This is a genomic window from Agrobacterium sp. S7/73, from assembly GCF_019355535.1.
In the GTDB taxonomy this organism is placed as follows: Bacteria; Pseudomonadota; Alphaproteobacteria; order Rhizobiales; family Rhizobiaceae; genus Agrobacterium; species Agrobacterium tumefaciens.
The window spans coordinates 1221378-1448941 of record NZ_CP072136.1 but is presented as its reverse complement, the minus strand read 5'-3'; the positions used below and the strand labels follow the sequence as shown (position 1 = coordinate 1448941).

223 protein-coding genes, 6 tRNA genes and 1 riboswitch (2 of these 230 cut by a window edge) are annotated in these 227564 nt (G+C 58.4%); of the genes, 103 read left to right on the top strand and 126 right to left on the bottom strand.

Translation table 11 applies throughout. The features are described 5' to 3' along the window. From J5276_RS07160 to J5276_RS07150, 3 genes are all read left to right on the top strand, one after another. A protein-coding gene (locus J5276_RS07160) for a glycoside hydrolase family 2 protein (protein WP_112155113.1) crosses the window boundary here: on the top strand, positions 1–1985 show its 3' portion. The gene continues 481 nt to the left of window position 1, outside the view; the window shows 1985 of its 2466 coding nt (coding positions 482–2466); its start codon lies off the left edge, out of view; it ends in the stop codon at positions 1983–1985. 123 nt (positions 1986–2108) lie between these two features. After that, positions 2109–3140: an L-glyceraldehyde 3-phosphate reductase gene (gene mgrA / locus J5276_RS07155; RefSeq protein WP_013636166.1), complete on the top strand. Its 1032-nt coding sequence runs from the start codon at positions 2109–2111 to the stop codon at positions 3138–3140. Positions 3141–3332: 192 nt separating this feature from the next. Next, positions 3333–3659, top strand: coding sequence for an RcnB family protein (locus J5276_RS07150; RefSeq protein WP_003515287.1), 327 nt, complete (start codon positions 3333–3335; stop codon positions 3657–3659). 68 nt (positions 3660–3727) lie between these two features. Here J5276_RS07150 and gndA read toward each other — a convergent pair whose 3' ends face one another. From gndA to ccoG, 5 genes are all read right to left on the bottom strand, one after another. Next, positions 3728–5158 carry an NADP-dependent phosphogluconate dehydrogenase gene (gene gndA / locus J5276_RS07145; RefSeq protein WP_003515289.1) on the bottom strand — a complete coding sequence of 477 codons (1431 nt, stop codon included), beginning with the start codon at positions 5156–5158 and terminating at the stop codon, positions 3728–3730. Positions 5159–5316: 158 nt separating this feature from the next. Beyond that, positions 5317–5475, bottom strand: coding sequence for a cbb3-type cytochrome oxidase assembly protein CcoS (ccoS, locus tag J5276_RS07140; RefSeq protein ID WP_003515291.1), 159 nt, complete (start codon positions 5473–5475; stop codon positions 5317–5319). After that, positions 5472–7763, bottom strand: coding sequence for a cation-translocating P-type ATPase (locus J5276_RS07135; RefSeq protein WP_112155029.1), 2292 nt, complete (start codon positions 7761–7763; stop codon positions 5472–5474). The genes ccoS and J5276_RS07135 overlap by 4 nt, the downstream gene beginning before the upstream one ends. Further along, positions 7760–8260, bottom strand: coding sequence for a FixH family protein (locus J5276_RS07130; protein ID WP_111790243.1), 501 nt, complete (start codon positions 8258–8260; stop codon positions 7760–7762). The genes J5276_RS07135 and J5276_RS07130 overlap by 4 nt, the downstream gene beginning before the upstream one ends. Next, positions 8257–9840, bottom strand: coding sequence for a cytochrome c oxidase accessory protein CcoG (gene ccoG / locus J5276_RS07125; RefSeq protein ID WP_174011373.1), 1584 nt, complete (start codon positions 9838–9840; stop codon positions 8257–8259). Before ccoG ends, J5276_RS07130 begins: the two co-directional genes overlap by 4 nt. A gap of 120 nt (positions 9841–9960) precedes the next feature. On the opposite strand from ccoG, the gene J5276_RS07120 reads away from it, so the two are divergent. Together J5276_RS07120 and J5276_RS07115 are read left to right on the top strand one after the other, a co-directional pair. Continuing rightward, on the top strand, positions 9961–10365 hold the full coding sequence (locus J5276_RS07120) for a polyketide cyclase (protein WP_080798497.1): 405 nt from the start codon (positions 9961–9963) through the stop codon (positions 10363–10365). A gap of 11 nt (positions 10366–10376) precedes the next feature. Beyond that, positions 10377–10733, top strand: coding sequence for a VOC family protein (locus J5276_RS07115; protein ID WP_003515303.1), 357 nt, complete (start codon positions 10377–10379; stop codon positions 10731–10733). A 48-nt stretch (positions 10734–10781) separates the two neighbouring features. Here J5276_RS07115 and ccoP read toward each other — a convergent pair whose 3' ends face one another. From ccoP to cobU, 5 genes are all read right to left on the bottom strand, one after another. Beyond that, positions 10782–11645: a cytochrome-c oxidase, cbb3-type subunit III gene (gene ccoP / locus J5276_RS07110; protein ID WP_065687353.1), complete on the bottom strand. Its 864-nt coding sequence runs from the start codon at positions 11643–11645 to the stop codon at positions 10782–10784. Between the two features lie 3 nt (positions 11646–11648). Next, a complete protein-coding gene (locus tag J5276_RS07105; protein ID WP_003502810.1) occupies positions 11649–11801 on the bottom strand; it encodes a CcoQ/FixQ family Cbb3-type cytochrome c oxidase assembly chaperone in 153 nt (50 codons plus the stop codon). A 12-nt stretch (positions 11802–11813) separates the two neighbouring features. Next, positions 11814–12545 carry a cytochrome-c oxidase, cbb3-type subunit II gene (gene ccoO / locus J5276_RS07100; protein ID WP_003515307.1) on the bottom strand — a complete coding sequence of 244 codons (732 nt, stop codon included), beginning with the start codon at positions 12543–12545 and terminating at the stop codon, positions 11814–11816. Between the two features lie 10 nt (positions 12546–12555). Continuing rightward, complete coding sequence (gene ccoN, locus J5276_RS07095) at positions 12556–14178, bottom strand: cytochrome-c oxidase, cbb3-type subunit I (RefSeq protein WP_065687351.1); 1623 nt, start codon at positions 14176–14178, stop codon at positions 12556–12558. A 243-nt stretch (positions 14179–14421) separates the two neighbouring features. Beyond that, complete coding sequence (gene cobU / locus J5276_RS07090; protein WP_111783047.1) at positions 14422–14943, bottom strand: bifunctional adenosylcobinamide kinase/adenosylcobinamide-phosphate guanylyltransferase; 522 nt, start codon at positions 14941–14943, stop codon at positions 14422–14424. Between the two features lie 505 nt (positions 14944–15448). On the opposite strand from cobU, the gene J5276_RS07085 reads away from it, so the two are divergent. Together J5276_RS07085 and J5276_RS07080 are read left to right on the top strand one after the other, a co-directional pair. Further along, entirely contained in the window at positions 15449–16141 is a 693-nt protein-coding gene (locus J5276_RS07085; protein WP_013636176.1) for a DUF599 domain-containing protein, read from the top strand. Positions 16142–16210: 69 nt separating this feature from the next. Further along, on the top strand, positions 16211–17176 hold the full coding sequence (locus J5276_RS07080) for a heparan-alpha-glucosaminide N-acetyltransferase (RefSeq protein WP_112155027.1): 966 nt from the start codon (positions 16211–16213) through the stop codon (positions 17174–17176). Between the two features lie 158 nt (positions 17177–17334). Here J5276_RS07080 and J5276_RS07075 read toward each other — a convergent pair whose 3' ends face one another. Together J5276_RS07075 and mgtE are read right to left on the bottom strand one after the other, a co-directional pair. Then, positions 17335–17721, bottom strand: coding sequence for a MerR family DNA-binding transcriptional regulator (locus J5276_RS07075; protein WP_003515319.1), 387 nt, complete (start codon positions 17719–17721; stop codon positions 17335–17337). A gap of 84 nt (positions 17722–17805) precedes the next feature. Next, a complete protein-coding gene (gene mgtE, locus J5276_RS07070) occupies positions 17806–19233 on the bottom strand; it encodes a magnesium transporter (RefSeq protein ID WP_013636179.1) in 1428 nt (475 codons plus the stop codon). A gap of 369 nt (positions 19234–19602) precedes the next feature. Between mgtE and J5276_RS07065 the strand changes: the two genes are divergently transcribed. Genes J5276_RS07065 through J5276_RS07055 form a run of 3 tightly spaced genes read left to right on the top strand, consistent with a single transcriptional unit; the run spans position 19603 to position 22734 of the window. Beyond that, complete coding sequence (locus tag J5276_RS07065) at positions 19603–21906, top strand: FdhF/YdeP family oxidoreductase (RefSeq protein ID WP_112155026.1); 2304 nt, start codon at positions 19603–19605, stop codon at positions 21904–21906. A 13-nt stretch (positions 21907–21919) separates the two neighbouring features. Further along, complete coding sequence (locus J5276_RS07060; RefSeq protein WP_112155025.1) at positions 21920–22222, top strand: hypothetical protein; 303 nt, start codon at positions 21920–21922, stop codon at positions 22220–22222. A gap of 17 nt (positions 22223–22239) precedes the next feature. Further along, positions 22240–22734: a peptide deformylase gene (locus J5276_RS07055; protein ID WP_112155024.1), complete on the top strand. Its 495-nt coding sequence runs from the start codon at positions 22240–22242 to the stop codon at positions 22732–22734. A gap of 3 nt (positions 22735–22737) precedes the next feature. On the opposite strand, the gene J5276_RS07050 is transcribed toward J5276_RS07055, so the two are convergent. Beyond that, positions 22738–23166, bottom strand: coding sequence for an OsmC family protein (locus J5276_RS07050; RefSeq protein WP_112155023.1), 429 nt, complete (start codon positions 23164–23166; stop codon positions 22738–22740). 121 nt (positions 23167–23287) lie between these two features. On the opposite strand from J5276_RS07050, the gene J5276_RS07045 reads away from it, so the two are divergent. Then, entirely contained in the window at positions 23288–23455 is a 168-nt protein-coding gene (locus J5276_RS07045) for a Thivi_2564 family membrane protein (protein ID WP_003502827.1), read from the top strand. 77 nt (positions 23456–23532) lie between these two features. On the opposite strand, the gene J5276_RS07040 is transcribed toward J5276_RS07045, so the two are convergent. After that, entirely contained in the window at positions 23533–23958 is a 426-nt protein-coding gene (locus tag J5276_RS07040; RefSeq protein ID WP_003515332.1) for a PAS domain-containing protein, read from the bottom strand. A 559-nt stretch (positions 23959–24517) separates the two neighbouring features. Continuing rightward, positions 24518–24602: transfer RNA gene (locus J5276_RS07035), tRNA-Leu, on the bottom strand. 189 nt (positions 24603–24791) lie between these two features. On the opposite strand from J5276_RS07035, the gene lipB reads away from it, so the two are divergent. The 3 genes from lipB (at position 24792) to J5276_RS07020 (ending at position 27671) form a co-directional block, all read left to right on the top strand. Next, positions 24792–25523: a lipoyl(octanoyl) transferase LipB gene (gene lipB, locus J5276_RS07030; RefSeq protein WP_003515336.1), complete on the top strand. Its 732-nt coding sequence runs from the start codon at positions 24792–24794 to the stop codon at positions 25521–25523. Positions 25524–25592: 69 nt separating this feature from the next. Continuing rightward, positions 25593–26660, top strand: a complete 1068-nt coding sequence (locus J5276_RS07025; protein ID WP_003515339.1) for an NAD(P)-dependent alcohol dehydrogenase — start codon at positions 25593–25595, stop codon at positions 26658–26660. A gap of 75 nt (positions 26661–26735) precedes the next feature. After that, complete coding sequence (locus J5276_RS07020; RefSeq protein ID WP_013636186.1) at positions 26736–27671, top strand: DMT family transporter; 936 nt, start codon at positions 26736–26738, stop codon at positions 27669–27671. A gap of 14 nt (positions 27672–27685) precedes the next feature. Here J5276_RS07020 and J5276_RS07015 read toward each other — a convergent pair whose 3' ends face one another. The 5 genes from J5276_RS07015 to yajC form a co-directional block, all read right to left on the bottom strand. Further along, positions 27686–28144 (bottom strand): hypothetical protein, encoded by a 459-nt coding sequence (locus tag J5276_RS07015; protein WP_003515343.1) that lies wholly within the window; start codon positions 28142–28144, stop codon positions 27686–27688. A 160-nt stretch (positions 28145–28304) separates the two neighbouring features. Then, positions 28305–29150 carry a phytoene/squalene synthase family protein gene (locus tag J5276_RS07010; RefSeq protein WP_025593499.1) on the bottom strand — a complete coding sequence of 282 codons (846 nt, stop codon included), beginning with the start codon at positions 29148–29150 and terminating at the stop codon, positions 28305–28307. 23 nt (positions 29151–29173) lie between these two features. After that, positions 29174–29566, bottom strand: coding sequence for an Mth938-like domain-containing protein (locus J5276_RS07005; RefSeq protein WP_025593500.1), 393 nt, complete (start codon positions 29564–29566; stop codon positions 29174–29176). Continuing rightward, positions 29566–32130: a protein translocase subunit SecDF gene (gene secDF / locus J5276_RS07000; protein WP_003515348.1), complete on the bottom strand. Its 2565-nt coding sequence runs from the start codon at positions 32128–32130 to the stop codon at positions 29566–29568. Before secDF ends, J5276_RS07005 begins: the two co-directional genes overlap by 1 nt. A 79-nt stretch (positions 32131–32209) precedes the next feature. After that, positions 32210–32557, bottom strand: coding sequence for a preprotein translocase subunit YajC (gene yajC, locus J5276_RS06995; protein WP_003515350.1), 348 nt, complete (start codon positions 32555–32557; stop codon positions 32210–32212). Between the two features lie 207 nt (positions 32558–32764). Between yajC and J5276_RS06990 the strand changes: the two genes are divergently transcribed. Together J5276_RS06990 and fdhA are read left to right on the top strand one after the other, a co-directional pair. After that, positions 32765–33637 (top strand): ATP-binding protein, encoded by an 873-nt coding sequence (locus tag J5276_RS06990; RefSeq protein WP_013636188.1) that lies wholly within the window; start codon positions 32765–32767, stop codon positions 33635–33637. 304 nt (positions 33638–33941) lie between these two features. Beyond that, positions 33942–35132: a formaldehyde dehydrogenase, glutathione-independent gene (gene fdhA, locus J5276_RS06985; protein WP_025593503.1), complete on the top strand. Its 1191-nt coding sequence runs from the start codon at positions 33942–33944 to the stop codon at positions 35130–35132. 97 nt (positions 35133–35229) lie between these two features. On the opposite strand, the gene J5276_RS06980 is transcribed toward fdhA, so the two are convergent. Continuing rightward, on the bottom strand, positions 35230–35895 hold the full coding sequence (locus J5276_RS06980) for a TetR/AcrR family transcriptional regulator (protein WP_112155022.1): 666 nt from the start codon (positions 35893–35895) through the stop codon (positions 35230–35232). Positions 35896–36006: 111 nt separating this feature from the next. On the opposite strand from J5276_RS06980, the gene J5276_RS06975 reads away from it, so the two are divergent. Continuing rightward, positions 36007–37401 (top strand): cytochrome P450, encoded by a 1395-nt coding sequence (locus J5276_RS06975; RefSeq protein ID WP_209159387.1) that lies wholly within the window; start codon positions 36007–36009, stop codon positions 37399–37401. Between the two features lie 54 nt (positions 37402–37455). Here the strand turns inward: J5276_RS06975 and J5276_RS06970 are convergent, their stop codons facing one another. The 3 genes from J5276_RS06970 to J5276_RS06960 all read right to left on the bottom strand — a co-directional run bounded on the left by J5276_RS06970 (position 37456) and on the right by J5276_RS06960 (position 39555). Further along, positions 37456–37659, bottom strand: coding sequence for a DUF3126 family protein (locus J5276_RS06970; protein ID WP_003515356.1), 204 nt, complete (start codon positions 37657–37659; stop codon positions 37456–37458). 151 nt (positions 37660–37810) lie between these two features. Then, positions 37811–38635: a serine O-acetyltransferase gene (cysE, locus tag J5276_RS06965; protein ID WP_003515358.1), complete on the bottom strand. Its 825-nt coding sequence runs from the start codon at positions 38633–38635 to the stop codon at positions 37811–37813. Positions 38636–38778: 143 nt separating this feature from the next. Further along, positions 38779–39555, bottom strand: coding sequence for an alpha/beta fold hydrolase (locus tag J5276_RS06960; protein ID WP_111783307.1), 777 nt, complete (start codon positions 39553–39555; stop codon positions 38779–38781). 170 nt (positions 39556–39725) lie between these two features. On the opposite strand from J5276_RS06960, the gene J5276_RS06955 reads away from it, so the two are divergent. Beyond that, the gene (locus J5276_RS06955) at positions 39726–39971 is read left to right on the top strand and encodes a zinc-finger domain-containing protein (protein WP_003495891.1); all 246 of its coding nucleotides are present in this window, start codon (positions 39726–39728) and stop codon (positions 39969–39971) included. A 29-nt stretch (positions 39972–40000) separates the two neighbouring features. After that, positions 40001–41170, top strand: a complete 1170-nt coding sequence (locus J5276_RS06950; RefSeq protein ID WP_065702489.1) for an FAD-dependent monooxygenase — start codon at positions 40001–40003, stop codon at positions 41168–41170. Between the two features lie 2 nt (positions 41171–41172). On the opposite strand, the gene J5276_RS06945 is transcribed toward J5276_RS06950, so the two are convergent. Further along, positions 41173–42360: a cystathionine beta-lyase gene (locus J5276_RS06945; protein WP_003515364.1), complete on the bottom strand. Its 1188-nt coding sequence runs from the start codon at positions 42358–42360 to the stop codon at positions 41173–41175. A gap of 376 nt (positions 42361–42736) precedes the next feature. Here J5276_RS06945 and J5276_RS06940 point away from each other — a divergent pair, with 376 nt between their 5' ends. The 6 genes from J5276_RS06940 to J5276_RS06915 all read left to right on the top strand — a co-directional run bounded on the left by J5276_RS06940 (position 42737) and on the right by J5276_RS06915 (position 48058). Next, positions 42737–43759: an amino acid ABC transporter substrate-binding protein gene (locus J5276_RS06940; protein WP_003515366.1), complete on the top strand. Its 1023-nt coding sequence runs from the start codon at positions 42737–42739 to the stop codon at positions 43757–43759. Positions 43760–43866: 107 nt separating this feature from the next. After that, complete coding sequence (locus J5276_RS06935; RefSeq protein WP_065702488.1) at positions 43867–45063, top strand: amino acid ABC transporter permease; 1197 nt, start codon at positions 43867–43869, stop codon at positions 45061–45063. A gap of 3 nt (positions 45064–45066) precedes the next feature. Next, positions 45067–46224: an amino acid ABC transporter permease gene (locus tag J5276_RS06930; protein ID WP_112155019.1), complete on the top strand. Its 1158-nt coding sequence runs from the start codon at positions 45067–45069 to the stop codon at positions 46222–46224. A 12-nt stretch (positions 46225–46236) separates the two neighbouring features. Further along, positions 46237–47010: an amino acid ABC transporter ATP-binding protein gene (locus J5276_RS06925; RefSeq protein ID WP_003515372.1), complete on the top strand. Its 774-nt coding sequence runs from the start codon at positions 46237–46239 to the stop codon at positions 47008–47010. 447 nt (positions 47011–47457) lie between these two features. Next, positions 47458–47532 (top strand) — tRNA-Glu (locus J5276_RS06920). Between the two features lie 451 nt (positions 47533–47983). Next, positions 47984–48058: transfer RNA gene (locus J5276_RS06915), tRNA-Glu, on the top strand. Positions 48059–48187: 129 nt separating this feature from the next. On the opposite strand, the gene recJ is transcribed toward J5276_RS06915, so the two are convergent. The 5 genes from recJ to J5276_RS06890 form a co-directional block, all read right to left on the bottom strand. Further along, positions 48188–49996 carry a single-stranded-DNA-specific exonuclease RecJ gene (recJ, locus tag J5276_RS06910; RefSeq protein ID WP_112155018.1) on the bottom strand — a complete coding sequence of 603 codons (1809 nt, stop codon included), beginning with the start codon at positions 49994–49996 and terminating at the stop codon, positions 48188–48190. Positions 49997–50105: 109 nt separating this feature from the next. Continuing rightward, positions 50106–50330, bottom strand: coding sequence for a hypothetical protein (locus J5276_RS06905; RefSeq protein WP_025593517.1), 225 nt, complete (start codon positions 50328–50330; stop codon positions 50106–50108). A gap of 187 nt (positions 50331–50517) precedes the next feature. Beyond that, positions 50518–51828 (bottom strand): homoserine dehydrogenase, encoded by a 1311-nt coding sequence (locus tag J5276_RS06900; RefSeq protein WP_003515377.1) that lies wholly within the window; start codon positions 51826–51828, stop codon positions 50518–50520. Positions 51829–51889: 61 nt separating this feature from the next. After that, complete coding sequence (locus tag J5276_RS06895) at positions 51890–53110, bottom strand: LL-diaminopimelate aminotransferase (protein ID WP_003515379.1); 1221 nt, start codon at positions 53108–53110, stop codon at positions 51890–51892. Between the two features lie 300 nt (positions 53111–53410). After that, positions 53411–54370, bottom strand: coding sequence for a nucleoside hydrolase (locus J5276_RS06890; RefSeq protein ID WP_019566228.1), 960 nt, complete (start codon positions 54368–54370; stop codon positions 53411–53413). Between the two features lie 179 nt (positions 54371–54549). Here J5276_RS06890 and J5276_RS06885 point away from each other — a divergent pair, with 179 nt between their 5' ends. After that, the gene (locus J5276_RS06885) at positions 54550–55353 is read left to right on the top strand and encodes a TSUP family transporter (RefSeq protein WP_026330928.1); all 804 of its coding nucleotides are present in this window, start codon (positions 54550–54552) and stop codon (positions 55351–55353) included. 43 nt (positions 55354–55396) lie between these two features. On the opposite strand, the gene J5276_RS06880 is transcribed toward J5276_RS06885, so the two are convergent. The 8 genes from J5276_RS06880 to hemN all read right to left on the bottom strand — a co-directional run bounded on the left by J5276_RS06880 (position 55397) and on the right by hemN (position 63509). Continuing rightward, a complete protein-coding gene (locus J5276_RS06880) occupies positions 55397–56095 on the bottom strand; it encodes a hypothetical protein (protein WP_013636202.1) in 699 nt (232 codons plus the stop codon). Between the two features lie 279 nt (positions 56096–56374). Beyond that, on the bottom strand, positions 56375–57304 hold the full coding sequence (locus J5276_RS06875; RefSeq protein WP_019566226.1) for a lipid A biosynthesis lauroyl acyltransferase: 930 nt from the start codon (positions 57302–57304) through the stop codon (positions 56375–56377). Between the two features lie 4 nt (positions 57305–57308). Further along, on the bottom strand, positions 57309–58337 hold the full coding sequence (locus J5276_RS06870; RefSeq protein WP_003515388.1) for a zinc-binding dehydrogenase: 1029 nt from the start codon (positions 58335–58337) through the stop codon (positions 57309–57311). Between the two features lie 152 nt (positions 58338–58489). Continuing rightward, complete coding sequence (locus tag J5276_RS06865; RefSeq protein ID WP_003515389.1) at positions 58490–59773, bottom strand: beta-ketoacyl-ACP synthase; 1284 nt, start codon at positions 59771–59773, stop codon at positions 58490–58492. Positions 59774–59785: 12 nt separating this feature from the next. Further along, positions 59786–60982: a beta-ketoacyl-ACP synthase gene (locus J5276_RS06860; RefSeq protein WP_003515391.1), complete on the bottom strand. Its 1197-nt coding sequence runs from the start codon at positions 60980–60982 to the stop codon at positions 59786–59788. Positions 60983–61191: 209 nt separating this feature from the next. After that, the gene (locus tag J5276_RS06855; protein ID WP_019566224.1) at positions 61192–61671 is read right to left on the bottom strand and encodes a 3-hydroxyacyl-ACP dehydratase FabZ family protein; all 480 of its coding nucleotides are present in this window, start codon (positions 61669–61671) and stop codon (positions 61192–61194) included. An 89-nt stretch (positions 61672–61760) separates the two neighbouring features. Beyond that, complete coding sequence (locus J5276_RS06850) at positions 61761–62045, bottom strand: acyl carrier protein (RefSeq protein WP_019566223.1); 285 nt, start codon at positions 62043–62045, stop codon at positions 61761–61763. A gap of 114 nt (positions 62046–62159) precedes the next feature. Continuing rightward, entirely contained in the window at positions 62160–63509 is a 1350-nt protein-coding gene (hemN, locus tag J5276_RS06845) for an oxygen-independent coproporphyrinogen III oxidase (RefSeq protein WP_111796387.1), read from the bottom strand. A 212-nt stretch (positions 63510–63721) separates the two neighbouring features. Between hemN and fnrN the strand changes: the two genes are divergently transcribed. Beyond that, a complete protein-coding gene (gene fnrN / locus J5276_RS06840) occupies positions 63722–64447 on the top strand; it encodes a transcriptional regulator FnrN (protein ID WP_112155017.1) in 726 nt (241 codons plus the stop codon). Between the two features lie 383 nt (positions 64448–64830). On the opposite strand, the gene J5276_RS06835 is transcribed toward fnrN, so the two are convergent. Beyond that, a complete protein-coding gene (locus J5276_RS06835; protein ID WP_112155016.1) occupies positions 64831–65253 on the bottom strand; it encodes a hypothetical protein in 423 nt (140 codons plus the stop codon). A 138-nt stretch (positions 65254–65391) separates the two neighbouring features. Here J5276_RS06835 and J5276_RS06830 point away from each other — a divergent pair, with 138 nt between their 5' ends. The 6 genes from J5276_RS06830 to J5276_RS06805 all read left to right on the top strand — a co-directional run bounded on the left by J5276_RS06830 (position 65392) and on the right by J5276_RS06805 (position 72035). Further along, positions 65392–67251, top strand: coding sequence for an alpha/beta hydrolase (locus J5276_RS06830; RefSeq protein WP_112155015.1), 1860 nt, complete (start codon positions 65392–65394; stop codon positions 67249–67251). Between the two features lie 31 nt (positions 67252–67282). Beyond that, positions 67283–68002: a DNA/RNA nuclease SfsA gene (sfsA, locus tag J5276_RS06825; protein WP_112155014.1), complete on the top strand. Its 720-nt coding sequence runs from the start codon at positions 67283–67285 to the stop codon at positions 68000–68002. A 31-nt stretch (positions 68003–68033) separates the two neighbouring features. After that, entirely contained in the window at positions 68034–68867 is an 834-nt protein-coding gene (map, locus tag J5276_RS06820; protein WP_026330927.1) for a type I methionyl aminopeptidase, read from the top strand. A gap of 12 nt (positions 68868–68879) precedes the next feature. Further along, the gene (radC, locus tag J5276_RS06815; protein ID WP_112155013.1) at positions 68880–69725 is read left to right on the top strand and encodes a DNA repair protein RadC; all 846 of its coding nucleotides are present in this window, start codon (positions 68880–68882) and stop codon (positions 69723–69725) included. A gap of 146 nt (positions 69726–69871) precedes the next feature. Continuing rightward, positions 69872–70294 carry a TadE/TadG family type IV pilus assembly protein gene (locus J5276_RS06810; RefSeq protein ID WP_003515401.1) on the top strand — a complete coding sequence of 141 codons (423 nt, stop codon included), beginning with the start codon at positions 69872–69874 and terminating at the stop codon, positions 70292–70294. A 1-nt stretch (position 70295) separates the two neighbouring features. Continuing rightward, the gene (locus J5276_RS06805) at positions 70296–72035 is read left to right on the top strand and encodes a TadG family pilus assembly protein (protein ID WP_003515402.1); all 1740 of its coding nucleotides are present in this window, start codon (positions 70296–70298) and stop codon (positions 72033–72035) included. A 67-nt stretch (positions 72036–72102) separates the two neighbouring features. Here the strand turns inward: J5276_RS06805 and J5276_RS06800 are convergent, their stop codons facing one another. The 4 genes from J5276_RS06800 to rpiA form a co-directional block, all read right to left on the bottom strand. Then, positions 72103–73479 carry a class II 3-deoxy-7-phosphoheptulonate synthase gene (locus J5276_RS06800; protein WP_003515403.1) on the bottom strand — a complete coding sequence of 459 codons (1377 nt, stop codon included), beginning with the start codon at positions 73477–73479 and terminating at the stop codon, positions 72103–72105. 250 nt (positions 73480–73729) lie between these two features. Further along, positions 73730–75118 carry a glutathione-disulfide reductase gene (gene gor, locus J5276_RS06795; RefSeq protein WP_112155012.1) on the bottom strand — a complete coding sequence of 463 codons (1389 nt, stop codon included), beginning with the start codon at positions 75116–75118 and terminating at the stop codon, positions 73730–73732. 168 nt (positions 75119–75286) lie between these two features. After that, complete coding sequence (locus J5276_RS06790) at positions 75287–75853, bottom strand: DUF2059 domain-containing protein (protein ID WP_013636215.1); 567 nt, start codon at positions 75851–75853, stop codon at positions 75287–75289. A 16-nt stretch (positions 75854–75869) separates the two neighbouring features. Beyond that, a complete protein-coding gene (gene rpiA, locus J5276_RS06785; RefSeq protein WP_003515412.1) occupies positions 75870–76565 on the bottom strand; it encodes a ribose-5-phosphate isomerase RpiA in 696 nt (231 codons plus the stop codon). A gap of 192 nt (positions 76566–76757) precedes the next feature. Between rpiA and J5276_RS06780 the strand changes: the two genes are divergently transcribed. Next, positions 76758–77459 carry an HAD family hydrolase gene (locus J5276_RS06780; RefSeq protein WP_112155011.1) on the top strand — a complete coding sequence of 234 codons (702 nt, stop codon included), beginning with the start codon at positions 76758–76760 and terminating at the stop codon, positions 77457–77459. A 235-nt stretch (positions 77460–77694) separates the two neighbouring features. On the opposite strand, the gene J5276_RS06775 is transcribed toward J5276_RS06780, so the two are convergent. Further along, positions 77695–79542: a murein L,D-transpeptidase gene (locus tag J5276_RS06775; protein ID WP_065658555.1), complete on the bottom strand. Its 1848-nt coding sequence runs from the start codon at positions 79540–79542 to the stop codon at positions 77695–77697. A 498-nt stretch (positions 79543–80040) separates the two neighbouring features. On the opposite strand from J5276_RS06775, the gene fumC reads away from it, so the two are divergent. Further along, positions 80041–81432 (top strand): class II fumarate hydratase, encoded by a 1392-nt coding sequence (gene fumC / locus J5276_RS06770; RefSeq protein WP_026330925.1) that lies wholly within the window; start codon positions 80041–80043, stop codon positions 81430–81432. A gap of 208 nt (positions 81433–81640) precedes the next feature. Then, on the top strand, positions 81641–82573 hold the full coding sequence (locus tag J5276_RS06765) for an alpha/beta hydrolase (RefSeq protein ID WP_112178749.1): 933 nt from the start codon (positions 81641–81643) through the stop codon (positions 82571–82573). A 66-nt stretch (positions 82574–82639) separates the two neighbouring features. On the opposite strand, the gene J5276_RS06760 is transcribed toward J5276_RS06765, so the two are convergent. The 4 genes from J5276_RS06760 to J5276_RS06745 form a co-directional block, all read right to left on the bottom strand. Continuing rightward, positions 82640–84277, bottom strand: a complete 1638-nt coding sequence (locus J5276_RS06760) for a CTP synthase (protein WP_035198927.1) — start codon at positions 84275–84277, stop codon at positions 82640–82642. 150 nt (positions 84278–84427) lie between these two features. After that, complete coding sequence (gene secG, locus J5276_RS06755; protein ID WP_065687408.1) at positions 84428–84886, bottom strand: preprotein translocase subunit SecG; 459 nt, start codon at positions 84884–84886, stop codon at positions 84428–84430. A gap of 115 nt (positions 84887–85001) precedes the next feature. Beyond that, a complete protein-coding gene (gene tpiA / locus J5276_RS06750) occupies positions 85002–85772 on the bottom strand; it encodes a triose-phosphate isomerase (protein ID WP_112155008.1) in 771 nt (256 codons plus the stop codon). Positions 85773–85986: 214 nt separating this feature from the next. Beyond that, positions 85987–86868, bottom strand: coding sequence for a dienelactone hydrolase family protein (locus tag J5276_RS06745; protein WP_111783020.1), 882 nt, complete (start codon positions 86866–86868; stop codon positions 85987–85989). A gap of 209 nt (positions 86869–87077) precedes the next feature. Here J5276_RS06745 and parE point away from each other — a divergent pair, with 209 nt between their 5' ends. Next, the gene (gene parE / locus J5276_RS06740) at positions 87078–89198 is read left to right on the top strand and encodes a DNA topoisomerase IV subunit B (RefSeq protein ID WP_013636223.1); all 2121 of its coding nucleotides are present in this window, start codon (positions 87078–87080) and stop codon (positions 89196–89198) included. Positions 89199–89241: 43 nt separating this feature from the next. Here parE and J5276_RS06735 read toward each other — a convergent pair whose 3' ends face one another. Genes J5276_RS06735 through J5276_RS06725 form a run of 3 tightly spaced genes read right to left on the bottom strand, consistent with a single transcriptional unit; the run spans position 89242 to position 90567 of the window. Beyond that, a complete protein-coding gene (locus J5276_RS06735) occupies positions 89242–89853 on the bottom strand; it encodes an ATP-dependent Clp protease proteolytic subunit (RefSeq protein ID WP_111783019.1) in 612 nt (203 codons plus the stop codon). 43 nt (positions 89854–89896) lie between these two features. After that, the gene (locus tag J5276_RS06730; RefSeq protein ID WP_111783018.1) at positions 89897–90256 is read right to left on the bottom strand and encodes an SRPBCC domain-containing protein; all 360 of its coding nucleotides are present in this window, start codon (positions 90254–90256) and stop codon (positions 89897–89899) included. Continuing rightward, the gene (locus J5276_RS06725; RefSeq protein WP_111783305.1) at positions 90253–90567 is read right to left on the bottom strand and encodes a helix-turn-helix transcriptional regulator; all 315 of its coding nucleotides are present in this window, start codon (positions 90565–90567) and stop codon (positions 90253–90255) included. Before J5276_RS06725 ends, J5276_RS06730 begins: the two co-directional genes overlap by 4 nt. 164 nt (positions 90568–90731) lie before the next feature. On the opposite strand from J5276_RS06725, the gene J5276_RS06720 reads away from it, so the two are divergent. Beyond that, complete coding sequence (locus J5276_RS06720; RefSeq protein WP_111783017.1) at positions 90732–92288, top strand: phospholipase D family protein; 1557 nt, start codon at positions 90732–90734, stop codon at positions 92286–92288. A 31-nt stretch (positions 92289–92319) separates the two neighbouring features. On the opposite strand, the gene J5276_RS06715 is transcribed toward J5276_RS06720, so the two are convergent. From J5276_RS06715 to J5276_RS06700, 4 genes are all read right to left on the bottom strand, one after another. Continuing rightward, positions 92320–93153, bottom strand: a complete 834-nt coding sequence (locus J5276_RS06715; protein ID WP_003515447.1) for a response regulator — start codon at positions 93151–93153, stop codon at positions 92320–92322. Positions 93154–93315: 162 nt separating this feature from the next. Further along, on the bottom strand, positions 93316–95829 hold the full coding sequence (locus J5276_RS06710) for an FAD-dependent oxidoreductase (protein WP_003515448.1): 2514 nt from the start codon (positions 95827–95829) through the stop codon (positions 93316–93318). 251 nt (positions 95830–96080) lie between these two features. Next, positions 96081–96404, bottom strand: a complete 324-nt coding sequence (locus tag J5276_RS06705; protein WP_236761845.1) for a hypothetical protein — start codon at positions 96402–96404, stop codon at positions 96081–96083. 90 nt (positions 96405–96494) lie between these two features. Then, a complete protein-coding gene (locus J5276_RS06700) occupies positions 96495–99164 on the bottom strand; it encodes a mechanosensitive ion channel family protein (RefSeq protein WP_112155007.1) in 2670 nt (889 codons plus the stop codon). 123 nt (positions 99165–99287) lie between these two features. On the opposite strand from J5276_RS06700, the gene J5276_RS06695 reads away from it, so the two are divergent. Together J5276_RS06695 and J5276_RS06690 are read left to right on the top strand one after the other, a co-directional pair. After that, on the top strand, positions 99288–99542 hold the full coding sequence (locus J5276_RS06695; protein ID WP_003515453.1) for a GlsB/YeaQ/YmgE family stress response membrane protein: 255 nt from the start codon (positions 99288–99290) through the stop codon (positions 99540–99542). A gap of 155 nt (positions 99543–99697) precedes the next feature. Then, positions 99698–99773, top strand: a tRNA-Lys gene (locus tag J5276_RS06690). A 134-nt stretch (positions 99774–99907) separates the two neighbouring features. Here the strand turns inward: J5276_RS06690 and J5276_RS06685 are convergent. Further along, complete coding sequence (locus tag J5276_RS06685) at positions 99908–100354, bottom strand: hypothetical protein (RefSeq protein WP_112155006.1); 447 nt, start codon at positions 100352–100354, stop codon at positions 99908–99910. 441 nt (positions 100355–100795) lie between these two features. On the opposite strand from J5276_RS06685, the gene J5276_RS06680 reads away from it, so the two are divergent. The 4 genes from J5276_RS06680 to J5276_RS06665 all read left to right on the top strand — a co-directional run bounded on the left by J5276_RS06680 (position 100796) and on the right by J5276_RS06665 (position 102454). After that, positions 100796–101128: a hypothetical protein gene (locus J5276_RS06680; protein WP_003515455.1), complete on the top strand. Its 333-nt coding sequence runs from the start codon at positions 100796–100798 to the stop codon at positions 101126–101128. A gap of 169 nt (positions 101129–101297) precedes the next feature. Further along, positions 101298–101549, top strand: coding sequence for a hypothetical protein (locus J5276_RS06675; RefSeq protein ID WP_003515464.1), 252 nt, complete (start codon positions 101298–101300; stop codon positions 101547–101549). Positions 101550–101744: 195 nt separating this feature from the next. Beyond that, complete coding sequence (locus J5276_RS06670; RefSeq protein WP_003515467.1) at positions 101745–101969, top strand: hypothetical protein; 225 nt, start codon at positions 101745–101747, stop codon at positions 101967–101969. 296 nt (positions 101970–102265) lie between these two features. After that, positions 102266–102454, top strand: coding sequence for a hypothetical protein (locus J5276_RS06665; RefSeq protein WP_003515469.1), 189 nt, complete (start codon positions 102266–102268; stop codon positions 102452–102454). Between the two features lie 73 nt (positions 102455–102527). On the opposite strand, the gene J5276_RS06660 is transcribed toward J5276_RS06665, so the two are convergent. Then, entirely contained in the window at positions 102528–102779 is a 252-nt protein-coding gene (locus J5276_RS06660; RefSeq protein ID WP_003515471.1) for a hypothetical protein, read from the bottom strand. Positions 102780–103420: 641 nt separating this feature from the next. Here J5276_RS06660 and J5276_RS06655 point away from each other — a divergent pair. After that, positions 103421–103855, top strand: a complete 435-nt coding sequence (locus tag J5276_RS06655; protein WP_003515473.1) for a PACE efflux transporter — start codon at positions 103421–103423, stop codon at positions 103853–103855. 24 nt (positions 103856–103879) lie between these two features. Here the strand turns inward: J5276_RS06655 and J5276_RS06650 are convergent, their stop codons facing one another. The 5 genes from J5276_RS06650 to J5276_RS06630 form a co-directional block, all read right to left on the bottom strand. Then, positions 103880–104848 (bottom strand): prolyl oligopeptidase family serine peptidase, encoded by a 969-nt coding sequence (locus tag J5276_RS06650; protein ID WP_112154663.1) that lies wholly within the window; start codon positions 104846–104848, stop codon positions 103880–103882. Positions 104849–104950: 102 nt separating this feature from the next. Then, positions 104951–105556: an ABC-type transport auxiliary lipoprotein family protein gene (locus J5276_RS06645; RefSeq protein WP_019566194.1), complete on the bottom strand. Its 606-nt coding sequence runs from the start codon at positions 105554–105556 to the stop codon at positions 104951–104953. A gap of 15 nt (positions 105557–105571) precedes the next feature. Further along, positions 105572–106942: an MlaD family protein gene (locus J5276_RS06640; RefSeq protein WP_112154645.1), complete on the bottom strand. Its 1371-nt coding sequence runs from the start codon at positions 106940–106942 to the stop codon at positions 105572–105574. 8 nt (positions 106943–106950) lie between these two features. Next, positions 106951–107787, bottom strand: coding sequence for an ABC transporter ATP-binding protein (locus J5276_RS06635; protein ID WP_025593570.1), 837 nt, complete (start codon positions 107785–107787; stop codon positions 106951–106953). Between the two features lie 10 nt (positions 107788–107797). Then, positions 107798–108958: an ABC transporter permease gene (locus tag J5276_RS06630; protein WP_003515483.1), complete on the bottom strand. Its 1161-nt coding sequence runs from the start codon at positions 108956–108958 to the stop codon at positions 107798–107800. Positions 108959–109101: 143 nt separating this feature from the next. Between J5276_RS06630 and dgcA the strand changes: the two genes are divergently transcribed. Beyond that, the gene (gene dgcA / locus J5276_RS06625) at positions 109102–110085 is read left to right on the top strand and encodes an N-acetyl-D-Glu racemase DgcA (protein WP_013636238.1); all 984 of its coding nucleotides are present in this window, start codon (positions 109102–109104) and stop codon (positions 110083–110085) included. Between the two features lie 244 nt (positions 110086–110329). Here dgcA and J5276_RS06620 read toward each other — a convergent pair whose 3' ends face one another. Further along, the gene (locus J5276_RS06620) at positions 110330–111166 is read right to left on the bottom strand and encodes a UDP-2,3-diacylglucosamine diphosphatase (RefSeq protein ID WP_162632923.1); all 837 of its coding nucleotides are present in this window, start codon (positions 111164–111166) and stop codon (positions 110330–110332) included. A gap of 229 nt (positions 111167–111395) precedes the next feature. On the opposite strand from J5276_RS06620, the gene J5276_RS06615 reads away from it, so the two are divergent. Beyond that, positions 111396–113711 carry an NADP-dependent malic enzyme gene (locus J5276_RS06615; protein ID WP_003515491.1) on the top strand — a complete coding sequence of 772 codons (2316 nt, stop codon included), beginning with the start codon at positions 111396–111398 and terminating at the stop codon, positions 113709–113711. A gap of 135 nt (positions 113712–113846) precedes the next feature. Next, positions 113847–114947: a DUF2865 domain-containing protein gene (locus J5276_RS06610; protein WP_162632916.1), complete on the top strand. Its 1101-nt coding sequence runs from the start codon at positions 113847–113849 to the stop codon at positions 114945–114947. A gap of 69 nt (positions 114948–115016) precedes the next feature. Here J5276_RS06610 and bluB read toward each other — a convergent pair whose 3' ends face one another. Further along, positions 115017–115733: a 5,6-dimethylbenzimidazole synthase gene (bluB, locus tag J5276_RS06605; protein ID WP_111790270.1), complete on the bottom strand. Its 717-nt coding sequence runs from the start codon at positions 115731–115733 to the stop codon at positions 115017–115019. Positions 115734–115830: 97 nt separating this feature from the next. After that, positions 115831–116017: riboswitch (cobalamin riboswitch) on the bottom strand. Between the two features lie 127 nt (positions 116018–116144). Further along, positions 116145–116975: a TolB family protein gene (locus tag J5276_RS06600; RefSeq protein WP_111790271.1), complete on the bottom strand. Its 831-nt coding sequence runs from the start codon at positions 116973–116975 to the stop codon at positions 116145–116147. A gap of 192 nt (positions 116976–117167) precedes the next feature. On the opposite strand from J5276_RS06600, the gene J5276_RS06595 reads away from it, so the two are divergent. Next, positions 117168–117545, top strand: coding sequence for a VOC family protein (locus J5276_RS06595; RefSeq protein ID WP_111782479.1), 378 nt, complete (start codon positions 117168–117170; stop codon positions 117543–117545). A 148-nt stretch (positions 117546–117693) separates the two neighbouring features. Here J5276_RS06595 and J5276_RS06590 read toward each other — a convergent pair whose 3' ends face one another. Then, positions 117694–119373 (bottom strand): NAD+ synthase, encoded by a 1680-nt coding sequence (locus J5276_RS06590; RefSeq protein WP_013636243.1) that lies wholly within the window; start codon positions 119371–119373, stop codon positions 117694–117696. Between the two features lie 231 nt (positions 119374–119604). On the opposite strand from J5276_RS06590, the gene J5276_RS06585 reads away from it, so the two are divergent. The 3 genes from J5276_RS06585 (at position 119605) to sthA (ending at position 124135) form a co-directional block, all read left to right on the top strand. Next, a complete protein-coding gene (locus J5276_RS06585) occupies positions 119605–121545 on the top strand; it encodes an LTA synthase family protein (protein WP_162647853.1) in 1941 nt (646 codons plus the stop codon). Positions 121546–121654: 109 nt separating this feature from the next. Continuing rightward, the gene (locus J5276_RS06580) at positions 121655–122188 is read left to right on the top strand and encodes a DUF1003 domain-containing protein (protein WP_003515504.1); all 534 of its coding nucleotides are present in this window, start codon (positions 121655–121657) and stop codon (positions 122186–122188) included. Positions 122189–122731: 543 nt separating this feature from the next. Next, positions 122732–124135, top strand: coding sequence for a Si-specific NAD(P)(+) transhydrogenase (gene sthA / locus J5276_RS06575; protein WP_003515506.1), 1404 nt, complete (start codon positions 122732–122734; stop codon positions 124133–124135). A gap of 201 nt (positions 124136–124336) precedes the next feature. Here sthA and J5276_RS06570 read toward each other — a convergent pair whose 3' ends face one another. Further along, a complete protein-coding gene (locus J5276_RS06570; protein ID WP_112154643.1) occupies positions 124337–124987 on the bottom strand; it encodes a hypothetical protein in 651 nt (216 codons plus the stop codon). Positions 124988–125241: 254 nt separating this feature from the next. After that, the gene (locus tag J5276_RS06565; protein ID WP_112178752.1) at positions 125242–125781 is read right to left on the bottom strand and encodes an AAA family ATPase; all 540 of its coding nucleotides are present in this window, start codon (positions 125779–125781) and stop codon (positions 125242–125244) included. Positions 125782–126079: 298 nt separating this feature from the next. Between J5276_RS06565 and J5276_RS06560 the strand changes: the two genes are divergently transcribed. After that, a complete protein-coding gene (locus J5276_RS06560) occupies positions 126080–127069 on the top strand; it encodes a carbon-nitrogen hydrolase family protein (RefSeq protein WP_111799599.1) in 990 nt (329 codons plus the stop codon). A 139-nt stretch (positions 127070–127208) separates the two neighbouring features. Here J5276_RS06560 and tig read toward each other — a convergent pair whose 3' ends face one another. Continuing rightward, entirely contained in the window at positions 127209–128687 is a 1479-nt protein-coding gene (gene tig, locus J5276_RS06555; RefSeq protein WP_003515514.1) for a trigger factor, read from the bottom strand. A 240-nt stretch (positions 128688–128927) separates the two neighbouring features. After that, positions 128928–129010, bottom strand: a tRNA-Leu gene (locus J5276_RS06550). A gap of 660 nt (positions 129011–129670) precedes the next feature. Here J5276_RS06550 and J5276_RS06545 point away from each other — a divergent pair. The 3 genes from J5276_RS06545 (at position 129671) to trmFO (ending at position 132193) form a co-directional block, all read left to right on the top strand. After that, positions 129671–129817 carry a DUF1127 domain-containing protein gene (locus J5276_RS06545; protein WP_003502992.1) on the top strand — a complete coding sequence of 49 codons (147 nt, stop codon included), beginning with the start codon at positions 129671–129673 and terminating at the stop codon, positions 129815–129817. A gap of 478 nt (positions 129818–130295) precedes the next feature. Then, positions 130296–130439, top strand: a complete 144-nt coding sequence (locus tag J5276_RS06540) for a DUF1127 domain-containing protein (protein WP_003515516.1) — start codon at positions 130296–130298, stop codon at positions 130437–130439. Between the two features lie 296 nt (positions 130440–130735). Further along, positions 130736–132193 carry a methylenetetrahydrofolate--tRNA-(uracil(54)-C(5))-methyltransferase (FADH(2)-oxidizing) TrmFO gene (trmFO, locus tag J5276_RS06535; protein ID WP_162632914.1) on the top strand — a complete coding sequence of 486 codons (1458 nt, stop codon included), beginning with the start codon at positions 130736–130738 and terminating at the stop codon, positions 132191–132193. A 43-nt stretch (positions 132194–132236) separates the two neighbouring features. Here the strand turns inward: trmFO and J5276_RS06530 are convergent, their stop codons facing one another. From J5276_RS06530 to J5276_RS06520, 3 genes are read right to left on the bottom strand one after another with little or no spacing between them, the layout of a single operon-like run. Further along, positions 132237–132815, bottom strand: coding sequence for a TadE/TadG family type IV pilus assembly protein (locus tag J5276_RS06530; RefSeq protein WP_013636251.1), 579 nt, complete (start codon positions 132813–132815; stop codon positions 132237–132239). Next, a complete protein-coding gene (locus J5276_RS06525; protein WP_112154642.1) occupies positions 132812–133345 on the bottom strand; it encodes a TadE/TadG family type IV pilus assembly protein in 534 nt (177 codons plus the stop codon). Before J5276_RS06525 ends, J5276_RS06530 begins: the two co-directional genes overlap by 4 nt. Next, the gene (locus J5276_RS06520; RefSeq protein WP_236761503.1) at positions 133332–134609 is read right to left on the bottom strand and encodes a pilus assembly protein; all 1278 of its coding nucleotides are present in this window, start codon (positions 134607–134609) and stop codon (positions 133332–133334) included. The genes J5276_RS06525 and J5276_RS06520 overlap by 14 nt, the downstream gene beginning before the upstream one ends. 543 nt (positions 134610–135152) lie before the next feature. Between J5276_RS06520 and J5276_RS06515 the strand changes: the two genes are divergently transcribed. The 5 genes from J5276_RS06515 to J5276_RS06495 all read left to right on the top strand — a co-directional run bounded on the left by J5276_RS06515 (position 135153) and on the right by J5276_RS06495 (position 140458). Then, a complete protein-coding gene (locus J5276_RS06515) occupies positions 135153–136280 on the top strand; it encodes an S-(hydroxymethyl)glutathione dehydrogenase/class III alcohol dehydrogenase (protein ID WP_025593598.1) in 1128 nt (375 codons plus the stop codon). Between the two features lie 277 nt (positions 136281–136557). Then, positions 136558–137316: a hypothetical protein gene (locus J5276_RS06510; RefSeq protein ID WP_162632913.1), complete on the top strand. Its 759-nt coding sequence runs from the start codon at positions 136558–136560 to the stop codon at positions 137314–137316. An 88-nt stretch (positions 137317–137404) separates the two neighbouring features. Further along, positions 137405–137668, top strand: coding sequence for an acyl carrier protein (locus J5276_RS06505; RefSeq protein ID WP_003515534.1), 264 nt, complete (start codon positions 137405–137407; stop codon positions 137666–137668). Continuing rightward, complete coding sequence (locus J5276_RS06500; RefSeq protein WP_112154640.1) at positions 137665–139197, top strand: AMP-binding protein; 1533 nt, start codon at positions 137665–137667, stop codon at positions 139195–139197. Before J5276_RS06505 ends, J5276_RS06500 begins: the two co-directional genes overlap by 4 nt. Then, positions 139181–140458, top strand: coding sequence for a type III PLP-dependent enzyme (locus J5276_RS06495; RefSeq protein ID WP_162632912.1), 1278 nt, complete (start codon positions 139181–139183; stop codon positions 140456–140458). Before J5276_RS06500 ends, J5276_RS06495 begins: the two co-directional genes overlap by 17 nt. 113 nt (positions 140459–140571) lie before the next feature. Here the strand turns inward: J5276_RS06495 and J5276_RS06490 are convergent, their stop codons facing one another. From J5276_RS06490 to coaD, 6 genes are all read right to left on the bottom strand, one after another. Then, on the bottom strand, positions 140572–141729 hold the full coding sequence (locus tag J5276_RS06490) for an aminodeoxychorismate synthase component I (RefSeq protein WP_065659339.1): 1158 nt from the start codon (positions 141727–141729) through the stop codon (positions 140572–140574). A gap of 36 nt (positions 141730–141765) precedes the next feature. After that, entirely contained in the window at positions 141766–142896 is a 1131-nt protein-coding gene (gene tgt / locus J5276_RS06485) for a tRNA guanosine(34) transglycosylase Tgt (protein ID WP_003515541.1), read from the bottom strand. After that, positions 142896–143978 (bottom strand): tRNA preQ1(34) S-adenosylmethionine ribosyltransferase-isomerase QueA, encoded by a 1083-nt coding sequence (gene queA / locus J5276_RS06480; protein WP_112154639.1) that lies wholly within the window; start codon positions 143976–143978, stop codon positions 142896–142898. Before queA ends, tgt begins: the two co-directional genes overlap by 1 nt. A gap of 194 nt (positions 143979–144172) precedes the next feature. Then, entirely contained in the window at positions 144173–144682 is a 510-nt protein-coding gene (locus J5276_RS06475) for a peptidylprolyl isomerase (protein ID WP_003515547.1), read from the bottom strand. Between the two features lie 36 nt (positions 144683–144718). Then, the gene (locus J5276_RS06470) at positions 144719–145288 is read right to left on the bottom strand and encodes a peptidylprolyl isomerase (RefSeq protein ID WP_003515549.1); all 570 of its coding nucleotides are present in this window, start codon (positions 145286–145288) and stop codon (positions 144719–144721) included. Positions 145289–145317: 29 nt separating this feature from the next. Continuing rightward, the gene (gene coaD / locus J5276_RS06465) at positions 145318–145812 is read right to left on the bottom strand and encodes a pantetheine-phosphate adenylyltransferase (protein ID WP_003515552.1); all 495 of its coding nucleotides are present in this window, start codon (positions 145810–145812) and stop codon (positions 145318–145320) included. Positions 145813–146230: 418 nt separating this feature from the next. On the opposite strand from coaD, the gene J5276_RS06460 reads away from it, so the two are divergent. From J5276_RS06460 to J5276_RS06430, 8 genes are all read left to right on the top strand, one after another. Then, on the top strand, positions 146231–146410 hold the full coding sequence (locus tag J5276_RS06460) for a hypothetical protein (protein ID WP_003515553.1): 180 nt from the start codon (positions 146231–146233) through the stop codon (positions 146408–146410). 41 nt (positions 146411–146451) lie between these two features. After that, positions 146452–146586: a hypothetical protein gene (locus J5276_RS30330; RefSeq protein ID WP_003515556.1), complete on the top strand. Its 135-nt coding sequence runs from the start codon at positions 146452–146454 to the stop codon at positions 146584–146586. Between the two features lie 270 nt (positions 146587–146856). After that, positions 146857–148749: a peptidylprolyl isomerase gene (locus J5276_RS06455; RefSeq protein ID WP_112154638.1), complete on the top strand. Its 1893-nt coding sequence runs from the start codon at positions 146857–146859 to the stop codon at positions 148747–148749. A gap of 16 nt (positions 148750–148765) precedes the next feature. After that, positions 148766–149800 carry an anthranilate phosphoribosyltransferase gene (trpD, locus tag J5276_RS06450; RefSeq protein WP_013636264.1) on the top strand — a complete coding sequence of 345 codons (1035 nt, stop codon included), beginning with the start codon at positions 148766–148768 and terminating at the stop codon, positions 149798–149800. Between the two features lie 19 nt (positions 149801–149819). Further along, entirely contained in the window at positions 149820–150635 is an 816-nt protein-coding gene (gene trpC / locus J5276_RS06445; RefSeq protein ID WP_003515561.1) for an indole-3-glycerol phosphate synthase TrpC, read from the top strand. 7 nt (positions 150636–150642) lie between these two features. After that, the gene (gene moaC, locus J5276_RS06440) at positions 150643–151134 is read left to right on the top strand and encodes a cyclic pyranopterin monophosphate synthase MoaC (protein WP_112154637.1); all 492 of its coding nucleotides are present in this window, start codon (positions 150643–150645) and stop codon (positions 151132–151134) included. Continuing rightward, positions 151135–152352: a gephyrin-like molybdotransferase Glp gene (gene glp, locus J5276_RS06435; RefSeq protein ID WP_111804521.1), complete on the top strand. Its 1218-nt coding sequence runs from the start codon at positions 151135–151137 to the stop codon at positions 152350–152352. A 500-nt stretch (positions 152353–152852) separates the two neighbouring features. Continuing rightward, complete coding sequence (locus J5276_RS06430) at positions 152853–153923, top strand: GGDEF domain-containing protein (RefSeq protein ID WP_003515568.1); 1071 nt, start codon at positions 152853–152855, stop codon at positions 153921–153923. 96 nt (positions 153924–154019) lie between these two features. Here the strand turns inward: J5276_RS06430 and J5276_RS06425 are convergent, their stop codons facing one another. From J5276_RS06425 to J5276_RS06415, 3 genes are all read right to left on the bottom strand, one after another. Further along, positions 154020–154628: a pyridoxamine 5'-phosphate oxidase family protein gene (locus J5276_RS06425; RefSeq protein ID WP_003515570.1), complete on the bottom strand. Its 609-nt coding sequence runs from the start codon at positions 154626–154628 to the stop codon at positions 154020–154022. Between the two features lie 50 nt (positions 154629–154678). Beyond that, the gene (locus J5276_RS06420; RefSeq protein WP_019566167.1) at positions 154679–156490 is read right to left on the bottom strand and encodes a monovalent cation:proton antiporter-2 (CPA2) family protein; all 1812 of its coding nucleotides are present in this window, start codon (positions 156488–156490) and stop codon (positions 154679–154681) included. Between the two features lie 222 nt (positions 156491–156712). Continuing rightward, positions 156713–157081: a gamma-butyrobetaine hydroxylase-like domain-containing protein gene (locus tag J5276_RS06415; RefSeq protein WP_003515573.1), complete on the bottom strand. Its 369-nt coding sequence runs from the start codon at positions 157079–157081 to the stop codon at positions 156713–156715. An 85-nt stretch (positions 157082–157166) separates the two neighbouring features. Between J5276_RS06415 and moaA the strand changes: the two genes are divergently transcribed. From moaA to mobB, 5 genes are all read left to right on the top strand, one after another. Continuing rightward, entirely contained in the window at positions 157167–158264 is a 1098-nt protein-coding gene (gene moaA, locus J5276_RS06410; protein WP_162632911.1) for a GTP 3',8-cyclase MoaA, read from the top strand. 153 nt (positions 158265–158417) lie between these two features. Further along, complete coding sequence (locus J5276_RS06405) at positions 158418–159386, top strand: DMT family transporter (protein ID WP_174005706.1); 969 nt, start codon at positions 158418–158420, stop codon at positions 159384–159386. Between the two features lies 1 nt (position 159387). Further along, a complete protein-coding gene (locus tag J5276_RS06400) occupies positions 159388–160587 on the top strand; it encodes a multidrug effflux MFS transporter (protein WP_112154635.1) in 1200 nt (399 codons plus the stop codon). Further along, positions 160584–161210: a molybdenum cofactor guanylyltransferase MobA gene (mobA, locus tag J5276_RS06395; RefSeq protein ID WP_112154634.1), complete on the top strand. Its 627-nt coding sequence runs from the start codon at positions 160584–160586 to the stop codon at positions 161208–161210. Before J5276_RS06400 ends, mobA begins: the two co-directional genes overlap by 4 nt. Then, complete coding sequence (mobB, locus tag J5276_RS06390) at positions 161207–161722, top strand: molybdopterin-guanine dinucleotide biosynthesis protein B (protein ID WP_111796358.1); 516 nt, start codon at positions 161207–161209, stop codon at positions 161720–161722. Before mobA ends, mobB begins: the two co-directional genes overlap by 4 nt. Before the next feature lie 190 nt (positions 161723–161912). On the opposite strand, the gene J5276_RS06385 is transcribed toward mobB, so the two are convergent. From J5276_RS06385 to J5276_RS06325, 13 genes are all read right to left on the bottom strand, one after another. Next, the gene (locus tag J5276_RS06385) at positions 161913–163478 is read right to left on the bottom strand and encodes a LysM peptidoglycan-binding domain-containing M23 family metallopeptidase (RefSeq protein ID WP_019566161.1); all 1566 of its coding nucleotides are present in this window, start codon (positions 163476–163478) and stop codon (positions 161913–161915) included. 345 nt (positions 163479–163823) lie between these two features. Next, positions 163824–164465, bottom strand: coding sequence for a protein-L-isoaspartate(D-aspartate) O-methyltransferase (locus J5276_RS06380; RefSeq protein WP_029658770.1), 642 nt, complete (start codon positions 164463–164465; stop codon positions 163824–163826). Positions 164466–164473: 8 nt separating this feature from the next. Continuing rightward, positions 164474–165244, bottom strand: coding sequence for a 5'/3'-nucleotidase SurE (gene surE / locus J5276_RS06375; protein ID WP_003515592.1), 771 nt, complete (start codon positions 165242–165244; stop codon positions 164474–164476). Positions 165245–165455: 211 nt separating this feature from the next. After that, positions 165456–166739: a serine--tRNA ligase gene (gene serS / locus J5276_RS06370; RefSeq protein ID WP_025593635.1), complete on the bottom strand. Its 1284-nt coding sequence runs from the start codon at positions 166737–166739 to the stop codon at positions 165456–165458. A gap of 104 nt (positions 166740–166843) precedes the next feature. Next, the gene (gene tatC, locus J5276_RS06365; protein WP_003515595.1) at positions 166844–167647 is read right to left on the bottom strand and encodes a twin-arginine translocase subunit TatC; all 804 of its coding nucleotides are present in this window, start codon (positions 167645–167647) and stop codon (positions 166844–166846) included. Beyond that, a complete protein-coding gene (gene tatB / locus J5276_RS06360; protein ID WP_065687301.1) occupies positions 167644–168372 on the bottom strand; it encodes a Sec-independent protein translocase protein TatB in 729 nt (242 codons plus the stop codon). The genes tatC and tatB overlap by 4 nt, the downstream gene beginning before the upstream one ends. Positions 168373–168426: 54 nt before the next feature. Then, on the bottom strand, positions 168427–168633 hold the full coding sequence (locus J5276_RS06355; protein ID WP_003515599.1) for a twin-arginine translocase TatA/TatE family subunit: 207 nt from the start codon (positions 168631–168633) through the stop codon (positions 168427–168429). 130 nt (positions 168634–168763) lie between these two features. After that, on the bottom strand, positions 168764–169510 hold the full coding sequence (gene scpB / locus J5276_RS06350; protein WP_019566157.1) for an SMC-Scp complex subunit ScpB: 747 nt from the start codon (positions 169508–169510) through the stop codon (positions 168764–168766). After that, on the bottom strand, positions 169500–170348 hold the full coding sequence (locus tag J5276_RS06345; RefSeq protein WP_112154633.1) for a ScpA family protein: 849 nt from the start codon (positions 170346–170348) through the stop codon (positions 169500–169502). Before J5276_RS06345 ends, scpB begins: the two co-directional genes overlap by 11 nt. Positions 170349–170406: 58 nt before the next feature. After that, complete coding sequence (gene nagZ / locus J5276_RS06340; RefSeq protein WP_026330914.1) at positions 170407–171423, bottom strand: beta-N-acetylhexosaminidase; 1017 nt, start codon at positions 171421–171423, stop codon at positions 170407–170409. Between the two features lie 242 nt (positions 171424–171665). Beyond that, on the bottom strand, positions 171666–174671 hold the full coding sequence (locus J5276_RS06335) for an SPOR domain-containing protein (RefSeq protein WP_112154632.1): 3006 nt from the start codon (positions 174669–174671) through the stop codon (positions 171666–171668). A gap of 66 nt (positions 174672–174737) precedes the next feature. After that, a complete protein-coding gene (gene argS / locus J5276_RS06330; RefSeq protein ID WP_003515610.1) occupies positions 174738–176495 on the bottom strand; it encodes an arginine--tRNA ligase in 1758 nt (585 codons plus the stop codon). A gap of 76 nt (positions 176496–176571) precedes the next feature. Beyond that, positions 176572–177789, bottom strand: coding sequence for a deoxyguanosinetriphosphate triphosphohydrolase (locus J5276_RS06325; protein ID WP_003515612.1), 1218 nt, complete (start codon positions 177787–177789; stop codon positions 176572–176574). A 229-nt stretch (positions 177790–178018) separates the two neighbouring features. On the opposite strand from J5276_RS06325, the gene erpA reads away from it, so the two are divergent. Together erpA and xth are read left to right on the top strand one after the other, a co-directional pair. After that, positions 178019–178351 (top strand): iron-sulfur cluster insertion protein ErpA, encoded by a 333-nt coding sequence (gene erpA, locus J5276_RS06320; RefSeq protein ID WP_003515615.1) that lies wholly within the window; start codon positions 178019–178021, stop codon positions 178349–178351. A gap of 277 nt (positions 178352–178628) precedes the next feature. After that, positions 178629–179426: an exodeoxyribonuclease III gene (gene xth / locus J5276_RS06315; protein ID WP_003515617.1), complete on the top strand. Its 798-nt coding sequence runs from the start codon at positions 178629–178631 to the stop codon at positions 179424–179426. A gap of 120 nt (positions 179427–179546) precedes the next feature. Here the strand turns inward: xth and exoR are convergent, their stop codons facing one another. The 7 genes from exoR to J5276_RS06280 all read right to left on the bottom strand — a co-directional run bounded on the left by exoR (position 179547) and on the right by J5276_RS06280 (position 189191). After that, positions 179547–180341, bottom strand: coding sequence for an exopolysaccharide production regulator ExoR (gene exoR / locus J5276_RS06310; RefSeq protein WP_003515620.1), 795 nt, complete (start codon positions 180339–180341; stop codon positions 179547–179549). Continuing rightward, positions 180328–180636, bottom strand: coding sequence for a hypothetical protein (locus J5276_RS06305; RefSeq protein WP_233283652.1), 309 nt, complete (start codon positions 180634–180636; stop codon positions 180328–180330). Before J5276_RS06305 ends, exoR begins: the two co-directional genes overlap by 14 nt. A gap of 269 nt (positions 180637–180905) precedes the next feature. Then, on the bottom strand, positions 180906–182195 hold the full coding sequence (locus J5276_RS06300) for an outer membrane protein transport protein (RefSeq protein WP_112154631.1): 1290 nt from the start codon (positions 182193–182195) through the stop codon (positions 180906–180908). Between the two features lie 449 nt (positions 182196–182644). Further along, positions 182645–185488 carry a valine--tRNA ligase gene (locus J5276_RS06295; RefSeq protein WP_065687297.1) on the bottom strand — a complete coding sequence of 948 codons (2844 nt, stop codon included), beginning with the start codon at positions 185486–185488 and terminating at the stop codon, positions 182645–182647. A gap of 194 nt (positions 185489–185682) precedes the next feature. Beyond that, positions 185683–186642: a cell division protein PopZ gene (gene popZ, locus J5276_RS06290; protein WP_112154630.1), complete on the bottom strand. Its 960-nt coding sequence runs from the start codon at positions 186640–186642 to the stop codon at positions 185683–185685. Between the two features lie 355 nt (positions 186643–186997). After that, on the bottom strand, positions 186998–187669 hold the full coding sequence (locus J5276_RS06285; protein WP_003515626.1) for a protein-L-isoaspartate O-methyltransferase: 672 nt from the start codon (positions 187667–187669) through the stop codon (positions 186998–187000). A 349-nt stretch (positions 187670–188018) separates the two neighbouring features. Continuing rightward, a complete protein-coding gene (locus J5276_RS06280; protein ID WP_209159388.1) occupies positions 188019–189191 on the bottom strand; it encodes a site-specific integrase in 1173 nt (390 codons plus the stop codon). Positions 189192–189444: 253 nt separating this feature from the next. Between J5276_RS06280 and J5276_RS06275 the strand changes: the two genes are divergently transcribed. The 21 genes from J5276_RS06275 (at position 189445) to J5276_RS06175 (ending at position 204982) form a co-directional block, all read left to right on the top strand. Beyond that, complete coding sequence (locus J5276_RS06275) at positions 189445–189636, top strand: DNA-binding protein (RefSeq protein WP_209159389.1); 192 nt, start codon at positions 189445–189447, stop codon at positions 189634–189636. 565 nt (positions 189637–190201) lie between these two features. Beyond that, the gene (locus tag J5276_RS06270; protein WP_209159390.1) at positions 190202–190693 is read left to right on the top strand and encodes an HNH endonuclease signature motif containing protein; all 492 of its coding nucleotides are present in this window, start codon (positions 190202–190204) and stop codon (positions 190691–190693) included. A gap of 328 nt (positions 190694–191021) precedes the next feature. Then, on the top strand, positions 191022–192275 hold the full coding sequence (locus J5276_RS06265) for a phage portal protein (protein ID WP_247749957.1): 1254 nt from the start codon (positions 191022–191024) through the stop codon (positions 192273–192275). After that, a complete protein-coding gene (locus tag J5276_RS06260; RefSeq protein WP_209159391.1) occupies positions 192265–192654 on the top strand; it encodes a hypothetical protein in 390 nt (129 codons plus the stop codon). Before J5276_RS06265 ends, J5276_RS06260 begins: the two co-directional genes overlap by 11 nt. A gap of 76 nt (positions 192655–192730) precedes the next feature. Further along, complete coding sequence (locus J5276_RS06255) at positions 192731–193231, top strand: HK97 family phage prohead protease (RefSeq protein WP_209159392.1); 501 nt, start codon at positions 192731–192733, stop codon at positions 193229–193231. A gap of 3 nt (positions 193232–193234) precedes the next feature. Continuing rightward, the gene (locus J5276_RS06250) at positions 193235–194398 is read left to right on the top strand and encodes a phage major capsid protein (protein WP_209159393.1); all 1164 of its coding nucleotides are present in this window, start codon (positions 193235–193237) and stop codon (positions 194396–194398) included. 25 nt (positions 194399–194423) lie between these two features. Then, entirely contained in the window at positions 194424–194852 is a 429-nt protein-coding gene (locus tag J5276_RS06245) for a hypothetical protein (RefSeq protein WP_209159394.1), read from the top strand. A 120-nt stretch (positions 194853–194972) separates the two neighbouring features. Next, positions 194973–195353, top strand: a complete 381-nt coding sequence (locus J5276_RS06240) for a hypothetical protein (protein ID WP_209159395.1) — start codon at positions 194973–194975, stop codon at positions 195351–195353. 80 nt (positions 195354–195433) lie between these two features. Then, positions 195434–195715 (top strand): endonuclease, encoded by a 282-nt coding sequence (locus J5276_RS06235; protein WP_247749958.1) that lies wholly within the window; start codon positions 195434–195436, stop codon positions 195713–195715. After that, entirely contained in the window at positions 195712–196203 is a 492-nt protein-coding gene (locus J5276_RS06230) for a hypothetical protein (RefSeq protein WP_209159397.1), read from the top strand. The genes J5276_RS06235 and J5276_RS06230 overlap by 4 nt, the downstream gene beginning before the upstream one ends. A 119-nt stretch (positions 196204–196322) precedes the next feature. Then, positions 196323–196637: a head-tail connector protein gene (locus J5276_RS06225; protein ID WP_209159398.1), complete on the top strand. Its 315-nt coding sequence runs from the start codon at positions 196323–196325 to the stop codon at positions 196635–196637. Beyond that, positions 196637–197059 (top strand): HK97-gp10 family putative phage morphogenesis protein, encoded by a 423-nt coding sequence (locus J5276_RS06220; RefSeq protein WP_209159399.1) that lies wholly within the window; start codon positions 196637–196639, stop codon positions 197057–197059. The genes J5276_RS06225 and J5276_RS06220 overlap by 1 nt, the downstream gene beginning before the upstream one ends. Beyond that, positions 197059–197469 (top strand): DUF3168 domain-containing protein, encoded by a 411-nt coding sequence (locus J5276_RS06215; RefSeq protein ID WP_247749959.1) that lies wholly within the window; start codon positions 197059–197061, stop codon positions 197467–197469. The genes J5276_RS06220 and J5276_RS06215 overlap by 1 nt, the downstream gene beginning before the upstream one ends. Then, on the top strand, positions 197469–197789 hold the full coding sequence (locus J5276_RS06210) for a phage head closure protein (protein WP_209159401.1): 321 nt from the start codon (positions 197469–197471) through the stop codon (positions 197787–197789). The genes J5276_RS06215 and J5276_RS06210 overlap by 1 nt, the downstream gene beginning before the upstream one ends. Further along, a complete protein-coding gene (locus J5276_RS06205; protein WP_209159402.1) occupies positions 197786–198202 on the top strand; it encodes a P27 family phage terminase small subunit in 417 nt (138 codons plus the stop codon). Before J5276_RS06210 ends, J5276_RS06205 begins: the two co-directional genes overlap by 4 nt. Then, on the top strand, positions 198171–199781 hold the full coding sequence (locus J5276_RS06200; protein ID WP_255610030.1) for a terminase large subunit: 1611 nt from the start codon (positions 198171–198173) through the stop codon (positions 199779–199781). Before J5276_RS06205 ends, J5276_RS06200 begins: the two co-directional genes overlap by 32 nt. 11 nt (positions 199782–199792) lie before the next feature. Then, positions 199793–201820 (top strand): tail tape measure protein, encoded by a 2028-nt coding sequence (locus J5276_RS06195; RefSeq protein WP_209159404.1) that lies wholly within the window; start codon positions 199793–199795, stop codon positions 201818–201820. Next, positions 201817–202470, top strand: coding sequence for a hypothetical protein (locus tag J5276_RS06190; protein WP_209159405.1), 654 nt, complete (start codon positions 201817–201819; stop codon positions 202468–202470). Before J5276_RS06195 ends, J5276_RS06190 begins: the two co-directional genes overlap by 4 nt. Further along, a complete protein-coding gene (locus J5276_RS06185) occupies positions 202467–202841 on the top strand; it encodes a hypothetical protein (RefSeq protein ID WP_209159406.1) in 375 nt (124 codons plus the stop codon). The genes J5276_RS06190 and J5276_RS06185 overlap by 4 nt, the downstream gene beginning before the upstream one ends. A gap of 4 nt (positions 202842–202845) precedes the next feature. Beyond that, the gene (locus tag J5276_RS06180) at positions 202846–203799 is read left to right on the top strand and encodes a hypothetical protein (protein ID WP_209159407.1); all 954 of its coding nucleotides are present in this window, start codon (positions 202846–202848) and stop codon (positions 203797–203799) included. Between the two features lie 124 nt (positions 203800–203923). Further along, a complete protein-coding gene (locus J5276_RS06175) occupies positions 203924–204982 on the top strand; it encodes a ParA family protein (RefSeq protein ID WP_209159408.1) in 1059 nt (352 codons plus the stop codon). A 661-nt stretch (positions 204983–205643) separates the two neighbouring features. On the opposite strand, the gene J5276_RS06170 is transcribed toward J5276_RS06175, so the two are convergent. Continuing rightward, positions 205644–205717: transfer RNA gene (locus tag J5276_RS06170), tRNA-Cys, on the bottom strand. A gap of 231 nt (positions 205718–205948) precedes the next feature. Here J5276_RS06170 and J5276_RS06165 point away from each other — a divergent pair. Continuing rightward, on the top strand, positions 205949–206374 hold the full coding sequence (locus J5276_RS06165) for a hypothetical protein (RefSeq protein ID WP_209159409.1): 426 nt from the start codon (positions 205949–205951) through the stop codon (positions 206372–206374). Positions 206375–206543: 169 nt separating this feature from the next. Here the strand turns inward: J5276_RS06165 and J5276_RS06160 are convergent, their stop codons facing one another. The 18 genes from J5276_RS06160 to J5276_RS06075 form a co-directional block, all read right to left on the bottom strand. Beyond that, positions 206544–207158, bottom strand: coding sequence for a hypothetical protein (locus J5276_RS06160; protein WP_209159410.1), 615 nt, complete (start codon positions 207156–207158; stop codon positions 206544–206546). A gap of 75 nt (positions 207159–207233) precedes the next feature. Then, entirely contained in the window at positions 207234–208712 is a 1479-nt protein-coding gene (locus J5276_RS06155) for an SGNH/GDSL hydrolase family protein (protein WP_209159411.1), read from the bottom strand. Positions 208713–208721: 9 nt separating this feature from the next. Further along, complete coding sequence (locus tag J5276_RS06150; protein ID WP_219256702.1) at positions 208722–209192, bottom strand: hypothetical protein; 471 nt, start codon at positions 209190–209192, stop codon at positions 208722–208724. Further along, positions 209192–209614, bottom strand: coding sequence for a DUF5110 domain-containing protein (locus J5276_RS06145; RefSeq protein ID WP_209159413.1), 423 nt, complete (start codon positions 209612–209614; stop codon positions 209192–209194). The genes J5276_RS06150 and J5276_RS06145 overlap by 1 nt, the downstream gene beginning before the upstream one ends. A gap of 18 nt (positions 209615–209632) precedes the next feature. Further along, complete coding sequence (locus tag J5276_RS06140) at positions 209633–209836, bottom strand: hypothetical protein (RefSeq protein WP_209159414.1); 204 nt, start codon at positions 209834–209836, stop codon at positions 209633–209635. Positions 209837–210007: 171 nt separating this feature from the next. Next, complete coding sequence (locus tag J5276_RS06135; RefSeq protein ID WP_209159415.1) at positions 210008–210691, bottom strand: lysozyme; 684 nt, start codon at positions 210689–210691, stop codon at positions 210008–210010. Positions 210692–210773: 82 nt separating this feature from the next. Further along, complete coding sequence (locus J5276_RS06130; RefSeq protein ID WP_209159416.1) at positions 210774–212036, bottom strand: hypothetical protein; 1263 nt, start codon at positions 212034–212036, stop codon at positions 210774–210776. Further along, a complete protein-coding gene (locus tag J5276_RS06125) occupies positions 212033–212263 on the bottom strand; it encodes an acyl carrier protein (RefSeq protein WP_209159417.1) in 231 nt (76 codons plus the stop codon). The genes J5276_RS06130 and J5276_RS06125 overlap by 4 nt, the downstream gene beginning before the upstream one ends. Further along, complete coding sequence (locus J5276_RS06120) at positions 212253–213932, bottom strand: AMP-binding protein (RefSeq protein ID WP_209159418.1); 1680 nt, start codon at positions 213930–213932, stop codon at positions 212253–212255. The genes J5276_RS06125 and J5276_RS06120 overlap by 11 nt, the downstream gene beginning before the upstream one ends. A 296-nt stretch (positions 213933–214228) precedes the next feature. After that, positions 214229–215767, bottom strand: a complete 1539-nt coding sequence (locus J5276_RS06115) for a hypothetical protein (protein ID WP_209159419.1) — start codon at positions 215765–215767, stop codon at positions 214229–214231. After that, positions 215764–216108, bottom strand: coding sequence for a hypothetical protein (locus tag J5276_RS06110; RefSeq protein ID WP_209159420.1), 345 nt, complete (start codon positions 216106–216108; stop codon positions 215764–215766). Before J5276_RS06110 ends, J5276_RS06115 begins: the two co-directional genes overlap by 4 nt. A gap of 1 nt (position 216109) precedes the next feature. Next, on the bottom strand, positions 216110–217054 hold the full coding sequence (locus J5276_RS06105) for a hypothetical protein (RefSeq protein WP_209159421.1): 945 nt from the start codon (positions 217052–217054) through the stop codon (positions 216110–216112). A gap of 355 nt (positions 217055–217409) precedes the next feature. Beyond that, complete coding sequence (locus J5276_RS06100) at positions 217410–217928, bottom strand: hypothetical protein (RefSeq protein WP_209159422.1); 519 nt, start codon at positions 217926–217928, stop codon at positions 217410–217412. Continuing rightward, positions 217928–218593 (bottom strand): hypothetical protein, encoded by a 666-nt coding sequence (locus J5276_RS06095; protein WP_209159423.1) that lies wholly within the window; start codon positions 218591–218593, stop codon positions 217928–217930. The genes J5276_RS06100 and J5276_RS06095 overlap by 1 nt, the downstream gene beginning before the upstream one ends. A 127-nt stretch (positions 218594–218720) precedes the next feature. Continuing rightward, complete coding sequence (locus J5276_RS06090) at positions 218721–219155, bottom strand: hypothetical protein (protein ID WP_209159424.1); 435 nt, start codon at positions 219153–219155, stop codon at positions 218721–218723. Beyond that, positions 219155–219517, bottom strand: coding sequence for a S24 family peptidase (locus J5276_RS06085; protein WP_209159425.1), 363 nt, complete (start codon positions 219515–219517; stop codon positions 219155–219157). Before J5276_RS06085 ends, J5276_RS06090 begins: the two co-directional genes overlap by 1 nt. Further along, positions 219514–220266, bottom strand: coding sequence for a Rha family transcriptional regulator (locus J5276_RS06080; protein WP_209159426.1), 753 nt, complete (start codon positions 220264–220266; stop codon positions 219514–219516). Before J5276_RS06080 ends, J5276_RS06085 begins: the two co-directional genes overlap by 4 nt. A 52-nt stretch (positions 220267–220318) precedes the next feature. After that, positions 220319–220492 carry a hypothetical protein gene (locus J5276_RS06075; RefSeq protein ID WP_209159427.1) on the bottom strand — a complete coding sequence of 58 codons (174 nt, stop codon included), beginning with the start codon at positions 220490–220492 and terminating at the stop codon, positions 220319–220321. 124 nt (positions 220493–220616) lie between these two features. Here J5276_RS06075 and J5276_RS06070 point away from each other — a divergent pair, with 124 nt between their 5' ends. The 5 genes from J5276_RS06070 to J5276_RS06050 all read left to right on the top strand — a co-directional run bounded on the left by J5276_RS06070 (position 220617) and on the right by J5276_RS06050 (position 222082). Next, positions 220617–220991 carry an Arc family DNA-binding protein gene (locus J5276_RS06070; protein WP_209159428.1) on the top strand — a complete coding sequence of 125 codons (375 nt, stop codon included), beginning with the start codon at positions 220617–220619 and terminating at the stop codon, positions 220989–220991. Between the two features lie 3 nt (positions 220992–220994). Further along, positions 220995–221303, top strand: a complete 309-nt coding sequence (locus J5276_RS06065; protein ID WP_247749961.1) for a type II toxin-antitoxin system HicA family toxin — start codon at positions 220995–220997, stop codon at positions 221301–221303. Next, positions 221300–221521, top strand: a complete 222-nt coding sequence (locus J5276_RS06060; RefSeq protein WP_209159429.1) for a type II toxin-antitoxin system HicB family antitoxin — start codon at positions 221300–221302, stop codon at positions 221519–221521. The genes J5276_RS06065 and J5276_RS06060 overlap by 4 nt, the downstream gene beginning before the upstream one ends. Before the next feature lie 111 nt (positions 221522–221632). Further along, positions 221633–221866, top strand: a complete 234-nt coding sequence (locus tag J5276_RS06055; protein WP_209159430.1) for a hypothetical protein — start codon at positions 221633–221635, stop codon at positions 221864–221866. A 3-nt stretch (positions 221867–221869) separates the two neighbouring features. After that, entirely contained in the window at positions 221870–222082 is a 213-nt protein-coding gene (locus J5276_RS06050; RefSeq protein ID WP_209159431.1) for a hypothetical protein, read from the top strand. Here the strand turns inward: J5276_RS06050 and J5276_RS06045 are convergent. The 5 genes in view from J5276_RS06045 to J5276_RS06025 are tightly spaced (each overlapping or abutting the next) and all read right to left on the bottom strand, a layout consistent with a single transcriptional unit that may run on beyond the window. Then, the gene (locus tag J5276_RS06045; RefSeq protein ID WP_209159432.1) at positions 222042–224093 is read right to left on the bottom strand and encodes a hypothetical protein; all 2052 of its coding nucleotides are present in this window, start codon (positions 224091–224093) and stop codon (positions 222042–222044) included. The two genes, J5276_RS06050 and J5276_RS06045, sit on opposite strands and share 41 nt — an antisense overlap. Then, the gene (locus J5276_RS06040; protein ID WP_209159433.1) at positions 224094–226040 is read right to left on the bottom strand and encodes a hypothetical protein; all 1947 of its coding nucleotides are present in this window, start codon (positions 226038–226040) and stop codon (positions 224094–224096) included. It abuts the gene before it with no gap. Next, entirely contained in the window at positions 226040–226717 is a 678-nt protein-coding gene (locus J5276_RS06035) for a hypothetical protein (protein ID WP_209159434.1), read from the bottom strand. Before J5276_RS06035 ends, J5276_RS06040 begins: the two co-directional genes overlap by 1 nt. Then, complete coding sequence (locus tag J5276_RS06030) at positions 226717–226923, bottom strand: hypothetical protein (protein ID WP_209159435.1); 207 nt, start codon at positions 226921–226923, stop codon at positions 226717–226719. The genes J5276_RS06035 and J5276_RS06030 overlap by 1 nt, the downstream gene beginning before the upstream one ends. Further along, on the bottom strand, positions 226923–227564 hold the 3' portion of the coding sequence (locus tag J5276_RS06025; RefSeq protein WP_209159436.1) for a hypothetical protein. 783 nt of this gene lie beyond the right edge of the window; the window shows 642 of its 1425 coding nt (coding positions 784–1425); the start codon falls outside the window, past its right edge; the stop codon is at positions 226923–226925. The genes J5276_RS06030 and J5276_RS06025 overlap by 1 nt, the downstream gene beginning before the upstream one ends.

Here is a 227564-nt window from a genome sequence, read left to right as displayed (position 1 = left end):
CGATTGCCAACGGCAACATGTTGCGCAAGCCACAGTGCCATTTCGGCTGGGACTGGAATATCGCGATCGCTCCGCTCGGCCTTTATGGCAAAATCCTGCTGAAGCGCCTCGATACGGCACGGGTCGAACACGTCGTCACCTCACAACATCATGTCGAGGGCGGCGTCGAGCTGCATGTGGCAATCACGCTGTTTGCCGAAGGTCCGGCGAGCCTTCCGCTCTACCTTTCCCTCAACGATGAAAGGCTGCGGCTTGATTGCGGCGTGGGTGCGGGTGAGACGGTGGTGCGCCACGTTTTCTTCGTGGAAGACCCCGCGCTCTGGTGGCCGGCGGGCAGCGGCGAACAGACGCTCTACACGTTGGCGGTGGAGTTGCCGGATGAAACCGTCACCCGCAGCATCGGCTTCAGGACCATTGAACTTCTGACGGACAAGGATGAGGCAGGTAGCCGATTTGCCTTCCGCATCAACGGTCGGGAAATCTTCTGCCGTGGCGCGAACTGGATTCCATCCGATGCGCTTTATTCGCTGACCAGCCGCGAAAAAACCGAAGACCTTCTGTGTTCGGCCGTCGAGGCCAATATGAACATGATCCGCGTCTGGGGCGGCGGGTTTTACGAGGAAGACTGGTTCTACGATCTCTGTGACCGTCTCGGTCTCCTGGTCTGGCAGGATTTCATGTTCGCCTGCAATCTTTACCCCTGCAGCGAAGACTTTCTCGACAATGTCGAACACGAGGTCGACTATCAGGTAAAACGCCTTTCCTCCCATCCGTCCATCGCGCTCTGGTGCGGCGACAACGAATTGGTGGGTGCCCTCAACTGGTTCGAGGAGCCCCGCAACAACCGCGACCGTTATCTCGTGGCTTACGACCGCCTCAACCGCACCATCGAAAAGGCGCTGAAAAAAGCCGCCCCCGAAGCACTCTGGTGGCCCTCCAGCCCGGCTTCAGGCTACCTCGATTATGGTGATGCCTGGCATGCGGATGGTTCCGGCGACATGCATTACTGGTCCGTCTGGCACGAAAACAAATCGTTCGACAATTACCGCTCGGTCAAACCGCGCTTCTGCTCTGAATTCGGTTTTCAGTCCTACACCTCCATGCCTGTCATCCGCACCTATGCGGAAGAGAAAGACATGAACATCGCCTCCCCGGTGATCGAACTGCACCAGAAGAATGTCGGCGGCAATGAGCGCATCGCTGGCACCATGTTCCGCTATTTCCGCTTTCCAAAGGATTTCGAAAATTTCGTGTATCTGAGCCAAGTGCAGCAGGCGCTGGCCATCCGAACCGCGGTCGACTACTGGCGCTCGCTGAAACCCCATTGCATGGGAACGCTCTACTGGCAACTCAACGATACCTGGCCGGTTGCATCATGGTCGAGCCTGGATTACGGCGGCGGCTGGAAGGCGCTGCATTATGCTGCCCGCCGTTTCTTCCAACCGGTCTCGGTTTCCGCCATTCCCTCGGAAGACGGGCGCCGGTTAAGTTTCTCCATGGTCAACGACACGGCGGAAGATGTCGAGATCGACATGAATATTGTCGCCCTCACCATGGAGGGTAACCGCGTGCCGCTGAAATCTGCCAACGGCACGTGCGGTACGGACAAGGCGGCGACGCTGACCGAAATCGACATGGACAGCCTGCCTGATGGTTCCATTCTTGCCTGGAACTTCATAGCATCCAACGGCATGACAGGCGAAGGCCATCATGTGCGCGACACCTACAAGTCTCTGGAGCTCCAGCCCGCTGGACTGACGTTCTCCACCGGCACATTGAAAAACGGCCAGCTCGAAATCGACGTCACCGCAGCAGGTCTTGCCCTCTTCGTCATGCTGGAGGCCGATCAGCCCGGGCGTTATTCCGACAATCTGTTCGATCTCGCAGCGGGCGAAACACGCAGGATCATCTTCACCCCGAAGGCGGGCAGCGGGCAGCCGCAGTTCCGTATCTTCGATCTTTATACCTGCCAATCCTCGCATTGAAACCACGCGGCGAAAGGCTTAACCATCCTTAGCGGAACGGCAGGCAACGTTGCGCCTGCCCTCATCTTTCAAAGGTTTGCCGGCTTCTCCGGCAACCATTCATCAGCAAGTGGAGGAAGACCCATGGTTTGGCAACCGGCCGAAAACCGATATACATCCATGAAATACAATCATTGCGGAAAGACTGGCCTGAAGCTACCGGCGATCTCGCTCGGGCTGTGGCACAATTTCGGCAACGACACACCGCACCAGACCAAACAGGCCATTTGCCGCCGCGCCTTTGACCTTGGCATTACCCATTTCGATCTCGCCAATAATTACGGCCCACCACCCGGCAGCGCCGAAACTGCCTTCGGCGAAATCCTGAAGACGGATTTTAGAGGCTACCGCGATGAAATGATCATCTCGTCCAAGGCGGGCTACAACATGTGGCCCGGTCCCTACGGTGAATGGGGCAGCCGCAAATATCTGATATCGTCCTGCGACCAGAGCCTGAAGCGCATGGGGCTGGACTACGTTGATATCTTCTACTCCCACCGTTTCGATCCCAACACGCCGCTTGAGGAAACCTGCGGCGCGCTGGACCAGATCGTGCGCTCGGGCAAGGCGCTCTATGTCGGCATCTCGTCATACAACTCGAAACGCACCCGTGAGGCCGCCGCGATCCTGAAAGATCTCGGCACGCCCTGCATCATCCACCAGCCGAGCTACTCCATGATCAATCGCTGGATCGAGGAAGACGGTCTGGTCGATACGCTGGAAGATCTTGGCATTGGCTCCATCGTCTTTTCGCCGCTGGCGCAGGGCATGCTGACGACGAAATATCTGGGTGGCGTGCCTGATGGCAGCCGTGCATCGCAGAGCAAGTCACTCAACCCCGCCTTCCTCAACGAGCGCAATGTCGAAAACATCCGCGCGCTCAATCGCATTGCCGAGCGGCGTGGCCAAACGCTCGCGCAGATGGCTATCGCCTGGGTGCTGCGCGGTGGTCGCATCACGTCGGCGCTCATCGGTGCGAGCCGTGTCGAACAGGTCGAGGATTGCGTGAAGGCACTCGACAATGCCGATTTCTCCACAGAGGAGCTTGCGGAAATCGACGGTTACGCAAAGGACGCGGATATCAACCTCTGGGCAAAATCCGCTGAACGCGTTTAATACTTGAAACAGGCTGCCCGGTTTCCACCGGGCAGCCTGATCGACGCAAAAGCTGGACTGAAATCTCCAACAGAAAGATTAACGTCCCCGTCTAACCATTAACAACCATTACATAAATGTAATTTTAAATTCAGTTTCCGTTCATTCGTTTATTCGTAAGTTCTCCTTATCGAAACACGAGAGGAAACATTCATGAAAAAGTTCGTCACCATTCTTCTGGCTGCAACTGTTCTTGCGGCTCCAATGGCCCAGGCACAAAGCCGCCACGACGATCGTCATCGCGGTGTAACCGTCGAGCGTCACACGACCACCAAAAAGGTCATCGTCAAGAAGCACCGTTGGGATCGCGGTCAGCGCCTCTCGCCAGCAGAGCGTCGTCATTTCGTCGACCGCCGCGACTATCGCCGTTACCGCCTGGCAGAGCCGCGTCGCGACCAGCGCTGGGTACGCGTCGACAACCAGTTCCTGCTCATCAACGCCGTCACCGGCCTGATCGTTGGCCTTTCTGCGGCACGCTAAGTAAATCGACGGATGAAATGAAAAAGGCCCGCTTGCGCGGGCCTTTTGTTGTTTATCGTTATAGCCGATCAGAAAATGTCGGCGCCGCTGCCCCACGGGCCATGCGGCTTGTCGACACCGTCGGTGCGTTCGAAGCCATGCGCGCCGAAGAAGTCGCGCTGCGCCTGAATAAGGTTCGCGCTGCCGCGGGCGCGACGATAGGCGTCGAAGTAACCAAGCGCGGAAGCGAGCGCCGAAACCGGCAGACCGGAGAGAACCGCGTAGGAAACGACGCGGCGCAGGGCGGCGTCGGTGTCCTTGACGATGCCGGAGAAGGCAGGCGTCACGATGAGGTTGGCCACATGCGGATCCTTGGTGAAGGCCGAGGTGATCTCATCGAGGAATTCCGAGCGGATGATGCAGCCGGCGCGCCAGATGCGGGCGATCGTCGGCATCGGCAGGTTCCAGTTGAACTCCTTCGATGCGGCCGACATGACGGCAAAGCCCTGTGCGTAAGCACCGACCTTGGCGGCCAGAAGCGCGCTTTCCAGATCGGCGATAAAGGCCTTTTTGTCAGCCGGTGCAGCTGCAACGGTCGGCAGGCCGAAGATCTTCTCGGCAGCTTCGCGCTCGTCCTTCTGCGACGACAGGATACGGGCAGCCACGGCGGCCTCAATGGCAGTTGCGGCGACGCCCATGTTCTGCGCCTCGATAACCGACCACTTGCCTGTACCCTTCTGGCCGGCCTTGTCGAGGATCAGATCGACCATCGGCTTGCCGGTGATCGGATCGGCAGCGCGCAGAACCTTCTCGGTGATTTCGATCAGGTAGGAGTTGAGACGGCCCTTGTTCCATTCACCGAATACATCGGCGATTTCAGACGCACTCATCTTCAGGCCGTCACGCAGGATGCCGTAGATTTCGGCGATCATCTGCATGTCGGCATATTCGATGCCGTTATGGATCGTCTTGACGAAATGACCGGCACCGTCATTGCCGAGCCATGCCACGCACGGATCGTCATTATACTTGGCGGAAATGGAGGTCAGAACCTTCTCGACGCGCTTCCAGCTATCTTCGGTACCGCCGACCATGATCGACGGTCCGTGACGCGCACCTTCTTCACCGCCGGAAACGCCCATACCGATAAAGGTCAGACCGCTATCCTTCAGATTGTCGAAACGGCGAATCGTATCGCGGAAATTCGCATTGCCGGCGTCGATCATGATGTCGCCGTTCGAGAGATGCGGCTTCAGGATTTCCATCTGCTGGTCAACCGGATCGCCGGCCTTGATCATGATGATGATCGGGCGCGGAGGACGAATGGCGGCGACGAATTCCTCGATGGTTTCGCAAGGGATCAACTGCCCCTGCAAGTCCCCAGCCTCGGCGTAGAATTTTTTCGTCGCTTCAGGGGTTCGGTTGAATACGGCAATCTTGTTGCCCTTTTCCGCGATGTTCAACGCCAGGTTCGAGCCCATGACGCCGAGACCGATCAAACCGATTTCTGCCTGTTCCACGGATGTGCCTCCATCTTGCTTTTAGGTGGTCGTGTTGTGGCACTGTAATGAACAAACGGCAAGGCTAGGGGCGACTGAAACGATTAAATTTTGATGACGCAAATCAGCTTTGCATATTTGCGACAGGTCGGGGGAAGGTAATAACCAATGCGCCCCCACTAGGAAGGTCGTGGCCGATCGTCGCCATCGTCCAGCGCTCGCCAGGCAGCGCCGTCCATATCCTCGTATTGCCCTGATCGCACCGACCAGAGGAAGGCGAAAAGCCCGAGCGCTCCGAGAAACAGGGCGACGGGGATGAGATAGATCAACATGTTCATGCCGGTTGCGCCCCCTCGTCCGCAAATCCGGCCGGCACGCTCTGTTGCGCAGACACGGCTTCAGCCGTTCCGGCAAGACGCAGCGCATTTGCAACAACGATGAGCGACGATGTCGACATGGCGATGGCCGCGATCATCGGCGTCGCATAACCGGCAATCGCAATCGGCACGGCAATGACATTGTAGCCGATGGCAAGCGCGAAGTTCTGCCGGATAAGCCGTCCGGCCCGCCGCGATGTCTCAATGGCGACAGGAACGGCATCCAGATTCTCGTGCATGAACACGAAGTCGGCGGCCTGCCGGCCGATATCGGCAGCGGTTGCCGGTGCCATGGAAACATGTGCTGCAGCCAGCGCCGGCGCGTCGTTGATACCGTCGCCCACCATCAGAACCTTGCGTCCCTCGCCTGCCAGCGCCGCACAGCGCCCCGCCTTGTCTTTCGGCGACAGGTCCGCGTTCCATTTCGCAATGCCCAGACGCTGCGCCATGGCCTTCACGGCCGGGACCCGGTCACCGGACACGATTTCCAGCACCAGTCCTTGTACAGAAAGGCTGCGCAGTGCCTGTACGGCGCCAGGACGCGGATTGTCCTCGAAACCGAAACTCGCCAGATACCCGCCGTCAAGCGAAAGCACCACTTCCGATCGAGCGTCGCCGTTTTCCATTTGCGATTCATCCGGGCAGGCAAAACGGCGGTTGCCGAGCCGGTAGGTTCCCGCCGGCGTGAGAGCCTCAACACCGGACCCGGGAATTTCACGCACCGCTTCGTAGACCGGTAAAATTCCGCCATAGGCTGCATGCAGGGCTTTGGACAGCGGATGGCGTGAATGGGCGGCAAGGCCAGCCGCAATCGCCATCGTGGCGGGGTTCACATCGCCGGTTTCCACCAGTCGCGGCTTCCCGACCGTCAAGGTACCTGTCTTGTCGAACAGCACGGTGTCGATTTCGGCCAGTCGCTCCATCGCCGAGCCTTCCTTGACCATGATGCCATGACGAAAGAGCCGGCCTGCCGCCACAACTTGCACCACCGGAACAGCAAGGCCAAGCGCACAGGGGCAGGTGATGATGAGAACCGCAATCGCGATCAGCATCGCCTGCTTCCAGTCACCGCCCAAAACGCCCCAACCGAGAAAGGTCATGAGAGCAAGAAGATGTACGACGGGCGAATAATAGCTCGCGGCACGGTCGGCAATCCGCCGATAGCGCGCCCGCCCCCCTTCCGCCGCCTCCATCAGCCCGATCACTTCCGACAGAAACGAATCCTTTGCCGATGCGGTCACCCGCGCGGCGAGCGAACCGGTGAGATTGAGCGTGCCTGCCTGAAGCAGATCACCCGCCTCCACCCGACGCGGCGCGCTTTCGCCGTTGACAATGGACATGTCGAGATCGCTGCTTCCGCTGGTGACGATCGCATCCACCGCCACGCGGTCACCGGCAGCAATCGCAATCGTCATACCGGGTAGCACATCGCCAAGCGGGCGATATTCCCGCGTTCCGTCCTCACCGATAACGGTTGCGCCGCGTGGTGAAAGCCGGGCCAGGCCCGCAATGGCCGAGCGCGCCCTGTCACGCATGATATGGTCAAGCGTGCGGCCGATCAGCAGGAAGAACAGCAGCGACACGGTCGCGTCAAACCACGCGTGTTCGCCATGATGAATCGTCTCCCACAGCGAGATTGCGTAGGATAGCGTGATGGCGAGCGCGATCGGCACATCCATATTGGTGCGCCCGTGCTTCAGCGCATTCCAGGCCGACTGATAGAAGAACCGGCCGCCATAGATCAGCGCCGGCGCGGCAATCATCGCCGAAATCCAGTGGAACATGTCACGCGTCGCGGCATCGGCCCCGGACCAGACGGACACGGATAGAAGCATGATATTGGCGGAAGCAAAGCCGCAGAGCGCCACCGCCCTGATCAGTTGCGAGCGCAACACGTCCGAAGCATCCTGTCCGCTCGCGAAAAGATGCGTCCGGTATCCGGTTGCAAGGATTGCGCGGGCAAGTTCGGCGGGATCTGTCCTGATGCCATCGACATACTCTTTCCAGACAATCGCCACCCGTTTTGAGGACAGGTTCACGCGCGCCTGCTCCACCTGGCGGAGACGGCGCAGCGCCGTTTCGATGGTGGTGATGCAGGTGCCGCAATAAACGCCGGGCACGCTGAGATCTGTCTGGCGCAGCCCCTGCCCCAGATCGCGGCTTGCCAGCATCAGCTCCTCTGATGATGGTGGGTTGACCGGTTCTCCGAGTTGAAGCGACCCTTCCGTTCCCGGTGCACAGCAGCTCATTGACGCCCCCTGATCACCGCGATCCGCGTGCCTTCATGCACGATGATCCTGCCGTCTTTTACGGCAGTGACCTCGACGATCCATTGGCCGGGCAGCATGTCATGCGGGCCGGTGAAGACCCCGGTAGACACCGGGGTCAGCTCCATGTCGAAATTCTGGTGCTCGCCGACCGGCCGGCGAAAACGCGCCGTTACCGTATCCGTATCCACAGGGCCGGTATCTGGATGAAAAACTTCGTAGCGCACGGTCTTATCATCCACCACGAGCCTGCCCTTGATGCCGGTCGCGGCCCTTGCCTTGGCGGCCTCGGCCTTGGCGTTGAACTGCTGGCTGGCAACATAGGTATTGGGCACCACCAGCCCGCTCCAGCTGGTGACAGCGTTCCAGGCCATCACCATGTTGACTGTGATGACGATGCCGAAAAACATCACCATAACACCCAGCATATGCCAGCCGGTGAAAATGAAACCGGACGTCTGGCGATTGGTCGTTGTCATTTTTTCACTCCCGGAGCGTTGAAGACGGCGTCGTAACGGGCCGTCTCATGGCCGCCCGTATCGCTGACGATGAATTCGAAATTTTCAGCAGCCCGCGCGACGTGACTGCCCGGCAGGGTGACGAACACCTTCAGCGTTGTCGCCTCGTCAGGTTCCACCATCACCTCGAAGCTGCGAGAGGCTGCATCCGGCACGCCGTTTATCTTCATCACCGCACTTGGAATGCCCTCTATCGTCAGGCTCATTAGGCGCGGTTGCGGCACCATGTTGAGGATGCGAACGGTATAGCCGTTACGGATGGACCCGTTCGATTCGAGCACATATTGCGGATTGCGGTCGTGCAGCACATTCAGAGCCAGCCGCTCGCGCGTCACCAGAGCCAACAGCAAGCCGATGCCGACTGCACCCCATATTGCCGTGTAAAGAAGCGTGCGCGGGCGAAAGACGATGCGCCAGTCGAAATGGCGAATGCTGTTTTTGAACCCGCCGTCCTCGTTGCGCACATTCGCAGGCCGGATTGCGTGCTGGCCGTTGCCGGTCGCAAGCGCCATGTTGGACTGGTATTCGGACAGCGTCGCATAGGCGATCAGCCCGCGTGGCTTACCAATCTTGTCCATCACCCCATCGCAGGCATCGATACAGAGCGCGCAGGTGATACATTCCAGCTGCTGCCCGTCCCTGATGTCGATGCCCATGGGACAGACTGCGACACAAGCATTGCAATCGACGCAATCGCCGACGCTCTCCCCTGTGGCCGCAGCCTTTTTGGCGTGCCTCGTGCGAGGTTCACCGCGCCAGTCATTATAGGTCACGACCAGCGAGTTCTCATCCAGCATCGCCGCCTGAATGCGCGGCCAGGGACACATATAGGTACAGACCTGCTCCCGCATCAGCCCGCCGAAAACATAGGTTGTGGCGGTGAGTATCGCGACGGTCGTATAGGCGATCATCGGTGCCTGTCCCGTCATGAACTCCCTCGCCAGCGTCGGTGCATCGGCAAAATAGAAGATCCATGCCCCGCCGGTCAGAACGCCGATCACCAGCCAGATTGCATGTTTCATCACCCGCTTGCGCAGCTTGCCGAAAGTGAAAGGTGCTGCATCGAGCTTCATGCGGGCATTCCTGTCGCCCTCGATCGCCCGCTCGACGACCAGAAACAGGTCCACCCAGACGGTCTGCGGACAGGTATAACCACACCACGCGCGTCCCACGGCGGAGGTGATGAGAAACAACCCCAGACCCGCCATGACCAGCAATCCCGCGACGAAAAAGAACTCCTGCGGCCAGATTTCGATGAAGAAGAAATAAAAGCGCCGGTTGGCAATATCGATCAGCACCGCCTGGGCGGGCGCATAGGGACCGCGATCCCAGCGCAGAAACGGCGTCAGATAATAAATGCCGAGCGTAACCAGCATAACCAGCCACTTGAACCGCCGGAACCGGCCCTCCGCGCGCTTCGGGAAAATTTTCTTGCGCGCTTCATAGAGGGGTTTACGCGTTTTTGCGGAATTGACAGCTTCCGCCTCCAGCCTTTCGACGGGCTGTTGCGGGCGGTCCTGTCCGACGGGATAGATGTTCATGATTGCAGTCCGTTTTTATCTCCTTGCTTTCTCCCATCTCACCGGCGAAACATCCTTGACTTACATCAAGCGCGGACAAAGTGGCGCAGCCTGCGGCCTGCATTAAACAGGGAGGATGAGATGCCAGTCATGCAGTCAAAAATCATTCATCTGTCGGTGGAAAAACCATGGAGCCATGTCTTTGATTTCGCCTCCAACCCGCAAAACATGCCGCACTGGGCCGCCGGTCTAGCAGGCGGTCTTAAACCAGACGGCGAGGACTGGATCGCCGATGGCGGCCCGTTGGGTGAGGTCCGCGTCAATTTCGCGCCCTTAAACGAATTCGGCGTGATAGACCACGTCGTAACATTGCCGGATGGCATGAAGGTGTATAACGCGCTGCGGGTAACACCGAATGGCAGCGGTGCCGAAGTCAGCTTTACCCTGCTTCGCCTGCCGGACATGACGGACGAGGATTTCGAACGGGATGCGGAGATGGTCCGGGTCGATCTGGAAACACTGAAGTCGCTGCTCGAAACGGATTGAAGGATAAAACGATGACCACGAATACGAATGACCGGCGCATCGACTATGTCGAATTCAACGTCGCCGATATCGAGCGCAGCAAGGAATTTTACGGCGGCGCTTTCGGCTGGTCCTTTAAGGATTACGGCCCGCAATATTGCGAGTTTTCCGATGGCCGGCTGACCGGCGGTTTCACCACCACGGCACCTGTGTCAGCCAAGGGTGGACCGCTTGTCATTCTTTACGCCGCCGATATCGAGAATGCGCACCGGCGTGTCGAGGCAGCCGGTGGGCAGATCAGCGTCGCCATATTCGCCTTTCCCGGCGGACGCCGTTTTCATTTCACCGATCCGGACGGATACGAACTGGCCGTCTGGTCTGATCGATAAGAAAAAGGGCCGCATCGAGCGGCCCTTTCCATTTGTTGACTGTGACGTTCACTCGCCACCGCCCAGCGAGTGCACGAAGATCGCAAGCTGCTTGACCGTGGTATCACCAAGCCGTTCACCCCAGGCGGGCATGACCCCGTGTTTTGGCGACCGTATCTGCGCAACGATCCCCTGCTCCCCATTGGCCTTCAGCCAGATCGCGTCGGCCAGGTTGGGCGCTCCGAACTCGCGGTTGCCCTTGGCGTTCTCACCGTGGCACGAGGCGCAATTGTCGGCGAAAATCTGTTTACCGGGTTCTACGAGTGCCGGGTTGGAAGGCGTTCCTGTCAGGCTGACCACATAGGCGGCGACCTCGCGGATTTCCTCGGACTTGAGGATATCGCCGAAGGCCGGCATTTCCGACAGGCGCGTATCGGGATCGTCGGCAAAACGAATGCCGTGCTTTACAGTCGTATAGATATCCTCGACGCTGCCTCCCCACATCCAGTCATCGTCGTTGAGGTTGGGGTATCCCTGCCCGCCTTCCGCACCCGAACCGTGACACTGGATGCAATTGACCTTGAAGGCGGCGGCACCGCCGGAAAGGGCAAATTGCCTTAGCGTCGGATCGGCCTCAATCTCGGCGAGCGAGGAACTGGCGATTCTGTCGGAATAGACGCTCTGCGCCTGTTTGGCGTCCGCCATATCGGCAGCGATCTCGGAACGGCTGCTCCAGCCGAGCAACCCTTGCGTTGCGCCATTGATCAGCGGCCATGCCGGATAGGCGATGGTGTAGCCAATGGCCCAGAGGATCGTGAAGTAGAAGGTCCAGACCCACCAGCGCGGCATCGGATTGTTAAGCTCGCGAATACCGTCCCATTCATGGCCGGTGGTTTCGACGCCGCTGATGTCATCAATGTGTTTTTCGGACATATCCTAGTCCTCCTTAAGCGGAATGCTGGCGGCGTCGTCCGCAGCTTTTTTCGATCCGGGACGAAGGGTGAAAACGACGACGCCGGCGAAGAACAGGGTCATGGCAAGCAGGCCCCAGCTATCGGCGAAGTGGCGCATGGCCGTGTAGGTTTCCATCGTGTCGCCTCCTCACCGATATCCGGCGGCATCGTCATAGGTCGAGAAATCGACCAGCGTGCCGAGCATCTGCAGATAGGCAACCAGCGCATCCATTTCGGTAAGCTTGGCTGGATCGCCATCGAAATCGCCGACTTTCGCCTTCGGATAGCGCGCCAGAAGCTCGGTCGTATCGGCGTTCGGATCGGCCTGCGCGTGAAGATCAGCCGCTGATTTCTCGATCATCTCGTCGCTATAGGGCACGCCAACGGCGCGGTTAGCCTTCAGCTCCATCGAGATATCCGTAATCTTCAACGGCGTGGTTTTAAGGAACGCGTAGGACGGCATGATCGATTCCGGCACGACGGAGCGCGGATCGGCCAGATGCTGCACGTGCCATTCATTCGAATAGCGGTCGCCTACGCGTGCGAGGTCCGGCCCCGTGCGCTTGGAACCCCACTGGAACGGGTGGTCGTACATGGATTCCGCCGCCAGGCTGTAATGCCCGTAACGCTCCACCTCGTCGCGGAACGGCCGGATCATCTGGCTGTGGCAGACATAACATCCCTCGCGGATGTAGATGTTGCGCCCGGCCAGTTCCAGCGGCGAGTAGGGCCGCATGCCCTCCACCTTCTCGATAGTGTTTTCGAGATAGAAAAGCGGCGCGATTTCCACGATACCGCCGATTGAGACGACGAGCAGCGAGCCGACCAAAAGCAGAGTGGCGTTGCGTTCGATGACGCCGTGTTTGTCGAGTATGGACATCGGCCTCTCCTTATTCAGCGGGCTGCAGCGAAGGTGCGGCGTCATTGCGGACGCCCTCCTCGCGTTGATGACCGAGGATGGTCATCGTGACGTTGTAGGCCATGATCAGCGCGCCACTGAGGAACATCAGGCCACCCAGCGCACGCATCACGTAATAGGGGAACAGCGCTGCGACCGATTCCGCGAAGGAATAGACGAGGAAGCCCTGCGTATCGTATTCGCGCCACATCAAGGCTTGCTGGATGCCGGCCACCCACATCACGGCGGCGTAGATGACAATGCCGATCGTGGCGAGCCAGAAGTGCCAGTTGACCAGTTGCAGGCTGTAGAGACGATCCCTGCCCCACAGTTTCGGCGTCAGATAATAGATGGCACCGAAGGTGATCATGCCGTTCCAGCCGAGAGCGCCGGAATGCACGTGGCCGATGGTCCAGTCGGTATAGTGACTGAGCGAGTTGACGGCCTTGATCGACATCATCGGACCCTCGAAGGTCGCCATGCCGTAGAAGGCCACCGCCATTACCATCATACGCACGATGGGATCGGTGCGGATCTTGTCCCAGGCGCCCGAAAGCGTCATCAGGCCGTTGATCATGCCGCCCCACGAGGGCATCCACAGCATGATCGAGAACACCATACCGAGCGTCTGCGCCCAGTCCGGCAACGCCGTATAGTGCAGATGGTGCGGACCGGCCCAGATATACATGAAGATCAAAGCCCAGAAGTGGATGATCGACAGGCGGTAGGAATAGACCGGGCGGTTCACCTGCTTGGGAATGAAATAATACATCATGCCGAGGAAGCCGGCGGTAAGGAAAAAGCCGACGGCGTTATGGCCGTACCACCATTGCGTCAGCGCATCCTGCACGCCCGAGAAAGCGGAGTAGCTCTTGACGCCGAGGAACGACACCGGAATGGCGAGGTTGTTGACGATATGCAGCATGGCGATCGTCACGATGAAGCTCAGATAGAACCAGTTTGCCACATAGATATGCGGCTCCTTGCGCGTGAGGATCGTGCCGAGAAATGCAAGGAGATAGGCGACCCAGACGATCGTCAGCCAGATATCGACATACCATTCCGGCTCGGCATATTCGCGGCCCTGCGTGATACCAAGCAGATAGCCAGTGGCAGCCATGACGATGAAGAGGTTGTAGCCCCAAAATACGAACCAGCCCAGATTGCCGCCGAACAGGCGCGAGCGACAGGTTCTCTGCACCACGTAAAATGACGTGGCAATCAGCGCATTTCCCCCGAAAGCGAAGATCACCGCGGAGGTGTGCAGCGGCCGCATCCGGCCGAAATTGAAATAGGGCGCGATGTTGAGATCGGGAAAGGCAAGCTGAAGCGCCACCACGACCCCGACCAGAAACCCGACCACGCCCCAGAACACGGTAGCGACGACGCCGTATTTCACGACCTCATCGAAATATTCGGATTTCAGCCGGGCGCGCGCGGCCTGATCGACAGGCGCGAAAGAAACACGGCGCAGCAGAAGCACCGTGCTGACCAGAAGCGTAAAGAACAGCACCCACATATGGGCGGCGAAAAGACTGTCGTGAGCGAAAGCAGCCCCGAGCAGCGCGAGAAAAGCCCCAAGGGCCACGATCGCGGTTTCTAACGTGTAATTCATTGTTGGTTTCCCCCAACGTGCAAGCAGACCGACGAAAGGCTTGGCGCGCGCTTTACGAAGCGGAAACGGGCCTTTGCGTCGGTTGGAGCATTGCCACCGGCGTGGGGAAGCCACCTTGATCCAGATCAAGAAAGAGAAGCTGTCGCAGCACCGGCAAAACCGAGCCGGGATTTGGCGATAAGAAGTGCGTAGAAACTGAAAGAACGGACGCCGACGCGCGACACCGGCTTTATAGGGCTTGCGTCAGCCCTTCATTTTCAGCGGCAACCCGGCTGCGACGAAATAGACTTCATCGACGATGGCCGCGACGCGCTGGTGTAACCTTCCGGCGTGATCGCGGAATTCGCGCGCCATGCGGTTTTCCGGCACGATGCCAAGGCCGACCTCGTTAGAGACGAGAATCAGTTTCGCCTTGGTGGACGCGATTGCCGCTGCCAGCGTGGCGAACGCCGTCTCGATATCGGCGTTCTCCATCATCAGATTGGTGAGCCACAATGTCAGGCAGTCGATAAGGATAACATTGTCCGGCGCATCCAGCCGCGCGAGCACGGCAGCGATATCAACGGGCGCCTCGTGTGTCGTCCACTCCTCGCCGCGCCGGGCCTGATGATGGTCGATGCGATCGCGCATCTCGTCATCCCATGCCCGGCCGGTGGCCAGATAATGCAGGTGCCCGTCGGCTTTGCCCGCAAGGTCCTCGGCAAAACGGGACTTGCCGGAGCGCGCGCCGCCTAGAATGAAAACGGAGCGGTTTTTATCTGTCATGAAGAACCTGGAAGAAAAGAATAAGACGGACCGGCATCATTGCGGTGTCGCAAGCCAGAGACAGCCGTACATGAAGGGAACGATTCGTAGAAAAAGGCGTCCCCCGGTTACTCATGCCGGACTGCCGATGATACCGGGTCGGAGACGACAAAACCTGTCCGCACGATGCGGGACATTGACAGCCTTGGCAACTCCGGATGCCGGAAACACCGGTCCTGACAAAAAGCTAGGTGCGAACGGTCATTCTGTCAATCGGCGAGCGGTGTCGGCGATAAATCAAGCGGAACCGGTACGCAAAACCTTGACCCGGAACCGGCAGACCTTTCCGTCCGCGACGGGATTGATAAAGCCACTTGGTTACCGGAACGTTAGCAGAAAACGAAATGACGAAGCTGCAACGCGGCGGGAGAATGTTCGCCCATGGAGGCCGCTGCCATTGCCTTGCCATGGCCTTCAAATCAATATGGCCGCGAAGATTCGCAAACAGCAAGGTGACCTGCCCGTGATGACCGTCATGGACTATATCTCGATCGTCGTTTTTATCGTGTTATGGGCCACCTATACCCACCTCACGACGGGAACGACTCTGTTTTCGCGAACCAGCCTCAATCAGGCGATGGCGGAGCGCCGGCGCGACTGGATTTACAATTCTCTCAAACGCGACTTGAAGATGATCGACACGCAGATCATGGCGGGTTTGCAGAATGGTACCGCTTTTTTCGCGTCTACCTCGATCTTTGCCATCGGCGGCTGCTTTGCTCTTCTGGGGGCGACAGATCGGGTCGAAACCGTGTTTCGCGACCTGCCCTTCGTGCAGTATGCCGGGCGCACGGCCTTCGAACTGAAGGTCATGGGGCTAACCTGCCTTTTCGGCTACTCGTTTTTCAAGTTCGGCTGGTCCTACCGCCTGTTCAATTATTGCACGATCCTGTTCGGTGCCATACCAATGGTCCATGATGTCAACGCGGATCGCGACGCTGCCGAGCGTGCCGCTGAAAACGTCATAAAGATGAACATCATCGCTGCTAAGAACTTCAATGATGGGCTGCGGACGATCTTCCTGTCGATCGGTTATCTCGGCTGGTTCATCAGCCCCTATGTCTTCATCGCAAGCACGGTCATCATCATAGTGGCGCTGTTGCGCCGCCAGTTCTTCTCCGAGGCACGCCGCGCCATCATGGACAGGCCCGGGCCTTGAAATAGCCTTACTTCACGGGCCAAGCCCTTGAGTAGACAACGGCTTCAGACAGCTGAAACAGCGGGAATTATGGAAACAGAAACAGCTGCAATCGACACCCGCCGCAAAGGCCGCATGGGCGGTCTCGATACACTGCGCGGGCTGGCGCTCATCGCCATGGCGTCTTACCACTTCACATGGAATCTGGAGTATTTCGGCTATCTGGAGCCGGGTACGGCAACCACCGGCCTGTGGAAGCTTTATGCGCGCGCCATTGCCAGCTCGTTCCTGTTCCTCGCCGGTTTCAGCCTGTTTCTCGCCCATGGCAAAGCCATAAACTGGCCGTCCTTCGGCAAGCGTTTTGCAATGGTGGCGGGCTCGGCGCTGCTCATCACCATCGCTACCTATGTCGCCTTTCCGGATAGCTTCATCTTTTTCGGAATCCTGCACAACATAGCCGCTGCAAGCCTTGTCGGGCTGCTGTTCCTGCGGGCACCCCCGCTGGTGACGCTGCTTTTCGCGGCTCTTGCCTTTGCGCTGCCGCAATACGTCCAGTCGGATTTTTTCAACAGCAAATGGCTGGCATGGGTCGGTTTCTCCACCATGCCGCCGCGCTCGAACGATTATGTGCCGCTCCTGCCGTGGCTCGCGCCCTTTCTTGCCGGACTTGCGGTTTCGCAATTCGTCACACCGCGCAGCTGGCTGGACCGTTTTCGCAACCCAAGCTCCCCCCGCAATCTGATAGCAACAGCGGGCCGTCACAGCCTTGCCTTTTACCTCATTCATCAGCCGGCGCTGATTGGCCTCGTCTACGCGGTATCACTTGTGGCACCGCCTCCTCCTGGCGACCAGGTGGAGCTTTACAAATCGAGCTGTGAAAAAAGCTGCGTCCAGCAGGCTAACGGCCAGGAATTGTGCCAACGTTTCTGCGGCTGCACGCTTGAAAAGCTGCAGGCAGAAAGCCTGTTTGACATCATGATGGAAGGCAAGCTCAGCGCGGAGCAGCAGACGAAGGTCAGCGACGTGGCGCAACAGTGCACGGTTGAGGCGCAATAAAGGACGACACACGTCAATCCACGCTCTGCGTCATCCTCGGGCTTGACTCGAGGATCTATCCACGTCGCGTAAAATCAAAAGCATGACGAAGTGAGAGGTTTTCCTCTCCGCGGGAAATCCAGGGCCATCACGTCAAGCGCGACGGCGGGAAACCTGCATCAGGTCCCTACGCCGATTTCGGCAAGGCGCGTCAGGCAGGCCTCTTCGACATTGTCGAGCTCGGCCAGCGTCTCTTCGATGTCCTTGCGCTTTTGCCTGAGATCGGCGCGCTTCTCATCGACCTTCTTCATCAGAAGCACAAGCTGGCCTGATTCGCCCGGCGGCTCCTTGTAGACGTGAATGATCTCGCGAATTTCTGCGATCGTGAAACCGATACGGCGGCCGCGCAGGATTTCCTGAATAAGACGCCGATCCGCAGACCTGAAAAGCCTCGTACGCCCGCGTCGCTCAGGGTGAATGAGGCCCTCATCCTCGTAAAATCGCAAGGTGCGGGTGGAAACACCGAATTCGCGCGTCAGTTCGGTTATGCTATAATACTTGTCCAAGGGCCTATCCGATTCATAACCGGACAATTATTATTTGACCTTCACGTAAAAGTCAATTTTCCTGCCGCTTTCGCCTGTTTGGGCCTATCCCGAAATACCGTACCACCAGGTAGCGATGCCCAGAAACGAAAAAAAGCCGACAATGTCCGTTACAGCCGTCACGAAGACAGCAGAGGAAACGGCGGGGTCTGCCCCGAACCTGTCGAGAACCAGCGGAATGAGAATGCCTGCCAGCGCCGCCGCCAGCATGTTGAGACACATGGCGGCAGCAATGATGCCGCCGATATGGACATCCTGGAACCACACGCCTGCAACGATGCCGATGGCACAGCCGAACAACAACCCGTTCAGGATGCCAACGCCCGCTTCACGCCTGATAATGCGGGCAGCGTTGTGAATATCTAGGCTTTTGGTAGCCAGCGCCCGCACGGACACGGTCATGGTCTGCGATCCGGCATTGCCGCCCATGCCGGCAACCGTCGGCATCAAAATCGCCAGCGCAATGATCTGCTGGATCGTCGCATCGAAAAGGCTGATGACGGAGGCAGACAGAAAGGCGGTAAGGAGGTTGACCGCAAGCCACGGCACACGCGAGCGCGAGGTGCTGGTGATGCTGTCAGACAGTTCTTCGTCGCCCACACCGCCAAGGCGCAGCAAATCCTCTTCGGCTTCTTCCTGAATGACGTCGACCACGTCATCGATGGTGAGCACGCCAACCAGACGGCCGTTATTGTCCACCACGGCGGCGGATAGAAGGTCGTATTGTTCGAAAAGTTGCGCCGCTTCTTCCTGGTCCATTTCGGCCGGAATGGAGTGGTTGGTCTCGTGCATGATCGTTTCGATCTTCACCTGACGCTTGGCGCGCAGCACCTTGTCGAGATCGAGAGCGCCGACTAGCTTGAACGTGGGGTCGATGACGAAGATCTGCGTGAAGGAATCCGGTAACTCCTCCTCCTCACGCAAATAATCAATGGTCTGTCCCACGGTCCAGAACGGCGGCACGGCAACGAATTCCGTCTGCATGCGACGGCCGGCAGAGCTTTCCGGATAATCCAGCGCCCGCATCAGCCGCACCCGTTCGGTGAACGGGAGTTGCGAGAGGATGTCCTCGCGGTCCTCGTCGTCGAGATCCTCGAGAATGTAGACAGCGTCGTCCGAATCCAGTTCGCCGATACCGGCAGCGATCTGCTCATTCGACATCTGGTCGACGATATCGAGACGGATGCCTTCATCCACCTCGGTCAGCGCCGTCATGTCAAAATCGGAACCCAGCAACCGCACGAGCGCGTGGCGCTGCTCCGGCATGATCGACTCCAGCACGTCGCCGAGTTCAGACTCATGCAGTCGCGCCACATTCTTGCGCAGGAAAAGCAGATCGCGGTCGGCAATCGCTGCCCCCACCATCGCCAGAAAGTCGGAGCGGACAGAGCCGTCCTCGGCGTAGATATCGGAGGGTGCCTCTGTCGGTTTCAACTCTTCGGGCGCGAGAAGATCGTCGTCACGGTCTGTCATCTGGCGTCCCCTTCTTTAAATGCCGCAGTGCACGAATTTGCAGGCAGAATGGCGTTAAAAAGTATATTGTCAACAACCGGATAGGTGAAAAACAACGGGCTTCTGAACTGCGACGAAAATGGCATGGAGCGCCCTTTCGCAAGACCATGATCGAAGAGCGCAGCACTCCATGATGATGCAGCGACAGGCAGTGCACCTCAATCCGCACAACGTCCGGAAAGCCCTTGCCGTTCCGTCGGAACCGGTAAGATAGAGATTGACATATGTCGTCCATAGACGATTCTGAAAGAGCTTTTTTATATATGATCGGCCGTTGCCAAACGGTAAGTATCCCTGGGCGGCCAGGAAAATTTCAGGAAAATCACGACAATGAGCAAGACAGATTTCATCGGCAAGGCTTCCGCCGCCGCAGGTGGCTGGGGCGCGCTTAAAAGCGTTGGCAAACGGCTGATGGAATCCGGCGCGCCGATTTCCGGCGCACGCACGCTGCTGAAGGCAAACCAGCCGGATGGATTCGATTGCCCGGGCTGCGCATGGGGCGATCCGGAGCATGGCTCCTCCTTCGAATTCTGCGAAAACGGCGTCAAGGCGGTCGCATGGGAAGCAACGGAAGCCCGGGTGCCGCCGGATTTTTTCGCCACCCGTACCGTCTCCGAACTGCGCGGCTGGTCTGACTACGATCTGGAAAAGCAGGGCCGCCTCACCCACCCGATGCGTTACGACCGGGCGGGCGACAAATATCTGCCGGTCTCCTGGGACGACGCCTTTGCCGAAATCGGCGGCGTTCTCAACAGCCTCGACAGCCCGGATCGGGCGGAATTCTACACATCCGGCCGCGCCTCCAACGAGGCAGCCTTCATCTATCAATTGATGGTTCGGCTTTACGGCACGAACAATTTTCCCGACTGCTCCAACATGTGCCACGAGGCAAGCGGTGTCGGCCTGAAAGCCTCGATCGGCGTCGGCAAGGGCACAGTGCTCCTGGAAGACTTCGAGCAGGCAGATGCGATCTTCGTAATCGGCCAAAATCCCGGCACGAACCATCCGCGCATGCTGGGCGACCTGCGCCGGGCAGCGCTTCGCGGCGCGAAAATCGTCGTCCTCAATCCAATCAAGGAAAAGGGGCTGGAGCGCTTCGCCGATCCGCAGGACAAGATCGAGATGATCACCGGCGGCAACACCAAGATCGCCACCAATTATTACCAGCCCCGGCAAGGCGGCGACATGGCGGTGGTGCGCGGCATGAGCAAGGCGATCTTTGCAGCCGACGACGCCGCAAGGACTGCCGGAGAATCTGCCATCATCGATTACGACTTCATCGCCGAACATGCGGTCGAGTTCGAGGCTTATCGTGATGCCGTCGAGGCGACCAGCTGGGAAAGCATTCTCGACCAGTCCGGCCTCACCCGCGCAGAAATCGAAGAAGCCGCCCGCATCTACATGAATGCCGGCTCCGTCATCGCCACCTGGGCCATGGGCGTCACCCAGCATCGCCACTCCGTCATCATGGTTCGCGAAATCACCAACTTCATGTTGCTGCGCGGCAATATCGGCCGCCCCGGTGCCGGTCTTTGCCCGGTACGCGGCCATTCCAACGTTCAGGGTGACCGCACCGTCGGTATCGATGAAAAAGCGCCGCCGGCGCTGCTAGACGCACTGGAAAAAGAACTCGGCGTCGCCATGCCGCGCAAACCCGGCCACAACACCGTGGAGGCCGTAGCCGCCATGCTGGATGGCAAGGCGCAAACCTTCATCGCGCTCGGCGGCAACTTCATGCGGGCAACGCCCGACAGTCCGCTGATCGTCAAGGCTTTTGAAAATCAGAAACTGACGGTCAACATCGCCACCAAGCTCAACCATTCGCATCTGGTGCCGGGCGAAATCTCCTTCGTGCTGCCCTGCCTTGGCCGAACGGAAATCGACCGTAATTCTGCGGGCAAGCCGCAGATCGTCACGGTCGAGGATTCCATGAGCATGGTGCATGGTTCCGGCGGCATCAATCCGCCAGCCTCGGAAGAACTACGCTCCGAAGTCGCCATCGTTGCCGGCATTGCGCAAGCGACCCTTGGCAATGCGCAGGTCGACTGGAAAGCGCTTGCCGAGGATTACGATCTCATCCGAGACATGATCGAGCGGGTCATCCCGGGTTTCGACAATTTCAACGAACGCGTCCGCGTGCCGCGCGGTTTTCGCCTGCGCAACACGGCCTCCGAACGGGAATGGAACACGCCGACGAAAAAGGCCGTATTTTATAGCGGCCCGCTTCCCGAACAGACCGAGCATCAGCAGGCGCTCACGGGCGACAATCTTTTCGTGCTGCAGACATTCCGCAGCCACGACCAATACAACACCACGATTTACGGCATGGACGACCGTTATCGCGGTGTTTATGGCGAACGCCAGGTCATCTTCATGAATCCTGCGGATATGGAGGCGCTGGGCGCCCACTCCCGCCAGCGCGTCGATGTCATCGGCGAATATGGCGATGGCGTGGAGCGGATCGCTCAAAATTTCCGGTTGGTCCCCTACAATATTCCGCGCGGCAGTGTCGGCGGATATTATCCCGAACTGAACGTGCTGGTGCCGCTGTCAAGCTATGGCGAAGGCAGCTTTACGCCAACGTCGAAATCGGTACTCGTCTCCTTCCGCCTGCTTGCCGGTTCCGCCTCTTGAACGGGATGGCTTGATGGGTGAGGAACAATCTGCAGCGGCTTTCATGGCAGCGGTGGAGCAGATCGTGCAAGGATCGTCGCAGGCGCTTTCGGCCACGGGCGCGGCAATCCTTCTGGCCATCAATATGGATATCGCCACCGACAGCCGCAGCATCGCCAATCGGCTGGGACTTGCGCATGCCCTCGTCCTGCGCGAAATCTCCGTCCTGTCACCGCGCTTTGTGCGGGTGGCGAAACGCGACGCCCGCACTCAGCGCAGTTGGCTGGAGGTCACAGCGGAAGGACAGGCGCTCGCCGCGCTATCCTCTCAAACCTGAAACGAACGGAGCATTCCTTGGCAATCAGGCCGATCCTGCCCTACCCCCATGCCGGTCTTTCCGAGATTTGCGCGCCGGTCACTGTTTTTGACGACCACCTGCAAAATCTGGTCACGGACCTGATCGACACCATGCGCGCCGCCCCCGGCGTCGGCATCACCGCGGCTCACGTCGGTGTAAAACAGCGCGTCTTCGTGCTTGAGCTGACACCGGGAACCGTGTTGACATACATCAATCCCGAAATCGTCAGTCACTCCGCGCAGACCATGCGGCATGTGGAAGGCAGCGTCTCAATGCCGGGCTTCACCGAAGAGGTGGAACGTCCATCTGAGGTCGAGGTGAGGTTTCAGGACGCAGCGGGCGTGGAACATCGAGAAAGCGTTAAGGGATTTCACGCCATCTGCATCCAGCACGAGATCGACCAGCTGGATGGTGTGTTCTGGCTGAAGCGTCTGTCGAAGCTGAAACGCGACCGGCTTGTGAAGAAATGGGAAAAATCCCGAAAGCCGTGAGGATCAGCTAGCGATCGAAAGAGCAAAGTCCGCGTCGCCCTTCAAAGTGTTGCTGACGGTGCAGATATCTTCGGCCGCATGGGCAATTGCGGCGCGCGTCGCCTCATCGAAACTCCCGGCAATCTCCATCCTGATATCGAAACGAATGATGCGATAGGGCTCCTGCGCGGATTTCTCACCGGAAACGTCAACGAGCACGCTCTCGAAGCCGTCCAGCAACCCCATGCGGCTCGCCGCAATGCGGGCGCTAAGCGCCAGGCATGCCGCAAGCGATGAATAAAGGAGGTCGATCGGATTGAAGCCCGGTTCAGAGACACCCGTCACAATTTCCAGGGCGCCGCCGGTCACTGTCGAAATCAGTGGGCGACCAAGCCGCCCGACCTTGGCGTTGGCGCCAACCGGCCTCAACTTCACCTTTCCACCATCTATCATTCAAATATTCCTAATTTAATCGCGTGCAACCAATCGCATGGAACCAAAACCTGTCTGGCGCTTTTTACTCACACAACGGTGAACGACCGTTGAACCTTTATTATACAGGGAGCTGGGACCTATGGTTACATCTACGCTCGTCAGCATTCTGATCACCTTCCTGGTGATCGTGCTCGTCTTGTGGCTCATCGCACGACTGCCCGTCGGCGGCGGCGCGAAACAGATCGCGCAAGTCATCGTCATCATCATCGGCATTATTTCGCTGCTGAAATATCTCGCCGTCTTCTGATATCACGGTAGCGTGCGAACAGAAAAAGGCGGCGAATGCCGCCTCTTTTTTGCGCCATTTTTCATGACACTCGATAGCTATTGGCGCGGCTCGAACTGGTAGGTTTTTTTGAGAGTGATATCGCGAACGCTGCCGAGACCAAGAAACGGCGTATTTTCAGCATCGAAAATCGCCCTGCCCTTCGCCACGATCCAGCGGATAGAACCATCAGGCAGATGCACCTTGTAGCGCTGGTCGAAAAACACGCCGGTAGTGATGCTTTCGAAAATTGCCCGCGCCACCTGATCGCGCATTTCCACATCTATTCTTTCGAGAATATCCTCAATCGACACACCTCGCGATGCCACCGCTTCGGAAAAGCCATGACACTCCGCGGTGACGGTGTCCATGATCAACCTGTTGTCGGAAATGCTCCACATATAATAGCCGAGCGCATTGTCTGAATCCGCCTTGTCCCCCTGCACGAAAACCTCCAGACCTTTTTTTCTGACAAACGCTAACATCAGACCTCTAATATTCCACCCCTTGTTTTGAGGGGGTATTTAACCGGCTACTACAACGTGTATCGATATCCACCGAAATTTAATGGCGCCTGATCCGGATGCCGGTTTCGAAAGCACGATAATTTCCCAAAAAAGCGTCGCAAAGCCAACCGCTTGCACCTACATGACAGCATGATGAAATTGCGAAGGATGCTCATATGCTGCGAACCGCTCTTACTTTTGGGTTGCTGTCGGCAACTGTCTTTCTAGCTGGCTGCCAGACGTGGCAAAGCCCTTATCGCGGAAACGAATGGCGGATGGACCAGGTCATGGATGGCGACCCCTACCGGGTCGGTGACGGCAATCGCGCGGGGAGACGCTAAGCCGCAAACATCTCATCCGAATGGCGGCAAGATCGATAATCTGACGCCCTGAAATTTTACAGCCCGGGCTGCCGAGACGAAACAAGTCGAAGTCGCCCGAGGCGTATCTAATCGACGTAACTGCTTCTTCTTTTTTGGGGAGGAGCAAAGCCAAACAATTGGCAGAAAAAGAAAAAACCCGCCGAAGCGGGTTTCTTTGGTGCGGTCGAGAAGACTCGAACTTCCACGGGTTGCCCCACAGCGACCTCAACGCTGCGCGTCTACCAATTCCGCCACGACCGCATCGTGGTAGGCGTCGACTTGCGCCGACGGGGGTGCATGTAGCAAAAGGATTTTGGGTGCACAAGAGCGTCGTGACAGTTTTTTAAAATTAAAAATCGGCTTGGCCCACCCTATATGCAGGAAGCCCGGAAATGCTGGGGTTGCAGCCTTCTCATCATTTTGCGAGAAGGCTGTGGAAAGGACTTTTTCATGCTCACACGCACGGATATCGAGACAAATATGCTGCCCGTTCCCGGCTCGCCGCCTGTTCGCTGGCGAATCTCGGAAGGTCTCGTGCCTTACGAACTGGCTATAGAAGAGATGGAACGCGAAGTTGCCGCCATAGCCAATGGCGAGGCCGACGAACTTGTGTGGCTTCTGGAGCACCCACCACTCTACACGGCAGGCACCAGCGCCGATGTTGCCGACCTCATCGAGCCGGAGCGTTTTCCGGTCTTCGCCACCGGTCGCGGTGGCGAATATACCTATCACGGGCCGGGACAGCGCGTCGTTTACGTCATGCTCGACCTGAAACGCCGGCGCCAGGATGTCCGCGCCTATGTTGCCGCGCTGGAGAATGTCATCATCCGCACGCTCGACAAGATGAATGTCCGTGGCGAACGGCGCGAAGACCGGGTTGGTGTCTGGGTCAGGCGTCCGGAAAAACCCCTGCTTCCCGATGGTAGCATGGCCGAGGACAAGATCGCTGCGCTCGGCATCCGGTTGCGCAAATGGGTAAGCTTCCACGGACTGTCGATCAATGTCGATCCCGACCTCGCGCATTTTTCCGGCATCGTTCCCTGCGGCATCAGCGCCTATGGCGTCACCAGCCTTGTCGATCTTGGATTGCCGGTTATGATCGGCGATGTCGATGTTCTGCTGCGAGAAGCCTTTGAGGAGGTCTTTGGCCCGGCAGTGCCCGAAGCCGGCTCCGGCGGCTGAAACCCGCCGCAACTTTTTTGTCGCCTGCCAGTGCATGCAATATCGATCACCACAAGAGGAGGAACGACCATGTTCACAACGTCAGCCTATGCCTGCGATGACGGTTCTTCGCCGATGAAGCTCGCGACCATCAAGCGTCGCGATCCCGGCCCGCGCGATGTCGAAATCGAAATCGAGTTCTGTGGCGTCTGCCACTCCGATATCCATACGGCCCGCAGCGAATGGCCGGGTTCTCTCTACCCCTGCGTCCCCGGTCACGAAATCATCGGCCGCGTCGGTCGGGTGGGCGCGCAGGTCACGAAATTCAAGGCGGGTGACCGCGTCGGCGTCGGCTGTATCGTCGACAGCTGCCGTGAATGCGCAAGCTGCGCCGAAGGGCTGGAGCAATATTGCGAAAACGGCATGACCGGCACCTACAACTCGCCTGACAAGGCCATGGGCGGCGGCGCACATACGCTTGGTGGTTATTCCGCCCATGTGGTCGTCGATGATCGCTATGTGCTGCGGATCCCCGAAGGCCTCGATCCAGCAGCCGCAGCACCCCTGCTCTGCGCCGGCATAACCACCTATTCGCCGCTGCGGCATTGGAATGCAGGTCCCGGCAAGCGCATCGGCGTCGTCGGTCTCGGTGGCCTCGGCCATATGGCAGTCAAGATCGCCAATGCCATGGGCGCCACGGTCGTGATGATCACCACCTCCCCCGGCAAGGCAGAAGACGCGAAAAAGCTCGGTGCCCATGAGGTGATCGTTTCACGCGATGCCGACCAGATGAAGAAAGCGGCTTCCAGCCTCGATCTTATCATCGACGCGGTTGCCGCTGACCACGACATCAACGCCTATCTTGCGTTGCTGAAGCGGGATGGCGCACTGGTGCAGGTCGGAGCGCCTGAGAAGCCGCTATCCGTGCACGCATTCAGCCTCATCCCCGGCCGCAAGACCTTCGCCGGCTCGATGATTGGCGGCATTCCCGAAACCCAGGAAATGCTGGATTTCTGCGCCGAAAAAGGCATCGCCGCCGAAATCGAGATGATCAATATCGATCAGATCAATGAGGCTTATGAACGCATGATAAAAAGCGATGTGCGTTATCGCTTCGTCATTGATATGAAGAGCCTGCCACGCCAGAAGGCCGCCTGACCTCGTCGAGGGGGAGCGCCCTCTGACGCTCCCGTTTCCTCGTCAGACCTTTTGGTTGAAAGCGCAGCCCTACCCATGACCAGCCAGACCGGTTTGAACGATGTCGCCAAGGGCATGATGATCATGGCGGGCTGCATGTTCGTGCTGCCCGTCATGGATGCCATCGCCAAATACATGGCGGTGAGCGGCGGAATGTCACCGGCGCAGGTCACCTTCTACCGCTTCTTTTTCCAGCTTCTGTGCACCCTGCCCCTGCTGCTGCTGGTCTCACCCAAAGCGCTGTTCAGCGCCAGACGACCGTGGATGAACTGCCTGCGCGGCGTGCTGCATGCCAGTGCCAGCCTGATGTTCTTCGCCGCCGTCAAATACATGCCACTCGCCGATGTCTTTGCCATCTATTTCGTCGAGCCATTCATGCTGACGATGATGTCGGCCCTCTTCCTCGGCGACAGGGTCGGCTGGAAACGCTGGACAGCGATTGCGGTGGGTTTCGGCGGCGCTCTGATCGTCATTCAGCCGAGTTTTGAGATTTTCGGCTGGACATCGCTCCTGCCGGTCGCCTGCGCATTTCTCTACACGCTCTACCTGTTCCTTAACCGCGCTATCGGCGATGCCGACAGTCCGCTTGTCATGCAGACCATGTCCGGCATTGCCGGCACGGTGTTCATGGCGGCAGCCCTTCTGGTCGGCGACGCCTACGGTGACAAGGATTTCGCGATCTCGCTTCCGCAATCCGGCTTCACCCTCACCCTGCTCATCGTGTTAGGGTCGATATCCGGCTATATGCATCTCCTGATCGTCAGGGCCTTCAGGCTGGCGCCGCTGTCGCTTCTGGCACCATTCCAGTATTTCGAGATCATCTCGGCGACGGTTCTCGGTTATGCGCTGTTTTCGGATTTTCCGACGCCATCGAAATGGCTCGGCATCCTCATCATCGTCGCATCCGGCCTTTTCATCATCTGGCGCGAGCGTGTGCAGACGGAAGCGAACCCGCCGCTCGACGGACAATGACACCCAGAACGCTTTCAGGCGCCCGAGGGCTGCGGTCCTTCGTCGTGATGGTCCTGCGCCTCCACAAGGCTACCGAGCAGCCACAGCGAAACCTCGGCGGCCTCTCCGGCGGATTTGAAGCGGTATGAGCCGCTATATTTCGGCGTATCGAAAAACGTAACGACGAAACCGTCACCGCTTTCCAGACTTTCGACCCTTATCCGCTCGGGATCGATCATCAGGCACACATAATGGGATCCCATATTGCGCATGAAGCCGGCCTTGTTGTCGTGCAGCCGCACGAAGGCTGCGCCGCCATCCACCGTCATATGCAGGCTTCTGATCGCCTCGGTGGGAAACGCGCGGGCAAAATCCATGATCGCCTGCCCCACATCGTGGTTATTGTCCTCATCCGTTGCCCGTGTCATGCGCCAGGCATAAACAGCGAAGACCGCAAGCAGCACGAAAACGATTATCCAGACCGCCATATTCATGCGGGAAGGCTCCCTCAGCACCGAAACATCGCGATTCGCGAATCGAAACGATGCGAACCCGGCTCAAGCTCTTAAACACCGAGGCTTGCGTGAAGTGTGGCTCTTCGGCCTCGACGCGAAAATTGCTCCGATCTGTCTGCGCGATGTGCAGTTCGAGCGATCAGAAACGCTTGAGGAAAGACGCCTTTGCCAGCAGCCATTGCCGGCGAAGCTGCGACAGTTGCACTTCGCCTTCAAACACGCCCACTCCCGCCTTTCTGGCAGCAGCGATGACCGGGCCGGACAAGGCAACGGGAAGATAGGCCGCAAAGACATTCCGGGACATCTTGGCGCGTCTCGCCTTCTCGATGTGATCAAGCGCGTGCGTTGCAAAAATCTCGATGGCGATGCCGATGCGTTGTTTATCATCGCCTTCTAGAAACGTCTCGCGATCAAGCCCGGCAGCCGCGAGCATATCCGCGGGGATATAGACCTGCCCACGACGACGGTGCAGCGGCATCAGCATTAGAATGCCGGCCATGGCCTGCGCAACCCCCGCATGCCCCGCAGCTTCCGCACTTGCTGGAGTGTCTTCCGGCGAAAGCACAAGGCTCGCCAGCTGGATCAGTGCCGAGGCGGTCTCCCCCGCATAGCCTTCGAGCGCGTTACGATCCACGAACAGATCGTCATAAAGATCGAAGATGCGCGCCTCGATCATATTGGCAAGAACCGGTCGCGGCAGGCGATATTGCTCGATCGCCAACAAAAGAGCGGCAGCAACGGGGTGAGACTGGCTGTCCCCATGCGCATTGCCATCAAGGAGATCGCGCCACCATTGCATGCGAACTTCGCCAGGCAGCGCCTCGCGCACGGAATCGCGGATTCGGGCAATTTCGGCATTGAAAGCATAAAGCGCGGCAAGCGCTGCGCGCTTGTCGGCCGGAGACAGAAGGCACGCGAGATAGCGGTCGCGATCGGTGTCGCGCAGCGTCGCGAGGCAGACGTCTAGATTCTCTGTGGGTGCCATGTTTCCCCGCGCGAAACGTCCTGTTAGCCTTCGACGGCAATCAGCGCCGCAGCCACGGCGCGCGATTCCGAAAGCATGATATTATAGGTGCGCACGGCAGCACCCGTGCTCATCGGATCGACCGAAATGCCCGCTTGCTTGAAGGCTTCGCGCAATTCCTTCGGCAAGACCCGCATGCCATCACCCGTGCCGATCAAAAGCACTTCGATATCCTGCGCATCAGCCAGAACCTTGTCGAAATGCTCAAGCGTCAATTCTTTCACATCAACCGGGCTCCAGCCGTGAATGCCGGAAGGCAACAACAGGAGAGAGCCGCGGTGCGACATGTCTGCGAAACGGAAACCGCCATTGCCATAGGCATCGATGGGCGCCCGGCCGGGAAAATGGGCCGGGCGTATTTCAATCCCGCCGGCCATCAGACGGCAGGCTTGCCGCCGATGGCATTGCCGGACTTCTCATCCTTCTCGTCTTCCGCATCCTTGCTGTCGGGACGCAGCTTGAAGGCGATCAGCACCGGAGCCGCGATATAGACCGAGGAGAACACGCCGATACCGACGCCGAACAACATTGCGAAGGTGAAGGAACGAATGACCTCGCCACCGAACAGATACAGTGCCAGCAGTGCCAGAAGCACGGTCAGACCGGTAAGGATCGTGCGCGAAAGGGTCTGGTTCAGCGATACGTCGATGATCATCGAAAGTGGCATCTTCTTGTATCGCCGGAGGTTTTCACGGACACGGTCGTAGATGACCACCGTATCGTTCAGCGAATAACCGATGATCGTCAGGATCGCCGCGATACTGGTCAGGTTGAACTCTATACCCAGGAAGACGAACAGGCCGATGGTGAAGACCACGTCGTGCACCATCGAAATGACCGCACCCAGTGCAAATTGCCACTCGAAGCGAACCCAGATGTAGATCATGATCGCCGCCATGGCGAGCACAACGCCGATCGTGGAGGTCACGGTCAGGTCACCGGACACGGCCGGACCAACGACTTCCACGCGACGGAAATCATACTTGTCCTGCAACTCGCCGCGCACCAGGGTGATTGCCGACTGCTCGGCATTTTCGCCGCCGTCCTGCGCCTGAATGCGGATGAGAACGTCCTGCGGCGTGCCGAAATTCTGTGCCTGGATTTCACCGAGGTTCAGCTGGTTCAGACGCTCGCGAATATCTGCGAGATCGGCCTCACCCTGCTTGGCGCGCACTTCGATAACCGAGCCGCCCTGGAAATCGATGCCGAGGTTCAGGCCCTTGGCCACGAAGCCACCGACGCAGGCGAGCATGATCACACCGGTGATCATGAAAACTACACGGCGATAACGCATGAACGGAATGTCGCGACCGTCGAACATGGCGGTGCGTACACCCTTCGGCAGATGTTTCGGACGGCTGCGGCGAACCCAGTAGCCAAACATCCAGGCCGTCAGCGTATAGGCCGTGAAGACGGTGGTGATGATACCGACCGCAAGCGTGACGGCAAAGCCCTTGACCGGACCCGTGCCCATGTAGAACAGCACGCTTGCAACGATCAGCGTCGTCAGGTTGGCGTCGATAATGGTCGCAAAGGCGCGTGTGAAACCATTATCCAGTGACTGGATCAGCGGTTTTCCGCTCTTCACCTCTTCGCGTATTCGCTCGTAGATCAGAACGTTGGAGTCCACCGCCATACCGATCGTCAAGACTATACCCGCAATACCGGGCAAGGTGAGCGTAGATCCGATCACACTGAGGACGGCGATCAGCATGACCACGTTGACGATGAGGGCGATGTTCGCAAGCAGGCCGAAGAAGCCATAAAAGACGAACATGAAGATGAGGACGCCGACGGCGCCGATGGCGCTTGCCGTGAGGCCGGCGGTGATGGAGTCGTTACCAAGGCTCGGACCGACGGTGCGTTCCTCAACCACTGTCAGCGTGGCCGGAAGTGCGCCTGCACGCAACAGGACTGCAAGGTCATTGGCGCCCTGAACCGAGAAACTGCCGGAAATCTGTCCCGAACCGCCGATGATCGGCTCACGGATGACAGGTGCAGAAATGACCTGATTGTCGAGCACGATGGCGAAAGGCTTGCCGACATTCTGCTGCGTCGCCTGCGCAAAGCGCTGCGCACCGCGGCTGTCGAAACGGAAGGTGACGACGGGTTCGTTGGTCTGCTGGTTGAAGCTTGCCTGCGCATCGACGAGGTTGTCGCCGGAAACGAGCGCGCGGCGTTCCACCAGATAAGGAACCGGCGGATCGTCCTGCGAATAAAGAACCTCTGAGGTCGCAGGCGGACGGCCATTCATCGCTTCCTGCACCGGCATGGTGGTGTCGACCATGCGGAAGGACAGCTTTGCCGTCTGGTTGAGAAGCGATTTCAGGCGCTGCGGATCCTGGAGGCCCGGGACCTGTACGATGATGCGGTCGGAACCCTGACGCTGGATGAGAGGTTCGGTGGTGCCGACTTCGTCAACGCGGCGGCGCACGACTTCGATGGACTGCGATACGGCCGAGGACAGGCGATAATCCACGCCTTCATCGGTCAGGTTGAGCCGCAGCAGATTGTCGCCGCCGTCGTTCATCGTCACTTCTGTGATGGAACCGCCGACCAGCGTTCCGGCGGACACCGGCTGCGTTAGGTCGCGAAGCGCGGTTTTCGCCGCTTCATATTGAGCGGGATCGCTGATGCGAACCTGGATCTGCTGGCCGTTGCCGGTAAGCCCCGAATAGCGGATGTTGGCGTCGCGAAGCTGCGTGCGCACGTCACCCACGATCGTTTCAAGCCGTTCCTTGACGATGTCGGAACGCTCGATCTTGAGCATGATGTGCGAGCCGCCCTGAAGGTCGAGACCGAGCGTTACCTTGTTGTCCTTGTACCAGGCAGGCATGCCCTCCAGCTGCTTGTCCGAAAACAGGTTGGGAGATGCGATGAAGACGCTTGCCAGCACAAGCAACCAGATAAAGACTGTTTTCCAACGGGAAAAATGAAGCATTTCGATCTCGGTCAGGGTTGGGGTTGCGCGATGCGCAACCCGTCAAATTCGGAAGCGGACGTTCAATTATCCGGCAGGATCAGGAAGCGGCTTCCGTCTTGACCACTTCGCCCTTCACGCGCACTTCGGCAATGTAAGCACGAGCGGCACGGATTTTCACGCCTTCGGCGATTTCGACTTCGAGTTCATTGTCGTCGATGACCTTGGTCACCTTGCCAACGATGCCGCCACCAAGAACGACCTGATCGCCACGGCGAATATTGGTCAACGTTTCCTGACGCTTCTTCATCTGCGCGCGCTGCGGGCGAATGAGGAAAAAGTACCAGACCACCATAAGCGGTGCAAACAGGAAAAGCATCTCAAGGCCGGAACCGAATGCAGACGCGCCGCCCGCCGTGTCCTGGGCAAAAGCTTGACTAATGAACATATAAAACTCCTCAACGATTACAGCACGACCTCGTATGCCGCCCCAGCTTTCAAGCCGCCGGAATATAGTGGGGAACGCCGGGAATGCAACAGATGCAGAAGCCACGCCGTACCGATTCCGGACCTCTTAACCTTTATGGGCCTGAAACGCCATGCTAGGCCGGGTTGAAAACATCGTTATGAACATCGGATAAGCGGAAGAAACACCATGATTCGAGAAGAGACGGCCACCCTGCTTCTTGCCGAACTGCGCCGGCTTAACGTCGCCATGGAACGGCTGGCAGGCCCGGCACCTGCCGTGAACGACTGGAATGCGGCGGATTGCTTTGTCTGGACGCCGGTCAATTCCTTTCTGCAGCCGGTCTCGCGTCCGAACCGCATTGCGCTGAAACTCATTCGCGGCGTCGATCATGTGCGCGATATCCTGCACGAGAACACACTGCGTTTTGCCGATGGTTTTCCCGCCAACAACGTGCTGCTCTGGGGCGCACGCGGCATGGGCAAATCCTCGCTGGTCAAGGCCGTTCACGAAGATGTGCGCGCCGCAAGCGGCGTTCCCTTGAAGCTGGTCGAGGTGCATCGCGAAGATATCCACACCCTGCCCGCCTTGCTGGATATATTGAAAGCTTCCGGCGAACGCGTCATCGTCTTCTGCGACGACCTCTCTTTCGATCACGACGACACGGCCTACAAATCGCTGAAGGCGGCACTCGATGGCGGCATAGAGGGGCGTCCGGACAATGTGCTGTTCTATGCCACGTCCAACCGCCGTCATCTTCTGCCGCGCCACATGATGGAGAACGAGCAATCGACCGCCATCAACCCTTCGGAAGCTGTTGAGGAAAAGGTCTCGCTCTCGGACCGCTTCGGCCTGTGGCTCGGCTTCCACAAATGCGGCCAGGAAGACTATCTGACAATGATTGACAGCTATGCCGAACATTTCGATCTCGGCCTTGATCGCGAAACCCTGCATCACGAGGCGCTGGAATGGGCGACCACGCGCGGCGGCCGCTCCGGTCGCGTCGCCTGGCAATATATTCAGGATGCCGCCGGGCGCCTGAGAAAATCGATCGACAGATAACGCCACCGTGACATCTGGCGAGAGCCGGTGTCGTTGCGGCTATAGGCGTTGTCGTATTCCCGACCGCCACATCGCCCGCCAAATGGTTTGCTGCACATATTCGGCGTAATGCCGGGTATCTGCGGCGGGCGGTGATCAAGAGGCAGGCGACGTTTGTCCAGACGCGCCGATTGTTCTTCTTTCCATCCCTTCGCCGATTGAGATTCCACGCGAGCCGCGTACGGGTCCGCGCATGAGTTTTGACGATATCCTGTCCGCGGAGGAGCGGGCCGGTATTGGTGTTCAACCCAAGGAGGAGATGGATATGAGCAAAAACAGAGGCGTCGTCTATTTGCGCCCCGGCCAGGTCGAGGTCCGCGACATCGATGATCCGAAGCTGGAGGCGCCGGATGGCCGCCGTATCGAGCACGGTGTCATTCTCAAGGTTATTTCCACGAATATCTGCGGTTCGGACCAGCATATGGTGCGCGGCCGCACCTCGGCGATGCCCGGCCTCGTCCTTGGCCATGAGATCACCGGCGAAGTCATTGAAAAAGGCGTCGACGTCGAGATGCTTGATATCGGCGATATCGTCTCGGTGCCGTTCAACGTCGCCTGCGGTCGCTGCCGCTGCTGCAAGTCGCAGGATACCGGTGTGTGCCTGACGGTGAACCCCGCCCGTGCCGGTGGCGCCTACGGTTATGTTGATATGGGAGGCTGGATCGGCGGACAGGCCAGATACGTGACCATTCCCTATGCCGACTTCAACCTTCTGAAATTTCCCGACCGCGACAGGGCAATGTCCAAGATCCGCGACCTCACCATGCTCTCGGACATCCTGCCGACCGGCTTTCATGGCGCGGTCAAGGCCGGCGTCGGTGTCGGCTCCACGGTCTATGTCGCGGGCGCCGGTCCGGTCGGTCTGGCGGCTGCCGCATCTGCCCGTATTCTCGGTGCCGCCGTCGTCATGATCGGTGATTTCAACAAGGATCGCCTTGCGCACGCCGCAAAGGTCGGCTTCGAGCCCGTCGATCTTTCCAAGGGTGACCGGCTGGGCGACATGATTGCCGAGATCGTCGGCACCAACGAGGTCGACAGCGCCATCGATGCCGTCGGTTTCGAAGCGCGTGGCCATTCGGGCGGCGAACAGCCGGCCATCGTTCTCAACCAGATGATGGAAATCACCCGTGCCGCCGGCTCGATCGGCATTCCCGGCCTTTACGTCACCGAAGACCCAGGTGCGGTCGATGCCGCAGCAAAACAGGGTAGCCTGTCGCTTCGCTTCGGTCTCGGTTGGGCCAAGGCACAATCTTTCCATACCGGCCAGACGCCGGTGCTGAAATACAATCGCCAGCTCATGCAGTCGATCCTGCACGACCGCCTGCCCATTGCCGACATCGTCAACGCCAAGATCATCGCACTCGACGACGCCGTACAGGGATATGAAAGCTTCGACCAGGGTGCCGCAACCAAGTTCGTGCTCGATCCGCACGGCGATCTGCTGAAGTCAGCCTGATAACGGCGGCTTAAGACCCGCGAGATGGGAAACGCCCGCGATAGAATATTGTCGCGGGCGTTTTTGCCCGCATCCACATTGTCACCATCAGGTGAAATCATGGATCAACTTCAAGCATCGCCTCCAGCTCGGAGGTGGCCAATGGTGAGAGATAGGGTCGAAACAGGCTGGACACCTGCCGAAGTCCCCAGTCCAGTTGCTGCGGCCCGAATTCGGTGACCCCTTCCTGAAGGTTGAGATAAGCCGCCCAATAGGTCGAGACGATCCAGAGATTGGTAAGCAGGGCCCCCCGCTCAGTTTCTGGAATCTCTGCAAGCCCTGCCCTCTCCATCCGGCTGACGATATCATCAACGGCAAATCGCATTGCCGCGCTTATGCCGCGAACCGGCTCCACCAGCGCAGGCGCGGAGGAAAGAAGGCCGACAAAATCACGAAACAGGAAGCGGTAGTTCCACACCAGCGAAAACCAGAGCCGCAGAAAGCCAGCATATGTCGATGCGGCAACTTCGTCCTCTTCGTCGATCTTTGCGACGACCGCCAGCGCGTCGGTCTCGAACAGGGCAAACAGCGCCAGCACCAATGCCTCCTTGGTGCGGAAATGATAATAAAGATTACCCTCGTTGATATTCACTGCCCTTGCGATCTCGGCTGTGGTTACGTGATCAGGCCCCCTCTCGTTAAATAGTTGGAGTGCGGCAGCGATTATTCTCTGTCGTGTGGGGGAAGGACGCCCCGTCGATCGTTCGGCCTCGCTTTTCTTCATTGATATCGGACCCCGCTATTGAAACCTAAGGTGCACACCTTAAATGAATAAAATAAGGTACACACCTTAACAAATAAATTTGAGTGTTCAACGCGAATAAAGGACCTGTCCATGCCCGGAACCGACCTTCGCACCCCGCTCCCGGATACATCCGCTGCGGCACCCGTATCGAAATTCGCCACAGCACGTTTGGCCCTCTCACTCATCCGCAACCCGCTGAACGCATTGCCACCGGAGATTTTCAACGAACCGGCGGTGTTTATCCGTGTCGGCGGTACGATGCGCGTCCATCTTGCCGATCCTGTCCTTATTCATGAGGCCCTCGTCAAGAACGCCCATCTGCTCGGCAAGGGTGAGGACGTGCGCCGCGCGCTTGGCCCCGCTCTCGGACAGGGCCTTCTGACCGCCGATGGCGATCACTGGAAATGGCAACGGCAATCCGTTGCCGCCGCCTTCCGGCACGAAAAGCTGCTGGAACTGCTGCCCGTCATGATCGAGGCGGCGGAGCGAACCGGCAGGCGCTGGCGCGAATCTCCTTTCGGTGACATCGATATCGGCCATGAAATGATGCGGACCACCTTCGACATCATCGTTGAGACCATGATGTCCGGCGGCCACGGGATCGATATCGGGCGCGTGGAGCAAAGCATAACCGACTATCTGAAACCGACAGGCTGGACCTTCGCGCTCGCCATGCTGGGCGCACCGGAATGGCTCCCTCACCCCGGTCGGCGCAAGGCCCGGGCCGCTGTCGGTTATCTGCGCTCCAGCCTGTCGACGGTGATTGCGGACCGGCGGCAGAACCCTGTCGAGAGAAACGATCTGGTGTCCATGCTACTTCAGGCGAAGGACCCCGAGACGGGACGCATGATGAGCGACAAGGAAATCATCGACAATCTGCTCACCTTCATCACCGCCGGTCACGAAACGACCGCGCTCGGTCTGGCATGGACGTTCAATCTGCTGTCGCAACACAGCGACGTGGAGCGGAAAGTCGTCGAGGAAATCGCAGCCGCCACGGGTGGAAATCCCGTCGCCGCCGAGCACATCGCCCAACTGACCTATACCAGACAGGTATTTTCCGAGGCGATGCGGCTTTACCCACCTGCCCCGGTCGTTACCCGCACGGCGTTGCAGGATTTCAAGCTCGGCGACCATGATATTCCTGCCGGAACCGTTCTTTATGTGCCGATCTACGCTGTCCACCGGCACACGGCACTGTGGGACGAACCGGAACGTTTCGACCCTTCCCGCTTCGAGCCGGAAAAGACCAAGGCGCGCCACCGTTACGCCTATATGCCCTTCGGTGCAGGTCCGCGTGTCTGCATCGGCAATGCATTTGCGATGATGGAGGCCGTGTCGATCCTGGCGGTGCTGTTGCAGAACGTCCATCTCGAAAACAGATCGGCAAGTCCGGCAGAGCCACTGATGAGGGTGACGTTGCGGCCGCAAAGCCGCTTGATGATGCGTATCACCGACCGCAAAAACAAATCGCCCGCGGCGTGAACCACCGCGGGCGACCATTAATCCGGGAAAACACCCATCACCGGGCAGTGACGATCAAAGATCGACGTCGAGGATTGCCATGGAGAAGTTGTACGAGCGGTCGCCGTCCTCGTCATCGATGTAGACAACGCCAAGGAACTCTTCGCCAAGATACACTTCGGCGGAATCGTCCTTACGGGGACGCGCCTTCACAACCATCTTTTCATTGAAGGTGCGCTTGAAATAGGCGTCGAGTTTTTTGATTTCGTCGGCTTTCACCACTATTCTCCTGTGCGGTTCGGGTTGCGCCGCTTTTGGCATGGGACAAGGGCGAAAGTAAAGTGAAAGCGGCACATCGCCAATGTCTTTCACAGGCCATGTCTTTCACGCGGAGCCTTCCACACGGACAATTGAGAAAATATCGGACCCGTCAGATATCGGCTCCGATGACCTGATCCATCAGGCGCGAGGGTTCGGAACACCCTGCCTCTCCCACCACCCGCGCCGGCACACCGGCAACGGTGGTCTTCGGCGGGACCGGCTTCAGCACCACAGAACCGGCGGCGATGCGCGAGCAGCTGCCGATCTCGATATTACCGAGGATTTTCGCGCCCGCTCCGATCATCACGCCATTGGCGATCTTCGGATGACGGTCCGCCCCCTCCTTGCCGGTGCCGCCAAGCGTCACGCCATGCAGGATGGAAACGTTGTCGCCGATAACGGCCGTCTCGCCGACCACAAGCCCGGTGGCATGATCGAGGAAGATACCCTTGCCGATGCGTGCTGCCGGATTGATATCCGTCTGGAAAATGCTGGACGAGCGGCTTTGCAGATAAAGCGCCAGATCCCTGCGGCCCTTTTGCAGCAGCCAATGGGCAAGGCGATGCGTCTGGATGGCCTGAAACCCCTTGAAATAAAGGAGCGGCTCCATGAAGCGCGTGCAGGCCGGATCGCGATCGTAAACCGCCTGAATATCGACGCGCAGCACGCTGCCCCATTCGGGCCAGTCATCCAGCATGTCCTGAAAGGTCTGGCGCAGAAGAACGGCCTGCATATCGGGATGATCGAGGAGTTCACAGATGCGATAAATCACGCATTCTTCCAGAGACCGGTGATTGAGGATTGTCGAATAAAGGAAAGCCGAAAGCAGCGGGTCCTGCGCCACGGCGCTTCGCGCTTCATGCAGCAAGCTGCCCCAGATCGGATCGACGATCGCCAGCTGTTCCGGCTGACGGGCCTCGGTACGTGCGACCATGAATGGTCTCCTCGTTTGCAGTAGTCGTTCTTTATACAGAAAAAGACGTGCATAAGAAATGGGATTCGAATGACGACTTTAAAGGCGGCAAGGCTTCAGTTTTTCTTCATGCAGCATGAAAAACCGTTTCTTGCCGCCACCCATCAAAGGCTGCGGTAAAATTCCAGAACCGCCGCCTTGAACACCCGGTCGCCAACGGCCAGCATGTGGTCACGGCCGGGAATGTCGATAGCGCGCGCATGCGGCATGATCGCCGCAAGTTCGGCACCCGATCCGGCGATATCGTCGTTGGTTCCGACCGCGATCAGCGTCGGTGCATCGATCTTTGCGGCCTGTTCGCGGCTGACGAGGACACGCGACGTCTCGATACAGGCGGCGAGTGCCAGCCGGTCGCTTTTCGTCTGGTCGGCAAAGGCGCGGAACATGCGGCCGCGCTCATGCTTGACGACATCGAGCGAGGGGGCCAGCAGCGCTTCAGCGATCGGATCCCAGTCGCCCACACCTTCCACCATGCCGATGCCAAGTCCGCCGAAAACCAGTGAGCGGACACGCTCCGGATGTGCCATCGCCAGAAAGGCGGAAATGCGTGCGCCCATGGAATAGCCCATCACATGAGCCTCCGCGATGCCGAGATGATTAAGCAGCGCCACCGCATCGCCGGCCATGACGGGCGGATAATAGGCTTGCGGATCATGCGGCTTGTCGCTTGCGCCATGGCCGCGATTGTCGATAGCAATCACCCGGTAACCGGCGTCACCAAGCGTTTTCAGCCAGCCTGGATGCACCCAGTTGACGTTGGCGCTGGAGGCAAAGCCGTGAATCAACAAAACCGGATCGCCCGCCGGATCACCTTCATCGAAATAGGCAAGGCGAAGGCCATCATGGGAAAAATCGGAAAATTGCGGCATGTTGAGATTCATCAAGGACATCCTTTTTGCCGGACCATATGGCAGGAAATCGCAATTTTGAACATGTTTTCCTGACGATTTTTATGGAGATGCAATGCGTTTGAGGCTACATATCCGCAGCAATAAGCCCATGCTCGATGACGACCTGCGGCTTAACCACGATATTGCATTTGGAGACGAACATGGCCGGGCATTCCATTCCCCACTTCCAGAACGATGGCGGACACAGCGTGATCGAGATCGGCGTCAAGGAATTCATGTGCACCGGCGCTTCGGTGCCTTTCGATCATCCCCACATCTTCATCGACATGGGCGACGACAACGAGAAGGTCTGTTCCTATTGCTCCACCCTTTACCGCTACAATCCGTCGCTGAAGGCAGAGCAGACCAATCCTCCAGGCTGCGTCTTCCATGTGAAGGCCGCCTGACCTTCCACCTTTCCTGATCGGGGCGCGACATGCCCATCAAATCCGTAGCCATCGTCGGTGCCGGCATCGCCGGTCTCACCGCAGCGCTTTCTTTTGCCCGCCAGGGCATCAGCTCTGACATCGTTGAACAGGCCGGCGAACTGACGGAAGTCGGTGCGGGCCTGCAAGTATCGCCCAATGCCGCCCGCATCCTTGCCGCACTCGGCGTGATGGCTGAGATAGAGGCGCGTTGGACCGAGCCGGTCAGTGTCGATCTGGCCGATGGCAAATCGCTTGCCACGTTGCTGTCCTTGCCCGTGGATGCGACGGCCCGCACACGCTGGGGCGCACCTTACGGCGTGCTGCATCGCTCGACGTTGCAAAACGCGCTTCTCAATGCGGTAACGCGCAATCCGCTCTGCCGCCTGCATCTTGGCAAACGTATCGAAAACGCGACGACAGACGTCATCGCTGCAACCACGTTCCGCGATCACGACCTGATCGTCGGCGCAGACGGTGTCTGGTCCGCGGCCCGTTTCGCTGTCCCCTCCGCCCCCACTGCCACCTTCTCCGGCAATATTGCCTGGCGCTTCACGGTCGCGGCAAAAGATGTGCCGTCAGCCATCAACAAAAGCGCCGTCACCGCCTATCTCGGTTCGGGTGGCCATATCGTCGCCTACCCGCTGAAGGAAGTCGGCGGCTTCAACATCGTCGCCATCGCGCTCGGCGCCGATCCCGGCGCAACATGGCGGGCGGAATCGAGCGGCCAACAGAAAGCCATGCTGCTCGCGCAGTTTCGCGGCTGGAGCCCGGATATCGTTCGGCTGCTGGCATCGTCGGAAAATCCGACCTTCTGGCCACTTTATCAGGCCGGTCCCGGACGCTGGCACAATGGTCGCGATACGGTGCTGATCGGCGACGCTGCCCACGCGATGATGCCCTTTGCCGCACAGGGGGCGGCGATGGCCATCGAGGATGCATTTGAACTGGCGGGCACATTGACCGGAACATCCCTGCCCGTACCACAGGCCCTTGCCGCCTTCGAAGCCCTGCGTCTGCCGCGCATAGAAAAGGCCCGCAAGCGGGCCTCTCTCAATCGTTTCGCCTATCACGCCACAGGCCCGGTTCGGCTTGCCCGGGACTTCGTCTTCTCGACACGTCCGAGGGAAGCCTTCCTGAAGGACTTCGACTGGCTATACGGCTACCGCGCCAAAGGCTGAGGTTAGACTGCGGCTGCCGCAGCAAACCCGGCCTCGAGATCCTTCTTGAGGTCGGCGATATCTTCAAGCCCTATCTGCAGACGGATGACCGGACCTTCCGACGGGCCTTTGGCAATCGTCCTGTCGACAAGCGACACCGACACGGCAAGCGATTCGTATCCACCCCAGGAATAGCCGAGCCCGAAGAAGGTCAGCGCATTCAGGAATGCCGCCGCAGTCTGCTTGTATTTGCCCTCTTCGGCCTTCAGCACGAAGGAAAATACGCCGCTCGCGCCCTTGAAATCGCGCTTCCAGAGTTCATGCCCGGCAAAGCTCGGCAGCGCCGGATGCAGAACGCTCACGACGTCGTCGCGGCTTTCCAGCCAGGTGGCGATGTCGAGGGCGCTTTTCTGGTGGTGCGCAAGCCGAATGCCCATGGAGCGCATGCCGCGCAGGATCTGATAGGCGTCATCAGGCGTCACGCAGATGCCAAGATTGGTGTTCGCTTGATAAAGCGTCTTCCAGTGCTTTTCATTGGCGGAAACAAAGCCCATCAGGACATCGGAATGACCTGACGGATATTTGGTGGCGGCATGGATGGAAACATCGACACCGAAATCGAGCGGCTTGAAATAAAGCGGTGTCGCCCAGGTATTGTCCATCGTCACGACGCAATCGTGCCTGTGGGCGATCTCGGTGATCAGCCGAACGTCCTGAATCTCGAAGGTATTGGAACCCGGCGCTTCAAGATGCACCAGCTTGGTATTCGGGCGGATCAGCGCTTCGATACCCGTCCCGATGGCCGGGTCGTAATACTCCACCTCCACACCAAGCTTCTTCAGCATCGTGTTGCAGAAGCGGCGTGTGGGAAAATAAACCGAATCGACGATCAGCGCATGATCGCCGGCGCCAAGATAGGCTAGGAACGGCACGGTGATCGCTGCAAGGCCCGATGGCACGAGAATGGTTCCGAAAGAACCTTCCAGCTCGTTGACGAGATTGCATAGCGCATCGGTCGTCGGCGTGCCGTGGGTGCCATAGGTGTATTTCTGGTTTTCGGTCGAAAGCGTCTCGGCATCGGGGAAAAGCACGGTAGAACCGCGCACGATGGGCGGATTGACGAAACCGAAACAGTCGGCGGGATCGTTGCCGCCATGGGTCAGGCGCGTATTCATACCTGCGGTGGAAAGCAGGTCATTGGTCTTGGTCATTTCAGATCAGCTTTCGAAGGGATATTGACGCGAGCGACAATGCGGAGAGCCGGAGGCAAGGTCAAGTCCCGCAGAACATTCGTAGATGGGAGGATTGATCCACCCGGCAACAGCATACAAGAAGTATACAAAAATCGTGCAAGTGTATTTTTCCGCAAAAATATGCTTATATTTTCACCCTTTGCACACTTCCCGACCAAAATTTGGAAAATTCCGTTTTATAGGCACAATTATTGTCAGCATGTCTTGACCCCGCTGCCAATTACGATTGTGATAGAAAAAGCGGATCGAAAAGATCTGCTGAAGGGGGGAGCTGGGGCAAAAACAATATGCCGGTCCTCTTCCGATTGACGATAACAAACAAAGGTTGGGAAAAATGAAAAAGGCAATTCTGTCGGCCGTTATCGGCGCAGCAGTTTTGGGAGGAGCCTCGGTCGCTTCGGCTGCGACGCTTCAGGACGTGAAGTCGAAAGGTTTCGTCACCTGCGGCGTGAGCGCTGGCATTCCGGGATTTTCCAATCCCGATGACAAGGGCGAATGGTCCGGCATCGACGTGGACTATTGCCGCGGTATTGCCACTGCGGTTTTCGGCGATCCTACAAAGGCTAAATTTGTCGCTCTTTCGAGCAAGGACCGTTTTCCGGCTCTCCAGTCTGGCGAGGTCGACGTTCTGACCCGTAACACCACCTGGACGATCAGCCGCGACACATCGCTCGGCTTCAACTTCCGTACCGTCAACTATTATGACGGCCAGGGCTTCATCGCCAAGAAGGGCCTCAACGTGAAGTCCGCGCTTGAGCTTTCCGGCGCCGCCGTCTGCGTTCAGACCGGCACGACCACCGAGCTCAACCTTGCCGACTACTTCAAGACCAACAACCTGCAGTACAACCCGGTTGTTTTCGAAAAGGAATCCGATGCGACTTCGGCTTATGATTCCGGCCGTTGCGACGTTTACACCACCGACCAGTCCGGTCTGTACGCTATCCGTCTCAAGCTGAAGAACCCCGATGACAACATCGTTCTGCCTGAAGTCATCTCCAAGGAGCCGCTTGGACCGGCCGTTCGCCAGGGCGACGACCAGTGGTTCGACATCGTGACGTGGGTTCACTACGCGATGGTCAACGCCGAAGAGCTGGGCATCACGTCGAAAAACGTCGACGAGCAGAAGAACAGCGCCAACCCTGATATCAAGCGTCTGCTTGGCACTGAAGAAGGCACCAAGATCGGTACCGATCTCGGCGTGACGAACGACTGGGCCTACAACATCGTCAAGAAGGTCGGCAACTACGGCGAAGTCTTCGACCGTAACGTTGGCGCCGGCTCGCCGCTGAAGATCGAGCGTGGCCAGAACGCGCTTTGGACCAAGGGCGGCCTGCAATACGCACCGCCGGTTCGTTGATCGGCACTATCGTTGGCTAAGGACTGAAGGGAGGCTGGGCAATGCCCGGCCTCCACTTGAAATTATAGAATAAGCTCGCAAAGAGCATATAAAAGGGAAAGGTGCCTATGGCAGGCAACGCGGTCAGTTCGCAACGATCGCGCGCGCAAAGCGCGTCGTCACTCATTTACGATCCACGCATACGCGGAATTTTTTATCAGGTTCTGACAGTCGTCATCCTGACCGCCTTCGTCTGGATCATCGTGACGAATACGATCACAAATCTTCAACGGTCAAACATTTCGTCCGGCTTCGGCTTCCTTAATGGAAGAGCCGGCTTCGATATCGGCCAGTCGCTGATCGCTTACACCAGCGATGCGACCTATGGCCGGGCATTGCTCGTTGGTATTCTCAACACGATTCAGGTCGCATTTTTCGGCATCATCGCCGCGTCGATCATCGGTTTCATCGTCGGTATCGCCCGTCTGTCCAACAACTGGCTGATCTCGAAGCTGGCGCAGGCCTATGTGGAAATCTTCCGCAACATCCCGCCCCTGCTCGTCATCTTCTTCTGGTACAAGGGCGTCATCTCCGTTCTGCCTCAGGCCCGCGATTCGCTGCAGCTTCCGCTTGGAACCTACCTCAACAATCGTGGCTTCTTCTTTCCAAAGCCTCTCTGGGGCGAAGGGACGTGGCTGATACCGCTCGCTTTTGTGGTCGCCATCGTCCTCAGCGTCTTCATTTATCGCTGGGCGAAGGCCAGGCAGGAAAGAACCGGCGAGCAGTTCCGCACCGGCATCACCGCAACACTTCTCATCATCGGCCTTCCGGCTGCGACATTCCTCGCGCTCGGCTCACCCCTGACATTCGATTACCCGATTGCCGGGCGGTTCAACCTTGCGGGTGGTTCGGTCGTCGCACCTGAATTCATGTCGCTGTTTCTGGCGCTCTCCTTCTACACCGCTTCCTTTATCGCCGAGATCGTTCGCGGTGGCATCAAGGCCGTGGCAAAAGGGCAGACCGAGGCAGCGGAGGCATTGGGTCTTCGCGCCAGCACGACGACACGTCTGATCGTCGTTCCTCAGGCGATGCGCATCATCATCCCGCCGCTGACAAGCCAGTATCTCAACCTGACCAAGAACTCGTCGCTTGCGGTCGCGGTCGGTTTCGCCGACATCGTCTCCGTTGGCGGTACGATCCTGAACCAGACGGGACAGGCGGTCGAAGTTGTCGCTATCTGGCTCGTTCTTTATCTCTCGCTGTCCATTCTCACGGCCGTGGTCATGAACTGGTTGAACGCGAAAATGGCCCTGGTGGAGAGATAATAGATGACGATCAGCAATCACGCGTTCGTGCGCCACACCATTGAAGAAGCCAAACCCGCGCCTTCAAGCGCGGTTGGTATCAGCCATTGGCTGCGCACTAAACTTTTCGCCACGCCGAAGGACACCGTCCTTACGGTTCTTGCCATCGCGTTCCTCGCCTATCTTTTGCCACCAATAGTCAAGTGGCTGTTCGTAGACGCGGTATGGACCGGTACGGATCGCATCGCCTGCCTCACCGCCTCCCAGGGCGGTGCGCTGGCCGATGGCCAGTCCGGCGCATGCTGGGCCTTCGTTTCGGCGAAGTTCGGCCAGATCATGTTCGGCCGTTACCCGATCGATGAGCGCTGGCGTCCTATCCTTGTGATGGTCATGTTCACCATCCTCCTGGTGCCAATGCTCATTCCGAAAGCGCCATTCAAGCGGCTCAATGCGCTGGCGCTTTTCATCATCCTGCCAGTCATTGCGTTTTTCCTCCTCATCGGCGGCGTCTTCGGCCTGCCGGTGGTGGAAACGCAGCTCTGGGGCGGCCTGATGGTCACCCTGATCCTGTCTTTCTTCGGAATTGCAGTGTCCCTGCCCTTCGGCATTCTTCTGGCGCTTGGCCGCCGGTCAAACCTGCCGGTAATCAAAATGCTGTGCGTGCTTTTCATCGAAGTTATCAGAGGTATTCCTCTGATCACCGTCCTGTTCTTCGCCAGCATCATGCTGCCGCTGTTCCTTCCCGACGGCTGGACCTTCGACAAGTTCCTGCGCGCTCTGGTCGGCGTGTCGCTCTTCTCGTCCGCCTATATGGCGGAGGTGATCCGTGGCGGCTTGCAGGCCATCCCGAAGGGGCAATATGAAGGGGCAGACTCGCTCGGCCTGAACTATTGGCAGAAAACCCGGCTGATCGTGCTGCCGCAGGCGCTGAAGCTCGTCATTCCGGGCATCGTCAACACCTTCATCGGTCTTTTCAAGGACACGTCGCTGGTCTCGATCATCGGCATGTTCGACCTGCTTGGCATTGTCACACTCAACCAATCGGATGCGAACTGGGCGACACCTGTCACCGCAATGACGGGCTATATTTTCGCCGGGTTCATATTCTGGATATTCTGCTTCGGCATGTCGCGTTATTCGCTGTTCATGGAACGGCACCTCGACACCGGGCATAAACGATAAGGGACGCTCAAAATGGCAGAAACCCAAACAAAAAAACTGGCCGTTTCGACAACGGACGTGGCAATCGAACTCGTCGGCATGAACAAGTGGTATGGCGACTTCCACGTCCTGCGCGACATCAACCTGAAGGTGATGAAGGGCGAGCGTATCGTCATCGCCGGTCCTTCGGGATCGGGCAAATCGACCATGATCCGCTGCATCAACCGGCTGGAAGAACATCAGTCGGGCACGATCAACGTCGACGGTATCGAGCTCACCAACGATCTGAAGAAGATCGATGAGGTGCGTCGTGAAGTCGGTATGGTGTTCCAGCACTTCAACCTCTTCCCGCATTTGACGATTCTGGAAAACTGCACGCTGGCGCCGATCTGGGTTCGCAAGATGCCCAAAAAGGAAGCCGAAGAAGTGGCGATGCACTATCTGAAGCGCGTCAAGATCCCCGAACAGGCGCATAAATACCCTGGCCAGCTCTCCGGCGGTCAGCAGCAGCGCGTGGCAATCGCCCGCTCGCTGTGCATGAAGCCGAAGATCATGCTGTTCGACGAGCCGACCTCGGCGCTTGACCCGGAAATGGTCAAGGAAGTGCTTGATACCATGGTCAGCCTTGCCGAAGACGGCATGACGATGCTGTGCGTGACCCACGAAATGGGCTTTGCCCGCCAGGTCGCAAACCGCGTCATCTTCATGGACCAGGGCCAGATCGTCGAACAGAATTCGCCCGCCGAATTCTTCGACAATCCCCAGCACGAGCGCACAAGGCTGTTCCTCAGCCAGATTCTGCACTGAGACGCTGCAATCAGCTAACATCATGGAACGGGGCCATTTCGGCCCCGTTTTCATTTGACGACAGCCTCTCCACGCTCGACCTCATCCATGGGCTTGTCCTAAGGATCTAAGTCAACAAAATCGAGCGGTTGCAGATCTCGGGAAAACCCCAAGGGTGACGCCGGAATGTTTGGCAAGGTTCGCCATTCATTTTGATGGCTTCTTTCGCACCAGAAGCCCCGTTGAGTGAATCACCGGCCCCTGCAAATCGTCGTCTCACATCGTTCTTCATCCGCGAGAAGCACTGAAACTGCCAAGCCGACCTCGGTTTAACCATTTGTTACGAAACGGAAATCCTTGTTTTCCAAGGGTTCTGACAGCCAATGTCATTTTTTTGTCAAATCATGCATTTTTCCGCTTGCGGACCACGGGGAGCCTGACTATAAGGGCGCCACACCACAAGCGCACGCGCCCTTCGTCTATCGGTTAGGACGTCAGATTTTCATTCTGAAAAGAGGGGTTCGACTCCCCTAGGGCGTGCCACTTGCCTTCGTGTTTCCCCCTTCGAAAATATAAAGCAGCTTCGCAGACAGCGGATCCGTTACGCGTGATCGATGCGCCGGAACCGATTCCCGGGCGATACGTTAGAGTGCTGTCCCCCCGATGGAAGGCGAGCCGGATGAAGCGCCAGCAGGCAAATCGACCGGCTTGCCTTTCCCCTTCCAGCCAAATCACAGTGTCGGTTCTTTCTGGCGGGCAGCAGATGTCAGCTAAGGGTTGGAAAACCACGCCCCGAGGCCTTCCACGAGTCATGAAGGCATTGCCGGCGCGCCGTGATAGCGGCGAAATTTCAAGGCCTTGGCCAGTCCCGGCGCAGTTTTCCACAGCCGTTCCGGCCTCCATAAAAAAACTCGTCACGAAGCGAAAAAAATCAATTTTTCCGCTTGCGGAGCAAAGGGAGCCTGACTATAAGGGCGCCACACCACAAGCGCACGCGCCCTTCGTCTATCGGTTAGGACGTCAGATTTTCATTCTGAAAAGAGGGGTTCGACTCCCCTAGGGCGTGCCACTTGCTTCTCCTTGAAAATCAGTATTATGCGTTCAAGTCTTCACGTGATGTGTGAGATAGAGAATGCATGCCGTTTCCGGCCGTCCTTCAGCTTTTCCCGTAAAATCAAGTCTCGATCTGTGCCGACTGTCAGGGCGCGAAAGCCGCGTCCAGAACACGCAGCTGCACACGCCTCTGGCCCTGCCAGAGATCGGCACCCACGGTGCCTGCCACGTGGATGGACCTGCCACGCGCATTCAGCAGCATCTGCCCCAGAGGGGCCTCTGCGGCGCGGAATGCGATGCCGTCCAGCCGTGAGCCATCCATGGCCTCCAGCGTGATCTTGACGTGGGAGGTGCCGACCAGACGCACATCGCGCAGCCGGTGGGCAGGCACGGCAAAAATGGGCTGAGAATGGCCGGAGCCATAAGGACCAGCCTGTTCCAGCTGATCGACAAGCTGCAGGGTCGCGCCAGACGCGCCAATCGCACCGTCGATCTTCAGCACGCTGCTTTCCACCAGCTCGCTCACCGTCTTTGCGGCGGCTTCCTCGAAGAAGGTCCGGAGTTTGCCGAGATTGGCGCGTTCCACCGTCAGGCCCGCGGCCATGGCGTGACCGCCACCCTTGACCAACAGGCCGGCATCCACAGCGGCGCGGACCATTCTGCCCATATCAAAACCATTGATCGAGCGGCCGGAGCCTGTACCCTTGCCAGAGGGATCGAAAGCGATGGCAAAGGCCGGGCGGCGGAAACGATCCTTGAGGCGTGAGGCAAGCAGGCCAACGATGCCAGGATGCCAGTTTTCCCGTGCGGTAACGATGACGCCAGCGCCAGACCCGTCGCCATATTCATAAAGCGCTTCCGCTTCGGCTTCCGCCAGCATCACGGCTTCCATCGCCTGTCGCTCGCGGTTCAGCTCATCCAGCTTTTCGGCAATCACGTCCGCCTGTGACGAGTCGTCGAGTGTAAGCAGACGGCTACCCAGTGCGGCATCGCCAATACGGCCACCGGCATTTATTCGTGGCCCGATCAGGAAACCGAAATGATAAGGTGTCACCGGCCCGCCCAACCCCGCCTTTCTGAACAGCGCCGCCAGCCCGGCGTTGTTCATATGGCGCGCGGCAATCAACCCCTTTACCACATAGGCGCGGTTCAGCCCCTTCAAGGGCACCACGTCGCATACGGTTGCGAGTGCGACTATATCCAGCAGCGCCAGCAGATCGATCGTGAACGCCTGTCTGTTGCGCCTGTCCTTCAACAGCCTGAGGGTGGCGACCAGAACCAGAAACACCACGCCTGCGGCGCAGAGATGCCCCTGCCCCGAAAGATCGTCTTCGCGGTTGGGATTGACCAGAGCCACCGCCGGCGGCAGTTCCGAACCGACCTGGTGGTGATCGATCACCACCACATCTGTTCCGGCATCCTTTGCGGCATTCAGCGATTCATGGCTGGTGGAGCCGCAATCGACCGTCACGATCAGGGTCGCGCCATTGGCGGCAAGCTGCTGCATCGCCGCCGGATTCGGCCCATAACCCTCGAAAATACGATCTGGAATATAGATTTCCGGCGTCAGCCCGAAATGCGCGAGAAACCGATACATCAGCGCGGAAGACGCGGCGCCATCGACGTCATAATCGCCGAAGATCGCCACCTTCTCGCCGGTCTCGATGGCACGGACCAGCCTTTCGGCAGCCTTTTCGCAATCTGTCAGCATATGCGGGTCGGGCATCAAGGAGCGAATGGTCGGATCGAGGAAAGCGAGAGCCTCATCCACCCCCACCCCTCGCCCGGCCAGCACCCGGGCAATCAGTTCGGGAATGGCGTGGATCTGGGACATGGCCAGCGCACGGTTCTGTGCGGCCTGATCCAGCCGCGAAACCCAACGTTGCTCTGTCGCCGACCGCTCCACGCTTAGAAATGCGCGGACCACGGTATCGGCCGGCTCCATCATTGCCATCCTGTCCATCGTCCTGTCATGCGAATGCGAATGCGTATCCGCGCCTTGTCATGACAACGGGCTAAATGGCGATGGCGCCTTTTTCAAGCAAAAACGCCCGTATGAGGTTTCACACCGAGAAAATCGAGAAAAACGGGCTGACGATCGATACCGCGCCGACCAGCAGCAACAGGGAAAACACCGCAAGTGAACACCAGTTGCGCTCATATTCAGCAATATCGAATTCCATGCCTCGAATATTGTCGTTGGCATTGTGAGGCCGCGCCCGATGATGGGCGGCCAGAACGCTTTCGCGCTTACTGTCCTTGAAAAGGATAATCGATGTCACAGCCACGCCTCCCTCGCTTGGTAACATGATTAACCATAGAGCCGAATCGCGTTGTTTTCCAGCGGTTCTGAGGCGATCCCCTCAAATTTTATGGCGGCTTATCCGGTGGTCGCCAAAACGGGTTTCGGGAGAAAAAAGACCGCGCCTCCATGTGGTGGCGCGGCCCTCAAATTCAGAAAAATCGTAAAGCGTCTCAGGTCCGCTCGATGCGGATGACCTGCGGTTCGCTGACCAGATATTTCTCGTTCTTGATCGCCTTGACGGCCTTGCGGATCGCATCTTCCATCGTCGCGTGGGTCACGAGGATAATCGTCTGCGGCGCGCCTTCCACATGCACGCGCTGGCGCTGCACAATGGATTCCAGCGAGATGTTGTTATCCGCCATGCGGGTAGCGATGGAGGCGAAGACGCCCGCCTGGTCCTTCACCGTCAGCCGGATGAAATAGCCGCCTTCATGGCTCTTCATCTTGGCGCGACGATAATCGGTCAGCGACTTCGCCGGACGGCCGAGCACCGGAACCTGCTGGGCACCGGGACGGCTCTTGGCGATATCGGCGATGTCACCGAGCACGGCAGAGGCCGTGGCATTGCCGCCCGCCCCTGGGCCAACCATCAGAAGTTCGCCAAGAATATCGGACTCGATCGCCACCGCATTGGTAACGCCATCAACCTGCGCGATAACGGAATCGAGCGGCACCATGGTCGGATGCACCCGCTGCTCGATACCGGATTCGGTCACCTGCGCCACGCCGAGAAGCTTGATGCGATAACCGAGCTCGGCGGCCGCCTGAATGTCCTCGCTGGAGATGTTGGTGATGCCTTCGAGATAGATGTCGTCGGCCGAAATCTTGTTGCCGAAGGCAAGCGTCGTCAGAATGGCGAGCTTGTGGGCGGTGTCGTTACCCTCGATATCGAAGGCCGGATCGGCTTCGGCATAACCCAGCCGCTGCGCTTCTTTCAAACAGACCTCGAACGACAGCCCTTCCTTCTCCATCTTGGTCAGGATGTAGTTGCAGGTGCCGTTCATGATACCGTAGATGCGCGACACGTTGTTGCCGGTGAGAGATTCACGCAGCGCCTTGATGACGGGAATACCGCCGGCCACAGCCGCTTCGAAATTGAGAAGCGCACCCTTGTCTTCGGCAATCGTCGCCAGCTCGACGCCGTGCTTGGCAAGCAGCGCCTTGTTAGCTGTCACCACATGGAGACCGCGCGAAAGTGCTGCGCGCACAGCTTTTTCCGCCTGGCCGGAAGCACCGCCGACCAGTTCCACCAACACGTCGATATCGGCTTCGTTTGCAAGCTGCTCCGGCGTATCGAACCAGGTAATACCCTTGAGATCGATGCCGCGGTCACGCGAACGGTCGCGCGCGCTCACTGCAATAATCTCAATCGCGCGTCCGCAGGTAATCGCAAGTTCGTTGCTTCTCTGCTGGAGGATGCGCACGAGCGAAGCGCCGACAGTGCCGAGCCCCGCTATGCCGATTCTCAATGAATCTGCCATGGGTATGTTCCTGATTTGCTGGTGATGGTGACGGCCGGGGCCCGGCCGCCTTCGGTTGCCCTTATCTGTGGGCATTGAGCGAAACGACATTGTGCATCGTTTCGTCAGCACTCGACAGGAAACGCTTCAGATTGCGCGCTGCCTGACGAATTCGATGCTCGTTTTCAACGAGCGCGAGGCGGACGTAATCATCGCCCATTTCGCCGAAGCCGATGCCGGGAGCAACGGCAATGTCTGCCTTCTCAACCAGAAGCTTGGAAAACTCCAGGCTGCCGAGATGGCGGAACTTTTCCGGGATCTTCGCCCAGGCGAACATCGTTGCCGCCGGCGGTGGAACTTCGAAGCCCGCCTTGCCGAACGTATCGACCATGACGTCGCGACGGCGGCGATAAACGCTGCGTACTTCCGCGATGTCGGAGCCGTCGCCGTTCAGCGCGTGCGTCGCCGCAACCTGGATCGGCGTGAAGGCACCGTAGTCGAGATAGGACTTCACGCGGGTCAGCGCCGCGATCAGCCGCTCGTTGCCAACGGCAAAGCCCATGCGCCAGCCGGGCATGGAGAAGGTCTTCGACATGGAGGTGAATTCCACCGCAACGTCGATTGCACCGGGAACTTCGAGAACCGAAGGCGGCGGATTGTTGTCGTCGAAATAGATTTCCGAATAGGCAAGGTCGGAAAGCACGATGATTTCGTGCTTCTTCGCAAATGCGATCACGTCCTTGTAGAAATCGAGCGAGGCAACGTGCGCCGTCGGGTTCGACGGATAGTTGACGATCAGCGCCAGCGGCTTCGGAATGGAGTGGCGCACCGCCCGCTCCAGAGGCCCGAAGAAGCTCTCGTCCGGCTCCACATTCATGGAACGGATAACGCCGCCCGCCATCAGGAAGCCGAAAGCGTGGATCGGATAGGTGGGGTTCGGACACAGGATCACGTCACCAGGCGCGGTGATGGCCTGCGCCATATTGGCGAAACCTTCCTTGGAACCAAGGGTCGCGACGACCTGCGTATCGGGGTTCAGCTTCACGCCGAACCGGCGGGCATAATAACCAGCCTGCGCGCGGCGAAGGCCGGGAATGCCCTTGGACGAGGAATAGCGATGGGTGCGAGGGTCCTGAACGACTTCGCACAGCTTGTCGACGATCGCCTTGGGGGTCGGAAGGTCGGGATTGCCCATGCCGAGATCGATGATATCGGCCCCGGCCGCTCGCGCGCTCGCTTTCAAACGGTTGACCTGTTCGAAGACGTATTGCGGCAGACGCCGGACCTTATGAAACTCTTCCATCACTTTCCTCATGGAAATGGACCGGTTCTGCCGGCCCATAACGAAGTTCGTTCTTGTTGTTAAACGCCGCCGACACGAACCGATCCGGCGGGCGCTATTCATTGTACCGCAAAGCACAAGAAAACCTACAGCGGTTTTCTCGGTCCACGCGGCATCGCGATCATCCGCCTTGTGGCTCCGGCGCGGCCTTTTCAGACCACAGGCATGTCGAATTGCGCAATGTAATCAGGAAACCTGCATAACGCCAGATTCTTGGAAATTGCAAGGCAGACCATGGTCAAGAACGGCCATTCCGGCCGTTCAGTCACGCTCGCCCTTCACAATTGCCGCGCGGATGACGGAAAGCACCCGCTCCGGCTTGATATCGGTGCAGATGAGCTGGCTCGGATGCCCGTCCCAGTCGCCCGGCGGAAAGGCGCGGCCATCCGGCTTCTGAATGGTCTGGCCATCGGCAAGCCCGCCGCAGACGACGCGTATAGGGCCGCTGCGGGTCTCGAACAGTTCGGGCGCAACAAGGTAAACGCAGGCGCAGCTGTCATGCACCACCATGCCATCGCCGGTGCGGGTCTTGTAGAAATCGATGTAGAATTGCGACAGATCGGAAAGCAGCTGCACCGGCTTGCCGCCCGCCTCTGCCATCTCGGCCATGAAGGCGCTGGTCATCACCGTTTTCGTCGTCACGTCCAGGCCGACGACGACCACGCGCCAGGGCGCGGTGAAGACGAGATCGGCCGCTTCCGGATCACCGTGAATATTGGCCTCGGCCGCCGGCGACACATTGCCGTTGATATCGAAGGCGCCGCCCATGACGATCACCTGCTTCACCAACGCCGCAAAATCCGGCTCTTCGCGCAGCGCCAAGGCCAGATTGGTCATGCGACCAACAGCGATCAGCGTCACCTCGCCGGGATTGGCCTTGACCGTCTCGATAATAAAGCGATGCGCGGGACGCGGATCGAGCGGCAGATCGATGGTCTCTGGAATATCGATATCGCCGAGACCGTTTTCGCCATGGATGAAAGTCGGCCAGTGGCCTTCCTTGCGGGCCGGATCGAAGGTCACGCCCGCACCTTTCGCTACCGGCGCCGTCATCTGCCATTCCCGTTTCAGGAAGAGCGCATTGCGGGTGGTGATATCGATGGGCGCGTTGCCGAAGACGGTGGTGACGCCGATCAGATCGATATCGGGGTGACGGTGCAGGAAAAGAAGCGCCATGGCATCATCTACACCGGGGTCCGTATCGAATATCACTTTATGCATAATGCCCTCATCCTGATGTCTCGTCATCGCCGCGTCTGGCGGTGCGCCACGGAAACATAACCATAAGCGGCAACACCGCAATCCCCCTGCCCGTCTCGGATCGGAGAGAAAAATATTGCGTGGCGATCTTTTCGGTGAAAGAAGAGGCCCTCTCCCTTAAGCCCGCCTGGACATGCCAAGTGCAAGACATCGCCCTCAACGTTTTCCTCGTTCTTTTCTGCGTCGCCATCTTTGCCGGATTTATCGATTCCATCGCCGGCGGCGGCGGTCTCATCACTATCCCGGCCATGCTGATCATGGGAATTCCGCCGCTCGATACGCTCGGCACCAATAAGCTGCAATCGCAGTTCGGCTCGGCGTCGGCCACCATTGCCTATGCCCGCCGCGGCCATGTCAATCTGAGGGAACAATTGCCGATGGCGATCATGGCGATGATCGGCGGCGGGCTCGGTGCTTTCACCGCCGCCTTCGTGCCGTCAGACCTCCTGCGCACCATCATGCCCTTTCTGCTGATCGCGATTGCCCTGTATTTCGCCTTCAAGCCGCAGCTCAGCGATATCGACAGCCATCGCCGCATCACGCCTTTCGTGTTCGGCCTCACCGCCGCACCGCTCGTGGGTTTCTATGATGGCGTTTTCGGCCCCGGCGCGGGTTCCTTCTACATGCTTGCCTTCGTGGGGCTTGCCGGCTTCGGCATGCTGAAGGCAACCGCCCATACTAAGCTTCTGAACCTGGGTTCGAACTTCGGCGGCTTTGTTGTTTTTGCGGCTGGAGGCGCGGTTCTCTGGAAGCTTGGCATCGCCATGGGCATCGGCCAGTTCGTCGGCGCGCAGATCGGATCGCGTTTCGCGATGAAAAACGGCGCGAAGATCATCCGCCCGCTTTTGGTTCTTTCCTGTCTGGCAATGGCGACGAAGCTTCTTGCGGATGCTTCATCCGCATGGTCAATCGCCACGATCTGGGAAACCATCTTCCCGAAATGACAGGAAAAGGACACGGCTCGACGCTTGCGTCCGAACCGTGAATTTATGCCGTGGCGCGACGGCGCCTGCGATCGGCGATTTCGCGGATGACCACCATTGCGCCAACCAGCTTGTAGTTGGAGGAATAGCAGGGCGACATTTCCAGCGATTTTACGATCGTATGGCCGTCATGATCTTCGGCATAGGTGTATTTCGACGTACCGCCCTTGAAGCAATTGTCGAGCCTCTCCCGCAGATCGTTCTGAAAACGGTGCACTCCGACAAGCTCGGCGATATGACATCCCAAAGGCCCTTCCGGCGTATTGCGCGGAAACGCATCGATGCCATTGGAGAATGACACCCGATAACCGGGAGAAACGACGACCACCGGCTCGTCGAGGTCGTTCAGCATATCCTCATCGAGAATGAGATGGCGGTGGTGCCACTCCAGAATGTCCTCGTCCTCGTCGCCGATCACCTTTGCCTTGAGCGGCATGCCGACATAGCGATCAACCAGCGTTCTCAAAAGATCGGAGTTGCGCTGCACGCAGCCGAGATCTTCCGCCTCGTGATTAAGGAGGTCGATGGCGAAACGGAATTGCTCACGAATGTCCTCGGAACTGCCGGTCTTACGCCCGATGACCCGATCAAGCAGCAGCTCCAGTTCACGCTCCAGCACTGCGATCTTGTCGGCCTCGTTCTTACCAACCGCTGATTGCAGTTCCGTATAACGCAGCCAGAACAGCTCAATCAAATCTTTCAACCCAACTCTCCCTGAACGGGCAAACAGCCCGCTCCCAATCCGAATGGATAGACACTTATCCCCTCATTGTAGCGTCTGTGCAGTAAAAAATGACGTAACGACACGCAGGTCCGCCGCAGGGATTAATCTCTAAAATATCATAGCTACTGCTATTTTTTCAATTTCGATAATCCATGAACGAAAAATAAGGTTCCACTAATAAGTAAAAATACTTAAAAACGCAATTTTACGGCCGAATTCTGTAAAAAATCACTAGAAATTCGGCCGCGCTGCAAATAATCAGATCTGGTGTTTAACGTCCCAACGGTCGTGATACCACAGCCATTGTTCGGGATATTCGCGGACCCAGCTTTCCACCTTGTCATTCAAAAGCTGCGCCGTCGCCTGAATATCGACATTTCCTTTTTCATCGCGCGGAATTTCAACCCTCGGCTCTATTTCCAGCCGGTAGCGGTTATCAGGCAGACGCACGCAACGGGCGGGATAGACATCGCAATTGAACTGCCGCACCAGCTTGGCAAGAAGCGGGTTGGTGCGCACCTCATGGCCGAAGAACTTCGTCGTCAAGCCTTTGCCGAACTTCTGGTCGACGAGTACGCCGACACCGCCGCCCCTTTCCAGCTGCCGCGCAAGCGCGAAGGAAGAGCCGGCATGCGACGGCACGAGATTGCCCATGCGCTCCTTACGGAACTTGAACACCTTGTCGGCCACGAAAGGATTATTCGGCGGCCGGAACAGCACCGTCACATCCAGACCGAAGGCAGAACTGGCCACCGGCAACAATTCGAAATTGCCGCTATGGGCAGTAAAAACGATGAAGGGCCGCGGGTTGTCGCGAAGCTCGATAAAGGTCGAAATACCCTCGACCCGGATACGGCCCGGCTCGCTATTTTCCGGATCGAAATCGAACAGCCTGTCGAGAAAGACATATTCCGCCGCAAGCCGCCCCATGCTGCCCCAGCTGTCCATTGCGATGGTAAGCCGCTCCTCTTCGGATTTCTCCGGAAAGGCGCGCGCCAGATTGTAGAGCATCAGCTTGTGGCGGCCGGTTTTCGGCCCCACGAAGCGCGCCAGCCTGTCGGCAGCGCGAATCCCCGCGTCAGCTGGAAATATCTTCAGCAGATTGAGAAGGCCGAAGGCAAACGTCGCAATCAGCCATTGCCGGAAATGGTCCAGCTTCAGGACGATCCGCGTAATGAACAGTTTCAAGGCGTCAATCCATCCGCAGAACGATTTTGCCGAATACCTGGCGCGTTTCCATGCGCTCCAGCGCCCGGTCGATATCCTCGAAGGTGACTTCTGTGTCGATAACAGGATGAACGATGCCGCGCGCCATCTTCTGCATGGCGTTGGCCATGTTTTCCATGCGGCAACCGAAGGAGCCGAGCAGCTTCAGCTGCTGCTGGAACAGCATCATCAGGTTGATATCGGTCGATACGCCTGACGTGGAGCCGCAGGTGACGAGACGGCCGCCACGCTTCAGCGAAAACATCGATCCCGCCCAGGTGTCTTTGCCGACATGCTCGAACACCACGTCTACACCCTTCTTTTTCGTCAGCTTGCGCACGACGCCTTCGAAACGGTCGGTCCGGTAGTTGATGACGTGATCGGCACCCAGAGCCTTCGCCCGTTCGATCTTGTCGTCGGAGCCGACGGTGGTGATGACGGTGCAGCCCATCTTCTTGGCCAGCTGGATCGCCGCTGTGCCGATACCGGAACCGCCGGCATGCACGAGGATCGTCTCGCCCGATTCCAGCTTGGCATTGTCAAACAGCATGTGTTCGACCGTGCCGAAGGTCACAGGCGCCAGAGCCGCGCCGATGGCATCGACGCCATGCGGCGCCGGAACGAGCTGGCGGGCCGGAATATTGATCTTTTCCTGCGCAAAGCCGTCGAGATGGAAACCGTGCACGCCCTGAACATGTTCACAAAGATTGTCACGGCCTTCACGGCACGGCTTGCAGATCCCGCAGGTGCGCGCGCCGTAGATCGCGACGAGCTGGCCAGGCAGCACATTCGAAACGCCCGGGCCAATGGCCTCCACTACGCCCGAAGCCTCAGCACCGATCGTCAGCGGCATCTTGCGCTTGGCAAAAGCCATGCCGCGCCAGCCCCAGACGTCGATGTGGTTCAGCGCCACGGCCTTGACGCGCAGCGTCACCTCGCCCGGACCTGGTGCATCGGGTTCAGGCAGGTCCACTTTTTCGAGCTTCCGGTCGTCCACGAGTTGAAGAGCGCGCATGTTTTTAGTCCTTCGCCCGGAGGCGTCTATCTCAAGAGTAATTCCAGCAAAACTCTGTAACGGTTTTGCGGTCGGAATGTGTAGTCACACCAGCGAGAGCGTTCCCGGGCTTCGTTCAGGCCGGAAACGCCCCTGTCTTCTGGCGGAACCGGTTAAGCCGGTTCACGCGTCATGACAAGGCTGGCATTCTGCCCGCCGAACCCGAAGGAGTTGGAAAGCACGGCATTGACCGTCGCGTCCCGCTTCACATTCGGCACCACATCGAGCGAAATGGTCGGATCAGGGTTGTTGTAGTTGATCGTCGGCGGCAGGGTGCCGGTCAGCATGGTCTGTAACGAGAACACCGCCTCCACAGCACCGGCCGCCGTCAGCGTATGGCCGATCATCGACTTGTTGGATGACAGCGGAATGTCTTTCAGGCCTTCGCCGAAGACGGCAAGCATCGAGCCATATTCCATCTTGTCGTTTTCCGGCGTCGAGGTGCCGTGGGCGTTGATGTAGCCGATATCGCTTTCAGCAACACCCGCATCCGCAAGTGCGGCGCGGATCGTCGCGATCGCCGGGCCGCCATCTGGCGAGGAACGCGTGCGGTGGAAGCTGTCGGCCTTCTCGCCGGCGCCCTTGATGATGCCGAGAACCTTCGCGCCGCGCGCAATTGCCGATTCAAGCGATTCCAGCACCAGCGTTGCCGCACCTTCGGCGATCACGAAACCGTCGCGGTCCTTGCTGAACGGCTTGGATGCCTTTTCCGGCGGCTCATTCTGGGTCGACAGCGCCGAAAGAAGCGAAAAGCGGATCAGCGCTTCGGCGCTGACCGAACCGTCTGTCGCAACCGTCAGCGCGCGCTCGGTGCGGCCCTGGCGGATAGCCTCGACACCAAGCTGGATTGCGGTCGCGCCGGATGCACAGGCCGTCGAGAGCGTGACCGGCAGGCCCCGTGTACCAAAGCGGTCCGAAAGACGCTCCGAAATCGCACCGAATAGAGCCGCTTCCTGAAACGCCGGGTCCGGACGTTGACGGAAAGCCGTCAGGAACCGTTCATAGGCATCACCCGGCTGGGCGGCCGGCGGAGACCGGTCGGCAAGCTCGAAACGGGCGCTCCATTCCGGCTCGATCGGTGGTGCAGCCAGAAACAGCGGGCCATCGAAATCGCCCGAGATGCCGGCCTGCGCCAAAGCCTCAATGGTTGTCTCGCGTGCAAAGGCATAAGAGCGCTCGACGGAATTCGGAACCGGGATGTCGATGAAATCGACGGTGCCGCTAATCCTTGTGGAAAGCCCCTCCGTCGGGAAGCGGGTAATCTTGTGGATGCCCGACTTGCCCGCAGTCAGAGCCGCCCAGTTATCGGCAAGACCCTGCCCGAGCGATGTGATGATGCCCATACCGGTGACTGCAACGATCGGGCGACCGAGATGATCCTTGAAGTTGGAAGTCATGGTCTTTTCTCCTCACACGTCACGGGACAGAACGGCGACACCTTCGCCGCGAACATGGCCGACGGTGGTGACGACCGCTTCGCTGGCCGCCTCGCCCATGGGCTTTTCCGCGGCGCCATCGAAAGTAGGAACCTTAGCGCCGCTTTCAAGCGTCAGGGCAGCAAGCGCCAGCCCAAGCGGGAACTGTGCTTCAAGTCCATGGCCGGTGATACCGCCGAAACCGCGAATGACGGCCTGCGGCAAAGCTTTTTCGAGAATATTCTTTTCACGCTGCGTCACGGCGTCGTAACCACTCGCACCGGAAAACACGACGGTCGCAGCACTGTCCTTTGCAGGGGCAAGCAGCCGTTCCATGCGCTTTTCCATCTTGCCGTCATCACGGCTGCCACGATCGCCCTCGATGGCGTCGATGCGGGCATAGATGCGTGCGCCGCGTTCACTGGCGTGCTTGCGCGATTCCAGCACCAGGAAGGCTCCCAGCGAACCGGAAATCATGCCGCCGCCGTCCTGGCCGCCACGCGACCAAAGCGGCTGCCAATCGCCCTGCGCATGCGCGCCGATCGCTTCAAACAGCAGGATCATGTCCGGGCGCTCAGCCGAGAAGGCGCCGCCCACCAGGGCGTGGCTGGATTCGCCGGAACGGATACGGTGAAACGCCGTCTCGACGGCGGAAATGCCGGCTGCTTCCTCGCCCATGAAGGTGCGGGAGGACCCTGTGACCTTATGCACGATGGAGATGTTACCGGCCATCAGATTGGAAAGCTGGGCGAGAAACAGGGTCGGACGCAATTCCGTCGTCAGCTTCTCGTTGAGCAGCACTTCGCGGTCGTTGCGTTTCAGCGCCTCATCGACAATCAGCGTATCGACATTGATGTCACGCTCGCCACCGCCCGCAGCCACGATCATGTCCATGGTAGCGCAGGCCTCCGGGTTTTCCTTCAGCCCTGCATCATCAAGCGCGAGGCCGGCGGCAAAAACGCCGAGACGCTGCCAGTTTTCCATCTGGCGCTGGTCGCCGCGCTTGGCAATCTGCGTGGACCAGTCGATCTCCGGCATGGGATGAACCGGATAGGGTTTGAACTTTTCGGTCTCGATCACCGTTGCCGGCGCCGCAGTTCCCGAAAGAAGCGCAAGATGCGCCTGGCTGCCGACGCCGTGACAGGTCACGATGCCGACCCCGGTTATCACCACATCATTGTCAGATTTCATCGTCTGTCATCCTTTGCAGCCTGACCCATTGAAGCGGTCACGGCTATCCAACAGCGGTCGCAAACGACCACTCCATGCGTTGCGGAATAAAGCGCGCGATGCGGATTGGCAATGGTGAAGGCCCGATCCGCCAGCACAAGCCCACGATTTTCGTGAATCAAAACCGGGTCTAGGGGAAAAATGCCGTCTCCCGGCATCAGCGGAAGCGCTTATTTTTGCGCATCCGCGGCAATCGCCGCCATCAGGCCGACTTCCTCGGCCCGCTTCCTGACGATAGGCGCGAGCGGAATTTCGCTGAAAGGCATTGTCCTGAGCTTCAGCTGCGCATCGCAGACCTTCTTGCCTTCGCAAGTGATCTTCGCTTTGGTGACTGCAAAACCCGAACCGTCATGTTCCAGCACCGCCTCGATATCGAGAACCGCGCCCGGCTCCACGAAGGTGCGCATCTTGGCGCCGTCAACCGACATCAGGAAGGGCATGGCGGAAAAATCGCTGAACGCCAGAACCATCATGCCGGAAGCCTGCGCCATGGTCTCGATCAGAAGCACGCCCGGAACCAGCGGCATGCCTGGGAAATGTCCCTCGAAAACCGGGCTTTTGTCGGGAACGACAGACCGCGCCTTCAATGTGCGCGTCGCCATATCCACGGCTTCGACCTTGTCGATCATCTGAAAATATTCAAGCAGCATCCGTCCGGCCCGTTTCTGGTCGGTTACGACCCGTCCCTGAAGGTCAGGTCCAGAAAAAGAAATGCCCGCTCGAAGCGGGCATTATCGCCTCAGCCCTTGGCTGCGCGCAATTCGTCGATCTTGGCACAGAGGTTCTTCAGCACGAAATATTCTTCGGTGGTAACCTTGCCTTCGTTGACTTCCTGCGTCCACTGCTCGAGCGGAATCTTGATACCGAATTCCTTGTCGATGGCGAAAACGATATCCAGAAAGTCGAGGCTGTCGATGCCCAGATCGTCGATCGTGTGGCTTTCCGGCGTAATGGTTTCGCGGTCGATTTCGCTGGTTTCGGCGATAATGTCGGCAACCTTGTCGAATGTAGCTGTCACGCCCATAATCCTTATTGTCGTTCGTATTAAATATCCTGTCTGACGCACCACATAGGCAAGTCGCACAAAAAAGCCAATGGTTTCGTGACGTAACTTTGAAATTTGCCTTAAAACTGTTGCCTAAACAGCAACCGAATGACGGCCGCGTCCGCTTCCGAGATAGGCGTCGAAGGTTGCCGCAATATGACGGACAAAGGGTTTTCCCGCCTCCGTCACGGCAAAAACATCGCCATCCATCCGCACCACACCGTCCCTGTCGCCGCCAGCGAAAAGTTGCGCCTCCATGCTGACGGAATGGCTGGCCTTGCCGAAACGCCGCTTCAAATCGCCCAGATCGAGCGAAAAATCGCACATCAGCCGCTCGATGACATAGGAGCGCAGGTGATCGTCCTCGGACAATTCTATTCCCTTTAGTACCGCGAAACCACCCTCGCCCACCATCCGCTGATATTCCCCCGTCGCCACCATGTTCTGCACGTAGCCCTGGGGCATCCGGCCGATTGCGGATGCACCAAGCCCGATCAGGGCATCGGCCGTGTCAGTGGTGTAGCCCTGAAAATTCCGCCGCAGCTCCCCCGTCTCGACCGCCCGGCTCAGAGTGTCGGCGGGCTTGGCAAAATGATCGATCCCGACTGCCCGGTAACCCGCCTTGCCGAGCATCTCCGCCGCCATAGTCATCTGGCGGTAGCGCTCGGCAATATCTGGCAATGCCTGCTCAGGGATCAGCGACTGGTGTTTTTTCATCCACGGAACATGCGCATAACCGAACAGCGCGATCCGGTCGGGGTCGAGTGAGATGATCTGGTCAACCGTCTGTTGCAATGTCTCGCAGGTCTGGAACGGCAGGCCATAGAGAATGTCGCAATTGACCGAGTGAACGCCCCTTGCCCGCACGGCATCTACCACCGATTCCGTCTGCTCGAAGGTCTGAATCCGGTTGATGGTTTTTTGCACTTTGTCATCAAAGTCCTGCACACCGAGGCTCGCGCGCGTCATGCCAATGACGGCAAGCGCGTCATAGCGACTTTCGTCAAGATCGTTCGGGTCCATTTCCACGCTGATTTCGGGCGCCAGACCAAAGGTGAAATGGCGTCTTAGACAGTCCATCAGGCCCACCATGTCTTCAGGCCTCAGCATAGTGGGAGAACCGCCGCCAAAATGCACCGCGCTGACCACTGCATCGGGGGAAACAAGCGAGCCGACGGCTTCTATCTCCCGCTTAAGTGCCTCAAGATAAACCGCAATCGGCTCGTATTTCAGCGTGTGCTTGGTGTGGCAGGCACAGAACCAGCACAGCCGGTCGCAATAGGGAATATGCAGGTAAAGCGATATCCGGTTCCGGTGGCCAAGCTCGCCGAGCCAGCGGCGATAGGTGCCATTATCGATTCCCTCGTGAAAGTGCGGCGCGGTAGGATAGCTTGTGTAACGCGGCACGGCGCCCGAATATTTGCGAAGAAGTTCGGTATTCATCCCCGGATTTGCCTTTTATCAAGAAAATGTCGATTTCCTCCCCTTCAGTAACGGCTGCGACAGTTTGCAACTTTGACTTCAATCAAATTGCACCTTAAGTTCTTGCTAAAGTAGACGCGGGGGCGACGACTACGCGGCGCAAGCCTTCGAAAAGACCGGATTTTACACCTGCGGTCGCATTCGTCCCTTAAAGCCAGCATCGGAAAAGGCTGATGGACACGCTACAGAAGACCATCCATAATTCGGAATATCCCGTCGTATGCCGCTCCTGCGAGGCGCGTCACGGTGGTCTTTGCAGCACGTTGACGCCGCAGCAGCTCTGCGACCTCAACCGTCATTCCAGCCGTAAGAAGCTGGAAGCGGGCAACGAGCTGCTTGCCCAGGGGGAACTCGTCAGCTCCTACGGCAACATTCTCAACGGCGTGGTGAAGCTCTCGAAGATGATGTCGGATGGCCGCCAGCAGATCGTCGGCCTGCAATTTGCGCCGGATTTTCTCGGCCGCCCGTTCATGGCGGAAAGCAAGATGACGGCGGAAGCCGCAACCGATGTGGAAATCTGCCTGTTCCCGCGCCGCATCGTCGACCGCATGGTTTCCGAAGTGCCGGATATGGAACGTAAGCTTCACAGCCAGTCTCTGAAGGAACTGGATGAGGCGCGCGACTGGATGCTGACACTTGGCCGAAAATCGGCGCAGGAAAAGGTTGCCAGCTTCCTTTATATGATCGCCACGCATATCGATCCGGAAAAGGACGATAAATCAACGTTCGACCTGCCGCTATCGCGCGCGGATATAGCCGATTTCCTTGGTCTCACCATCGAAACAGTTAGCCGGCAAATGACTAAGCTGCGCAAGGAAGGCACGATCAGCATCGAGAACAACCGTCATATTACAGTGTCGGACCTCGATATGCTCAGCGAAGCCGCCGGAAACGACTGACCGGCGTTTTTCAACTTTCATCGTCCCTGAGGCGCTGACGTTCCGATGTTGATGTACGGCGCCCGCGCCTGCGCGGGTGCGAGCGCAAAACCGGCAAGAACCAGCAAAGCAGCGATGCATCTCATGATATTTCACCCTGTCTACCGCTTTTTCAGCGGCCTGTTTGTTATGACCGCATCATAAGCGGCAAAGCGCATCCATCCGCTTAACATCTTCAGTAAGCATATGGTTCAAAGGCAGGGTAAATAAGGGGTTATGAGAGCGGCTTGGTAATAGAATGAAGCACAAGGATTGCCGTTATCCTCGGCCTTGTGCCGAGCGAATCTCGAGATCCACAAGTTGTCGATTCTCGGTAAAGGCCCCAGAACGACGAACGGAAAACCTCACTGCGTGACAGGCGTCGCAACTGGCTTCTGGTTTTCGCCAAGCGCCCGTAATTCCGCGACTCGGCGCTTGTATTCAGCTTCCGAAATCTGGCCGTTGCGGCGTGCAGCACCGAGGCGCGACAGGTTCGATTCCATTTTGGACGCTTCATCATCCCCCATCTGGCTGCCGGCAGCGGTAATCGGCGCTGAAAAGCTTGGATAGGTGCCGGTATCGCGTCTCTGGCTCACCACATTGTCGCTGACGGGGCGCGGGCCAACGATTTGGGCTTGCGGGTGGGGCATATGGGCCGGTGCGACGATCGGTGCCGGGGTCTTGCAGGCGGCAAGTACTGTAACGAGCATGACGCCGGAAAGCGAAAGAAGGGCGATCCTTCCAGCGTTTTCCGCAAATCTTCCCCATGTACCCATGTGCTTGCCCATCGTCATGTTCCGCCTGTAAGGATATCGCCGATATCGAATTCGACTGCGGTTCGGCTCTTCGTGGCCTCCCCTTGCTGGTGGAACTTGTATTCGTTTTCATGCAGAATGTGCAAACACAAATTTGGTGGAGGACAGCGCATGGCAGGTGTTGACGGCGGGGCAGAGAAAAAGGGTGGCAAAACGCCCGGTTTCGACGCCACATCCGCCGAGGCTTACCTGATCCGCGACCCGGAAGCCTTTGCGGTCAACATCGCCCGCGCGCTGGAAAATCTCGGCAAAGCCGCGTCCGAATGGCTGGCGCCCCGCGAACGCGGTGAAATTCCGCAGACCAGCGCCGATCCGATGACCGACATCGTCAAGACGCTCTCCGACGTCGCCGAATACTGGATGGCAGAACCGAAGCGTTCACTCGAAGCGCAGACCCACCTGCTTTCCAGCTATTTCGATCTGTGGACAAAATCGGTGGCACAGTTTTCGGAAGATGCCGATTCCCGCTCGGAAAAGGCCGCAGAGAACGGCCCGGCAGAGCGAAAGAACAGGCGTTTTGCCGACGCGGACTGGCAGGCCAATCCGTTTTTCGATTTTCTCCTCAAAGCCTATCAGACTACCGTCGGTTTTGCCGACCGGATGGTTATGGAAGCCGAAGGGCTGGACGAGCACACCCGCACCAAGGCGTTGTTTTACATGCGCCAGGTGACGGAAGCCCTCTCGCCGGCCAACTTCGTCTTCACCAATCCGCAGGTCTTCCGCGAGACGGTCGCGTCCAGCGGGGCCAATCTCGTCAAGGGCATGGCACAGCTTGCCGAAGATGTCGCGGCCGGCCACGGCCATCTGAAACTGCGCCAGACCGATTACAGCAAATTCGTCATCGGCCAGAACATCGCCATCACATCAGGCAAGGTGGTTGCCAAAAGCCCGCTCTGCGAGATCATCCATTACGCGCCGACGACGAAAAAGGCCCTCAAACGGCCGCTGCTCATCGTGCCGCCATGGATCAACAAATTTTATATCCTCGATCTCAACCCACAGAAATCCTTCGTTAAATGGTGTCTCGATCAGGGTCACAGCGTGTTCATGGTCTCGTGGATCAACCCGGACGCCAGGCTGGCCGACAAGGGTTGGGAGGACTATATTCGCGAAGGTATCGATTTCGCCCTCGACACGATCGAGGAGCAAACCGACGAAAAAGAGATCAATGCCATCGGCTATTGCGTCGGCGGCACGCTTTTGTCTTCGGCCCTGGCATTGCATGCGCAGGAAGGCAATGAGCGCATTCGCAGCGCCACACTTCTCGCAGCCCAGACGGATTTCATCCATGCGGGCGACCTCAAGGTCTTCATCGATGAAGGCCAGCTCGCCGCGCTCGACAGGCACATGCAGGCCGTCGGTTATCTCGATGGCTCGATCATGGCCACAGTCTTCAACATGCTGCGCGCCTCCGATCTCATCTGGCCCTATATGGTCGATAATTATCTGCGCGGCACGGAACCCCTGCCCTTCGATCTCCTCTACTGGAATTCAGATTCGACCCGGGTGACCGCTGCCTGCCATTCCTTCTATCTGCGCAATTGTTATCTCGACAACAATCTCGCCCGCGGGCTGATGCGCGTGGCGGACAAGCGGATCAACCTCGGCGACATAAAAATCCCCGTCTATGATCTTGCCACCCGCGACGACCATATCGCGCCAGCGAAATCGGTCTTCACGGGGGCGGCACTGTTCGGCGGCCCCGTGGAATTCGTGCTCGGCGCTTCCGGCCACATAGCCGGTGTGGTCAATCCGCCGCAATCCGAAAAATACCAATATTGGACAGGCGCATCACCATCCGGAGACTTCGATGCCTGGCAGGCCGCAGCCACGGCCCACAAGGGATCATGGTGGGTGCACTGGCAAAACTGGATCGAAAGCCAGAATGGCGAGAAGGTAAAGGCAAGGGCCCCGGGAGACGGCAAGCGACCAGTGCTCGGCGATGCACCCGGAACCTACGTCCTGTCCTGACCCCGCCCCCACCTCTCACCTTTCAGGCCACATGCTCTTCACGCCCCCACTCGTACCCGCAACGCTGATCGCCCGCTACAAGCGTTTCCTCTTCGACGCTGTTCTGGAGGACGGCACGGCGATTACAGGCTCCTGCCCCAATACCGGCTCCATGCGCGGATTGACCACGCCCGGCTCGCGTATCTGGATGTCCGAGCATGACAGCCCAACCCGCAAGTACCGGCATATGCTGGAAATGGTCGAGGCCGATGGCACCGTGGTCGGCATCAATACCGGCATGCCGAACCGGCTGGCGGAAGAAGCGATTCTCAATGGCCGTATCCCGCAGCTTGCCGGCTATTCGACGATCCGGCGCGAGCAGAAATACGGCCGCAATTCCCGCATCGATTTCCTGCTTTCCGAAATTGGGCGGCCGGATGCCTATGTGGAAGTAAAGAACGTTCATTTCATGCGCGAAAAAGGTCTGGCCGAATTCCCTGATACCGCCACCAAACGCGGCGCCAAACATCTGGAGGAGCTGGGCGACGCAGCGGAGGCCGGTCACCGCGCGGTGATGCTCTATCTCATTCAGCGCAACGATTGCGACCGGATGCGCATCTGCGATGATCTGGATCCGGTCTATGCGCTGGCGTTTCAGCGGGCCATGTCGCGCGGCGTGGAGGCCTATGCGGTGAAATGCGACGTTTCCCCGGCACAAATTTCAGTCACGGGAACGGTTAAGATGGACGAATGGCGTCCGGCTGTTTTATGAACAGGGACGTAAAGAGACAGAAAGCACTATGATGGTCACCTATATCGACGCAGCCTCCGCCCCCCTCAAGAATACCGGCGTCATCCGCCTTTATACCCCTGAGGATTTCGACGGGATGCGCAAGGCGTGCCAGCTGACGGCGCGTTGCCTCGACGAACTGGCGGCAATCGTCAAGCCGGGTGTGACGACTGATGCCATCGACCGTTTCGTCTTCGAGTTCGGCGCCGACCATGGCGCTTTGCCGGCAACACTGAATTACCGCGGTTATACGAAATCCGTCTGCACCTCTATCAACCATGTGGTCTGCCACGGCATTCCGGACGCAAAGCCGCTGCGTGAAGGCGAAATCGTCAATATCGACGTGACCTATATTCTGGACGGCTGGCACGGCGATTCGAGCCGCATGTATCCGGTTGGCACGATCAAGCGCGCGGCTGAACGTCTGATGGAAGTGACCTATGAATGCCTGATGCTCGGCATCGCGGCAGTGAAACCGGGTGTGCGCACCGGCGCGATCGGCGCGGCTATTCAGGCTTATGCCGAGGCGGAACGCTGCTCGGTGGTGCGTGATTTCTGCGGCCACGGCGTTGGACGCCTGTTCCACGACACCCCCAATATCCTGCACTACGGCCGCCCGGACGAAGGCCCAGAGATTCGCGAGGGAATGATCTTTACCATCGAGCCGATGATCAACCTCGGCAAGCCGCATGTGAAGGTACTCTCCGATGGCTGGACGGCAGTAACGCGCGACCGCTCCCTTTCCGCGCAATACGAACATGCGGTCGGCGTAACCGCTACCGGTTGCGAAATCTTCACACTGTCGCCGGGCGGCTTTGACCGTCCGGGCCTGCCGCCACTCGCATAAGGCCAGACCGCCATGGTAAAACGCCCTGCCCCGCCTTCCGCCGATCTTCCATCGACCTCCGGCTTTCAGGCGGGAAACGGCGATCTGTTCGACGGAACGGATGAGCGCGGCTTCTTTGCCGAACCGCGAAGTGCGGTGAAGAAGGCCTCGGAACACCCCGCAGCCGTTGCGGAGCCGGAAGCGGAGATCGCACACTATCACGGCCATCGGGACAGGCTGCGGGCGCGTTATCGCGACGGCGGCGATACCGCCCTTGCCGATTACGAACTGCTGGAGCTTCTGCTTTTCCGGCTGATACCGAGGCGTGATACCAAACCCATCGCCAAGGCGTTGATCGCCCGCTTTGGTACCCTTGGCGGGGTGCTTGGCGCGCCGCTGCCGCTGTTGCAGGAGGTGAAGGGCGTGGGTGAGGCCGTGGCGCTCGATCTGAAGCTCGTCGCCTCCGTTTCCCAGCGCATGCTGAAGGGCGAAATCCGCAACAAGCAGATTCTCGGCTCCTGGTCTTCGGTCATAGACTATTGCCATGCCGCCATGGCCCATGAAACCCGTGAGCAATTCCGCATCCTGTTCCTCGACAAGCGCAACGTCCTGATCGCCGACGAGGTGCAGGGTCAGGGAACCGTGGACCACACGCCGGTTTACCCGCGCGAAGTGGTGCGCCGCGCCCTCGAACTTTCCTCTACGGCTTTGATTTTAATACATAATCATCCGAGTGGAGACCCTACCCCCTCGCGTGCCGATATCGAGATGACCAAAACCATCATCGATACGGCAAAGCCGCTGGGGATAGCGGTGCACGACCACATCATCATCGGCAAAGACGGCCACGCCAGCTTCAAAGGGCTTCGGCTGATCTGAAATCCATGGGTATCAACGCGAAGGCCTTTCCCGGCTTGCAACCCATAAGAGCGACATCAATACAAAATTAACACCTATAAATTAGCATTTCCGAAAATAAGAATAAAGGCATCTGACTTTGGTGCCTGAAGAAACGGGGGTGCTTTATGCGTAATGGAGTGCATTTCCTTCGTGATCGATCCGGCTCGTCCGCTGTCGAGTTCGCCATCGTCGCGCCGATTTTCTTTCTCGTCCTGCTGACAATGATTGCCTACGGTATCTACCTGATGGCCGCCTATTCTGTGCAGCAGATCGCCGCCGACGCGGCAAGGACGGCTGTTGCCGGACTGAATACGACCGAGCGCCAGCAGCTGGCCCGTGATTTCGTCACCAAAAGTGACCTCAGCTACGCCTTCATGGACAAGACGCGTTTCACGGTCAATGTCGCCACCGATCCCGCCAATGCCAACCAGTTCACGGTCAAGGTGGAATATGACGCCCGTGATCTGCCGATCTGGAGCCTCTACAGCTACACCCTGCCAGAGCCGGTCATCCGGCGTTTTTCCACAATCCGGATCGGAGGAGCATGACATGCAAAATATCTCTTCTTTGCTTCCCCGTTTCCTGAAGGATCGCACAGGCAACATCGCCATCTCGGCCGGGCTTACCGCACCGCTTTTCATCGGCATATTGGCGCTTGGCGTCGACTATGGCTATCTGACCCTGCAGAAGCGGCAATTGCAGCAGACCGCCGATCTTGCGGCCATATCAGCGGCGGCCAATGCCGCTGATCCCGAAAAGGCGGTCCAGCAATATTTCGCCCTCAACGGCATGAATCTCGGGGTCAAGACACCGAATGGCCTCTTGACCGTGGACGGTCTTCAACCTTTCGACCCCTTGAACGAATTTGCCAAGAGCAATGGTTATGCCGAAGTCGTCAAAGGTCACTATGAGCCGGACGCGACCCTGCCTGTCGGCCAGCGTTTCGTCGAAAATGCACTTCCAACCAATGCGATGAAAGTGAATATCGTCGAAAAGGGCCAGATATTCTTTGCCTCCGCCTTCACCACGCCGCCCAAGATTTCCGCGGCCGGAACGGCCTCATCCCAAAAGATCGCGGCATTTTCGGTGGGCTCGCGACTGGCGAGCCTCGATGAAGGCATTTTGAACAGCCTGCTCGGCGGCCTGCTCGGCACCACGGTCTCGCTCAAGGTTATGGATTACCAGGCGCTTGTGGCTGCTGATGTCAACGCGCTGCATGTCGTCGAAGCGCTGGCTGTCGATCTCAACCTGACAGCCGGCACCTACAAGGATGTCCTGAAGACGGAAATCACCTACGGCAAATTCCTGGACGCGCTGACGAAGACCACCGGCCTGCAGCCGGCTGTGGCCAACATTCTGAAGACGCTGGCAAAAACCGCCAACAAGAGCAACATCAAGCTCAAGCTTGAAGAAATCCTCAATCTCGGCCCGTTCTCGGACAAGCTGATCGGTAGCGGCGAAAACCTCAAGGTCACCGCAGGCGTCTTCGATCTCCTCAACGCCGCCGCCGTGGCAGGCAATGGCGGCAACCAGCTGGCGCTCAACCTCAACGCCAATCTTCTCGGTCTCGCCTCGGTCAAGACGACCCTCGCCATCGGTGAGCCACCCGTCGAAACGCCGTCGCTTGCCGTCGGCGGCCAGGGCACCGTGGTGCGCACCGCACAAACCCGGCTGGCGGTCAGTGTCGTCGTTGACGGGCTTCAGGCGATTGCCGGTCTGAAGGTCAATATTCCGCTCTATGTTGAAGTCGCCCATGCCGAAGCGCGGCTCGCCGACATTCGCTGCACGGGCGGCGGACAGGGTACGGTCGATGTCGAAGTCGTTCCCGGCGTCGCAGAAATCGCGCTTGGCAATGTCGATACCACGGCCTTTGCCAATTTCGGCAAGGATCCGCGCGTTACCAAGACGGCGATCGTGGATTCGGCCCTGCTCGCCATCAATGGCAGCGCCCTCATCAATGCCACGAACATGACGAAGACCAAGCTGACCTTTACCCAGTCGGATATCACCCAGGCCAAGATCAAGAGTGTTTCCACGAAGGATACCGTTACCACTCTTGTCAGTTCACTGCTGAAGAACCTCAATCTGGATATCAGGCTTCTCTTCCTTAATATCGATCTGGGAGGTCTGGCGGGCATCCAGTCAGCGCTTGCCAACACGCTCGCGGCAGTCACGGCGCCCGTGGATCAGCTGCTCTACAATGTCCTGCTGGTACTCGGCGTCAAGATCGGCGAAGCCGATGTGCGCGTCACCGACGTTCGTTGCCAGCAGCCGGCACTCGTCCAGTAATCAGGCCGACAACCATAAAAAAAGCCGCCGGCAGTATCCGGCGGCTTTTTTGTGTGATCTGCCTCTGTCAGGCAGTAGCAATTGCCAGACGCTTCTCGTCACGGCCGCTCTTCATGCGCTCGGACAGAAGGAAAGCCAGCTCCAGTGCCTGATCGGCGTTGAGACGCGGATCGCAATGGGTGTGGTAACGATCCGACAGCGAATCCGCCGTCACGGCGCGGGCGCCGCCGGTGCACTCGGTCACGTCCTTGCCGGTCATCTCGATGTGGATGCCGCCCGGATGTGTGCCTTCGGCGCGGTGGATCTGGAAGAAGCTTTCGACTTCCGACAGGATGCGCTCGAACGGACGCGTCTTGTAGTGGTTGAGCGTGATGGTGTTGCCATGCATCGGATCGCAGGACCAGACGACCTTGCGGCCCTCTTTCTCCACGGCACGGATGAGCTTCGGTAGGCTGTCGGCAACCTTGTCGTGGCCGAAACGGCAGATCAGCGTCAGACGACCTGCCTCGTTTGCAGGGTTCAGCGCGTCGATCAGCTCGATCAGATTATCAGGCGTCAGCGACGGTCCGCACTTCAGGCCGATCGGGTTCTTGATGCCGCGGAAATATTCCACATGCGCATGGTCGAGCTGACGCGTGCGGTCGCCGATCCAGATCATGTGGCCAGACGTGGCATACCAGTCACCGGAGGTCGAATCGACGCGGGTCAGCGCCTCTTCGTAACCGAGCAGCAGAGCCTCGTGGCTGGTGAAGAAATCGGTCTCGCGCAGGCTAGGATTGTTTTCTGCGCTGATGCCGATTGCCTGCATGAAGTTCATGGTCTCGGAAATCCGGTCAGCCAGCTTGCGGTAACGATCCGCCTGCGGGCTGTCCTTGATGAAGCCGAGCATCCACTGGTGAACGTTTTCAAGGTTGGCGTAGCCGCCCATTGCGAAAGCGCGCAGCAGGTTAAGCGTCGCCGCCGACTGGCGGTACGCGTCGAGCTGACGCTCGGGGTTCGGCACGCGCGAGGTCTCATTGAACTCGATGCCGTTGATGATGTCGCCGCGGTAGGACGGCAGCGTCACGCCATCGAGCACTTCCACGTTCGAAGAGCGGGGCTTGGCGAACTGACCGGCAATACGACCGACCTTTACCACCGGCAGCTGCGCACCATAGGTCAGGACGACAGCCATCTGCAGGAAAGCGCGGAAGAAGTCGCGGATATTATCCGCGCCATGCTCGAGGAAGCTTTCGGCGCAATCGCCACCCTGCAACAGAAAGGCGTTGCCGTCTGCCACATTGGCAAGCTGCTTTTTCAGGCGGCGGGCTTCACCGGCAAAAACGAGCGGCGGATAGGTCGCAAGCGTGGCTTCCGTCGCCGCAAGCGCTGCCGCGTCAGGATATTCGGGAACCTGCTGGATCGGTTTCTGCCGCCAACTGCCGGGTGTCCAATTCTGTGCCATGTCCTTACCCTTTTCTCGCCCGCGCATTTGTGCACGACCGCCTCGAAAAATTGAGCGGCTTATAGCTCCAAGCACAGGCTTTGCATAGCCGATGTCAGGGCCATCGGGCCCATTCCGCCCGTTTTGGGCGTTTAACGTGCATAAAAGTCAATTCAAACGATTTAATAAACCCGCCACCACCCGGAAAACAACGGTTTTCAAGTGGTGGCGAGCAAAGCGGAGACGTGATTACGTCGCACAAGCGACGGCGTTACACGCGCTCGCCGTTCACCACGCGGTAGCTTGGCGAATACATCGTCACCAGTTCCTCGGCCGCTGTCGGATGAACCGCCATGGTGCGATCGAAATCGTCCTTGGTGCATCCGGCCTTCAGCGTGATGCCGAGAAGCTGCGCCATTTCGCCCGCCTCGTGGCCGAGAATATGCGCGCCGACGACCTTGCGGTCGGCGGCATTGACGATCAGCTTCATGATCGTCTTTTCCTGACGCCCGGACAGCGTTGCCTTCATCGGACGGAACTGCGCGCGATAGACTTCCAGTTCCGGGTATTTCTTGCCCGCTTCCTCTTCAGAAAGTCCAACCGTGCCGATTTCCGGCTGCGAGAACACCGCAGTGGCAATAAGCTCGTGGTCCGGCTTGGTCGGGTTGTTCTTGTACTCGGTTTCGATGAAGCACATGGCCTCGTGGATCGCCACCGGCGTCAGCTGTACCCGATCGGTGACGTCGCCCAGTGCGAAGATACCAGGAACGTTCGTGCGCGAATACTCGTCGACGATGATCGCGCCGCGCGCATCCACCTTCACACCCGCATTTTCAAGGCCTAGACCATGCGTATTCGGATCGCGACCGAGCGCCAGCATCACCAGGCCGACATGCAGCGAGTTGCCCTGCTTCGTGCGTGCCACAAAGCCGCCCGCACCGTCCTTGCTCACTTCCTGAATGACGTCTTCAAGAATGATGCGAATGCCCTTGGCTTCCATCGCTTCATGAAGGCCCTTGCGCATATCGTGATCGAAGCGCGAAAGGATTTCCTTGCCGCGATAGATCAGCGTCGTTTCGACACCGAGTCCGTGGAAGATATTGGCGAATTCCACGGCGATGTAACCACCGCCAGCGATCAGGATCGATTTCGGCAGCTCTTCCAGGTCGAAAGCCTCGTTGGAGGAGATCGTCAGCTCGTGGCCGGGCAGCGCCTTGTGTTCGTTCGGCGTACCGCCAACGGCAATCACGATACGCTCGGCCGTGAAGGTCTCACCAGTCTTCGTCAGCTTCACGGTATGCGCATCGACAAGCTCTGCACGGCTGTCGAAAATATCGGCCTTGGCGTTATCCAGACCCTTGCGGTACAGCCCTTCGAGACGGGTGATTTCCCTGTCTTTCGCTTCGATCAGTTTTTTCCAGTCGAAACGACGCTCGCCAACGCTCCAGCCGAAACCTTCGGCATCCTCGAAATGCTCAGGAAATTGCGAGGCATAAACGAACAGCTTCTTCGGCACGCAACCACGGATGACGCAGGTTCCGCCGTAACGGTATTCCTCGGCAATTCCCACACGCTTGCCGAGTGAGGCGGCCACGCGAGCGCTGCGAACGCCGCCCGAGCCGCCACCGATAACGAAAAGATCGTAGTCATAAGCTGTCATAGTCAAAACCCCTGATCAAAACCACGTGCCATCGGCCTCAAGGCGGGCTGTGGCGTATTCATGGCACATATAGGTGCTGCGATGCACAAATGAAAAGCCCGACCTTGCGGCCGGGCTTTGAATATTTCTGAACGTGAGCTTTGGGACCCGACGCTCTATCTATTTCACTCAGGGCTTGTGAGCCGGAGCGCCACCGGTGTTGCCCTGATCGGCCGGAAGCGGCTTCAGATCAGCGCCGGCCACCTTCTGCAATTCGGTCATGCTGGAGGTGTTCAGATCGCGGTTGATGCCCGCGGCCCAGATGTCGGCAGCCTTCATCAGTTCGCGCGTGGCGATAGGGCCGTCCTTCAGAAGCTTCTTGCCGGCTTCGCTGCTGTAGAAGGTGGAGATGGCGTTCAGCTCTTCGACGGAGAAGGCGCGCGCGTAGGTGAGTGCTGCCTCGCGTTCCAGATCGGCGCGGCGCGGCGCAAGCTCAAGTGCCTTGGCGTCTACAGTCGCGGTAATCGCGTCCTGCACATTCGGCGATGCCTGAATGAGTTCGGCCTTCAGACGTTCCGCCAGACCCGGCAGGATATCATCGAAACGGTCAGTAACGCCAAGAGAGGCGATCGCCTGCCGTGCGGCGGCGATATGCGCTTCCGAAATTTCCTGAGCGCGTGCGGCAGTACCGAACACGATGCCGGAAATGAGGATCGAAGCAGCGGCAGCTTTGCCCAGTCCCGCTAGTTTGATCATGAAAATCTCGCTCCTGTTATACTGCCTGCATCACGCGGGCGCCTTCAGGACCCGCAATGATGGCAAGCGATGCCAAATTTATGAAAAGTCCGTGCTCGACAACACCGGGGATAGTGTTCAGCTCGCGTGCAAGCGCTTCTGCATCAGGAATACGGCCAAAAGATGCGTCGAGAATGAGGTGTCCACCATCCGTCATGAAGGCGCCGTCGCCCGACGAACGCATCGTCAGGTCGCCCGAGAGGCCGGACCGCGCCGCCAGTTTCTCGATGGCTATCTGTGTCGCCACCTGACCGAACGGATTGATTTCGATGGGAAGCGGAAAAGCGCCAAGCGTCTCCACAACCTTGCTCTGGTCGGCGATGACGATCATGCGGGCGGATGCCGCCGCCACGATCTTTTCGCGCAGAAGCGCACCGCCACCACCCTTGACGAGTCGCAGGCCGTGATCCACTTCGTCCGCGCCATCGATGGTAAGGTCCAGTTCCGGCAATTCATCGAGGGATTTCAGCGGCACGCCAAGCTCCACGCAAAGGCGCGCAGTACGCTCGGATGTCGGCACGCCTTCGACCTTCAGGCCTGCAGCAACCTTTTCCGCCAGAAGCCTGACGAATTCCTCAGCTGTAGAGCCCGTGCCGATACCAAGTCGCATCCCGTCTTGCACATGGGACAATGCGGCCTCGGCGGCCTTGATCTTCATCTGGCGGGCATCCATGTGCCTGAAACTCCGGTAGCTTTGTCGTCGCCGTGCTGTTTACACGGGTCGAAAGCCAAACGAAAGCATTTTTGCAGGCAACGAACAGAACGTTGTGGCGCGGTTGCAAAGACAAAGCCGTTTGCCTAGGCTTGGCCACAACGAACGCACCGATATCATCGCCAAAAGCATTCTCTCAAGAGGCCAGTTCCCGTGACATCCCGCCCGCTCTCCCCGCTCGCCATCTTCGACCTCGATGGTACGCTCGTCGACACCGCCGCCGATCTCGTTTCCAGCCTCAACCACACCATCGCCGCAGCCGGTCTTGCCCCTGTTACCTATGACGACCTGACGCATCTCGTCGGCCAAGGCGCGCGCGTGATGATCAAGCGGGCCTTCGCGCTGCGTCAGGTAGAATTGCCGGAAGCCGAACTGGAGCCGCTGTACGAGCGTTTCATTGACCATTATCGCGCGGAAATGCCCGGCGACAGCCGCCCCTACCCCGGCATCGTCAGCGTACTGGATGCGCTTTCGTCAGCTGGCATCACGCTCGCGGTCTGCACCAACAAGACCGAAATCCTCGCGCTCCCGCTGCTCGAAAAACTGGATCTCACCCGATATTTCGCCGCCATCACCTGTGGCGACACCTTCCCCTTCCGCAAGCCTGATGCGCGCCATATTCTCGGCACCATCGAAAAGGCTGGCGGCGACCCGCAGTGCTCGGTCATGGTGGGTGACAGCATCAACGACATTCTCGCCGCCAAAAATGCGGCCGTCCCCTCGATCGGCGTCACCTTCGGTTATTCGGATGTGCCGATGGCCGAACTCGAACCGGATGTCGTGATAGATGACTTCACTGCGTTGACGCCCGCGCTGTTCGAGCAGCTGGTCTCAAAGGGCGCCGCTGCGGCTTGAGACGGAGCTGTTCTCCACCGTCATGCCGGGCTTGATCCGGCATCGAGCCACGGCGCGTCTGCGCCGTGATACAACTCTTTCGCGATCAAAGACCTGATCGCACTGGACCCCTGACCAAGTCCGGGATGGCGGAGTGCGGATGCTGCCGTTTAACGCCACCATTCATGTGGCGACTTTGCCATCAAACAAAAAAAGCGCCGTTTCCGGCGCTTTCTTTTTCTCAATGTGATTTCTATCAAATCGACGCGGCCCGCGCCTTCGTCGTTACCGCAAACGCCTTCTGGACGTAGCTGTCACGGTCGTAGACGTCGTCGAAGAACTGCACCTTGCCGGCCTTGTCCGGCCAGGCGGTAAAATAGGCCACGTAGACCGGTATCTTCACCGGCACCTGCACGGCGCGGTTCTTGCCCGCTGCAATCTGCTCGTTGACCTTGTCGACGCTGGTGCCAAGAACAGCGGCCGCCATGCGGCGCGGGTCGACCAGACGGATACAGCCGTGGCTCAGCGCCCGCATATCGCGGTTGAAGAAGCTCTTGGCAGGCGTATCATGCATGTAAATGGCATGCGCATTCGGGAACAGGATTTTCAGGTCGCCCAGCGCATTGTCGCTGCTTGGCGGCTGACGCACCGAAATGGCGTTGGTGGAGCCGAACCAGTTGACGCTGGTGGAAGAAACCGCACGGCCACCCACCTGTACCTCATAACCCAGACGGTCGAGATAGGACGGATCGCGGCGCAGCTTCGGCAGCATCTCGTTGACGATGATCGACTGCGGAACGCCCCAATAGGGGTTGAATTCGACGGTCTGGATTTCGTCCTGGAAGAAGTAGGTCTGGTTGGCCTTGGAGCCGACCACCACCTTCATGCCGAACTGTTCCTGTCCGTCATTGTGGTAATAGGCCATGAAGGCGGGCTGGTTGATCAAGACGTAGCGCTGGCCGAGATCGGCAGGCAGCCAGCGGATCTGCTCCATCGCCACCTGCACCTTGGCAATCCGGGCGTCGTTGCTTTCGCCGACCATGGCACGCACGGTCGCGCGGCCGATGACGCCGTCGGCCTTCAGGCCGTTTTCGCTCTGGAATGCCTTCACCAGATCAACGAGATCAGGCGTATAATCCGGCGTCTGCTGGTAGCCGGAAATGATCGCCGCATGTTCCGCCTTGAAGGCAGGCGAAGCGCGATGTTCGATTGCCTTGACAACACTCGCCATGTCGCCGCTGCTGTTGCCGGGTTTCAGCACCAGATCGGCGGGAACCTTGACCGTGTTGGCCGCATCACCCTCGCTGCGCAACCGGGCCAGTTCGGCCTTCAGCGCCAGATATTCGGCGTTCGAAGGTTCACGGCTGCGCAGATAGGCTGCGATATCGGGGCTGAGGCCTGCAAGCTTCAGCACGGGCGCAAGGTTCACCGTCTTGCGCTTGAAATCGTGGTAACCGGACAGCCGGTTCGGATCGACACGGCCACGCGTCGTATCCTGCACATAGGCCAGAACCTTGGCGGAAAGCGCAAGCTCGAACTGCATCTGCGCGCGCTGATAGGCGTCGGAGGTCGATGCGGAAGCCACTTCCACCGGCGTGCCGGATGCGTTCGCGCCTGCGCTGATGCTGGCGGTTACGTCCTTTGCGGGTACTGAAATGCTGTAATCGGCCGGATCGAGGCCGCTTTCGCCAACAGTCTCCAAAAACGCCATGACGGCGTTCGCGCGGGCAGTCAGCTCGCCTTCCGAAACCCAGAGCGCCTTGCCGCCGGCACCGTAATAGGCTTCCAGAGCCTTGCCAATTTCGGGGGTGGCGCTGAACTTCACATTGGCAAGACCATCGCCGAAATTGGCGGTGTTCACAGCGCGTGCGGTATCGGCCTTGTAATCGTAATAACGTGGACCGGAAACACGCGGCAGAGGCTCGGGATCGGATGCATCGGCGCTCGGTCCGACCGTCGGCGGCGAGGTGACGATACCGGCTGGCGGCATTTCACCGCGATCGCGCGCAACCTTGCCAGGCCCGCCACGCAAAAGGTCCATCAGCGTTACCGCGCCGGCGCTGCCGGGAAGAGCGGTGGAAACGGAAAGACCGAGAGCCAGCACCAGCGCTGCCGATGTTTTTCCAGATGTGACTTGCAATTTGATCCTCGTAGCACCCAGCGCCGCCAACGAAGACGGAGCATCCAGTTTCATGCTTGTCTAGCCGATAGACGGCCCGTTGAAAAGAAAACGCCGAAGTCCAGAACGCACCCGAAATGAACCTCATATTACGGCCAAAACCGTAAAAACGTAATTTCCAGAATTGGCGAGAATGGTTAAATTTCTATTTATTTCATTCACTTTGCGGTGGTTGGCCAAGCCGTTCCAAGCCGATGAAACCCCGGTTTTCCGGGCTTTTATCGACGTAGTAAAAATGACACGCCAAGGTCTTTTTCTTAACCGGGCAGGATGAGCGCCAAAATCGCCCTGTCCCAAGGGAAATATCTGCCAGGCATGCCTCGCAACGCTTTCATTGCCAGCGCGATGATTCTATATATCGGCGCGCGCAAGGCGGGCGAAGTGCCGTTTTGGCGGAGGAAAACGAGTAAAAAGGCAAGATTGATGACAGCCACACGGACGGAAACCGATACATTTGGACCCATTGAAGTTCAGGCCGATCGCTATTGGGGCGCGCAGGCGCAGCGCTCGCTCGGCAACTTCAAGATCGGCTGGGAAAAGCAGCCCGCCTCTGTCGTTCGCGCGCTCGGCATCGTCAAGCAGGCCGCCGCCCGTGCGAACATGGCGCTTGCAGGCCTCGACCCCAAGGTAGGCGACGCAATCATCGCAGCTGCACAGGAAGTCATCGACGGCAAGCTGACCGAGCATTTCCCGCTGGTCGTCTGGCAGACCGGCTCCGGCACGCAATCCAACATGAATGCCAATGAGGTGATTTCCAACCGCGCAATCGAGATGCTCGGCGGCGAAATGGGCACCAAGAAGCCGGTTCACCCCAACGACCACGTCAATATGAGCCAGTCCTCGAACGACACCTATCCGACGGCGATGCACATCGCCTGCGTGGAAGAGATCGTTCACCATCTGCTGCCGGCCCTCAAGCACCTGCACACGGCGCTGGAAGCCAAGGTCAAGCAGTTCGAAAAGATCATCAAGATCGGCCGCACCCACACGCAGGATGCCACGCCGCTGACGCTCGGCCAGGAGTTTTCCGGTTATGCCGCGCAGGTCGCCTCGGCGATTGCCAATATCGAACTCACCCTGCCTGCACTTTCCAAGCTTGCCCAGGGCGGCACGGCGGTCGGCACGGGCCTGAACGCCCCCGTCGGTTTCGCTGAAAAGGTTGCCGAAGAGATTTCCAAGATCACCGGCCTGCCGTTCGTGACGGCGCCGAACAAGTTCGAAGCGCTTGCCTCGCACGATTCCATGGTGTTCTCGCATGGCGCGATCAATGCCGCAGCAGCAGCCCTGTTCAAGATCGCCAACGACATCCGCTTCCTCGGCTCCGGCCCGCGCGCCGGTCTTGGCGAATTGTCGCTGCCGGAAAACGAACCCGGCTCATCGATCATGCCGGGCAAGGTCAACCCGACGCAGTCGGAAGCGCTGACGCAGGTTTGCGCCCACATCTTCGGCAACAATGCAGCGCTCTCCTTCGCAGGCTCGCAGGGGCACTTCGAACTGAACGTCTATAATCCGATGATGGCCTACAACTTCCTGCAGTCGGTCCAGCTTCTGGGCGATGCCGCCGTCTCCTTCACCGACAACTGCGTCGTCGGCATCGAAGCCCGCGAAGACAACATCAGGAAGGGCGTCGAGAACTCGCTGATGCTCGTCACGGCTCTCAACAGCAAGCTCGGCTACGACATCTGCGCCAAGATCGCCAAGACCGCGCACAAGAACGGCACGACACTGCGCGACGAGGCCGTCGGCGGCGGATACCTCACGAACGAGGAATTCGACCAGTATGTGCGCCCGGAAAACATGATCGGCCCGAAGTAAGCCGGTCGGGATTATCGCTGACATAGAGAACGGGCCTTCGGGCCCGTTTTTTGTTTGTTCGATTGACGGATGAGCGATGAGACCGTGGTGTAGGGCCAAAGCATCGGGATGTCCCGGTACTGACCACTCTTGGTGTTTTTAAATCGCCCCCGTAAGCTGTTCTTCCGCAGAGAATGCCGAAACCAGATGCGCGATTGAGGATGACATCATGATCTGCCGCCGCAGCCTGCTTCTTGGTGGTGCCTTCCTCGCCACGGCCATGAAAGTCCCAAGTCTGTTTGCGCAAGGCAATAGGCAATCGATTTCACTTTGGCCCGGCCCGCCTCCGGGTGGCGGTGGTCCGAACGGCGTCCCGGATATAAGCAAAAAAGGCGCTGTCACCAACATTGCCGTACCGAGCCTGGAGGTGTTCGCTCCCGCAAAGCCAAATGGTTCCGCAATGATCATTGCAGGTGGCGGTGGATATAAACGCATCGAGGAAGGCAAGGAGTCCTATCCCGCTGCACGCTGGCTCGCGGACAGAGGCATTTATGCTTTTGTCCTCACCTACCGTCTGCCGATTGAAGGATGGGCTGCTGGACCGCTGGCACCGATTCAGGATGCGCAGCGCGCATTTCGTCTGGTGCGTGCACGCGCTTCGGACCGGCAGATCGATCCGCACAGGATCGGCGCACTTGGTTTTTCTGCGGGCGGGCACTTGATGGGGTTGGCCGCCGCCCGCTCGGCTTTTGCGTCTTACGAAGCAGTCGATGACATCGACAGGCAATCAGCCCGGCCGGATGTTGCGGCCCTGATCTATCCGGTCATCACGCTTGCAGCGCCCTATGACCATACATCGACCCGGAGGTCACTTATCGGCAGGCACCCGACAGACGAGGCAACACGAGAGTGGTCAGTGGAAAGCCATGTGAGCAAAGATTGCCCTCCGGTCTTCCTCACGCAGGCGGATGACGACCGGATTTCCAATCCCGCCAATAGCCGTATCATGCAGCAGGCGTGCGAGAAGGCGGATGTGGATGTCGAATTTCACCCAATCATTTCTGGCGGCCACGGCTTCGGCATGGGCAAGCCCGGAACCACCACGCAAGAATGGCCTGGATGGTATGAGGCATGGCTGAGGAAGCACAACCTTCTGGCCTGATGCATTCTGTGCGCAGCCCAATAAAAAAGGGCCGCAAAAGCGGCCCTCTCCGTATCATTCAAACCATCAAACCAGCCGGCTCTGCTCCACCGCCGCTTCAACGAAGCTGGCAAACAGCGGATGCGGGTCGAGCGGGCGGCTCTTGAGTTCCGGGTGGTATTGCACACCGATGAACCAGGGATGGTCAGGATATTCCACCGTTTCCGGCAGCACACCATCAGGAGACATGCCCGAGAAGACGAGGCCGCATTCTTCCAGCCGGTCCTTATAGTCCACATTCACCTCGTAACGGTGGCGGTGGCGCTCGGAAATATCCGTGGAACCGTAGATTTCGGCGATCTTGGTGTCTTTCTTCAGCGCTGCCTTGTAAGCGCCGAGACGCATGGTGCCGCCGAGATCGCCCTTGGTGGAGCGCTTCTCCAGCTCGTTGCCCTTTACCCACTCGGTCATCAGGCCAACGACGGGCTCAGCCGTCGGACCGAATTCGGTGGAGGAGGCATTCTCGATGCCGGCCAGATGACGCGCCGCTTCCACGACTGCCATCTGCATGCCAAAGCAGATCCCGAAATAGGGCACGTTGCGCTCACGGGCGAACTGCGCCGCCATGATCTTGCCTTCCGAACCGCGCTCGCCGAAACCGCCCGGCACCAGAATGCCGTTGACCTTTTCGAGATAGGGCGTCGGATCTTCCTTTTCGAAGACTTCCGACTCGATCCACTCCAGCTTGACCTTGACGCGGTTGGCAAAACCACCGTGATGCAGCGCCTCGATCAGCGACTTGTAGGCGTCCTTGAGGCCGGTATATTTGCCGACGATCGCAATCGTTACCTCGCCTTCCGGCGTGCGGATACGGTTGCAGACCTCTTCCCACTGTTCCAGACGCGGCTTCGGCGCCGGTTCGATACCGAAAGCGGCCAGCACTTCCGAATCGAGACCTTCATTGTGGTAGGCGATCGGAACGTCATAGATGTTGGCAACATCCAGCGCCTGAATGACGGCGGAAGGACGCACGTTGCAGAACAGCGAAAGCTTGCGGCGTTCCGCTTCCGGGATTTCCCGGTCGGCGCGCACCAGCAGAATGTCGGGATGAATGCCAAGCGCCTGCAGCTCCTTCACGGAATGCTGGGTCGGCTTGGTCTTCAATTCGCCGGCTGCCGGGATGTAAGGCATCAGCGTCAGGTGAACATAGATTGCGGTGCCGCGCGGCAGATCGTTGCCGAGCTGGCGGATCGCCTCCATGAACGGCATCGCCTCGATATCACCCACGGTGCCGCCGATTTCGCAGATGACGAAGTCGTACTCGTCATTACCTTCGGTCACGAAATCCTTGATCTCGTTGGTGACATGCGGAATGACCTGAACGGTCGCGCCGAGATAGTCGCCGCGGCGTTCCTTGTCGATGATGTTCTTGTAGATGCGGCCAGTGGTGATGTTGTCGGTCTTGGTCGCCGAACGCCCCGTAAAGCGTTCATAGTGGCCAAGGTCGAGGTCCGTCTCGGCACCGTCGTCCGTCACAAACACTTCGCCGTGCTGTGTCGGGCTCATCGTGCCGGGATCGACGTTCAAATAGGGGTCAAGTTTGCGAAGCCGCACCCGATAACCACGGGATTGCAGCAATGCTCCGAGTGCCGCAGCTGCGATGCCCTTACCGAGAGAGGAGACCACGCCGCCTGTGATGAATACATATCGCGCCATGGGATTCACCGGATACCTTTTTACCTCTGATTCCGCCAGCCCAAATTTCATGCTGTTGCAAATTCGCTGTTGACGAATTGGCAATGGGATGTGGCGAAATGCGAACAAAAGAAAACCGGCAGGCTTTTGGCCTGCCGGAGCGTTAAATCATAACCGGGCTTATTGACCGGTCGGAACTGCGTTCGGATCGGCGGGCTTGGCCGGCGCCGGAGCGGCTTCACCAGCAGTGGCCGGTGCAGGCGTGGTCTGCGCAGGTGCTGCAGCGCCGCTGTTGGTCGGAACGCCATTCTCAGCCGGAGCCGGCGTTGCCGGCGTCTGTGCCGGGCCGAGCGTGTCGAGAATACCGTTGCCCTGACCCTGCGTGGCCGGAATACGGTTCAGAATATCCGTCGGGCGCGATTCGTACCGGGTCAGAAGACCAAGTCCGAGCGACGTCACGAAGAACAGCGCGGCAAGGATGCCCGTCGTGCGGGTCAGCGCATTGGCCGTTCCGCGCGCGGACATGAAGCCCGAACCGCCGCCGATGCCGAGGCCGCCGCCTTCGGAACGCTGGATCAGAACCACGCCGACAAGCGCCAGCACGATCATGAGGTGAATAACAATCAAAACGGTCTGCATGACAATCCATTCCATGCCCCGCGCGGAGCACTACAAAGAAGGTTTCGCGGCTCTTTACATGAGGCGAAGGCTTATTCCAAGCCCCTTTCCCGCCACTGTGGCAGGAAAGCGTGTCTCAAGCCGTCAGTTGCTCGTATGCCGCATAGATGGAAAGGAAGTCGGAGGCTTTCAAGCTCGCGCCGCCGATCAGTGCGCCGTCGACATTCTCGACACCCATCAGTTCCAGCGCATTGGCAGGCTTCACCGAGCCGCCGTAGAGAATCCGCATGGTCTTGCCTTCATCACCAAAGCGCTTGACCAGCTCGTCGCGCATGAAGGCATGAGCCTCGCGCACATCCTTCGTGGTCGGCGTCAGACCCGTGCCGATCGCCCAGACCGGCTCATAAGCGATGACGGTGTTTTCGGCGGTTGCCTCGTCCGGAAGCGATCCGGCGAGCTGGCGCTTGAGGATATCGAGCGTCTGGCCCGCCTTGCGCTCATCCGCCGTCTCGCCAATGCAGACGATGGCGATAAGATCGGCCTGATGGGCGGCAACGGCCTTGGCACGGACCAGATGATCCGTCTCGGCATGGTCGGTGCGACGCTCGGAGTGGCCGACGATGACATGGGTGCCGAAGCAATCGGCAATCATCTCGGCGGAAATGTCACCCGTATGCGCGCCGGAAACATTCTGGTGGCAATCCTGTCCGCCAATCATCAGCGGGCTGTCGTCGCAAAGCGCGGTTGCCACATAAAGAAGCGTCGATGGCGGGCAGATCAGCGCATCCACCTTTTCGGAAAGCGCGCCCTTGACGCCCTCTGCCATGGCCTTGATCTGATCGAGCGACGAACGGGTGCCGTTCATCTTCCAGTTTCCGGCTACAAGCGGTCGAACATTCGGCGTCATGCGTATCCCATTCCCTTTGTCTCGGAGAGCCGCTTGCGCGAACACCCCTTACCTCAGCCGCCAGGCGGCCCCTAATCGCGACAGAAACCCTGCCGGAAATCCCGGAATATTTCCTTAAACGCAGCTGATGACAATTGGTACAAAAAAGCAGTCATAAGCATCAAAACGTCGGTCAATTTGCCGAAATTCGCGCCTGTCGAACCAAAACTGGACCTCATCGGCTCAAAATCCAGTTCAAAACCGCCCGCCAGTCGGTCATGCGCACCGGCGTTCCATGCGTGCCTGTCTCAAAAAGCGTGAAGCGCGCCGGCTCTCCCGCCTTCAGCAAGGTGCGGAAGATGGTCGCCTGGCTGTCGGCGGAATAGACCTTGTCGGCGCTGCCATGGGTGAACCACACCGGCTTTTTGGCTTTCGCAAAGGCGCTCTTCGGAAAATCGGGGTCGACCGCGCCGCCAAGGATCGCCATGCCCTTGAGATTGCCGACCGTCGCCTTGTCGCGGCTGATGCCGTAGCAGATGAAGCTGCCCATGGAGGCGCAGGCCAACACCACCGGCTTGCCGCCGGATTTGCTAGCAGCATAGGTGATCAGCGCGGAAACGTCGGCAACGCCATTGGCATCGAAGGATCGTACGCTCGGCACATAATAGGTGCCGCCATTGGCGACAGCCAGATTTTTCAGCCGGTTGAAATTGCCACCGAACGTATAGTCGTTCATGCCAAGCCGCCGGTCGCCGCCGCGCCCGTGAATGAAGATCACGGTGAAGGCCTGCCCGGATGATGGCCCGACGCGGCCCACCTCAAGCGCCCTGCCCTCAACCGCCACGGATTCCATCGCCTGCGCTGTCTTGGGCGCCATATCCACATATTGCCGCTTCACCCGGCGTTCCGGTACCTCGTCGCGGCCGTTGATATCGCGCATCTCCTGATAATCGATCACCTCAGATGCGCCGCCATCGGCCGTGGAAAGCACTGTCTGGCTGGAAAACAGCTCGTCCTTGAACGGCCGCAGCGGCCCGTCCGCCGCCCCGGCACCGCCCGGCATCGCCGCAACAGTCAGGCAGAAAAGAGTACAAAACGTGAAATGAGCTGTGGACATGACTTGGTTAACCGTTCATTCGTGGCTGCGAGACTTGCCATTGCCAGGGCGGCAGCGCAATCCTCCTGTTGCGAAACCCTGACATAGTCGTGGCATAGGGTGCGCCGCGTTAGGCCACACGCCCTGCACGTTTGGCGCTATACTTGCCCCTATTGGCATACTGATTCGCTTGGCGAAATTCTGACGACACGCTTTTTTGAACCTTGGACATGATGGACGATAGCAACGATCTCTTCTCCGGTCTTCCGGTGGCACCAAACAGCGAAACGGAAAAGAACGAGGACACGGCAAAACCCGTGAAGGCCCCGGTGTCCGCAGCCGCGAACGTGAACGTGCAGCCGAAACCAGCAGCCGTTGCGGCCGTCACGACGCCCCCGCCCCCAGCGCCCGTGTCTCCTTCCGGTGACGATTACGGTGCCTCGTCGATCCGCGTGCTCGAAGGGCTGGAACCGGTGCGCATGCGGCCCGGCATGTATATTGGCGGCACCGACGAGAAGGCGCTGCACCACCTCTTTGCCGAAGTCATCGACAACTCCATGGACGAGGCCGTCGCAGGCCACGCCAATTTCATCGAGGTCCATCTCGATACCGAGGGTTTCCTCACCGTCACCGATAACGGACGCGGCATTCCCGTGGAAAACCATCCGCAGGTTCCGGGCAAGTCGACGCTCGAAGTCATCATGACCAAGCTGCATGCCGGCGGCAAGTTCGATGGCAAGGCCTATGAGACCTCCGGCGGCCTGCATGGCGTCGGCGTTTCCGTGGTCAATGCGCTGTCCGATCTTCTGGAAGTGGAAGTCGCCCGTAACCGCAAGCTTTACCGCCAGCGCTTTTCGCGCGGCGCGCCGATTGGCGGTCTCGAAGAACTGGGTGACGTGCACAACCGACGCGGCACCCGCGTGCGTTTCCATCCGGACCCGCAGATCTTTGGCGATCACGCAAAATTCGAACCGGCCCGTATTTTCCGCATGGCCCGCTCCAAGGCCTATCTCTTCGGCGGCGTCGAAATCCGCTGGAGCTGCGATCCCGGCATGGTGCCCGCCGGTGGCGAAATCCCCGAAAAGGCCGTGTTCCATTTCCCCGGTGGTCTGAAGGACTATCTGGCCGCCACGCTCGGCAAGGAATTCACTGTCACCCGCGAGATTTTCTCCGGCCGCACCGAAAAGACCGGTGGCCACGGCGCGCTGGAATGGGCTGTGACCTGGTATGGCGGCGACACGCAGATCCATTCCTATTGCAACACCATCCCGACGCCTGAAGGCGGTACGCATGAGGCCGGTTTCCGCATCGCGCTCACCAAGGGCCTGAAGAACTATGCGGAGCTGACCCAGAACAAGCGCGCCAGGGAAATCACCACCGATGACGTGATGATCTCGGCAGCGGGCATGCTCTCCGTCTTCATCCGCGAGCCGGAATTCGTCGGCCAGACCAAGGACAAGCTCGCGACCGTCGAGGCCCAGCGCATCGTCGAAAACGCGCTGCGCGATCCCTTCGACCATTATCTCACCGGCAATCCGGGCGAAGCGGCGAAGCTGCTGGACTGGGTGATCGAGCGCGCCGAAGAACGCCTGCGCCGCCGCAAGGAAAAGGAAGTCAACCGCAAGACGGCGGTGCGCAAGCTGCGCCTGCCCGGTAAGCTGGCGGACTGCTCGCAGAACACGGCTGAGAATGCCGAGCTTTTCATCGTCGAGGGTGACTCGGCTGGCGGCTCGGCCAAGCAGGCGCGCAACCGCGCCAATCAGGCCATCCTGCCGCTGCGCGGCAAGATCCTCAACGTCGGCAGCGCCAGCCGTGAAAAACTCTCCGCCAACCAGCAGATCGCCGATCTCATCCAGGCGCTGGGCTGCGGCACGCGCACCAAGTACCGCGAAGAGGATCTGCGTTACGAACGCATCATCATCATGACGGATGCCGACGTCGATGGCGCCCATATCGCCTCGCTGCTCATCACCTTCTTCTATCAGGAAATGCCGGAACTCATTCGTGGCAACCACCTCTATCTCGCGGTGCCGCCGCTCTACGTCATCCGTCAGGGTGCCAAGAGCGCCTATGCCCGTGACGACGCCCACCGCGCCGAATTGATGGAAACCGTCTTCAAGGGCAAGAAGGTCGAAATCGGCCGCTTCAAAGGCCTTGGCGAAATGATGGCGGCACAGTTGAAGGAAACCACCATGGATCCCGAAAAGCGCACCCTGCTGCGCGTCGAGATCGACGATGTGGATTTCGAAGGTACCCGCGAGGCGGTCGACAATCTGATGGGCACCAAGGCGGATGCCCGCTTCCGCTTCATTCAGGAACGCGCTGCCTTCGCGGATAATCTGGATATCTGATCAACCGTCCCGGCCAGCCATGCGCCAACCGGGACGATTTGAGTCATGCCGCCGCCACATTTTCGCGAACGTCCAGAACGCGGTCGATCAAACCCCATTCCAGTGCCTCTTCGACCGTCATGAAACGGTCGCGATCCATTGCCGCTTCAAACTGGTCATAGCTGCGTTTGCAATGCTCGGCATAAAGCCGCGTCATTCGGTGCTTTGTCTGCCTGATTTCTTCAGCATGGATGAGCATATCCGACGCCTGCCCCTGAAACCCGCCGGACGGCTGGTGAATGAGGATGCTGGCGTTGGGCAATGCCGCCCGCGCGCCCGGTTCGCCCGCCATAAGCAGGAACGAGCCCATCGAACGGGCGGTCCCCATGCACAGAGTATGAACGGGCGCGCGGATGTAGCGCATGGTGTCATACATTGCGAGACCGCTGGTCACGACGCCGCCTGGAGAATTGATGTAGAGATGGATCGGCTTTTTCGGGTTTTCCGCCTCCAGAAACAGCAGTTGCGCGCAGACAAGCGCGGAAACAGCGTCGTTGACCTCACCGTTGAGAAAGATGATCCTTTCCCGCAACAGCCGGGAATAGATGTCGAAAGACCTTTCTCCCCTTGCGGATTGTTCAACTACCATAGGGACGAGTTGCATCGCTTCGCGCATCGGCGAACTCCTGTCGTTTGAAAATGTAAGGAAATGTGGTGGATCAGGCGGCGAGCTTGATGGGCGAACGGTTGTGGTTTGCGGCGGCCTTTGTCATCCGACCGGAACTGGTGATGGGCAACTCATGAATGACCCGCAGGCTGGTGCCGCCGCTCGCGTTGGGTGCAATCCTGAAGGTGACGGTGCTTTCCAGAAATGGCGGAACGTCATCCCGCATCCTGTAACAGACCTCCTTCCCCGGGGTGATCCTGATCGCCTCGGGTTCAGCCAAAGCCTCCTTCGGCAACCAGTGTTCACGGAAGGCCGGAATGCTGATCGCACGCCAGACTTTTTGCGGCGGCTCATCGAGATCATATTCCAGCTCGATAGCGGGTTTGGGTGCTGGGGGCAGTTCCCTGTTCATTGATCCATATCCTTCAGCAAGAGCTTCAGTGCTTCTACGCGCTGCGGCCAGTAGGCGCGGTATTTGCCAAGCCATGTCGCAATCCGTGTCAGCCCATCCGGATCGACCTCGTAATTGACGAAACGACCCTGCCGCCGTTCGACGACCAGCCCCGCCCCCCGCAGCACGGCAAGATGCTGCGACATGGCCGGCTGGCTGATACCGATACCCTCACGCAAGGCGGAAGCGTTCTGGGCACCATCCGCGAGCTTTTCGAAAATAGCGCGGCGTGTCGGATCGGCCAGCGCCCGGAAAATATCATTCTCTGTCATGACAACAGATAAGCATAGACTTATGTGATTCACAAGTCCCGCCTCCTGCATTCGCTTCGCAAGGCAGGCTTTTTCTCCCGCACCCTCTTCTGCCGTGAACGCTTTATGTGCTCGCGCGTTTTCACCCGGCCTGATAATCTTCAGGCCGGGAGTGATCAAAACAAGTGACTGCATTTACGGTCTTTATCGCCATGGTGCTGCTGGTCGTCGGACCAGCCCTGTTTGTTGTCATCAGCAAGCAGCGGGAAAAGGCCATTCCCAAACGCCCCTCAACTGCCCTGCCCGTTGCCGAGGATGCGACCGGGCTCGACCGCCACTGGCAGTCGATAAGGAACGGCTGGAACGAGAAAAACGCGCTCTGCCTGCTGCATTCCAATCTGGATGCCTTCGCAGTGCGTATGGCGGCCGCGCGGGCGGCTGGGCGCAGCCTTGATCTGATGTATTACATGTGGAACGCCGATCTGACCGGTCGGCTGATGATGCGCGAGGTCATTGCCGCGGCAGATCGCGGCGTGCGCGTGAGGCTGCTTCTGGACGATCTCGGCGTCTCGATGTCTGACCGCATCTTCCACGCCATCGACAGCCATCCCAATATCGAGCTGCGGCTGTTCAACCCAACCAGGGCGCGGGAAAACATCCTGTATCGAAGCCTGGAACTGGTCCTCCGATTTCGAAGCGTCAACCGGCGCATGCACAACAAGGCGTGGATTGCCGATGGACGCGCCGTGATCGTTGGCGGCCGTAATATTGGCGACGCCTATTTCGATGCCGCCGAACGGGCCAATTTCCACGATTTCGACATTCTTGGTTTCGGCAGGATAGTTGCGGATGCCACCGAAATCTTCGACGACTACTGGAACAGCGCCGTTTCCGTTCCCGTGCGCTCGCTTCTGGCGCGCAGGCCGAGCAAGCTTGCCAGGTTAAGGCGCGAGCTTGCTGCGCTGCCGAAAAGCGAGGCTGCCAAACCCTATCTCGAGCGCGTCGAAAACCAATATGGCAGCGGTCATTTCCTGATGTCGGACCGCCTGCACTGGGTCGATGAAGCCGACGTGCTTGCCGACCCGCCGGAAAAAGCAGCGGGAAAACGCCGCAACGGCCACAACTTCCTGATGGAGAGCCTGCTGCCGCTGATGCAGGAGGCAAATGACAGCCTGCACATCACCTCCCCTTATTTCATTCCCGGCAAACAGGGCTTGGACATTTTTGCAAACCTTGCCGAGCGCGGCGTCTCGGTTGCCATCCTCACCAACTCGCTGGCTGCAACAGATGTTGCCGCCGTTCACGCAGGTTACGCACGGTATCGAAAGCCGCTTCTGCTGGGCGGGGTGCGACTGCATGAACTGCGTGCACAGGCGGACCAGCCAAGCTTTACGCTTCGCGGTTCAGGACAGGCGAGCCTCCACACCAAGGCTTTCTCCCGCGACGGCAAGACCGGCTATATCGGCTCGCTCAATTTCGATCCGCGCTCTGCTTCTCTCAACACGGAAATGGGCGTCGTTTTCACCTCAGCCCCGCTGGTTGCGCGCATGGACGAGATATTCAGCGAAGAGATCCGCCGCTCGATGAGCTTCGAGCTGGATATAGACAACGGCAATCGCATCGTCTGGATGACCGAAGAACACGGCCAGCCGAGGACATACCGACGCGAACCGGACGCTGCCATCAGCCGCCGGATCGTCGCGGGCATCATGCGTTTCCTGCCGCTCGAGTCTCAGCTTTGACTTATCGCGGCTTTGATAACGAAAAGTCCGGTCAGGCCGCCGGTCTCACGCCAGCCTTGGCCAGCTGTATCTGCACCAGCGTGTCGAGGTTCTGGTTGACGCGGCAATAAAATTCCTCGTCGATGAAGGGCCGCAGCATGAAATCGTTGCCACCCGCCTTCAGGAACCGCGCCGACAAAAGCCGGTTGGTGGAAGAGGAAACGCCGATGATGCGCAACTCGTGCGAGCCGCGCACGGTGCGGATGCGCCGTGTCAGTTCGAAACCGTCAATATCGGGCATGTTGTAGTCTGTCACCACCAGCCCGATATCGGGATTGGCCTTCAGGATTTCGAGCGCCTTCGCACCGCTATCGGCAAGGCTGACGCGGAAATTATAACGCTTGAGGCGGCTGGAAAGCAGCGCCCGCGCCGTTGGGCTGTCGTCCACGATCAGCACATGGTGGCGGTGGTTGGTGAGGAACCGACAGATGGATTCCGTCAGCATGTCCACGGCAAAGATATTGTCTTTCAGAATGTAGTCGACCACATTCTTGGCGATCAGCGTTTCGCGGGTCGCCTCATGGAACGTGCTGGTGAAAACGATGGTCGGGATCGAAAGATCGATCAGATATTCCAGCGCCTCGCCGTTCTCCGCCCCCGGAAGATTGATGTTGGAAATCGCAAGCGTCACGGGTTCGGCCGAGTGTTCGTAGCACGCCTGCAACTCCTCGAAGTTGCGGCACACCTCCACGGAAACGCCCAGCAATTCCTTCAGGCGCATGCTCACCATCTGGGTGAACACATTGGTATCTTCCGCAAGCAAAATGCGGCAATTGGTAAATGGCACACCCGAATATTGCATGCCCGTAATGCCCAGAAAATTCATTTTGTCCCAGTCCCCCGTCGTCTTTCACGGGAAATTAGCAGGCGTATTTTTCAGAATGATTAATAACACTTTTGCCCGAAAACAGTCGGCATACATGCTTACCCAAAAGAAAACACGGCCCCCGAGGGAGGGCCGTGTTTCGAATGATTCCAGGAAAATCGCTCAGGCGCGCAGCAGCGCGTTTTCCGTATCGAAGGGGCTTTCTTCCACCACCTCGGCATCATAAAGCGTGCCAAGAATGCGGATTTTCAGCTTTGTGCCAATCGTGGCATATTCGGGTTTCAGCATGGCAAGGGCAATCGATTTGCCGATACGCCAGCCAAAGCCGCCGCTCGTCACACGGCCTGCAAGTGCGCCATCTGCATCGAAGATAGCTTCAGAACCACGGGCATCGACATCCGTATTGCCCGAAACGGTCAGCGTCGAGAATACCGATTTCAAGCCGGCTTCCTTGTATGCCACCAGCGCGTCGCGGCCGATGAAGTTTTTCTCCGGACGCAGGAAACGGTCGAGACCTGATTCATAGGCGTTATATTCGACCGAAAGCTCGCGGCCCATGTTGCGATACGACTTTTCAAGCGACATCGACACCATCGCACGAATACCGAATGGCTTGATGCCAAATTCGGCGCCTGCTTCCATCAGCCGGTCGAAGATGTAGTTCTGCATTTCGATAGGATGGTGCAATTCCCAGCCCAGTTCACCGACGAAGTTGACGCGCAGCGCATGCGCCGTCGCCACACCCACGGAGATCTGCTTCGCCGTCAGCCACGGGAAATCCTTGTTCTCGAGGCTGGTACGGGTCAGCTTCTTCAGGAGATCGCGCGACTTCGGACCGGCAAGCACCAGCACGCCGTATTTCTGGGTGATGGGCTGCAGCACGACGGAACCGTCGGTGGGCGCAAGGCGCTGGAGCACGTCATGATCGTGCGCTTCAAGACCACCGGCGGACACCAGATAGAACCGGCCCGGCGCCCATTCATAGACGGTGAACTCCACCTTCACGCCGCCATTTGGAGTCAGAAGATGCGTCAGCGCAATACGGCCGCGCTTCTTCGGCACGATATTGGCGAGAATGCTGTCCAGCCAGGCGCGCGCGCCTGGACCGGAAACTTCCATCTTGGCGAAGGCCGACATGTCAAGCACGCCGACATTCTGGGTGACGTTCTTCACCTCGTTGCCGACATGTTCGAAATAGTTCGAGCGGCGGAACGACCACTTCTCGACGATACGGCCATCATCCAGTGGCGGCGCATAGTTGTGGCTGGTGATGACATCCGCACCGACGCCGAGGTCCTCTTCGCGCAGCGCATAACCTTCCGGCGCATACCAGTTGGCACGCTCCCAGCCGTAAACGGAACCGAACACGCCGCCAAGCTTCTTCAGACGGTCGTAAACCGGCGTCGTCTTCAGCGGACGGGCAGCGGAACGTTCTTCATCAGGGTAATGCATGGTGAAGACGTTGGCATAGGCTTCCTCATTCTTGGCAATGAGGTAACCTTCCGTAGCGTGAGGGCCGAAACGGCGCGGATCGACACCCATCAGATCGAGTGTAGGTTCACCATCGACGATCCATTCGGCAAGCTGCCAGCCAGCACCACCGGCAGCGGTGATGCCGAACGAGTGGCCTTCATTCAGCCAGAAATTCTTCAGGCCTGGTGCCGGACCGACGATCGGGTTTCCATCAGGCGTATAGGCGATAGCGCCGTTATAGACCTTCTTGATACCGACTTCACCGAAAGCCGGAACGCGCACCATCGCCGTTTCGATATGCGGCATAAGGCGGTCGAGTTCCTCCTGGAACAGCTCATATTCGCTATCGTCAGAGGGACCGTCGACATAACAGACCGGAGCGCCGACTTCGTAAGGGCCGAGGATCAGACCGCCGGCCTCCTCGCGCATGTACCAGGCCGAATCCGATTCACGCAGAACGCCCATTTCCGGCAGACCCTGACGGCGGCGCTCCAGAATGGCCGGGTGCGGCTCGGTGACGATATATTGGTGCTCAACCGGGATGACCGGAATATTGATGCCGACCATCTCGCCGGTCTTGCGGGCAAAGGAGCCGGTGCAGGAGATGATATGTTCAGCGATGATCTCGCCCTTATCCGTCGTCACCTTCCAGTGACCGTCTTCCAGCTGCTCGATGGCGGTGACGGTGGTGTTGCGATAGATGGTGGCGCCACGGTCTCGCGCGCCCTTCGCCAGCGCCTGCGTCAGGTCGGCGGGCTGGATATAACCATCATCGGGGTGCTGGATGGCGCCCAGCAGGCCGTCCGTCTCGCAAAGCGGCCAGATTTCCTTAACCTGCTCCGGCGTCAGCATGTTGACCCGCACACCGATGGTCTCGGCAATGCCGGCATAATACATATATTCGTCCCAGCGATCCTTGGTGCGGGCGAGACGAATGTTCGAGACCTTGGAGAAACCGACATTCATGCCGGTCTCTTCCTGAAGCTCCTCGTAGAACTTCACCGAATACTTGTGGATCTGGCCGACCGAGTAGCTCATGTTGAACAGCGGCAAAAGACCGGCTGCGTGCCAGGTGGAACCGGAGGTCAGTTCCTTGCGCTCGATAAGGACGCTGTCGCTCCAGCCCTTCTTGGCAAGATGATAAAGCGTCGAAACGCCGACGACGCCGCCACCGATCACCACCGCCCGTGCATGTGTCTTCATTTACAGAACCCCTAAAAAGCGCCGGCATTGCCTGTCGTGCTGCCAAATCGATGGGATGGAATATGAAGCGCCCGGCGGCCGTTCAGCCGCCTGATTGCGACATGGCCATAGGGTGCTGCGACAGGGGAGAAAATGCCGTCGCTGGAGGCGGGTTTCAAACCACCGTCGCCTTTTGAAGACGACGGTGGCGCACATATCCTGCGCATTTGCCAGAAACGGAAAAAACATACAGAAGAGAAAAATAGCCAGTCTCATTTCGCAACCTCCTGCGAAGATGCACAAATCTTGGCGCGGTCTTTTACGTCCTTGCCAGCGGCAGCTTTTGCCGCGGCGTCCAGCCATGCGGGCGTGCTGTTGCGCATACCGATGGAAACGCTGTTGAAGCCTATGACGAGCGGCCTCGCAAACTGGCTATCGGAAAAGAGGCCGGAACTGTTCGTGCTGCGAATGGTGTTGTCATTGCCGGCCATGTTTTCGGCCGCCGGCTGCTGGCCCTGCGGGCCTGTGGTCGCGGCAACGTCCGCACCATCCACAGTCTTCTGGACGTCGCCTTTGTTTCCCCCCGGCCGTCTCATCCGCCACAATGCAGATCGGGCGCGAGGATAACTCCCCGCGCCCGTCAACGCCCGTATCGGCTGCGTCGCCGCAGCCGCGGTAGCCGCAGATTAACTGTCCTTGCCGGCCGCCTTCAACGTCGCCTTCGGCTCCACCACGGTTTTGTCACCCGCCTTGCCCGCATCCTTTTCCGGTGCAGTTGCCGCGGCAGGCGCCGCCGCGCCCGTATGCGCTGCCACCGCCTTGTCACCCTCTTCCGAAAGCAGCGCCGCCAGCATTTGTGGATTTGCATCGCCTTCCACGTGGATGTTGAGGTTACGCTGCGGGAACGGGATGGCGATCCCCTCTTCGCGGAAGCGTTTCAGGATTGCGATCCTCAGCGCGTTTTTCACGCCAAGCCCGTTCGAAAGATCTGCGAGGTGGAAACGCAATTCGAAATCCAGCGAGAAGTCGCCGAAACGGAGGAATTCCACATGCGGTTCGGGGTTGCGCAGTACGGGCGGCTGGGTGCGCACCAGTTCCAGCAGAATATCCATCACCTGCTGCGGATCGGATTCATAGGCAACGGAGACCGGAATTTCCGCACGCATGATGCGGTTGCGGTGTGTCCAGTTGCCGACCGAGGAATTGATGAATTCCGAGTTCGGTACGATGATCGACTGGCCGCGGAAGGTTTCAATCTCGGTCGCGCGCACCGAAAGCCGTTTGACGGTGCCTTCCGTCGTGCCTGTCACCACCCAGTCACCCACCTTGAAGGGACGCTCGACCAGCAGGATGAGGCCGGAGACGAAATTCGAGACGATGTTCTGGAGGCCGAAACCGATACCGACCGAAAGGGCAGACGCCACCAGCGCCAGGCTGGAGAGGTTAAGACCGGCGGAAGAGACGCCGAAAATGGCCGCAACCGCGATGCCGAGATAACCGATACCGGTCTTGACCGAGTTGCGCACGCCCGCATCCACCTGCCCGCGCGCCATGACGTTGTTGTCCAGCCACTTCTGGAACCAGCGTGTGATGATGTAGCCTATGGCAAAGACAAGGACGCCGCCGAACAGGCCGATCAGCGAGATGGAGGCATTGCCGACGGTGATGCCGGTCAGCAGACGATAGGCCCAGCTTTCGATATCGCCCGGCTGGAACCCCCAGGAAAACAGGATGAGCGGCACGCCGAAGGCGAGTGCGATGACATAGATGCCGAGCCCCGCCGCAAGACCGGCCTGATCCAGCGCAACCGGGCCGAGACCGTAGCGCCGCCCGAGATAACGACCGGCCAGGGATTCGGAAAAGGCGCCCTGTCGCGAAATCGCCTTGCCGGAAAGAATGCCGATATACATTGTTGCGAGCACCGCACCGGTGGCGACGATCTGCGTGGCAAGGAACCGCGCCAGTCCCACATAACCCGTCAGGCAGGCACCGATCAGAACAAGCCCGCCGACCCTGAGCAGAATGACCAGCCAGCGCGGCAGGCGCTGGTTGCCGGTCTCGTAGTCCTGCCCCTCACCGATCACCGGGCGCAGGAACGACACGGTGAGCAGGATGATGCCAATGATGATGGAGGCAATGAAGCTTTTGGCAACGGTGACGATCAGCGGCGAATAGAGCGTCTCGCTGATCGTGCCGAACAGATAATCGAGACCGTTGACGAGCGCCATCAAAAGCACGGCCGAGGACAGCGTGTGCGCTCCGCGATTGGAAACCTGCAACAGACGCCATTCCGGCTGCGTCGGCGCAAAGATAGCGTAGCTAAGCCGCGACACGAAATAGACAAAGCCCGTAACTGCCATGGCCCCGAACAGGATCGGCGCGATATCGGAACGAAGCACGTTGAAATTATCGAGGAAAAACGCCGAGGTCACCAGAAACAGGAAAAGCGACAGCGACTGCACCATGGTTGACCAGAAGGCCACCGAAAGCCGCCGCAGATAGGAAGGCTCGCCGGTAAAGGCCCGCCTTTCCATGCGGCTGCCGAAAAAGCGGTAACCGCCCACCAGAAACAACAGCGCCGCCATGATCGACAGCATCACCGCCCCGAACATCGGCAGGCGTTTGTAGTTCCAGACGAAACCCGCCCAGCTGCTGAAGGCGTTGTTGAGATTGGTCAGCTCGCTCACGAAGGCGGAAGAGGCGTCGCCCAGCGTCTGGGAAGAGACTTCGGTGCGCTTGAACAGGGTCGCGGCAAAAAGCGCTCGGCGAACTGCCGTTATGTTATTGGAAATCTGCGCGGCGTTGGTGGCAGTGCTCTCCACCTCGCCGGCAATGGCATTCACCTCGGCACGCTCCGCCGTCAGCCGGGAGCGCTCCTCCGTCACCATGCTCGCTTCGGGTGGCTGTCCTTCCGCCGGGGCAGCACCAAGCGCGTCGAGACGCGTCTTGATCTGGTCCAGACGGGTCCGCAGCTTGGTGTTGGCGGCGGCAGCATCGGCTGCAATGGTATCGGCGCGTCCCTTCAGGTCCACCAGCTGCACGTCATCGCTGCCGCCCGCCTCCACCTGTTTGGCGATTGCCGAAATATCGGCCTTCCATTTTTCCAGATCCGTGCGCGCCTGCTCGACGATGGAAGCCTGGATAGCGACTGGTGCGGCCGCTGGCGCATCCTGTGCCGACGCCAAGGTTGCGGACGACAGAAAGCTGCCAAGGAGGGTGAATACCGCGACCATTATCGCAGCCAGGGCGGCCTTTCGCCGCCGGTCGGATAAAGGCCCGCCGAACATCCGCCTACCGTCAATCATTCCGCCAAACATCAACCGCACATCCATGCCTTTCATATCTTCACCCAGCATCAGGCTATTTATCGCCTGCCGCGCGGAAAACCACCCGCAAAAAGCGAGGTTTTCGGGAGTTTACCTTGCTTTTCACCCGGAGAATCATCACCTTCAATAGTGCAGCAATCATGGGAGGAAATCATGGAATCTGCTGGTATTGGCTGGATCGCAGCTATCATCATCGGTGGTGTCGCCGGGTGGCTCGCCGAACAATTCATGAAAAGCAATATGGGTGTTTTCATGAACATCCTACTTGGAATCGTCGGCGCGATCGTCGCCAACGCCATTCTCTCGGTATTCGGAATCGTTTTGACCGGATGGATCGGTTATCTCATCGCCGGCTTCATCGGCGCCTGCATCCTCATCGTCATCGGCAGAGCCTTCCGGCGAGGATAGCAAAAGACAAAAATCCGTAAAATCCCGGATTTCCAGCCTTTTCCAGCGCGACTGAAATTTTTTCGTCACAAAAATCGAAGAAATTTCATTTCCGCGCTGGACAAGCCGAAACTTCCCCTTTATAGCCCCCCTCACACCGCCACACGGTGTCGGTCGGGTGATTAGCTCAGTTGGTAGAGCAGCTGACTCTTAATCAGCGGGTCGTAGGTTCGAGCCCTACATCACCCACCAAATTCTTCAAAAATGACAAGACGTTGCGGTGCTAAGTTAAAGCATCGCCTTCGGCGCCGGGCACTGAAAAAATAGTTCGCATTCGGCGCCCCTAAACATGCGGCCGCGACAGCGGCCCTACCTCCCAAGAAAACCTACAACTTCGTTTCGGGTATGATTTTTGTCCCGATAAAACGTGGTCCCAAGGGCCGCCCGGCAATACGGCTTGCGAATTCCTCGGTAAAAGGAACGGGCGTTGCCCGCTTCACCGCGTCGATGGCGGAATCGATAAAGGCTTGCCGTCTTGGACTGTCTTCCTGCGGGCGCGCGGCTGTGACGACCACCTTGCCCCTTATCTGCCCATCCTTATGCAGAATGAACTGAAGCGTCACGACAAGCCCCTCCGTGTCTTCCGGCGGCACCCAGCATGCGTAAATCGCATCGAACATTTCTTTGAGGTTGCTGACCGGAGCAGGATCGTTGCAGACCCGCGACTGGCCCAAAGCCTGCGTCAGAAAACCCGCGTACAGGGTGGCCAGTGCCACGATACCCGGCAGCTTGAGGCCGCAGAAGAATAAAAACGAACGCTTGATCAAATCCATTATCCTCTGTCGGAAAGCGATCAGCCTGGCCCATCCACCAATTAACGTCATTTTTTGAAAGAATATTTTTGTCAGTAAAAACTCTTCGCTGATTCAGCAATCGATATATACAAAATAATAAAGTCCACGATACACACAGAAAAATCATAAATACATCAAAATAAAAATCAAAATAAATGAAAAAAGAATTGAAAATAAAAAAATATTTTCGAAATAGAAGAATAATATATTTGTTTCATAGAAATAAAATTACAAATAAAGGCAAAAATTCGAAATATTTATTTATATGTATTTGTAATATTTTAAATAGACTGGATATCTCGAAAAGTTACCCATAACGAACCCTTCGCAATTTAACCAAAACCCGCAGTTTGCATTGCAAGCCACTGGTTTGGTTGTATGCATTGCCCAGCCAGAACGATGGCGCAAAAGGGGGATATCATGACATCAAAATGGGTAACGGCGGTATTTTTCGGGGCTACGTTGACGGTTGCGGGTGCAGCGCAGGCGGACGACCTCGTCTTTTCGCTGAAGAACGGAACGAACTCCGTTCTCAATGCCTTCTACACCTCGCCGGTCGGCGTCGATGACTGGGAAGACGACGTGTTCGGAAAGAAGGCGCTTGGTCCGGGCGAAACGATGGAGATCACCATCGCCGATGGCCGCCGCGTGTGCAAATACGACATGCGTTTCGAATTCCAGGGCGATGAGCTGGAAGACCTCGAGGATACGCAGAACCTGTGCGAACTCGGCGAATATACCATCACCGAGTAATAATCCGGCAATAACGGCCCTGCCCGATCATGGCGGGGCCTGCACCGACAAGCGGCCTTCAAAAAAATCAGCCGCTCCGGCAACGCCGGTTTTGCAACACATCTACTGAAACGACGAAATATCAGCGCGGCAGTGCCACCCGCTCCGCAAAGCGGTCTTAATCATGCCTATGATTGTCGTGATGAGATTGATCGTCAACATATTGCTTTTCGCCCTCGGCGCAGTCGGAAGCGGCGTATGTGCGTTTCTATTGTCGGGGACGCTTGCCGATTCCGGATTTCTCGGTTCCTGTTTCGAGGGAAGTTGTGCCTATGCGGCGCTTTTCATGGTGCTGCCCGTCACATGGTTCGTGCTTTTTGCGCTTTATGTCATGGCATTGCTGGTCTGGAGACGAAAACCTTTCCGGAACGGAAGGCTCTGAAATAGGTAAGACAGCGCCGTCGCTACCGGACGTTCGTTGACAGCCATCGAGACTTGCCGTTAACGTCCCGCCTGCTGGGGGATTCGCTGCCATTGATATACGGGCCTGCCCGATATCATAGGCCTCTGAATGTGCATGTTTCCGATTTGCGCGTCGCTTAACGACGTGCATGGCGGAAAACAGGGAGACCAAACGATGCGGGCCGCAATTAATTCTCCATCGCTTTCTATCGATACCATGGACTATCAGGCCGAGTGCCAGTTCGCGCTGGAGCCCTCCATTCAAGGGCTGATCGAAAAAGCGGAAGACGCTGGCTGGAACCGTCAGCAGGCCGCGCTTGCCATCGTCGCGCTCGCCAGTGAACATCTGAGTGACCTGCTTCCAGGCCTCACCGTACCCGATCAACGCCCCCTGTCCTGACAGCCTCCCGCCCGCCGGAGCTGATCAGCACCCGGCATGATTGCCAAAGCATCCCGAAAATTGATTGAGCAGGCCGGAGTATCCCCCGTCGCGCCCGCAAGGGCGTTCGATGCTCCGTCGCAAGCGCTTGGGGAGAAAACGCTCCACGCGAAGCCCTGCCCCCTCAACGCAGCCCGTAGTGTCCCCGTCACAGACCATCTCCAGGGCATTTCAGCTGCCCTTTAACTATCGCTGCCACAGTGTTGACATAAGCGACCGATAATGAGAACATAAAGTGAACATTATGGAGGTCAGCGATGAACGCAGCAGACGCAACCATAGAAAATGCCCTGTCCGTGGTCGCCCGCTCCCGCGATATGCGCGAGCGCGCGCTCGAGAGACGACGGGAATTGCAGCGGCGAACGGAAGTAATCATCGCCCGGCCGCTCTACGTGCTGAAAAAGAATGAAGGCCCGAAGCAATTGTCGCTAAAACTCGACAGCTAGATCGCAAAAAGCAAATCCCGTGCGGATTACCTCACACACGGGATTTTCAGAATGAAACGATCATTGTCTTGTCTTATTGCATGCGTTGCATTGCGGCTTCGGGTTCGCCAGTCGTCGCAACCGTTGCCGCCGGAAGGCGATCGGTCTTTTTCAGTATGACGATGGGCTTGTCCACCGGATCCGTCGGCGGAACGATGCTTGCAGTTTTGAATTCACGGTCGACAGCAGGAACGGAAGCGTTGATCTTTTCATGACCTGCGCACTCCGCCAACGCTGCACTGGCGGAAAAACCAAGTACAGCGGCGATAATGAGAACTGATTTCATGTCATTCTCCCTTCGCTTTCGTGGCGATCTCCCAATCTAAGGGGAGACGGTCCGGATTGAAAATCACACTTTAGAGACATCTAAAGCTCTCTGTCATTGCGGCAGTCGTCATCGGTCGGCCATGGGGCAATGGGTCAGGCGTGCCGCTTTATTTTTTCCGCAAATCCAGCGGATTTTGGCAAAGCGGCCTGCGGAATATCATCGCCACATAACTTCCCTTCAGGGAAATGAGGCTAGGCTTGTAAGTCGTGGCCTGTGCCGCGTTGGCGGCCTTTATCGTTCGTCCATCTGGAGAATTATGCTGCATGGCACGCCTCCTTCCATGAGCGATAACGAAAAAACACCGGTCTTGTTCCGCAGCGGCGAAACGGAGGACAATTGAAAAGATAAGGTGCCGCCGCGTGCTTCGTCTCCACGCCGGTGAAATGGTGACACGAATAGTCGGATGAGGGCAAAGTCTTGCCGCATAGCTCCGGCCTCGCCGCCTCATCCCGCTCCCGCTGAGAAGAGCGCTCCCAAACCCAACCATGACCCAAGGCTTGAAATTTTGCCCGAAACCGCTATATGGCTTTGCGAGAGGACGACCTCGGCCATTATGGCGACAGCATGCGGGACGGCCCGGTCACATACCGGAGAATAAATTGCGTTCCCTGCCCGATCGTATCCGCCACGCTCTCAGCTTCGAAATCATCGGCCTTCTGCTGGTCGTGCCGCTGGGTGCATTCGTATTTCACATGCCCATGGAAGATATCGGCATTGTCGGTCTGGTCAGCGCCACGCTCGCCACCGCCTGGAACTATCTTTACAATCTCGGCTTCGACCATGCCATGCAGCGCCTGAAAGGCACGACGCTGAAGACGCCTGCTATCCGCGTCGCCCATGCCCTGCTGTTCGAACTGGGTCTGCTGATCGTGCTGATGCCTTTCATCGCCTGGTATCTCAGCATCAGCCTTGCCCAGGCGCTGGTGATGGATATCTCGTTTGCGCTGTTCTACGTAGTCTATGCCTTCGTCTTCAACTGGGGCTACGACCGGCTTTTCCCGCTGCCGGAATGGCGGTCGCAGGACGCCGTCTGATCGACGGCGGCACCGGCGTGTGCGTCAGCGTAGCGAAGCCGTGAAAAAGCGGATGACTTCGCTGTTCAGTCGACGATGAAACTCCGCCCGGTCAAACCCCAGAATATCGCCGCATATCTGGGCCAGGGCTTTTTCCATCTCGGCGGGGCAAGGTGTTATGAACGAAAAATGCCCTGCCCCTTTCACCGTCTGATAGTCCGGTTTTGCCGGCAGGTCGTCGCGCAGCCCTAAAATATCCTCCGGCGCCACACCGTCGCCGCCGCGCTCTGAACTCCAGAGCTGAACGGGGATTTTGATATCTCGCAGATCGGCCCGCCCTGGAAAGGCGTTGAGGGGGTCTGCAATAACCACAGCCTTCACTCGCGCATCGTAGACCCGGTCCTCAGGCGAAGCAGACCTTTCCAGCATCTGAGCACACACCGCCGCCTGCCCATCAGGGCACGGCAATCCGGTATTTGGAAAATCCGGAACGCCGCCGGCAAGTACCAGCGCCGTATAACCGCCGCGCGAAAATCCGAACACCCCGATCCTTCCGGCATCGATAAAACGGGCATCGTTCCAGTTCGCCAGCATATGGTCGAGCAGGCGGACGATATCGGCCGGTCGTTCGGTCAGCGCGGAAAGATCGCCTGCCCGCTTCATGTCAATGGCATTATCGCCGGGATGATTTATCGCCGCGACGATGAAACCGGCATCCGCCAGCGCCGCCGCGGTATCCCGATGGCTGAAATACGTACCGCCGAAACCGTGGGAGATGATGACGAGCGGATATTGCCCATCGACAACTGGGCAATCACGCACCGCTTGCAGAGCGAAGGGGCCGATGCGGGTCTCCACCGGAGTCGCCGCGCAGGGCGACCACACCGCCGCCCTCATGGAAGGCTTTCCGCCTGCCGAGGGAATCTCGATCAACCGAAGACCGGCTGCCAGAACGGTGCCCGCTCCGCACATGGCGGAAACAAGGGAAAGGCAAAGCAACACCAGAAATCGCATGACGGACCCGCAGATCGGAAACATTAAATGCAAGGCCGTCACCAACAGGCTTCACCCGCAACATAGAGCAATCTTTTGTAGCGGAAATGACCGTTGTCAGACTTAGAGCGACTTCAGCGTCCACGCCACGATTTCGCGGGTGGCGGCGGCGAAAGCCTGGTCCAGCGCTTTGACGAAATTGGCATTTCCGGAACCGCTGACGCGTGCGCTGGCGCGGAATACTTCCTGCGCCTTTACCGTGCCGTTGCGATCGTTCAAGAGCTTCACCGAAATCTCGATATCGGCGGTGTTTTTTGCCGTATCGATTTCGAAGGTGCGAATATCGCTGACCACCTGGTAATCGATCGCCAGCCCCTGCCCCGGCCGGCCGACGCCACCGAGCTTGCCGGTATCCTCGAAGGCTTGCACCAGCTTGGATTGCACCATGCGCGGCAGGCGGTCGCTCCATTGCGAATTGCCGAGATATTGCACTTCCGAGCCGGAAAGGCGCACCACGATGTTTTCGCTATCAAGCGCTTTCAGCGCCGTCGGATCGGCGATCAGCAATTGCCGGCCTTTGAGCGACGGCCCCTGCGTCACAGTCGCCGAAGAGACGGAAAGGTCGAACGTATCGTTCGATGGGGTTCCCGCACAGCCCGCCATCGCAACCGCAAGCAGCGGAGCCAGAAGCAGGGCACGGCGCTTATGGCCGTTCATCAATCGTGTCATTGGCCCATACCCCTTTTAGCGCCTTGTTCTGCCGTCATATTGTTTCACGGTTTCGCCGCCGAAAATCAACCGCTGCGGATCGCGGTCGATATTGGTGATCGCATTGTTGAGATTGTCGACCGTCTGCCGCGTACTGCCGATAAGCGCCTGGAAATCCTTCAGGCCCGAACTGGAGAAGCGCGTGAGATTGTCGGCAATCGGCCCGATTCGGGCATTGAGATTGTCGGCCACGGCCTTGAACGAGGTCAAAGTCTCGCGCGCCTTTGCAAACAGCGAATTGGCATCGTCGGTTCCAAGCATGCCGTCCACCTTGGCAAGAATGCCATCGACACGGTTTGAGGCAAGGTTCAGCTTGCGGCCCATGTCGGTGAAATCGGAGACCGCCTGGTCGATATCGGCCCGGCGCGCGCCGACATCGTCGGCAATCCGCTTGAAGTTCGCCACGGCATCACGCGCATCGGCAGTCGCTGCGGAAACATCACCCACCACGGTGCTGACCTTTGCGGGATCGACCGACGCCAAAAGCTCATCCGCGCGCTTCACCACCGTCTGAACTTCCGTGCTCGCCGCCTCGAAGTTGCGCGCCGTGCTCTGCACCGTTTCCATGATACCCTGAATATCGCTCGAAGCGGAAGCGACGTCCTTCGTCACCTTGTCGACATTAGACAGGATGGAATCGATCTTGCCGGCATCCACCGCCTTCACCAGATCTTCGACAGCAGTCAGCGTGCCGTCCAGGCGTACCGAGACCGATTGAACGGTGGTGGAAAGCGAACTGAGGCTGGCGATGAAACTCTTGATACCATCGGAATTTGCGGCCAGCGCATCGGAGAATTTCTCGGCGTTACGCACCGTCTGCGTCAGCGGCCCACGGGCATCCTGCACGAAGCCCTGCAATTCGCCGATGGCGCCATCGGCGCGTTTCAGGATCTTGTCGGCGGTGGCAAGAAGGTTGGTGACGCTGGAAAGATCGGCCGTCAGCTCGGCGGGAACGCCGCTCTCCACCGATTTCTGCAGAATGCGCTCACCATCCTTGTTGCCGCCGGAAAGCTCGATATAGGCAGCGCCCGTCAGGCCCTGAATTTCAAGCACGGCGCGGGTGGAGGGGAAAACCGGCGCGTCCGCCTGCACTTCAGTAAAGGCGATGGAATAGGCCGGATCGTCACGGTCGATCGCAAGACCGCGCACCGTGCCGACAGGAATGCCGTTGAAGCGTACCGGAGAGCCGACGGAAAGGCCGTTTGCCGAGCCGGGAATACGCACCACGAGCTGCGCCGTCGGTCCACCCCGGCCGAATTCCGCCATCCAGTAAACGAAGCCGAATGCGGCGGCGATCACGATCAGCGTGAAAATTCCGACTATGGTGTAGTTCGCCTTGGTTTCCATGCTTCTTGTTACTCCACCGGATTTTCGTGTCTGTCGTCCGGAAGAACGACAGAGCGCGCCCGTTTGCCACGGAAATAGGACTGCACCCAGGGGTCTTCACAGGCAAACATGTCCTGCAAGGTCCCTTCCACCAGCACCTTCTTCTGCCCTAGCACCGCAATGCGGTCGCAGACGGAGAACAGGCTGTCGAGGTCGTGCGTCACCATATACACGGTCAAACCGAGCGAATCGCGCAAGCGCGCGATCAGCATATCAAATTCCGCCGCCCCGATGGGATCGAGGCCGGATGTCGGCTCATCGAGGAAGACAAGGTCGGGATCGAGCGACAGCGCGCGCGCAAGCGCCGCACGCTTGATCATGCCGCCGGAAAGCTCCGACGGGTATTTGTCACCCGCATCGGGCTTGAGGCCCACCATCTCGATCTTGAGATAGGCAAGCTCGTCCATCAGCTTTTTCGGCAGGTCCAGATATTCCCGCATCGGCAGCTGGATGTTTTCCTTCACCGTCAGGCCGGAAAACAGCGCCCCCTGCTGGAACAGCACGCCGAGCCGCTGGTCGAGCATCATGCGGTCGTCTTCGCTGGCCTTGTCGTAATCGGTGCCGAGAATGCGGATTGCACCCGCCTGGCGTGGCAGGAGCCTCAAGATCGCACGCATCAGGACGGATTTACCCGCGCCGGATGGGCCTATGAAGCCAAGGATTTCACCGCGATAGACATCCAGATCGAGATTCTCAAGCACGTTCCTGCCGTTGAAACCGACAGTCACGCCCTCGACGGAAAGAACCGTCTCACGGCCGTCCTTTGCAGTTTTTGTCTCTTGCGGCTTCTGGTCCAAAGTTTCCAACGCGCCCTCCTTAAAAATCGATGGCTGCGTAGAAGATGGCAAAAAGGCCATCCACCAGAATGACGACGAAGATCGATTTGACCACCGACGACGTGACGTGTTTGCCGAGCGATTCCGCCGAACCGCCGACCTTCATACCCTCAACCGCCGCGACGATGCCGATGATCAGCGCCATGAACGGCGCCTTGATCATGCCGGCGGCGATGGTCGATTCCTCGACCGCGCCATGCAGACGCGACAGAAACACTTCGAAGGTGATGCCGGAATAGAGAAGCGTGACGATGGCGGCGCCGAAAAGTGCGGCGAAATTGGCAAGGATGGTCAGAAGCGGCAGTGCGATTGTCAACGCCACGAGACGCGGAAACACCAGCACGCCGACAGGGTTGAGACCGATCACCTTCAGCGCGTCGATTTCCTCGCGCATCTTCATCGAGCCGATTTCCGCCGTGATCGCACTGCCGGAGCGACCGGCGATCATGATCGCGGTCAGAAGCACGCCGATTTCACGCAATTGCAGAATGCCGACGAGATCGACGACGAACACTTCCGCGCCGAAATAACGCAGCTGGAAAGCGCCCTGCTGGGCGATGATGGCGCCGATCAAAAACGACATCAGCATGATGATCGGCACGGCGCGCACGCCCATATGGTCGATCTGGTTGACGATGGCCGCCGGCGAGACGCCACGGCCGCGCCCGAGCTTCATCTGCGCGCCGCGCACGGCGGAACCGAGAATATACATGCCCGCGAGGAAATCCGCACCATTCTGGACGACAGCTTGGCCGATCGGCGAGAAGAAGCGTTCGGCAAGTCCCACCTTGGCGGCAGGCTCACCCTCCATCGCCGCTTTATCCGGCAATTGGCCGATCAGATCCTCGATTCGCTCGTTTCCGGTAAGCGTGACGGTAACGCCCTTCGCTTCCATATCTTCGCGCAATCGCCGGATGACCCAGGCGCCGGTCGTGTCGATTGCCTCCACCGAGGAAAGATCGATCTCCACCGGACCGGCAGGGCCGCTTTTCTCGATGTTTTCGAGGCGTGCAAAAATGCCTGAAAGATTGCTGTTGCGCCAGGAACCGCTCAAGGCATACCGCTGGCCGCCGCCGGAGACGGCGTCGTCTTCGGTGATTGCGGCCGGGTTCGCCTGTTGCCGTATATCCTGTTCTTGCATAATGCTCCGAGCGAGTGCAGCCGTCACGAGATTCTTAAAGGTTTCATAACGGTTTGGCCTTCGGCAAGCCACAGTGACAGCCGACAATTCGCGATAAATTTGGCGTCATGTGTCTTTTAACGCCTGTCAGGAAGTGAAAAAACATGCCCCGTTACCTTCAAGCCACAACAGAACGTTTCGCCGTTGCTGGCAGCTTCACTATTTCACGCGGCACTCGCACACATGCGGATGTCGTAACGTGCACCATCCGCGATGGTTCCTTTACCGGCAGAGGTGAATGTGTGCCCTACCCGCGTTATGGCGAAAGCATCGAAGGCGTTATCGCCGATATCGAAGCAATGGCTGAGCAGATTGCCGGCGGCCTGACACGGCATGAATTGCAGCAGGTGATGAAACCCGGCGCCGCCCGCAATGCAGTGGATTGCGCACTATGGGACCTCGAAGCCAAGATGAGTGGCAAAAGTGCTGCCGAACATAGTCTCGGACACGCGGCAAAACCGCTCGTTACCGCCTATACCATCTCGCTTGCCGATCCCGAGACCATGGCGGCTAAAACGGCGGAAAACGCTGGCCGCCCGCTGCTGAAGATCAAGACAGGAACGGCGGATGACGAGGCGCGCCTGCGGGCCGTGCGCACCGCAGCACCTGACGCGCGCATCATCATCGACGCCAATGAGGGCTGGAACGACGATAATATCGAATATTATCTGAAACTCGCAGCGGAACTGAACATCGCACTCATCGAACAGCCGCTTCCCGCCGGCAAGGACGCCATCCTGGCCCGCATCGACCACCCGGTCCCCATCTGCGCCGATGAAAGCGTGCATTCCACCAAGGACCTCGCAGACCTGCGCGACCGTTACGATGCGATCAACATCAAGCTGGACAAGACCGGCGGTCTCACGGAAGCACTTGTCATGAAGGCAGAGGCGGAGCGGCTAGGCTTCATCATCATGGTCGGCTGCATGCTCGGCACCTCGCTCGGCATGGCCCCCGCCGTTCTGGCCGCCCAGGGAGCCGCCTTCTCCGATCTCGACGGCCCGCTGATTCTCAGGCAGGACCGGCAGCCGGGCCTCGTTTACGAGGGGTCGCTGGTTTATCCGCCGCAGCCGGAGTTGTGGGGATAAGAGCCGTCGTTCGGGTTTCGTGTGAAAGCACTACGCCGAACATCGCAATAATCTTTGCAGTATCACGTAAACTGTATGACCAGCCTTGCCTCACACTCGGCGTCATCCTCGGGCTTGTCCCGAGGATCTATCCACGTCGCGCGAAATCAATCGGTTGCAAATCCTTGGGACAAGCCCAAGGATGACGACAGAGAGCTGAAACATCCCGCGCTTAGGGATCGCCCTGCATGTTGAACCAACCCAATCAGGCCGCGTGCTTGCCAATCAGACCTGGAATCTCTACCGGCTCCATCTCGTCCGATGTCTGCGAAGGGACATCGCTCGTCTGCATCCAGGTGATCAGCTCGAAAGTGCCATCTGCATTTTCGGCAATCGCCGTGCAGCTTTCCACCCAGTCGCCGGTGTTGATGTAGCGGATGCCGTCCATGTCTTCCATCACGGCGTGGTGGATATGGCCACAGATCACACCATCCACATTGTTGCGGCGCGCCTCGTCGGCCACTACGCGCTGGAACTCGCCGATGAAGTTAACGGCGTGTTTGACCTGCAATTTCGCCCAGGCCGAGAACGACCAGTAAGGCAGGCCGATGCGGCGGCGCACCGCAGCAAGGACGATGTTGATCGCAATCGCCGCGTCATAGGCCCAGTCACCGAGATAGGCGAGCAGGCGGGCATTGCGCACCACCACATCGAACTCGTCGCCATGGATGATGAGATATTTCTTGCCGTCTGCCGCCTCGTGGATCATGCGCTCGGCCACTTCGATACCGCCGAAATGCATGCCCGGAAACTCGCGCAGAAATTCATCGTGGTTGCCGGGAATATAAACGATACGCGTTCCCTTGCGGGCCTTGCGCAACAACTTCTGCACCACGTCGTTGCAGCCCTGCGGCCAGTACCAGCTGCGGCGCAGGCGCCAGCCGTCGATGATGTCACCGACCAGGATGATCGTATCGGCCTCGTGATGTTTCAGGAAGTCGAGCAAAAAATCCGTCTTGGCCGCCTTGGAACCGAGATGGACATCCGAGATGAAAAGCGTTCTGAACTGTCTGGTTTCAATTTGACCGGCCACGGATTTAATCCCCTTGTTCGGTTGCGTCCCTGCGGCTTTCTTCCCTCTCAGAACCAGACTCGTGTTGCAGCAACATGACAATGGCCGGTTTTTATATGGAATATGACTCATGGCATCACGAAAACGCGAATAAGCCATGCCCGCATTTGCATAAGGGGGCGGCAAATAACGGCTGTACCACGGGAAAGTTTGTTGTATTCAGAGGGCCGGAATTGAACCAGACATGACGGTGGAAGACATGACCTCTCACGATAAGAACAACACGCCCGCCAACACGGCAAAGGCCGACATCGAGGAACAGGCGCTCTTTTTCCACCGCTACCCGCGCCCCGGCAAGCTGGAAATCCAGGCCACCAAGCCCCTTGGCAACCAGCGCGATCTGGCGCTTGCCTACTCGCCGGGTGTCGCCGCCCCCTGCCTCGCCATCCATGAAAATCCGGAAATGGCGGCGGAATATACCGCCCGCGCCAATCTCGTTGCAGTGATTTCCAACGGTACGGCAGTGCTTGGCCTTGGCAATATCGGCCCGCTTGCGTCCAAGCCTGTTATGGAGGGCAAGGCCGTCCTCTTCAAGAAATTCGCCGGCATCGACGTTTTCGATATCGAGATCGATGCGCCCGGCATCAACGACATGGTCTCCACCATCGCAGCGCTGGAACCCACCTTCGGCGGCATCAACCTTGAAGACATCAAGGCGCCCGAATGTTTCGAGGTGGAGCGCCAGCTGCGCGAGAAGATGAACATCCCCGTCTTCCACGACGACCAGCACGGCACGGCGATCATCGTCGCCGCCGCCGTCACCAACGCGCTGGAACTGGCCGGAAAATCGCTTTCGAGCGTCAAGATTGTTGCCTCCGGCGCCGGTGCGGCGGCCCTCGCCTGCCTCAACCTGCTTGTCGCCATGGGCGCAAAGAAAGAAAACATCTGGGTCCACGATATCGAGGGCCTCGTTTATGACGGCCGCAACTCGCTGATGGACGAGTGGAAGGAAGTCTACGCGCAGAAGACCGACAAGCGGGTTCTGGCCGACTCGATCGACGGCGCGGATGTCTTCCTCGGTCTTTCGGCGGCAGGCGTGCTGAAGCCGGAACTTCTGGAGCGCATGGCGGAAAATCCGCTGATCCTGGCACTTGCCAACCCCAATCCGGAAATCATGCCGGAAGTGGCCCGTGCTGCCCGCCCGGATGCGATGATCTGCACCGGCCGTTCGGATTTCCCGAACCAGGTCAACAACGTGCTCTGCTTCCCCTATATCTTCCGCGGCGCGCTGGATTGCGGCGCAACCACGATCAACGAGGAAATGAAGATGGCCGCCGTGCAGGCCATCGCCGAGCTTGCCCGCGAGGAAGTCTCGGAAGTCGCCGCCAAGGCCTATAGCGGCGAAACGCCGATCTTCGGCCCGAACTACCTCATTCCCTCGCCTTTCGATCCGCGTCTCATCCTGCGCATCGCGCCGGCCGTTGCCCGTGCTGCCGCCGCAAGCGGCGTCGCCGCCCGGCCAATCAGCGATTTCGAAGCCTATCTCGACCAGCTCAACCGCTTCGTCTGGCGTTCCGGCTTCATCATGAAACCGGTCTTCAACGCCGCCAAGGTTGCCGAAAAGAAGCGCATCATCTTTGCTGAAGGCGAAGACGAGCGCGTGCTGCGCGCCGCACAGGTGCTTCTGGAAGAAGGGACCGGCATCCCGATCCTCATCGGCCGCCCGCAGATCATCGAAACGCGCCTGAAGCGCTTCGGCCTGCGCATCCGTCCGAATACCGATTTTGCGGTGGTCAATCCGGAAGACGATCCGCGTTACCGCGATTACGTCGATGATTATTTCGCCCTGGTCGGCCGCGCTGGCATCAACCCGGAGGCGGCCCGCACCATCGTGCGCACCAACTCCACGGTCATCGGCGCGCTGTCGGTGAAGCGTGGTGAGGCGGATGCGCTGATCTGCGGTCTGGAAGGCCGTTACGACCGGCACCTGCGCGACGTGAACCAGATCATCGGCAAGCAGGAAAGCGTTCGCTCTTTCGCAGGCCTCAGCCTGCTCATCACCCAGCAGGGCGCGCTGTTCCTCACCGACACCTTCGTCAACAACGATCCGACCTCCGAAGAAGTGGCTGAAATGGCCATTCTCGCGGCAAAGGAAATCCGCCGCTTCGGAATCACGCCGAAGATCGCGCTCGCCAGCCACTCCAATTTCGGGTCGCGCGATTCGGAAAGCGCCCGCAAGATGCGCCGCGCCCTGAAGATCGTGCAGGCAGCGGCACCCGAACTGGAAGTGGACGGCGAAATGCAGGGCGGCTCAGCACTTTCGGAAGCGCTGCGCAAGCGCGCCATGCCCAACAGCGTGCTGACCGGCGAAGCAAACCTGCTGGTCTTCCCGAACCTCGATGCCGCAAACATCACGCTCGGCGTCACCCGCACGCTGACGGAGGGCCTGCATGTCGGCCCCATCCTGCTTGGCACGGCTCTTCCCGCCCATATCCTGTCGCCCAGCGTCACCTCGCGCGGCGTTGTCAACATGGCGGCCTTTGCCGTCGTGCAGGCATCGCACCCTTCGGTGTGATGAAGGCGTATTAACGCAGTTTTGAACATGCTGTTGCCGCATTGCGGCAACAGCTTATGTTATCTTCCTGAAACACGGATTTCCCGAAGCATAACACCCTCGCCACCGGCCGGGGACATCGAACGGATCGCACCATTGACCCGGCGCCGCAGCATTATCGGCCTCCTGCTTCCCCTTGTTTTCATCGCCCCGGCCGCTGCTTTCGCGGATCAGGTCTGCGATACGCTTTATGCGCAGCTGCGCGAACCGCCGCGTGTCATCGGCAACACCGCCGAGGTACGGCGTTACGCCAATGCGCTCACCCGCCAGAACATCGAGATCCGCAGGATCAGGAACGATCTGCGCCGTTACGGCTGTTCATCCGCAAGCGTCACCGTTTATGGCAGCCCGAATGCCGAACTCTGCGCGGAGATCAGCGACGCGATGGCGGATGCGCAGAGCGAACGCGATGCCATCATCCGTGACCGCGACTATGCCATGGCGGCCCAGGGCAGCGATGATGGCGACATCAGACGCCAGCGCATTCTCGCCGCACTCGACGCCAATGGCTGCAGCGCCATTCCGGAAACGGAAGCGCGCCAGCCGACGGCACCCGATGTGACACGTTACCCCGACGCCTTCGGCGAACAGGGCAACCCGCCGGGACAGGCAGGGCTTTCGACCTACCCCAATGCCGCTGCGGAGGGCGGGCTCAGGACGCTGTGCGTGCGCACCTGCGACGGCTCGTTTTTCCCCATCGCTTCCAATGCCTCGCCGCTCGATTTCCGTGCGCAGGCCGAACAATGCCAGAAAATGTGTCCGGGTACGCAGACGGAGCTTTATTTCCACTCCATGACGGAGCAGGAAACGGCTGACATGGTCTCGGCTGAAACAGGAAAGCCCTATAAGGACCTGCCGACCGCCTTTGCTTATCGAAATGCCTCAACGAAAGCCCCAGGCTGCGCCTGCAACATGGCCGCCTATCACGAGGAGATGAAGCAGCAGGAGGCTGCGCGGCCGGAAGCTGAGAAACCCTATTCCAGCATCACGACCATTCCACCACCGCAAGGTGACACCCCCAAAAAACCCACCGAACTGCAGCAGGCCGCAAAGCCGCCGGAACAACCGGTTCCGGAACGCGACTATGACCCGAACAACAGCAGGGTCCGCGTCATCGGCCCTAAATTCCTGCCCGACCAGACAGGCCGGATCGACCTGAAGAACCCGGCGCTGAAGGGCATTCAGCCGCAGCAATAGCTCCCATCAAGCACGCGGTATGGAGTTGGCAACGCTCTATCTCACTCACAAGGCGGTCGCGTCTTTTCTTTACCGCCCGCCCCAGCGATTGCGAAACACCAGCTCCTCCAGCGGCACGCGCTGGCGCCAACCCTTCACCGCCAGTTCCGGCTCGGTATAAAGTGTATCGACGCGGCCGAGGCATAGCCAGGCGACGATCTCGATGTGGTCCGGGATTTCCAGAATGGTCCGAATGTCGCTATCGTGGAAAATGCTGACCCAGCCGACGCCGATGCCTTCGGCGCGCGCTGCAAGCCAGAGGTTCTGGATGGCGCAGACGGTGGAATAGACATCGGTGCGCGGATTGTGGGTACGGCCCAGCACCACCTTGCCGCCACGCGTCGGATCGCAGGTGACGCAGATGCTGAGCGGCGCCTTGCGGATGCCCTCAAGCTTGAGGCTGCGGTAAAGCGCCTGCTGCTCCCCCTCGAACATCGCCGTCGCCTCGCCATTGGCGCGGCTGAAGGCAACCCAGGCTGCCTGCCTGACCGCACCGTCAGTGACGAGCGTGAAATTCCACGGCTGCATGAAACCGACCGAGGGCGCGGAATGCGCCGCCTTCAGCAAGCGCTCGACCACATCTTCCGGCAATGGATCCGGAAGGAACTGGTCGCGCACATCACGGCGGGTTTCGATGGCACGGTAGATCGCCTCTCGCTCCCCCTCGGAAAACGGGTAGGCGGGCGAAAGCGCGTGATCGAATGCATCGGCGTCGAGCGAACTGGTCGCGAGTGGATCGGTCGGCATCGTCTATCCCCAACAATGCTGGCGCGCCGCCACGAAAACCGGCTCCGGTTTTCGCCTGCACGACGCGCTGCTGCAACAACCTGCCGCCGTCCACGCGGTCTGGTCTATCCTGTCAGGCCGGTCTTCTGACTCGGCTTCATCCGCCCACTTTCGCCTTCCCAAATGGATTCAGTGGCATCAAGAAAAAGGGCATCCGCCTCACAGCGCTGGGCACGTTCCGGTCTTGCACCGGATTCCCGATTCTCCCGCCCTAAAGGGCAGGCACCTGACGAAGAAGCTTATGAGCAACAAAGATTGCAAATACAAGTATCTTGCGCAGCGATGCGGCAATGTGACCGTGGCCACCTCACCGGCGTATTGCGGCCTTCAGCCGCCGCGCAGACGCGCGCCGGCTGAAGTACCCCTACCGCATCACCCAACGGGAAAATACCGCACATAAGCGAACTCATCCCCGTCCGGTGACCAGTTGGGCGAATTCATCGTTCCCTGCCCGCCGAAAAGGTCAAACAGCGTTTCGGCATTGCCGCCATCCATATCCATCAGCCGCACGCGCACGTTGAGGTCGCGCGGATGGTCGAAGACTTCGGCGTCGTAGGAGACGAAGACGACTTTGTCACCGCTGGGGGACGGATGCGGGAACCAGTCGCCATAGACGCTGTCGGTGATACGCTCGACGGCCGAGCCATCCACCCGCACGCGCCAGATCTGCATCTGGCCGGTGCGGCTGGAGTTGAAATAGATCCATTCTCCATCCGGCGAATAATCCGGCCCGTCATTGCGGCCCTCACCATGGGTAAGGCGTGTCTCAACGCCGCTGTCTATGTCCATGGAATAAATATCGAAAACCTGATCGCGAATGCCGCAATAGGCGAAACCTTTCCCGTCCGGCGACCAGCCGTGCCAGTAGGACGGAAGGTTCTTAGTCATCAGACGCGGCGTTCCGCCCGTCGAAGGCAGCAGATAGATGGCACTCTTGCCGAACTCCACCTTGTCGGAAATGGCATAAAGCGAACCGTCAGGCGAAATGCCGTGGTCATTGTTGCAGATTGTCGCAAAGCCGGTATCGACCTTTTCCGGCGAAGGGTCGCCGGCAAGTGACAGGCGATAAAGCAGACCGTCGCAGTTCAGAAGCAGGTATTTCCCGTCCGGCGACCAGTTCGGAGCCTCGAACAGCTCCGGCGTCTGCCAGACCACCCGCATCTGCCGAGTGCGGATGTTGAAGATTTCGATGGAACTGCGCATGCTGCCTCCCGGGCCTGTCGATCGTCTGGCGTTGAGCGTTGAATGGCACAAACATTCCGTTTGCATCCGCCACCGCCGTGATTATGATCCTATTGCCGCAGGCACCGCCCTGCAAATTCAAATAGGAAAAAACAGCAGCGTTCCGGCACCGCCCGCTCCCCTGCCCGTTTCTCCCAGATCCGAGGTTCCGCGATGAACACCATCGCCGTTCACGGCATCCGCTTCGGTCGGATCGCCGCAATGCTTCCTGTCAAGAATATCGAGAAGGCCCATGACTTTTATGTCCGTGTGCTGGGCTTCGAAAAGACCTTCGAAAACGGCAACCCTGTCGGTTTCATGATCCTGAAACAAGGTAATGCCGAGTTGCACCTGACATTGCAGTCGACGCACAAACCGGCCCCCTTCAATGTGGCGCATATGCTGGTCAGCGACGCCGGCGCGCTGCACGCGCTTTGCAAAAGCCACGGGCTTCGCATCATCAAAAGTCTGCAGGACAAGGATTATGGCCTGCGGGCCTTCGTTTTCGAAGACCCGGATGGTAACCGCATCGATGTGGGGCAGGTTATTTAACGAGATAGGGAGACGGCGCGGCGTGTCCGCGCCGTTGGAGGAAAAGGATGCTTCTTCGCCATCGATATATGGCGAAGCCGCCGCATCCGCACTCCGTCACCCCGAACTAGATTCGGGGTCCAGCAAGCTCCCCCATGCCCTCCTTCGACTACCTGTCCCTGAAACGGTTGGTAATCGGATAACGGCGATCGCGGCCGAAGTTCTTCTTGGTGATCTTCACCCCGGGCGCGGATTGGCGGCGTTTGTATTCGGCGAGATAGAGCAGATGCTCGATCCGGTGCACCGTCGCGATATCATGGCCACGCGCGAGGATTTCCTCGACCGACATTTCCTTTTCCACCAGGCACTCCAGAATATCGTCCAGCACCGGATAGGGCGGCAGCGAATCCTGGTCTGTCTGGTTGGGCCGCAATTCGGCGGATGGCGCCTTGGAGATGATATTGGCGGGGATCACTTCGCCGGACGGCCCGAGCGCGCCCGGCGGCACATGGGAATTGCGCCAGCTGGAGATGGCGTAGACCTGCATCTTGTAGAGGTCCTTGATGGGATTGAAACCGCCATTCATGTCGCCATAAAGCGTCGCATACCCCACCGACATTTCCGACTTGTTGCCTGTTGTCACCACCATCGAGCCGAACTTGTTGGAAACAGCCATGAGAATGGTGCCGCGTGTTCGGCTCTGCAGGTTTTCTTCGGTAATGCCTTCCTCCGTGCCTTCGAACATTTCCGAAAGCGCCGACAGGAACCCATCCACAGGTTCGGCAATGGGCACGATATCGTAACGGCAGCCGAGCGCTCTGGCGCAATCGGCTGCGTCCTTCAGCGAATCCTCGGAGGTGTAACGATAGGGCAGCATGATGCAGCGCACCCGCTCTTCGCCCAGCGCATCAACAGCAAGCGCAGCGCAGATCGCCGAATCGATACCGCCGGAAAGGCCGAGAACCACGCTCTTGAAGCCGTTCTTGTTGACGTAATCGCGAAAGCCCAGCATGCAGGCGCGGTAATCCGCCTCCTCGCCTTCAGGGATTTTCGAGAAAGGACCGCTCTCGCAGCGCCAGCCTTCTGCGGTGCGTTTCCAATCGGTGACGGCAAGGGTCGCCTCGAACTGGCTCATCTGGAAGGCAAGGGTCTTGTCGGCATTAAAACCGAAGCTCGCGCCGTCGAAAACCAGCTCGTCCTGCCCGCCAAGCTGATTGGCGAAGACCAGCGGCAAGCCGCTTTCGATTACCTGTTTCAGCGCCACCTGATGGCGCACATCCAGCTTGCCGCGATAATAGGGCGAACCATTCGGCACCAGCAGGATTTCCGCCCCGCTTTCGGCAAGCGTTTCGCACACACCCATATCGTTCCAGATTTCCTCGCAGATCGGAATGCCGATCCTGACACCGCGGAAATTATAGGGACCGGAGATCGAACCTTCGGCGAAAACGCGTTTTTCATCGAACTCGCCGTAATTCGGCAGGTCGATCTTGTCACGCAGCGCGATGATCTTGCCGCCATCCAGAAGCGCAACCGAATTGTGCCGGCCCGTTTCGCCCTGACGCGGAAAACCGATGACGACGCCCGGCCCGCCATCGGCGGTTTCCGCCGCCAGTTCTTCCACGGCCTTCAGGCACGCTTTCAGAAAAGCCGGCTTCAATACCAGGTCTTCCGGCGGATAGCCGGATATGAACAGCTCGGTCAGAAGCAGGAGATCGGCACCCTGCGTCGCCGCATCGGCCCGTGCTTCGCGCGCCCTGGCGAGATTGCCCGCCACGTCGCCAACAGTCGGATTGAACTGCCCGACGGCAATTCGAAGATGGTTTTTGATGTCGTGTCTGTCGCTCATGGCTTTTCAATACCGCGCCCGTGCCCGCTCCGCAACGCGGCAATTGCATGCCGCACCACCTTGATAGGATGAAGCCGCAACAGGCATTCACGCTAAGGTTATCACCGCACCGGCCACACTCCGCAAAGTTCATGTCGCGTTCATCGCGCTTATGTGACAGTTACATGACAGTTTTGCGACGCCCCGATTCACCTCCCCGAATTGCGCGGTGTTGCCTCGTAATACCGGAGTATGAGTTTGAGAAATTCGGCGCCAAAAACAACGGCTTCCGAAAAGGCTGATTTTGTCTTTTCTCCTGCAAGGACGCGGAGCCTTTCCAAGCTTTCGGGTAAGGCCTACACGCTTGCCAATCTGACATTTTCGTCGGTCGTGCTTGTCGTCGCGCTGGAATGGATCGCCCGCGGTTCGCTAGTTGATGTCGGCACCTTCCTCACCTCATCCGCCCGCCCCGGCATGACCACCATCGCCGCCGTGCTGCTGCTGCTCGTAGCGCTGGATTCCATCCTCGGCCGCCGTTACCTGTCGCTCATCGCCGTTGCGCCGCTTTGCGCGCTGACAGGGCTTATTTCCGCGCAGAAACAGACCTATCTCTCCGATCCGCTTTATCCCTCCGACCTGCTGTTCGGCCGGCAGATCCTCGAGCTTCTGCCCACCATGCTGAAAGCCCAGCCGCTGACGGCCGTGCTGGTCGGCCTTGGCCTTTGCGCCACGGTTGCGGCCCTTTCCACCCTGTGGCTGCTGGCGCGGCGTTATTCGCCGGGCTTGAGCTGGCGCGAACGCGCCGCAGGTCTTGTGCTGGCGCTGCCGCTTCTGGCCGGCCTCGCCTCGCTCATGGACTATTCGCATTATTCGTGGGTGCGCGATCGTCTCAACATCATCCCCATGATGTGGGATCAACAGGAGAATTACCGCCATAACGGTTTCCTGATGGCCTTTGCCTTCAATATTCCCATGGCCAACGTCTCGGCGCCGCAGGGTTACGGCGAAAACAGCATCGCAGACCTGACCTCGGAACCCGCCGCCTTTGCCGCCAACACGGGCGATTACCCTGATGTCATCATGTTGATGAGCGAATCGCTGTGGGATCCGACACGGCTTGAAAACGTGAAGCTCTCTGCCGATCCGATGCCCAACATCCGCGCCAAGCAATCCGGCAACGTGTTCTCGCCGGAATTCGGCGGCATGACGGCGAATGTGGAATTCGAGGCGCTGACCGGCTTTTCCAACGCCTTCCTGCCCTATGGCAGCATTCCCTACCAGCAATATATCCGCCGCCCGGTGCCCTCGCTTGCCAGCTTCTTCCGTGGCGAAGGGTATTCGGCCATCGCCATGCATCCGTTTCAGGAATGGTTCTGGAACCGCAAGGAAGTTTACAGGAATTTCGGCTTCGAGGAGTTCCGCTCGGAAGAGACATTGCCGCCCATGGAAAAGCGCGGCAACTTCGCCTCCGACGACGCGCTGATGGACCAGATCATGGTGGCCGCGGACGATGCGCGCAACCCGCTCTTCCTCTTCGCCGTCACCCTGCAGGGACACGGACCTTACGAGGCGGGCCGTTATGCCAGCGACACCATCGGCATAGAGGGCAATCTCTCCGCTTCCGCATCGCAGGCGCTTGGTACCTATGCGCAGGGCGTGGCGGAGGCCGACGACGCCTTTCTGAAGCTGATGCGCTGGGCAAAAAAGCGCGAGCGCGAAACCATCATCGTGCTCTTCGGCGATCACCTGCCGCCGCTTGGCCAGACATTCGTGGAAAGCGGCTACATGCCGGGCATGGTGGCCAGTCGCCGCGCGCCGCTGGAAATCATGAAAAAGGAACACGAGACGCCGCTTGTCGTCTGGTCCTCGAAGACGGGCGTGCGCAAGAATATCGGCACCATCAGCCCGGCGCTGTTGCCCTATCACGTATTGAAAACAGCCGGTTTCTCAGACCCCTTCTATACGGGGACTTTGGGTGAAGTGCAGGATGCGTTTTCCGTCGTCGACCGGCATATGCTGGTGGCAACGGATGGCAAGGCCCTGCCCGACTGGTCGATTTCACCCAATTCCATTCCGGACGTGGTGCGCAATTACCGCCTGCTGCAATTCGACATGATGTTCGGCGAGCAATATGGCCGAGAGCGCTTCTTCCCCGGCTTCAACTGGGTAAATGACGCTACACCCTCCGTCTGATGGGGCTGGATGTCTAAACGGCATGGCAGCGGAAATCATTTGAATTCCATTGCCATGCGGGTTTATCTCGACAGGGCCGTAACGAACCATCAGCACCACGAGAAGCACCGTGTCAGACATCTCCGACTATATCGTTTCGCACTTCAAGCGCTCCTCCCGGGAAATCGGCGAGGTGGAGCGTCGTATTCTGGAACTGTCGCACCAGAAAAAGCTGGTCTCGACCGACACCAATGCGGAATTTTCCGCCGGGGCAAACCTGGGCGACAGGCTGGCCGACAGCATTGCAAGGGTTGGCGGCTCCTGGGGATTTATCCTCAGCTTCTGCTTTTTCCTGGTGTTCTGGGCAATCATCAACACGATCGTGCTGACGACGCGGGCCTTCGACCCCTACCCCTTCATCTTCCTCAATCTTCTGCTCTCCATGCTCGCGGCCATTCAGGCGCCGATCATCATGATGTCGCAGAACCGGCAGGCCGCTCGTGACCGTTTCGAGGCCGCCAAGGATTATGAGGTGAACCTGAAAGCCGAGCTTGAGGTGCTGTCTCTGCACGAAAAGATCGACGTGAAGGTACTGGCCGAACTGGCAGCACTCAGGCAGGACCTCGCTGCCCTTCACCGCCATGTGACCCGGAAAGAAGACTGACGAAAAAGAACCGGCGCGCGAAAATCCATCCCCGCTTTTCCCCGCCCCGCCTTACCCTGTTATCTTGAATGCAGTCCTGCCAGGTAGACGCCAGACGTGGCGTAAACCGAAGGACGGTCCTGGTGGTGGGAACGGTGGCACGTTCATGGTGACAGGACCATTTCGCAAAAGGCCGTGCACTGCCTCTTGCGAAATACGGCTTTCTGGAAAGGCCCGGTCGCGCAAGCATCCGTCCACTCCAACCCCAATCAGCGCGTGACCGGGCACAACCCGTCTAAAACCACGAAAACCCGACGGCGAAGGCCGTGCCGGGCGCAAAGGCGCATCTTTGCGTCGCAAAACGACAAGCGGACAAAACGGTTACGAATCCGTCAGATTATTGCGCTACAGATTGACGCAGGCGTTTGTTGCATTGCACTCTTGTGTGCAAGGCTGACAAGGGAATCACTTCCCCTGGTCAAAATGGCATCACGACCATTTCGCGGCAGCGCCATCCCGGATGCGACATCCGGTCATTGCAATACATTCTGTTCCGGGGTTTTCATGTACCAGTTCGATCTGATTGTTATCGGCAGCGGTCCGGCGGGAAGACGCGCCGCCATCCAGGCCGCCAAGCTCGAAAAGAGGGTTCTGGTCATCGAGAAGGGCAGCCGCGTCGGCGGCGTTTCGGTGCACACAGGCACCATCCCTTCCAAGACATTGCGCGAAACCGCGCTCAATCTCACCGGCTGGCGCGAACGCGGTTTTTATGGCCGCTCCTACCGCGTCAAGCAGGAGATCGACGCGGACGATCTGCGCCGCCGCCTGCTGATCACGCTCGACCACGAGGTCGAGGTGCTGGAACACCAGTTCGCCCGCAACCGCGTGCAGCACATTCGCGGCACGGCAAGCTTCGTCGATGCCAACACGGTGAAGGTGGTGAAGAACGACGGTGAAGTCATGAACGTCACCGGCGCTTCCATTCTGCTCGCCATCGGCACGCGGCCCTACCGGCCACCGCATATTCCCTTCGACGGCGCGGCAGTGCTCGATTCGGACGAGATACTTGAGATCAAGGAACTGCCGCGCTCCATGGTCGTTGTCGGCGCGGGCGTCATCGGCATCGAATATGCCACGATCTTCAGTGCGCTCGACACGCAGGTAACGGTGGTTGAACCGCGCGAAACCATGCTGGAATTCATCGACAAGGAAATCGTCGAGGACTTCACCTATCAGTTGCGCGACCGTAACATGAAGCTGATCTTCGGCCAGAAAGCGGAAAAGGTGGAGCGCGACGACAGCGGCAAATGCCTCGTTTCGCTCAGCAACGGCCGCGTCCTTAAAGCCGAGACGGTGTTGTTCGCCGCCGGACGCGTCGGCGCAACCGATACGCTTAATCTTTCCGCCTGTGGGCTGGAAGCCGACAGCCGCGGCCGCCTGAAGGTCAATCCCGAGACCTTCCAGACAACAGTGCCGAACATTTACGCCGCCGGCGATATCATCGGTTTTCCGAGCCTCGCCTCCACCTCGATGGAACAGGGCCGTATCGCCGCCCGCCACGCGGTCGGTGCACCGGCCGGTGAACCGCCGCAGTTCTTCCCTTACGGCATCTATGCCGTTCCGGAAATCTCCACCTGCGGCCTGACGGAAGAAGAAGTCACTGAACGCCACATTCCCTATGAATGCGGCATCGCCCATTTCCGCGAAACCTCACGCGGCCATATCATGGGTCTCGACAGCGGGTTGCTGAAGATGATCTTCTCGCTGAAAACCCGCCGTCTGCTCGGCGTCCACATCGTCGGCGAAGGTGCCACCGAACTGGTGCATATCGGCCAGGCGGTGCTGAACCTGAAGGGTACGGTGGAATATTTTGTCGAGAACACCTTCAACTATCCCACGCTTGCCGAGGCCTACAAGATTGCCGGTCTCGACGCGTGGAACCGCATGGGTGAGCTGAAGAAGGATTGAGGTTGGCTGTTGCGGGTGGAGATCGTTTGCAATGTGCGCAAACCTCTCCTCCGTCATGGTCGGGCCTGTCCCGAGCCTCTGCAACGTCACGATTTTATGCGACGTGATTAGATCCATGGGACAAGCCTAAGGATGACGCCGAATGCGACGCAAGAACGTCGATCGCTTTCTGCTCATCCATACGATAACCGGTGACGCCCCTCACCACCGAATACTATACCGCGCACTCACACCCGGCCGAAAATGATCCGCATATCCCTGATCGAGCGTTCCGCGCACTGTCAGGTGATCGCCGATCTTCTGCTCCACGGCCACGCCGCTGCTGAACTCGTTGAAGCTGTTGCGGCTTGCCCCCGTCAGCACGAAGGCCGTGCCGGTTTCCGAGCGGGAAAGGCGCAGCGACTGCGATACGTCCAGCCCGTTCCATTGCTGCGCCGTGCCGTCATAACGCACCGTGAAATTGCGGTTGGCCTCGATATCCAGTTCCGGCGTAACGATGCGTTTCTGTCGCGACGTCATGGAAACGCTGCTCGACCCCGTCAACGCGTTGAAGAGGACACCGACATCACGGGCAAGCGACACGCCGGGCAACTGTTCCGCCAAAAGCGTGACATTGCCCCACAACCTTACTGGCGTATCCACCACCTGCCCCGTCCTGGAGGCATTCATGCCCATTTCCAGCCCCGCCCGGATCGGCGTCTCGACCGGCAGCTTCGCACCGATACGCGCCGTATAGGAACGATCGGAATTCTTGACCGGCTTCCAGATCAACTCCGGCTCATCGGCACGGGCGTCGGTGCCAATCGCGGCGAACAGAGAAAACAACAGGGCGAAGCCCGTTCGTGGCGACATATCTTGTCCCCTGGCAAATTAAGGGCGCACCGGGTGAACCCGGCAGGCACGGTAAAAGCTTAAGGCCAAAGGTTTTGGCAGCGATGACAGCCGCGCGTTGGCGGCCATGTTTCCTTGACGGCTGCACCGGCAGCCAAGGCAAATCATGCTGCGCAGGGTGCCAGATGAACCGGAGATGAACAAGAGCAGATGCAGCAAAAAATCATGCTGCACTGCATTGTGATCGAAACGAAGGTGACGGGAAGCGCAGCGTGTTAATTTCCTGCCTTCGGAACAACGCAACGAGCCAGAATATCACCCACTACCACTGCCAAAGACCTCGATGAATCAATGGCAGATGCACCGCCTGGAAGGTCTTCTTTCGTTGCGTGGAGTTGCAGGACAAATTGTCTTTCGGCCAGATTGCCACCGAACTCATCCTCGGGCCTGGCAGCCAGCCGTCTTTGTAAGGTCGCTTCATCGACATCCAGAACGCAGACATCATCGAACAGATCTATAAAGCGTCGAAAATTTCTCGATCCGCCACAGAAGAAGGTGACGGCGTGCTCTTGATCAGACACAAGCTGCCGAACTTTTTCGACATTCCAGATATGATGTCGGTGACGGAAGGCGATTTTTGTGTCGTCGCCCTGAAACAGCGCGACATCCATGGGTTCGCCCGTTTGGGGGTCGCCTTTGTAAGCCAGTTCACGGTCGCCGTGAATCACATGAAGGCCGCGTTGCTGAAGTTCCGTTGCAACCGAGGTTTTACCAGCCCCGGAGATACCCTCAATCAAATAATTTCTTCTGCCCATCGCCGCGACTGCCCAAAGCCCTGTCATGCCTTCTGAAGATAATAGTCGAGAAAGACGTGAAGATGTCGGAGTGTCGAATTCTCCGGTTCATGTAATGCGGAATTGCGGTAGCTTGACGACTCAACGTTTTCCCACTGATAGTGACAAAAGGCGAAGCCTGCGCCTAACCTCCCAGACCTTCTCCAGCATGGTCTTGAACGGAGGCAAAGGGACTGTCGTTGTCTCAGGCTACTGTCTTGGTCCGATCGTTTCGGGCGGGTTGCTGGGGAATCGCGTCCGGGACGTGAAAGGCCTGATCATGACGCAAAATAATAATTTCAAACGCCGTGTAAGAGCTCGTGCAGCGAAAACCGGCGAGTCCTATACGGCGGCGCTCAAGCATATCCGCCGAACTCCCGACATGCCAGTTAGCCCTTCTTTACGAATGGCTGTCGCGCAAACGTCGCTGGTCGACGACCCTCGTATGGTTTCGGCACTGAAAGCAGCCGGGCAAGAAATACGTCGCCTCATGTGCGATGCCCATAAGGCCGGCGCCCGTCTCATCCATTTCCCGGAAGGGGCAACGTGCTGGCCCAATAAACGCATCATGTCCGAAACTGGGCCGAGAGAAATCGGGCCTTCCGACTGGACGCGCTTTGAATGGGAAACTCTGCGCAGAGAACTGGAAGCGAGCAGAAAACTGGCGCGAAGGCTGAAGCTTTGGACGATTCTCGGTTCCGTCCATCAGCTTACTCCGCCACATCGACCGTATAACAGCCTGTACGTCATCTCCGATCGCGGGAAGCTTATCACTCGCTACGATGAGCGCCTGCTGTCGAACACCAAAATCTCGTTCATGTACTCGCCGGGAACTGTACCGGTGACGTTTGAAATCGATGGCTTCCGTTTTGGTTGCGCGCTCGGCATGGAGGCGCACTACCCAGAAATATTCATGGAATACGAGAAGCTGAACGTCGATTGCGTGCTGTTTTCCACCGCAGGTGATGGCCCGTCCAATGCCCCGGCATTTGCAGCCGAAATATTGGGGCATGCGGTGAGCAACACCTATTGGGCCAGCTATTCCACCTTGGCGGCTCAGAGTACAGCTGCTCCCTCGGGAATCGCCGCACCGGATGGCCGTTGGGTGGCGCAATGCCCGATGAACGGTTTACCGGCTATCGCAATAGCAGACATTGCTATCGATCGTGAAAATCCCGCACGACCATGGCGGCGAAAAGCCCGTAGCGATCTATATGCGCCTCATCAGGTGAATAATGATCCCAGAAGCGATAGCCGGGAGCAATTTTAACAGGCGAGATCGGTCAGCGGCGCGGTTTGGGCCCGCTGGCCACCGCGCAAGGCGGATGGACCGCATCGCCCAGACGAAACAAAAAAGGCCGCAGCTTTCGCCACGGCCCTTCCATTCATTCAGCTTTCGCCCGCCAAGATTATTCGGCGTCGGCCTCAGTGGCCTTCTTCTTGGCCGGAGCCTTCTTCTTCGGAGCGGCTTCTTCGCCTTCAGCGGCGTCGTCAGCCTTGGCAGCAGCCTTTTTCTTGGCAGGCGCCTTCTTCTTGGTTTCAGTTGCTTCTTCGCCGTCGTCAGCCAGAAGCTCTTCCTTGGAAACGGTCTTGTCCGTTACCGAGATTTCCGTGAGCAGCTTGTCTATGACCTTTTCTTCGAAGATCGGAGCGCGCAGCGAAGCGGAAGCGCCGGGGGTGTTGCGGAAGAAATCGAGGATTTCCTTCTGCTGGCCGGGGAACTGCTGCAGCTGCTGGAACAGCGCGCGCTGCATTTCTTCTTCGGTCACTTCGACGCCGGCCTTTTCGCCGATTTCGGAGAGAACGAGGCCGAGACGAACGCGGCGCTCAGCAAGCTTGCGATATTCTTCGCGGGCTTCTTCTTCCGTGGTGTCTTCGTCAGCGAAGGTCTTGCCGGACTGGGCAAGATCGGTGTTGATCTGGCGCCAGATGTTGTCGAATTCGGCATCGACGAGGCCAGCCGGCGTGTCGAACTTGTACATTTCGTCGAGCTGGTCGAGAATCTGACGCTTGACCTTCTGGCGGGTTACGTTGCCGTACTGGCTTTCGATCTGGCCGCGAACGATTTCCTTCAGCTTTTCAGCCGATTCGAGACCGAGCTTTTCCGCCAGTTCGTCGTTGATTTCAACAGCAGCGGCAGCAGCAACTTCCTTGACGGTGATGTCGAAGTTGGCTTCCTTGCCTGCGAGGTTCGCAGCCGGGTAGTCAGCCGGGAAAGTCACGGTGATGGTCTTTTCGTCGCCAGCCTTGACGCCAACGAGCTGGTCTTCGAAGCCGGGGATGAAGCGGCCAGAACCGAGAACCAGTTCAGCGTCTTCAGCAGCGCCGCCATCGAAGGCTTCGCCGTCAACCTTGCCGAGATAGTTCATGGTGACGCGGTCGCCTTCGGCGGCCTTGCCCTTCTTGGCTTCAAAGGTACGGGCGCTCTCAGCGATCTTGAGGATCTGCTCGTTGATTTCGTCTTCGGAGACTTCAACAACTTCGCGGGTAACCTTGATGCCGTCATTGGCCTTCAGTTCGATGGCCGGAATGATTTCGTAGGCAACGGTGAATTCGAAATCGGTTTCAGCCGAAAGGATCTTTTCGGCTTCCTGCTCGTCTTCGGTCATGGAGATGGCCGGCTGCGTTGCAGACTTCTCACCGCGGCTGGAAAGGATTTCGGAAGGCTTTTCACGAACCAGCTCGTTGACGAGGTCGGCCATGATGGACTTGCCATACATCTTCTTCAGATGGCCCATCGGCACCTTGCCGGGACGGAAACCGTTGATGCGAACCTTGTCCTTGGCGTCAACCAGGCGCTCGTCCAGACGGGCCTTCATGTCGGCAGCCGGGATAACGACCTTGAGTTCGCGCTTCAGGCCTTCAGCCAGCGTTTCGATAACCTGCATTTTCTCAAACCTTCACATCATGGCGGCGGTGCTCAGACAGCCGTTGGTTTACTTTCGAGCACTGCGCCGGAAACGTCGTTCCCCGGCCGTGGCTTCCATTATTTCTTCACACAAGCGCCTGCCGGACAAAATTGCGCTCGCGCCGGAGACAAGGGCGCGAAGGGGATGATGAACCCCAAAGCTCCCTGCATCACTAAGGATGCACTCTGGCACAAGCGTGGCACAGCCATGCTTTACTTGTGGTGCGGGTAGAGAGACTCGAACTCCCACGCCGAAGCGTTGGTACCTAAAACCAATGCGTCTACCAATTCCGCCATACCCGCACGTTGGGCGGCGGTATGTCACAATGTTCTGGAAGGGTCAAGCACACCTTATCGCCGCGTCCCGTTTCGCCCGGACTTTTCTTGGGTCCCCGCCCCCAGCCGCAAAAGCCGGCCGGTACGTTCTTGCCGTTTCGTGCCCGCAAGAAAGGGAACGACGCGCCCGCAGACGATGACACGAGGGGCCGCAAAACTGCGCACGCCGTCTCCCTCTTTCCCGTCCCGCTTCACATGTTCCGACAGGAAAAACGCGCAACATTTATGCGGCTACATGACATTATATATATGACGTGCCGCCCGTCATTTTACGAGAACGCGCGCCTCCAGCCGAAGCCCTTATACGAACGACCTTTGCATCCCCATCCTTGCCTCTGCGCTGCCCGACCCGTTGTATTCAGCCGGACCGCACGGCTTGGCAGCGACAGATGCCGCCAAGTTCACTAAAAGCACACAAATTGGTCACAAATTATGCAGTAACCACCGCAATTGGGGTCATTTACCGGCTTGCTTTGCGTTCCATGCATAGGTGGCATCTTGCTTTGTCTGTTTTTGTTTTTATTAAACCGATTATATTCATGGTCATACAGAGATCGAGTTCAGCCCCGAGCCTAATCCTCCCAAGACGGGCCGGAAATGCTGGACAGCACGAAGAGGAAGATGACAATGAACATTACACGCTCGCTCACCAACTGGCGCAAGTATCGTCAGACCGTAACCGAACTCGGCCGCATGACCGACCGCGAACTGAATGACCTCGGCATTGGCCGTCAGGACATCCGTCGCGTCGCACGCACCGCCGTCGGCATCTAATACGCTCCGCCGCTTGAAGCGGCGGATGCGAGACGACCTTCCCAAAAGGCCAGAGGCTCCCGCCTCCGGCCTTTTTTTTTCGTTCTGGCACCCTCTCGGAACCGAGCCGCGCCGCCCCACCGGCATGTGCGCGTGACAAACAGATGAAAAATGCATCGATTAGGCGGCTGCATCCGGCATGTCTGGAGAGCCCGAACGCCCTTCAAGCACCGCTGAGGGGAGCAAAAAGCCGGTCTAACACCGCCAATGGCCGCAAACCCCTTCAAAACCGCCCGAAAGACAGGCATTTCCGCTCATATTTTGCTCATGCGGTAGTCAAAGCCGCAAATTTAGCCGACATAGTGCACAAATGCATGGCAGTCGCCTAAATTCTGCACTGCACAACATGGCTCAATGTCTATATATAAAACCTCAACAGCCGAGAGCACAGAAACACTGAGCCGGCCGACGAAATCAAAGAAAGATTGAGGAAACGATCATGAACCCTATCCGCATCGCAAAGAACTGGATCTCCTACCGTCGCACGATCAACGAACTTGGCAGCCTGTCCAACCAGGCCCTGAGCGACATCGGCCTGACACGTTACGACATCCGTAACGTAGCTTCCCGTTCGTTCCGCTAAGGCGTAAAAGATCGTCCCGCTGCCCGACCTCCAGGGCGCGACGATTGAGCGACAGGTAAAAGAAAGCGGCGCCTCTGGCGCCGTTTTTGATTCTGGCGGTATTCGCCGGAGATTTTTGGCTTACAAGCATAGAGACCACATTCCCTCCGCCCCAATCGTGCCACCCGCAAAAACATTTGGCTGTCGCAGCCATGCATGGTAGTGCATCGCCCTGAAAAACGCGTCCTTCGGGACCCGCGCGGAACAATCACTCGAAAGACAGCCGCCGGAGGGGAGCTTTTGCCCCCACGCGGCCTATGGGCGCCAGCATGCAAGACAAGACCTATTCTCCCATTCACGTCGTGGGCGGCGGACTGGCCGGTTCGGAAGCCGCCTGGCAGATCGCTGAAAGCGGCGTTCCAGTCATCCTGCACGAAATGCGCGGCGTGCGCGGCACGGAAGCGCACAAGGGCGATACGCTGGCGGAACTGGTCTGTTCCAACTCCTTCCGCTCCGACGATGCGACCGCCAATGCAGTGGGCGTCATCCATGCGGAAATGCGGCTTGCCGGCTCGTTGATCATGGCCTGCGCCGACAGGCATCAGGTACCTGCCGGCGGCGCGCTTGCCGTCGATCGCGACGGATTTTCTCAGGCCGTCACGGACCGGCTCGAAAGTCACCCACTGGTGACGATCCTGCGCGAAGAGGTTTCCGGCCTGCCGCCGAAGGAATGGGGCAGCAGCATCATCGCCACCGGCCCGCTCACCTCGCCGGATCTGGCGGCGGCGGTTCAGGCCGAGACGGGTGAGGATGCCCTGGCATTCTTTGACGCCATTGCCCCCATTGTGCACCGCGACAGCATCAACATGGATATCTGCTGGTACCAGTCGCGTTACGACAAGGTTGGCCCCGGCGGCACGGGCAAGGATTACATCAACTGCCCGATGAACGAGGAGCAATACAACGCCTTCATCGACGCGCTGATCGCCGGCGACACGGTGGGTTTCAAGGAATGGGAAGGCACACCCTATTTCGACGGCTGCCTGCCAATCGAGATCATGGCTGAACGCGGCCGCCAGACGCTGCGCCACGGCCCTATGAAACCGATGGGCCTGACCAACGCCCACAACCCCACCGTCAAGGCCTATGCCGTGGTCCAGCTTCGCCAGGACAATGCGCTCGGCACGCTTTACAACATGGTGGGTTTCCAGACCAAACTGAAATACGGCGCGCAGGCGGATGTATTTCGCATGATCCCGGGTCTCGAAAATGCGGAATTCGCCCGTTTGGGCGGCCTGCACCGCAACACCTATATCGATTCCCCCATCCTGCTCGATCCATCGCTGAAGCTGAAATCCCGGCCTGACCTGCGTTTTGCAGGCCAGATCACCGGCTGCGAAGGGTATGTGGAAAGCGCCTCCGTCGGACTTCTGGCCGGCCGTTTCGCTGCCGCTGAACGGAAAGGTGAGACCCCGAGCCTGCCGCCCGCAACGACAGCCCTCGGCTCACTTCTCAACCACATCACCGGCGGGCATCTTTCCTCGAATGATGAGCCGGGCAAACGTTCCTTCCAGCCGATGAACATCAATTTCGGCCTCTTCCCAGAACTGGAGCCAGGCTCCATCGTCAAGCCGGAAGGCGTGAAACGTTTTCGCGGCAAGGACAAGACAATCATGAAACGCCAGCTCGTTGCAGCGCGGGCGTTGAGGGATTGCGCGACGTGGTTGAACGGGGGCGAGGTCACCCTAGAAACCGTCACCGATCATTATCGCTGAAACGCCACGGGATTGGCTAGGGTGAAGCCCCTGACCAATGCCGTCAGCGAACATTCCAGAAAAGCCAGTCCGACTTGCCCTTCTGATATTTGTAGTGTCGGGAGAAATACGGGTTTACCGCCGTCACGTATTCGAACTCGATATCCGTATTGCCCAGCAACGAAATGAGCGGGCGGTATTTGTAACGCCCCGAAATTACGATTACCGCTTCTTCGGTCTTGAAGTTTCCTTGCGTCAATATCTTGTCCCACTTCACGTTTTCGGCGTTGCCAAAAAAATTGTATGGGGCGAACTCGGTCACGGCGACCCCACCCACAAGCTTGGCGCTTCTGAGCGTCAGATCAAGCTTTTCAGATTCGAGCGGGCGCCCGGCAGCCATGACAAAGGATTTGACGCCCGTCCTAACGCGTTCCTCAAACTCCGGAAATCGGGCCGACCAACGGGCCGTATTGTCCACAACTGTTACGAAACGGTCATAGCTCATCCAGCCACGCCCGATTTCGATCACCATCGCCAGTACTAGAATGAGCAAAGGCATCAATAGCGCTAATTCCACCGCGGCAACGCCAGAGCGCGAACTTATCAGCGAGATGGATAGATATTTCAATCTCTTACCAATCATTCCGTCACCCGAACTGCGGTGATCGCCAGAGAGAGATTTTGCAATTGCGGCTTGCCCCCGGAACTGGGAACGAGCAGATGGGTGGTGGGAAGAATGAATTTCCAGTCATACCCCAGCGCCAGAAGATATTGCCCGGCGGCCTTGCTTGGCGCCTCGAATTTGTTCTCGACCGGAAATGTCACCGGTGTAGTAGCAAGGTTGGCATCAGCAATGGCAATGAGCGATATTTTCAGGTCATCTTCAGTTGTCGCGAGCAGGAAATTCGAGGCAATAACCTGCCTGAACTCCGCCGCGGTAACGGACGTTCGGCTAGCCGCCGCCTTGCGCAGATATTCAGTCCCGGCAGTGGCCGCCGTCGACATATTGAGGCTGAAGAAAAGCACGAGACTAACTTCGATGATACCGAAGATCAGCAGGAGATAGACCGGCAAAAGCAAACCGAACTCAACGGCGGTAGCCGCACGGATATCCGTGGCAAGCGACCGGATGAGACTGGGGAAGTCACGATGCGATATCTTAAAACGAGTCAAGATAAGTGACCTCGAATGCCGTTATGATGCCACCCAGACTGTCGCTCGTTCCAGCGGCGGCGATCGACAGCTTGTACAGCGAATAAGTATCGACAGTGACCTCGTAGCTTCGGCGCTCCCATCGAATTTCATTCGCCTTCTGGCTCATCTGGATAATTTTTTTCTCTACACCCATTTGGGGCCGCAACACCTGCAGCGAAATATCGATGTCGTTCGAGCCTTCGTAACTTTGGTTTCGCCCGTTGTACCAGACCGAGATTTCGTATTTGCCGGGATGCATTTCCACATATTTGAAGATCGAGCTGTTGGCGTCGCGTCTTTTTTGCCCTTCCCAGTGACTGTCAAGTTCGACAGCGTAGCGGGTTGGCGGTATTCGCTCATTTTGGCCGTTGCGCATCGAGGGCGTGTTGTTCTTCTCTTCTGTAGTACACTGCTGCTCCTGCTCGGAATTCAAGGCGTCCTTGCCATCCGTTTGCGCCTTGCTGCCGTTTTTCGAATCGTTGTTTTCTTTGGGAAGAGTAGCCTGTGACTTTGGGGTGCATGTCATCCCGGCGCTTGTCTCTTTCTCCTTTTCCTGATCCCCGTAGCCCTGCCAGCCATAGTTCTTCCGGCAATCCGCATTGCTCCAATCCTGAAGTTCGATGCCCGGCCCCGTACCGCCATCCCATCCCAGTTCGGCATAGGTATAAACACCCCAGCAACCGTTGGGTGTTTTGGCGGTTCTGCCGTTTTTCAGCATACGTTCCGTGCCGTTCAGCGTCTTTTCGAAGGTGTTGTTGACGACGACCTCACCGTCATGTGGATAAGGCGGTATACCGCCACAACGATACGACAGCTGATAGTCCAGTTTTTCCGCCCCGAACATGCCACTGAACACGGTTTTGTAGCTGAACTTTGCGTCTATATCCGTCGTCAGCCAGTCGATTTTAACATCGCGACTGACCACATTCTGTTTGGTGGAACGGATCAGTGCGTCGAACGTGTCGAGCACGTTTTTACGGCGCACCTCATCCAGGGGTACGTTCGTGCGCGTCGGTTTTGTCGAACGCTCACAGGCCTGTGCAACCACCCGCTTCGACTGGCTATAATAGGCCAACGCCCGGCCGCCTTCGAAAAGAAACCCGAAAAAAAGCAGGAAAACCGGCAACAGCAACGCCGTCATAATGGCGAAACTGGCCCTTCGGTCGTGCAAAAACGCCCCGAAAATCTCCGCCAGACCGTCCAGTTTTGTCTTAAAATTCAACATTTGAAAATGCCGCTTCATGAAATTGGCTATCACCCGCCTTAAAATAAATCGCCCAGTTTCCCTCCACGCATCCGGACAGACACAACGCCACAGCCGGAGGGAATATTGGGGCAGCAGCAAACAAACTCAGCAAAGGCTGATGTACCGCGATCATGGCGGCACGCGGCAAATGAGCCGAACCACTTGCAAGCAAGAGATGCAAAAACTAATAACAGCCGCCGAAATACAGCACCGACTGCGGGTTATGCTCCATTCGAAATTCTATAGTGTGGTATAAACACCAAATTTGTAAATTAATAGTCACCTTTATTCCGAAAAATATATGTAAAAACATACACTTAAATCACGTATTCATAATTTAGAATAGCTGAAGTAAACCATATAAAGACAACGCGAAACATTGCCCTGATGGCAGTTCCGCGACGATGCGAAAATTCCTCACAGGTGTGACGGGCATTGCCGTCTTTTGAATACGGCAAGACGGATTTGTACCTTGCCCCTGCCGCCAAGCTCGGGCAAAACAGCCCTATCCAATCACGAGACCATGCCAGGAGATAGAATATGGACGTTCGCGCCGCAGTTGCCATTCAGGCAGGAAAACCGCTTGAGGTCATGACCGTTCAACTCGAAGGTCCCCGCGCTGGCGAAGTGCTGGTCGAGGTCAAGGCGACAGGTATCTGCCACACCGATGATTTCACTCTCTCCGGTGCCGATCCCGAAGGTCTGTTTCCGGCCATCCTCGGCCATGAGGGTGCAGGCATCGTCGTTGATGTCGGTCCCGGTGTCACCTCGGTCAAGAAGGGCGATCATGTCATTCCGCTTTACACGCCGGAATGCCGCGAGTGCTATTCCTGCACATCGCGCAAGACCAATCTCTGCACCTCCATCCGCGCCACCCAGGGCCAGGGCGTGATGCCTGACGGCACCTCGCGCTTCTCGATCGGCAAGGACAAGATCCACCACTATATGGGCTGCTCGACTTTCTCGAACTTCACCGTCCTGCCCGAGATCGCCCTTGCCAAGATCAATCCCGATGCGCCCTTCGACAAGGTCTGTTACATCGGCTGTGGTGTGACGACCGGCATCGGCGCCGTTATCAACACCGCCAAGGTGGAGATCGGCTCGACGGCAATCGTCTTCGGTCTCGGCGGCATTGGTCTCAACGTTCTGCAAGGCCTGCGTCTTGCCGGCGCTGACATGATCATCGGTGTCGATATCAACAATGACCGCAAGGCCTGGGGCGAGAAGTTCGGCATGACCCACTTCGTCAACCCGAAGGAAGTGGGCGACGACATCGTGCCCTATCTCGTCAACATGACGAAGCGCAATGGCGACCTGATCGGCGGCGCGGATTATACGTTCGACTGCACGGGCAATACCAAGGTCATGCGCCAGGCGCTGGAAGCCTCGCATCGCGGCTGGGGCAAGTCTGTCATCATCGGCGTTGCGGGTGCGGGCCAGGAAATCTCCACGCGTCCATTCCAGCTGGTCACCGGCCGCAACTGGATGGGCACGGCCTTCGGCGGCGCGCGCGGCCGCACCGACGTGCCGAAGATTGTCGACTGGTACATGGAAGGCAAGATCCAGATCGATCCGATGATCACCCACACGATGCCGCTTGAAGACATCAACAAGGGCTTTGACCTGATGCACAAGGGCGAGAGCATCCGCGGCGTCGTTGTCTATTGATCGGCTGAAAAAAATGGCAGGCGCGCACCGCGCGTCTGCCATATGAATTGACCGACCTTTCCGCTTACAGCCGTGCCGATTAACGGGACGGTAAATCTATCGTCGTATGCCGATATTGCGCGGTGGAGTTGAAAAATCCCTCCCTGCCCGAAACGACGCCAGATAGCGGGAGCGACCTCTGAGAACCGTACCGATCGACAACGGAAACCGCGTCGCTGCCGTTGCACTTCTGGCGAAAGGTTTTCCGGAAAAGAGCGAGGCTTTCTGGGCGCTCGGCGTGTCCCTTATAAGCGACCATCATCAGCGGCAGGATCTCGGCCCCATCGGGCAATTGCTGATGAAGGGCGACGATGCCGTTGGCGTTCTTCTGACGATACGAAGCCGCCTGGCCGAGACCGGCAGGACAGTCGTCAACCTGTCCAGTTGGTATGTCGAACCTTCCAGCCGCTGGTTTGCACCGCGTATGCTGCAAATGGCGACATCCTCCGAAGAAGACATCTTCACCGATCTCACCCCGTCTCCAGAAGCCTGCAGGCTGAACGAGAGACTGGGGTTCACAACGATAACGAATTGCACGCTTTTTTATCCCCTGCCTTTAAAGGCATTCGGCCCGGCCAGGGTGCGGCTGCGCCCGCTTGCCGAAGTGCCCCAGGGCACGCTGTCTGCCGCCACGCGCGACATGCTGGAAGATCATGCGCGTTTCGGCTGCATCGTGGCGGTCATGGAGGCGGACGGAAGCCATTATCCGCTGGTGTTTTTAAAAACCATAACCAAAAGGCTGCCCTCCGCCCGCCTCATCTATTGCGAGGACAGGCAAGTCGCCCAGAGGCACATTTCGGCAATTGCCCGCCATCTTCTTGGCAAAGGCCGGCTTGCATTGACCATGGCGGCTTCCGATGAGAAGCGAGACGCCGGCGGATTTGCCATACTCAAATCCTCGCCAATACAAGTAAAGGGAGCATGGAACCCACGGTTTATTAACGAAACATATTCAGAATTGGTGTTATTGCCACCCTGGGTATTGGGACGCTCTTAAAAGACGCGCGCTTAAACCTTGCCTGAAAAGAAGAAAATGCGCTTCGGCCGAGACTAGTCCCGACTGCGCGAACGAGCGGAGAATAAGCATGCTTTCAGCGAAACCCAGGGAAGTCGATGTCTCCGAGACCATCTATTCCTACCTCTCGCAGCGTTTCCCGGCTCATGCCCCGTTTTCCGCAGATACGCAATTGCTCGAAGGCGGCGTGATCGATTCGCTCGGTTTTCTCGAACTGATGATCTTTCTCGGCGAAGGTTTCGGCATCGTTCTCAATGATGAACATTTCACCCCGGAAAATCTCAGCACGCCGGCCGATCTGATTGCCTTCGTCACGCAGGAACGGCGCAGATGACAACCCACATCCTGCTGCACCACCTGCTCACCGCGCGGGCGGAAAGCGGCGATGAGGCGCTTGTCTACAAAGAAAAATCACTGAGCTATCGCGAATTTTCCGAAGCGGCCGAACGTTGTGCGGCGGCATTGCAGGAGGCAGGAACGGAGCGCGGCGACCGTGTCGTCATCTTCCTGCCGCGCGGCATAGAGGAATGCTGGTCGATCTTCGGCGTGAGCATGGCTTCCTGCGTCTTCGTGCCGGTCAATGCGCTTTTGAAGGCGCAGCAAATCCGCCATATCGTCGCGGATTGCGGCGCAAAAATCGTCATCAGCAGTGCTAGGATGATGGATGAGCTGAACGCGGCTGTGGAAGACCTGCCCGAAGTCACTGTACTGCTGGCGGAACAAATCGACCGCCGCCCGCCCGTGCCTGCCAAAGTCTCCCCGTCAATTGGCGAGGACCTTGCAGCAATCCTCTACACATCCGGCTCCACCGGCTCGCCGAAGGGCGTGATGCTGTCGCACCGTAATCTTCTGGCCGGAGCGCGCATCGTGCGCACCTATCTGGAGATCACCGGAAAAGACCGCCTTCTCTCCATTTTGCCCTTCAGTTTCGATTACGGCCTGAACCAGTTGCTGACGGCGGTTGAACAGGGTGCGACCACTGTTATCTCCACCTTCAGGCTCGGCGACGACATTGTCAGGGACTTGCGCGACCATGCCATCACCGGGCTTGCCGGCGTACCAACTGTCTGGGCGATCCTGACGAGGGCCGCGCCGTTGCTGGCGAAAACGCCGCTGCCGCAGTTGCGATACATCACCAACTCCGGCGGACGCGTGCCGCAGGAAACCGTGAGGGCGTTGCGCGAAAAGCTGCCGGGAACGAAAATCTATCTGATGTATGGCCTGACCGAGGCCTTCCGCTCCACATTCCTGCCGCCTGATGAAATCGACCGCCGCCCGACTTCCATCGGCAAGGCTATCCCGGAATGTGAAATCTTCATCGTCACCGCCGAGGGACAGAGGGCAAAACCGGGTGAGCCCGGCATTCTCGTCCATCGCGGCCCGACCGTGTCGCTGGGTTACTGGAACCGGCCGGAAGATACCGCCAAGGTGCTGCGCCCTCACCCTTTCATTCCGGCTGCACGCGGCGGCGAGACCGTGTGTTATTCCGGCGATCTGGCGGTGGAAGACGAGGACGGCTTTTTCAGTTTCGTTGCCCGCAACGATGCGATGATCAAATCGTCAGGCTATCGCATCAGCCCGACCGAGGTGGAGGAAAGCCTGATGTCGACTGGCCTTTTCCAGCAGGTCGCCGTCATCGGCCTGCCGGACCCCTTTGCAGGCGAGAAGGTGCATGCCGTGGCAACCGCCGCCAACGAAAATATCGATGTTTCCGCAGCTCTCAAAAAAGCCGCCGAAATGCTTGCCCCCTTCATGATTCCGCGCGCCATCGAACTGGTCGACCGGCTTCCGGTCACGGCCAATGGCAAGGTGGATTACCGCGCGCTGGTGCGCGAACGGACGGATAATGGCGCCCACGGATAAACCCCAAAGCCACGGCCCTGCCCTTGCCGCCGCGCAATTCGCAGTCGACGAAAACGATCTTGTCATCGGCGGCCTTGCCGTGCGCGATATCGTCGCTGAGACCGGAACGCCGTGCTTCCTCTATGACGCCAGCGCCATGCGCCGCGCCTATCGCAATCTCGCAACCGCGCTCAGTGGTTTTGCCGATATCTACTATTCGGTGAAAGCCAATCCCCTGCCCGCCATCATCTCGCTTTTCCGTGAAGAAGGCGCTGGCGCGGAAATCGCCTCCGTCGGTGAATATCGCGCCGCCATCAAGGCGGGCATACCGCCGGAAAAGATCATCTTCGCCGGCCCCGGCAAGCGCCAGGCCGAATTGCTTGAGGTGATCGAGAGCGGCATCGGCGAAATCCATATCGAGAGCGCCGAGGAAATTGCCCGCATCGAGGCGATCGGCAGGCCGGTCAAGGCTTCGATCCGCATCAATCCGGTGCCGGATGCGCAGGCAGGCGCCATGCGCATGGGTGGCAAGGCCACCGCCTTCGGTTTCGACGAGGAAGAACTCGAAAACGTCCTGCCGCTGTTCAGGGACATCAGGCATATCAATCTCGTCGGTGTCCATATTTACGGTGGCACGCAGATCCTCGATGCCGACATGCTTGTCTCCCAATGGAGACACTCCATTTTGCTTGCAGCGCGCATGGCCGAAATGCTCGGCAGGCCACTTGAAACCATCGATCTCGGCGGCGGTCTCGGCATCCCCTATTTCGCCGGGGAGACGCCGCTCGATCTTGCAGCGGTCAGTGCCGCCATTCCCGATCTCAAGGCCTTGATGCATACGCATCCGCTGATTGCGAATGCTCATATCATTGTCGAACCCGGCCGCTTCCTCGCCGGTCCAGGCGGCATCTATGTGGCGGAAGTCAATTCGGTAAAGACCTCGCGCGGCACCACATTCGTGGTGACGGATGGTGGCATGCATCACCATCTGGCAGCCTCCGGCAATCTCGGCCAGATCGTCAAGCGCAACTACCCCATCGTCGCACCGGCCATGATGCAGGCAGACTATGAGGAAACGGCAACCATAGTCGGCCCGCTCTGCACACCGCTCGACACGCTGGCACGCAATGCGGCCCTGCCGAAGCTGAAGGCTGGTGATCTCCTGGCAATCCTGCAATCGGGCGCCTATGGCGCCACCGCCAGCCCTTCGGGTTTTCTCAGCCATCCGGCTGCGAAGGAAGTGCTGGTGGAGAATGGTGCGTTTGAGGTGATAGGGCGCTGAGGATGTGTGGTCGCGAAACCCGTACCCGGTTTTCCTAAGGGCACACTTTTGGCTGCTTACCTCGGAGCCTCCTCCAACCTCCCTCATTCCTGTGCTTGTCACAGGAAAGGAGATCACCCCCGTAACAGCCTGTCCCCAACCGCAAACTTGGATTTCAGCAGACACTCATCATATTCCGCCTCGGCATCCGAATCGAAAACGATGCCGCCGCCGACATTGAAGATCGCGCGGCCGCCATCGAACAGGGTCAGCGTGCGGATCGCCACCGAAAAACGCATTTCTCCATTCGGAGACATGAAACCGATAGCACCGCAATAGGCGTCGCGCGGCATCTGTTCCAGTTCGCGCAGGATCTTCATCGCCCACATTTTCGGCGCGCCGGTCACCGAACCGCAGGGAAAAAGCGCCGCGAAAATATCCTCCACCGTCACATCAGGCAAAAGCTTCGCGCGCACATGGCTGACCATCTGGTGCACGGTGGGATAGGTCTCGATATCGAACAGTCGCGGCACATGGAGGCTGCCGACCTCGGTGATGCGGGAAATATCGTTGCGCAGGAGATCGACGATCATGCGGTTTTCGGCAAGCGTCTTTTCATCCTCAAGCATCGCCGCGATGATCGCCCGGTCCTCTTGCGCATTCGCACCGCGCGGCGTCGTTCCCTTCATCGGATGGGTTTCGATGAAACCTTCCCCGTCAACTGAGAAAAACAGTTCCGGTGAGCGCGACAGGATCACCGGTCCACCGAGATCGACCAGCGCGCCATATTTAACCGGCTGGCGCTCAACCAATGACCAGAAAGCCGTGAGCGGATCGCCGCTCCAGCGAGCATGAACGGGCATCGTCAGATTACCCTGATAACAGTCGCCGCGACGCAGATGCCCGTGCAGCCGCTCGAAGCGCTGGCAATAGTCTTCAAGGCTCCATGCGGGCGCGGGATCGGCCAGGAACGCATCGGCATCCGGCAGACTTTCGGGCCGCGCAAATCGCCCCTCATCCGGTTGTGGGCCGGAAAAGACGCCGAAGCGAAGGAACGGCACGTTGCGAGGCTCGGCAGCAAAGTCCGCAAGTTTCGGCTCGAACAGGAAACCCGCCTCGTAGGACATATAGCCGGCAAGGTATTTCCCGGCGCGGCGCAGCTGCTCCATGCGTTTCAGCGCCGCGAAAAACGCCTCTGGCTCATCCGCGACGATGATCTCCTCCGGCTCGGTGAAGGCTGTCACCGTGCCGGTCGTGTCATCCCGGAAAAGAACGTAAGGCGCATGTGCCAAGGAAAGCGTCCGAACAGGAGAAAGGGTCGGGAAAAATCAGATCGGGTCTATGTCGCCCCGCGCCCACATCTCTATGGTTTCCGCATAAAAATCAGCGAAACGGCCTTCCTCGATCGACTTGCGGATACCCTGCATCAGCTCCTGATAATAGGCAAGATTGTGCCAGGAGAGCAGCATGCCGCCCAGCGCCTCGTTGGAGCGCGTGAGATGATGCAGATAGGCGCGGGAATAATCACGCGAGGCGGGGCAGTTTGACTGCTCATCGAGCGGCCGCATATCCTCCGCATGGCGGGCATTGCGGATATTGACCCTGCCGCGACGGGTGAAGGCAAGCCCGTGACGACCGGAACGGGTCGGCATCACGCAGTCGAACATGTCGATGCCGCGCGCCACCGATTTCAGAATATCGTCTGGCGTACCGACGCCCATCAGGTAACGCGGCTTTTCGGTGGGCAGCACCGGCAGCGTGATGTCGAGCATGCCCAGCATCACATCCTGCGGCTCACCGACGGCAAGGCCACCGACAGCGTAACCCTTGAGATCAAGCTGCTTCAGCCCTTCGGCGGAGCGAATGCGCAGGTCCGGCTGGTCGCCGCCCTGCACAATGCCGAACATGGCCTTGCCGGGCTGTTCACCGAAGGCGACGCGGCAACGCTCCGCCCAGCGCAGCGACATTTCCATGGCGCGCTCGATTTCCTTGCGCTCGGCCGGCAGCGCGATGCATTCATCGAGCTGCATCTGGATGTCCGAATCAAGCATGCCCTGAATTTCGATAGAGCGTTCCGGCGACATATGGTGCAGCGAACCGTCCACATGGCTCTTGAAGGTCACACCCTTCTCGTCCAGCTTGCGCAGGCCGGAAAGCGACATGACTTGAAAACCGCCGCTGTCGGTGAGGATCGGATGCGGCCAGCGGATAAGCTCATGCAACCCGCCAAGCCTTGCCACGCGCTCCGGGCCGGGCCGCAGCATCAGGTGATAGGTGTTGCCGAGAATGATATCGGCCCCGAGCTCGCGCACCTGGTCGAGATACATGGCCTTGACAGTACCGACAGTGCCAACAGGCATGAAGGCAGGTGTGCGGATGACGCCGCGCGGCATGGCGACTTCGCCAAGGCGGGCGCCGCCGCTCGTGGCTTTCAGGGTAAAGGTGAATTTGTCGTGCATCAGTTCTTCCGGAACAACAGGCTGGAATCGCCATAGGAATAAAAACGGTATCCGGTTTCGATGGCATGCGCATAAGCGGCACGCATCGTCTCGAGACCGCAAAAAGCCGAAACGAGCATGAACAGCGTCGATTTCGGCAGGTGGAAGTTGGTCATCAGAATATCGACCGCGCGGAAACGGTATCCGGGCGTGATGAAGATGCCCGTCGCGCCCGACCATGGCTGAATGACGCCATTCTCATCAGTGGCGCTTTCGATAAGCCGCAGCGAGGTGGTGCCGACAGAAACGATCCGCCCGCCGCGCGCCTTGACGGCATTGAGCTTTGCCGCAGTCTCTTGCGAAACATGGCCGATCTCGAAATGCATCTTGTGATCGTCGGTATCGTCGGCCTTAACTGGAAGGAAGGTGCCTGCCCCAACGTGAAGTGTCACGAAATGTCGCTCGATGCCGGCTTCGTCCAGCGCCGCAAACAGATCGGGCGTGAAATGCAGGCCGGCAGTTGGTGCGGCAACGGCGCCCTTCTCGCGGGCATAAATTGTCTGGTAATCGGTCTGGTCCTGCGCATCTTCCGGGCGCTTCGCGGCAATATAGGGCGGCAGTGGGATATGGCCGACGGAGGCGATCGCCTCGTCCAGAACAGGTCCGGAAACGTCGAACAGCAGCGTGATCTCGCCCTCCTCACCCTTTTCCTCGACGGTGGCCTCCAGATGGGCAAGGCCGCAGGCACTGTCGCGCTCGTAACCGAACCGGATGCGGTCACCCTGCTTGATGCGCTTGCCCGGCCGCGCGAAAGCCTTCCAGCGCGACTGGTCGGCGCGCATGTGCAGCGTGGCTGAAACTGCCGTTTCAGGCGCACCTTCGCGCAGCCGCACGCCTTCAAGCTGGGCTGGAATAACGCGGGTGTCGTTGAATACCAACGCGTCGCCGGGCTTCAGGAAGGAAGTCAGGTCGGATACGATGCGGTCTTCCATGTGGTTCGCATTCGGATCGACCACGAGAAGACGCGCACTATCGCGCGGGTTCGCCGGGCGAAGGGCGATATTGTCCTCGGGGAGATCGAAATCGAACAGGTCTACGCGCATTGCAATGGCTCTCGAAATATCAAAACCCGCCCTGCATGGCATGGGGCGGGTGGTGGGTGATGACAAGGCTTCCGACTACACTCGAAGTCATCCTCGGCTTGTCCCGAGGATGAGGTCTGAGAGGTTAACGCCATCATCAATGTGAAACGCCCCGCAGTTTCCTGCGGAGCGGGTAAACACTTTATACGCTATTATCAGGCCGCCGAAGCAAGCTTCATCGAAACGATCGAATCGGGGTCCTTCACAGGCTCGCCGCGCTTGACCTTGTCGATGGCTTCCATGCCTTCGATGACCTGGCCCCACACGGTGTACTGCTTGTTCAGCCAAGGCGAATCGGTGAAGCAGATGAAGAACTGCGAGTTGGCGGAGTTCGGGCTCTGCGAACGGGCCATCGAGCAGGTGCCCCGAACGTGCGAAATAGCCGAGAATTCAGCCTTGAGGTCAGGCTTCTCGGAGCCGCCCATGCCGGCGCGGGCCGGGTTGAAGCTTTCCGAACCCTTCTTGCCGAACTTCACATCGCCCGTCTGGGCCATGAAGTCTTCGATGACGCGGTGGAACACGACGCCGTCGTAAGCGCCTTCCGATACCAGTTCCTTGATACGGGCAACGTGGCCCGGAGCAACTTCCGGAAGCAGCTGGATCACGACCTTGCCGGTCGTCGTTTCCATGATGATGGTGTTTTCCGGATCCTTGATCTCGGCCATGATTATTCTCCTCTGTTCGGGCTCTATTGCCCTACCTTACTTCTTGCCGACGGTGACCTTGATCATCCGGTCGGGGTTGGAAACTTCGCCGTTGCCGCCGGCGCCACGCTTGATCTTGTCCACGGCTTCCATGCCGGACACGACCTTGCCGACCACGGTGTACTGGCCGTTCAGGAACGGACCGTCGGCAAACATGATGAAGAACTGCGAATTGGCGGAATTCGGATCGCTGGAACGGGCCATGCCGACAACGCCGCGCGTGAACGGTGTCTTGGAGAACTCAGCCGGAATGTCGGCCAGGTCAGAGCCGCCGGTGCCGGCACGCTGGGCGTTGAAGCCCTTCTCCATGTTGCCGTACTGCACGTCGCCGGTCTGCGCCATGAAACCGTCAATGACGCGGTGGAAGGCCACGTTGTCATAGGCGCCCTTTTTCGCCAGCGCTTCAATCTGCGCCACGTGCTTGGGCGCGACTTCCGGCATCAGTTCGATGACGACGGGGCCGTCCTTCAGCTGGACGGTCAGGAATTCGGCAGCCGAAGCGAAGGTGCTGGCGGCAAGCGCGCCCGCAAACAGGGCGCCGGCAAAGGCAAATCGAACGAGTTTCATTGGATTGGCTCCGGAATGTGAGGCTGAAGTCAGCGCTTCAGCTTGGCGTTGAGGGCTTCAAGCACGGCTTTGGGAACGAAGGCATCCACATTGCCGCCCATGGCGGCGATCTGCCGGACCAATGTGGCTGTAATGGGTCGCGACGACGTACCCGCCGGCAGGAACACGGTCTGTATATCAGGTGCCATCTGGCGGTTCATGCCGGCCATCTGCATTTCATAATCGAGATCGGTGCCGTCACGCAGGCCGCGCAGAAGAAGGCGCGCGCCATGTTGACGGGCTGCATCGACGACCAGATTGTCGAAGGAAACGACCTCAACGCGCGCCGCCTCACCGGGCAGGCTTTCAGAAAGCGCCCGGCTTATCAGCGTCGCCCGCTCCTCGAAGCTGAACAGCGGTGCTTTTCCGGGATGGATGCCGACGGCGACGATGACTTTGGACGCCACGTTCAGCGCCTGGATAAGCACATCCAGATGTCCGTTGGTCATCGGATCGAAGGATCCTGGATAAAAGGCAATCGTCATATCGCTCTCAAGTGGTGGGCGTTATGTGCCGCCTTTTGTCACGGAGATGGGCGCGGCGCAAGACTTTTACAACCCGGACGCCCTCCCGGTGCGGTCTGAACAACGGATGAATGCGCCGTTCAGTGCGGTTTCAGGGCTCATTTATATAAATACACGGCATCGGGAAACCGAAATGCCCCTCACCTCGTTAAGCCCCCGGAGAAATGAAAATGCTGGCCTTTATGATCGTCTTTTCGGTCATCGCATCATTCGCAGCCGAGTATCTTTTCCTCGAATGAGGCCAGTCGCCGGTTTCCTGAACGCCAGATGAACAAGCCATTCAAGGAAGTTTCACAGGCGCGATGCTAATCGATTTTTAAGGTTGACGCGGAACATGATTGGACGTGGCGCGTTAATATCAAACCAAAGGAACAGACAGATGTTTGTAAGAGAAAAACAGTCTACTTCGGCGAAAATCAGCGTCATCAGCACCGCCTGGACAGTACTGGTCATCGCAATGGTAGCAACAACGTTTAGCCTTTATGATCAGAAGCCTGCTGCCCAGGGACCGGACTATCCACAGATGACCGCCCGCTACCAGTCCATGACCTATTACTGATGAGGAACTAGGATTTCCTCGCCACCAACGGAGATGATATCATGTTCACATTCCTGACACTGCTTCTTGCCCTGATCAGCATTATGTTCGTGACGTCAATGATCTCCGCCGTCGCCGAGATGCGACGTGAAGACGAGGAATTCAAGGCCTCGGTAAGACGCAACCGCGCGTTCTGACCGCAACCATCAGACTTAGCCGTGTTTCAGAATATGATTCTCCGCAACCGCCTGGACGCTCCGGGCGGTTTTATTTTGCCGCCTTAAGGGCCAGTATGGCGAAGATGAAGGCGTAAAAACCTAGCCCCAATCACATAAGCGTTTTCAAAACCCCGTTTTTCCAAGCCAAATTCCCTTCAATTTCCCATTGGATTGATTTAAGGAACGCCGATACGTTGCGGGCCGGACGGCTGGCGACCGCAATGACGTTCCTGTGAGGTTTGCATAACGATGCTCGATTCCCTGAGAAATGCTTCTCGAACCATGGCAGCCAAGCTGCTGCTTCTCCTGCTTGTTGTTTCGTTTGGCGTCTGGGGCGTCTCCGCATCACTCGTCACCTCCAATTCGCATGCGGTCATGACCGTCGGCGACCAGACGGTCAGCCCGCAGGAATTCCGCCTCGCCTATCAGCGTCAGGTTTCCGATCTCAGCCGCCAGTTCGGCGCGAGACTGACGACCGAACAGGCCAAGGCCTTCGGCATCGACCGTCAGGTGTTCAGCCAGCTTGCGGCGGGTGCCTCGCTGGATGAACTGGCGTCGAAGATGAATCTCGGCCTTTCGGAAGACCGCCTCGCCAATCTCATCGCCGAAGACCCGGCATTCAAATCGGTTAATGGCCAGTTCGATCGCACCCTGTTCACCGAACGGCTGCGCAATTCCGGCCTGCGCGAAGACGACTATATCAAGGAACGCAGCAAGGTCGCGGTCAGAAGCCAGATCGTTGAAGCCGTTTCCGATGGTTTCAAGGCACCGCAGGTACTGGTGGACGCACTCAAGCAATACCGCAACGAACAGCGCTCGGTCGATTACGTCATCCTGTCCAACGCCGTCATTGCGCCGGTCAAGGCGCCGGGCGACGACATGCTTGCGCCCTGGTTTGAAACCAACAAGGCGAAATATCGCGCGCCCGAGTTCCGCAAGTTCACCTATGTGAAGCTGGAACCATCGGACATTGCCGATCAGGCTTCGGTGACGGATGCGCAGATCGCCGACTATTACAACAGCCACAAGGACAGCTTCCGCACCGCCGGTCGCCGCACCGTCGAGCAGCTGACCTTCCCGGAAAAGGAAATGGCAGAAGCCGCCGCGGAGCAGATCCGCCTCGGCAACACCACCTATGATCAGGTGGTTAAGGATCAGGGCAAGACCGCCTCCGACGTGACGCTTGGCGAATTCACCAAGGACACGATCCCCGACCAGTCGATTGCCGATGCTGCTTTCGCCGTCCAGAAGGATGGCGGCGTGTCTCCGGTCGTGGCAGGCTCCTTCGGCCCGGTCATCCTGCGCATCACCGGCATCAAGCCGGAAACCACCCGCACGCTGGAAGAGGCGAAAGAGGACATCCGCAAGGACCTCGCCACCGCTGCTGCAGCCGAAGAAGTCACCAATGTGCATGACCGTTACGAAGACCTGCGTGCCGGCGGCTCCTCGCTTGCAGATGCGGCAAAGCAGCTGAACCTCAAGCCCGTCACCATCGACGCCATCGATGCCGCCGGTCTTGATGAAAAGGGCGACGCCATTCAGGACCTGCCCTCGCCGCAGCTTGCCCAGGAAGTCTTCAAGACCGAACCCGGCACCGAAGCCCTGCCGATCAATCTTGGCCGCGAAGGCTACATCTGGTTCGACGTCGATCAGATCGTCCCCGCCCGCGACCGCACGCTTGCCGAAGTGCGCGACGATGTCGTGGCCGACTGGACGGCAGAGCAGCAGCGCACAGCGCTTGCTACCAAGGCCGACGAGCTGAAGGCACGCGTTGAAAAGGGCGAGACACTGGCAGCGGTGGCTGGCGAACTCGGCCTTGCCGTCGAGCAGAAATCCGGCCTGCGCCGCACCAGCGAGGACGCGATTTTCGGTCGCCAGACGATTACGGCGGTATTCTCCGGCGCTGAAGGCATGACAGGCACAGCGGCAGACGCCGATGGTTCCAGCCGCATCCTCTTCAAGGTCACGGCAGTCGACACCAACGCGCCTGCCGATGCGCTTGCCAATGACGATCAGCAGTTCACCGCCATCGCCCGCGCGGCCGGCGACGACATGCTCGACCAGATGGTCAACCGCCTGCAGAACGACTACGGTGTGACCATCAATCAGGCCCTCGCCGATCAGGCGATGGTCGGCTTCTAACCGGGGGGCGGAAACGATGGCCGAACTGAAACCGCTGATCGCAAAGGTCGCAAACGGGGAAAGCCTGAACCGTGAGGAATCGCGGGCCGCTTTCGACATTCTGATGTCGGGCGAAGCAACCCCGTCGCAGATCGGCGGTTTCCTCATGGCACTGCGCGTGCGCGGCGAGACGGTGGACGAGATTGTCGGCGCCGTCTCCTCGATGCGCGCACGCATGCTGCCGGTTTCGGCCCCCGAAAACGCGATCGACATCGTCGGAACCGGCGGTGACGGCATCGGCACCTACAATATCTCGACGCTCGCCTCGATCATCGTTGCCGGCACGGGCCTTCCCGTTGCCAAGCACGGTAACCGGGCGCTAAGCTCCAAATCCGGCACGGCAGATGCGCTGTCCGCACTCGGCGTGAAGCTGGATATCGGCCCTGACCTTATCGCCCGCTGCATCAGTGAGGCAGGACTCGGCTTCATGTTCGCGCAGCTGCACCATTCCGCAATGCGCCATGTCGGTCCAAGCCGCGTCGAACTTGGCACGCGCACCATCTTCAACCTGCTCGGCCCGCTTTCCAACCCGGCGGGCGCGAAGCGCCAATTGCTCGGCGTCTTTTCGCCGCGCTGGCTGGTGCCACTTGCCGAAGTGCTGCGCGATCTCGGCTCGGAGAGCATCTGGGTCGTACATGGCGACGGCATGGATGAAGTCACGACGACAGGCGTCACCCATGTGGCGGCGCTTGAAAACGGCAAGATCCGCACCTTCGACCTGACGCCGAAGGATTTCGGTGTTGAACCCGCTTCCATGGCAGACCTCAAGGGTGGCGACGGCATTGCCAATGCAGCGGCACTTCGCGAGGTTCTGTCCGGCAAGCGCAACGCCTATCGCGACGTATCGCTGTGCAACGCCGCGGCAGCCCTCGTCATTGCCGGCAAGGCCGAAACGCTTGGCGAGGCGATGACGACCGTGAGCCAAGCGCTCGATAGCGGCGCGGCGGCAGCAGCGCTCGACCGCCTGGTCGCCGTCTCCAATGAAACAGTCTCCGGGCAGGCCGACCACTAAAAGGAATGAGAGCGAAACCATGAGCGACATTCTGAAAAATATCGAGATCTACAAGCGCGAGGAAATTGCCGCCGCCAAGGCCAGGGTTTCACTTGCCGATCTCAAGGCGATGGCCGCAGGCCAGACTGCGCCGCGCGGTTTTTACAAAGCGCTGCGGACAAAGCAGGCTGAGGGCAAATTCGGTCTGATTGCCGAAATCAAGAAGGCCAGCCCCTCCAAGGGGCTGATCCGCCCGGATTTCGATCCGCCGGCACTGGCCGCCGCCTATGAGGCTGGTGGCGCCGCCTGTCTTTCCGTGCTGACGGACACGCCGAGCTTTCAGGGTGCGCCGGAATTTCTGACGGCTGCCCGCAATGCCTGCGCGCTGCCTGCGCTGCGCAAGGATTTTATGTTCGATACCTATCAGGTGCATGAGGCCCGCGCCTGGGGCGCGGACTGCATCCTGCTCATCATGGCGTCTCTTTCCGACGATGAGGCGAAACGCCTTGAAGACGAGGCTTTTTCACTCGGCATGGACGTACTGGTCGAGGTGCATGATGCGGAAGAAACCGAACGGGCGCTGAAGCTCGCCTCGCCGCTTCTCGGCATCAATAACCGCAATCTGCGCACTTTCGAGGTCAGCCTCGAAACCAGCGAGAAACTGGCTGGCCTCGTGCCCGCCGATAAGCTGCTGGTCGGCGAAAGCGGCATCTTCACCTATGAGGATTGCCAGCGCCTCGAAAAGAGCGGCATCAGCACCTTCCTCGTCGGCGAAAGCCTGATGCGCAAGGACGATGTGACAGCAGCTACCAAAACCCTGCTAACCGGCCAATCCGGCGTTCTGGCGGCGGAATGATGCGCCGATGAGCGAGGCGACAAAGCTCACCCATATCGATGCGAGCGGCGAGGCACATATGGTCGATGTCGGCGACAAAGCCGAGACCGTCCGTATCGCTGTTGCCGAAGGCTTTGTGAAGATGAAGCCGGAAACGCTGACGCTCATCCGCGATGGCAATGCCAAGAAGGGTGACGTCATCGGCACAGCCCGGCTCGCGGGCATCATGGCAGCCAAGCAGACGGCAAACCTCATTCCGCTCTGCCACCCGCTGATGCTGACCAAGGTTGCGGTGGACATTACCGAAGACGCTGCCCTGCCCGGCCTGCGGGTGGAGGCCATGGTGAAGCTCTCCGGCAAGACCGGCGTGGAGATGGAGGCGCTGACCGCCGTGTCCATCGCCTGCCTGACCATTTACGACATGGCCAAAGCCGCCGACAAGGCGATGGAGATCGTCAATATCCGCCTTCTCGAAAAGAGCGGCGGCAAGTCGGGCGATTTCCGGCGACAGGAGACCTGAATGAAGCCACTGCTGCCCGTGGATGAGGCCGTAACGCGTCTTCTGGATGCGGCGGTTCCTGTGGTTGACAGTGAAACCCTTCCGCTCGCCGAATGCGATGGCCGCGTCCTTGCGGCTGACCTTGCGGCGCGTCTGACCCAGCCGCCTTTCGATGCCTCGGCCATGGACGGCTATGCGCTGCGCAGTGCCGATGCGCCACAAATCGGGTCAGTCCTCACCGTCATAGGCCAGGCTGCCGCAGGCCACGCTTTCGCGGGCACGGTGGGTAAAGGCGAGGCCGTGCGTATCTTTACCGGCGCACCGGTGCCAGCGGGTGCGGATGCCATTCTCATTCAGGAAGATGCCGAGCTTCTCGGCGAGGGCAAAATCCGCACCGCTTTCGACATCACCGCCGGGAGACACATTCGCCCGCGCGGACAGGATTTTGCCGAGGGCGACACGGTTTTGAAGTCCGGGCGCGAACTCGGCTTCACCGATCTCACCGTTGCGGCGGCGATGAATCACGCAACGCTTGCCGTCTATCGCAAGCCACTGGTCGCCATCCTTGCCACCGGCGACGAATTGCTGCCGCCCGGAAGCACGCCCCTTCCCGCCCAGATCATCGCCTCGAACACCTTCGGTGTCGCCGCACTTGTGCGGGCAGCCGGTGCGGAGGTTCTCGATCTCGGCATTATACCCGACAACGACACGTTGATCCGCGCCGCCATCGGCAAGGCTGTCGTGGCAAAGGCCGATGTGCTCGTGACGCTCGGCGGCGCCTCTGTCGGCGACCATGATCTCGTTCAGGCGGCGCTTAAGGCCGAAGGCATGCAGCTCGATTTCTGGCGCATTGCCATGCGTCCTGGAAAACCGCTGATGGTGGGCGCCATCGATGCCATGCAGGTTCTGGGCCTGCCAGGAAATCCAGTCGCGAGCCTCGTCTGCGGCCTGCTGTTCCTCGAGCCACTGCTCCACAGAATCGCCCGCCGCATTCCGCCGCAACGCGTCACCACAGCCCGAACCGCCACACCGCTGAAGGCGAACGATCACCGGCAGGATTATCTTCGCTCCCGTTTCAGCGCCGATGACAACGGCGCTCTGGTGGCGCAAGCCTATGCCAAACAGGATTCATCCATGATGAACATACTGGCACATTCAGACGGCCTGATCGTGCGCCCGCCAAATGCGCCGGCAGTTGACGCAGGTGCGGAATGCTCGGTGATACGGCTTAGAGCCTGACGGGACATATTCCGGCGGCGCACAAAACAACGCATTGTTTCAAAATCTTGCGCAATTTCCACCGCAAGTAGTCACAGAAATGAGACGGGCTGCAGCCACTCCTGTTGAGACGACGTAATAAAAACTGTAACGTTGCTGTATCCGGACATGCGCGAAGAAGTTCGTTGCTTATAAGCGGCGTCTTGCCAGATGAAAAACTCCGTGCCTCAACCATCTCCCGATTATCACCCTGCGTTGTTGTGCCGAAATAAATCACCCTAAAATCACTATCGGGATTGACAGAATAAATACGAAGCTGGCACCAAGACGAGCAGTAGAAATCAAAAAATTCCGGAACTTCCTCGAAATGAGAATTACTTATAATTATCAGCTAAATAAGATAAAAATTGCCGAATATCAAATTTCAGGGAACAAAAATTAGTTTCCCATAAATTAAGCTTTTCAAAACGGCCTACATAATAATAATCATAGTCGATAAGCAGACTCACTGGAGTTTCTTGATGAACACGGCATCCACGCCCAAATCCACGGGGCCCGACATCGCCGGGCAGATTGCCTACGCCATGCGGAGCATGGGTGTGTCGCCGATCCCGCGCAACTATAGCCTTTTTTACGAAGCCTATATCGGCTCGAACCCGGCGCTGACGAGGGATCTGGCGGCACTGGGAAACCGGGTGACGCAGGAGGATCTGGACGAACTGTCCTCACGGTACGGGGAAGGCAATCCCACGGCCTCGATCGACGACGCGCATGAGAAGCTGCGGCGTGAACTGGAGGCACTTCTCGGAACGCTAAGGCGCGAACAGTCCTCCATCGAGAACTACAACAGAATTCTCGGCGAAACCCGCCAGCGCATTGACGACAAGACCGTATCGAGCACCAATATCCTGAAAAATGCGGTCTCGCTGCTGGCCGAGGCCACCGGCTCGAAAATCATCGATGGCGAAAAGGCGTTCAACGACGTCAACCGCCATGCCGAGGAAATGCAACAGGTGCGTCTGGAGCTGGATGAATACAAGCGCATCGCCAATACCGATTCGCTGACGCGCCTTTCCAACCGTCGCGCTTTCGATGACAGGCTGGCCTCCGTCTACAACAGCTCCATCGGCCTGCAATATACGACGCTCATCCTGCTCGACATCGACCATTTCAAGCGGATCAACGATACGTTCGGCCACCCGGTCGGCGACAAGATACTGGCCACCGTCGCCTCCGTCATCCGCGCCAATGTCCGCAAGGACGGCTTCGTCGCCAGAAGTGGCGGCGAGGAATTCGCCATCATTCTTGATGGCAACACGCCGGAAGAAGTCATGGTGATCTGTGAGCGCATCCGCCTGTCGCTGGAAAGCACGCCGTTCCGCAATTCAAGATCGGGCGCCGACTACGGTACGGTGACGATCTCGATCGGCTTCGCCTCCGCCTCTCAGGCAAACAATCCGGGCGAACTTTACGGACATGCCGATATGGCACTTTACCACGCCAAGGAAACCGGCAGGAACCGTTCCGTCATTTACGAGGACGGCATGCAGAAGAACTATATCGGCAAGAACTGGCTGATTTATCGGACGTGAGAAGGATGGCGCCGGTTAGGGAGCATAGTGAATGCAGTGCTCCCTCCGCCCTCACGCCCTGTTACGTGAGCACCTGTTGCTGCGGCAAAACACACGTCACCACATGGTCTTCGCCGCCCGAACCGCCCATTCGCGGTCATAAGTCTCCTGATCGAACTCCGCCTTGGCGGCTTTGAGCAGGCTGCCGGGTGTGGGCAGTGACGCGGGTTCCACGAAGTTGTCGGGGTTCCACAGTTCCGAGCGCATCAAGGCCCTAGCGCACTGGAAATAGACCTCGTCGATTTCGACCACAATGACGGTGCGCGGGTGTTTTCCGTCCATTTCGAAGCTCTGCAGCAGATCGGGTGCGACCGAAACGACAGCGCGGCCGTTGATGCGCATCGTTGTATTCGAGCCCGGGATCAGGAACATCAGCGCCACGCGTGGATCGCGGACGATGTTCAAAAGCGAATCGACGCGGTTGTTGCCGCGCCAGTCGGGCAAAAGCACCGTCCTGTCGTCGGCCACCCTTACCACACCGCCCTTGTCGCCGCGCGGCGAACAGTCCATGCCTTCCGGCCCGACAGTCGCCAGCGCCAGAAATGGCGAAGCCTCGATCATCTGCCGGTATTCGGCGGTCAGCGTGGCTGTCACCTTCGCGATAGATGCCTCGCTTGTGCCATCGTAAATGGCCTTCAATTCCTCAACCGTGCGAATGACCGTCATTGTCCGCTCCAACTCCTGCAATCAATCTGCCCCCCATAAATCAGGGCGCGTTATTCCTCTGCCGCTTCCGCTTTTTCCCGCTCCGCCCGTTCGCGCGCGGTGCGTGCAGCAACGAGGTCCGCCGGCTGGGAATTGCCGCGGATCAGCGACCGGCCCGCATAAATACCGCCGACGACTTCCATCGCGAAACGTTCCTCGTCGCGGTCGCGGAACTCCTCCACCAAGCGGGCAGCATCTTCCCGCTCCTCGCCCATGGCTCCAAGCACTTCCTCGCTGAAATTCATCGCCGATTCCAGCGTCTCGCGGATCTGGTAATCCACGCCGGCCTTCACAAGATCGATTGCGTGGCCACGGTCATAGGCACGGGCAAGAACGGGAACCAGCGGAAACTCATGCTTGACGATCTCCGCGATCCGCACAGCGGCTTCCTTGTCGTCGACGCAGATCAGCACGGCACGCGCGGTGCTTGCCCCGGCGGCATGCAGGATTTCCGCGCGTGAGCCGTCGCCATAATAGACCTTGAAACCGAATTCCGCAGCGTCGCGCACAAAGTCGGCATCCTTGTCGATCAGCGACAGCGTGTAGCCACGCGCGAGAAGCGGCTGGCTGACAATCTGGCCGAAACGCCCGAAACCGATCAGCAGAATGCTGCCCTCGACATTTTCCGGCACATCGAGATCATCGGTTTTGGGAACGGCCGCCGGCACCAGCCGGTCGTGCAGAATGACCATCAGCGGCGTCAGCACCATCGAGATGATGATGGTCGCCGTCAGGATGGCGTTGGCTTCGCGGTCGAGTATGCCGGCGCTGACAGCGGCGGAATAGAGCACGAAGGCGAATTCGCCACCCTGCGCCATCAACACAGCCCGCTCCAGGCTTTCGCGCCTGGTGGTGCCGAGCGCCCGCGCCACGCCGTAGATCAGGAATGCCTTGAGCAGCATGTAACCTGCGACGCTGACGACCACGAGCTGCCAGTTCGATGCAATGACGGCAAGATCGATCGCCATGCCGACGCCAAGAAAGAACAGGCCGAGCAGAATGCCGCGAAACGGCTCGATATCCGCTTCCAGCTGATGGCGGAACGACGATTCGGACAGGAGCACACCAGCAAGAAACGCGCCCATCGCCATGGAAAGACCGCTGACCTGCATCAACAGCGCCGAACCGAGCACCACCAGCAGGGCCGCGGCCGTCATTACCTCGCGCGCACCGGACGCCGCCAGCAGGCGGAAGAACGGGTTGAGAAGATAACGCCCGGCCAGAATGAGCGCGCCGACGGCGGCAAGCGCGATGCCGACGGAAATCCAGCGCTCCGACGGTGTGACGTGCTCGCCACCAGCACCGAGGAAGGCAACGAGCGCCAGAAGCGGCACGATGGCGAGATCCTCAAACAGCAGGATGGCGATGATGCGCTGGCCCTTGAGGCTGGACATGCTGTTGCGTTCCTGCAGCATCTGCATGACGATTGCCGTGGAAGTCAGCACGAAGCCGGTACCGGCGACGAAAGACATGATGAGCGGAAAGCCGAGACTGACGCCAACCATCGTCAGACCCGCCATACAGACCAGCACCTGCAGCGCGCCAAGCCCGAAAATATCCTGCCGCATGGACCACAGCCGCGACGGTTGCATTTCAAGGCCGATGATGAAAAGGAACATCACCACGCCGAGTTCGGCGATATGAAGGATCGCCTGCGAATCGGAGAAGAAACCGAAGCCATATGGCCCGATCACCAGGCCGGCGGCCAGATAACCCAGCACCGAACCGAGGCCTATGCGCTTGAAAATCGGCGCGGCCACCACGCCCGCCGCCAAAAGCACGACCACCTGGGCCAGATCATTCCCGTTCGCTTCGACCGCCACACATCACCCCGTTTAAATTGATAGAACGAGGGTGTTCCCTCCCTCACTTCCTAGCGCATCAGTATGAAAATCGAAAATGATTTTACAGATGGACGATGCGCAGATTCAACGGGTTATTTGTCCATAAGGCATGCGGGCTTCAGATGCCGCTGCCCTTCTCCCCTCATTCCCGTGCTCGTCACAGGAATGAGGGTGGGGAGTATTCGCAGGCCTTGCGCCCGCCTACCGCGACAGCGGTTCCCTGCTCAAGCCCTTCTCGGCGAGCTGTCGCTCATAATCGGCAAACGATGCGTCGCCGGTCTCTCCCAGTTCCTTCAGATATCTCCAGGTGAAGATGCCGCTGTCATGGCCGTCGTCGAAGACGATGCGCACGGCATAATTGCCCGTCGCCATCATGGAGCGGATCGTCACGTTGCGCTTGCCGGGAACAGTGACCTTCTGGCCTGGCCCGTGGCCCTGCACTTCCGCGGAGGGTGAAAGCACGCGCAGCATCTCGGCACCGAGCCGATAGACGCTTCCATCATCGAAGGAAACGGTCAGTTGCCGCCGGTCTTTCGACACAAGCAGTTCAGTCGGCCAGGCATCACTCATTTTTCACTTCCGCAAGCTCGTCTTATGCGTCAGAATTACGGACTTGCCTCGCGATAGGCAAGTCACTACATCACCTGTAAAGCACATGCCCGGCAATCTTGTGCCCGGCGCATCGCGCAGTGAGGACGGAGACGTGAACAGTTTCCCCGGATCGCTCGAAAGAGCGCAGTCCCTGACGGAAAACAAAGCACCGATGGTGGACCCTTTCGGCCGGTCCATAACCTATCTGCGCGTTTCCGTGACAGACCGCTGCGATTTCCGCTGTACCTACTGCATGTCCGAACACATGACCTTCCTGCCGAAGAAGGACCTTCTGACGCTGGAGGAACTCGACCGGCTCTGTTCCGTCTTCATTCAACGGGGCGTGCGCAAGCTGAGGCTGACAGGCGGCGAGCCGCTGGTGCGCAAGAACATCATGATGCTGGTGAGGAACCTCGGCCGCCATATAGGCACCGGCGCGCTGGATGAGCTGACGTTGACCACCAACGGTTCGCAGCTTGCGAAATTCGCCGCTGAACTCGCCGATTGCGGCGTGCGGCGCATCAACGTCTCGCTCGATACGCTGGACCCGCAGAAATTCCGCGAGATCACCCGCTGGGGCGATATCGACCGTGTGATGGAAGGGCTGGATGCCGCGCAGGCCGCCGGCATCAAGATCAAGCTCAATGCCGTCGCGCTGAAGGACTTCAACGAGACTGAAATTCCCGAGCTGATGCGTTTCGCCCATGGTCGCGGTATGGACCTGACTGTCATCGAGACCATGCCGATGGGCGAGATCGAGGAAGATCGTACCGATCGCTACCTGCCGCTTTCCAGGCTGCGCGCCGATCTGGAACAAAACTTCACGCTTGTTGACAACGACTACCAGACCGGCGGCCCTGCCCGCTACGTGACGGTGAAGGAAACCGGTGGCAGGCTCGGTTTCATCACACCCATGACCCATAATTTCTGCGAAAGCTGCAACCGCGTCCGCCTCACCTGCACCGGCACGCTCTATATGTGTCTCGGGCAGGACGATGCCGCCGACCTTCGCACGGCGCTGCGCGCTTCCGACAGCGACGCCTATCTCTCGGGCGCCATAGACGAGGCCATTCTGCGCAAGCCGAAAGGGCATGATTTCATCATTGACCGCACCCACAAGCGCCCCGCTGTCGCCCGCCATATGAGTGTGACCGGCGGCTGAACCTGTTTCTCGTCCACCCACCCATTTAAGCGGTTGAAATGCCGGCTTGGCCGTGTCAGGTCTCTTGGCATGGAGGAATGCGCGGTCCCGCCCGGCGGGCGACCCCTGAGAGGAATTTGGGGTTAGGCTGCGCATGGTCTGGGACAGTATGAAATGGCATTGACGGACAATACGCGCGGCGCCCTTCTGATGGCGCTCGCCATGGCAAGCTTTACGGCCAACGACGCCCTGACGAAATCCGTCACTCCCTACATCAATACCGGCCAGATCATGTTCGTGCGCGGCATCATGACGGTCGTGCTGATCTATATTGCCGCCCGGCACTTCGGCGCGCTCCGGCCGCTGAAAACCCTGATGCGCCCCATCATCATCCTGCGCTGTCTCTGCGAAGTGACAGCCGCCGTTCTCTATCTGACGGCGCTTGGACTCATAGAATTTTCCAACGCCGCGGCCATATTGCAGTCCCTGCCGCTGATCGTCACGCTGGGTGCCGCACTGTTCCTACGCGAGCCCGTCGGCTGGCGGCGCTGGGCGGCGATCATCGTCGGCTTCATTGGCGTGCTCGTCATCATCCGGCCCGGCCCGGAAGGCTTCACCTCAGGCGCGCTGTTGGTCGTCGCCTCGCTTGCGGTCACCGCTGCGCGTGATCTTCTGACCCGCAAGATGTATGCGGATGTCCCCTCGCTTGCCGTCACCTTCGTTACCGCATCCGTCAACATGGCGGTGGGTGGCCTGCTGATCCAGCCCTTCGGCGGCTGGCAGCCCATGAACTTCATGATCCTGTCGCATCTGGCCGGTTCTGCCGTTCTGGTGCTGGTCGGTTACCAGGCAATCATTCTGGCAATGCGAACCGGCGAAATCTCCTTCGTCGCGCCGTTCCGTTACACCAGCCTGCTCTGGGGTGTCATGATCGGCGTGTTCTTCTTCAACGAAAAGATCGACAGTTTCACGATCGTCGGCGCCGTGATCGTCATCGGCTCGGGCCTCTACACCTTCTACCGTGAAAGCCTGCGCAAGCGCTCGCAGATGGCCAAGCGCTCCGCCGCCACGCCCACTGCCGCGACCACCGTGCGACCAGCGTCCGTAACGAAAGCTGCCGTTACGGAAAAAGCGGGAGAATGACATGAAAAACGCCCGCTTTCTGGATCGCACCACCCCGCCCCACATCATCACGCTCGTCGTTATCGCCGGCGTCGCGGCGCTTTGCATGAACCTGTTCCTGCCCTCGCTTGCAGCGATGGCGCTCCATTTCGAGACCGATTACGCCGTGATGCAATTTGCCGTGTCCGGCTATCTTGCCGCCACCGCCTGCCTGCAACTCCTCATCGGCCCGCTATCCGATCTCTTCGGACGCCGACCCGTCATGCTTGCCAGCATCGCGATGATGATCGTCGCCACGCTCGTCTGCATGCTGGCGCCAGATATCACCGTCTTCATGTTCGGGCGTGTGGCGCAGGCGGCCGTCGTTTCCGGTTTCGTGCTGGCGCGCGCCATCGTGCGCGACATGGTCCCTATGGAACAGGCCGCTTCGATGATCGGCTATGTGACCATGGGCATGTCGGTGGTGCCGATGGTCGGCCCAACGGTCGGCGGTCTGCTCAACGATATCTCCGGCTGGCAATCCAGCTTTGCGCTTCTTGGCCTGCTCGGGGTCGGCATTCTGGTGCTCGCCTGGTTTGATCTCGGCGAAACCAATCACAACAGATCGGCAAGCTTCTCGCAGCAGTTCCACGCCTGGCCGGAACTTCTGCGCTCGCCGCTCTTCTGGGGATATGCGCTGACCTCGACCTTCTCGTCGGGCATGTTCTTTTCGTTTCTCGGCGGCGCCCCCTTCGTCGGCAGCGTGCTTTATGGCCTTGCCCCGGCCATGCTCGGCCTGCAATTCTTCTTCATGGCCAGCGGCTACATGCTCGGCAACTTCGTCTCCGGCCGTTATGCGAGCCAGATCGGCATCACCCGCATGATGCTGTCGGGCAATGTCGTCGCCATCGCCGGCATTGTCGCAGCCATAGCGCTGATCTCCACTGGGGCGGAAAGCCCCTATGCGTTTTTCGTGCCGCTTGCGCTCATTGGTGTCGGAAACGGTGTGACACTGCCAAGCGCCAATGCAGGCATGGTCAGCGTCCAGCCGCATCTGGCAGGCTCCGCCTCCGGTCTCGGCGGCGCCATGACCATCGGCGGCGGTGCGGCACTTTCCGTGCTTGCCTCCTCGGTTCTGTCCAAAGAGGACGGAACCTGGCCGCTTCTTCTCGTGATGCTGGCGACCGGCCTTGTCGCCCTCCTCACCACCTATATCGTAAGGCTGCAGGAAAAGCGGCAATGACGGCGCGATTTGAAATACCAGGTCTTGTGCTTGCCGGCGGCCTGTCGCGACGGATGGGCACCAACAAGGCGACCGTGATGCTGGGCGACGAACCGCTGCTTTCCCATGTCGTGCGCCGCATCGCCCCACAGGTGTCGGATGTCACCATCAATGCCGCGAATGGCTGGGCCGAAAGCTTTGGCCTGCCCTTGCTGCCTGACACCGTGAACGGCCATGCCGGGCCGCTAGCCGGAGTTCTCGCCGGCATGCGGCATTTCCAGAACCATCACGTCCGGAAAAGCCACTTCCTGACAGTGCCCGCCGACAGCCCGTTCTTTCCCGAAGATCTCGTCGACCGCCTCTGCGAACACATGGCCGAAGACGCAATCGTCATCGCCGCCTCCAGCGGCCAGTTGCACCCGGTTTTCGCGCTATGGCCCGTGGCGCTCGCGGACGATCTGGAGGAATGGCTGAAGAACGATGCAAACCGGCGCATCCGCGCCTATCTTGCACGACACGTCACGATCGGTATCGCCTTCCCGCCGCTGGAAACGGCCAAGGGCAGCCTCGATCCGTTCTTCAACATCAACACGCCGGATGAACTGGCGCTCGCTCGAAGCTATCTGGAGAGCATGGAACCATGATGAGCCAAAAGGTCTTCGGTATTGCCGGCTGGAAAAACTCGGGCAAGACCGGCCTTGCGGTCCGCATCGTCACCGAGCTGACGGCCCGCGGCTATCGGGTCTCGACCATCAAGCATGCCCATCATGATTTCGATATCGACAAGGTCGGCGCCGATAGCTGGCGTCACCGTCAGGCGGGCGCGCACGAGGTCACCATCGTCTCCGGCACCCGCTTTGCCATCATGCATGAATTGCGCGGCGAAGCCGAACCGTCCTTCGAGGAAATCCTCTCCCGCCTCGCCCCTTGCGATCTCGTACTGATCGAGGGTTACAAATACGAGCCGGTGCCGAAGATCGAGGCGCGACGGCTGGAAGCTGCCAAGACCGAACCGCTTGCCGGAGGCGATCCGCACATCATCGCAATTGCCGCCGATCACGCGGTGACCGACACCACTCTTCCCGTCTTCGACCTCGACGATACCGCCACGATTGCGGACTTCATCGAGAAGACGGTTGGGTTGGTGAGGGCGTAACTGCCGTTTCGGCAAACTCTTCTCCTCCGTCATCCTCGGGCTTGACCCGAGGGCCCGCAAACCGACCGCACCATGGATCCTCGGGTCAAGCCCGAGGATGACGTCGAATGTGTGAGGACGTTTGGCCTACCCCCAAAAATGAAAAAGCCGGGCGTTCGGCCCGGCTTCATCATTCCTTGAGACGCAATACCTATTCAAGGAAACCGGAGGGGTTCACCGGCGTCGCATCCTTGCGAACTTCGAAGTGAACCTGAGGACGTTTGGCGCTGCCAGTCATGCCTGACGTGGCGATGGTCTGTCCGCGCTGAACCTTCTGGCCGCGCTGCACGTCAAGATTGGCGGCGTTGCCGTAAACGGTGACCTTGCCGTCGTCATGGCGCACGAGAACCGTGTTACCAAGCTGCTTAAGGCCATTGCCCGCATAGATGACCACACCGTTTTCGGCGGCCTTGATCGGCGTGCCTTCCGGAACGGAGATGTTGATGCCATCGTTGCGGCTGCCTTCGACGTTGTCGCCGAAATTATTGATAACGGCGCCACGAACCGGCCAGCGATATTTGCCGATGCCTGTGGATTCCGGAGCGAGCGAGGCCATATCGGACTTCTTCTCGATATCGCCGACGCTTGCCGTTGCGGCAGGAGCGGACGGTACGGTCGCAGCTGCGGCAGGAGCCTTGTAGGGTTCCGGCTTGGCGGATGCGGTTTCCACTGCCTTGGCCGCTTCCTTTGCGGGTACGGAGGCTGTCTTAATGGCGTCGGTCGAAGCACCCGGCATGGCGAGTGTCTGGCCGACACGGATGCTTTCGGTGGAAATGCCGTTCGCGGCCTTGAGGGCTGCAACCGAAACGCCGTTTTCACGGGCGATCTTTGCCAGGCTGTCGCCCGGCTGAACCTTGTAACCACCGGCTGGCGGCATAGGCTTGCCACCGGGAGGTGTGAGCTTGCCGTTTTCAGCCGAAACCTTGTCGCGGGCAACACTCTGCGAGGGAAGCACGGCTACCTTCTGGTCTGGACCACGCAGCGGGTTCGGCTCGTCGCCGTTGCGGTTGAGCGCAATGTCACCAGCCGCAGCCTTGGCGGCATTGCGGACCTGACCGAATTTCGGAATAAGGATCGACTGGCCAGCCTGCGCGGACGCCGCGGTTTTCAGACCGTTGACCCGCAGCAGTTCCTTTTCGGGAACGCCGTAGCGGTTGGAGATAGTCGCGATGCTTTCACCCGGACGCAGCGTTACCGAAGAGGCGCCATCCGTATGCCAGCCGTTCTTGTCGGAACGGACGGTTGCGGTGGTGAGATTGTCGGCGACGGGAGCGGCAGCCTGCTGTGCAGGTGCTGCGAGAGACGGAGCGGCTGGTCGTTGTGCGGACGGGAAAGGCTGGGCCATGGCTTCGTTGCGGGTCGACGGGTCGCGGCTTGCTACCGCCGGCGGAGCCGACAGCTCGGAGCGCTGCACCGGAGAGGCCGAAGCCGAACGGGCCGTCGAAGGCTGAACGCCACCGCCGTAACCGCCGGAAGACGGATAGGAGTTGGCCGCCATGTTCTGATTGGCGTAGCCGCCCTGGGGTGCCGCAGAGGCATAACCACCGTTCATGTCGCCTTGCGGGACCGGGGCCTGCCCATAAGCACCGCCGCCCTGGCGGGCTGGAATTGACGCTGTCGTCATCCGATCCGGTCCACTGGAAAAGAGGCCGCTGAACCGCGTTGCATCCGAGCTACAGCCCGTTGCGACGCTTGCCAGCAATGCCGCTGCGAACATTTTTGCGACTGATTTTCCGATTTTAGACGAATGTCTCATACGCATAACTCGATCTACACTGACGCCAACCCGCCGCATCGAGGTCGATCCGGCACAAATTTCACTTCTTGCAAGGCCCATTTCCCGATCCCGGGAAAACCATGCGTCGATGTTTATGATTAAAGCGCGTTAGTGTTACCACGCCGTTAAAACGTTAAGCCGCTCGGCGCTTTTTTGACACTTCGATAACCATGAAGAAAACGGCATGTGTCATGTCTGAACAATATTATTATGGAAAATCAGTTGGTTGTGATGATTTAGAACATTCTAAGACGAAAATTAATCGCCTTCGATATTTTCATTTTGTCACAAATGCCGGGCAATATGGCTGCCAAGCGGCAGATAGGGCGTCTCGAACAGCTCTTCCTTCTCGAAGCGGCTGCCGGTCTTGGAGAAGCGCGTCATGACGCAGCGCCCGTCTTCCAGAATGATCGGCGCGATCATCATGCCGCCGGAGACGATCTGCTCGGCGAAAAAGCGGGGCATGGTGGTAAAGGCGGCGGTGGCGACGATTCGGTCGAAGGTGCCCTCGCCGACCAGACCGTTGCTGCCATCCGCCTGGCGGATGACGACATTGCGGATGGAAAGATCGTCCAGACAGTTCTGCGCCTGCTGCACCAGCGTCTTGTATCGCTCCAGCGAAAAGACCCGCTCCACCCGGCGCGCGATGATCGCCGTCATGAAACCGCTGCCGGTGCCGATTTCCAGCACGCGCTGGCCCGGCTTCAATTGCAGGCGGGCCAGGATTTTCACCGCCATGTCAGCGCCTTCCATGAAGGCGCCGCAGTCGATCGGGATTGTACGGCTGGAATAGGCATCAGCGGCGAATTGCGGCGGCACGAATCTGGAGCGCGGCGTCTGTTCGACCGCCGTCAAAAGGTCGAGGTCAGAAATCCCCTCGCCCCGCAAGCGGAGAACGAGAGCGGCAAAACCTTCCTTTTCAACCATTGCGGATTTCAATCGGCGACTCCGAATCCAAGTGCTTGCGCAACCCGATCCTTGACCGTGTAATCCGTAAGGTCAAGCTTTAGCGGCGTGACCGAAATCTTGCCGTGCTTCAAAGCGTGGATATCCGTGCCCTCGCGGAAAGTGCCGAGGCGTTCGCCAAAGCGCAGCCAGTAATAAGGAAGACCGCGGCCATCCTGGCGTTCTTCTACCGTCAGGCCGAAATCGAGCTTGCCCTGCCCGGTGACGGATACACCCTGCACATCATCAGGTGCGCAATTGGGGAAATTGAGATTGAGGAAGGTGCCATCAGGCAATTCCACATTCATCAGCTTGCGCAGCAGATCCGGCGCATGGGTCTCGGTCACCTCCCACGGCACGACGCGGCCTTCGGAATGGCTGAAAGCCTGACTGAGTGCGAAGGAGCGTACCCCTTGCAGCGTACCTTCAATGGCGCCGGCAATCGTGCCGGAATAGGTGACATCGTCAGCCATATTGGCACCGGCATTGACACCTGAGAGTACGAGATCGGGTTTTTCCGGCAGAACTTCACGGATGCCCATGATGACGCAATCGGTCGGCGTACCGCGCAGCGCGAAATGCTTGTCGGAAACCTTGCGCAGCCGCAGCGGCTCGGAGAGAGTAAGGGAGTGAGCAAGACCGCTCTGGTCGGTCTCGGGCGCCACGATCCAGACGTCATCGGACAGCGTGCGGGCGATACGTTCCAGCACCGCCAGCCCTTCGGCATGGATACCGTCGTCATTGGTCAGCAAAATCCGCATGTTTCTCTCTCCGCTTTTCATATCTTCCGGGACGGAGCATCCTCCCCACCGGCAGTGAGGTGTGCAGTTCTCTCAACGTCATCCTCGGGCCTGTCCCGAGGATCTAATCACGTCTAAATTAATCGACAGGTTGCAGATCCTCGGGACAGGCCCGAGGATGACGTCGGCGTATTGGAAGATTCTCCTTCCAATAGCACGACGCTGCGCTCCCTCAGGCCGCCTTCTCGATCCGTGTCAGACCGCCCATATAGGGCAGCAGCACGTCTGGAATTGTGACGGAACCGTCGTCGTTCAGGTAATTTTCGAGAACCGCGATGAGGCAGCGGCCGACGGCGGTGCCGGAGCCGTTCAGCGTGTGCACGAACTTCGTCGCCTTGTCGTCCTTGCCGCGATAACGCGCATTCATGCGCCGCGCCTGGAAATCGCCGCAGACGGAGCAGGACGAAATTTCGCGGTAGGTGTTCTGGCCGGGCAACCACACTTCCAGATCGTAGGTCTTGCGCGCGCTGAAACCCATATCGCCGGTGCACAGCGTCATGGTGCGGAAATGCAGGCCAAGACGCTTCAGCACTTCTTCGGCGCAGGCCGTCATGCGCTCATGCTCGGCAACAGCACTTTCCGCGTCGGTGATGGAGACGAGTTCGCATTTCCAGAACTGGTGCTGGCGCAGCATGCCGCGTGTGTCGCGGCCGGCAGAGCCCGCTTCCGAACGGAAGGACGGCGTAAGTGCCGTAAAGCGCAGCGGCAGCTTTTCCTGCTCGAGAATTTCGCCGGAGACAAGGTTGGTCAGCGTCACTTCCGCCGTCGGGATCAACCAGCGACCATCGGTAGTCTTGAACAGATCCTCGGAAAACTTCGGCAATTGCCCGGTGCCGAACATCGCCTCATCGCGCACCATCAGCGGCGAAGAGACTTCCGTGTAGCCATGTTCCGAGGTGTGCAGGTCGATCATGAACTGGCCGAGCGCCCGTTCCAGACGCGCCAGCTGGCTGGTCAGCACGGTGAAGCGCGAGCCGGAAAGTTTGGCCGCCCGCTCGAAATCCATGTAGCCGAGCGCTTCGCCAATCTCGAAGTGCTCCTTTGCTTCATGGTTCCAGCCGGGCTTCTGGCCGACCACGCGGGTCACCACATTGTCGTGTTCGTCCTTACCGTCAGGAACATCGTCGAAAGGTATATTGGGCAGGCGCGACAGGGCGTCGTTAAGCTCGGCGGTGACCTGGCGGTCCTCCTCCTCGGCGCGCGGCATGTTCTCCTTGATGTCGGCGACTTCCGCTTTCAGCTTTTCCGCCAGCTCCATGTTCTTCTGCGCCATGGCGGCGCCGATATCCTTGGAAGCGGCATTGCGACGCGACTGCATGTCCTGCAGGGACTGGATGACGGAACGGCGCTTCTCGTCGAGAGCGATCAGGCTGCTTGCGGCAGGCTCTGCGCCGCGCCGTGCAAGTGCTGCATCAAAGGCTTCGGGGTTTTCGCGTATCCATTTAATGTCGTGCATCGTCGTTCCAGACTATTGTTGGTCGCTCGCGTTTTATCAGCAAAACGCCGGGCGAAAGGCCCGGCGCGAGGAAATTTGATGAGCAGGAAGACCGTGGCGAAGCGTCAGGTCTCTTCCAGCTCCGTGCTTTTGGATTCCGCAGCACGTTTCCTCTCCACGAGTCGAGCCATGTAGATGGAAATCTCGTAGAGAATGATCGCAGGCAGCGCAAGACCGATCTGGGACATGGGGTCTGGCGGCGTCAGCACGGCCGCAACCACGAAGGCCATGACAATGGCGAACTTGCGCTTTTCCCGCAGCCAGTCGCTGGTCAGAATCCCGACCCGCGCCAGAAGCGTGGTGACGACAGGCAGCTGGAATACCAGGCCGAAGGACAAAACCAGCGTCATGATGAGGCTGAGATATTCCGACACCTTCGGCATCAGGGAAATCGCCACCTCGCCATCTACTGGCAATTGCTGCATGGCGAGGAAGAACCACATGACCATGGGCGTGAAGAAGAAATAGACGAGCGCCGCGCCGATAAGGAAAAGGATCGGCGATGCGATCAGGAACGGCAGGAAGGCCGCACGCTCGTTCTTGTAGAGGCCCGGCGCCACGAATTTATAGAGCTGCGAGGCAATCACCGGAAAGGAGATCACCATGGCACCGAACATGGCAACCTTGATCTGCGTGAAGAAGAATTCCTGCGGCGCCGTATAGATCAGCGATGATTTCGCCACATCCAGCCCCGCCCAGATGACCGCCCACTTATAGGGAATGACGAGCAGGTTGAAGAGATGCTTGGCAACGGCGAAACAGGCGATGAAGGCGACGAAGAACGCGCCGAGCGACCAGATCAGCCGCGTGCGCAACTCCATGAGATGTTCGATAAGCGGCTGCGGCTTGTCCTCGATGTCCCCGCTCATGCTTCATCCTTTTTGGGCTTTGCAGCCTTGGTTCTTGCCGGTTTGGCCGGCTTGGCATCCGCAACGGCAACCGCCTTCTCAGCTGCCGCTTTCCTGACAGCAACCTTTTTGGCGACAGCCTTCACGGTCGGCTTCAAGACAGCAGCTTCTTCAACAGGCGCTGCGGCAGGCTTGCTGCGGGTGGTGCGTTTCGGCTTGGCGGCAACCGCTTCGGCTTCAACGGTCGCGACAGATTTCGCACGCGCACGCTTCGGCTTTTCTTCCGCAGCAGCAACCGCAGTAACCGGCCCAGATGCAGAAGGCGTGGGAACGACCGCAGGTGCCACATCCGGAAGCTTCATCTCGGGCTCGGGCACGCTGACAAGAGGAGCAACCGGCTCACTTGTTGCAGGTGCTGCTGTCGACGACATCGCATCGGGAGCGGCTGTCGCCTTCTGGAGATCAGACTTGATTTCGTTGCCGAGCTGGCGAAGCGGGTTCATAGCATCGCGCAGGGAATTCGTCGGGTTGAGATTGCGCACATCGGAGATTGTCTGCCGCACATCGTCCATGTCTGCCTCTTTCAAGGCCTCGTCGAACTGCGTGCGGAAATCCCCCGCCATCTTGCGAAGGCCGGCCATCGTCTTACCGAAGGCGCGGATCATGGGCGGCAAGTCCTTGGGACCGACGACCACGATCAAAACGACCGCGATCACCAGAAGCTCGCTCCAACCGATATCAAACATCAAAACGCTCCCGAGACCCTAGCGCCAGTCTCAAAACAAGCAGGTTCAAGCCGCTTACTTGATCTCGTCAGCCTTGTGGTCAACAGTCTTCGCGTTGACATCGGCCGGCGGCGGAGTCTGATCTTCGTCAGCCATGCCCTTCTTGAAGCTCTTGATGCCCTTGGCGACATCGCCCATCAGTTCCGGGATCTTTCCGCGTCCGAAGAGAACGAGAACGATCACCAGCACGATCAGCCAATGCCACACACTAAAAGAACCCATAACTGAAACTCCTGAATTTCGCTTTCAGACGATGTAAGACGTTTGAAAGGCTTTTTCAAACAACAAATCGTTGCTTCAACAGGCTGTGGGCATAAAGTTTTCGTGCCTTGTCACCCGCATGAAGACGATATCAATCGTCGCCATCGCCGCCACCAGGTGCAAGCAGGCCCAACTCTTCCAGATCGAGCTGCGTGATCGGGTCTTCGTCTTCGCGCAATTCGTCGCTCATCATCGGCAGAGGCACGCCGAAATTGGAAGGAATACGGCCCGAAAGCAGGCCCGCACCCTTCAGTTCCTCAAGGCCCGGCAAGTCCCGCAATTCCTCAAGGCCGAAATGGTCGAGAAACTCCACCGTGGTGCCGATCGTCACCGGCCTGCCCGGCGTGCGCCTGCGGCCCCTGAAACGCACCCAACCCGCCTCCATCAGCACATCGAGGGTACCGCGTGAGGTTTGCACGCCACGGATTTCCTCGATTTCGGCGCGTGTCACCGGCTGATGATACGCCACAATCGCCAGAACCTCCAGCGCCGCACGCGAAAGCTTCTTAGGTTCCTTTTCCTCAGAATGGACGACGAAGGAGAGATCGCCGGCCGTGCGGAACGCCCATTGCCCCCCCACCTGCACCAGATTGACGCCCCGCTCGCCATAAGCCGCCTTCAGCCCATGGAGTATGGCAACGACATCCATGCCGCGCGGCAGCCGCTCGGCAATGAAGGCAACTGAAACCGGCTCGGCCGAGGCAAAGACCAGCGCCTCGGCAATGCGCTCGGCTTCCTTCAGCTGACGCTCGGAAAATACCGCGGGCTCGGCCCCAACCACATCCGCCGCCCCATCTGCCACGATGGCGGCTTCGCCGGTCTCGTCGTCATGCGTCATTATTAGTCCTTTCCGCATTAGGCGCGCGGTCATCTCGCTCGCTCCTGCGCATATAGATGGGTTGGAACGCGCCCTCCTGCCGGATTTGCAGCGATCCCTCGCGCACCAGCTCCAGCGAGGCGGCGAAAGCGCTGGCGATTGCCGTCACGCGCATCGCGGGGTCAGGCACATATTGCAGCAGATATTGGTCGAGCACCGTCCACTCGCCGACATCCCCGAGCAGACTGTTCAGAAGCTCCCGGGCTTCCACCAGCGACCAGACCTGCCGCTTTTCAATCGTGACCTGGGTGATGGCCTGCCTTTGCCGCAGATTGGCATACGCACTCAGGAGATCGTATAGGTTCGCCTCGTAAGCCGAGCGGTTGATATGCGGAATATGCTCCGGCGCGCCACGGGCGAAGATATCGCGGCCAAGCTGGGCGCGGTTGACGAGGCGTTCAGCCGCCTCCCGCATCGCCTCAAGACGTTTCAGCCGGAAGGCCAGCGTCGCGGCCATTTCTTCGCCGGAGGGGCCGTCATCCTTCGCCTGCTGCGGAATGAGAAGCTTGGACTTGAGGAAGGCAAGCCAGGCCGCCATCACCAGATAGTCGGCCGCAAGCTCGATGCGCACGCGGCGGGCTGTTTCCACGAATTGCAGATATTGCTCGGCAAGCGCCAGCACCGAAATGCGCGACAGATCGACCTTCTGCGTGCGGGCAAGGTGTAGCAACAGATCGAGCGGGCCTTCGAAACCCGCGACATCGATCACCAGCCCGGCCTCGCCCGTCAGCCGCTCCGGCGTCACATCCTGCCAGAGCTTGTCCATAGGCGTTGAAGTGCGAGACTTGTCTGCTGCCATTGTTCCATCCGCCGGGCGTCCGGCCTGTCGTCCCGAGTACCGGGCCGCCGCCCGATTGTCAGGAAACGGCCCACATGGCGTTGAATTCGGCTCTCAGTTCAGCTTCGTCGGAGGCATCAGCGGCGGGAAAACCCGCTTCCACGGCCCGCACCCGCTCCAGCGAACGGCCGGAAAGAACGGGAACCTCCTTAACGACCTCAAGCATTTCACCCATCACGCCGTTGCAATGCAAGACTATATCGCAGCCACCCGCAACAATATTCGCGGCACGCTGGCCAAGCGTGCCCTTCAGCGCATTCATGGAACTGTCGTCGGACATCAACAGACCGTCAAAGCCGATTCGCCCACGAATGATTTCCTCGATCACCTTTGGCGAGGTCGTTGCCGGACGCTCCCGATCGACGGCGTTGAACACCAGATGCGCGCTCATCGCCATCAATTCACGGTTCAGCGCGCGGAATGGCACAAAATCATGGGCGTCCAGCTCGTCCAGCGGCACATCGACAACAGGCAATTCATGGTGCGAATCCACCATGCCGCGACCGTGGCCCGGCATGTGTTTCATGACAGGCAACATACCGCCCGCCTTGAGACCGTCAGCCGCCGCCTGCCCCATCTCCGCCACCATGGTCGGGCTGTAGCCATAGGCCCGGTTGCCAATGACGTTGCTGGCGCCTTCCACCGGCACGTCGAGCACCGGCAGGCAATCGATATTGATGCCGAATTTCATGAGATCGAAGGCATGCAGACGCGACATCAACCACGCCGCACGCAGCCCTTCCTCCCGGTCACGCTCGTATATCTCGCCAAGAATGCGGGCATTCGGATAGGCTTGCAAAAGCGGCGGCTTGATGCGCTGAACGCGCCCGCCTTCCTGATCGATCAGAACCGGGGCATCCGGCCGCGCGACGGCATCGCGCATTGAGGCGACGAGATCGGTAATCTGTTGCGCATCACCGATATTGCGCCCGAACAGGATGAAACCCCAGGGCCGCTCATTGCGGTAAAGGGCAATCTCGTCAGCGGAAAGCGTAAGCCCGCCGCATCCGAGGATCATAGCTTTGCAATCGGTCATGATGTCACGCTCACAGAATGGGGAAATGGCCTTATACCGCAAGGCGTCGGGGATAAGTCGACAACCCCTCCGCCGTCATGCTCGGGCCTTTCCCGAGCATCTGCAACCGAACGGTTGGCGAAACGTTGGCAGATCCTCGCCACGGGGCCGAGGATGACGTCGAATGTGAGGAAAGCCTTTCCCCACTGCGAGGGCTGCCTTAGACGGCAGCCCCAATCTTCACTCAACCGGATCAGCCGCGATCAGCGCGCCACCAGGCAGCTGCCGCCAGCTGCGCGGAACTTTTCGCACAGCGCCACGGCTTCGTTCTTGTCCCCCGCCGGGATGCGGACGCGGTAGAACGTGCCCTTGCCGGCGATCTCAGCGGCCTTGATGTCGACGCCCCGACCAGAAATGACCGAACCGAACTTGGCCGACATGTTCTGGTAGGACTTCTGGGCCTCCGCCTGGCTCGGCAGGGACGCGATCTGGATGTAATAACCACCCGAAGACGGCGCGCTCGTTGCTGCGGGCATGGCGGCGGCTGTCTGCTGCTGTGCAGCCTGCGGCTGGGCCGGAGCAGTTGCAGCAGGACGGACGTTGCCCTGATTGGTCACCGTTGCCACCACATTGGAAGGCTGTGCAGACGGACGCGCCGAAGGAACGGGCGCAGCCGACTGCGAGGCCGGTGTGGAGGAAGCGGCTGGCGTATTGGCCTGCGGGTGTTCAGGCGCAACCGGAACACGCGAAGCGGCGATGACGGCGGGAGCGCCCTCACCCGGCTTGGCTGCCTGCGGTGCAGCAAGCTCCGCGACCTTGTCGGCCTTCGGTGGCTGGGCAGCAGGCGCATCGACTTCCTGTGCAACCAGCGTACCATCAGGCTTGACGATCATGGTGCGGACCTTGCGCGGCGAAACGCCCGTCGCACCGGCACCTTCGTTCTGGCTGGCCTTTTCTTCCGGCGAAAGCAGGCGCGGATCTTCAGTCTCGCCAACCGGCGTGCCGGTGGCTTCCATGTCCGCGTCGTTTTCACCTTCCAGCGGCAGCTGTTCGGGTATCAGCGTACGCTGGACCACATCGACAGGCTTTTCGTTGCTGGAGATCAGCGCCGGTTGCTTCGGATCGGCAGCGCTACCACCGGCCACGCGGTCGTAAACCGCCTTGTCCTGGTTGGGCACGACGCGGCCACCCGGATTTTCCGGCACCACCTTCATCGGGTCGTTATCGGCGGAAATGATGACCGGCGCGCCATTGGAGCCCGCTCCGGACGAACCGCCCGACATCAGCGCGTAAACACCACCACCGACAAGCACCAGACCGATTGCTGCGGCAACCGGCATGATCCAGCGGCGACCGCCGCGTTCTTCTTCGCGATAGGCCGGCTGATGGTCGACATAGGTATTCTCGGCATCGCGCGGCGCATTGCCACGCGAGGCAGCAGCCTCCTGCATAGAGCGGCGGAAATCTTCTTCCAGCGCCCGCTCAAATTCGTCGACCTCCTCCGGACCCTGTGCCTGAGGACGCGCCTGCGGGGCAGCAGCCCGGTTTTCCGCATGTTTGTGACGGTCAAGACCACCGGCAACCGCCGGGGCAAACAGCGTTGCGAGCTCGGTGTCGATATCGAGGTCTTCTTCGTGACGACGGGCGACAGGCTTGGGTTCGAAAACGCCGACCGGCAATTCCGGCACGTCCATCTCGGTAATATTTTCCGGATGTTCTTCCGTCTCACCGATCTGCGAGGGATCGAAAGGCAGGCTTTCAAGCGTTTGTGGTGCAACCGGCTGCGGTGCGGCTGCGACCGGACGCGGCTGAACCGGAGGCGCGGCTACCGGAATTGCAGCAACCGGGGCCGGGCGCGGCTGAGGTGCTGGCTGTTCCCGCACCGGCTGCGGCGCGGCGGCAGCAACCGCTACCGGAGCGACCGGCTGCTGGCGAACGGGCTGCGGCACAGGCGCAGGTGCGACTTCCGCTGCAGCGATTTCGGAAAGGTCGAGGTCAAGATCGAGATCATCAAGCGCAAGCTCGAAATCATCGTCGTTGAAACCTGCGAAATCCCCAAAGTCCGGCTCCTGAACGGGCGGCGCTGCTACGACCGGGGCTGCTTTTACAGGGGCTGCGGCAACCGGCGCCGTGGCAACCAAAGGCGGCTCCACTCTTGCAGCCGGAACGATAGGCGCAGCCTGTGCGATGGGGGCATCCTGAACGACAGGCTCTTCGCCGCGTCCGGGAATGGAATATTTCGCAACGCCGTAGATCAGCTCGTCCATCGGCGAAAGATTTGTTTCAACCGGCTTCTCTGCAACCGAAGGAGCAAAGGTAGGTGCAGTTTCTTCCGCCTGAACGAAGACGGGCTCAGGCGCCGGAACTGGTTCGGCCTGTGGCTCGATCCGGGCTGCAGGCAGCGCTTCGGCCCTCGGCTCGATCCGCTTGGGATCACCTGCCGCAACATCGCGGCGCGCGCCGAAATTGGCAAGCGGCAGACGCAGGCTGGAAAATTCCAGCGAAGAACGGCCACCATGCGACGGCGGACGCACGGAAATCGGCGCCGGCGCTTCGGCGACGGCGATCTCTACCTCATCGGCAAGATCGAAAGACTGCGGCTCAGGCGCATGGCTCTGATCGGAATGCGCAATATTGCTCGAAACATCGGCCGGAAGCTCAGGCATGGCGTGCCAGGTGCTTTGAGCCGGCTCGACAGCCTGCGGCTCTTCCCATGCAGCCTGCTGGTAAACCACCGGCTCGGCAGGGCGCGACTGGCGCGAATGCACATCGAAAACCTCGGCAACCGCACCGGCATCGTCACGGAAATCCGCGCGGATGTCCTGCGTCGACGTCTCGACGTAATTGTGAATGTAGGCCTGATCGGCCTCGGGAAGTGGCTCCTGGCTCACTTCGGGTGCGGGGCTTGCCTCGAACACGGGTTCGTCCGCTGGCGCAAGCTCAGGCTCGCGCCGGGCGAAAACCGATTCGACGCGCTGCATGAAGTCGCTGGGGTGGATGCCCGCACGCACATCGTTTGCCGGGTCAAGAACGACCGGATCGGCATGCGGCGCATCGTAAACCTCGAACTCTCGAAGCAGCTCGTCTTCGAGATTGAATTCGGGTTCGCGGCGGGTTGCCGCAGAGCCGGCGCGTGGCGCAGCTTCGGAACCCGCATGCGAAGGACGCTCATCGAAACCGACGATACGCGCCAGTTCTGCCAGAGGATCGTTGTCAGCGAACCCTTCAGACCGGGCGTCCCGGTTATACGCGACATTTTTTTCGACCATTACGTGTTCCACCATCTACGCATTGCAGCTCTTGCCAGCGTATTGTGAGCAAATAATGGTGATATGTTATCGCATCTCGTCAGGCGCGTCCGCTCCTAAAAGCGTAAGACCAGACTTCAAAACATTCGCGACAGCATTCACCAGCCCGAGTCTGGCAATGCTCAATTCTCGGTTTTTATCGTTAATAAAACGTAATTCCTGATGGTCTTTACCTTTGTTCCAGTGTCCATGGAAGGAACTGGCGAGATCGTAGAGGTAAAAAGCAAGCCTGTGCGGCTCGTGCGCAAGGGCTGCGGATTCGATCAGGCGCGGGTACTCAGCAAGCTTTGCAACCAGCTGCAACTCGTTGATATCGCTAATCAAAGCAACGGAAGACGACATGTCGTCCTGCGAGAGCGCAAGACCCGGAAACGCTTCCTGCGCCTGGCGGAAGATGGACATGCAACGGGCATGCGCATATTGCACGTAAAAGACCGGATTATCCTTCGATTGTTCGGTCACTTTCGCAAAATCGAAGTCCAGCGGCTCGGAATTCTTCCGATAGAGCATCATGAATCGCACGGGATCGCGACCTACTTCGTCCACCACATCGCGCAGCGTGACGAAATCGCCTGAGCGTTTCGACATCTTCACCGGCTCGCCATCGCGATACAGCTTCACGAGCTGGCACAGAAGAACCGTCAGCTTCGACTTGCCTTCCGAGACGGCGCGCGCAACCGCTTCAAGCCGCTTCACATAGCCGCCGTGGTCGGCGCCGAGCACATAGATCATCTCGGAAAAACCGCGATCGAACTTGTTCTTGAAATAGGCGACGTCGGCGGCAAAATAGGTGTAGGAACCGTCCGACTTCATCAGCGCGCGGTCCATGTCGTCGCCCACCTCGGTGGACCGGAACAGCGTCTGCTCGCGGTCTTCCCAGTCTTCCGGCAACTCGCCCTTCGGCGGCGGCAGGGTGCCCTTGTAGACGTGGCCCTTGAAGGTGAGATCGTTGATGGCCGAGAGAATGGGTCCGCCATTGCCCTCATGCAGCGTGCGCTCCGAGAAGAACACGTCGTGCTTGACGTTCAGCGTCTCCAGATCCTCACGGATCATCACCATCATTGCGGCGATCGCCTTGTCCTTGACGATAGGTAGCCACTTTTCCTCGGGCATGGCGCGCAGCTTGATGCCATATTCATCCGCCAGCGCCTGGCCGACTGGAACGAGATAGTCACCGGGGTAGAAGCCCGACGGAATGGCGCCGATATCTTCGCCAAGCGCCTCGCGGTAACGCAGGAAGACCGAACGCGCGAGCACGTCGATCTGCGAGCCGGCGTCGTTGATGTAATATTCCTTGGTCACGCCATAACCGGCGAAGGCGAGCAGGTTCGCCAGCGTGTCACCCACGACAGCACCACGGCAATGGCCGACATGCATCGGACCGGTGGGGTTGGCGGAGACATATTCGACGTTGATCTTCTGACCCGTGCCGATCTTCGAGCGGCCGAAATCGATGCCCTGCCCGATCATGTCGGCAAGAAGACGCTGCCAGTAACCGACAGAGACCTTGAGATTGATAAAGCCGGGACCAGCGACGTTGACGCTATCGACGTCGCCATCTGCCTGAAGTGCTGGCACGATGAGTTCGGCCAGCGCCCGGGGATTGGTGCCGAGCGGCTTCGCCAACACCATAGCGGCATTGGTTGCGACATCGCCATGGCTCAGATCGCGCGGGGATTCGACCGTAATTCGACTGAAATCGACCTTTTCGCGGTTCTCTTTCACGAGATCGAGAGTCTCGAGCGCGTTTTTGATCCTGGTATCGAAATCGGCAAAAATGTTCATCGTTCCAACCTGCGCGAAGGGCTTCTGTTCATGTCCGGCCATCATAACCGGGTTGGCTTCGCGATCGCCCGCTGCCCTATCGCAAATCGGGGGTGTGGTCAAACAGCCGCTGGTGGGCGCGCAGTGCATAACTGTCGGTCATACCGGCCAGATAATCCCCCACATGGCGGGCTTTTGCGGCCTTGCTCATACCGGAAATGCTGTCCACCCAGTAGTGACTCTGCATCTCTGCCGGCACTTCCATATAACGGTGGAAAAGGTCGGTAACGATCTGCGTAGCGCCGGCGCGGATGCGCATGATTTCCGGATGCCGGTAGATATGGGCAAACAGCAGTTTCTTGATCTGCCTGTCGGTTTCAGCCATTTCCGGCGAGAAAGTCGCGACGGTAAAATCAGCGGCGCGGATATCGGCCGCACTCTTCGGTTTCAGCCGGGAAAGATTCTGCTGCGCGACCCCGATTACATCCTCGACCATATGGGTGATCTGGCGGCGCATGATTTCATTGGCGAAGCGTTCCTTGTCGAGCACGGGATATTTCGCACGTACCTCAGCCATCAGCTTGCTGAGGAAAGGCACCTCTTCCAGCATCTCGAAGCTCAGATAACCGGCACGCAGGCCGTCATCGATATCATGGGTATTATAGGCGATGTCGTCGGCAATAGCCGCCATCTGTGCCTCAAGGCTGGCATAGCTGCCGATTTCCAGATCCTGCAGCTCGCAATATTCGAGGATGGGCAGCGGAACCGGGCCCTTCACGCCCTCGCCCTCGGCATTGACCAGCGGGCCATTGTGCTTCACCAGCCCCTCCAGCGTCTCCCATGTCAGGTTGATGCCGTCATATTCGGCGTAGCGGCGCTCCAGCTTGGTGACGATGCGCAGCGACTGCGCGTTGTGATCGAAGCCGCCATAGGGCAACAACACCGCATCCAACGCATCCTCACCAGTATGGCCGAACGGCGTGTGGCCGAAATCATGCACCAGAGCCACGCCCTCGGCCAGATCCTCGTCCAGCTTCAGAGCACGTGCGAGTGCGCGGGCAATCTGCGCCACCTCAATCGTGTGGGTGAGCCGGGTGCGGTAATGGTCGCCGTCAGGGCTGATGAAAACCTGCGTCTTGTGTTTAAGCCGGCGAAAGGCCGTGGTGTGGACGATGCGGTCCCGGTCGCGCTGGAACTCCGAGCGCGTCAGGCTACCCTCCTCGGCAAAAAGACGCCCGCGCGTGGTCCATGGATCAGAGGCGAAAACCGCCCTCTCGCCACTTCCGAAACCCAATGCGCGCTGGTCTATAATCATTCATCCACCTGTACTGTTCTCTGGCCGGGACTTCCTTTGACCCGAAGTCCATGGCCTTTGACCATTGACCTTTTCATCCACCCTTCATACCTATCGCAAAGGTCGGCGCAAAGCATCATCGCTGCAAAGGCCGTTGCGGACATCGCTATAGACCGTTTATTTGACTGGTTTATAATGGTGGCGACAAATCTATTGCTCTCCGGTTCTTGACCCCGGCACGAGGAACGACATGGAAAACAGCGACATTACACTTTCGGAAGCCGCAGCGAAGCGAATCGCCCAGATCGTCGCAGCGGATGCGGGCAAGCAGGCTCTGCGCGTTTCGGTGGAAGGCGGCGGCTGCTCTGGCTTCTCCTACAAGTTCGATCTGGCGGAAGACCCCGCCGATGACGACATCGTGATTGCGCGCGGCGACGCCAAGGTGCTGATCGATAGCCTGTCGGTTGTCTATATGGCCGGCTCTGAAATCGACTTCGTCGACAATCTGCTCGGCCAGTCCTTCCAGATCAAGAACCCGAACGCGGTCGCAAGCTGCGGCTGCGGCACCAGCTTCTCGATCTGAGTGAAACGGCCCGCGGCTCTGCCTCAATGCTCTCAGCTTTGAGGTGATCCGCGTCCCACTCCTGCCTCATCCCTGTCTCCCCGCCGCGCAGACGCGCGTCGGCTGGATTCCTGTGACAAGCACAGGAATGAGGGGATAGAGACATGACGCTGACTTCGCGGCCCAGTTCACTCTACCAACCTCCCCTCTATCCACCACATCCTCACCAGCCGTTTCCAAAAACGGTGGCAATCGCTTTTGCATCGGGTAAAAGTAACCTCACAAAAGGGAAACTCCGATGAAGATTGCCACCTGGAACATCAACGGCGTCAAGGCGCGTATCGAAAACCTCTGCCAGTGGTTGAAGGATTCATCGCCCGACATCGTTTGCCTTCAGGAAATCAAGTCGGTTGACGAAGGCTTTCCCCGCCTTGAGCTGGAAGCGCTCGGCTATCACGTCGAGACCCATGGCCAGAAGGGCTTCAACGGCGTCGCCCTTCTGTCGAAGATGAAGCCCGACGAGATCAATCGCGGCCTGCCGGGCGACGATGCCGATGAACAGGCCCGCTTCATCGAGGGCGTGTTTTCCGTTGATGGCGGTGCGATCCGGGTCTGCTCGCTCTACCTGCCGAACGGCAATCCGCCTGACGATCCGGTCAAATATCCCTACAAGCTCGCATGGATGGAGCGGCTGCGCCGCTTTGCCGAAGATCGCCTTGCGCTTGAGGAGCCGCTTATTCTGGCGGGTGACTACAACGTCATCCCCGAACCCTTCGATTGCCACGATCCGCGGGTCTGGGCTGGCGATGCGCTGTTCCTGCCCAAGACGCGCTCGGCATTCCGCAGGCTGGAAAATCTCGGCTTTACCGATGCCGCACGCGCGACGACGGATGAACCCGGACTTTATTCCTTCTGGGATTATCAGGCTGGCGCATGGCCGAAGAATAACGGCATCCGCATCGATCACCTGATGCTGTCGGCGGAAGCGGCCGACAGGCTGGAATCGGTGAGCATCGAAAAACATGTACGGGCCTGGGAAAAACCGTCCGACCACGTACCGGTCTGCGGTTATTTCAATTTTACGCCGATCAATTGAACGGCGCTCGCCGGGCGAGTTAGAGAATTTCCGGTAAAAGTGCTCCGAAACAAAGAGTTAGAGCACGTCAAACGATTCCGTTTAAACAGGACGTGCTCTGAGTCGCCTCAGCCAAAATTGTCAGTTCGGATCGTCGATCTGCATGTTCTGCGCCAGCGCGATAGCCGCGCGGCGATCGTTTTCACCCGCGAGCGAAAAAGCCTGTTCCTGAAGGGTCTGGATCCAGGTGCAATCCACCGCCGTGCACTTGTCGAGCGCAGCCGTCATGAAGGCGAGCCCCTGCGTCGTCTGGCCTTCCTGGAAAAGCAGATTACCGAAAATCGACATGGCGCCGGCATGGCCGTGCTTGCGTGCCTGATTGAGCCACTTCTTGGCCTGCTGCACATCCGCCCGGCCGCCCTCACCCGCAAGGATCATTTCCGCCAGACGGAACTGGGCCTCAGCCACGCCAAAGGTGGAAGCCACCTGAAAATAGAGCTGGCGGGCCTGCGACAGGTCCATCTTTACCGGAGTGCCGGGAATGCCGTGGCGGTAATAATCGGCAAGAGAAAGCAGCGCGTTGACGAAGAAGCCGGTATCCTCGGAGCCCGGCTCGACGCCCTGGCTGGCAATTTCGCTGTAAATCTTGAAGGCTTCGAAGTCGTTCTTGGCAACGCCATCGCCGAAGGCATACATATTGGCAAGCGCCCAGCGCGAGCCGGTATGGCCCTTTTCGGCCGCATAGCGATAGGCCTCGACGGCTTCGTCCTTGTTACCGTTCTTGTAGGCCTTGAAGCCGAACTTGAACAGGTCGAAGGGCCCGGATTCCTTGGTAACGCCTGCGTTGATGTCAAAAGCCAGCACCGGCATTGCGAGCGACGCAAGCAAAAGGCTCATGATGAGCGGCTTTAGAACATGTGCTTCACATTTCAGCATTTAGGCGAACTTCTCTCACTCTTCCCGGCATATAGCCAATACTTGCGGAATACTGCAAAGCTGAACCCCGCCGGGTCGCGATTTTTCGAACACACTGCGTCTTTCCGGCAGCACTTTCCAGCGCACTGCCGGTGGTCATATGCGGCAATTGCTCCAAATTTTCAGTGAGACAGATATAGGCATAATTTCCGGCAATATAACGGCGTTTGACCGCCTGCCGGTCAGCGCCAAACAAGAAACCCGGATCAAATTCCCGTATTACTTGCTTAAACCCTGAATCCAAACCCGTTTTCACTCTTCGCAACTCCGCAGGCCCACATCAAACGCCTGCATGTTCTTCCATCCCCGCGTCCATGAACAGAAGCCAAGCACCTTGTTTGTGGCGGGAAATGGACAGATATGCCCACATTCCAACGCGGCACCACGCTTGCAGAAAAGTGTTGCCAAATCGTCACAAAACTTTCGGGCTAGAAATTTTTATCGAGCAGGAATCATAGTCGGGAATGAAAAAAGGTCCGGTTGGTAAACCGGACCTTTCTTTTCGTTCAGATGTGGCGAATGGTGTCAGAACTTGACCTTGACGCCAGTAGAGATCGCAGCCACGAGATCGTTGCCGAAGTCGTAGCCCGCCTCATTGCCGCAGGTGAAGCCCGCACCGCAAGGTCCACCGTTGATGGATGAGCTACCTGAGGTCAGGAGGCCGAGAGCACCGGCAACCTTGAACTCGATATTCTTGTTCGGCGAGTAGACGATCTGCGTGCCCAGCGTCCAGGTGTCGGTCTGGGTGCCGATAACAGTCGATGTACCGCGATCCCAGGTCAGGCTCACAGCACCGCTCCACTGCTCGTTGAACTTGTGACCAACGCCGCCGGAAATCGTCCAGCCATCACGATAAAACAGGTCTAGAGTGTTCAGCGTGTCAGCGCCGCTCGGAACGCAGGGGGACGTCCCTACCGCGCAGAAAGGAATGACCTGAATCTGGCTCCAGTCAGTCCACTTCACCGAACCGAAAGCCAGCCAGTCCGGCGCTATGCCGGATTGCACCTTGAGTTCGATGCTGTCTGGCATCGAAACGGAGCCATAGATCGGCACCAGCTTGCCGCCGTATTTCGCCAGCGTCGGAGAGATGGACGGCGGCGTCTGCGGAACTCCTCTGACGTCGGCGAAACCGGTCAGGTCATGATCGACGGCGCTGTTATAAACAAGGCTCGCCCGGAAGGCGACCTCGGGGATTTCGTAGGCAACGCCGGCGCGCCAACCCCAACCGTCACCTTCCATCTCAAGTTTGCCGACGCCGCTGAAGCTGGACCAGGCCGGATTGAGGCCAAGAACAGCTGGGCCAAGAACCTGACGGTATTTATAACCGCTGATCTCCTGGTAAAAGCCGCCGCCAATAATCGAGAAGTCGCCCTTGCCAAGATCAAACTTCACACGGCAGGTGGTGGCGTAATTGTGCGACTTTACCTTGGTTTCGATATTGTAGCTCGATCCCTGCCAGATGCCGGGATTGAGGTGCGCGCCCCAAGGCTGCGAATAATCGAACATGCAGTCGCCGAAATCGCCGATTGCCGCCTTGGCGCCGATGCGGGTCGACCAGAAGTTTTCAGAGTCATCTGCGCTCCTTGACCAAGTCGCAGGCAGCGGACCGCTCTTCAGCGGATTGTCACGCGCATTCTCAACCTTGCGCTGTGGCGCAACGAATGTAGCGGAACTGTCGAGAACATAGTCCGACGGGTCGAACAGCAGGTCGATATTGTAGCCACCGCGCTCGAGGCCGCCCGCCAGTGAAGGCGTGACCGCCGCGATGCTGCCTACGAAACATACTGCGCCGCGAAAAAATGCAGTTTTTGCCATCTCTCTCCCCAATCAAGGCAATGTGATCATTGAGAGAGTGAAATGCTTTGCGGCAAATGACAATCTGCCGTGGCGCGGCGCGGTTGCCACCGGATGGCCATTTTTTTACGTAAGTTTTTGATGTTTGGCATCTTACATAATCATTTTAGGCTATTATTCTAATCCAATTAGAAAAAACGACACAAAACGAAACAAACTCCCAATCCACACCGGAAATGTCGCCAAATAACCACAGTTGGACGTTTCCGAAGAAAATCGCTTATCAGGCCGTTTTTATTGATCTTTTTCGTCTTCCCGCGCGGTTTTGTGCGCCTCGCGGCAGAAATAATCGCGCTATCACGCAGTGCATGATTCGCCATTGCAACGCAGCAATGAATTGAGCCGGCCCTGACAGAACGCAAAACGCCCCGTTTTCACGGGGCGTTTTGATTTTACACGCAACAGGAACCTTATCCTGCTTCGCTGACCCGCTGCAGGGCGGTTCGAAGACTTGTCAGCTGAACTTCCAGTTCCGCCTTACGCTCGCGCTCGGCGGCCACAACCTCCGGATCGGCATTGGCCACGAATTTTTCGTTCGACAGCTTCTTGTCGATGCGTTCCATCTCCGCATCCACCTTGCCGATCGCCTTTTCGAGACGGGCCTTTTCGGCCGCGAGATCGACGAGGTTACCGAGCGGCAGGCAGACCGTGGCCTCACCGATGATGATCTGCGCGGAACCTTTTGGCGCCACATCGGCACCACGGATTTCATCGGCACGCGCCAGGCGCCGGATGGCGGCGGCATGGCGGTCCAGCCGCGCTTCTGTCGAGGTATTGGCACCGACCACCACCAGCGATGCGGTGGCGCCCGGCGGCACGTTCATCTCGGCACGCGTAGAGCGGATGCCCGAAACCAGATCGATCAGCCAGTTGATTTCCGCAGCCGCGGCATCGTCGCGGAATTCCGGAGTCGGCCAGTCGGTAAGGCAGAGAAGATCAGCCCGCTCCTCGCCCTCGCCCGCCGTATGCGCCCACAGCTCTTCCGTCATGAAAGGCATGAAGGGATGCAGGAGCTTGTAGATCTCATCCAGAACATAGGCCGCGCAGGCCTGCGATTCCGCCTTTGCCGCCTCATCCTCGCCACCGAACACGGGCTTGAGCAGTTCCAGGTACCAGTCGCAGAACTGGTTCCAGACGAAACGGTAGAGGATGCCGGATGCATCGTTGAACCGGAAGTTCTCAAGAGCCGCCGTCACATCGCGCGCGGTGTTGGCAAGCTCGGTCAGGATCCACCGGTTGATCGTCAGCGATGCGGTTTCGGCCAGGAAATGCGGATCGCGCTTTACACCGTTCATTTCGGCAAAACGCGTGGCGTTCCATAGCTTCGTGCCGAAGTTGCGATAACCGGCGATACGTGCCGGATCGAGTTTCACGTCACGACCCTGCGCCGCCATGATGGCGAGCGTGAAGCGCAGCGCATCCGCACCGTATTCGTCGATCAGTTCCAGGGGATCGATGACGTTGCCCTTGGACTTGGACATCTTCTGGCCGTTCTTGTCGCGAACGAGCGCATGGATGTAGACGGTGCTGAACGGCTCGACCGGATTGCCGGCGTCGTCCTTCATGAAATGCAGACCCATCTGCATCATGCGGACGACCCAGAACGGGATGATGTCGAAACCGGTGACAAGCACATTGGTCGGATAATACCGCGCCAGTTCCGGTGTCTTTTCCGGCCAGCCGAGCGTCGAGAACGGCCACAGCGCCGATGAGAACCAAGTATCGAGAACGTCTTCGTCACGGGTCAGGATCTCACCCGGCTTGAAGTTTTCAAGCTTCTCCTCGACCCAGGCCTTCCACGGACCTTCATGGGCGATATAATGCTGGATAGCGGCCTGAAGCGCCTCTTCCTCGGTCTTTTCAACGAAGACCTGCCCGTCAGGGCCGTACCATGCCGGAATCTGGTGTCCCCACCACAATTGCCGCGAGATACACCAGGGCTGGATATTCTCCATCCACTGAAAATAGGTGTTTTCCCAGTTCTTAGGCACGAAATTGGTGCGGCCTTCGCGAACCGAGGCAATGGCCGGCTGAGCCAGCGTCTTGTTGTCCACCCACCACTGGTCGGTGAGGCGCGGCTCGATCGGCACGCCGCCACGGTCGCCATGCGGCACGACGTGCTTATGCGGCTCGATCTTGTCGAGGAGGCCGGCTTCCTCGAAGATTTCGACGATGACCTTGCGGGCGAAGAAACGATCCTGTCCTTCCAGGCGGTCCCATGCGCCGTGCAGCGCCGCCGGATGATTGAGGCCCTCGAGGAAATCCTCGTTCTCCTTGATGGAGATCGTGCCATCGATATTCATGACGTTGATGGCGCGCAGACCGCAACGCTTGCCGACCTCGAAATCGTTGAAGTCGTGCGCAGGCGTGATCTTCACGGCGCCAGTTCCGGCCGTCGGATCGGCATAGTCATCGGCAACGATCGGGATCTTGCGGCCAACGATCGGCAGGATGACATGCTTGCCAATGATGCCCTTGTAGCGCTCGTCTTCCGGGTTCACCGCAACACCGGTATCGCCGAGCATGGTTTCTGGCCGCGTGGTAGCAACAACGATGTAATCGCGCGTTTCGAACTCGGTGGGCTTGCCCTCCTCGTCAAATGCGATCGGGTGCTGATAGGTCACACCCTTTTCCAGCGGATAACGGAAGTGCCAAAGGTTGCCCTTCACTTCGAGCTGTTCGACTTCCATGTCGGAAATCGCGGTCTGCAGCTTCGGGTCCCAGTTGACGAGGCGCTTGTCCTTGTAGATCAGGTTCTGCTTGTAAAGGGTGACGAACACCTCGAGAACGGCCTCGGACAGACCCTCATCCATGGTGAAGCGCTCACGCGACCAGTCGCAGGACGCGCCGAGACGTTTCAGCTGGTTGAAGATCAAGCCGCCGGATTCGGCTTTCCATTCCCAGACCTTGTCCACGAAGGCCTCACGGCCCATTTCGCGGCGGCCCGGAAGCTGCTGTTCCATCAGCTTGCGCTCGACGACCATCTGCGTGGCGATGCCCGCATGGTCCATGCCCGGCTGCCACAACACGTCCTTGCCGCGCATGCGCTCGAAGCGGACCAATATGTCCTGAAGCGTGTTGTTGAGCGCATGGCCCATATGCAGGGAGCCGGTGACATTCGGCGGCGGGATGACGATTGTGAAGGTTTCCGCGCCCGGTTTGGCGTTGGCGCCGGCACGAAAAGCGTTCGCCTCGTCCCAGGCTTTGGCGATTTTCGGTTCGACGGATGCGGAATCGTAGGTCTTTTCGAGCATTTCCTGACCTGAATTTTAGAGTTCTTGTGTGGATTTTTTTAAATAAGGATGGATGGTCGAGAGTCAACAGAAACCGACCCGTCAGCGACTATGACCCCATAGCGCCTTCATCTTCAACAAAAAAGCCGCCCCGGTGCCGGAGCGGCCTCTGTTTCATTATCTTGCGCATGTTACAAGATGCGGACGAACAGAGCCTAGCGGCGCGAGCCCCGCGCCACACGTTCGATTTCCTCACGCACGAGACGCTCCACCAGGGTCGGCAGATTGTCTTCCAGCCAGTCCTGCAGCATCGGACGCAGCATTTCGGCGGCCATATCCTCGATCGAGCGTCGTTCGACGCCATCGAAAATTTCCGCAAGTTCGCTGAAGGAACGGGCGATCTGCGCACCGGCAGCCTCGGAAATGAGGTTGAGCGACAAACCGCCCTCTTCCTTGGGTTCGGCCAGATCGAATGAAGGCATCTCGACAGCAGGTTCCTGCACCGAAATCTCGAAATGATCCTGGGCTACAGGCGTTTCGATGGCGCCACGCAGCGTCAGCTGGTCGAAGCGGTTCTCGAAAGCTGCGCTTTCGACAGCGGCAGCAGCAGCACGATCCTCGGCGGCAAAAGCTGCCGGCTGTTCACTGGTGCTCGCGGCAGCGGCCGCCAGCAGCGGCCGCACATCCGTCGGGCGCTGCGGCGCAGGGCGTTCAACCTGTTGCGCAGCCGAAGGCTGCGGTACGCTGGAGGAATGAGCGGCCGGGGCTGCCTGCGCGGGCTCACGCTGCGCCTGGGCGGCAAATGCCTGCGGCCCCATGGCAGCGTTGCGGTCGGCGGCAGCGCGAACGCGGGCGGCAACATCGGCAAGCGACATGCTTTTCTCGGCCGAGATTTCCTGCTGTTCTGGTGTCTGTTTTTCGGAGGCCGCGGAAAAATCCTGCACCGGCCTTGCGCCAAATGCCTGGTTTGCGGCGGGGGGAACGCGCGCCGGCGGGCTGATGGCCTCCGTCACGAAGGGCGCTTCGCCTGCGCCATCGTCTTCGTCGTCATAGACAGGCGGCAACTGCCCGGAAAACGCACCGGTAGGCCCGGTCTCGTTGCTTTCGATGATCCGGCGTATGGACGCCAAAATCTCTTCCATGGACGGTTCACGCGCTACGCTTGGCTGAGCCATATCAATCCCCGGTTTCCACTCTCTAGACCGCCTTGCGTCCATACGGACGCCCAAAGGACGCTCCAAAATTTTAAATCTGCACACCGTTCCTGTCGAAAATCGCTTCCGGTTTTCGGGCCGATGGCCTGAAAAGGGGTAGAAATACGCACACCCCGAATCACCCTTAGTCTAGGGCAGCATAGTCAGGAACTAAATCACTGATTCGACAAGTTTCGCCGTGATGCACAGCTTTGTGAGAATGGTCTTTTGGGGCAATTGGGTGGGCGAAGCGGGTCTGCCGGTGCGGCACCCGCAAAAACAAACGCCGGGGCGGAAAGTCCACCCCGGCGTCCAGAACAATGATCGCTTTTAAAGATCAGAAAACGAATTCGGCCGCCTTGGCAAAACCGGGTAGAGGCTTGATCGACGCGTTGAAAGAGGTTGCAGCCGAGGTGCTGTTGCCATCGCGACGGTAAACGGTTGCCTTGGCAGCGTTACCGTATCCGACAACGACAACCAGACGTCCGCCATCGCGCAGCTGGTCGGTCAGTGCCGCCGGCACTTCCTCGACAGAGCCGTTGATGAAAATCAGGTCATAGGGTGCTTCGCCCGCATAACCCTTTTCGAGATCGCCGGTGACAACAGCAACATTGTCATATCCGAGCGAGGCCAGCGTCTCAGTCGCCTCAGCCGCCAGCGTTTCGTCGCATTCGAGCGAAACCACCGAACCGGCGAGCTGGGACAGGATGGCCGCGGTATAACCCGCGCCGCCGCCGACTTCCAGCACCACGTCTTCCTTGGTCACCGCCGCAAGCTGCAAAAGCTTCGCCAGCGGCGAGGCCTTCATGACGTAACGGGCCGGGCGACCATCCCGGGCGGGACAGATCTGCAGATCCTCGTCCACATAGGCAATCTGCCGCACACCCGCCGGCACGAAAGCTTCGCGCGGCACGCTCAAAAACGCCTTCAGCACAGAATGCGACGTCACGTCGGTCGTGCGCAACTGGCTGTCGACCATGTTGGCGCGTGCGGTTTCGAAATCCATCATATCGTTATCGCCTCAATTTCGCGGATGCCGGTCGGGAAGCCTCGGCCCCAAAAGCTCAAAACGGCACGGGTCTCCCCTCGCCTTTAAACAATCTCATAATTGCCCAAGCCTGCGCTTTCAAGCGCGGTGAGCCCTAAGTGCTGGAAAAAGCGAAATGGCCGGGATTTTTTAGAACAGCAAGGGCAGCCGATGACCGCAAGGTGGGCCAAAGGTTCAAAAAAACAGGTTCTATTCGGTGAAGTTTTTGGAGGCCTCGCCCGGAATTGAACCGGGGTACAAGGATTTGCAGGCTTTCACCCGCTATTGTTTTCACTGCCAAATTGAGCTGTGTGTCGCAGTCATGTTGCAATCAATCGAGCAGAATGTTCGCGGCTTGTGCTAGCTCCGTTCCGTCATCAACCCGTGGGAACAAGTGTCCGTAGACGTCCATTGTCATCACGATCGAGGAGTGGCCCATGCGCTCCTGAACCATTTTGACCGGCAGACCTAAGCCGCCGTCTTCCTTCCGATTGATCAGCCAGGACGCGTAGAAGTGTCTGAGAGCGTGGAGACCGGTGTACTTCGCCTGGATGTCATCCGCCATACCCACGGTCACGCCCGCTCGAATCATGGATGGCTTTAGGCCCTTGTTCACGATGTTCGCATGCGATCGAGGCTCACCGTCTGGATTGGCGAAGACGAGTTCAAACCCGTGCGGCTGTCGGAGCTTGTGTTCCATCAACGCAGCAATGACTACAGGCGGAACCGGGATCGTCCGAATACCTGCCTCTGACTTCGTGGGGCCAATTGCCTTGAACTGGTCGGCGCGCTGATTGACGTGGATTTCCGCCTTCTTGAAATTCACGTCTCGCCAGCGAAGGCCCCGGATTTCCGACGACCGCAGACCGGTGAAGATGGCCGTGACAAGCAACGGTCTCCAGTTGCCATCAAGCGCGGCCACCAGTGCCTTTATCTCGGCTCGTGTGGGAATGTCGATCCCTACCACAAGCTTTCCCTTCTGGCGTTTCTCCTGACGCCTGTCGCGCCCTTTGCGGCTTGACCGGATATCCCGCACCGGATTGCGTGTAGCCAGCCCACGTTCGTTCGCATCGGCGATGATCGAACCAAGCGACGTGACAATTTTCCGCACCATTGCCGGCGATCGGCCTTTAGCGCGTAATATGTCTTCGAAATCGCGCACTGCCGGTGCGGTCAGTCGTGACAAAAGCGTCTGCCCGATGAGCGGTACAATATGATGCTCTAGGTGGCTTTTTCGCTGGTTGACCGTCGATCGCTCCAGGTCAGCACTCTCTCCAGAGGCCACCCACAGCATGCCAGCCTTTTCCACGGTTATAGAAGCCCTGTCCGCAACGTGGACGCCTTCCCTAACCTCGACCGACGCCGTGGCGGCGAACCGGTCCGCATCCTTCTTGAGCCGAAAACTCTTGAGCCGGCGCTTGCCTGTGATATCAAAATAATCGGCCACCCAAGCGCTTTTCGCTTCGCCCTTCGGCGTCGTCCATGTTCTTTTACGAACCGACATGCGGTGGCCCTCCTCGAATTGTTTGAAAGATCATATGCGTCCTTCTCCTTAGTTGAGATGCGAATAACGAGGATGAAAACACCCTCGAATCACTTTTTTTCTCAATACGGATCGTATTTCAAAGAAAATTCGCATTGCGGCTCAGAGGCTTAAGCTCCGCAATACGCTGCGTATTGAAAATTTAGTTGTTGAAACAGTGAGTTAGCGGCGCCTTTCTGTAGCTATTGGAGCAAGCAGAAAAGGAAATCACCTCATGGAGACAACGCAGGAACAGCCGCTGGATTTGATCTGGGGCGTCGAAGCCATTGCTCGTCTGATCGGTCGGTCTGAGCGGCAAGTTTACCACCTGTGCGCAACCGGTGCGATCCCCGTCAGGAAGGTCGGCGCAACGTGGATGGCGGAGCGCGGGAAGCTCATCCGCTTTTTTCTCGATGATGCAGCTTGAAAAGAAAACGCCGCCCCAGTTGACGAGACCGGGACGGCGTCAATGTTGAAGCCTCTGCGGAAGCTTTCGCTGATTACAATATCAAAAAACGTTGAAGAATCAAGAGAGTAATACGGATTTTATAGCGTCACGGGCCTGCTCGGAGGTTCCCGCCGTGGCGCTAGCGATCTGTAGGTTGGCGGTCTTCCAACGTCCTTGCCCCTGCCAAGCACCATCGGTGCCGATGAAGGACATACGCATACCGCGCCCGACGGTTTCGGGAAAAAAATAGCTCGCGCTGTCGCGCCCTGACAACGAGCAGCCTTGATACGCCCGGCACCCCCGGGATCGGTAAAAGCGCAGTCTTGATTTCACCGGGATGACGACCTGGCAGTTCTGATTGTGTGGCGAGCCGAAAAAATCGCCAGCGGAGGTACCGGGGACAACGGTACGGCCTTTCTGCGGGAAGGCAAAGCAGGACTGAGTACGCGCCCGAAAGGGTTCTCTTCGTCAGAGACTTGGAATGAGGAACGACCTCATATCAAGGCGGAAAAGGGCGAGACTGTGCCTACACAAGGAGAAGAAAATGGATCCAACCGCTCATACCGTTCGACATCGCCTTGATTACGACCCGCTGACAGGTGTTTTCCGCTGGAAAGTTCGACCTACCTCAAACATCCCCGCGGGCTCAAGAGCTGGTTGCTCCAATCCTTCAGGATGGATGATCGTCATTTTTGGCGTTGTCCATCGCGCCCGGCGGTTGGCCTGGATTTACACCCACGGCACAATTCCAGAAGGCATGGAGGTTCGCGTCAAAAACCGCGATGAGAACGACCTGCGGCTATCCAACCTCGAACTTTCGACAGTTCGGCAGAGGATGGAACGCCATCCGAAACACAGCAATAATCAGGTCGGCGCGGCGGGAATATGGAAACAGGTATCAGGCAGCCATACGCGTTTTCGCGCCAAGCTTTGCCGTGAAGGACGCGTCATCCACAGTTCCAGCCACCCGACATTGGAAGATGCAATTTCTGCTCGAGCAGCCGCGCTCCAGAAATACGAGGAGGCGAACCGATGAAACCACCCCTCACCACAGCACGAGCCGATCGGGTTTTGGCTGCGGCATCGGGCCAGCTTCAGCTTGATCTGCCGGCCAGCCGAGTGACTGTCGCGACGACCGCCCTTTGGGGCACGAAAAGTATTGCCCAATTTCTTGGGCTGTCCGCTGACTCGGTCCGCCGAATCATGAAAAGAGATTCTAGTTTCCCCGCGCGAGTACGGGGTGGACGAACATATACGACACGTATAGAATTGCTGGAATGGCTTGGACCGCGTGACGACGAAACTTTCTGATCCGCGATTTATACTTCGTTCTGCTTGATTTTGCGTAATTGCTGAAACGTCTCATGGGCTGGATATTCCGGCCCATGAAATTTTTTAGTCGCAAATCACCTGTCGTTGACATCAAGTCGCTCGCCGAGCCGACTGCCGAAGAATACGCGCTGTTCACTGGCGGTCTCGTCTCTTCGACTTCGGTAAGTCTCGCCACGGCCATGACGGTGCCGGCTGTTGCTTCGGCCGTTCATTTGCTTTCCTCAAGCATTGCAGCGCTCAAGCTGAACCTCGAGCGTAAGGACGGCGAGGCCTGGGTGACGGACAACGACCATCCGGTGGCCACCCTTCTGGACGGAGACGTCAACGACTTCGCATCTTCTTTTGAATGGGTTCGTGATGTCATCGCCGGCGCGCTCACCTCCGACAAAGGCAGCCTCTCGCACGTCAACAAGGTTGCCGGCGAGGTTCGAGAAGTTACCGCCTACGAGCCCTCTCATTTCCAGGTTGATTACAGCGCCGATGGCCGTCGCGAGCCGTCCTTCCGGATCAACAACCGCCCGACACCCGGTGACGAGGTTGTTTTCGTCCGTGGTCCGTTCACCCGCTGTCCCGTAACACTGGCGTCCGAAAGCATCGGTGTGGCGCGCGAGATGCGAAATCATGCTGGCCGGCTCTTCAGTGCTGGCGCCCGCCCGGCTGGCGTAATCGAGTCCCCCAAAACGGTCGGCGATTCAGGCATGAAAGCCATGATCACGGCTTGGCGGAAGGCGCACGAGGGCAGCGACAACGGCGGTAAAACTGCTGTCTTGTTCGACGGCGCGAGCTTCAAACCTCTCTCGTTCAGCTCGGTCGACGCTCAATTCTTGCAATTGTGGAAATTCGTCATTCTGGAAGTGGCACGGGCTTTCCGCGTCCCGCCGCAACTGCTCTTTGACTTCGATCGCGCGACGTGGGCCAACGCAGAACAGGCCGGCAAAGAATGGCTTGCCTCATTGGAATTCTGGATGCGTCCGATGGAGGCGGCGATGCGCCGCGGCTTTTTCAGCCGCGAGGAACGCGCAACCTATCGCGTCCGGTTCGAGCGCGACGACTTCACGAACGTGGATCTCGTCTCCCGCGCGACGGCTGCCAATAGCCTCATCAGTTCCCGCGCGATTAACCCGAATGAAGCGCGCACGCTTCTGCTGGATTTGCCTCCGTATGAGGGTGGCCAGATTTTCGCCAATCCGAACACGGGCTCCTCGCAGCCTGGATCTATACCTGCGGAAAAGACATCGCCCCCAGACCAGACAAAAGCAAACAAGGAGCCGGGCGATGACGCTTGAGGAAATCAGCGCAAATCTTGTCGACCAGGACCGTGGCCGCTGGTTGGAATTGGCTGATCCTTGGGAGGGCAAGCCCATCGGCGTACGTCTGCTTATAGCCGGACCGGACTCAGAGACGCAGCACAAAGCCCGCGTTGCCATGATGGATGACATGGCAGCCGCCGCTGACATCGATGGAAAAGTCTCGTTTCAGGCGCGCGAAAAAGCCCGCCTTTCTTGCCTTGCCCGCTGTGTGTTGAACTGGGACGTCGCAGCTGATTTCGGCCTTGATGCACGGTTCGGACATGCAGCTGTTCTGAAGTTGCTGGCTATCAACTGGATTGAACAGCAAACCGACGCTTTCGCCGGCGACCGCGCCAACTTCCGGAGCGGCTCATGATCGCCGAAAAGTTGGACGCCATTCTCCTTGCCCTGCTTTTCTTCGGGATTTTCGCTCTTCTGGGGAGGCCCCGCTGATGGAACGTTTCTATTTCGAGACCAAGATTGCCGCCAGCGATACCGGGGAGATCACCGGTCTGGCATGGCCTTTCGGCTCCGCCGACCGCGTCGGTGACGTCATAGAGCCGGGCAGCTTCAAAGGCGCGACACTGCCGCTCCCGATGTTGTTCGGACACGATCTCAATGACCCGATTGGGGTCTGGTCCGCGGCCTCAGAAGACAGCACGGGCCTTCAGGTCAAGGGCAATCTGCTCATCAACGACGTGGCGCGCGCTCGCGAGGTTCATGCGCTGGTTAAGTCCGGCGCGGTGCGTGGCCTCAGCGTCGGATTCGTCACCAAGAAATCGGTCGCTCGCCAGGGCGGCGGCCGGACCATCTCTGCGCTGGATCTGATGGAAATCAGCATTGTGACCATTGGCATGCATCCCGGCGCCCGGGTCACCAGCGCAAAGTCTGCCGTTCACGCCATAGCAATGGCCGAAGCTATCAACCGCGCCGCTGCGCGCATGAAAGGTTAGGAAATGGAACACCTGAAAAATACGGCGATCTCCGGCGCCACGCTTATCCGCAAGGGTGACGACGATGCTCCGGAGGCAATCGTCACCAAAGCATTGGAGACGCTTCAGAAATCGGTCGATGACCGTCTCAAGGAGATCGAGGGCAAGACTGCCGAAAACGAGAAGCTGCAGACGCGAATCGCGGATCTCGAAAAGAAGGCGAATCGCCCCGGTGCGTCCGACAAGAACGACGACGAGGCCGTCGCGCTCGAAAAGAAGGCGTTCGGCACATACCTCCGTCTTGGCAATCAGACGCCAGCGGATGAGCTCAAGACGCTGCAGGTAAGCTCTGATCCGCAGGGCGGATATCTTGCGCCGGCAGAGATGTCGACGGAGTTCATTCGCGACCTGGTGCTTGTGTCTCCAGTCCGTTCCGTCGCTTCGGTCCGATCCACGTCGGCTCCGAGCGTCTCTTATCCGTCGAGAACGGGAATCACCAACGCGAAGTGGAAGGGCGAACTTCAGACGCAGGAAGGCTCGGAACCGACATTCGGCCAAGCGGAGATCGTTGTTCGAGAAATCAACACCTACGTTGACGTTTCGAACCAGCTTCTTGCCGACTCCGCCGGCCAAGCTGAAGCGGAAGTCCGCCTCGCGCTGTCTGACGATTTCGGCCAGAAGGAAGGTAAGGCATTCGTTGTCGGTAACGGGGTCCTTGAGCCCGAAGGCCTGCTGACCAATGCAGACATTGCCACGGTCGCCAACACGAATACTGGCACCATTGTTCCCGACGCACTGATCGGCCTGATGTACGGTCTGCCCACGCAGTATCGCAATTCCGGCACCTGGGCCATGAACAGCACGACCCTTGGTAAGCTTCGCCTCCTGAAGGACGGCGACGGTCGCTTCCTGTGGCAGCCATCTTTCCAGCTCGGCCAGCCGGAAACCATCCTTGGCCGTCCAGTCATCGAGCTGCCGGATATGCCGGACATCGCCACCAACGCAACACCGATCATTTTCGGCGACTTCAGCGGCTACCGCATCGTTGACCGTATCGGCCTGTCCATTCTGGTGAACCCGTACCTCCTGGCCACGAACGGCATCACCCGCATCCATGCGACCCGCCGCGTCGGTGGCGGCGTTCTCCAGGCAGCCAAGTTCAAGAAACTGAAAATGTCGGCCTCCTAAGGCGCGGCAAGGAAAGGATATCGAAATGAGAGATCTCGTCCATAACATTGGTCTGACGACCCTTATTCCGCCCGCTGTCCTCGCAGCCGACAATGTGCCGGTTGCCGTCGATTTGCTTGGCTTCAATCAAGCCGTCATCGCCGTTCACACCGGTGTCGGCGGCATCACCTTCAACGGTACGAACAAAATCGACTTCACGTTGACGCACTCCGACGACAACACGACCTTCGTTCCGGTTGAGACCGGCGACGTGCAGGGCGTCGATGTTCTTGCCGGTGGCATCGTGCTTCCGCTGCGCACTGCGCAGGCTGACCCGAAGGTGACGAAGCTCGGCTACGTCGGCAACAAGCGATACCTGAAGCTGCTGGCTGATTTCTCCGGCACGCACGGTACCGGTACTGCGATTTCGGCACTGCTGATCAAGGGACAGGCCGCCAAGCGCCCCGTCGCCTGACTCTGATTGAGGGGCCTTTGTGACGGTTCCAGCGATCAGCCGAACAACGGAAAGGCGCCTGCCTCCCCTCATCGATTCTGGGCTCAAGGCGCCGCGATCGCAATTTTTAAGGATTTTGGCATGGTCGATAAAATCAAAATTAAGCGTCAGGCCGGAACTCCGTCGGAGCGGCAGGTTGAAACATCGGTGGACGACGTCATCAAGGACGTTGGCACTAACGTTGAATTCATCCCGGCAAGCACGCTGACGCTAACTGACAAGCATCAGGGCAGACTACTAGCCTTCACGGTGGCGTGCACGGTGACGATTCCCGCCGGTCTGCGAAGCGGCTTCTCGTGTGGATGGCTTCAGGCCGGTACCGGTGCAATCACGTTCGCCGCCTCGGGCGTCACCGTAAACAGCTTCGAGGGCAAGGTGAAATCAGCCGGGCAATGGGCTGCTGGCGGCATCGCGGCAATCGAGGCGGAAACGCTTCTCGTCTACGGGAGCATGGGCGACTGATGCCTACCCGCGCTCCCTCAGTCTGCGGCTATTGCGGCAAGGCCCATCCATCGGGTGAGACCTGCAAGGCGGTTGCCCGAATGGCGGCGGAGCGCAAGGCTCGTTTCGACAAGAAGCGGCCCGCCGCCCGTGACCGTGGCTATGACAGCGAATGGCGGAAGCAGGCCAGAGCCTACCTCGCCATTCCCGGAAACGATCTGTGCGAATGCGGCGCGCCGGCAGTGCTGGTCCGTCATGTGATCTCAATCAGGAAACGTCCTGAACTCAGGATGAGCAAGACTAACTGGTGGCCGGGCTGCCAGAAGTGCAACGCCATCGATGCCGCCAAAGAACGGCTCGAACAGAAAGGAAAAACATCATGAGCCTTTTCGCCACAGCAGGCAGCAAATTGTACGTCGGTATCGCCAAAGAACAGCAGGCTGCCGACTTCGTATTGGCAGACTTCTCAGCGGCGAACGCTGCGACATGGAAACTGGTTGGCCAGCTCGAAGCGCTTGGCAGTCTAGGCGACACAGCCGAAGCAATCTCTTTCACCGCCATCGACCGCAACCGCACCCAGACAATCAAGGGTCCAAGATCTGCTGGCCAGATGGAGCTCGTCGCCGGTCTCGACCATGCTGACGTAGGGCAGCTGGCACTCATCGCAGCAGAGCGTACACCTCATGACTTTGAGTTCCGCCTCGTTCTGAATGATGCGCCCGCAGTGGGCGGCACGCCAAGCGAGAGGTTGTTTGTCGCCAAGGTCATGACTGCAAGCGAAGCGTTCGATGCAGCGAACTCGGTGATGAAGGCCAATTTCACTTTGGGCGTCAACTCCAACGTTGTCCGCATCAACGCAGCCGAGACCTGATGCCATACCGGGGGGTGGTCTTCAACTTTCCACCCTCTTTGGGGACCGGCGGCGGGAGCGACGCTCCGGATGGATTTTAATTCGCTCTACTTTTTTTCACGGTAAAATGAGGTCCGACCATGATCCTGACAGTCGAAGAATTGAAGGCCGGGCTGAACCTTTCGGATGATCTTGGCACCGGCGATGACGCGATGCTTCAGCGTTTTATTGAGGCATCGCAAAATCTGATCGAACGGCAGCTCGGTTTTAAGATCGAAGCCGACTTTGGTGGTGCCAGCCAGGAGCCTATCCCGTCGGCGCTCATTCATGCCGTCGCATTGCTGGCTGGGCATTATTACGAAAACAGAGAAGGCACTTTGGTCGGCGTCTCGGCGCAGGCTTTGCCCTTCGGAGTTGACGCGATCGTCACCGAATTTCGTGAGTGGTCGTTCTAATGGCTGATGACGGCGGCCTTTCCCGGATACAACAGCGTCTCAATGCCATTCCGCAGAAGCTGCGAGACCGCATGAAGGTGGTGACGCGCGAGGAAGCGGAAAAGCTTGCCGACGATATGCGCCATTTTGCTTGGTCCTCGAAGGACACCGGCGATCTTATAAACAGCATCCATGTCACTCCAGCGGGACAGAGCACGCCTCCGTATAGCCAGCCTGGCGGGTCAACGGTCGTGCCAGAGAACGCCGCCATGGTCACGGTCGGCAACCGGGATGTCCGGTACCCGCACCTGATCGAATACGGTACCTCTGAAACAGAGGCTCAGCCATATTTCTGGCCCGCCGTGCGAGCCAACAAGAAGCAAACCCTCAACCGGATCAAGCGGGAAATCCGCAAGATTGTAAAAGCGAACTGGGGGAAATGATGAGCGCAGAACTTGCTCTTCAAGGCGCCGTTCGGGCGCGGTTAATCGGCGACGCTGGTGTCGTGGCACTCGTACCGGCAGCGAACATTCTCGATCGGAACGAAAAGCCGAACCCTCGACCGAGCGTCGTCATTGGCGAGGGGCAGAGCGTAGACGAAAACGACTCGATCTCCCGGAACCGTATTCGTGTCTATCTCGACCTCCATGTCTGGACGGAGGAGCCATCCACCGAGATTTCGAAGCGTATTGTGGGCGCGATCCGCACCGCTATGAAGGTCCGCCCCGTGTTGTCAGCCGGCCATCAACTCGCCGACTGCCGGATCCGGCAGGCTCGTTTCCTTCGAGATCCTGACGGCCGTACTGCCCATGCCGTCGTGACGATCGATGCTCTTGTCGTGGAGGTGGCATAATGCGCGCCGGAAAGATGGACCGAACCATTCGTATCGATCGCTTCGACTCCGGTGCGGTCAACGAATATGGCACGCCGACTCCCGCCTTTACTCCGCTCGCCACGCTGCGCGCTCAGCTCATCGAGGCATCGACGGAGGAGTTTCTCCAGGCGCAGGGCGCGGTTGATCGTACCGCTATCATCTTCCGCACCCGTTGGCTTCAGGGTGTCACCACATCCGACCGCGTCCACTACGACGGTTCTTTTTTCAATGTTAGGGAAACCAAGGAAATCGGCCGGCGTAGAGGTCTCGAGATCCGCTGTGAAAGGTCTCAGCAATGACGACGCGCGGCAGGAAAGCGGCACTAGTGACCGTCCAAGGTGGTCTGTCCGGCGTTCCGAAATGCCCGGTTTCCGTCCCCATTGAGTTTGCCGCTGAATGGGATGCCATCGGGCGCGACATGGCAGAGCGTAAGATTTTGACGACGTCAGCGCTCGGGCTGCTGGAGAGCTATCTCATCGCACGGTGGACAGTCAGGGAATGCCAGAAGGCAATCAAAGAGCATGGCCTCCTCGTCGATACCGCTCACAAGATGAAGAAGCCAAACCCGGCATCGGGCCTGCTGTCCAAGGCCTTGGAGGCAACGGCGCGTCTCGCCGCCGAACTGGGCATCAGCCCGACCGCCCGATCCAAATCAACGTTTAAGCCAGAGAAAGGAGGGGATGACGATGAATGGTCTACAATGGATCTTTGACGACTCCCTGATCGCCGATCCTTTCGGCTACGGTGCGCGCGCGGTGAAATTCCTCCGGATGTTGCGGCATCCGAAATCCCGGTTGCCGGGCAAGGCCTTCCAGCTTGACCCACCCTTTGAAAGGGTTGTCAGGAAGATTTATGGTCCCGCTGAAGCAAACGGGGCGCGCACTGTCCGCACCGTTTATTTGCAGGTCGGCAAAGGTAGCCGCAAGACCTCCCTGAGCGCAGCGCTGGCGCTTCTGCACACCTTCGGACCTGAGCGCCTTCCCCGCGGTCAGAACTTTGTCGTCGCTGCTGACCAGGCGCAGGCTCGTGTAGCGTTCGAAGAAGCGATGTCTATCGTGGACGAGATCCCGCAGCTTGCCGGTGCCTCGCGTCCCGTCGACTCTAAGAACCGAATGACTCATCCGAAGTCGGGCTCATTCTTTGAAGCCATGGCCTCCGATGGCGCTCGTGCCCATGCTCGTACCCCGACGTTCGTTTTGGTCGACGAACTATGGGCGCATAAGAAGGCGGACCTTTGGCAGGCCATGCGCCTCGGTGCATCGAAGGTGGCGGGATCTTTGGTCATCGTCGCCACGACGGCCGGACGCGGCAATGAGTCTCCGGACTTCGCCGTTTATGAGTATGCCAAGAAGGTCCAACGCGGAGAGGTTATCGACCCGACATTCCTGCCGATCATCTTCGAGGGCACCCGTGACGAACCATGGGATGACGAAGCGCACTGGCAAAAGGTGCTGCCAGGTTTGGCATACGGCTATCCCGACCTGCCGTCACTTCGTCAGCTGGCGACCGAGGCGAAAGAACGCCCATCGGACCGCGCAGCATTCGAACAGTTTTTTCTCGGCATCCGGCAGGACAACAGCCTGGCACCATTCGTCGACATGCAAACCTACGACGAGGGTGCCGGGCCGGTAGACCTTGAAGAGATGGAGTCTCGGGAATATCCATGCTGGCTAGCCGTCGACTTGTCGTCCACGACAGACCTTTCGGTCATCGTCGCCTGCTGGAACGTGGACGGGGAATATGTCGTATGGCCGTGGTTTTTCTGCCCGGGCGATAACATTCAGCGCCGCGCCGATCGCGACAAGGTCAATTATCCACTTTGGGCGGAGCAGGAATTCATCACACCGACGATGGGCAACGTGATCGATTTCGACCGGATTGAAGATCAAGTCCGCGAACTCGCTGCCCGGTTCAATGTCCGCGAAGTCGCCTTCGATCCCTACTTAGGCCGCCAGCTCATGAACAACCTGCAGGCTGATGGCCTGCCAGTTGTCGAGATGCGACAGGGATTCATTACCATGGGACCGGCGGTCAAAACCCTTGAGCGTGCCATCGTTGGCCGCAACTTCCGGCATGGTGGCCATCCGGTTCTTCGGTGGAATTTCGAGAACATCGCCGTCGACAACTCAAAGGTCGACATGCCGACCTTTCACAAGGGCAAAAGCCGCGACCGCATCGACGGCGCGCAGGCCGCAGCCATGGCGGTAGCGCGTGCAGCCGCTGGCGACACCGGGCGGTCGTCATACGATGACGCAGACCTTAACGATATCGAAAACTGGGCTTGGGCCTGAAGGAGCCGAACATGACCGGTGATGAAGAACAACTGGCGATTCAGGTTGTCGCAAAGCTGACCGAGCTTGAAAAGCAGATGGCCAAAGCCAACGGCATAACGGCCCGAGCCTATCGCGAAATGTCGCTCAACAGCCGCAAAGCCACGAAGCAAATGGAGGATGACGCCAAGCGTTCCGCCACGCGCGTCAACCAGGCGATGGCCACGGTCGGCACATCGATCGGCGGTGTCGGCCGTGCGTTTGCCGGCGGATTAATCGGCACTCTCATCGGTGCAGGCATCAGCGGCACCATTCAGAAGCTTGGTGAGGTAGCGCGGGGCGTTGCAGAAATCGGCGATCAGGCGAAGATTGCAGGCGTCAACGTCAAAGCGTTTCAGGAATTGAAGTTCGTTGCCGAACAGAATCGCGTTGGTGTCGACGCTCTACAGGATGGATTGAAAGAGTTGTCTTTGCGGGCCGATGAATTCATCGTGTCTCTCGGCAAGTCCGGCTCCGGCGCCGAAGCTTTTCAGCGTCTCGGATACTCAGTTGATGACCTTAAGGAAAAACTGAAAGACCCCTCGGCACTGTTTGCCGAAATCATCGGTCGTCTCGGCCAACTCGACAAAGCCGCTCAGATCCGTATCAGCGATGAGATTTTCGGCGGTACCGGTGGCGAGCAGTTCGTGCAGTTGATCGGCCAAGGCGAGCGGGGAATTCGCGATACCATTCAAGCCGCCAACGACCTTGGCATCGTTATGGACGAACAGTTGATTGAGCGTGCGGCCGAGGTTGATCGCCGGTTCCAGATGATAAGCCAGACGGTCGGCACCACCCTGAAAAGCGCCATCGTCTCCGCCGCTGACTCTCTATCGGAGTTTATCGACGGTTTTCGAGACTATCAAAAGCAGATGAGCTCAACGCTGGAAAGCACTCAGCGCGATCTGGGGATGAAGCGGCTTGATCTCGAAAACAGCATTCTTGAAGCGCAGAACAATGGCGCCCTCGGCGAGCGTAATCGAAACAAGGCAATCGGCCAGTACCGCCTCGAGCTTCAGAAGCTGGCGGAGGAAGAGGCGAAAGTCGTTAAGGTGCTGGGTGAACGCATCCAGCCGATGAACCGGAGCGGTGAGAAGACCTGGACACCGCCTGCGTATACTCCTCCGTCAGCATCGAAATCGAAAACGCGCGACCCTTCGGTCGCGCAGGCGGAGCGGGAAAAGAAAGCAGTTCAGGAATTGATCGCGGAGCTCGAAGAAGAGCTGCGTATCGTTGGCCTTTCCGACGCCGCCAAGCGAGCCTCTGCCGCCTCCAGGCAGGCAGGAGCGGCCGCCACAGATGCAGAGCGGGAAAAGATCATTCAACTCACTGAAGCGATCGCCACGAAAGAGGAAGCACAACGGAAGTCAGACGAAGCCACGCTCTATTATCGTGATCTCACGAAAGCCGGACTAGACGACCTGGTCGGCGCGATCGAAAGCGGGAAAAGCTTCTGGGAGGCGATGGGCGACGTTGCCGTCAACAGCCTGAAACGCATCTCCGACACCTTGTTAGATGATGTGCTCGATGCATTGTTCAAAGTGAACGGCGCAGCAGGCGGTAGCGGCGGTGGCTTCCTGTCCAGCTTGTTCAGTGGCATTTTCGGCGGCGGTACCGGTGGATTTGCCAGCCTACCAACAATCGGGCCGGTTCCGACGCCGAGACCGTTCGCAAAAGGCGGCGCGTTCGCCGACGGGATAAGCGGCTTTTCCAATCAAGTCGTCAACAGGCCGACCATGTTTGCTTTCGCCAGCGGCGGTGGAGTGATGGGTGAAGCCGGTCCTGAAGCCATCATGCCCCTGTCGAGGGACTCGAGCGGCCGCCTCGGCGTCTCTATGAACGGTGGTGGCTCGTCTGGTCAGGCGTCTTCCCCCAGTGGGGGAACATCAGAAGTGATGGTGAGCCTGTCACCCGAGCTCATTGGCCAGATCCTTCAGCAGGCGCAAAGTCAGAGCATAAAGTTGGTGCAGCGAAACAACGCTCAGAAGAACGAACTCTATATGAACGGGAGCCCGAGATGAGCGACATAATTTCACTCCCGTCGATAGGCTGGCGGGAATGCAGCTTCGATCCCGTGCAGCCCAGAAGCACTGCGCGCATGGAAGGACGGCGAACCGAGGCGATGGCGTTCGGCACGCCTTACTGGAAGGCAAATTACAAAGCGACCTATTTGTCTGAAGAAGACTTCGGCAAAATGGACGCCTTCATGATGCAGGCCGGTGATAGCGGCGATGTATTCTTAGGATACGACGTGTTTCGCCCGAGGCCGATCGCTATGGATACCGGTGCGCCTCTATCTGGCACTAAGGCTGCGGGAGGAGCGTTCAATGGCGATGCCTACCTTCAGTCGATCACCGGCACGACACAGCTGAATGTTGGCGGACTGCCCGCAGCTTTCAGCTTCTCTCCGGGCGATTATGTCGAATTGCGCATGTCTCCTCTGAACCGGTCCCTTCACCGCGTCATCACCGCAGCAACATCAAGTGCCGGCGGATTTGTTTCCCTCCACGTAAGGTTTCCGATTGACACCCAGAACTTCACGTCGAGTGCCACGGTTCATTTTGAGAAGCCGTCCTGCACCATGCAGATCGATCCAGAAAGCTATTCCGGCTCGAAATCATGGAACAGTCGCGAACCGTCTTTCAGCGCGACGGAGGTATTTGTATCGTGATATCGACTTATCGGCTCCAGGATCTGCTGTGCAGCGAGCTGAAGCGACAGCTTGAAGCCAAGGGCGCGACCCGTCCGCGCATCCCCACCGGCGGCGATCTGCTCTGGCGGTGGTTCATGGATTTGCATCGGTCGCGGACGCTTCATGCGGCTGGGCCGAATCCCATCGCTCATACTGAAATCGTCGCTTATGCCGCGCTCATGCGGTGGCCTATCGAGCCTCGCCATGTCATGATTCTGCGGGCATTGGATCAGACTTATCTGGAGGCCAGCATGAAGCCGCAAGCCCCAGCGCCAGAGGGCGTAAAAACCCTGCCACCAGTCTCCTCCGCGCCGGTATCGGCGGGGTTGATCGACGCCATGTTCGGATAATGCAATGGTATACTTGTCGAACTTCGTTGATGCCAGAAACGCTAAGTTAGCGAAGCGGCACAAGCCTCGGCAGATCGTCAGTGGTGACCGTCGTAAGCATGTAATCTCTCAAGTCATGAATGTGCTTGATGATTTCCGGGATAACCCTTGGGAGCGCGAGGGCGCTACACGCTCGGGGCTTCGTTCCGCACTCTGCCTTGTCGGCCATGAGTGGGCGGAGGCAGACCATGAGTCAGCCGGACTGATCACGGCGGCTTTCCAGAAGCTCGGGCAAGGCGCGAGACCCTCGTGGGCGGAGGGTCAAGCTCATTACGCCATGGGCCGGGAGGCTTGCGCGCGCTGTGGCAATGCCATCAGTGAGGATCAGAAACCACACCGCTACTGCTCGGTGCGCTGCGCCAAGCTTGCGCTACAAGACCAGGCCTTTGACAAGCCCGTGCAGGATGACGTCTACGGCCGTGATGCGTGGAAGATAATCGCTAAGACGAGGACGGCGCCACGCACATGCGCGCTGCCGTCCTGCGGCAAGGAGTTCCGTGTTTGGGCGGAGTCTCGTGAAAACCGATACTGCTCGAAGCAATGCCGAAGCGACTCGATGCGGACGCGCGTGATGCGACGCTGCGCGAATGTGGCGTGCGGGAAAGAGTTTTTGCCGTCGCTGAAAGATGTCCGGTGCTGCTCTATGGCCTGCGCCAGTGCGATCGGTAAAAGGAAGCAGTTCCAACACACCTGCCAGGCGCCGGGCTGCAGCGCAGAGTTTCTTTCCGCAATGCCCTACGCGAAATATTGCAGCGGGAAATGCAACGCCCGTGCACACTATCATCGGAAGAAACAGCCGCTGTCCAACTTCAGCTGTGACGATCTTGGTTTGATCGACAGAGGGCCGGCAGACGTCGTCTTGTTTCTGGTGCCCCTCACGGCCGCTGCGTTCGATGGGTGGTTTCAGAAAGCTGCGTAGGCTGTCTATAACTCAAGGTGTGCTGGACTTTCAAAAAAATCCGGTCAATTAAATCTCCTACGTATTATGAGTAAATACACGACTTATGCCATAGTGTGGCAACGAGTCACGGAAGGAGTCACCAATGGCAATTTATGCCCTGTGGAACAACAAGGGCGGCGTCGGTAAAAGCTATCTGACATTTCAGGTGGCTACCGAGTATGCTCGAACGCATCCGAATGAAAACGTTCTGGTGATCGATCTTTGCCCCCAAGCCAATTCCTCGAGCATGATTCTCGGTGGTATGGTGAATGGAGAAGCCGCCATAAACACCTTGTCGGGCATGACACCAGCAAGGACAATAGCAGGTTACGTGGCCGACCGAATCGTGAGTCCGTACGTCAATCCACGAAGCGGATCTAACTATGTCTCCAGGGTCTCAGCCCATAATCATCATGTAGATGGCAATCTCTACATCGTGTGTGGCGATGAAGAGCTTGAAATGCAAGCTGCCCAAGTGCAGTTGGCATGTACTGCCGGCCCTGGTGATGCCTGGCGCATCGTTCACACATGGATACGGGATCTAATCGAAGACGTTAGAGTATCTTGGAACCAAGAAACAATAACGGTGTTCATCGACTGCAACCCCAGTTTCTCAATCTACACAGAATTGGCCATGAGCGCTTCGGATCGTCTTTTGATCCCATTCTCCGCTGATGGATCTTCCAAGAGAGCAGTGCGATCTGTCCTATCTCTTGTGTACGGCGTATTGAGATCACCTGGTCAGCTTCAGTCGCAGTTTTTTATCAACTCGCAGCGATGGTCCATGACCAGACCGTTGATCTATTCCTATGTCGGGAACAGATTGACGCAAATGAACAACAGTTCCGCGAGCGCGTTCCGCAACGTCGTAAACGAAATTTTCGCGGAAGTGTACAGGGTTTGGCAAGCAAATCCGGCATTGTTCCACATACATCCGACAGGGGATCCGGCTCCCACCTCGCGCGTCGGGTTTCGAAGAATGTTCGAAGAAGAGATCAATGATGCAAACACGGCATCGGTCGTCTCCGGGGCGATGGGTATTCCAATATGCAGATTGACCGCAGGCGCCAAGACGTTCGCGGGCAGAACAGTCCAGGTAAACCAGTCACAGCTGGACAAGCAGCAGCCCAATATCCAAGACTTTGTTTCTCATATCGAGTGACATACGCAATGAGAATCCCCCGATACCATTTTGGTGCCGGGGGCATCATTTCTGATGCGTGATATATCTGGAATGCTTAGCACCTGCAGATTTGCAGATTGACTGCCGCCCGGCAATTAATGACCATAGCGCCATGGACATTCCACCCTCATAAAGACGATGCCACTCTAAAATTTAGGCGCTTAGTTATGGATATCTTGCCATAGCGATCAATCCCGAACTCTACCGGCTTCCTCCAAGTACCGTAGGAAATTTCTCCGCGCGTCCGATCTGACATAGAGAAGTATCTTGTCCGCCGGACTACCTGTGTCCGGTAACGTCTCTGGGTCGAGTTTGACGTCTGGTTCACTATACTCAGGATGACGGCGCGCGTAGGCGGTGTAGCCCGCTGCCTGTAGCTCATCATCTAGTTCGCCTGGTGATAAGCTTGCGATGCGATCTTTTTCGGCAGGCGAAAATTCCACAGATTCTTCTCCGTTGTTTATCACCTTGAGCCTGCCACGGCATGTAGCATGTTGCAATCCATGTTGCACGGAGTGGCCGTGGTCAATTGAAAACCGTTGGGAATCAAGGGAAGTGGTTTGCAACACGACGCGACAAAAAATTAAGGGGCGCCGTTGCCAGCGCCCCCTCATCATATTGAAAAATATGGAGAATTCCTTGGAGGCCTCGCCCGGAATTGAACCGGGGTACAAGGATTTGCAGTCCTCTGCGTCACCACTCCGCCACGAGGCCTCACTGACAGCTTTTTCGCTGTGGTGGCGGGGATTTAGAATAATCCTAATCGATGCGCAAGAGGCTCATTCTGAATATCGTCCTTTTTTTATTCTGAATAGCCGTTCCCGGCTCGTTCCTTACGAAGTCCGTTGACTCCCTCCCTGCCTATCCCATAATCAGACCCAGCGCTGGGCGGCGCGCATCAAGACATCAAGGGAAAACGAAACTCTGTCACCGGAGGGAAAGCCCGTGCGTGAAAAGTACCCGCCAAGAATCAGGATACAGCTCCCAATATCGAGAAAGCCCATCAGCGGTGAAATGCTGGTCTGCGCCGGCGGCCGGTGGCAGGTGTGTTATCAGGCGCGAGGGAAGATAGAGGATCGCAAGACCACGGCATGGGTCTATGGCCCGGAGAGCCGATTCTTCTGTGAGGTGGGGACAGAGGATTATCTGGCCAATCTGCCTTTGCCAGACGAGACGCCGTTCTTTGACGACCAGTTCAATTATTCGCTGGAAGAGGTCGATGACGACGGTTGCCGGTATAACCGGCTGGCTGGAGCCAACAATGTTTCCGTGGCGCTGGCGGCCTATGATGTTCTAAAGCGCACCACCAACCGGATTATCAGGATTCGGCATGGTATCCGCGTGGTGCAGAGATCGGATCAGGAGACTTGATATGAGCGACCAGGCCAATAAGGCCGGCGACGGCATTCACGAAAACCACTGGTGTGAACATCCAGGCTGCTCAAAGTGGGGAAGTTTTGGCTTCAGCCGCTCTAAGGCCGAGAAGTCATCATGGCATTGCTGGGAGCATTATCCGCAGAGGGACATGTTTAAATCGGCCTCAGCTTCCCGGTGAAGCCTTCTCTCGCTCCATGCGGTCCACGCGCTGGCGAAGGTCCAGAATCACGTCACGGGCGCCGTAAACGCTGCTCTGAGCCTGCTTAAGCTCATCAATCTGTCGCTGTTGATCGGAATCGGTATTCGTCTGGCTGGTCCACACCCTCTCAAGCTCGGCGCGCGGCACTTGAGCATCCCTGATATCCTTGATCGAACCTTCCATGCGATTCCGGTCTTCGGCTCCGCGAGCCTGCCGCCATTCCATTTCCTGCCGGGTTACGATCTTCTCGGATAAGGTCACAACGGCATTTTCGAGCCGAGATGTGGACGAGTTGATTGGCCAGTATGCCAAACCGCCAATCACAGTGCAGAAGGTGATCGCCACGCCGATGGCCTGCCATTGAGGCTTGTTCCTCTCCGACAGGTTAGTGGACAACGCCGATATGGAGGTCCGCATCTCGTTGGCAATGGCGGACATGCCATTCTCAACCTGCTTGAACCCGGCGCGCATCTCCGTTTCGAGGTCAGTCTGGCGCCGCCCAAGGTTTGTGACGCGCTCGCCAAGCTGGGCGGTCACTGCATCCGTGTAACTGCGCTCTAGAGTGCTACCGTTTGCCATATCATCAGTTCCTGCCATTATCCCAGCCTGCATGCGAGTGTAAGAAAGCCCCGGCCATAGGTCGGGGGTGATGTGTCAGGCGAGCAATGCCGCAATCTTTGGCGCCACCAGTGCGGACTTGAGCTGATATGCGTTTGCCGTCTGGTGCAGCTTGTCCGACGCGAAATAAGTCGTGTTGTTCGGATCAGCCATTTCCGGGATGTTGGCATAGTCCACCATGTCATCAGCGAACGTTGCCCAATTGGCTCGGATCTGCGAATTGATCGACAGGCGATACGTTTCAGCCTGCGCGGTATAGGTGACGTCGACAACCTGGGTGTTGATGGTTGAGGTTATGACCTTGACACCTAGACCGCGCAAATAAGTGCAGTACGCCACCATGGCATTGTAGATCGTCGTATCGGTTGAACCGGCACGCAGGTCGTTGATGCCAGCGTGAACCCGCGCAACCCGCTTGGTTAGTTCGGGATAGGCGCTGATCAATTCGTTGATGCGGTTGCGGTCATTTGTGGCGTTGAGCGCGGTCAACGGTATAGATGGCTGGCCACAGTTAAATATTGCCGTGTCGGCCGGGTTGCCGAGCGCGCCGAAAAGCTGATCCGGCTCCGTGGCAGTCATGCCGAGACCCGCGGCATATACGGCAACGCTGCCCTGCCCCGCCGTGATGCTGTCCCCGATCATGAAAACGCCCTTGGTCTGGGCGATCTGGATAGCGGCTACGGCTTCAAGGGATTTGCCAACGGACGCCATTTCAGCCGCCGTCAGAGCGCGCGGGAAGATGGCAACGGCCATGATCTCGCTGTAACCGTTTCCGTTCTCAATGGTGCCGCCCGTGAGCGTTCCTGCGGTCAAGCCGCCCGCGACAGTCTCGATCACCCGGTTATTGTAGAACTTCACATCGGAAGCACCGCTGGAATAGCCCATGACGGCCACTCCGGAAGTCTTCGGAGCGCGGCTCTGGACCTTCGAAACGTTGCCGTTGGCGGCATCAAGGATGCGTGCACCGCCGCCTGCCGTCGCCGTGTCTGGCGTCGTGGTACCGTATGTCAGCGTCGTGCCCAGCTTTATCCATGCATAGGATGCTCGGGCCAAGTGCGGGCGAAGTACCAGAAACACCGAGTGATTGGCTCGATCGACGGAGAGACCGGACGGAATCGGGTACTGGATGTTAGGGCCGCAGGTGATCGGTAGAGCGGAACCAGTAAGCTGTGAGCGCTGCACATATGCGCGGGCACCCTGCGTCGTCTGGACCAGGTCAAATCCGTTTCCAGACTGGTCTAGAAGCGTATCCACTCTGGCAGCGACGTTCACGCCGCCGACATAGGTTTCGATGGCAGCAAGATCGAGGCGGCCGTTCGCATCGAAGCCAAACGTCTGCGGTGTCGTAGGGTTGGCGCTTCGGGCGACCTTGGCCGCGCTGCCTGCCCATCCTGCCAAACGAGCAGTGCTGGCGAAAAGAAGAGGCGCCACAGTCAACCCGACTGGAAGAACCGGGTCGATGTTGGCAGACGGCGGCACCAGCGGCCAGTTATTCAAGATCGCGCGAGATACCATTGGTCTATCCTATGAAGGGCGGCGGGCGAAGCAGTTGACGTAGACGCCGGCGGGAGCGAAGCCGAACAGCGTCAAGACGAGACCGAGCAGCGCCGTGGCGAGAGTGGGGAGCGTGATTGACTTGGCGACCTGTTGAACCACGAACTGCGTCTGCGCGGTCGTTGTCGAACCCTGAACGATTGTGGCAACGTTGATGTAGCTGGCGCCTGTAGGAGTCTCAGCGATGGCAGCGCAGATCGGCGCAACTTCAAAGGCTGGAGAGAATACCCACGTCGCCACACCTGAAGCTCCTGCCACCTGAATGCGCTTGCACTGCACCGCGGGTGGCAGATCGCTCTCGTTGGCTTTCGCTGCCAGTTCTGACTCCACCATGGACATATCAGCTTTGCCAGGAATAGCCGTTTCCACGTTACCGAGGCGGGCGGATAAAGCGCTCAGTGCGGCCTCGGTCACCGCTGCGCCATAGCCAAGCGCAGACATTACAGGCCACCGATGACCGAGTTCATGGGCGCCGGCGTACCGCCGCTGATCGCCACGCGCAGGACAGAGCCTTGGGCGACGCCGATCGCAACCGATCCAGTGGCAGTGAGCGTCACGTCAGCGGTATTGGCTGCATTGCGAACCGGGTACCAAGTTGCGCCGTCGAGCCCGAGATACTGCAGCGTGGCGGTCGCTCCATTGAAGTTGGTCGATTCAGCGCGCCAGATGTAATCGCCGCCGGAGATCGGGCCGACCTGAGAGCCTGTCGCAGTGGCGCCAGCAAGCAACGTGTATTGGCGTTTTTCAGAGAACGAGGAAGTCTGCCCAGTCGCCGGGTCTATTGGCACAATGCCGACAAGATCAGCCGTCCTGCTGAAATTTCCCTGCTTGTAGTTGAAGGTGTCGCCGTTGGGTTCAAGCATGTCAGTGTCCTTTCTTGATTACCAGCATTTCTGTTTCACGCCATGGGCGTTGTGTGACGCGACCTGGTTAGCGAACTGCCGGTCGTCCGTCGTGATCTTGAGCGCGGTTTCGAGCGTCGGCGTCAGCTTGCTCCAGCCTGCGCACACATTCGACGCGTTGGTCGTCTGGCAGCCCGAAATGGCGGCACAGCTCAGCAGCAGCGGAAGAAGTGATTTCCTCATTGGTTTCGTTCCTTGATTGAAGAACTTCGACGGTCTTGGCTAACGCCTCTGTAGCCGCCTGTGAGCGACCTTCGCGCTTGCCAAGCCAGTAGGAGCCGGAAGCCAGCAGAACGGCGCACAGCAGGCCACCAGCGGCGATTTTCATCCAGTTGGGGATGAGTGCCCACCACATCAGGATTTGACCTTCTGCCAGATGCCCCAGAGCGTCAGGGACAGGATCAGCACCGCGACAAATACCCTCGCCCACTGCCCGCTCGTCAGTTCGTCACGCTGGCTGGATACCGCGTCGACCACATCAGGAATGGCGGGACCAATCGCAGCGCTGGCGCCAGCCAGACCCGTGCCCCCGATAACGGCAACATCCTTCTTGGGAACGGCTCGATTGGCTTCCACGGTGTTACTCGAAACGAACTCGCCCTTGGCCCAAAGTCCAGCTTCGGCAGCGCGGCGATTGACAAGCCCCTGCACTCGCTTGCCGCCAGCATTCACCCACTTCATGAGCTCGGCCGGCACAGCGTCGTAGTCGCCAGCGTTGAGCTTTTTCAGAAGCGTGGACTTGTGGAGTGCCCCGGTGTTGAAGTCGAAAGAGACGAGAACGGCGAACTGATTGTCGCTCAACGGCACCTTAACCAAGGAATTCACGCGATTCTCGAACTTGCGCAGATCATCCTTCAGGATGTCTTCGGCTTCCTTGTCGCTGATCCGCATGCCTTCGCGGACACGCGGAATACCGGCTGCCGTGGTGTGTCCATAGCCGATGGTCCAAATGCCTGCGACGTCGGGATATGCGACGAGCCTTTTGCCTTCCCACTGCATGATGTGCGAAAGCCCCGCCGCGTTGATGCGTCGTGCCATGGTGATTTCCTTTTCTGATGGAAACAAAAAAGGCCCGCCGAAGCGAGCCTTTCGTGAGGTCGAAATAGTATAAATGGAGTGGTTATTGTCCGTATAACTGTTTTGGAATGTAAGCCTCCAATTCAGGAGAGCCCGCAATGTTTGCCTTGATTTCAGCAATCCGCTCTGCCGTTGCATGCGCTAACGTGAAATCAAAAATATGTTGAATTTCCTGATGCTTGTTTAATGACCAAAGCGTCTTTAGGAGGGGAACAAGACTATCAGCCCGATCGGGAGTTCTATCGTAATAGTCCCTTGCATACGGCTCAGCCTCAATTGGATTTCCCGTATTGAGATGAAAAAACGCCATCACCTGTGAGAAGATTCGCTGGCCTCTAAAGAACACGTTTGCTCTCTGCATCAAGGCGGATATCCCTGATGCGTCATTGTATCGTGTATATAGTGACAGCCCACACAACCAACTATGCAGCTGGCCTGGGGAAAGATCCAAAAGCCGAAGCAGACACAGCGAGGCATTTAACTTCGTCCCGATTGCAGCATGCGCCTGCGTTAAAGCCAACCAGCACCAGGTGTCATGATGGTACTTATCGACAAATAGGACTTCATTTTCTAATAAAGCATTCCAATTTCCAGTCGCCCTGTACTCATGCAGCTTTCGATATATTTCGTAATCTTCACCCCAATCGAAGCCCAGAATTTCAAGGATATCTTTCGAAACTGGATGAAAGGTCGCGGAGTTAATACCTTCACCTTGCCGAAGAGTTTCTTCAACGCACGATATCACGCGCCTATCAACGCCCGGCATCTGTTCTGCGAAGGCCCTGAGCATCATTCCCATAATCTCACCATTGGGATGAAGCGCGGTGTGGAACAGGGGGCGACTTACTGTGACGGTACGTATGAACTCTGCAAAGTCTATCGAGCTCCCCGCTCTCGTTTGACACGCCTTTATGATGCCGATGTCCATGTCAAACACACGTTTCGGCGTGGCCTTTGGACCGAACTTATCAGCTATCTCGGACGGCGAAACTGCATAGAACTGCAAATGCGGATAGCGAATTATTTGATCAACCAGACCTGAGTAACTCATTTCGGTCTGGTCAGAGAGTGGCGTCGATTGCGTTGCCTGGATAATCCACTGTCCCTTTTTGCGGGCCTCTTCAATAAGAAGATGAGCTTCACTTTCATCAACGTATTGGCACCCCACCCCCAGATGGCTAGGAAGGAACCCCAGATCCTGACCGATCGCATAACTCTCCGCTAAGTTTGAAGCGGATAAAATTGCGGAGAGATGTTGCCCTTGGCAGTTTCCGTCGAAGATGACGAGCGGGATACTCTTTTTCAAGAAATTTGCTTTCGAACCATGTCAATCAAATCGCCCACATTGCTGCATGTAAGTGCTTGCTGAGGATCGATATTCAAACCGTATCGATCTTCAAGCTCGAACATCAATTGCACATGGCCAAACGAATCCCACCCAGGGACGTCAGCCGCCGTCGTGTCCCTCGTCAACTCTCCATCAAACATTGGGAAAGCTTCTTTAATCGCAGCTCTAAATTTATCATCGATCATCAATTTTCCCCACGAGTTGGTCCGACATGCTGATTTTTATCGTTCTATCTAAATAAGCTTTTTGATTAGCCGACCGAGATATTTTCCCGCTGGTTGTTTTAACTAAGGAATTTTCTTCCACTATAATGGTATCAGATGGGACTATCCCAAAGCTGGCATGAATGCTGTCGTTTATTCCTGCCTTCAATACTTTGGACGACACATCGCCAGTTGTTTCAACCGCCAATACTAACTGCTGTGTTCCGCTCGTATCTTCGACACCGAAAGCGGTAACCCTGCCTGGTTTCACCCCCTTGACCATTGACGCAAGCTGTTCGACGTCATGTGCGTAAATGTTCTTCCCACGCACAATGACAAGATCGTCAATACGTCCAGTCACATAGAACCTGCCATCGTAACGGAACCCTAAGTCTCCCGTATGGTACCAACCATTTTTGAATTTTTCTTTGGTGGTCTCTTCGTTTTTGAAATACCCGTTACAGAGTGATGGGCCGCGTATTATTATCTCATCGACTATTCCGTCAGCCGCATGGTCACCAATTCGAATTTCAGCACCGGCTATAGGTGTACCTACCTCAACGATAATCTTTGAGCGTATGCCCTCGCCGTCCGTTAGAGTGATGCGGTTTTCCGTTTCCAGGACGTTGGCGTCAACCGACAGAGCGGTAAGCGGTGCGGTAAACGATGTCTGCGTCATTCCAAATACATACTCGGCGGCGGCATAGCAGACTTGAACTACGTTGGGTGGCAAGCCGTGTGGTTCGAAACGCGCTTTGAAAGCCTCCATGTCGTTTTGCTTGCACGGCTCAGAGCAATTTATCACCGCGCGGACATTCTCCAAAGATGATTCCGTTAATTCGACGCGAGACCTTTTTGCCAAATAGTTGAATGCAAAATTTGGAAGCCAGCAATACGCTTGTGGGCACCCCGCCAACAGCGAGATCATAACCCCTGGGTTTGAAAGCCATGCAAAAGTGTCAATAATCCTCACCGATGCGCCGGCCCACATCGGCAATAGGGTCGCCGCAATCAGGCCCATATCGTGATAGATTGGAAGCCACGACACGACATTCGCTGTATCGTCAAAGCCGATCGTCGCCCCATAAGAATCAAGTTGAGAAAGGAGTTGGCGATAGGTGACGGTAACGCCTTTTTTTAGACCCGTAGTACCCGAAGAATGCTGAAGAAACGCAATTTGATCAAGGTTGGCATCCACTTGCGGCCGATCTTCTCTGGCTGGCCACTTTTCGATGGTATCTGTCGATATCAATTGACCCGTGCAGAGCGCACTCACATGCCCAGCGCACGATGGTTCGCTGATGACTAGTTTTGGGTTGATCCTTTCAACAATCTTCTGATGGGCGGACGCCCAACTTGCCAAATCTTGTTTTACCGTCGGCGGTGGCATAAAAGAGGGAATGGCGCCAAGCCATTGGGCTCCAAAAAAAGCCAACAGCATGCCTTCGCTATGTTGAGCAAATATTAATACTACGTCGCCTTCTTGCACCCCGAGTTCCGAGAAGTTTTGCGCCGTGTCAGATATCCTTTTGCGCATATGAGAAAACGACAAGCTTTTCTCTTGCCCCGTCATCCCGTGAAGCTCAAAGCATATGCCATGTGGATTTGCCACAGCCTTCGCAGAAAGTTGCGCAAAGAAAGAATTGCTCATATGGGACCCCGGCTGATATCCCAAACCGTATAAAAGCCGCCGAACGGTTTAGTCAATCGGAGTTATTGAGAGAGATGGATACAAGTTCGAAAAAGTTGATCGTAGAGGCGCCGATGCTAAACATGGAACTTGAACGAGCCAGACGAGAAGTTCGCCCGACAACGTTCGGAGGTCAGCGTTGGTTTGTTGTGTCTGCGGAAAAAGGAAATGGCACAAAAATTTCCTATTTTGGCATTGAATGTTACGACGACCTCTTAGACGACTGGGCTTAGATGGGAACGGGATAACTTATTGATTTACGGGCCGATAAGTCCGTGTGTCAGCAAGTCGTCCTTCATGGCTTTTATTGTCTGAGAAAGGTCCCGAACTTTATCCATAAGCGCTTGAATTGTTGCTTGGGTGTATGCAGGCTCAGCAGTTGCAGAGTAGGTTGCGTTCGCGGTTCTCTTAGGGGTTCCAGTGTCTGCCGCCCAACCTGTACGCCGCGAAGTTACAACCTGCGTACCTTGAATGCTAATCGTGCCGAATTGATCGGTTGCCCCGCCGTCTGTTACTAACCAGTGGTCAACAGAGTTGTTGTTATAGCGTATTGCTCCCGCGTCATATCGTATAGTTCTGTCTAGCCCGGTAGACAGAGAGAATTTTTGTCCGTTAGCCATCCTAAACGCAGCACCGCCAGGAGCGATTAACGCTTTGGAACTATCAAACACAACATCGAAACCAGTTGAGGCCCCGACAGTAACCCCCTCATACCCGACTTTCCATCTGTTTGTTGCTATCGCGTCCGCAATTTGGTTAGTCGCGCGGAACGCCGCGCCACCTTGTGCAGAAGCACCGGAATAGGCACCGCTTACTTGTGGACGCGAGATAACAGCATCAAACCCCACTCGGTTGTTGTTTGCGTCAGTGCCGTTAGCCGCAATCACTTGCTCAATACCGAGAAGCGCAGAAGTCGGATTTGCTGTCCCGGTAAAATCTATCGCTTCGTTAGCAATTGACCAAGTTGACCCCGTTGACTGTTTTCTCCCCACAAATCTGCCTGCACAATTCTGTGAAGGGCCGGGGGAAAAATTGTCCAGAATAAACAGCCCAGCGTCTTCGTAAGATTGTGTTGACGTGGCAGAAACGGTGTTTCTAGCGAGAATAGCTGCGTTCTCGAAACCGTTAGTGCCCCCTGTGTAATCGGCGCGTCTGTCAACTCGCAAGGCGTGAACGTCTTCACCTGTCGTTTTGCCCTCGCCTTGGAACAAGAAAAACCCACTCGACTGCAAATCAAGCGTAGGATGCGAAAAGAAATTTTTAGTTTTAAGGCCCTTCAACTGCGAAACATCAGAAGACAGATCAACGGCCTGTAGTGCGGTGTCTGCTTTGCCCCCTTGCGTAGCAGTTGCAAAATCCGTCGCGTCAGCAGTTGAAGCCGTGCCTAGTTCAAGTACGTCGCGTTGCGCCGCTGCGCCAGCAGCGCCCACTAAATCGCGCCCCGCTTCGCTTATCCCCGTAACAGCCGCCGCGTCTGTTCCGGTAAAGTAAATGAATTGGTTAGCGCCAGGGGTGGTCGCTTCCATAGCCGCAGTCGTCGGCCCGATAATGACATCCTGAATATTGCTGACGAGATCCTGAAACGATATGCGCGAATACATATCGATCGACTGGTCCCATCCCCAGAAGTATGTCGTTTCCGGCGTGGAGACAGACGGAATCTGCACCAAAGCGCCGAAGTCTGGTTTGACCACCATATCCGTGCCGTCTCGATCGGCATCGAGGCCATTTGCGCCGATAATACGGGCCGGGAAGCGCGGCAGGACGCGCAAGCGTAGGGAGGTGCGATTGCTCATTGGCGGACGACTCCGTCGATAATGCCGATGGTGGCGACAAGTTCTTGATCTGTGACGTCATCAAGCTTGATGGTAATGCCAATCTCATATGTGCCGGCGCAGATGCACGAGAGGTCATTCGGCGTGAAATGCCATTGGATGATCCCCTCTGCGATGACGGAGACCTTCCCGTCACCTGTCTTCGCGGTCAGAACAGGAGAGCAACCGTTCTTGCGAATCGCAATGCTGATGACGGCATCCTCTAGGTTCGTCACAGGTTCGTCGGTATCATCGTTGATGATCTCGACAGTTCCAAACCAGTCGGCACGGTTAGATATTGGCTCTAGTATTCCAGTGTACATGCTAGAGCCTCATATAAATTGTGGTGGCGATCGATGGCTGCACGTTGTTGTGCGGTTCTCCCCCGCCAGCGCCACGAATTACAATATTTGAACCGCTAAACGCAGTAACTTGCGTGTTTGTGAATTGGTCGATAGCGAATATACTAGAAAACCCGCCACGATCCCCCCATCCAGGGCGATATATAGGTTGGGGGTAGTTTTGCACATGTTGGTGCCCGTAGTCGTCAACGCCGTGTGCGTGCGAAGGCATTTGAGCAACAGTTAGTGTGTGAACTTGATTACCCCCAGCCCAACCGACATAAGTTGCGCCCGTCATTACCCCTGCGGCGGCGTTACCCATATTATCGTAGCCCACAACTGTGCGCCCTCGCCAGTCAGGCAAAACCATAGTCTTATTCGCGCTGAAGTCGGCGGCAGCAGACGCCCCGCGCCCGCCAGCAATAGGCGCTGTAGGCCAAATATTCCAAAGGTAGCTATACAGCGGCTGTGTATCGCTGTTTGCCCTTTCCTCCGCACCGGATGTAGCTGATCCGATAGTGCGACCATTCAAGCGCACAAAACCGACGCGCGTCTCGTTACCAAAACGGAGCATCATGTCACCGGTAGACATCACGGAGTCAGGGTCAACCGGTGTTGGCGGAGCACCACCACCACTACCGCTAGGACCAATAATGGGGACTGCGGGCGTATCGAACAGAACCACGCCGCCTTTCGTCGTCACGCGCACACGATAAAACTGGTCAGCCTCATCAAAGAAAACGGCCGGGAAGACGCCGTTACCATCCGTCACCAAGGGGTTTGGATGCGGCGTTGACAGATCGTTGTCGCGATACGTCGTGATAGGCGTCGTGGTGCCGCCACTGTAGAAATACGCTCTGGCGCCGATATACGGGGCACCCTTCGCGTTGTTGATCTGCGAATACGAACCAGTCCAAAAACCCGCCATTGGGCGCTCTCCATAAAAAAGGCGGCTCCGAAGAACCGCCTTTGTGTTTTGACTTGCCTGGATCACCAGAACAGGCCGTGGCTAGACTGAACTTGCCTTACCTCGCCTGCCTAAACAGACCTAAGATCGACGTGCCTTGCCAGAACAAACCTAGCCTGCCACGCCATACCCAGACTTAGCTAACCAAGCCCCAACTCGCCTCGCCTGCCGGGCCATGCGTAACCGCGACTTGCCGTGCCGCGACACACCTAACCTCGCCAGCCTTGCCCGACCTCAACTAAACTCTGCTCAACTCGACTTGCCTCGCCTGCCCTACCGTGATCCTTGCCAACCGGACGGGCATCCGGTTTCGCCTTTAGTTCTTGCCTACCCGCTTGAGCGAGTTCGGGAAATCCTTATCGATCAACTCGATGATGTCCACCAGACCGGCAAATTCTTGCAGGTCTTTGTATCTCGCCTTCCATGCTTTCAGTTCGTTCCAAGCCCTATCCAAAACCATATTTCGTGTCTTTGTCTGTGACATCGCGTGGCTGGCTTCACGGTAATGTGGAGCGCCCGGCTCGGGCACGTGGACATATGCCTTTTGCCGCACCGCCGGCTTGTCGTCGCTGACATAGACAGCCACCACAGCCCGGATAAGTCCCCTCGCCTGCTGGAGACGGTAGGCTTCTGCCGCCTCCCCGTCGTTCCACTCGAAGAAGCTGTGCAAAGGCGAGTTATCATGCCGGGCATCTTCAAGAATGTCCTGCGGCGTCAGTTCGCCTTTGAACCTCTTGCGGAGCATTTCGATGTGCTCACCAACAAGTTTGGCGTCCTTCTCGGCACCCGGTTGGAACCGGGCGCCTTCTGCAAATTCAAAACCGGCGATCCGCATCACGCAGCCTCCAGTTTCGCTATGTCAGCTTCCGTGGCGACGTGGAAGCAGCCGTATTGCCCATCCTTCTCCGGCCGCCACTCCCCAACACCAACCGCGAAACCGGCCACATTGAGCAAGTTCAGTATCTGACTCTCGCTCAAAACGTTGGCGTTGTAGCGAACCAGCAGCTTTGCATGCCATTCCGAAAACTCGGGCCGGTAACGCAGGTCTGCCGTTCCCATACCCACCCGAACCATGTCTTCGCGCATGGATGGTTTGCCGCCCTCGATGCGAACCAGATTAACGCGAGACTTGGAGCCTTCGAACGCTCCCTGAATATCGGCGTCCTCGCCAAGGATGTGGAAGGCCTGGCGGGCTTGGATCTTCGTCAGACCAGCGACGGACGTTCCGGCGGTGACAGCGGCGTTCTTAAAGGCCACGCTCGGGAAGCCGTAGCCCCCGTCTGCGAGGCGATACATCGCAGCTTCAAAATCGGACACAGGGTCTTTCGCCTCCTTGGCCGACTTTGCCTTCTTCATCTGCTTGTCCAACATTTCGCGCTTGGCCTTTTCAGACCACGCATGAACGATGAGCGGGCTGTCACCGACAACAGCAACTTCCATCAGCCGGATATCCAGCTTCGGCAGTTCAATCCCAACATTCTCTTTCTTCGTAACGGCCATTTCAGTCTCCATAGGCGTCCGGCCCGCCAAGCCCGGTAACGCACAGGGGTTCGCTTTCACGAACCCCGGAGCCTATGAAGCTCTGTGTTCGCGTTACATCCTCATTGGCGGCGAGGAGTTCATATTTTCAGGTTGGTACGTGGACTTTCGATTGAACACCGACCGGCCACTGTCCAGCACTGGCAGGCTGAATGATCACGTAGTCGTAGCCTTTCAGACCCTGCATCATGTCAGAAATGATGTGAGACAAAGTCCGTATGTGCGCCTTCTTGTTAGCCACCTCGCCAGAGGAAACCGCTTCCTCGTATTCGCGAAGGTAGAATTTCGCGAGGTGACCCGGATCGGATCGGTTAGCCAAGAGAACTGGGAACTCGATACCAGCCGGCCTCACGTACGCGTATTCGATTTCTCCAGCCTCGGCCAAAGCCGCAGACAGTTCATTGCCGAGGCGGCGAACCTTTTCAAACGGGTTCTCCTTTGCTGCCGCGGCTATCGGCAAAGCTGCCGACATTGCTACCGCTGGCGCCATAGACAGAACTTCTCTTCGAGTTGGCTTCTTCATCACACCGCCTCCCGAAGAAAGCGTTCATCGCGAACCCTAATGTCAGCGACGACGATAGCGAGAGCGATTTCAGTGAACTCCTCGCGGCTCATAGTCATGTCACCACCGCGATAAAGCGGGTTGTCGAGCTTCATCAGCAGCTTGCCTGCCATAATGTTTTGAACTCGGTAGAGTGCCGATCCGCCGCCTACGTCGATAAGATAAATTCCTTCACCGCAATACGTGCTGGTTGGCGAGAGTAGGACATAATCCCTGCGGCTACGCAGTTCTGGTTCCATGCCGTCGCCGTCAACCATGTGAACACGAAGCTTCGAGGAAAGCACATTTTCTGCCGGGACTGCCGGTGCGAACAAGTCATTCATGCCACGACCTCCTTGCGAGCCACCCGGAAGCGGCCATCAATGAAGGGGTGCGTATGCATGAACTGTGTCACAGGCTTGCATTCATTAAGGAAGCGGTTGAACACCGCAGTGACATCCCGCTGCCACCAGACCGTATAAGTCGCTCCATCAGCGCTGGAGTGGTCATTTCGCACGTTCCCGGCAGGCTTGGGGGCGTAGGGTGACTGACGCAGAACGAAGTCGATGATGTCAGACGAAAGCCCGAACTTGCTCCCGATCCGCTGGCGGATGTGGGTAATGCTCTCCGAATTCGCCGGACGGCTGGAAAGAAGCTGTGTTGCTTCAACCAAAGCCACCTTGTCTTCGAGAGAAGCAATCGCCCTTCCCTGTTCTTCCTGGCGCCGCTCCACTGCTGCTTGAAGCTGCAGCATCTGAATAAGTGTTTCGGTCGTGGTCAGCGGTCGTACTTGAACGCCAGCCTCAAGCTCCATCCATCGGTCAATGATTTTGGCTCGCAGGGCCACGCTATAGCCCGATACGAGGACAAGGCACTCGCGCTTCGGAAGGTTGAAAAGAGGCAGCCCCCTGCCGGTGACATCCCGATATGTCGCGGAAAATTCACTCGGCTCAATTTTGAGCGCAGTGAAAAGCTCGCGAATGTCGCGGATTACGTTCTTATGATCTTTGCCTGTGAGTTCTGCGATTTCTCGGCTGGACATTGTTACCTGTCCGCCAGATTGCAAAAGAATGCCGCTGCTGCTATTGTCCATAGCGCAATATCCTTCTTTCCAGATTGTGTTGCTGAATTGAGCGGGACGGTTCCTAGGCCGGGTTCCCGCTCTTTTCGTTTTCGACGCACTCCAAACCTTTTTCGATCAGGGCGCGCACAGCTGCTGTTCTGGACTGGATGCGATTGCCAAAACGGAAATCATCCACTTTAGTCAGCAGCGACGGCTCCATCGTGATTGGAATCCGTTCACTCTTCATTTCGGCCACGATTGCCTCCTTTGAGCTTTGTGGTACGTTAAGGATAGTGCCACATGGGTATCGTGATGCCAAGTGGGTATTAATGCCCATTGGGTATTATGATGTTATTGTATTGATAAGAAAGACAACTTTCGTGTCTGACACATCAAATAGAGATGCAAACCGGTTCATTATTCGCATGCCAGAAGGCCTGCGGGACAGAATCAAGGCTGTCGCAGAGCAAAACAATCGGAGTATGAATGCCGAGATCGTTGGCACGCTTCAGAGCTATTACCCCGAACGAATGACACTGCCCGATTTGCGTGACTATCTCCGCGACCTGACATCCAGCTACGTCGACTCCCCTTCTGGCGAAATTCTGGAAGAAATCATTTCCATGGTAGAGCTCGTCAGCGAGAAACTTCCACAACAGGACAACTCTGTCTGGCGGGCAATGAACCAAGACCCGGAAACCGAAGACTTGGAGCGAGAGCAACAAGCCCGCATAGCCCGCAAAAACAGAGACTGACGAATGACCGAGACGCCAGAAGAAATGATGCTCGCGGCAATGTTTGGCGAAAAGGACTCCCCTGTTGAGCAGGAATCAAAACGCCTGGAGGCGATGCGCAGGAACCCCAAGGGCAACTGGCGCATTGGAGATGTCCAATCTTTATGCAAAGAGTTTGGCGTCACCTGCGATAAGCCAAAGAATGGGTCCCACTATAAGGTCAGCCACCCGTCGCAGGAGAAGATTTTGACCGTACCTTTCAAACGACCAATCAAGAGTGTATATATCAAGCTACTGGTTGACTTTATCGACGCAGTAAGGAGCAGCGAATGACTTATGGTTATCAGGTGGTCATCGAACCGTTGGATGATGAAGACGGCGGCGGATATGTCGCGACCGTACCCGATCTCCCCGGCTGCATGTCTGACGGCGATACCTACGAAGAAGCAGCGCACAACGTTGAAGACGCTATTGCGTGCTGGCTTGAAGCAGCGGAAGAACTTGGTCGCGACGTTCCCAGTCCTTCACACGAGCATCTACGTTACGCATAGGTCCGCTTCGGCGGCTTTGGGCGGCGCAGCAGTAGGTTTACGACCACCGAGCGCCAGCCCCATGTATCAGACCCGAGGCCGCCCCTCGGGTTTTTCTTTGGGCAACGCATTATGTTCCGGACACTCGTTTTATCCGCCCTCTTATTTGTCTTCCCCGCCACCGCATCCAGCGCCGAAATCGCCGGCCGCGCATCCGTCATCGACGGCTTGGGACTGGTGATCGATCATGGCAGTGCGCTGGAGTTTGCAATTGCCATCGATCCAACGCACGCTCTCCAATTGTCCGATCAGTTACGCGAACAAGCCCTACAGTTGCTTTCATCCACGTCTCCTCGTAAGAATTAAAACATGCCAACCATCGACCACGACCCCAAGGAATACCGCTTCACCAAATCCGACAGGATTTTTATCAGCACAGCAACGACGGTTGTTCTTGTCTTGCTGGGTATTGCGCTGAAATGGGTTGCCGACAATTACGGATTGTTCGCGCTATTCTCGGTGATTGGTTCATTGGCTTTGATCATGTTCCCTCTAGCCTTCTGGTTGGAGCGGCGCCCATAGCCGCCCCCCTTGTTACAGCATCAGTAATACGCGCTGCATTCTGATCGATCACAGGCAACCTCCCAGCTGCACCCTGCAACGCCTGCAGGAAAGCACCGCCGCCTTGGTTGGCGGGCTGTGTCAGTATATTGGCGATTTCACCCCATGCCGCATCCTGTCGCCCAAGTTGCGCCTGCGGCCCCGTCCCGAACAATCCCTGCAAAAAGCCTTGGGAGGATGCCCATGGCCTTCCGCTCGCGGCGTTTTCGATTATGCCAGGCTGCGTTGCAGCATCAACGGCCCGTTCGGCAGCCTGCCGCGCATAGGTCTTGCTGTTTGTTGCAACACCCGCGCGAATTTCGAACGCCTTGGCAGCTTGGTCAACCGCTTTCAGCATTGCGTCGGCTTCTGACTGCCCCATCACGGTAGCCAATTTTTCTCGGGCTGCATCACTAGATAGATCACGGAGTGCCGCAACACCTTGGCGGGCATCTACATTGGGATCACTGACAGTTCGCTTTACGTTCGAGAGCTTCTCAGCAAACTGTGACCGCAAACCACCGCGAAGGCTTTTTAATTCCGCGTCAGACAGCCCCGACACGAACGCTTCCACTTCATCTCTCGCGACGGAGGGCAATAGCATTGTCTGGCCGAACAGTTTGGACTCACGCTCGGCTATTGGCGCTGCTGCCGTGTCGAGTGCGGTCTTGTATTCAGGGACAAGGGACTTTGTGAGGTTTCTGATCTCACGCGAAAGTCCCTCATAGGCACGGCCAATATCGGTTTGTCCGCCCAGTTTTCCTTTGCCATCCGCCTCGCTAGCAACATCCTTCAGTCCACGAGTGATGTAATCAAGCTGCCGAACATCGGGCAGCTTTTCAAATACCACAGACCCATCATCGGCAATCTTTGCAAGGATTTGCTGGCTTTCCTCGCCGTTGACGCGCATCAGTTCGTTTGCACGGTTGATTGCGGACTGCGGGACACGCGTCTTGACCACCTTTTCTAAGGCAATGCCACGGGGATCGGCGTAATCAATGGGTGTCGCATAGGCAGCGTCATAAGCGGCTGCGCGTGCCGGCTGCGTTTGCTGACGAAGGGCTGTGAGGGGCTTAACCATGCCTTCTGGCGCGCCTAGCCCCTGATCTAGCGCGGCAGTGATGTCCTGGGTCGCCTGCTCCGCTCGGGCGTTGATCCGGCTTGCAGCTTCACCCGCACGAGGGCCTCCTCGCTGGATAGCCGTGTCAAGCGTGCTCAGCGTGGATGGCCCTGCATCTGCAAGCATGGCTCCGCCACCCGCCGCTTGAATATTGGCATTCGTCGCTCCAGCTGCGTTGTCAGCCGCCATTGCACGGGCAACGACATCCACGGCTTCGCGGCTGGTTCCAGCCTGCCTAGCCGCGTCAGTAGTTGCGCGGCTAGATTGGACGGCTTTGACGCCTCTACCAATTAGGTCACCGGCCAGCGGTCCCGTCATCCCAAGGCCCAAACCCAAACCGGCTCCTTTACCGATCTCTAACAGGTCGCCATCGGATCGAACGGCGGAATCAGCCCCGCCGATCACTCCACCAGATGTTGCCCCAGCCAGCATCCGGACTGGCAACGAGCCGCCACCAGCACCGAAGAGCGCAGGAGCAGCCGCGACAAGCGGAGCGGTACTCGCAACAGCACCCGTAATCTGACCCGCAGCAGATGCGATAGGGTTCTGTTGCTGTGCTATCTGGGTGATCTCTTTCGCCTGATCGAGATTATCGCCATAGCTCCCACCGTTGATGAGCGTGGAGATGCCAGCGGCTGCTTTCTGCGCGCCGGACAGCGCGTAGGGGCCAACTATGGGAGCGCCTTCCACCGTGCTCGTGAGGAATGCACCCAACTCGCCATTGCGGCCCTGCAAGTCTTCCTGCTCAAGAAGCTTCTGGCCTTCCTCGAAAGAAAGGTGCTGCCCTGTTTTCGCGACAGCCACAGGCTCGCCTTTAAAACGAGGTGCGGCCGGCGCATCCCCTTGAACGGGAATGCCGTTAAAACGTGCCATTTATGGTTTCCTGTAAGTTTGACCGTCATCGGGATCGATGTACAAGTCGCCAGACTTAAGCGCGTCAAAGTCGGCCTTCGTTTGCGGTCTTGCTGTGCCTCCGCCTTGACTATTCTGAAGCATCGAACGTGACCGCTCATCAAGTAGAGGCTGCTTGTCAATTTCAGAGATGCGACGGTCAGCTTCTTCCGGCGAAATCTCACCACGAAGGGCCTGAGAAGCGATCGCTCCGCGGTCTGCGTTGAGCTGGGCTTTTCGTTCGAACACGTTGAGAATAAGCTGGTTCGCGGCCGGGTCACTTCGCAGTCGTGGCAGTGCCGACATCAAAACATCAAGGTCTTTATCCGACATCGCTCCCGAGCCAGGGACACGCAGTGTCGGCGCGATCTGGTTAATCTGGGAAATAAACGCATCCCCGGCGGTGCTGAAACCTGGGAACGCCTCAGCGAGGCGACCAGAGACAGGACCTTGAGGAGCTTGGGTAAGAAGCTCTCTCAGTACCGGCATCGATTGGGCTATGCTGGCTGCATTAGTCCCAGCGTCAGCAAGGTTGCCGAAACGTTCAACATTACGGGCTGCAGCCTTCTTCGAGAACTCTCCCTGATCTTGATTGTTGACCGTGACGGAGGTTCCTGGCGTCTTCACTTTTTCCCAGTCGGCGTAGCTTCCCTTGAACCCATCTTGCTGAGCGAGCTTGAATTCCTGATAACTGGCCGGCGTCTTGGGCTGCCCCTGATAGACGACCTCTCCAGTGCTTCGGCGAACAAGATTATCACCCACGACAATAGCATCTTCGTTAGGCTTGGCGAAGTTGCCCAGCCGTTCAACGGCGCCAGTCTGCTGGTTTGCTCGAGCAAGTGTTCCATCGGGCAGATTGACGAACTGCCACGGTTCGCTTGCTTTCTGGCCTTCGACATTAGCCGCCCAGAGCTTCAGGCCCATATCGCGAAGATTACGGTCGCGAAGCATGTACTGGATCAGGCCGGGCTCGACGCTACCACGCTGTACAGGAGTGATGCCTTGCGCGATCAACCCTGTGCTACCAGAAGCGTCAGCGACCTGCATTGGCGCGCGAGACTGCGGCGCCGTAGGGGACGCCATCGTATATGGCGCTGATGCAGCTTCTTGCGTCGGGAGCGATGTTTCCTGTCGTGGTTCGACCTTCACATAAGGATCGACATAAGCAGATTCCGTTCCGCTCGTATCACCCTGTTCAAGCGGCGCAACCGCTTCGATCGCAGCAGCGCCTGCATTGGCAGGCGCGTTGCCAAACTCATTGGCATAGTAGCTCTTCGCCATTGCCAAACGACGCGCGGATTCACCGCCGGGGCGATCATAACCCGCGAATTTCCATGCCCCGTTCATAAGTTGCTGAGCTTCCTCTACGCTTTTGGCGTTGTTCAGCGACTGAATGAGCTGCGGATTTTCCTGGAGGAAGAACTTTGCCTGTCCTTCGGGGGAAAGATCACCAGTCGCGGCAAGTGCTTGATAACGAGGGCCGCGCCACGACAGGATGCCTCCAGCCGTTCCGGGTTGACCGCTTTCGCTCGGGTCACTCCATGTGCGATTCGCATTTTTACCAGACCACCCACTTTCCGCTCGGCCTGTCGATGCCACTGCAGCCAACCCGTAGGGGTTCGTAAGGCCGCCTGAACGAACAGTATCGATGAAGGGTCGGTATGTGTCGCCCTGCGCCACTCCACGCTCCACCGGGCCTACAGCAGCAGTCTGCGGCGCACTTGGTGAGACAGGAGCCGCGAGATTAGAAAGAAAGCCTCCAGCGGGCTGCTGTGCAGGCGTTGTGCCCTGAATGCGATCAGCAAGTCCGTTAAACGACCGGTCCGCCTTTACGTTCTGGATTGCTCCTCCGATGCTGTCGGCTATGCCGTTAAGCCACGAATAGCTCTGCTGCGGAATGTTTGGCATTGCTGGAAGTTGAAGGGCCATTAGAACAGACCTCCTGTTGCGAGCTTCGTGCCTGCGCCGAGCAGGTTGCCAAAGAGACCCGCACCAGCGGCCTTGTTAGCTTCGCCACCCTGAGCAGCTTGGTTGTTCACGCCGGTAATTCCAGACGTGTATCCACCTTCAAGGCCGAGGCGACGATCAATCGAACTTTGGTAGGCGTTCGATATATTGCCGTAACCCTGCGCCTGACCGCTGGCGGCCTGAAGGCCCTGCGCAGACTGGCCGGCTAGACGATCAAGCCATCCGCCGTACTCCTGATTGGCAAGGCCCTGACCGTAACCCGTGAGCGCAGTCAGGGTATTCCCGCTGTTGAGCATACCCGCTGCGCTCGCGCCGCGTAAAGCGGCCTGTGTGCCTTGATCGAGGGCGAACTGATAGCCTGGGCCAGCTTGAAAAGCACTTGTTGCGGCTGCGTTGCCATCGGCGCCATTCAGGCCCAGCGCGTTGCCGTACATCGAGTTTGCTGCTTGGCCTGTCTGGGCGTAGGGCGCATAGGCCCCGATTGCGCTGTTGAGCGCGCCAACGGACTCATTCTGCCCATCGTTGATGATGGTGTTCCCAGTATCGCGATACCGCTGGTACTCTTTTTTGTTGCCCTGCGATGCCGCCATCGTGGCCTTGCCTGCGTCCAGGCCTAGCAATCCGCTAAGAAAGCCCATTATGGTGTCTCCAAATCTGTCACGCGTGCGTCGATCGCCGCAAGTTCTCCGTCGATCCCATCAAGGCGGGAGGCGTCTTCCTTGGCGTGATCATAGATGCGCTTGAGGAAGAGATACCAAGCCGGGTCCATAAGACCGGTTCGAAGGTTGATCACAGGCACCTGCGGGCTCGGGATCGGGGTGATTTCACCTATCTGTGAGGGCATCAGCGCGATACTCCTGCTGCATCCATAGTTCCTGAGAGAACCGAAGCGTAAACGGGATCTGATATCTGTATCCGCCACACCCTGCCGTATCGGCTTGCCATTCCAGTCCTGTTGACAGAAACAGGCTCACGGGAGCCCGCAATTCGTCCAAGCTTGCGAGATAGCGGCGTCTTGAACGTCACTCCCCCATCATCAGACCATGAAATGAGGCAGACAGGGTCGATCTCAATCGGGTCTTCGCCGCTAATCAGCCCCTGCCCCACGATGATATCGAAATCGGCCCTTGGAATGATTGTCCTGTTGGGGAAACCGGACAACGGTAGCGACCAGAGGTCCATGACGAGCGGGTCAAGGCCTTCCCGCTGGTATTTTGCATCCAGCAACCAAACGGCATCACTCTGCCGATCTAGCATAGCCCATGCTCCAAAGGCCTGAACCGAGACGATGGCGCGCCAATTCTTCCAATTGTAGCTTCGGCGTTCGTGCCACAGTCCTGTGCCTACTTCATAGGTCCAAGAAAAGGCTGGGCCCGTTACCGTCGCCCACATATGGCCCGACGAAACACCTACCGTCACATCAATCTTGGTTTTGTCAGCAACGCCTTCGATTAACGCCTCAAGGTCTTGGTTGCTGATCCTAGA

Excerpts from the sequence above, each read along its gene's own strand:
- scpB (WP_019566157.1), bottom strand. The coding sequence starts at position 169,510 with ATGACGCATGACGACGAGACCGGCGAAGCCGCCATCGTGGCAGATGGG.
- J5276_RS06110 (WP_209159420.1), bottom strand. The coding sequence starts at position 216,108 with ATGTACACTGGAATACTAGAGCCAATATCTAACCGTGCCGACTGGTTT.
- mobA (WP_112154634.1), top strand. The coding sequence starts at position 160,584 with ATGACGGCGCGATTTGAAATACCAGGTCTTGTGCTTGCCGGCGGCCTG.
- J5276_RS07135 (WP_112155029.1), bottom strand. The coding sequence starts at position 7,763 with ATGAGCTGCTGTGCACCGGGAACGGAAGGGTCGCTTCAACTCGGAGAA.
- J5276_RS06735 (WP_111783019.1), bottom strand. The coding sequence starts at position 89,853 with ATGCGCGAAGCGATGCAACTCGTCCCTATGGTAGTTGAACAATCCGCA.
- J5276_RS06615 (WP_003515491.1), top strand. The coding sequence starts at position 111,396 with ATGACCTCTCACGATAAGAACAACACGCCCGCCAACACGGCAAAGGCC.
- J5276_RS06790 (WP_013636215.1), bottom strand. The coding sequence starts at position 75,853 with ATGATCAAACTAGCGGGACTGGGCAAAGCTGCCGCTGCTTCGATCCTC.
- J5276_RS06830 (WP_112155015.1), top strand. The coding sequence starts at position 65,392 with ATGGCAGGTGTTGACGGCGGGGCAGAGAAAAAGGGTGGCAAAACGCCC.
- argS (WP_003515610.1), bottom strand. The coding sequence starts at position 176,495 with ATGAACATTTTTGCCGATTTCGATACCAGGATCAAAAACGCGCTCGAG.
- J5276_RS07020 (WP_013636186.1), top strand. The coding sequence starts at position 26,736 with ATGACCAGCCAGACCGGTTTGAACGATGTCGCCAAGGGCATGATGATC.
- trmFO (WP_162632914.1), top strand. The coding sequence starts at position 130,736 with ATGGGCGCCAGCATGCAAGACAAGACCTATTCTCCCATTCACGTCGTG.
- J5276_RS06085 (WP_209159425.1), bottom strand. The coding sequence starts at position 219,517 with ATGAATGACTTGTTCGCACCGGCAGTCCCGGCAGAAAATGTGCTTTCC.
- J5276_RS06280 (WP_209159388.1), bottom strand. The coding sequence starts at position 189,191 with ATGTCGGTTCGTAAAAGAACATGGACGACGCCGAAGGGCGAAGCGAAA.
- J5276_RS06335 (WP_112154632.1), bottom strand. The coding sequence starts at position 174,671 with ATGGTCGAAAAAAATGTCGCGTATAACCGGGACGCCCGGTCTGAAGGG.
- ccoS (WP_003515291.1), bottom strand. The coding sequence starts at position 5,475 with ATGAACATGTTGATCTATCTCATCCCCGTCGCCCTGTTTCTCGGAGCG.
- yajC (WP_003515350.1), bottom strand. The coding sequence starts at position 32,557 with ATGTTCATTAGTCAAGCTTTTGCCCAGGACACGGCGGGCGGCGCGTCT.
- J5276_RS07040 (WP_003515332.1), bottom strand. The coding sequence starts at position 23,958 with ATGTTAGCGTTTGTCAGAAAAAAAGGTCTGGAGGTTTTCGTGCAGGGG.
- J5276_RS06115 (WP_209159419.1), bottom strand. The coding sequence starts at position 215,767 with ATGAGCAATCGCACCTCCCTACGCTTGCGCGTCCTGCCGCGCTTCCCG.
- J5276_RS06650 (WP_112154663.1), bottom strand. The coding sequence starts at position 104,848 with ATGCGATTTCTGGTGTTGCTTTGCCTTTCCCTTGTTTCCGCCATGTGC.
- J5276_RS06400 (WP_112154635.1), top strand. The coding sequence starts at position 159,388 with ATGAAAAACGCCCGCTTTCTGGATCGCACCACCCCGCCCCACATCATC.
- J5276_RS06415 (WP_003515573.1), bottom strand. The coding sequence starts at position 157,081 with ATGAGTGATGCCTGGCCGACTGAACTGCTTGTGTCGAAAGACCGGCGG.
- J5276_RS06700 (WP_112155007.1), bottom strand. The coding sequence starts at position 99,164 with ATGCTGGGTGAAGATATGAAAGGCATGGATGTGCGGTTGATGTTTGGC.
- J5276_RS06895 (WP_003515379.1), bottom strand. The coding sequence starts at position 53,110 with ATGGAAGAGTTTCATAAGGTCCGGCGTCTGCCGCAATACGTCTTCGAA.
- J5276_RS06695 (WP_003515453.1), top strand. The coding sequence starts at position 99,288 with ATGGAATCTGCTGGTATTGGCTGGATCGCAGCTATCATCATCGGTGGT.
- J5276_RS06035 (WP_209159434.1), bottom strand. The coding sequence starts at position 226,717 with ATGGGCTTTCTTAGCGGATTGCTAGGCCTGGACGCAGGCAAGGCCACG.
- J5276_RS06595 (WP_111782479.1), top strand. The coding sequence starts at position 117,168 with ATGAACACCATCGCCGTTCACGGCATCCGCTTCGGTCGGATCGCCGCA.
- fnrN (WP_112155017.1), top strand. The coding sequence starts at position 63,722 with ATGGACACGCTACAGAAGACCATCCATAATTCGGAATATCCCGTCGTA.
- J5276_RS06205 (WP_209159402.1), top strand. The coding sequence starts at position 197,786 with ATGACGACGCGCGGCAGGAAAGCGGCACTAGTGACCGTCCAAGGTGGT.
- J5276_RS06120 (WP_209159418.1), bottom strand. The coding sequence starts at position 213,932 with ATGAGCAATTCTTTCTTTGCGCAACTTTCTGCGAAGGCTGTGGCAAAT.
- secG (WP_065687408.1), bottom strand. The coding sequence starts at position 84,886 with ATGCAGACCGTTTTGATTGTTATTCACCTCATGATCGTGCTGGCGCTT.
- queA (WP_112154639.1), bottom strand. The coding sequence starts at position 143,978 with ATGCGCGTAGACCTGTTCGATTTCGATCTCCCCGAGGACAATATCGCC.
- tatB (WP_065687301.1), bottom strand. The coding sequence starts at position 168,372 with ATGTTTGATATCGGTTGGAGCGAGCTTCTGGTGATCGCGGTCGTTTTG.
- J5276_RS06145 (WP_209159413.1), bottom strand. The coding sequence starts at position 209,614 with ATGCTTGAACCCAACGGCGACACCTTCAACTACAAGCAGGGAAATTTC.
- coaD (WP_003515552.1), bottom strand. The coding sequence starts at position 145,812 with ATGACGATTGCCTTTTATCCAGGATCCTTCGATCCGATGACCAACGGA.
- tgt (WP_003515541.1), bottom strand. The coding sequence starts at position 142,896 with ATGCACGACAAATTCACCTTTACCCTGAAAGCCACGAGCGGCGGCGCC.
- J5276_RS07015 (WP_003515343.1), bottom strand. The coding sequence starts at position 28,144 with ATGAATATGGCGGTCTGGATAATCGTTTTCGTGCTGCTTGCGGTCTTC.
- J5276_RS07085 (WP_013636176.1), top strand. The coding sequence starts at position 15,449 with ATGACCGTCATGGACTATATCTCGATCGTCGTTTTTATCGTGTTATGG.
- trpD (WP_013636264.1), top strand. The coding sequence starts at position 148,766 with ATGGCCGAACTGAAACCGCTGATCGCAAAGGTCGCAAACGGGGAAAGC.
- J5276_RS06715 (WP_003515447.1), bottom strand. The coding sequence starts at position 93,153 with ATGAATTTTCTGGGCATTACGGGCATGCAATATTCGGGTGTGCCATTT.
- J5276_RS06055 (WP_209159430.1), top strand. The coding sequence starts at position 221,633 with ATGTTCCGGACACTCGTTTTATCCGCCCTCTTATTTGTCTTCCCCGCC.
- moaA (WP_162632911.1), top strand. The coding sequence starts at position 157,167 with ATGCCCGGCAATCTTGTGCCCGGCGCATCGCGCAGTGAGGACGGAGAC.
- J5276_RS06515 (WP_025593598.1), top strand. The coding sequence starts at position 135,153 with ATGGACGTTCGCGCCGCAGTTGCCATTCAGGCAGGAAAACCGCTTGAG.
- J5276_RS06275 (WP_209159389.1), top strand. The coding sequence starts at position 189,445 with ATGGAGACAACGCAGGAACAGCCGCTGGATTTGATCTGGGGCGTCGAA.
- J5276_RS06355 (WP_003515599.1), bottom strand. The coding sequence starts at position 168,633 with ATGGGTTCTTTTAGTGTGTGGCATTGGCTGATCGTGCTGGTGATCGTT.
- J5276_RS06810 (WP_003515401.1), top strand. The coding sequence starts at position 69,872 with ATGCGTAATGGAGTGCATTTCCTTCGTGATCGATCCGGCTCGTCCGCT.
- J5276_RS06500 (WP_112154640.1), top strand. The coding sequence starts at position 137,665 with ATGACAACCCACATCCTGCTGCACCACCTGCTCACCGCGCGGGCGGAA.
- J5276_RS07120 (WP_080798497.1), top strand. The coding sequence starts at position 9,961 with ATGCCAGTCATGCAGTCAAAAATCATTCATCTGTCGGTGGAAAAACCA.
- J5276_RS06670 (WP_003515467.1), top strand. The coding sequence starts at position 101,745 with ATGCGGGCCGCAATTAATTCTCCATCGCTTTCTATCGATACCATGGAC.
- J5276_RS06030 (WP_209159435.1), bottom strand. The coding sequence starts at position 226,923 with ATGCCCTCACAGATAGGTGAAATCACCCCGATCCCGAGCCCGCAGGTG.
- J5276_RS06190 (WP_209159405.1), top strand. The coding sequence starts at position 201,817 with ATGAGCGACATAATTTCACTCCCGTCGATAGGCTGGCGGGAATGCAGC.
- J5276_RS06710 (WP_003515448.1), bottom strand. The coding sequence starts at position 95,829 with ATGAAGACACATGCACGGGCGGTGGTGATCGGTGGCGGCGTCGTCGGC.
- J5276_RS06540 (WP_003515516.1), top strand. The coding sequence starts at position 130,296 with ATGAACCCTATCCGCATCGCAAAGAACTGGATCTCCTACCGTCGCACG.
- J5276_RS06385 (WP_019566161.1), bottom strand. The coding sequence starts at position 163,478 with ATGTTCGCAGCGGCATTGCTGGCAAGCGTCGCAACGGGCTGTAGCTCG.
- J5276_RS06100 (WP_209159422.1), bottom strand. The coding sequence starts at position 217,928 with ATGCGGATCGCCGGTTTTGAATTTGCAGAAGGCGCCCGGTTCCAACCG.
- J5276_RS06380 (WP_029658770.1), bottom strand. The coding sequence starts at position 164,465 with ATGGTTGAAAAGGAAGGTTTTGCCGCTCTCGTTCTCCGCTTGCGGGGC.
- J5276_RS06765 (WP_112178749.1), top strand. The coding sequence starts at position 81,641 with ATGATCTGCCGCCGCAGCCTGCTTCTTGGTGGTGCCTTCCTCGCCACG.
- J5276_RS06230 (WP_209159397.1), top strand. The coding sequence starts at position 195,712 with ATGAGCCTTTTCGCCACAGCAGGCAGCAAATTGTACGTCGGTATCGCC.
- mgtE (WP_013636179.1), bottom strand. The coding sequence starts at position 19,233 with ATGACAGACCGTGACGACGATCTTCTCGCGCCCGAAGAGTTGAAACCG.
- serS (WP_025593635.1), bottom strand. The coding sequence starts at position 166,739 with ATGCACGACATTAAATGGATACGCGAAAACCCCGAAGCCTTTGATGCA.
- gor (WP_112155012.1), bottom strand. The coding sequence starts at position 75,118 with ATGACAGCTTATGACTACGATCTTTTCGTTATCGGTGGCGGCTCGGGC.
- J5276_RS06935 (WP_065702488.1), top strand. The coding sequence starts at position 43,867 with ATGGCAGGCAACGCGGTCAGTTCGCAACGATCGCGCGCGCAAAGCGCG.
- J5276_RS06060 (WP_209159429.1), top strand. The coding sequence starts at position 221,300 with ATGACTTATGGTTATCAGGTGGTCATCGAACCGTTGGATGATGAAGAC.
- J5276_RS06980 (WP_112155022.1), bottom strand. The coding sequence starts at position 35,895 with ATGAAGAAAAGCGAGGCCGAACGATCGACGGGGCGTCCTTCCCCCACA.
- sfsA (WP_112155014.1), top strand. The coding sequence starts at position 67,283 with ATGCTCTTCACGCCCCCACTCGTACCCGCAACGCTGATCGCCCGCTAC.
- J5276_RS06430 (WP_003515568.1), top strand. The coding sequence starts at position 152,853 with ATGAACACGGCATCCACGCCCAAATCCACGGGGCCCGACATCGCCGGG.
- secDF (WP_003515348.1), bottom strand. The coding sequence starts at position 32,130 with ATGCTTCATTTTTCCCGTTGGAAAACAGTCTTTATCTGGTTGCTTGTG.
- J5276_RS06805 (WP_003515402.1), top strand. The coding sequence starts at position 70,296 with ATGCAAAATATCTCTTCTTTGCTTCCCCGTTTCCTGAAGGATCGCACA.
- dgcA (WP_013636238.1), top strand. The coding sequence starts at position 109,102 with ATGCCCCGTTACCTTCAAGCCACAACAGAACGTTTCGCCGTTGCTGGC.
- J5276_RS06455 (WP_112154638.1), top strand. The coding sequence starts at position 146,857 with ATGCTCGATTCCCTGAGAAATGCTTCTCGAACCATGGCAGCCAAGCTG.
- J5276_RS06220 (WP_209159399.1), top strand. The coding sequence starts at position 196,637 with ATGGCTGATGACGGCGGCCTTTCCCGGATACAACAGCGTCTCAATGCC.
- tpiA (WP_112155008.1), bottom strand. The coding sequence starts at position 85,772 with ATGACGCCGAATGTTCGACCGCTTGTAGCCGGAAACTGGAAGATGAAC.
- sthA (WP_003515506.1), top strand. The coding sequence starts at position 122,732 with ATGTACCAGTTCGATCTGATTGTTATCGGCAGCGGTCCGGCGGGAAGA.
- map (WP_026330927.1), top strand. The coding sequence starts at position 68,034 with ATGGTCACCTATATCGACGCAGCCTCCGCCCCCCTCAAGAATACCGGC.
- J5276_RS07025 (WP_003515339.1), top strand. The coding sequence starts at position 25,593 with ATGTTCACAACGTCAGCCTATGCCTGCGATGACGGTTCTTCGCCGATG.
- J5276_RS06725 (WP_111783305.1), bottom strand. The coding sequence starts at position 90,567 with ATGACAGAGAATGATATTTTCCGGGCGCTGGCCGATCCGACACGCCGC.
- J5276_RS06955 (WP_003495891.1), top strand. The coding sequence starts at position 39,726 with ATGGCCGGGCATTCCATTCCCCACTTCCAGAACGATGGCGGACACAGC.
- J5276_RS06425 (WP_003515570.1), bottom strand. The coding sequence starts at position 154,628 with ATGACGGTCATTCGCACGGTTGAGGAATTGAAGGCCATTTACGATGGC.
- J5276_RS06600 (WP_111790271.1), bottom strand. The coding sequence starts at position 116,975 with ATGCGCAGTTCCATCGAAATCTTCAACATCCGCACTCGGCAGATGCGG.
- lipB (WP_003515336.1), top strand. The coding sequence starts at position 24,792 with ATGCTCACACGCACGGATATCGAGACAAATATGCTGCCCGTTCCCGGC.
- J5276_RS07060 (WP_112155025.1), top strand. The coding sequence starts at position 21,920 with ATGGGTGAGGAACAATCTGCAGCGGCTTTCATGGCAGCGGTGGAGCAG.
- surE (WP_003515592.1), bottom strand. The coding sequence starts at position 165,244 with ATGCGGATTTTGCTGACCAATGACGACGGTATCCATGCCGAAGGGCTG.
- J5276_RS06660 (WP_003515471.1), bottom strand. The coding sequence starts at position 102,779 with ATGAAATCAGTTCTCATTATCGCCGCTGTACTTGGTTTTTCCGCCAGT.
- popZ (WP_112154630.1), bottom strand. The coding sequence starts at position 186,642 with ATGGCTCAGCCAAGCGTAGCGCGTGAACCGTCCATGGAAGAGATTTTG.
- J5276_RS06125 (WP_209159417.1), bottom strand. The coding sequence starts at position 212,263 with ATGATCGATGATAAATTTAGAGCTGCGATTAAAGAAGCTTTCCCAATG.
- J5276_RS06040 (WP_209159433.1), bottom strand. The coding sequence starts at position 226,040 with ATGGCCCTTCAACTTCCAGCAATGCCAAACATTCCGCAGCAGAGCTAT.
- J5276_RS06685 (WP_112155006.1), bottom strand. The coding sequence starts at position 100,354 with ATGGATTTGATCAAGCGTTCGTTTTTATTCTTCTGCGGCCTCAAGCTG.
- J5276_RS06240 (WP_209159395.1), top strand. The coding sequence starts at position 194,973 with ATGGTCGATAAAATCAAAATTAAGCGTCAGGCCGGAACTCCGTCGGAG.
- J5276_RS07150 (WP_003515287.1), top strand. The coding sequence starts at position 3,333 with ATGAAAAAGTTCGTCACCATTCTTCTGGCTGCAACTGTTCTTGCGGCT.
- J5276_RS06200 (WP_255610030.1), top strand. The coding sequence starts at position 198,171 with ATGACGATGAATGGTCTACAATGGATCTTTGACGACTCCCTGATCGCC.
- J5276_RS06090 (WP_209159424.1), bottom strand. The coding sequence starts at position 219,155 with ATGAAGAAGCCAACTCGAAGAGAAGTTCTGTCTATGGCGCCAGCGGTA.
- J5276_RS07010 (WP_025593499.1), bottom strand. The coding sequence starts at position 29,150 with ATGGCACCCACAGAGAATCTAGACGTCTGCCTCGCGACGCTGCGCGAC.
- J5276_RS06270 (WP_209159390.1), top strand. The coding sequence starts at position 190,202 with ATGGATCCAACCGCTCATACCGTTCGACATCGCCTTGATTACGACCCG.
- J5276_RS06215 (WP_247749959.1), top strand. The coding sequence starts at position 197,059 with ATGAGCGCAGAACTTGCTCTTCAAGGCGCCGTTCGGGCGCGGTTAATC.
- mgrA (WP_013636166.1), top strand. The coding sequence starts at position 2,109 with ATGGTTTGGCAACCGGCCGAAAACCGATATACATCCATGAAATACAAT.
- J5276_RS06065 (WP_247749961.1), top strand. The coding sequence starts at position 220,995 with ATGACCGAGACGCCAGAAGAAATGATGCTCGCGGCAATGTTTGGCGAA.
- J5276_RS06630 (WP_003515483.1), bottom strand. The coding sequence starts at position 108,958 with ATGCAAGAACAGGATATACGGCAACAGGCGAACCCGGCCGCAATCACC.
- hemN (WP_111796387.1), bottom strand. The coding sequence starts at position 63,509 with ATGAATACCGAACTTCTTCGCAAATATTCGGGCGCCGTGCCGCGTTAC.
- J5276_RS06095 (WP_209159423.1), bottom strand. The coding sequence starts at position 218,593 with ATGGCCGTTACGAAGAAAGAGAATGTTGGGATTGAACTGCCGAAGCTG.
- J5276_RS06345 (WP_112154633.1), bottom strand. The coding sequence starts at position 170,348 with ATGGCAGCAGACAAGTCTCGCACTTCAACGCCTATGGACAAGCTCTGG.
- J5276_RS06860 (WP_003515391.1), bottom strand. The coding sequence starts at position 60,982 with ATGAAATCTGACAATGATGTGGTGATAACCGGGGTCGGCATCGTGACC.
- J5276_RS06255 (WP_209159392.1), top strand. The coding sequence starts at position 192,731 with ATGGAACGTTTCTATTTCGAGACCAAGATTGCCGCCAGCGATACCGGG.
- J5276_RS06325 (WP_003515612.1), bottom strand. The coding sequence starts at position 177,789 with ATGATTATAGACCAGCGCGCATTGGGTTTCGGAAGTGGCGAGAGGGCG.
- ccoG (WP_174011373.1), bottom strand. The coding sequence starts at position 9,840 with ATGAACATCTATCCCGTCGGACAGGACCGCCCGCAACAGCCCGTCGAA.
- J5276_RS06865 (WP_003515389.1), bottom strand. The coding sequence starts at position 59,773 with ATGACTTCCAACTTCAAGGATCATCTCGGTCGCCCGATCGTTGCAGTC.
- J5276_RS06105 (WP_209159421.1), bottom strand. The coding sequence starts at position 217,054 with ATGGCGGGTTTTTGGACTGGTTCGTATTCGCAGATCAACAACGCGAAG.
- J5276_RS06470 (WP_003515549.1), bottom strand. The coding sequence starts at position 145,288 with ATGAAACTCGTTCGATTTGCCTTTGCCGGCGCCCTGTTTGCGGGCGCG.
- ccoN (WP_065687351.1), bottom strand. The coding sequence starts at position 14,178 with ATGAATTACACGTTAGAAACCGCGATCGTGGCCCTTGGGGCTTTTCTC.
- J5276_RS06265 (WP_247749957.1), top strand. The coding sequence starts at position 191,022 with ATGGGCTGGATATTCCGGCCCATGAAATTTTTTAGTCGCAAATCACCT.
- J5276_RS07130 (WP_111790243.1), bottom strand. The coding sequence starts at position 8,260 with ATGACAACGACCAATCGCCAGACGTCCGGTTTCATTTTCACCGGCTGG.
- J5276_RS06745 (WP_111783020.1), bottom strand. The coding sequence starts at position 86,868 with ATGTCCACAGCTCATTTCACGTTTTGTACTCTTTTCTGCCTGACTGTT.
- J5276_RS06160 (WP_209159410.1), bottom strand. The coding sequence starts at position 207,158 with ATGGCAAACGGTAGCACTCTAGAGCGCAGTTACACGGATGCAGTGACC.
- J5276_RS06210 (WP_209159401.1), top strand. The coding sequence starts at position 197,469 with ATGCGCGCCGGAAAGATGGACCGAACCATTCGTATCGATCGCTTCGAC.
- J5276_RS06950 (WP_065702489.1), top strand. The coding sequence starts at position 40,001 with ATGCCCATCAAATCCGTAGCCATCGTCGGTGCCGGCATCGCCGGTCTC.
- xth (WP_003515617.1), top strand. The coding sequence starts at position 178,629 with ATGAAGATTGCCACCTGGAACATCAACGGCGTCAAGGCGCGTATCGAA.
- J5276_RS06405 (WP_174005706.1), top strand. The coding sequence starts at position 158,418 with ATGGCATTGACGGACAATACGCGCGGCGCCCTTCTGATGGCGCTCGCC.
- J5276_RS06900 (WP_003515377.1), bottom strand. The coding sequence starts at position 51,828 with ATGGCAGATTCATTGAGAATCGGCATAGCGGGGCTCGGCACTGTCGGC.
- erpA (WP_003515615.1), top strand. The coding sequence starts at position 178,019 with ATGGAAAACAGCGACATTACACTTTCGGAAGCCGCAGCGAAGCGAATC.
- J5276_RS06050 (WP_209159431.1), top strand. The coding sequence starts at position 221,870 with ATGCCAACCATCGACCACGACCCCAAGGAATACCGCTTCACCAAATCC.
- moaC (WP_112154637.1), top strand. The coding sequence starts at position 150,643 with ATGAGCGAGGCGACAAAGCTCACCCATATCGATGCGAGCGGCGAGGCA.
- J5276_RS06990 (WP_013636188.1), top strand. The coding sequence starts at position 32,765 with ATGATTCGAGAAGAGACGGCCACCCTGCTTCTTGCCGAACTGCGCCGG.
- J5276_RS06195 (WP_209159404.1), top strand. The coding sequence starts at position 199,793 with ATGACCGGTGATGAAGAACAACTGGCGATTCAGGTTGTCGCAAAGCTG.
- J5276_RS06080 (WP_209159426.1), bottom strand. The coding sequence starts at position 220,266 with ATGGACAATAGCAGCAGCGGCATTCTTTTGCAATCTGGCGGACAGGTA.
- tig (WP_003515514.1), bottom strand. The coding sequence starts at position 128,687 with ATGCAGGTTATCGAAACGCTGGCTGAAGGCCTGAAGCGCGAACTCAAG.
- J5276_RS06460 (WP_003515553.1), top strand. The coding sequence starts at position 146,231 with ATGTTTGTAAGAGAAAAACAGTCTACTTCGGCGAAAATCAGCGTCATC.
- J5276_RS06150 (WP_219256702.1), bottom strand. The coding sequence starts at position 209,192 with ATGTCTGCGCTTGGCTATGGCGCAGCGGTGACCGAGGCCGCACTGAGC.
- J5276_RS07005 (WP_025593500.1), bottom strand. The coding sequence starts at position 29,566 with ATGGCCGGCGGGATTGAAATACGCCCGGCCCATTTTCCCGGCCGGGCG.
- mobB (WP_111796358.1), top strand. The coding sequence starts at position 161,207 with ATGATGAGCCAAAAGGTCTTCGGTATTGCCGGCTGGAAAAACTCGGGC.
- bluB (WP_111790270.1), bottom strand. The coding sequence starts at position 115,733 with ATGCCGACCGATCCACTCGCGACCAGTTCGCTCGACGCCGATGCATTC.
- J5276_RS07080 (WP_112155027.1), top strand. The coding sequence starts at position 16,211 with ATGGAAACAGAAACAGCTGCAATCGACACCCGCCGCAAAGGCCGCATG.
- J5276_RS06570 (WP_112154643.1), bottom strand. The coding sequence starts at position 124,987 with ATGTCGCCACGAACGGGCTTCGCCCTGTTGTTTTCTCTGTTCGCCGCG.
- recJ (WP_112155018.1), bottom strand. The coding sequence starts at position 49,996 with ATGGCAATGATGGAGCCGGCCGATACCGTGGTCCGCGCATTTCTAAGC.
- J5276_RS06545 (WP_003502992.1), top strand. The coding sequence starts at position 129,671 with ATGAACATTACACGCTCGCTCACCAACTGGCGCAAGTATCGTCAGACC.
- fumC (WP_026330925.1), top strand. The coding sequence starts at position 80,041 with ATGACAGCCACACGGACGGAAACCGATACATTTGGACCCATTGAAGTT.
- glp (WP_111804521.1), top strand. The coding sequence starts at position 151,135 with ATGAAGCCACTGCTGCCCGTGGATGAGGCCGTAACGCGTCTTCTGGAT.
- J5276_RS06565 (WP_112178752.1), bottom strand. The coding sequence starts at position 125,781 with ATGGGCAGAAGAAATTATTTGATTGAGGGTATCTCCGGGGCTGGTAAA.
- J5276_RS06665 (WP_003515469.1), top strand. The coding sequence starts at position 102,266 with ATGAACGCAGCAGACGCAACCATAGAAAATGCCCTGTCCGTGGTCGCC.
- J5276_RS06530 (WP_013636251.1), bottom strand. The coding sequence starts at position 132,815 with ATGATTGGTAAGAGATTGAAATATCTATCCATCTCGCTGATAAGTTCG.
- J5276_RS06800 (WP_003515403.1), bottom strand. The coding sequence starts at position 73,479 with ATGGCACAGAATTGGACACCCGGCAGTTGGCGGCAGAAACCGATCCAG.
- radC (WP_112155013.1), top strand. The coding sequence starts at position 68,880 with ATGGTAAAACGCCCTGCCCCGCCTTCCGCCGATCTTCCATCGACCTCC.
- J5276_RS06475 (WP_003515547.1), bottom strand. The coding sequence starts at position 144,682 with ATGGCCGAGATCAAGGATCCGGAAAACACCATCATCATGGAAACGACG.
- cysE (WP_003515358.1), bottom strand. The coding sequence starts at position 38,635 with ATGGTCGCACGTACCGAGGCCCGTCAGCCGGAACAGCTGGCGATCGTC.
- J5276_RS06835 (WP_112155016.1), bottom strand. The coding sequence starts at position 65,253 with ATGGGCAAGCACATGGGTACATGGGGAAGATTTGCGGAAAACGCTGGA.
- J5276_RS06285 (WP_003515626.1), bottom strand. The coding sequence starts at position 187,669 with ATGATGGATTTCGAAACCGCACGCGCCAACATGGTCGACAGCCAGTTG.
- J5276_RS06960 (WP_111783307.1), bottom strand. The coding sequence starts at position 39,555 with ATGAATCTCAACATGCCGCAATTTTCCGATTTTTCCCATGATGGCCTT.
- J5276_RS06975 (WP_209159387.1), top strand. The coding sequence starts at position 36,007 with ATGCCCGGAACCGACCTTCGCACCCCGCTCCCGGATACATCCGCTGCG.
- J5276_RS06520 (WP_236761503.1), bottom strand. The coding sequence starts at position 134,609 with ATGAAGCGGCATTTTCAAATGTTGAATTTTAAGACAAAACTGGACGGT.
- J5276_RS06925 (WP_003515372.1), top strand. The coding sequence starts at position 46,237 with ATGGCAGAAACCCAAACAAAAAAACTGGCCGTTTCGACAACGGACGTG.
- J5276_RS06585 (WP_162647853.1), top strand. The coding sequence starts at position 119,605 with ATGAGTTTGAGAAATTCGGCGCCAAAAACAACGGCTTCCGAAAAGGCT.
- J5276_RS06940 (WP_003515366.1), top strand. The coding sequence starts at position 42,737 with ATGAAAAAGGCAATTCTGTCGGCCGTTATCGGCGCAGCAGTTTTGGGA.
- J5276_RS06850 (WP_019566223.1), bottom strand. The coding sequence starts at position 62,045 with ATGGGCGTGACAGCTACATTCGACAAGGTTGCCGACATTATCGCCGAA.
- J5276_RS06930 (WP_112155019.1), top strand. The coding sequence starts at position 45,067 with ATGACGATCAGCAATCACGCGTTCGTGCGCCACACCATTGAAGAAGCC.
- J5276_RS07115 (WP_003515303.1), top strand. The coding sequence starts at position 10,377 with ATGACCACGAATACGAATGACCGGCGCATCGACTATGTCGAATTCAAC.
- J5276_RS06560 (WP_111799599.1), top strand. The coding sequence starts at position 126,080 with ATGACGCAAAATAATAATTTCAAACGCCGTGTAAGAGCTCGTGCAGCG.
- parE (WP_013636223.1), top strand. The coding sequence starts at position 87,078 with ATGATGGACGATAGCAACGATCTCTTCTCCGGTCTTCCGGTGGCACCA.
- J5276_RS06505 (WP_003515534.1), top strand. The coding sequence starts at position 137,405 with ATGCTTTCAGCGAAACCCAGGGAAGTCGATGTCTCCGAGACCATCTAT.
- J5276_RS06730 (WP_111783018.1), bottom strand. The coding sequence starts at position 90,256 with ATGAACAGGGAACTGCCCCCAGCACCCAAACCCGCTATCGAGCTGGAA.
- fdhA (WP_025593503.1), top strand. The coding sequence starts at position 33,942 with ATGAGCAAAAACAGAGGCGTCGTCTATTTGCGCCCCGGCCAGGTCGAG.
- J5276_RS06250 (WP_209159393.1), top strand. The coding sequence starts at position 193,235 with ATGGAACACCTGAAAAATACGGCGATCTCCGGCGCCACGCTTATCCGC.
- J5276_RS07045 (WP_003502827.1), top strand. The coding sequence starts at position 23,288 with ATGGTTACATCTACGCTCGTCAGCATTCTGATCACCTTCCTGGTGATC.
- tatC (WP_003515595.1), bottom strand. The coding sequence starts at position 167,647 with ATGAGCGGGGACATCGAGGACAAGCCGCAGCCGCTTATCGAACATCTC.
- nagZ (WP_026330914.1), bottom strand. The coding sequence starts at position 171,423 with ATGACCGATTGCAAAGCTATGATCCTCGGATGCGGCGGGCTTACGCTT.
- rpiA (WP_003515412.1), bottom strand. The coding sequence starts at position 76,565 with ATGGATGCCCGCCAGATGAAGATCAAGGCCGCCGAGGCCGCATTGTCC.
- J5276_RS06890 (WP_019566228.1), bottom strand. The coding sequence starts at position 54,370 with ATGCATAAAGTGATATTCGATACGGACCCCGGTGTAGATGATGCCATG.
- J5276_RS06680 (WP_003515455.1), top strand. The coding sequence starts at position 100,796 with ATGACATCAAAATGGGTAACGGCGGTATTTTTCGGGGCTACGTTGACG.
- J5276_RS06945 (WP_003515364.1), bottom strand. The coding sequence starts at position 42,360 with ATGACCAAGACCAATGACCTGCTTTCCACCGCAGGTATGAATACGCGC.
- J5276_RS06135 (WP_209159415.1), bottom strand. The coding sequence starts at position 210,691 with ATGGCACGACGCATCAACGCGGCGGGGCTTTCGCACATCATGCAGTGG.
- J5276_RS07065 (WP_112155026.1), top strand. The coding sequence starts at position 19,603 with ATGAGCAAGACAGATTTCATCGGCAAGGCTTCCGCCGCCGCAGGTGGC.
- J5276_RS06645 (WP_019566194.1), bottom strand. The coding sequence starts at position 105,556 with ATGACACGATTGATGAACGGCCATAAGCGCCGTGCCCTGCTTCTGGCT.
- J5276_RS06640 (WP_112154645.1), bottom strand. The coding sequence starts at position 106,942 with ATGGAAACCAAGGCGAACTACACCATAGTCGGAATTTTCACGCTGATC.
- J5276_RS06235 (WP_247749958.1), top strand. The coding sequence starts at position 195,434 with ATGGCGGCGGAGCGCAAGGCTCGTTTCGACAAGAAGCGGCCCGCCGCC.
- ccoO (WP_003515307.1), bottom strand. The coding sequence starts at position 12,545 with ATGTCCATACTCGACAAACACGGCGTCATCGAACGCAACGCCACTCTG.
- J5276_RS06245 (WP_209159394.1), top strand. The coding sequence starts at position 194,424 with ATGAGAGATCTCGTCCATAACATTGGTCTGACGACCCTTATTCCGCCC.
- J5276_RS07105 (WP_003502810.1), bottom strand. The coding sequence starts at position 11,801 with ATGGAAACCTACACGGCCATGCGCCACTTCGCCGATAGCTGGGGCCTG.
- J5276_RS06870 (WP_003515388.1), bottom strand. The coding sequence starts at position 58,337 with ATGCGCGCTCTTCAACTCGTGGACGACCGGAAGCTCGAAAAAGTGGAC.
- J5276_RS06295 (WP_065687297.1), bottom strand. The coding sequence starts at position 185,488 with ATGCTCGAAAAGACCTACGATTCCGCATCCGTCGAACCGAAAATCGCC.
- J5276_RS06140 (WP_209159414.1), bottom strand. The coding sequence starts at position 209,836 with ATGAGGAAATCACTTCTTCCGCTGCTGCTGAGCTGTGCCGCCATTTCG.
- J5276_RS06045 (WP_209159432.1), bottom strand. The coding sequence starts at position 224,093 with ATGGCACGTTTTAACGGCATTCCCGTTCAAGGGGATGCGCCGGCCGCA.
- J5276_RS06175 (WP_209159408.1), top strand. The coding sequence starts at position 203,924 with ATGGCAATTTATGCCCTGTGGAACAACAAGGGCGGCGTCGGTAAAAGC.
- J5276_RS07050 (WP_112155023.1), bottom strand. The coding sequence starts at position 23,166 with ATGATAGATGGTGGAAAGGTGAAGTTGAGGCCGGTTGGCGCCAACGCC.
- J5276_RS06495 (WP_162632912.1), top strand. The coding sequence starts at position 139,181 with ATGGCGCCCACGGATAAACCCCAAAGCCACGGCCCTGCCCTTGCCGCC.
- cobU (WP_111783047.1), bottom strand. The coding sequence starts at position 14,943 with ATGACAGATAAAAACCGCTCCGTTTTCATTCTAGGCGGCGCGCGCTCC.
- J5276_RS06225 (WP_209159398.1), top strand. The coding sequence starts at position 196,323 with ATGATCCTGACAGTCGAAGAATTGAAGGCCGGGCTGAACCTTTCGGAT.
- trpC (WP_003515561.1), top strand. The coding sequence starts at position 149,820 with ATGAGCGACATTCTGAAAAATATCGAGATCTACAAGCGCGAGGAAATT.
- J5276_RS06705 (WP_236761845.1), bottom strand. The coding sequence starts at position 96,404 with ATGAGACGGCCGGGGGGAAACAAAGGCGACGTCCAGAAGACTGTGGAT.
- J5276_RS06675 (WP_003515464.1), top strand. The coding sequence starts at position 101,298 with ATGATTGTCGTGATGAGATTGATCGTCAACATATTGCTTTTCGCCCTC.
- exoR (WP_003515620.1), bottom strand. The coding sequence starts at position 180,341 with ATGCTGAAATGTGAAGCACATGTTCTAAAGCCGCTCATCATGAGCCTT.
- ccoP (WP_065687353.1), bottom strand. The coding sequence starts at position 11,645 with ATGTCCGAAAAACACATTGATGACATCAGCGGCGTCGAAACCACCGGC.
- J5276_RS06180 (WP_209159407.1), top strand. The coding sequence starts at position 202,846 with ATGGTATACTTGTCGAACTTCGTTGATGCCAGAAACGCTAAGTTAGCG.
- J5276_RS06590 (WP_013636243.1), bottom strand. The coding sequence starts at position 119,373 with ATGAGCGACAGACACGACATCAAAAACCATCTTCGAATTGCCGTCGGG.
- J5276_RS06300 (WP_112154631.1), bottom strand. The coding sequence starts at position 182,195 with ATGGCAAAAACTGCATTTTTTCGCGGCGCAGTATGTTTCGTAGGCAGC.
- J5276_RS30330 (WP_003515556.1), top strand. The coding sequence starts at position 146,452 with ATGTTCACATTCCTGACACTGCTTCTTGCCCTGATCAGCATTATGTTC.
- J5276_RS06155 (WP_209159411.1), bottom strand. The coding sequence starts at position 208,712 with ATGGTATCTCGCGCGATCTTGAATAACTGGCCGCTGGTGCCGCCGTCT.
- J5276_RS06855 (WP_019566224.1), bottom strand. The coding sequence starts at position 61,671 with ATGCTGCTTGAATATTTTCAGATGATCGACAAGGTCGAAGCCGTGGAT.
- J5276_RS06260 (WP_209159391.1), top strand. The coding sequence starts at position 192,265 with ATGACGCTTGAGGAAATCAGCGCAAATCTTGTCGACCAGGACCGTGGC.